At 41.7% G+C, this 230,686-nt stretch carries 190 protein-coding genes, 1 tRNA gene and 3 pseudogenes (2 of these 194 cut by a window edge); 102 read left to right on the top strand and 92 right to left on the bottom strand.

Annotation, left to right across the window (positions count from 1 at the left end; translation table 11 throughout):
• On the top strand, positions 1-945 hold the 3' portion of the coding sequence (locus KTO63_RS07765) for a class I SAM-dependent rRNA methyltransferase (protein ID WP_217790659.1). It extends 228 nt beyond the left edge of the window; only the last 945 of its 1,173 coding nucleotides appear in the window; the start codon falls outside the window, past its left edge; the stop codon is at positions 943-945.
• Between the two features lie 180 nt (positions 946-1,125).
• On the opposite strand, the gene KTO63_RS07760 is transcribed toward KTO63_RS07765, so the two are convergent.
• From KTO63_RS07760 to KTO63_RS07750, 3 genes and pseudogenes are all read right to left on the bottom strand, one after another.
• Positions 1,126-1,836 (bottom strand): MIP/aquaporin family protein, encoded by a 711-nt coding sequence (locus KTO63_RS07760; protein WP_217790658.1) that lies wholly within the window; start codon positions 1,834-1,836, stop codon positions 1,126-1,128.
• Positions 1,837-1,953: 117 nt separating this feature from the next.
• Positions 1,954-3,465: a glycerol kinase GlpK gene (gene glpK, locus KTO63_RS07755; protein ID WP_217790657.1), complete on the bottom strand. Its 1,512-nt coding sequence runs from the start codon at positions 3,463-3,465 to the stop codon at positions 1,954-1,956.
• 289 nt (positions 3,466-3,754) lie between these two features.
• Positions 3,755-5,191: pseudogene (locus KTO63_RS07750) on the bottom strand (glycerol-3-phosphate dehydrogenase/oxidase); the annotation flags it as partial.
• A 453-nt stretch (positions 5,192-5,644) separates the two neighbouring features.
• On the opposite strand from KTO63_RS07750, the gene KTO63_RS07745 reads away from it, so the two are divergent.
• Positions 5,645-6,082, top strand: coding sequence for a VOC family protein (locus KTO63_RS07745; RefSeq protein ID WP_217790655.1), 438 nt, complete (start codon positions 5,645-5,647; stop codon positions 6,080-6,082).
• A 227-nt stretch (positions 6,083-6,309) separates the two neighbouring features.
• Here the strand turns inward: KTO63_RS07745 and KTO63_RS07740 are convergent, their stop codons facing one another.
• The 7 genes and pseudogenes from KTO63_RS07740 to KTO63_RS07715 form a co-directional block, all read right to left on the bottom strand.
• A complete protein-coding gene (locus tag KTO63_RS07740; protein ID WP_217790654.1) occupies positions 6,310-6,642 on the bottom strand; it encodes a T9SS type A sorting domain-containing protein in 333 nt (110 codons plus the stop codon).
• Positions 6,643-6,762: 120 nt separating this feature from the next.
• Positions 6,763-7,236 (bottom strand): redoxin domain-containing protein, encoded by a 474-nt coding sequence (locus KTO63_RS07735; RefSeq protein WP_217790653.1) that lies wholly within the window; start codon positions 7,234-7,236, stop codon positions 6,763-6,765.
• Positions 7,237-7,393: 157 nt separating this feature from the next.
• A complete protein-coding gene (locus KTO63_RS07730) occupies positions 7,394-8,446 on the bottom strand; it encodes a PorP/SprF family type IX secretion system membrane protein (protein WP_232373077.1) in 1,053 nt (350 codons plus the stop codon).
• A gap of 23 nt (positions 8,447-8,469) precedes the next feature.
• Positions 8,470-9,669 (bottom strand): annotated as a pseudogene (locus KTO63_RS26520) (T9SS type B sorting domain-containing protein); the annotation flags it as partial.
• Between the two features lie 102 nt (positions 9,670-9,771).
• A pseudogene (locus KTO63_RS07725) lies at positions 9,772-13,269 on the bottom strand (PKD domain-containing protein); the annotation flags it as partial.
• Between the two features lie 96 nt (positions 13,270-13,365).
• Entirely contained in the window at positions 13,366-18,177 is a 4,812-nt protein-coding gene (locus KTO63_RS26440) for a PKD domain-containing protein (RefSeq protein ID WP_217790651.1), read from the bottom strand.
• A 191-nt stretch (positions 18,178-18,368) separates the two neighbouring features.
• Entirely contained in the window at positions 18,369-18,776 is a 408-nt protein-coding gene (locus tag KTO63_RS07715) for a hypothetical protein (protein ID WP_217790650.1), read from the bottom strand.
• A gap of 253 nt (positions 18,777-19,029) precedes the next feature.
• On the opposite strand from KTO63_RS07715, the gene KTO63_RS07710 reads away from it, so the two are divergent.
• Entirely contained in the window at positions 19,030-19,485 is a 456-nt protein-coding gene (locus KTO63_RS07710) for a fasciclin domain-containing protein (RefSeq protein ID WP_217790649.1), read from the top strand.
• Between the two features lie 165 nt (positions 19,486-19,650).
• Here the strand turns inward: KTO63_RS07710 and KTO63_RS07705 are convergent, their stop codons facing one another.
• A complete protein-coding gene (locus KTO63_RS07705) occupies positions 19,651-21,144 on the bottom strand; it encodes a carboxypeptidase M32 (protein ID WP_217790648.1) in 1,494 nt (497 codons plus the stop codon).
• 130 nt (positions 21,145-21,274) lie between these two features.
• On the opposite strand from KTO63_RS07705, the gene KTO63_RS07700 reads away from it, so the two are divergent.
• From KTO63_RS07700 to KTO63_RS07690, 3 genes are all read left to right on the top strand, one after another.
• Entirely contained in the window at positions 21,275-23,680 is a 2,406-nt protein-coding gene (locus tag KTO63_RS07700) for a hypothetical protein (protein ID WP_217790647.1), read from the top strand.
• A 364-nt stretch (positions 23,681-24,044) separates the two neighbouring features.
• Positions 24,045-25,142 (top strand): Nif3-like dinuclear metal center hexameric protein, encoded by a 1,098-nt coding sequence (locus KTO63_RS07695; protein ID WP_217790646.1) that lies wholly within the window; start codon positions 24,045-24,047, stop codon positions 25,140-25,142.
• 30 nt (positions 25,143-25,172) lie between these two features.
• On the top strand, positions 25,173-25,928 hold the full coding sequence (locus tag KTO63_RS07690) for a zinc ribbon domain-containing protein (RefSeq protein ID WP_217790645.1): 756 nt from the start codon (positions 25,173-25,175) through the stop codon (positions 25,926-25,928).
• A gap of 332 nt (positions 25,929-26,260) precedes the next feature.
• Here the strand turns inward: KTO63_RS07690 and KTO63_RS07685 are convergent, their stop codons facing one another.
• Entirely contained in the window at positions 26,261-28,153 is a 1,893-nt protein-coding gene (locus tag KTO63_RS07685; RefSeq protein WP_232373076.1) for a CocE/NonD family hydrolase, read from the bottom strand.
• 209 nt (positions 28,154-28,362) lie between these two features.
• On the opposite strand from KTO63_RS07685, the gene KTO63_RS07680 reads away from it, so the two are divergent.
• From KTO63_RS07680 to KTO63_RS07670, 3 genes are all read left to right on the top strand, one after another.
• Complete coding sequence (locus KTO63_RS07680) at positions 28,363-28,806, top strand: hypothetical protein (protein WP_217790644.1); 444 nt, start codon at positions 28,363-28,365, stop codon at positions 28,804-28,806.
• Positions 28,807-28,990: 184 nt separating this feature from the next.
• The gene (recN, locus tag KTO63_RS07675) at positions 28,991-30,652 is read left to right on the top strand and encodes a DNA repair protein RecN (RefSeq protein ID WP_217790643.1); all 1,662 of its coding nucleotides are present in this window, start codon (positions 28,991-28,993) and stop codon (positions 30,650-30,652) included.
• A 199-nt stretch (positions 30,653-30,851) separates the two neighbouring features.
• Complete coding sequence (locus KTO63_RS07670; protein ID WP_217790642.1) at positions 30,852-31,676, top strand: enoyl-ACP reductase FabI; 825 nt, start codon at positions 30,852-30,854, stop codon at positions 31,674-31,676.
• Between the two features lie 71 nt (positions 31,677-31,747).
• On the opposite strand, the gene KTO63_RS07665 is transcribed toward KTO63_RS07670, so the two are convergent.
• Positions 31,748-32,293, bottom strand: a complete 546-nt coding sequence (locus tag KTO63_RS07665) for a YceI family protein (protein WP_217790641.1) — start codon at positions 32,291-32,293, stop codon at positions 31,748-31,750.
• A gap of 476 nt (positions 32,294-32,769) precedes the next feature.
• Entirely contained in the window at positions 32,770-32,991 is a 222-nt protein-coding gene (locus KTO63_RS07660; RefSeq protein ID WP_039131553.1) for a DUF2795 domain-containing protein, read from the bottom strand.
• Between the two features lie 211 nt (positions 32,992-33,202).
• Between KTO63_RS07660 and KTO63_RS07655 the strand changes: the two genes are divergently transcribed.
• The 6 genes from KTO63_RS07655 (at position 33,203) to KTO63_RS07630 (ending at position 38,114) form a co-directional block, all read left to right on the top strand.
• Positions 33,203-33,856, top strand: a complete 654-nt coding sequence (locus tag KTO63_RS07655) for an ABC transporter ATP-binding protein (RefSeq protein ID WP_217790640.1) — start codon at positions 33,203-33,205, stop codon at positions 33,854-33,856.
• Positions 33,857-34,094: 238 nt separating this feature from the next.
• Positions 34,095-34,505 carry an RrF2 family transcriptional regulator gene (locus KTO63_RS07650; RefSeq protein ID WP_217790639.1) on the top strand — a complete coding sequence of 137 codons (411 nt, stop codon included), beginning with the start codon at positions 34,095-34,097 and terminating at the stop codon, positions 34,503-34,505.
• A 62-nt stretch (positions 34,506-34,567) separates the two neighbouring features.
• Positions 34,568-35,221 (top strand): NAD(P)-dependent oxidoreductase, encoded by a 654-nt coding sequence (locus tag KTO63_RS07645; protein ID WP_217790638.1) that lies wholly within the window; start codon positions 34,568-34,570, stop codon positions 35,219-35,221.
• 80 nt (positions 35,222-35,301) lie between these two features.
• Complete coding sequence (locus KTO63_RS07640) at positions 35,302-36,195, top strand: alpha/beta fold hydrolase (RefSeq protein WP_217790637.1); 894 nt, start codon at positions 35,302-35,304, stop codon at positions 36,193-36,195.
• A gap of 253 nt (positions 36,196-36,448) precedes the next feature.
• On the top strand, positions 36,449-37,228 hold the full coding sequence (locus KTO63_RS07635) for a glycosyltransferase family 2 protein (RefSeq protein ID WP_217790636.1): 780 nt from the start codon (positions 36,449-36,451) through the stop codon (positions 37,226-37,228).
• Positions 37,229-37,334: 106 nt separating this feature from the next.
• Positions 37,335-38,114 (top strand): DUF3473 domain-containing protein, encoded by a 780-nt coding sequence (locus KTO63_RS07630; RefSeq protein ID WP_217790635.1) that lies wholly within the window; start codon positions 37,335-37,337, stop codon positions 38,112-38,114.
• Between the two features lie 32 nt (positions 38,115-38,146).
• Here KTO63_RS07630 and KTO63_RS07625 read toward each other — a convergent pair whose 3' ends face one another.
• From KTO63_RS07625 to gatC, 3 genes are all read right to left on the bottom strand, one after another.
• Positions 38,147-38,707 (bottom strand): cob(I)yrinic acid a,c-diamide adenosyltransferase, encoded by a 561-nt coding sequence (locus KTO63_RS07625; protein ID WP_217790634.1) that lies wholly within the window; start codon positions 38,705-38,707, stop codon positions 38,147-38,149.
• Positions 38,708-38,851: 144 nt separating this feature from the next.
• Positions 38,852-39,556, bottom strand: coding sequence for an ABC transporter ATP-binding protein (locus tag KTO63_RS07620; RefSeq protein WP_232373075.1), 705 nt, complete (start codon positions 39,554-39,556; stop codon positions 38,852-38,854).
• Between the two features lie 152 nt (positions 39,557-39,708).
• Positions 39,709-39,999, bottom strand: coding sequence for an Asp-tRNA(Asn)/Glu-tRNA(Gln) amidotransferase subunit GatC (gene gatC, locus KTO63_RS07615; protein WP_217790633.1), 291 nt, complete (start codon positions 39,997-39,999; stop codon positions 39,709-39,711).
• A gap of 239 nt (positions 40,000-40,238) precedes the next feature.
• Here gatC and trpS point away from each other — a divergent pair, with 239 nt between their 5' ends.
• From trpS to KTO63_RS07595, 4 genes are all read left to right on the top strand, one after another.
• The gene (gene trpS / locus KTO63_RS07610; RefSeq protein WP_232373074.1) at positions 40,239-41,243 is read left to right on the top strand and encodes a tryptophan--tRNA ligase; all 1,005 of its coding nucleotides are present in this window, start codon (positions 40,239-40,241) and stop codon (positions 41,241-41,243) included.
• 43 nt (positions 41,244-41,286) lie between these two features.
• Entirely contained in the window at positions 41,287-41,922 is a 636-nt protein-coding gene (locus tag KTO63_RS07605; RefSeq protein ID WP_217790632.1) for a deoxynucleoside kinase, read from the top strand.
• A 241-nt stretch (positions 41,923-42,163) separates the two neighbouring features.
• Entirely contained in the window at positions 42,164-43,714 is a 1,551-nt protein-coding gene (treF, locus tag KTO63_RS07600; protein WP_217790631.1) for an alpha,alpha-trehalase TreF, read from the top strand.
• A gap of 143 nt (positions 43,715-43,857) precedes the next feature.
• Positions 43,858-44,268, top strand: coding sequence for a hypothetical protein (locus KTO63_RS07595; RefSeq protein WP_217790630.1), 411 nt, complete (start codon positions 43,858-43,860; stop codon positions 44,266-44,268).
• 9 nt (positions 44,269-44,277) lie between these two features.
• On the opposite strand, the gene KTO63_RS07590 is transcribed toward KTO63_RS07595, so the two are convergent.
• The 4 genes from KTO63_RS07590 to KTO63_RS07575 form a co-directional block, all read right to left on the bottom strand.
• A complete protein-coding gene (locus KTO63_RS07590; protein ID WP_217790629.1) occupies positions 44,278-44,805 on the bottom strand; it encodes a DUF922 domain-containing protein in 528 nt (175 codons plus the stop codon).
• 35 nt (positions 44,806-44,840) lie between these two features.
• Entirely contained in the window at positions 44,841-45,161 is a 321-nt protein-coding gene (locus KTO63_RS07585; protein ID WP_217790628.1) for a hypothetical protein, read from the bottom strand.
• A 180-nt stretch (positions 45,162-45,341) separates the two neighbouring features.
• The gene (locus KTO63_RS07580; protein WP_217790627.1) at positions 45,342-45,605 is read right to left on the bottom strand and encodes a zinc ribbon domain-containing protein; all 264 of its coding nucleotides are present in this window, start codon (positions 45,603-45,605) and stop codon (positions 45,342-45,344) included.
• Positions 45,606-45,722: 117 nt separating this feature from the next.
• Positions 45,723-47,057 carry a DUF2252 domain-containing protein gene (locus KTO63_RS07575; protein ID WP_217790626.1) on the bottom strand — a complete coding sequence of 445 codons (1,335 nt, stop codon included), beginning with the start codon at positions 47,055-47,057 and terminating at the stop codon, positions 45,723-45,725.
• Between the two features lie 113 nt (positions 47,058-47,170).
• On the opposite strand from KTO63_RS07575, the gene KTO63_RS07570 reads away from it, so the two are divergent.
• Positions 47,171-47,938, top strand: a complete 768-nt coding sequence (locus KTO63_RS07570) for a DUF3575 domain-containing protein (RefSeq protein WP_217790625.1) — start codon at positions 47,171-47,173, stop codon at positions 47,936-47,938.
• Between the two features lie 141 nt (positions 47,939-48,079).
• Here KTO63_RS07570 and pckA read toward each other — a convergent pair whose 3' ends face one another.
• Complete coding sequence (gene pckA / locus KTO63_RS07565) at positions 48,080-49,684, bottom strand: phosphoenolpyruvate carboxykinase (ATP) (RefSeq protein WP_217790624.1); 1,605 nt, start codon at positions 49,682-49,684, stop codon at positions 48,080-48,082.
• A gap of 366 nt (positions 49,685-50,050) precedes the next feature.
• On the opposite strand from pckA, the gene KTO63_RS07560 reads away from it, so the two are divergent.
• From KTO63_RS07560 to KTO63_RS07530, 7 genes are all read left to right on the top strand, one after another.
• Entirely contained in the window at positions 50,051-51,340 is a 1,290-nt protein-coding gene (locus tag KTO63_RS07560) for an aminopeptidase P family protein (RefSeq protein ID WP_217790623.1), read from the top strand.
• 111 nt (positions 51,341-51,451) lie between these two features.
• On the top strand, positions 51,452-51,814 hold the full coding sequence (locus tag KTO63_RS07555; RefSeq protein ID WP_217790622.1) for a four helix bundle protein: 363 nt from the start codon (positions 51,452-51,454) through the stop codon (positions 51,812-51,814).
• Positions 51,815-51,865: 51 nt separating this feature from the next.
• Positions 51,866-52,627 carry a CDP-alcohol phosphatidyltransferase family protein gene (locus KTO63_RS07550; RefSeq protein WP_217790621.1) on the top strand — a complete coding sequence of 254 codons (762 nt, stop codon included), beginning with the start codon at positions 51,866-51,868 and terminating at the stop codon, positions 52,625-52,627.
• A gap of 44 nt (positions 52,628-52,671) precedes the next feature.
• Positions 52,672-52,917 carry a phosphoribosylformylglycinamidine synthase subunit PurS gene (purS, locus tag KTO63_RS07545; RefSeq protein WP_217790620.1) on the top strand — a complete coding sequence of 82 codons (246 nt, stop codon included), beginning with the start codon at positions 52,672-52,674 and terminating at the stop codon, positions 52,915-52,917.
• 127 nt (positions 52,918-53,044) lie between these two features.
• A complete protein-coding gene (gene rsmI / locus KTO63_RS07540) occupies positions 53,045-53,713 on the top strand; it encodes a 16S rRNA (cytidine(1402)-2'-O)-methyltransferase (RefSeq protein ID WP_217790619.1) in 669 nt (222 codons plus the stop codon).
• Positions 53,714-53,892: 179 nt separating this feature from the next.
• Complete coding sequence (locus tag KTO63_RS07535; protein ID WP_217790618.1) at positions 53,893-54,348, top strand: PepSY-like domain-containing protein; 456 nt, start codon at positions 53,893-53,895, stop codon at positions 54,346-54,348.
• Positions 54,349-54,448: 100 nt separating this feature from the next.
• A complete protein-coding gene (locus tag KTO63_RS07530; RefSeq protein WP_217790617.1) occupies positions 54,449-56,371 on the top strand; it encodes a M1 family metallopeptidase in 1,923 nt (640 codons plus the stop codon).
• Between the two features lie 453 nt (positions 56,372-56,824).
• Here the strand turns inward: KTO63_RS07530 and KTO63_RS07525 are convergent, their stop codons facing one another.
• A complete protein-coding gene (locus KTO63_RS07525) occupies positions 56,825-57,481 on the bottom strand; it encodes a response regulator (protein ID WP_217790616.1) in 657 nt (218 codons plus the stop codon).
• A gap of 256 nt (positions 57,482-57,737) precedes the next feature.
• On the opposite strand from KTO63_RS07525, the gene KTO63_RS07520 reads away from it, so the two are divergent.
• The 4 genes from KTO63_RS07520 (at position 57,738) to KTO63_RS07505 (ending at position 61,422) form a co-directional block, all read left to right on the top strand.
• A complete protein-coding gene (locus KTO63_RS07520) occupies positions 57,738-59,477 on the top strand; it encodes a hypothetical protein (protein ID WP_217790615.1) in 1,740 nt (579 codons plus the stop codon).
• Between the two features lie 12 nt (positions 59,478-59,489).
• Positions 59,490-60,251 carry a hypothetical protein gene (locus KTO63_RS07515; RefSeq protein WP_217790614.1) on the top strand — a complete coding sequence of 254 codons (762 nt, stop codon included), beginning with the start codon at positions 59,490-59,492 and terminating at the stop codon, positions 60,249-60,251.
• Between the two features lie 91 nt (positions 60,252-60,342).
• Positions 60,343-60,705, top strand: coding sequence for a hypothetical protein (locus tag KTO63_RS07510; protein ID WP_217790613.1), 363 nt, complete (start codon positions 60,343-60,345; stop codon positions 60,703-60,705).
• 75 nt (positions 60,706-60,780) lie between these two features.
• Positions 60,781-61,422: a hypothetical protein gene (locus KTO63_RS07505; RefSeq protein WP_217790612.1), complete on the top strand. Its 642-nt coding sequence runs from the start codon at positions 60,781-60,783 to the stop codon at positions 61,420-61,422.
• 33 nt (positions 61,423-61,455) lie between these two features.
• Here the strand turns inward: KTO63_RS07505 and KTO63_RS07500 are convergent, their stop codons facing one another.
• Genes KTO63_RS07500 through KTO63_RS07485 form a run of 4 tightly spaced genes read right to left on the bottom strand, consistent with a single transcriptional unit; the run spans position 61,456 to position 65,336 of the window.
• Positions 61,456-62,799, bottom strand: a complete 1,344-nt coding sequence (locus KTO63_RS07500; protein ID WP_217790611.1) for an energy transducer TonB — start codon at positions 62,797-62,799, stop codon at positions 61,456-61,458.
• A 31-nt stretch (positions 62,800-62,830) separates the two neighbouring features.
• The gene (locus KTO63_RS07495; protein ID WP_232373072.1) at positions 62,831-63,559 is read right to left on the bottom strand and encodes an RNA polymerase sigma factor; all 729 of its coding nucleotides are present in this window, start codon (positions 63,557-63,559) and stop codon (positions 62,831-62,833) included.
• An 8-nt stretch (positions 63,560-63,567) separates the two neighbouring features.
• Positions 63,568-64,212, bottom strand: a complete 645-nt coding sequence (gene rsmG / locus KTO63_RS07490; protein ID WP_217790610.1) for a 16S rRNA (guanine(527)-N(7))-methyltransferase RsmG — start codon at positions 64,210-64,212, stop codon at positions 63,568-63,570.
• Positions 64,203-65,336: a glycosyltransferase gene (locus KTO63_RS07485; protein ID WP_217790609.1), complete on the bottom strand. Its 1,134-nt coding sequence runs from the start codon at positions 65,334-65,336 to the stop codon at positions 64,203-64,205. Before KTO63_RS07485 ends, rsmG begins: the two co-directional genes overlap by 10 nt.
• Before the next feature lie 265 nt (positions 65,337-65,601).
• Between KTO63_RS07485 and KTO63_RS07480 the strand changes: the two genes are divergently transcribed.
• From KTO63_RS07480 to KTO63_RS07455, 6 genes are all read left to right on the top strand, one after another.
• A complete protein-coding gene (locus KTO63_RS07480) occupies positions 65,602-66,345 on the top strand; it encodes a hypothetical protein (protein WP_217790608.1) in 744 nt (247 codons plus the stop codon).
• A gap of 38 nt (positions 66,346-66,383) precedes the next feature.
• Positions 66,384-69,146: a TonB-dependent receptor gene (locus tag KTO63_RS07475; RefSeq protein WP_217790607.1), complete on the top strand. Its 2,763-nt coding sequence runs from the start codon at positions 66,384-66,386 to the stop codon at positions 69,144-69,146.
• 10 nt (positions 69,147-69,156) lie between these two features.
• The gene (locus KTO63_RS07470; protein WP_217790606.1) at positions 69,157-70,326 is read left to right on the top strand and encodes a DUF4249 domain-containing protein; all 1,170 of its coding nucleotides are present in this window, start codon (positions 69,157-69,159) and stop codon (positions 70,324-70,326) included.
• Positions 70,327-70,360: 34 nt separating this feature from the next.
• Entirely contained in the window at positions 70,361-72,736 is a 2,376-nt protein-coding gene (locus KTO63_RS07465; protein WP_217790605.1) for a hypothetical protein, read from the top strand.
• A 322-nt stretch (positions 72,737-73,058) separates the two neighbouring features.
• Positions 73,059-73,529, top strand: a complete 471-nt coding sequence (locus KTO63_RS07460; RefSeq protein ID WP_217790604.1) for a MarR family winged helix-turn-helix transcriptional regulator — start codon at positions 73,059-73,061, stop codon at positions 73,527-73,529.
• On the top strand, positions 73,492-73,995 hold the full coding sequence (locus tag KTO63_RS07455; protein ID WP_217790603.1) for a GNAT family N-acetyltransferase: 504 nt from the start codon (positions 73,492-73,494) through the stop codon (positions 73,993-73,995). The genes KTO63_RS07460 and KTO63_RS07455 overlap by 38 nt, the downstream gene beginning before the upstream one ends.
• A 39-nt stretch (positions 73,996-74,034) precedes the next feature.
• Here the strand turns inward: KTO63_RS07455 and KTO63_RS07450 are convergent, their stop codons facing one another.
• Entirely contained in the window at positions 74,035-74,505 is a 471-nt protein-coding gene (locus KTO63_RS07450; RefSeq protein WP_217790602.1) for an NUDIX domain-containing protein, read from the bottom strand.
• A gap of 256 nt (positions 74,506-74,761) precedes the next feature.
• On the opposite strand from KTO63_RS07450, the gene KTO63_RS07445 reads away from it, so the two are divergent.
• Positions 74,762-75,727 (top strand): 2-hydroxyacid dehydrogenase, encoded by a 966-nt coding sequence (locus KTO63_RS07445; protein WP_217790601.1) that lies wholly within the window; start codon positions 74,762-74,764, stop codon positions 75,725-75,727.
• A gap of 129 nt (positions 75,728-75,856) precedes the next feature.
• Here the strand turns inward: KTO63_RS07445 and KTO63_RS07440 are convergent.
• From KTO63_RS07440 to KTO63_RS07430, 3 genes are all read right to left on the bottom strand, one after another.
• Positions 75,857-75,930: transfer RNA gene (locus KTO63_RS07440), tRNA-Ala, on the bottom strand.
• A 125-nt stretch (positions 75,931-76,055) separates the two neighbouring features.
• A complete protein-coding gene (locus tag KTO63_RS07435) occupies positions 76,056-77,381 on the bottom strand; it encodes a citrate (Si)-synthase, eukaryotic (protein WP_217790600.1) in 1,326 nt (441 codons plus the stop codon).
• Between the two features lie 381 nt (positions 77,382-77,762).
• The gene (locus KTO63_RS07430) at positions 77,763-78,878 is read right to left on the bottom strand and encodes an LptF/LptG family permease (protein WP_232373071.1); all 1,116 of its coding nucleotides are present in this window, start codon (positions 78,876-78,878) and stop codon (positions 77,763-77,765) included.
• Positions 78,879-79,064: 186 nt separating this feature from the next.
• Between KTO63_RS07430 and KTO63_RS07425 the strand changes: the two genes are divergently transcribed.
• On the top strand, positions 79,065-79,580 hold the full coding sequence (locus KTO63_RS07425; protein WP_217790599.1) for a DUF4339 domain-containing protein: 516 nt from the start codon (positions 79,065-79,067) through the stop codon (positions 79,578-79,580).
• Between the two features lie 89 nt (positions 79,581-79,669).
• Here KTO63_RS07425 and KTO63_RS07420 read toward each other — a convergent pair whose 3' ends face one another.
• A complete protein-coding gene (locus KTO63_RS07420; RefSeq protein ID WP_217790598.1) occupies positions 79,670-81,094 on the bottom strand; it encodes a DUF6056 family protein in 1,425 nt (474 codons plus the stop codon).
• 35 nt (positions 81,095-81,129) lie between these two features.
• Complete coding sequence (tgt, locus tag KTO63_RS07415) at positions 81,130-82,269, bottom strand: tRNA guanosine(34) transglycosylase Tgt (protein ID WP_217790597.1); 1,140 nt, start codon at positions 82,267-82,269, stop codon at positions 81,130-81,132.
• Between the two features lie 406 nt (positions 82,270-82,675).
• Between tgt and KTO63_RS07410 the strand changes: the two genes are divergently transcribed.
• The 3 genes from KTO63_RS07410 (at position 82,676) to KTO63_RS07400 (ending at position 85,294) form a co-directional block, all read left to right on the top strand.
• A complete protein-coding gene (locus KTO63_RS07410) occupies positions 82,676-82,996 on the top strand; it encodes a carboxypeptidase-like regulatory domain-containing protein (protein ID WP_217790596.1) in 321 nt (106 codons plus the stop codon).
• Positions 82,997-83,221: 225 nt separating this feature from the next.
• Complete coding sequence (locus KTO63_RS07405; RefSeq protein WP_217790595.1) at positions 83,222-84,139, top strand: S66 peptidase family protein; 918 nt, start codon at positions 83,222-83,224, stop codon at positions 84,137-84,139.
• A gap of 204 nt (positions 84,140-84,343) precedes the next feature.
• A complete protein-coding gene (locus tag KTO63_RS07400; RefSeq protein WP_217790594.1) occupies positions 84,344-85,294 on the top strand; it encodes a hydrogen peroxide-inducible genes activator in 951 nt (316 codons plus the stop codon).
• Positions 85,295-85,384: 90 nt separating this feature from the next.
• Here KTO63_RS07400 and KTO63_RS07395 read toward each other — a convergent pair whose 3' ends face one another.
• The 3 genes from KTO63_RS07395 to KTO63_RS07385 all read right to left on the bottom strand — a co-directional run bounded on the left by KTO63_RS07395 (position 85,385) and on the right by KTO63_RS07385 (position 89,259).
• Positions 85,385-86,191, bottom strand: coding sequence for an alpha/beta hydrolase (locus KTO63_RS07395; RefSeq protein ID WP_217790593.1), 807 nt, complete (start codon positions 86,189-86,191; stop codon positions 85,385-85,387).
• A gap of 141 nt (positions 86,192-86,332) precedes the next feature.
• Positions 86,333-87,121, bottom strand: a complete 789-nt coding sequence (locus tag KTO63_RS07390) for an alpha/beta hydrolase (protein WP_217790592.1) — start codon at positions 87,119-87,121, stop codon at positions 86,333-86,335.
• Positions 87,122-87,264: 143 nt separating this feature from the next.
• A complete protein-coding gene (locus KTO63_RS07385) occupies positions 87,265-89,259 on the bottom strand; it encodes a KUP/HAK/KT family potassium transporter (protein ID WP_232373070.1) in 1,995 nt (664 codons plus the stop codon).
• A 329-nt stretch (positions 89,260-89,588) separates the two neighbouring features.
• Between KTO63_RS07385 and KTO63_RS07380 the strand changes: the two genes are divergently transcribed.
• The 8 genes from KTO63_RS07380 to KTO63_RS07345 all read left to right on the top strand — a co-directional run bounded on the left by KTO63_RS07380 (position 89,589) and on the right by KTO63_RS07345 (position 99,690).
• Positions 89,589-89,999: a hypothetical protein gene (locus KTO63_RS07380; protein ID WP_217790590.1), complete on the top strand. Its 411-nt coding sequence runs from the start codon at positions 89,589-89,591 to the stop codon at positions 89,997-89,999.
• Positions 90,000-90,016: 17 nt separating this feature from the next.
• The gene (locus KTO63_RS07375; RefSeq protein ID WP_217790589.1) at positions 90,017-91,030 is read left to right on the top strand and encodes a BtrH N-terminal domain-containing protein; all 1,014 of its coding nucleotides are present in this window, start codon (positions 90,017-90,019) and stop codon (positions 91,028-91,030) included.
• A gap of 76 nt (positions 91,031-91,106) precedes the next feature.
• Entirely contained in the window at positions 91,107-91,841 is a 735-nt protein-coding gene (locus KTO63_RS07370) for an ABC transporter ATP-binding protein (RefSeq protein ID WP_217790588.1), read from the top strand.
• 43 nt (positions 91,842-91,884) lie between these two features.
• Complete coding sequence (locus tag KTO63_RS07365) at positions 91,885-93,201, top strand: ABC transporter permease (protein WP_217790587.1); 1,317 nt, start codon at positions 91,885-91,887, stop codon at positions 93,199-93,201.
• 34 nt (positions 93,202-93,235) lie between these two features.
• Positions 93,236-93,586, top strand: a complete 351-nt coding sequence (locus KTO63_RS07360) for a hypothetical protein (RefSeq protein ID WP_217790586.1) — start codon at positions 93,236-93,238, stop codon at positions 93,584-93,586.
• Positions 93,587-93,966: 380 nt separating this feature from the next.
• Positions 93,967-94,593 carry a thiamine phosphate synthase gene (thiE, locus tag KTO63_RS07355; protein ID WP_217790585.1) on the top strand — a complete coding sequence of 209 codons (627 nt, stop codon included), beginning with the start codon at positions 93,967-93,969 and terminating at the stop codon, positions 94,591-94,593.
• 341 nt (positions 94,594-94,934) lie between these two features.
• The gene (gene rpoB, locus KTO63_RS07350; RefSeq protein ID WP_217790584.1) at positions 94,935-98,738 is read left to right on the top strand and encodes a DNA-directed RNA polymerase subunit beta; all 3,804 of its coding nucleotides are present in this window, start codon (positions 94,935-94,937) and stop codon (positions 98,736-98,738) included.
• A gap of 145 nt (positions 98,739-98,883) precedes the next feature.
• The gene (locus KTO63_RS07345) at positions 98,884-99,690 is read left to right on the top strand and encodes a hypothetical protein (protein ID WP_217790583.1); all 807 of its coding nucleotides are present in this window, start codon (positions 98,884-98,886) and stop codon (positions 99,688-99,690) included.
• A gap of 61 nt (positions 99,691-99,751) precedes the next feature.
• Here KTO63_RS07345 and KTO63_RS07340 read toward each other — a convergent pair whose 3' ends face one another.
• The 3 genes from KTO63_RS07340 to KTO63_RS07330 all read right to left on the bottom strand — a co-directional run bounded on the left by KTO63_RS07340 (position 99,752) and on the right by KTO63_RS07330 (position 101,075).
• On the bottom strand, positions 99,752-100,039 hold the full coding sequence (locus tag KTO63_RS07340) for a YciI family protein (protein WP_217790582.1): 288 nt from the start codon (positions 100,037-100,039) through the stop codon (positions 99,752-99,754).
• 141 nt (positions 100,040-100,180) lie between these two features.
• Entirely contained in the window at positions 100,181-100,627 is a 447-nt protein-coding gene (locus KTO63_RS07335; RefSeq protein WP_217790581.1) for a DUF1573 domain-containing protein, read from the bottom strand.
• A gap of 13 nt (positions 100,628-100,640) precedes the next feature.
• Positions 100,641-101,075 (bottom strand): DUF1573 domain-containing protein, encoded by a 435-nt coding sequence (locus KTO63_RS07330; RefSeq protein WP_217790580.1) that lies wholly within the window; start codon positions 101,073-101,075, stop codon positions 100,641-100,643.
• Between the two features lie 186 nt (positions 101,076-101,261).
• On the opposite strand from KTO63_RS07330, the gene KTO63_RS07325 reads away from it, so the two are divergent.
• Positions 101,262-103,658, top strand: a complete 2,397-nt coding sequence (locus KTO63_RS07325; RefSeq protein WP_217790579.1) for an alpha-ketoacid dehydrogenase subunit alpha/beta — start codon at positions 101,262-101,264, stop codon at positions 103,656-103,658.
• 433 nt (positions 103,659-104,091) lie between these two features.
• Positions 104,092-106,509: a TonB-dependent receptor gene (locus KTO63_RS07320; RefSeq protein ID WP_217790578.1), complete on the top strand. Its 2,418-nt coding sequence runs from the start codon at positions 104,092-104,094 to the stop codon at positions 106,507-106,509.
• A 33-nt stretch (positions 106,510-106,542) separates the two neighbouring features.
• Here KTO63_RS07320 and KTO63_RS07315 read toward each other — a convergent pair whose 3' ends face one another.
• From KTO63_RS07315 to KTO63_RS07295, 5 genes are all read right to left on the bottom strand, one after another.
• Positions 106,543-107,433, bottom strand: coding sequence for a transporter (locus KTO63_RS07315; RefSeq protein ID WP_217790577.1), 891 nt, complete (start codon positions 107,431-107,433; stop codon positions 106,543-106,545).
• A 199-nt stretch (positions 107,434-107,632) separates the two neighbouring features.
• Complete coding sequence (locus tag KTO63_RS07310; RefSeq protein WP_217790576.1) at positions 107,633-108,391, bottom strand: OmpA/MotB family protein; 759 nt, start codon at positions 108,389-108,391, stop codon at positions 107,633-107,635.
• 306 nt (positions 108,392-108,697) lie between these two features.
• Positions 108,698-109,096 carry a thiol-disulfide oxidoreductase DCC family protein gene (locus tag KTO63_RS07305; RefSeq protein WP_217790575.1) on the bottom strand — a complete coding sequence of 133 codons (399 nt, stop codon included), beginning with the start codon at positions 109,094-109,096 and terminating at the stop codon, positions 108,698-108,700.
• Positions 109,097-109,326: 230 nt separating this feature from the next.
• Complete coding sequence (locus tag KTO63_RS07300) at positions 109,327-110,049, bottom strand: YebC/PmpR family DNA-binding transcriptional regulator (protein WP_217790574.1); 723 nt, start codon at positions 110,047-110,049, stop codon at positions 109,327-109,329.
• Between the two features lie 243 nt (positions 110,050-110,292).
• Positions 110,293-111,915 (bottom strand): amino acid permease, encoded by a 1,623-nt coding sequence (locus tag KTO63_RS07295; RefSeq protein WP_217790573.1) that lies wholly within the window; start codon positions 111,913-111,915, stop codon positions 110,293-110,295.
• Positions 111,916-112,147: 232 nt separating this feature from the next.
• Here KTO63_RS07295 and KTO63_RS07290 point away from each other — a divergent pair, with 232 nt between their 5' ends.
• The 4 genes from KTO63_RS07290 to KTO63_RS07275 all read left to right on the top strand — a co-directional run bounded on the left by KTO63_RS07290 (position 112,148) and on the right by KTO63_RS07275 (position 117,222).
• A complete protein-coding gene (locus KTO63_RS07290; RefSeq protein WP_217790572.1) occupies positions 112,148-113,665 on the top strand; it encodes a dicarboxylate/amino acid:cation symporter in 1,518 nt (505 codons plus the stop codon).
• A 47-nt stretch (positions 113,666-113,712) separates the two neighbouring features.
• Positions 113,713-114,684: a DedA family protein gene (locus tag KTO63_RS07285; protein ID WP_232373069.1), complete on the top strand. Its 972-nt coding sequence runs from the start codon at positions 113,713-113,715 to the stop codon at positions 114,682-114,684.
• 121 nt (positions 114,685-114,805) lie between these two features.
• Entirely contained in the window at positions 114,806-116,059 is a 1,254-nt protein-coding gene (locus KTO63_RS07280) for an MFS transporter (RefSeq protein ID WP_217790571.1), read from the top strand.
• Positions 116,060-116,211: 152 nt separating this feature from the next.
• Positions 116,212-117,222, top strand: a complete 1,011-nt coding sequence (locus KTO63_RS07275; RefSeq protein ID WP_217790570.1) for a glycosyltransferase family 9 protein — start codon at positions 116,212-116,214, stop codon at positions 117,220-117,222.
• 113 nt (positions 117,223-117,335) lie between these two features.
• Here KTO63_RS07275 and KTO63_RS07270 read toward each other — a convergent pair whose 3' ends face one another.
• The 4 genes from KTO63_RS07270 to KTO63_RS07255 all read right to left on the bottom strand — a co-directional run bounded on the left by KTO63_RS07270 (position 117,336) and on the right by KTO63_RS07255 (position 120,318).
• Positions 117,336-117,905 (bottom strand): hypothetical protein, encoded by a 570-nt coding sequence (locus KTO63_RS07270; protein ID WP_217790569.1) that lies wholly within the window; start codon positions 117,903-117,905, stop codon positions 117,336-117,338.
• Positions 117,906-117,983: 78 nt separating this feature from the next.
• Complete coding sequence (locus KTO63_RS07265) at positions 117,984-118,550, bottom strand: hypothetical protein (protein ID WP_217790568.1); 567 nt, start codon at positions 118,548-118,550, stop codon at positions 117,984-117,986.
• Positions 118,551-118,753: 203 nt separating this feature from the next.
• Entirely contained in the window at positions 118,754-119,683 is a 930-nt protein-coding gene (gene mdh / locus KTO63_RS07260) for a malate dehydrogenase (RefSeq protein ID WP_217790567.1), read from the bottom strand.
• Positions 119,684-119,814: 131 nt separating this feature from the next.
• Positions 119,815-120,318 carry a TlpA family protein disulfide reductase gene (locus tag KTO63_RS07255; protein ID WP_217790566.1) on the bottom strand — a complete coding sequence of 168 codons (504 nt, stop codon included), beginning with the start codon at positions 120,316-120,318 and terminating at the stop codon, positions 119,815-119,817.
• A 287-nt stretch (positions 120,319-120,605) separates the two neighbouring features.
• On the opposite strand from KTO63_RS07255, the gene efp reads away from it, so the two are divergent.
• From efp to accC, 3 genes are all read left to right on the top strand, one after another.
• A complete protein-coding gene (efp, locus tag KTO63_RS07250; RefSeq protein WP_217790565.1) occupies positions 120,606-121,172 on the top strand; it encodes an elongation factor P in 567 nt (188 codons plus the stop codon).
• A gap of 151 nt (positions 121,173-121,323) precedes the next feature.
• Positions 121,324-121,806: an acetyl-CoA carboxylase biotin carboxyl carrier protein gene (gene accB, locus KTO63_RS07245; protein WP_217790564.1), complete on the top strand. Its 483-nt coding sequence runs from the start codon at positions 121,324-121,326 to the stop codon at positions 121,804-121,806.
• A 128-nt stretch (positions 121,807-121,934) separates the two neighbouring features.
• Positions 121,935-123,275 carry an acetyl-CoA carboxylase biotin carboxylase subunit gene (accC, locus tag KTO63_RS07240; RefSeq protein WP_217790563.1) on the top strand — a complete coding sequence of 447 codons (1,341 nt, stop codon included), beginning with the start codon at positions 121,935-121,937 and terminating at the stop codon, positions 123,273-123,275.
• Between the two features lie 267 nt (positions 123,276-123,542).
• Here the strand turns inward: accC and KTO63_RS07235 are convergent, their stop codons facing one another.
• Positions 123,543-124,166, bottom strand: a complete 624-nt coding sequence (locus KTO63_RS07235) for a hypothetical protein (protein WP_217790562.1) — start codon at positions 124,164-124,166, stop codon at positions 123,543-123,545.
• A 249-nt stretch (positions 124,167-124,415) separates the two neighbouring features.
• On the opposite strand from KTO63_RS07235, the gene KTO63_RS07230 reads away from it, so the two are divergent.
• A complete protein-coding gene (locus KTO63_RS07230; protein ID WP_217790561.1) occupies positions 124,416-124,952 on the top strand; it encodes a hypothetical protein in 537 nt (178 codons plus the stop codon).
• A 135-nt stretch (positions 124,953-125,087) separates the two neighbouring features.
• Here KTO63_RS07230 and KTO63_RS07225 read toward each other — a convergent pair whose 3' ends face one another.
• The 3 genes from KTO63_RS07225 to aqpZ all read right to left on the bottom strand — a co-directional run bounded on the left by KTO63_RS07225 (position 125,088) and on the right by aqpZ (position 127,341).
• Positions 125,088-125,573: a hypothetical protein gene (locus KTO63_RS07225; protein WP_217790560.1), complete on the bottom strand. Its 486-nt coding sequence runs from the start codon at positions 125,571-125,573 to the stop codon at positions 125,088-125,090.
• Between the two features lie 402 nt (positions 125,574-125,975).
• Positions 125,976-126,464: a GAF domain-containing protein gene (locus KTO63_RS07220; protein ID WP_217790559.1), complete on the bottom strand. Its 489-nt coding sequence runs from the start codon at positions 126,462-126,464 to the stop codon at positions 125,976-125,978.
• 157 nt (positions 126,465-126,621) lie between these two features.
• Positions 126,622-127,341 (bottom strand): aquaporin Z, encoded by a 720-nt coding sequence (aqpZ, locus tag KTO63_RS07215; RefSeq protein ID WP_217790558.1) that lies wholly within the window; start codon positions 127,339-127,341, stop codon positions 126,622-126,624.
• 311 nt (positions 127,342-127,652) lie between these two features.
• Between aqpZ and KTO63_RS07210 the strand changes: the two genes are divergently transcribed.
• A complete protein-coding gene (locus tag KTO63_RS07210; protein WP_217790557.1) occupies positions 127,653-129,764 on the top strand; it encodes a CehA/McbA family metallohydrolase domain-containing protein in 2,112 nt (703 codons plus the stop codon).
• Positions 129,765-129,973: 209 nt separating this feature from the next.
• Here KTO63_RS07210 and KTO63_RS07205 read toward each other — a convergent pair whose 3' ends face one another.
• A complete protein-coding gene (locus tag KTO63_RS07205) occupies positions 129,974-130,189 on the bottom strand; it encodes a hypothetical protein (protein WP_217790556.1) in 216 nt (71 codons plus the stop codon).
• A gap of 65 nt (positions 130,190-130,254) precedes the next feature.
• Between KTO63_RS07205 and KTO63_RS07200 the strand changes: the two genes are divergently transcribed.
• From KTO63_RS07200 to KTO63_RS07125, 16 genes are all read left to right on the top strand, one after another.
• A complete protein-coding gene (locus tag KTO63_RS07200; protein ID WP_217790555.1) occupies positions 130,255-133,662 on the top strand; it encodes a SusC/RagA family TonB-linked outer membrane protein in 3,408 nt (1,135 codons plus the stop codon).
• Between the two features lie 108 nt (positions 133,663-133,770).
• Entirely contained in the window at positions 133,771-135,213 is a 1,443-nt protein-coding gene (locus KTO63_RS07195; RefSeq protein WP_217790554.1) for a RagB/SusD family nutrient uptake outer membrane protein, read from the top strand.
• Positions 135,214-135,311: 98 nt separating this feature from the next.
• Entirely contained in the window at positions 135,312-136,607 is a 1,296-nt protein-coding gene (locus KTO63_RS07190) for a zinc-binding metallopeptidase (protein WP_217790553.1), read from the top strand.
• A gap of 104 nt (positions 136,608-136,711) precedes the next feature.
• A complete protein-coding gene (locus KTO63_RS07185; protein ID WP_232373068.1) occupies positions 136,712-138,019 on the top strand; it encodes a DUF4302 domain-containing protein in 1,308 nt (435 codons plus the stop codon).
• A 281-nt stretch (positions 138,020-138,300) separates the two neighbouring features.
• A complete protein-coding gene (locus KTO63_RS07180) occupies positions 138,301-140,145 on the top strand; it encodes a glycoside hydrolase family 2 protein (RefSeq protein WP_217790552.1) in 1,845 nt (614 codons plus the stop codon).
• A 329-nt stretch (positions 140,146-140,474) separates the two neighbouring features.
• On the top strand, positions 140,475-142,526 hold the full coding sequence (locus tag KTO63_RS07175) for a beta-L-arabinofuranosidase domain-containing protein (protein WP_232373067.1): 2,052 nt from the start codon (positions 140,475-140,477) through the stop codon (positions 142,524-142,526).
• Positions 142,527-142,808: 282 nt separating this feature from the next.
• Entirely contained in the window at positions 142,809-143,798 is a 990-nt protein-coding gene (locus tag KTO63_RS07170) for a glycoside hydrolase family 43 protein (protein WP_217790551.1), read from the top strand.
• Positions 143,799-143,954: 156 nt separating this feature from the next.
• Positions 143,955-145,013, top strand: coding sequence for a glycoside hydrolase family 43 protein (locus KTO63_RS07165; protein ID WP_217790550.1), 1,059 nt, complete (start codon positions 143,955-143,957; stop codon positions 145,011-145,013).
• 214 nt (positions 145,014-145,227) lie between these two features.
• Entirely contained in the window at positions 145,228-146,232 is a 1,005-nt protein-coding gene (locus KTO63_RS07160; RefSeq protein ID WP_217790549.1) for a glycoside hydrolase family 43 protein, read from the top strand.
• 202 nt (positions 146,233-146,434) lie between these two features.
• Complete coding sequence (locus tag KTO63_RS07155) at positions 146,435-147,466, top strand: LacI family DNA-binding transcriptional regulator (protein WP_217790548.1); 1,032 nt, start codon at positions 146,435-146,437, stop codon at positions 147,464-147,466.
• A gap of 75 nt (positions 147,467-147,541) precedes the next feature.
• Positions 147,542-148,738, top strand: a complete 1,197-nt coding sequence (locus tag KTO63_RS07150) for a galactokinase (protein ID WP_217790547.1) — start codon at positions 147,542-147,544, stop codon at positions 148,736-148,738.
• 103 nt (positions 148,739-148,841) lie between these two features.
• On the top strand, positions 148,842-149,885 hold the full coding sequence (locus KTO63_RS07145; RefSeq protein ID WP_217790546.1) for a UDP-glucose--hexose-1-phosphate uridylyltransferase: 1,044 nt from the start codon (positions 148,842-148,844) through the stop codon (positions 149,883-149,885).
• 265 nt (positions 149,886-150,150) lie between these two features.
• A complete protein-coding gene (locus tag KTO63_RS07140; protein ID WP_217790545.1) occupies positions 150,151-151,125 on the top strand; it encodes a Gfo/Idh/MocA family protein in 975 nt (324 codons plus the stop codon).
• A 7-nt stretch (positions 151,126-151,132) separates the two neighbouring features.
• Positions 151,133-152,542 (top strand): sugar transferase, encoded by a 1,410-nt coding sequence (locus KTO63_RS07135; protein ID WP_217790544.1) that lies wholly within the window; start codon positions 151,133-151,135, stop codon positions 152,540-152,542.
• A gap of 157 nt (positions 152,543-152,699) precedes the next feature.
• Positions 152,700-155,576, top strand: a complete 2,877-nt coding sequence (locus KTO63_RS07130) for a M1 family metallopeptidase (protein WP_232373099.1) — start codon at positions 152,700-152,702, stop codon at positions 155,574-155,576.
• A gap of 6 nt (positions 155,577-155,582) precedes the next feature.
• A complete protein-coding gene (locus KTO63_RS07125) occupies positions 155,583-156,506 on the top strand; it encodes a GNAT family N-acetyltransferase (protein ID WP_217790542.1) in 924 nt (307 codons plus the stop codon).
• Positions 156,507-156,520: 14 nt separating this feature from the next.
• On the opposite strand, the gene KTO63_RS07120 is transcribed toward KTO63_RS07125, so the two are convergent.
• From KTO63_RS07120 to KTO63_RS07100, 5 genes are all read right to left on the bottom strand, one after another.
• Entirely contained in the window at positions 156,521-157,426 is a 906-nt protein-coding gene (locus KTO63_RS07120) for an ATP-grasp fold amidoligase family protein (protein ID WP_217790541.1), read from the bottom strand.
• Between the two features lie 26 nt (positions 157,427-157,452).
• A complete protein-coding gene (locus KTO63_RS07115) occupies positions 157,453-158,982 on the bottom strand; it encodes an oligosaccharide flippase family protein (protein WP_217790540.1) in 1,530 nt (509 codons plus the stop codon).
• Between the two features lie 32 nt (positions 158,983-159,014).
• Positions 159,015-160,184: a glycosyltransferase gene (locus KTO63_RS07110; RefSeq protein WP_217790539.1), complete on the bottom strand. Its 1,170-nt coding sequence runs from the start codon at positions 160,182-160,184 to the stop codon at positions 159,015-159,017.
• A gap of 8 nt (positions 160,185-160,192) precedes the next feature.
• Positions 160,193-161,173, bottom strand: a complete 981-nt coding sequence (locus KTO63_RS07105) for a GNAT family N-acetyltransferase (protein ID WP_217790538.1) — start codon at positions 161,171-161,173, stop codon at positions 160,193-160,195.
• A gap of 107 nt (positions 161,174-161,280) precedes the next feature.
• Positions 161,281-161,964 (bottom strand): 2-C-methyl-D-erythritol 4-phosphate cytidylyltransferase, encoded by a 684-nt coding sequence (locus tag KTO63_RS07100; protein WP_217790537.1) that lies wholly within the window; start codon positions 161,962-161,964, stop codon positions 161,281-161,283.
• Positions 161,965-162,128: 164 nt separating this feature from the next.
• Between KTO63_RS07100 and KTO63_RS07095 the strand changes: the two genes are divergently transcribed.
• Entirely contained in the window at positions 162,129-162,704 is a 576-nt protein-coding gene (locus KTO63_RS07095; RefSeq protein ID WP_217790536.1) for a DUF4230 domain-containing protein, read from the top strand.
• Positions 162,697-163,335, top strand: a complete 639-nt coding sequence (locus tag KTO63_RS07090; RefSeq protein WP_217790535.1) for a DUF4230 domain-containing protein — start codon at positions 162,697-162,699, stop codon at positions 163,333-163,335. The genes KTO63_RS07095 and KTO63_RS07090 overlap by 8 nt, the downstream gene beginning before the upstream one ends.
• 88 nt (positions 163,336-163,423) lie before the next feature.
• Here KTO63_RS07090 and KTO63_RS07085 read toward each other — a convergent pair whose 3' ends face one another.
• From KTO63_RS07085 to KTO63_RS07070, 4 genes are all read right to left on the bottom strand, one after another.
• Positions 163,424-164,371, bottom strand: a complete 948-nt coding sequence (locus KTO63_RS07085) for an isoaspartyl peptidase/L-asparaginase family protein (protein ID WP_232373066.1) — start codon at positions 164,369-164,371, stop codon at positions 163,424-163,426.
• 265 nt (positions 164,372-164,636) lie between these two features.
• A complete protein-coding gene (locus KTO63_RS07080; RefSeq protein ID WP_217790534.1) occupies positions 164,637-165,623 on the bottom strand; it encodes a bifunctional heptose 7-phosphate kinase/heptose 1-phosphate adenyltransferase in 987 nt (328 codons plus the stop codon).
• Between the two features lie 290 nt (positions 165,624-165,913).
• Complete coding sequence (locus KTO63_RS07075) at positions 165,914-167,377, bottom strand: APC family permease (RefSeq protein WP_217790533.1); 1,464 nt, start codon at positions 167,375-167,377, stop codon at positions 165,914-165,916.
• A 133-nt stretch (positions 167,378-167,510) separates the two neighbouring features.
• Positions 167,511-167,885, bottom strand: a complete 375-nt coding sequence (locus tag KTO63_RS07070) for an STAS domain-containing protein (RefSeq protein ID WP_262901961.1) — start codon at positions 167,883-167,885, stop codon at positions 167,511-167,513.
• A gap of 163 nt (positions 167,886-168,048) precedes the next feature.
• Between KTO63_RS07070 and KTO63_RS07065 the strand changes: the two genes are divergently transcribed.
• The 3 genes from KTO63_RS07065 (at position 168,049) to KTO63_RS07055 (ending at position 172,757) form a co-directional block, all read left to right on the top strand.
• A complete protein-coding gene (locus KTO63_RS07065; RefSeq protein WP_217790531.1) occupies positions 168,049-170,580 on the top strand; it encodes an ATP-dependent Clp protease ATP-binding subunit in 2,532 nt (843 codons plus the stop codon).
• 275 nt (positions 170,581-170,855) lie between these two features.
• Positions 170,856-171,536 carry a (d)CMP kinase gene (cmk, locus tag KTO63_RS07060; protein ID WP_217790530.1) on the top strand — a complete coding sequence of 227 codons (681 nt, stop codon included), beginning with the start codon at positions 170,856-170,858 and terminating at the stop codon, positions 171,534-171,536.
• 270 nt (positions 171,537-171,806) lie between these two features.
• Positions 171,807-172,757 carry a DUF6252 family protein gene (locus tag KTO63_RS07055; RefSeq protein WP_217790529.1) on the top strand — a complete coding sequence of 317 codons (951 nt, stop codon included), beginning with the start codon at positions 171,807-171,809 and terminating at the stop codon, positions 172,755-172,757.
• A 118-nt stretch (positions 172,758-172,875) separates the two neighbouring features.
• On the opposite strand, the gene KTO63_RS07050 is transcribed toward KTO63_RS07055, so the two are convergent.
• From KTO63_RS07050 to KTO63_RS07040, 3 genes are all read right to left on the bottom strand, one after another.
• A complete protein-coding gene (locus KTO63_RS07050) occupies positions 172,876-173,145 on the bottom strand; it encodes a short-chain dehydrogenase (RefSeq protein ID WP_217790528.1) in 270 nt (89 codons plus the stop codon).
• A 27-nt stretch (positions 173,146-173,172) separates the two neighbouring features.
• A complete protein-coding gene (locus tag KTO63_RS07045) occupies positions 173,173-174,411 on the bottom strand; it encodes a DEAD/DEAH box helicase (RefSeq protein WP_217790527.1) in 1,239 nt (412 codons plus the stop codon).
• Between the two features lie 396 nt (positions 174,412-174,807).
• Positions 174,808-174,963: a hypothetical protein gene (locus tag KTO63_RS07040; protein WP_217790526.1), complete on the bottom strand. Its 156-nt coding sequence runs from the start codon at positions 174,961-174,963 to the stop codon at positions 174,808-174,810.
• A gap of 159 nt (positions 174,964-175,122) precedes the next feature.
• On the opposite strand from KTO63_RS07040, the gene KTO63_RS26235 reads away from it, so the two are divergent.
• Both KTO63_RS26235 and KTO63_RS07030 read left to right on the top strand, forming a co-directional pair.
• On the top strand, positions 175,123-175,647 hold the full coding sequence (locus KTO63_RS26235; protein ID WP_217790525.1) for a DUF2975 domain-containing protein: 525 nt from the start codon (positions 175,123-175,125) through the stop codon (positions 175,645-175,647).
• Positions 175,648-175,649: 2 nt separating this feature from the next.
• A complete protein-coding gene (locus KTO63_RS07030) occupies positions 175,650-175,865 on the top strand; it encodes a helix-turn-helix domain-containing protein (protein WP_217790524.1) in 216 nt (71 codons plus the stop codon).
• A gap of 7 nt (positions 175,866-175,872) precedes the next feature.
• Here KTO63_RS07030 and KTO63_RS07025 read toward each other — a convergent pair whose 3' ends face one another.
• The 4 genes from KTO63_RS07025 to KTO63_RS07010 all read right to left on the bottom strand — a co-directional run bounded on the left by KTO63_RS07025 (position 175,873) and on the right by KTO63_RS07010 (position 177,810).
• Complete coding sequence (locus KTO63_RS07025) at positions 175,873-176,502, bottom strand: hypothetical protein (protein ID WP_217790523.1); 630 nt, start codon at positions 176,500-176,502, stop codon at positions 175,873-175,875.
• A 27-nt stretch (positions 176,503-176,529) separates the two neighbouring features.
• On the bottom strand, positions 176,530-176,940 hold the full coding sequence (locus KTO63_RS07020; protein ID WP_232373064.1) for a DUF1801 domain-containing protein: 411 nt from the start codon (positions 176,938-176,940) through the stop codon (positions 176,530-176,532).
• 24 nt (positions 176,941-176,964) lie between these two features.
• Positions 176,965-177,405, bottom strand: coding sequence for a hypothetical protein (locus tag KTO63_RS07015; protein ID WP_217790522.1), 441 nt, complete (start codon positions 177,403-177,405; stop codon positions 176,965-176,967).
• A 177-nt stretch (positions 177,406-177,582) separates the two neighbouring features.
• Positions 177,583-177,810, bottom strand: coding sequence for a hypothetical protein (locus KTO63_RS07010; protein WP_217790521.1), 228 nt, complete (start codon positions 177,808-177,810; stop codon positions 177,583-177,585).
• Between the two features lie 247 nt (positions 177,811-178,057).
• On the opposite strand from KTO63_RS07010, the gene KTO63_RS07005 reads away from it, so the two are divergent.
• Positions 178,058-178,267, top strand: coding sequence for a helix-turn-helix transcriptional regulator (locus KTO63_RS07005; protein WP_232373063.1), 210 nt, complete (start codon positions 178,058-178,060; stop codon positions 178,265-178,267).
• Positions 178,268-178,421: 154 nt separating this feature from the next.
• On the opposite strand, the gene KTO63_RS07000 is transcribed toward KTO63_RS07005, so the two are convergent.
• The 4 genes from KTO63_RS07000 to KTO63_RS06985 form a co-directional block, all read right to left on the bottom strand.
• Positions 178,422-179,018 carry a hypothetical protein gene (locus KTO63_RS07000; protein WP_217790520.1) on the bottom strand — a complete coding sequence of 199 codons (597 nt, stop codon included), beginning with the start codon at positions 179,016-179,018 and terminating at the stop codon, positions 178,422-178,424.
• Positions 179,019-179,104: 86 nt separating this feature from the next.
• A complete protein-coding gene (locus tag KTO63_RS06995; RefSeq protein ID WP_217790519.1) occupies positions 179,105-179,461 on the bottom strand; it encodes a bleomycin resistance protein in 357 nt (118 codons plus the stop codon).
• Positions 179,462-179,616: 155 nt separating this feature from the next.
• Positions 179,617-180,888 (bottom strand): hypothetical protein, encoded by a 1,272-nt coding sequence (locus KTO63_RS06990; protein ID WP_217790518.1) that lies wholly within the window; start codon positions 180,886-180,888, stop codon positions 179,617-179,619.
• A gap of 479 nt (positions 180,889-181,367) precedes the next feature.
• On the bottom strand, positions 181,368-183,635 hold the full coding sequence (locus tag KTO63_RS06985) for an aconitate hydratase (RefSeq protein WP_217790517.1): 2,268 nt from the start codon (positions 183,633-183,635) through the stop codon (positions 181,368-181,370).
• Between the two features lie 269 nt (positions 183,636-183,904).
• Here KTO63_RS06985 and KTO63_RS06980 point away from each other — a divergent pair, with 269 nt between their 5' ends.
• Together KTO63_RS06980 and KTO63_RS06975 are read left to right on the top strand one after the other, a co-directional pair.
• Positions 183,905-184,477, top strand: coding sequence for a Crp/Fnr family transcriptional regulator (locus tag KTO63_RS06980; protein ID WP_217790516.1), 573 nt, complete (start codon positions 183,905-183,907; stop codon positions 184,475-184,477).
• A gap of 169 nt (positions 184,478-184,646) precedes the next feature.
• On the top strand, positions 184,647-185,426 hold the full coding sequence (locus KTO63_RS06975; protein ID WP_217790515.1) for a hypothetical protein: 780 nt from the start codon (positions 184,647-184,649) through the stop codon (positions 185,424-185,426).
• 106 nt (positions 185,427-185,532) lie between these two features.
• On the opposite strand, the gene KTO63_RS06970 is transcribed toward KTO63_RS06975, so the two are convergent.
• The 3 genes from KTO63_RS06970 to ggt all read right to left on the bottom strand — a co-directional run bounded on the left by KTO63_RS06970 (position 185,533) and on the right by ggt (position 189,586).
• Positions 185,533-186,999: a Gfo/Idh/MocA family protein gene (locus KTO63_RS06970; protein WP_217790514.1), complete on the bottom strand. Its 1,467-nt coding sequence runs from the start codon at positions 186,997-186,999 to the stop codon at positions 185,533-185,535.
• A 216-nt stretch (positions 187,000-187,215) separates the two neighbouring features.
• Complete coding sequence (locus KTO63_RS06965) at positions 187,216-187,749, bottom strand: DUF1572 family protein (RefSeq protein WP_217790513.1); 534 nt, start codon at positions 187,747-187,749, stop codon at positions 187,216-187,218.
• Positions 187,750-187,894: 145 nt separating this feature from the next.
• On the bottom strand, positions 187,895-189,586 hold the full coding sequence (gene ggt, locus KTO63_RS06960; protein WP_217790512.1) for a gamma-glutamyltransferase: 1,692 nt from the start codon (positions 189,584-189,586) through the stop codon (positions 187,895-187,897).
• 199 nt (positions 189,587-189,785) lie between these two features.
• Between ggt and KTO63_RS06955 the strand changes: the two genes are divergently transcribed.
• The 3 genes from KTO63_RS06955 (at position 189,786) to KTO63_RS06945 (ending at position 194,489) form a co-directional block, all read left to right on the top strand.
• Positions 189,786-192,311 (top strand): M14 family metallopeptidase, encoded by a 2,526-nt coding sequence (locus KTO63_RS06955; RefSeq protein WP_217790511.1) that lies wholly within the window; start codon positions 189,786-189,788, stop codon positions 192,309-192,311.
• Positions 192,312-192,409: 98 nt separating this feature from the next.
• Positions 192,410-193,213 carry a type 1 glutamine amidotransferase gene (locus KTO63_RS06950; protein WP_217790510.1) on the top strand — a complete coding sequence of 268 codons (804 nt, stop codon included), beginning with the start codon at positions 192,410-192,412 and terminating at the stop codon, positions 193,211-193,213.
• 73 nt (positions 193,214-193,286) lie between these two features.
• Positions 193,287-194,489: a hypothetical protein gene (locus tag KTO63_RS06945; protein ID WP_217790509.1), complete on the top strand. Its 1,203-nt coding sequence runs from the start codon at positions 193,287-193,289 to the stop codon at positions 194,487-194,489.
• Positions 194,490-194,745: 256 nt separating this feature from the next.
• On the opposite strand, the gene KTO63_RS06940 is transcribed toward KTO63_RS06945, so the two are convergent.
• Positions 194,746-195,333, bottom strand: coding sequence for a hypothetical protein (locus tag KTO63_RS06940; RefSeq protein WP_217790508.1), 588 nt, complete (start codon positions 195,331-195,333; stop codon positions 194,746-194,748).
• Between the two features lie 464 nt (positions 195,334-195,797).
• Here KTO63_RS06940 and KTO63_RS06935 point away from each other — a divergent pair, with 464 nt between their 5' ends.
• Complete coding sequence (locus KTO63_RS06935) at positions 195,798-196,298, top strand: GNAT family N-acetyltransferase (protein WP_217790507.1); 501 nt, start codon at positions 195,798-195,800, stop codon at positions 196,296-196,298.
• A 126-nt stretch (positions 196,299-196,424) separates the two neighbouring features.
• Here the strand turns inward: KTO63_RS06935 and KTO63_RS06930 are convergent, their stop codons facing one another.
• From KTO63_RS06930 to KTO63_RS06915, 4 genes are all read right to left on the bottom strand, one after another.
• Positions 196,425-197,039 carry a SprT-like domain-containing protein gene (locus KTO63_RS06930; RefSeq protein WP_217790506.1) on the bottom strand — a complete coding sequence of 205 codons (615 nt, stop codon included), beginning with the start codon at positions 197,037-197,039 and terminating at the stop codon, positions 196,425-196,427.
• Complete coding sequence (locus KTO63_RS06925; RefSeq protein ID WP_217790505.1) at positions 197,032-197,439, bottom strand: hypothetical protein; 408 nt, start codon at positions 197,437-197,439, stop codon at positions 197,032-197,034. Before KTO63_RS06925 ends, KTO63_RS06930 begins: the two co-directional genes overlap by 8 nt.
• Before the next feature lie 265 nt (positions 197,440-197,704).
• Complete coding sequence (locus KTO63_RS06920) at positions 197,705-198,166, bottom strand: bactofilin family protein (protein WP_217790504.1); 462 nt, start codon at positions 198,164-198,166, stop codon at positions 197,705-197,707.
• 11 nt (positions 198,167-198,177) lie between these two features.
• A complete protein-coding gene (locus KTO63_RS06915; protein WP_217790503.1) occupies positions 198,178-198,573 on the bottom strand; it encodes a hypothetical protein in 396 nt (131 codons plus the stop codon).
• 496 nt (positions 198,574-199,069) lie between these two features.
• Between KTO63_RS06915 and porW the strand changes: the two genes are divergently transcribed.
• The gene (gene porW, locus KTO63_RS06910) at positions 199,070-202,363 is read left to right on the top strand and encodes a type IX secretion system periplasmic lipoprotein PorW/SprE (RefSeq protein ID WP_217790502.1); all 3,294 of its coding nucleotides are present in this window, start codon (positions 199,070-199,072) and stop codon (positions 202,361-202,363) included.
• 369 nt (positions 202,364-202,732) lie between these two features.
• Complete coding sequence (locus tag KTO63_RS06905; RefSeq protein WP_217790501.1) at positions 202,733-203,365, top strand: porin family protein; 633 nt, start codon at positions 202,733-202,735, stop codon at positions 203,363-203,365.
• Positions 203,366-203,522: 157 nt separating this feature from the next.
• On the opposite strand, the gene KTO63_RS06900 is transcribed toward KTO63_RS06905, so the two are convergent.
• The 4 genes from KTO63_RS06900 to KTO63_RS06885 form a co-directional block, all read right to left on the bottom strand.
• Positions 203,523-203,888 carry a cupredoxin domain-containing protein gene (locus tag KTO63_RS06900; protein ID WP_217790500.1) on the bottom strand — a complete coding sequence of 122 codons (366 nt, stop codon included), beginning with the start codon at positions 203,886-203,888 and terminating at the stop codon, positions 203,523-203,525.
• Between the two features lie 150 nt (positions 203,889-204,038).
• Positions 204,039-205,013, bottom strand: coding sequence for a biotin synthase BioB (gene bioB / locus KTO63_RS06895; protein ID WP_217790499.1), 975 nt, complete (start codon positions 205,011-205,013; stop codon positions 204,039-204,041).
• A 95-nt stretch (positions 205,014-205,108) separates the two neighbouring features.
• Entirely contained in the window at positions 205,109-206,218 is a 1,110-nt protein-coding gene (locus KTO63_RS06890) for a M42 family metallopeptidase (protein ID WP_217790498.1), read from the bottom strand.
• A gap of 261 nt (positions 206,219-206,479) precedes the next feature.
• A complete protein-coding gene (locus KTO63_RS06885; RefSeq protein WP_217790497.1) occupies positions 206,480-206,947 on the bottom strand; it encodes a hypothetical protein in 468 nt (155 codons plus the stop codon).
• A gap of 31 nt (positions 206,948-206,978) precedes the next feature.
• Here KTO63_RS06885 and KTO63_RS06880 point away from each other — a divergent pair, with 31 nt between their 5' ends.
• A complete protein-coding gene (locus tag KTO63_RS06880; RefSeq protein WP_217790496.1) occupies positions 206,979-207,989 on the top strand; it encodes a LuxE/PaaK family acyltransferase in 1,011 nt (336 codons plus the stop codon).
• Positions 207,990-208,109: 120 nt separating this feature from the next.
• Here KTO63_RS06880 and KTO63_RS06875 read toward each other — a convergent pair whose 3' ends face one another.
• From KTO63_RS06875 to KTO63_RS06865, 3 genes are all read right to left on the bottom strand, one after another.
• Entirely contained in the window at positions 208,110-210,530 is a 2,421-nt protein-coding gene (locus KTO63_RS06875; protein WP_217790495.1) for a penicillin-binding protein 1A, read from the bottom strand.
• A gap of 332 nt (positions 210,531-210,862) precedes the next feature.
• Positions 210,863-213,265, bottom strand: coding sequence for an endopeptidase La (gene lon, locus KTO63_RS06870; protein ID WP_217790494.1), 2,403 nt, complete (start codon positions 213,263-213,265; stop codon positions 210,863-210,865).
• Between the two features lie 359 nt (positions 213,266-213,624).
• Complete coding sequence (locus tag KTO63_RS06865; protein ID WP_217790493.1) at positions 213,625-214,215, bottom strand: porin family protein; 591 nt, start codon at positions 214,213-214,215, stop codon at positions 213,625-213,627.
• Between the two features lie 337 nt (positions 214,216-214,552).
• On the opposite strand from KTO63_RS06865, the gene KTO63_RS06860 reads away from it, so the two are divergent.
• The 6 genes from KTO63_RS06860 to KTO63_RS06835 all read left to right on the top strand — a co-directional run bounded on the left by KTO63_RS06860 (position 214,553) and on the right by KTO63_RS06835 (position 226,487).
• Positions 214,553-216,169, top strand: coding sequence for a DUF6377 domain-containing protein (locus KTO63_RS06860; RefSeq protein WP_217790492.1), 1,617 nt, complete (start codon positions 214,553-214,555; stop codon positions 216,167-216,169).
• A gap of 383 nt (positions 216,170-216,552) precedes the next feature.
• The gene (locus KTO63_RS06855; protein WP_232373062.1) at positions 216,553-219,042 is read left to right on the top strand and encodes a glycoside hydrolase family 31 protein; all 2,490 of its coding nucleotides are present in this window, start codon (positions 216,553-216,555) and stop codon (positions 219,040-219,042) included.
• Positions 219,043-219,267: 225 nt separating this feature from the next.
• A complete protein-coding gene (locus KTO63_RS06850) occupies positions 219,268-222,240 on the top strand; it encodes a SusC/RagA family TonB-linked outer membrane protein (RefSeq protein ID WP_232373061.1) in 2,973 nt (990 codons plus the stop codon).
• 29 nt (positions 222,241-222,269) lie between these two features.
• A complete protein-coding gene (locus KTO63_RS06845) occupies positions 222,270-223,862 on the top strand; it encodes a RagB/SusD family nutrient uptake outer membrane protein (RefSeq protein ID WP_217790491.1) in 1,593 nt (530 codons plus the stop codon).
• 18 nt (positions 223,863-223,880) lie between these two features.
• Complete coding sequence (locus tag KTO63_RS06840) at positions 223,881-224,981, top strand: SusE domain-containing protein (RefSeq protein ID WP_217790490.1); 1,101 nt, start codon at positions 223,881-223,883, stop codon at positions 224,979-224,981.
• A gap of 96 nt (positions 224,982-225,077) precedes the next feature.
• Positions 225,078-226,487: an alpha-amylase family glycosyl hydrolase gene (locus KTO63_RS06835; RefSeq protein WP_217790489.1), complete on the top strand. Its 1,410-nt coding sequence runs from the start codon at positions 225,078-225,080 to the stop codon at positions 226,485-226,487.
• Positions 226,488-226,620: 133 nt separating this feature from the next.
• On the opposite strand, the gene KTO63_RS06830 is transcribed toward KTO63_RS06835, so the two are convergent.
• From KTO63_RS06830 to KTO63_RS06815, 4 genes are all read right to left on the bottom strand, one after another.
• Positions 226,621-227,022, bottom strand: coding sequence for a type II toxin-antitoxin system VapC family toxin (locus tag KTO63_RS06830; RefSeq protein WP_217790488.1), 402 nt, complete (start codon positions 227,020-227,022; stop codon positions 226,621-226,623).
• Positions 227,022-227,261, bottom strand: a complete 240-nt coding sequence (locus tag KTO63_RS06825) for a hypothetical protein (protein ID WP_217790487.1) — start codon at positions 227,259-227,261, stop codon at positions 227,022-227,024. The genes KTO63_RS06830 and KTO63_RS06825 overlap by 1 nt, the downstream gene beginning before the upstream one ends.
• Before the next feature lie 111 nt (positions 227,262-227,372).
• Positions 227,373-228,620 (bottom strand): metallophosphoesterase, encoded by a 1,248-nt coding sequence (locus KTO63_RS06820; protein WP_217790486.1) that lies wholly within the window; start codon positions 228,618-228,620, stop codon positions 227,373-227,375.
• A gap of 265 nt (positions 228,621-228,885) precedes the next feature.
• Positions 228,886-229,386 carry an NADPH-dependent FMN reductase gene (locus tag KTO63_RS06815; protein ID WP_217790485.1) on the bottom strand — a complete coding sequence of 167 codons (501 nt, stop codon included), beginning with the start codon at positions 229,384-229,386 and terminating at the stop codon, positions 228,886-228,888.
• Between the two features lie 221 nt (positions 229,387-229,607).
• On the opposite strand from KTO63_RS06815, the gene KTO63_RS06810 reads away from it, so the two are divergent.
• Together KTO63_RS06810 and KTO63_RS06805 are read left to right on the top strand one after the other, a co-directional pair.
• Entirely contained in the window at positions 229,608-230,288 is a 681-nt protein-coding gene (locus KTO63_RS06810; protein WP_217790484.1) for a metal-dependent hydrolase, read from the top strand.
• Positions 230,289-230,575: 287 nt separating this feature from the next.
• Positions 230,576-230,686 carry the 5' portion of a ParA family protein gene (locus tag KTO63_RS06805; RefSeq protein ID WP_217790483.1) on the top strand. The gene runs 708 nt beyond the window's last position, so the window shows 111 of its 819 coding nt (coding positions 1-111); the start codon lies at positions 230,576-230,578; the stop codon falls past the right edge of the window.

Raw genomic sequence — 230,686 nt, 5'->3', positions numbered from 1 at the left:
TTTTTCTACAAACGTTTGTTGCAGGCATGGCAATACAAAAAGCAAATGGGTTATGAAGAAAACTGCCGTTTGATTTTTGGCGAAGCTGATTTTATTCCTGCACTCATCATCGATAAATTCAACGATTATTTTGTACTGCAAACTTTAGCGCTTGGTATTGATGTTTGGAAACCCGCCATCGTAAAAGCATTAGAGAAAATATTCCAACCTAAAGGTATTTACGAGCGCAACGATGTTCCGGTTCGTGAGTTGGAAGGCTTGCCACAACATAAAGGATTCTTGTCCGCACCGTTTGATACAAAGATCGTCATCAATGAAAATGGATTGAAGTTTCACGTAGATGTGGAGAACGGACAAAAGACAGGCTACTTTTTAGATCAGCAGGATAACCGCCGAGCGATCCAGCACATTGTAAAAGGCGCAGATGTTTTGGGTGCATTCACTTACACCGGAACGTTTGAAATACATGCCGCACACTATGGTGCAAAATCTGTTTTAGGATTAGATATTTCTGCGAATGCAGTTGACCAGGCTAATGAAAATGCAAGATTGAACGGTCTTGAAAATATTGTTCACTTCGAAGCGATGAATGCGTTCGATGTATTGAAGCAATGGGGAAAAGACGGCAGACAATATGATGTTGTAATGCTTGACCCGCCTGCCTTTACAAAGAGCCGCGAAAATATTCAGAAAGCAATTACCGGTTATAAAGAAATTAATTTGAGAGGGATGAAGCTGGTGAAACCCGGCGGCTTTTTGGTGACTTCATCTTGCACAAATCTGGTGCAGCCCGATCTGTTTTTAGAGATCATCGGTATGGCTGCAAAAGATGCAAGACGAACATTAAGACAAGTTACCTACAATGCACAAAGTGCCGATCACCCGATCATTTGGGGATTGGAGAACACGCACTATTTGAAGTATTTGATAGTTCAAGTGCTGTAATCGATTAAGAATTAAGAATTAGGAATTAAGAATTGCATCACAGTGCAGTTTTTACAATAATGGAGAATCCTCGTAGAGACGCGTTGAACGCGTCTCTTTTAGTATCAGGTTGCCAAAACAAATTGACGCGTCTCTGCGCCCCCTGTTCGTGGAGGCACGAACCGGGGTCTTGCGCTTTTGCTACAACAAATTAAAAACCACTGCAGCCAACACCGCACCAATCACTGGTCCCACAATTGGCACCCATGCATAGCTCCAGTCAGATGTTCCTTTTCCCTTGATAGGAACAATCGCATGAATGATGCGTGGTCCCAAATCACGCGCAGGATTGATTGCATAGCCAGTTGTGCCACCTAATGAAAGCCCGATGGCGAACACAAGTATTGCAACTGGTAATGGGCCAAGTGCCGCGAGCCCTGCAACATTTTTATCTGTTCCAAAAAATAATATCACAAAGATCAACACAAACGTGCCGATGATCTCGCTCAGCAGGTTGGCCGGATAATTCAATATCGCCGGGCCTGTTGCAAATACCGCAAGCTGACCCCCGGGATTATCTGCCGATGCATCGAAGTGTGGTTTGTACATAATCCAAACAATAAGCGCTCCGCACATAGCGCCAAGTATTTGTGCAACTATATAGCTGAATACACTTGCCCATGCAAACTTTCCTGCAACTGCCAACGAAAGTGTTACCGCAGGATTTAAGTGCGCACCGCTTGGTTGTGCTACAATGACTCCACAAAAAACAGCAAATGCCCACGCCGTTGTAATAACGATCCAGCCTGAGTTCTGGCCCTTTGTTTTATTTAAGACTACGTTTGCTACAACGCCATCGCCGAGTAGAATGAGTGTTGCGGTGCCGAGGAATTCTGAGATAAATGGGGACATGGGGATTAATTGAAAATTGAAAATTGAAAGTTGAAAATTGTAGGGGCGAATCGCATTCGCCCTGATTAAAAAAATGGTTGAATTTTGTAGAGACAAGGCATTGCCTTGTCTCTACTGTTATGCATCATACATCGGATCGATCCAATTGCGTGAACGTTCCACCGCCTTCTTCCAGTATTTGAGCAGTTCGGTTGTTTTGTTGTTGTCCAATTGCGGATCAAACTTTACATCTACCGCCCATTGTTTTTTTATTTCTTCAATATCTTTCCAATAGCCAACTGCAAGCCCTGCGAGATAAGCAGCGCCCAATGCCGTGGTCTCTAAAATTTTGGGACGAACAACTGCACTGCCAAACAAATTTGCCTGGAACTGCATCAACATATTGTTGGCAACGGCTCCGCCATCAACTCTTAGTTCAATAGATTTTCCTTCACTGTCAGATTCCATGGCTGCGAGCAAATCGTGTACCTGGAACGCAATGCCCTCAAGCGCTGCGCGGGTTATGTGCGCGGCAGTTGTTCCGCGCGTTATGCCAAATATGGTGCCTCTCGCATATTGATCCCAGTAAGGTGCTCCCATTCCTGCAAGTGCCGGAACGAAATACACGCCGCCATTATCTTCTACAGAAGCAGCGAGCTTCTCACTTTCCGATGCAGTATGAAGAAGTCCAAGTCCGTCACGCAGCCATTGAATGGCAGCACCGCCAATAAATACACTGCCTTCCAATGCGTAAGTCGTTTTGCCATTGATCTTCCACGCAACAGTTGTAAGTAAATTGTTTTTTGACTTCACCGGTTTGTCGCCAGTGTTCATCAACATAAAGCAACCTGTGCCATAAGTATTTTTAGCCATGCCCGGTGCGTCACACATTTGCCCAAACAGCGCCGCCTGCTGATCTCCGGCGATTCCTGCAATTGGAATTTTTGTGGCGAATAGTGTAGTGGCTGTTTCTCCATATACTTCACTGCTTTCTTTTACTGTTGGTAAAACGCTTGCGGGAATATCGAGTAGCTTCAATAGTTCATCATCCCATTGCAGTGTGTTAATGTTAAACAACATCGTTCTGCTGGCGTTGGTAACATCTGTGATATGCATTTTGCCACGCGTAAATTTCCACACCAGCCAAGTGTCAATCGTGCCAAAACAAAGTTTTCCCTGCTCAGCTTTTTCTCTTGCTCCCGCTACATTATCGAGGATCCATTTTAGCTTGGTCGCAGAAAAATAAGCGTCAATTACCAATCCCGTTTTTTCCTGTATGGCATCGGCATGACCTTGTTCCTTTAATTGATCACAATATTTTGAAGTGCGCCTGTCCTGCCACACGATTGCATTATAAACAGGCGTTCCAGTTTCTCTATCCCATACAATAGTTGTTTCACGCTGGTTGGTAATGCCAATCGCCGCGATTTCTTTTCCCGTAAGATCCGCTTTGGCAACGGCTTCTGCGGCAACAGAGGATTGTGTTGACCATATCTCCAACGGATCGTGTTCCACCCAGCCGGGCTTGGGAAAAATTTGCTCAAAGGGCTTTTGCGCAAGCGATACCACTTCACCATTGTGATTGAAAATTATCGCTCTCGAACTTGTTGTGCCCTGGTCAAGGGCAAGGATGAATTTTTCAGATGACATAGAATCTGTTTATATGAGCAATCATTTTATTTGTGAGTCGTCAGCGTTACTACTATGTTGCTTTGCTTGCGTCGCACACTTCAGCGGTAGTAATTCTATTCAGCAATGTGTTCCTACCATTTTGCATTCTTAATTTTCAAGGGCGAATGCGATTCGCCACTACTATTCAATTTAAAATGTATCCCTTCGCCATCGTAATAAAATCATCAATTTGTTGTTGTTCCCAGTTCTCATCACGTTCCAATTCTCTTGCAAGGATTTGCGCGACAACCGGCGCCGCTTTAATCGCTTCACGTGCATCGAGAAACAATAATCTGCAACGGCGTGCAAGCACATCGTCAACTGTTCTCGCAAATTCTTTTCGCACGGCCCATACAACTTCTGCTTTTGTGAAATCGTATTTTGGAGAAATCTTTTCTTTCAGTTCTGCGTTCTCATTTATAAGTTGCTGAACGTTTTCAATGTCTGATCCATAAACGTACAAATGATCTTGCATGTTTACAGACTCTTTATGTCCGTGTATTTTTAATGTCTTCGTAACACATGGTTTGTAAGCAAGATGAACCTGGTTAATTGCTCTGTCCACCACATCCTGCGCCATTCTGCGATACGTGGTCCACTTGCCGCCAGTAATGGTAACGAGGTTGCTTTTCGAAACAATGATCTTATGATTACGCGAAATTTCTTTTGTGCTTTTTCCTTCTGTTTGCGGTGCTGCCAACGGACGCAAGCCCGCAAACACTGACAATACATCTGCACGTGTAGGTTTGCGTGTGAGATAATTTGCTGCGGTATTTAAAATGAAATTTATTTCCTGCTCCAACGCATGAGGTTCCAATTCAATGTGGTCGCGAATTGTGTCGGTTGTTCCCACCACAAGTTTATCGTGCCACGGAACCGCAAACAATACACGTCCATCGCTTGTTTTGGGAATCATCAATGCATGTTCGCTATCAAGAAACGAACGGTCCATTACCAAATGAATGCCCTGGCTTGGCATTACCAGTTTTAGTGCTTCGGGTTTATCCATCAACATCAGGTCATCAACAAATACACCGGTGGCATTGATCACCACTTTGCCTTTTATCGTGTATTCAATATTAGTTTCCTGGTCTTTTACTTTAACGCCGGAAATTTTTCCATTTTGCTTTTGCAAACCAACTACACGGGCATAGTTCAAAATGCAGGCGCCTTGCCCGATTGCTGTTTGCGCAAGATTCACTGCAAGACGTGCATCATCAAATTGTCCGTCCTGGTAAATAACGCCACCTCTTAATCCCTTCTGACGAATGGTTGGTAAATGTTCTATCGTTTTTTTCTTACCGATAAATTTAGATCTGCCGAGACTTAATTTGCCTGCAAGCATATCGTAAAACTTCAAACCAATAGTGTAGAGAACGTTATCGAAGAATGTATAGTTGGGTATAACGAAAGATTGATTTTTGGTGAGATGCGGCGCGTTCTTTAACAACAAACCCCTTTCATAGCAAGCTTCTCTTACCAAAGCTAAATCGCCTTGTGCCATGTAACGAACGCCACCGTGTACAAGTTTTGTGCTGCGGCTGGAAGTGCCTTTTGCAAGATCCGATTGCTCCAATAAAATGGTTGAGTACCCTCTGGAAGCTGCATCCACGGCTGCGCCCAGCCCTGTTGCGCCACCACCGACTATTATGAAATCCCAGGTTTTGTCTTCTTTCAATTGATCTAGTAACAAACTCCTATTCATGAAATTGGTTGTGTTTGTAAGATAGGGGTTTCAGTAAGAAGACGCAAGAGAGATGCTTCTTTTTCACCACTAAGACGCTAAGGGCACTAAGTTTCACTAAGAGCTAATAGAAAGACAAAACCACAGAGGGCATTGAGTTTTTTTCACAGAGGAAAGGAGTGATGCTAAACTCATAGCAAATCACAAAGAGAACAAAGGATATGAGAGTGTATCTTATAAAACTCTTTTCGTTTTTATTTTAGAGTTGAAGGCTGTGTGTTTTCACGAACCATGGTGAATGCGATGCGAAAATTAAATTTCATTAAAAAGAATAATTTTTTGAAATGGTGTTCAAACAAAAGAAATATTTTGGCGCCATAAAAAACAAATTACGTCCGGTTGATGTTCTACTGAACTGATTATTTCCGGCTGATTTGCCTTAGAAAAATTTATTAATTATAAATAACAACAACAATGGCACACGTATCTATCTATCTGAATTTCGATGGTAATGCGGAAGAAGCATTTAACCACTACAAGAAAGTTTTCGGAACTGAGTTCTCTACGCCGCTTATGCGCATGAGCGACATTCCCCCTTCACCTAATGCACCGGCATTGCCTGAAGCAGAGAAAAACAAAGTAATGCACGTGGCATTGCCAATTCTTGGCGGCTTGGAAATTATGGCAACGGACGTGTTGGAGAGCATGGGCCATAAATTGGTGGAAGGAAATAACGTTACGATCAGCTTAAATCCTGACACAAAAGAAGAGGCTGACAAATTATACGCAGGCTTGTCTGAAGGCAACAGCACAGAAGCCGTAGCTCCGCACGATGAATTTTGGGGCTACTGGGGCACCTGCAAGGATCGCTTTGGTGTTCGCTGGATGTTTAATGTTTCGAACAAACAGTAGAGAGAAGGAACGCAGATTATCATGGATGTTATGATTAGTGATGATTTGAAATTTGATATTGGTGGTGGCGCAACCTTTAGACAATATCAAGTACCAATAAGTAAATAGGTAAATCTTGACAAATCATGACAATCATGAAAATCTGCGTTCTTACATCCTGAGGCGCAGCAGAGGGTTGCTAACCGAGGCTAGCATTTGTTATCAAGTATCTATGTTTTTGGCTGCTATTATTTGGAAACCTGGAACCTGCCTGAATCAACTATCTTACCTGATTTATCTTTCACCTGGTAAATGTATAAACCACGGTAATAGTCAGCGAGGTCAATAATTGTTTTTTGATTATTCAGACTTTGATCAAATATCTTCTTACCTATGAAACTGAATATCTGAAGTGAATAATCGCGTGGGTTGGAATATTTAAAATCGAAGGTAATTTGTGTGATGGCAGGATTGGGGTAACAGCGCACAGCGGTGGGTACCTCTTGTTGTGGTAACCTTGCTTGCGTGAAGCCCTTTGATGTAAGCAATAAAGAAAATACTAATATGTAAAAAATCTTCATCGGCGATCCTGCATATTTTAGGTTAAATTAACCTGATTATTCAAAATTACAAATCATTTGCCTAAAAAAAAGTTCTGGCTAGGTGTTTTCTTTATATTAACGGGACGAAATCCCCCGAAATCAGGACGCAGCTTGCAAAGCAGACTTAATCGATTCGAAATCTGGTAGTTCCGATGGAACTTCTTTGGCTTCAGAATAAACGATTACGCCGTCCTTATTTATAACAAATGCGGCCCTTTTACTAACTCCCTTCATTTCAAATGCGGGGAAAACGTCATAAAGAACATCAAATGCCTTCGAAACCTCTTTGTTAAAATCGCTTAAAAGTGGAAAATTCAGCTGTTGCTCCTTTCTGAACTTATCTAGTGAATAGAGGCTGTCAACTGAAATCCCCAACACCTGCGCATTAAGACTCCCATAATTTCCAATGTCATCTCTTATTGAGCATAACTCCTTTGTGCAAACGCTGGAAAAGGCAAACGGAAAAAACAGCAAAAGGACATTTTTCCCGTGGAAATCATGCAATGACACTTGTTTCTTCTCAGAATCGTAGAGTGTAAAGTTGGGTGCTTTTGTTCCTTTTGGTAAAGCCATGGTTTTAATTTGAAGATTTGAAGATTTGAAGATTTGAAAATTCTTTCTGTGCTTGTTGCCTGCTTATATTTTGACCCAAGTACAGTTGAAAATAGAAAAATGTGTTGGCCTGTCCGCTTCCTTCATTTTCAAATCTTCAAATCTTCAAATTTTGAAATTAGAATTTTGGGCAGAGCACTTTGTCCCTGCTTGAATTATATCTGTCCAGAAAGCCAATATAAGATACAGAAATTTCGATGCCACCACGTCCCTGGCTAACTGTTTTAAGCGTTGAAACGTTCACATCATAACTTATTGCGACGGCAAATGGGTTATAATCTATTTTCAAAACAGGAATAAATGCATCGCCCCAGCGTAAGAATGCGCCGCCGCTTAGTGTGTAATCCGGTGCGTCATAATCGTCGCCTAATTTGTAAGAATACAATACCCCTGCAATGGTTTCATTGAAAGCTCCTTGTTTGGAGTAATCGGCCTGAAGCGTAAAGTAGGAATAGTCGTCGAGGTTGAACTTTACGCCGCCGGAAATAACTGTTTTTCCATGTAGTGCTGCATCTGCGCTTCTGTAAAATGAATTGGAAGGCCTGTTCAAGTGATGGTAACCCACGCCAAAGAACATGTTGTTCTGGTTCTCCGCTCCAAAACTAGTGTTGAAGCTTGCACCAAGGCTCGCATCAAAGTAGCTGTAGTTTGGAGAAACAAAGGTTTCACCGTCTGCAACTGCGGGATTGTAAGCGCCTCCAATGAATTGGTTATCGGTAGTGATCTTTGTTCGGTCGATTCTCTTTTGCACCAGGCCCGCCATAAAACCTACAGAAAGATACATGGCTTTGTCGCTGCGCAATGATTTGTGATAGTTCAGTGCAGGCAGAACCTCAGTGGTGGTAAGGCCCGCGGTTCCTGCTTTGTCAAACAGCGCTTGCAAGCCGATGGTAAGGAAGTCGTCACTTTTTCCTACCGGCGCTTTGTATTCGACGTTAAAGGATCCTGTTTTATACGCATTGGTAAAGCTGTTCCATTGATCGCGGTAAACCATTTGCGCCCTTATATCACCGGTGAAAATGCCCGCCAGTGAAGGATTTCTGAGCAATGGTGCTTCGAAGAATTGCGAAAAATGGGCATCCTGTGCCGAGGCGTGTTCCGCAACGCACAAGCTGATCGTGGCGACTAGAATAAGGATAAGCTTTTTACACATCATGATCGACATTCTCATAGATTAGCTGAATTGGATTTCTATTATCTTATTAATGACACGTTTCCTTTATAAGGTACTATCTGACTGTTATTGCAAACAAATTCAATTATATATGTATACACATCCTGGGGAGCTTTTTCACCATTTATCATTCCGTTCCATCCCGCAGAGGTGTCATTTGCACCGAAATTCTGTTTCTCAAAAATTAGTTGCCCAAGTCGATTGTAGATTCTGAAAGTATTGATCCTTGTTAAACCTTTACCTCTTGGATAAAAAACATCATTCATGCCATCATTGTTTGGCGAAAAAGTATTTGGCATGAAGAAATTTTGCTCGTTACAGAATACGACAATAGTGATATTATCAGCTACGGAGCAATTGCCGTTGTTGGTGGCAGTAGCATAGTAGTTGGTTGTTTTTACCGGAGACGCCACCGGATTGAGGCAGTTGTCGCAGCTCAAACCAGTGCCAGGTTTCCATGTGATGCTCACGATGTCTGACGAACCCTGGCCATTGATCTGGTAGCTTGTTCCGGAAGGAATTGAAGCGTCTGGACCGAGCTCAAGGGTTGGATATTTGAAAACAGTGATGTCTACTGTTGCAGAATCGAAGAAGCATGATTTGCTGTCGCTTGCCACTACCTTGTACACAGTAGAAACAGTTGGGTTGGCAACAGGATTGCTGATGGTTGTGCTGCTTAATCCTGCTGCAGGGCTCCAGTTGTATAGCGACGCGCCTACTGCTCTCAGCTGTGTACTTTGTCCAACACAAAGTGAATCTTTCATCGGATCAACCATAATGTGCACAGGTTGGTTAACCGAAACTTTCACAGTATCCAACTTAACGCAACCAAAAGTGGTAGCGCCTGCCAAAAAGTAACTGGTTGTTTGCGTTGGCGTCGCAATAGGAGTAGGGCAAACGGTACAACTTAGTGTTGTTGTTGATGGGCCTACCCACTCGTATGAATCTGCTCCGCTGGCCTGCAACTGAATATTTTGTCCGAGACAAATAAGGCTATCGATCCCTGCGTTTGTTTTAGGTAATGGATGTATTGTAAGCTGAAGTGTGTCCTTGCCAACGCAACCTTTTTCGTTGGTGGCCTGCAGTGCAACTGCATAATTCCCGGCTGTAGCGAACGTTTGTGCAGACGGAGTCTGGCCCGTTGCCGTTTGTCCGTTTCCAAAATTCCACTGCCATGTTATCGGCGCATAATTGGGCCCGTTATTCAATACACCTTTATAAGTGAGCGTTGCCGGTTCGCAACCTTCTTTAGGTCCCTGAACGCTTACGCTTGGCGATGCATAAATTATTATCGAGTCTTTGTAAGTAACAGATTGCGTACATACAGGGGCACTTGTACTTACATTCAAAGTAACGCTGTAAGTGGTTAAAGGGCTTCCTGTTTTTGCATAAAAATGCGGCACGCTACTGCCGACTCCTGTAGCGCCATCACCAAAATTCCAGCTATAGCCGGTAATGGTTCCGTTGCTCGTAGAAGCATCTGTGAAAACAACTGTACCGGTGTCGCAAAGTGTTGCGGGTTTAAATGTGAATTGAGGATTGATGCCAATAATTTTTAGGGTGTCCACCGCCGTTATAGGAACCTGGCAGCCTGTGGCATCTTCAAGAATTACACGTGGTAAGTAATTTCCAACGGTGTTGTATACGTGAGATGATGCCGGTATGGCCGTTGTGTTTGAATTACCATCTTTAAAATCCCATGTATATGTTTTTACCCCTTTGGCATTTGCCACTGCGAAATTGATATTGGTATTGTTACATGCTCCTTTAGGATCGAAACTAAAATCTCCCTGCGGACCATAAATAGTAATAGGGCTTGAGGTGTAAACTGCTGTACATCCTCCGGGGCTAGTAGCGGTCAGTTTGATTACATAACCCGGGTTATCGTTTGGATAGTAATAAGTGTGCGATGGATTGGCAGCTGAAGAATGTGCCCCATCTCCAAAATCCCAATCATAGGTTGCCACATAATGACTGGTGGAGATGAAATCCATTGCCAGTGGCGGACAGTTTGTTGTACCCGTCGTTGGTGTAAATGAAATAGTCGGTTTGTCAAACGTAATGATCCTGGATGTATCCTTTGAGCATCCGTTTATATCGCGGGCCGTAAGCTTTACCGTTGCAGAAGAAGGTACCACCAGGCTAGGCGGATACGCATGTATAGGATTTGCCTGTGTCGATGTTTGTCCGTCGCCAAAGTTCCAAAGATATGTCAATGTGTTACCTGTTGATGTGTTGAGAAACTGCATGGGAGCGCCCGGGCATGATGCCGTATCCACGGAGAATGCGGCATAAGGTTGGGTGATGTTCACTACGGTAGTGGCACTGTCCGCACAGCCGCCGTCTGCCACGATCAGCTTTACCGGAAAAGCACCCTGCTTGCTGTAACTATAAGGAGATGGAGGGTCTTTTTGAGTAGAACTTGTGCCATCGCCAAAGGTCCAGTTCCACGTTGTGGAGGTAGAGCTGGCAGTTGATGTATTGGTCAAAGTAATTGGGACGCCGATACAGCCTTGCAGGGGGGAAATGCTAAATGCGGCTTTTACACCTTTAACAACAACTTGTTGAGGCACTGATGTACTGCTGCAATTGTTTGTGTCTTTTATGGTAAGTTTAGTGGTAAATGTTCCTGTTACCTTATAAAAATGGTCCGGAGCATATGCTGCTAACGGGGGCGTGCCGTCTCCGAAATCCCATATGTAGGATGTAGCTCCCTGTGTTGTATTGACAGGCACAAATACTGTTTGCGTATTTGCACATCGTGTGTTTCCCCCCAGGATAATGAAATTAGAATCCACTGCCAGCGTAAATACCGGTACAGTGTCAGAAACGTTGACACAGGCCCCCAATGTTGCCTTAATAGTTACTTTATACTTCGTGTTGAAAGCTGGGTAAGCATGTGTAAACTGTCCGCTTTGTGAGGAAATGGGGGTGCCATCACCGAAGTCCCATAGAACCGTACTTCCCGATGTTGATTTATCGACAAAAGTGAATTCCTTTTTGTTGTTACAATTTATCTGGTACGTGAATTTAGCAACAGGTGGATTTACTTTTACCAATGCAGGTTTTGTAATGCTGGCGGCGCATCCGTTGTTGTAGACGGTAAGTTTTACGTCGTAAGGAACGCCGTTGTTATCTCCCGTGTACCTGTAAGAAGGATTTTGAACAGCGCTTGTAGACCCATCACCAAAATTCCACAACCACCTGTTGATACCGGAAGTTGGTTGGGAAAGGTCAGTGAAATTGATGGCCGTTCCCGCGCAGGGGTTAGTGTTGGAAACACTGAAATCCACAAGCGTTGGCAGTACACCAATTTCGATAGACTGTGTTGCTGTGACCGAGCAACCGCCTTTCGTAGTTGCGATCAACGTGAGTGTGTATGTTCCAATTGATCCATAATGGTGCGTTACCAATGGTGACGAGGTTGAGGTGAAATCTGCAGTGCCATCACCAAATTTCCAGGTGTACGAAGCAACTCCATCAACCGAGTTTACTGTTGCTTTTGCATTTATATCAAGAGTGTTACATCCATTAGCCACCGGAATATCTATTGTGGCAGTTGGGATGGCAATCTTTACATACTGTTGTAATGTTTTTGTGCTCGTACATCCATTGCCGTTTTTTACGGCGAGTGTTACATTAAATAATCCTGTGCGGGCGTACGTATGTGCAGGGTTTTGTAAAGTGGATGTTGAACCATCACCAAAGTTCCACGACCATGTAGTGGGGCTTCCTTTGGTAGTATCAGTAAATGTTACGTTTGCAGGTGTTTTACAACTAAGCGTGTCTGGCGAGAAAAAACCGGCGTTGCTTCCTGTTACGATGGCAACTGGTTTTGTAGTAGAGTCAAGACAGTTTCCGAAGTTATTTACAAGCTTTACATAATAGGTGCCGGAATTGGCAAACACATGCGATACATTTACTGTGCCGCTGCTTGTTGGCGTACCATCACCAAAATCCCAAATGGCGGTAAATGGTTGTGGTGCGGATGTATTTGTGAGCGTGGTAGCAACACCCGAACAGGATCCGTTCACATAAGTAAAGTCTGAATTTACACTGTTGACGATGTTGATCTGGTTGTTGCCTATCAAAGTGTCTACACAACCCTGGTCACTTTTGGCAACTAATGTAACGGTATAAGCTTTTACTTCTGCGTATGTATGAGCCGGAGGATTTTTCCTGGTGTCCGTACTACCATCACCAAAATCCCAGAGATAACTCATGGTTCCAAATTCCTGGCTGGTATTAGTGAACGTTACGAGGGCCGGAGGTTTACAACTTTGTGAAACAGTGTTTGTATAATCGGCTTTTACACCGCTGTTGATAGTAATGGTGACAGGCTTGCTGAAGTCGCTGCAACCTGCGGCGTTAGTGGCTTTCAATGATGCGACAAAACTTCCGGAACGGCGATATACGTGATAAGGATTGCGATCGCTTGATACATCTCCGTCGCCAAAGTCCCATTCATATTTCACTACGTTTGCAGAAGACTGATCTGTAAACTGAATGGGTAAGGGAAAACAACCTGTAGTGCTGGAGGCAGTAAAAGCGACTGTTGGCTTTTCGTTCACGGTAATAACCTGAGTTACGGGCGCACTGGTTCCGCTTCCATTTTCTGTGGTCAGCGTAACTGTCCATGTGCCTGGATCAAAAAAGACTACGGGATTCTGAAGTGATGAGGTTTGACCATTTCCAAAATTCCAGTGCCACAGGGTTGGATTGCCGGTCGAATTATCTGTAAACTGTACTTTCAAAATGGCACAACCGCTTGTTACGGAAGGCGTGAAAGCACTTACCGGTGCCTGCGCTTTAGAAAAGATACAGGCAAAAACAAAAATGACAGCAATGAATAATTTCTTTCTCAGATGCTACGGTTTTAAAGGTTCAGAGCTAATAAGCAAAACTAATCTATGTGTTTAACGAATAAGTGCGACGTTTCCTTTTTCAATTATAATTTGGCTGTTCTCGCAAATTACTTCGATCATGTAAATGTAAACTCCTTCATCCGCAATTTTTCCCTGGAACATTCCATCCCAGCCTTTGTCCGCTTCATTTGCGTTAAAACTTTCACGGCTGAAAACGACTTGTCCCCACCTATTGAAAATTTTCAAACTTCGTATGTTATACAATCCTTTTCCTCTTGGATAAAAAATATCGTTCACGCCATCGTTGTTTGGCGAGAAGGTATTAGGTAAAAAGATGTTTCCGTTTTTACATATTACAGTAATAACAACCTGATCCATGGTATAGCAGCCGCCATTGTTAGTCGCTGTAATTGTATAATTGGTTGTCTGCTTCGGATTCGAAACCGGGTCTTTACAGGTAACACAACTCAGGGCTGTCGATGGCGTCCACACAATACTTGTTACATCATCAGATACCTCAGCGTGTAAGGTTACAGAATTTCCTACAGAAATCGTAGTATCATTCCCCGCGTTAACCTTAGGTATAGGGAATACCGTTATTGTTACATAGCCTGTGTCGTTAAAGCAGGCTTTATTATCAGTGCCTATTACCTGGTAGGTAACTGTTTGATTTGGTCTGGCAACAGGGTTTGAAATTTGAGGATTGCTTAATCCATCGACCGGCGTCCAGGCATATAGTTCTGCACCGGTTGCATTTAATTGCTGTGATGCGCCCACACATAAAGTGTCGTTCGGAGATACTTTAACGGTAATAATTTGCTTTACCTCAACATTTATGTCATCAGTATTTACGCAGCCGTGTATATCTTTTCCTGTCAGGAAATATTTTATAGTTGTTTTTGGCGAAGCAACAGGCGCAATGCAATTGCCGCACGATAAAGTTTGCGTTGGCTGCCAGTTGTAATCAATGCCGCCGGTGGCATGCAACGTAATGCTGGTGCCTAAACACATCGCCGTATCATTTCCTGCATTGATATTTGGCAATGGATAAACCGGCAATGCTTTTTTGGCCGTGTCATAACAACCCGCCCTGTTTGTGGCTACCACTTGCACGTTGTATGTATTGGGCGAGTTGTAAACAACTGCCGGAGGGTTTTGAACGTTGGACGTTTGTCCGTTTCCAAAATTCCAGGCCCAGGCCAGCTGCATTGTGTCTATTGCAGAATTTGCTTTAAAAAGAACAGTAACGGGGACGCAGGCAGAGTCTATGCTTTGCATGGAAATATCTGGGCCTATGTTTACAGTTACTATTGCTGTCTGCTGCGAAGTATCCCTGCAATTGTTTTCCGTAAGCGTATAAAGTTTTACAGGATAACTGCCGTGGGCCCTATAGAAATGACTTGGATTTTTTTCGTTGGAAAAAGAGCCGTCGCCGAAATCCCATTTATATTGGGTAATTACATCATTGGCCTGGGATGCATCAGTAAATTTCACAAAACCAGAGTCGCACAAAGGCTTTGTTTCATGCGTAAACGCAGCATCTGTGCCATACACAGAAATGGTGTCCTTTCCTGTAACGGGCACACGACATCCTTTATCGTCTATGAGTATCATTTTGGGCAGGTAATCACTGGCAGTTAAATATGTATGTGTGGTTAACGAATCTCCATTGTTGATAAGGGTACCATCCGCAAAGTCCCAAACGAGTTTTACTTTAAAACCAGGTTCGGGCAGGGCTGTGAAATTAACAGTGAGGGGATCGCAGCCTTTCAACGGGTCGTATTTGAAAGTTCCCTTTGGTCCCAAAACAGTAATTTCAGTCGAATCGGCTGCAAAACATGCATCTCCGTAGCCTTTAACGATAAGTTTTACTTTATATTTTCCCGGGTAGGAATAAATGTAAATCGGGCTCACCATGGTTGAGGCATCTCCGGTGCCAAAGGTCCACGCGACTGACTGATAATTTTGAGATTGGTTATTAAAACTGGCTACCAGTGGCGGGCACTCGGCGAGCGTGCTGTTTGCTGTAAACTTGGCTATAGGGTTCCTGATGTTGATATAGTTGACCTTTTTCAGAGAGTCTGAACAACCGTAAACGTCCGTTATTTTTAAAGAAACGGTATAAGCGCCTTCATTAGGATAGCTGTGGATGGGGAACCCGTCCGTTCCGGTGCTGCCATCGCCAAAATCCCACAGGTAGGTTAACTGCGGCCCTGTTGACAAGTTATTGAATTCTGCCTTTGTGCTTGCACAAAGCAAAGAATCGCGAGCCCTGAAATTTGCCACCGGTTGGGAAACCAATAACGCATTCTTTTTGGTAACTGTATCTGTACAGCCCTGGCTATCTGTTGTGATAAGCGTTATGTTGTAATTACCAGGTTTGGTATAGAGGTGCGAAAATGGTGGTGCTGTAAATGACTGAATAGTGCCATCGCCAAAATCCCATTTCCATTGCAGAATAGGGTTGTCGCCATCCCCGGAGGATTCGTCTTTGAATGTAACCGTCGTATTGTTACAAACTCCGGAAACGGGCACGCTGAAATCTGGCGTTGGTCCCTGCACCTTTATGTACAACGGTTTTAGCAATGTGCTTTTGCATCCAAGAACATCTGTAAGCGTTAGCGACACGTCGTAGCTTCCGGCTTTGGTGTAAATTTTTTCAGGAGAAGGCAGTATGCTTGTAAATCCGTCCCCAAAGGTCCATGCGTATTGCGCGATATTGTTTTGGTTGACACCAACGGTGTTGAATTTTACCTGGTTCTTTTTACACGTAACGGAATCTGTACTGATAAAATCGTTTTTCTCATCCACCACTTTTACGTCCTGGCGAGATGTATGCGAGCATGTGCCATGTGTTACCGTTAGCGAAACGGTGTATACGCCCGGCTTGTCGTAGCTGTGTTGTGGATTTTGTTCTGTCGATGTTTGCCCGTCACCAAAATCCCAGAGCCATGTTTCGGGCTGTATGGATTTATCCACGAATCTTCTTACATACGGGAAAGTACACTGCTGGGAAATGGTAAATATGGAAATGGGTGGATCAATATGGACGAATTTGGGAAGCGTCAAAGTATTTGAACACCCGTTATGACTAACTGTAAGCGTAACATTGAAATCACCCACTTCCTGGTAGGCGTGCTTCGGATTTTGAACCGGTGAAGTCGGAGAGTGATCACCAAAGTCCCAAAGCCATGTATCAATAGGAGGGCCCGAGGATTTGTCCGTGAATTGCACAGGCACCCAGGCGCAAGTACTGCGAGGTGCAGCATCAAAGTCCGGGGTAGGTTTCATACCCACCAACACGGCGCTGGTGAATTCAACTGAGTCCGTGCAGTTGGGGCCTGCGTAAATAACTCTTACCGTATATCTACCTGTATCATTGTACACATGTGTTGGACTGGCACCTGTGCCCCTGGTGCCGTCACCAAAATCCCATTGAATAGAATTTACCGGGTACGGCCCTGTGATTGTAACAGATGGCTTGTAGGTAAGTGGCGCACAACCAGACACTGAGCTGTCCTTCATTACCACCGATGCCTTGCTGATATTTACAAAATTGTTTTTTACAACTGTATCAGGGCAGCCATTTGGCCCAAATGAAATAAGCGTTACATCAAAAGTATCCAGCTTCGTATAAACGTGAGTGGGCGAAGCGTCTGTGGATTCGGTGCCGTCGCCAAATATCCATTTATAGCTTGTTGCGTTTGTAGAAGTAGCAGTAAAATTCACGCTAAGCGGTACATTACAGCCGATATTGTCAGTAGCAGTAAAATTGCTTTTTGGTCTCGCTAACACTTTAATGGCCTTTCTATCTACACCAGAACATGCGCCAAAATTGCTCGTGAGTTGTATGACGTATGTGCCGGGGTTTGCATAGGTTTTTACGGGATTAAGCTCTGTAGATTTTGTACCATCACCAAAATCCCACACTACTGAAACCGGCGGAGGTGTGGATTGGTTAGTAAGTTGAACAGGCGTTCCTGCACACACACTGTCCGGCGCGTTAAAATCTGCCTGCACACTGCCTATGGAAACAGCCTTTTGTTTCACGATAGAATCAACGCAGCCCTGGCTGGAGTTTACAACCAGTGTTACGGTGTAGTCTCCTGAGGTTTCATATGTATGTGAGGGGTTGGGCTGGCTGGATGTACCGCCATCGCCAAACCTCCATAAGTAAGTGAACTGACCGGTGCCTGTACTTTTATTCGTAAACTGAATGGTAGTCGGCGGCGTACAACTTCCCGGGTTGTTGTAGGTAAAGTCTGCTGTTACGCCTTTGGGTACTTTAATAAAACCAATGCGTGTAAATGCATTTTCACAACCATAAGAAGTGGTTACCCTCAGTGTAACATCAAAGCTTCCAGTTGTTTTATAAGTATGAAGTGGATTGTGATCTGTGGAATAGCCACCATCGCCGAAAAACCATTCCCATTGCGTTATAGGATCATCAGTTGCTATGGTAAGGTCCCTGAATTGCACATCCAGCGGGTAGCAGCCAGTAGTGTCCGATGCCTGGAAACTGATGGCCGGTGCACCATGTACAATGATAATATTTGTTTTTACAATTTTAGAAATGCTTACGCCATCGCTTACTTCGAGGGTAACTGTGTATTTGCCCGGGTTAAAATAAGTGGCGCCCGGATTTTGTAAATAAGAAATTGTTCCATTGCCGAGATCCCATTTCCACGAAGTGGGGTTTCCGGAGGAACTATCTTTAAAATTTACAATCATAGGTGTACAGCCTTCGGTTGGACTTACGGAAAAATCAGCTTTCAATTGGCTATACGACTTATTATAGCATGCGATACTTACTAGAATAAAAAGCAGTACTCGGCAGGATATAATAGTATATCTTTTCTGCATAGGCTACCCTTTCGGGAATTTTTTTAGGATAAGTATTTTCTATAAAAAAAAATATACCGCCCGTATGTAACGGGCAATAGCTTTTAGAAGGGTACGACCAATTTGTAACTACGGTTGGAAGGCTGTATTCGAGGTTATCGCGCCGGGCAGATGTTTAAAAAATCATCCGGCAAAGTTGGGTGTTTATGAGATTATTTCTTTTTCAGATAGAGCATCTTTGTGCCATTGGCTCCGCTGGCTCTTACGTAATCCCAGTCGCTGTCAGTTATTTTCCATATTTCATTAAGCTGTTGTAATGTATCATTAGCTGGTTGAAAGTGCGCGGTAATTGTCAGGGCGTTGATATCTCCGCTCCACGTCCCGGTATTCTTGTTCATAAGCCAGTATGCATCCACCGATCCGGACTCGTAAAACTGAAATTCGTAGCCTGCAAAGTTTGTGGTAATATCTGTACCGTTGTTGCTGAACTGAGTAACTACCCACCTGCCGTTGGTGACAGCGGCAATTACGATTTGCTCTTTTTTCCGATCGATTGCTTTTTTGCAGGATATGGAAATAAGAAGAGGCGTCAGTAATAGTATAAGCAGCTTGTGGTTCATAGACTTCATTAAGATATAACCCGCACGTTCCCTGGCTACAAATTTAATCAGTAAAACAATATAATGCGTTGAATAATATGATCTTAATATAGATTCAGGTATTCAGGTTAATAATCTACAGATAATAACGTACGACTATTGTCATTTGTTATAACCGTTAACAACTATTTGCCATTACGTCGGCACACGGAAATATTAAAGTTTCCTCGCAGAAACTTTTTTTTAGGACAGTTGTTAGAGGAATAAAAAGCTCATGAAATTAATAACCCGTTTTGCCATTCTGATAATGTGCATTGCCATCATTAATGTCAGTTGCTCCTCATCTGCAGGATTGTTGAGCACCCTCGCATCCAATCCAAATTTAAGCGGCATAAGCAGCCTCATTAAAAGTGCAGGAGGTATAAACAGTATTTTGGGGAGCAAAGGCCCCTATACATTGCTCGCGCCAACCAACGATGCGCTGTCAACGCTGGGCGGTAACGTGGGAAGTGTGCAGGATCTGATGAAGCCGGAAAACAAAAGCCAGCTCACCAATATGTTGCAACAATATGTAGTACCTGGAAATGTAAGCGCCGATGATATCAAGGCAGGAAATGTAAAAAATGCCGCTGGTACACCATTGAACCTCGGAACTGCCGCACTGGGTGAAAGTATGAAGTCAAGTGATGGTGGCGTGGTGTATGTGATCAATAAATTATTGGGTCAGTAGTAGGGGCGAATCGCATTCGCCCGGAAGCACCCCGATGCTGTAACACAAAAAAAGAGACACTCACACATGTCTCTTTTTTGTTGCAATATGATGTATGGAAATGTGCAGCCGCTTGATATTCACTCGTGCACCTTCAGGGTGCAGCAGGGCGAACGCGATTCGCCCCTACGGCGTGTATATTCCCAAATATTTCCCCCTGGCATATTTCATGAAATGATCAATGTTCAACGGTTCGCCGGTTACACGCTCACACAATTGCTCACTCGTAAACTTGCGCCCATGCTGGTGAATGTTTGTACGCAACCATTGCAGTAGTGGTGCAAAATTTCCCGCCACAATTTCATTTTGCAGCTCTTTAAGCTGTGATGAGGCAGTGTTAAAAAATTGCGCAGCATACAAGCTGCCTAAACTATACGTTGGAAAGTAGCCAAAACTTCCGTGGCTCCAATGAACATCCTGCAGGCAGCCACGCTTATCATCCGGCACATCTACACCAAGGTATTTTTTGTATTGCCCATTCCAGTAAGCAGGAATGTCTTTAACCGTAATGCTGTTCTCCATTAATTTTTTCTCCAGCTCGTAGCGGATGATCACATGAAAATGATAGGTTAGTTCATCGGCCTCAGTTCTTATCAGAGAAGGCTGCACTTTATTGATAGAACGGTAAAACTGTTCTACAGAAACCTTTTGCATCTCCGTTGGGAAATAGGATTTCAGCAAAGGGAACATGTATTTGCAAAATGAAAAGCTTCTGCCCACATTATTTTCCCAAAGTCTTGATTGAGATTCATGAATGCTCAACGAAGCATATTCGCCCAATGGCAGGCCATATTCTTTTGCCGGCAATCCTTGTTCGTACAGGCCGTGGCCAAGCTCGTGAATGCAGCTCCACGTCATGTTACTGATATCTTTTTCATCAATGCGTGTTGTTAAACGCACATCCTCGCTGCTGAAGTTCGTAGTGAACGGATGCTCTGAAATATCCTGGCGGCCAGCTTCAAAATCAAACTGCATTTCTTTTAGCAGCTGCATGCTGAATTTCCATTGTTGGTTTTTATCAAAATGCTGTTGTAAAAAATGATCATCAACCTGCGACTTTTTGCCCACCTCATCAATCAATTCTTTTAGTGGCTGACGGATATTATTAAAAACAGGATCGATCATCGCCACCGTTGCGCCGCGTTCATATTGGTTTAATAATGCATTGTAAAGATGATTCTCGTAACCAAGATAATTTGCTTCCTGCTTTTTCAGGTCGACCAGTTTGGAAAGGCTCTCTTCGAATATGCCGAATTTGTTTTGCTTTCTTGCATCCAGCCAAAACTGGTAGCTTTGAGAAATGGCTTCGCTCATTTGCCTTACAAAGCTCCCCGGCAGTTTCTTTTGCTGGTTAATATCATACAGACTGAGTTCTATGTTTTTCCTTTCATCCTCGCTCAAATTTTTATCCTCCTGCAATTTTTCGAGCAATGAATCCAGCGCAGAATCTGTTTGCATGTTGTGGGCAACTTCGCTCAACGTGGCAATCTGGCGGGCACGTGTACCGGCACTTTTCGCAGGCATATAAGTTTCCTGGTCCCACTGCAGCACGGCCAAAGAATACCTTACATCTGCTATTTGCTGCAACTTTTCGCGATACGCGTCATATGGATTGGGCATAATTCAAGTTTTATCGGTAATAAAGCAAGCAAAAAAATTGCTATTGTTGAAATATCTTGTTAACGTAAATTGCGTTTCAACACAAAAATATATCTTCAACCCTTAGTTTGTTTACCAACTTGAAGCTATTATGATTCAAAAACTTATAAAGTCTTTAGCGATAATTTGCCTGTTGATAATTCCTGGTCGCATGTTTGCCCAGCGATTCGACTCATTGATGATGGTGTACAGCGATCGCTACCCCGTGGAAAGGGCACACGTACATTTCGATAAGAACTATTACAATGCAGGTGAAACCATTTGGTTCAAAGCATATTTAATGAGCGGCTTATGGCCATCTACCATTAGCACCAACATGTACTTTGACCTGGTAGATGATAATGGCAACGTGCTCAACTCAAAGGTGGCGCCCATCATAGAATCATCTGCCATGGGAAGTTTTGACATCGCTCCCAATTACACAAAGTCCGTATTGTACGTAAAAGCATACACACGTTGGCAGTTGAATTTCGACACTGCATTTTTATTTACAAAAGCCATCAAGATCATCAATAAAGGTGCTTCCGGAAAACCAGAGAGGGCAACTTCTGTATCGCTTCGTTTTTTTCCCGAAGGTGGTGATTTGGTGAACGGCATAGAATCCGTAGTGGCGTTCAAAGCAGTTGACAACAATGGATATCCTGTAAACATAAACGGTAACATAGTAAGCTCTGCCGGACAAAAAGTTGCTGCGTTTAAATCTATTCACGATGGTATGGGAAGTGTAACAATTACACCCCAGGCCAACACAACTTATAAAGCTGTTTGGAAAGATGTTTTTGGAAAGGATCAATCAGTTGATCTGCCTGCTGCAAAAAGCAACGGGGCCGTGATAAAAGTTTCTGACGGACTGGATACAAAAAACTTTACCATCAGAAGATCAGGAGGTGGAGGTGATGCGCTAAACACGATGCATATCGTTGCCATGATGAACCAGCAAGTGGTATATATGGCCAACCTTCACGTGAAAGAAAGCGGAGAAATGACGGGTGAAATTCCATCCACTCAGTTGCCAAGCTGTATCATGCAGCTTACTTTGTTTGATGCAGACTGGAAGCCGGTTGCAGAAAGAATAACATTTGTAGATAACAATGACTACCAGTTTGATGCTAACGTTCGCAAAAAATCCATACAACTGACCAAACGTGGAAAAAATGAAATTGACATAGAAGTAGATGACACCGTAAAAAGCAATCTTTCCGTTTCAATTACAGATGCTGATGTGTATCAACCTAAAATGGAAGATGACAACATCGTGTCCCGCTTTTTAATGACAAGCGAATTGAGAGGAAACATTTATCGCCCGTACTATTATTTTTCCAATCCGAGCGACAGTGTAAAAAATCACCGTGACCTTGTAATGCTTACGAACGGCTGGCGCAGGTACAACTGGGATAAGATCATGGCGAAGAATTTTCCTTCATTAAAATATCAACCTGATAAATTTCTTTCGCTTAACGGACAGGCATATGGCGTTTCTCAAAACAGGTTTAAGAAGGGTGAAATGATGAACGCGATCCTGCAAATGCCGGATTCATCTAAACAAATGTTTTTCCTCGAACTTGATTCCACCGGACGATTCAATACAGAAGGGTTGGTCTTCTTTGGCAAAGCTAATCTTTACTATACGTTCAATAAAAACAGCGCATTGGCAGAGAGAGCGTCACTTCGTTTAGACAATGGCCTGGTTAAAGGAAGCTCGAGCATGGCCATTGATAAAACACTTTTGGCAGGTGTGAGCTTACCTGACAGCAACACATTGCATCAAAGCTATCTCGTTGGCCAGGGCTATATTAATGCAGGAAAAGACAGAGATAGAAAAACGCAAACGCTGCAGGAAGTAGTAGTAAAAGGAAAAGTGCGTTCTGAAAAGGACAAGCTCGATGATAAGTACGCAAACGGTTTGTTTAAAGGCGGAGATGGTTACAGCTTTGACCCGGCCAATGATCCTTTTGCAAGCAGCGCTTATTCCATCTTCACATACTTGCAGGGTAAAGTGCCCGGTTTGATGATCAACACAAGCGGCGGAACTACCTCACTTACGTGGCGCGGAGGTGCACCGGGTCTGTACCTGGATGAAATGTCAACAGACGCTGAGCAGATACAAAACATTCCAATGACCGACGTTGCGTACATCAAAGTTTTCCGTCCGCCATTTATGGGTACAGGCGGAGGAAACGGAGGTATCGCTATCTATACCAAAAGAGGCGGTGGCGCAAGCACAGCCAACATCAAGGGACTTGAGTCTTCCGCGATCCTTGGATATTCCGACATCAAAGAATTCTCTTCTCCGAATTATGCGGTGGAATCACCGTTGGATGCAATTGATGATTTGCGTACAACCCTTTACTGGAAACCATATATTCTGCTGGATAAGGTTACCAAAAGAACCACGATTCAATTTTACAACAACGATATTTCAAAAAGACTGCGCGTAACAATTGAAGGTGTTTCAGAGACCGGCAAGTTAATGCACACGGAAGAGATTATACAGTAATTAGGGTGCCGTAGGGGCGAATCGCATTCGCCCTGCAACCTTACGATGCTGCACAAAAAGGTTGTTAGTTGATAGTTATTAGTTGTTAGATTTTATTTTCGAGCAGTCGCTATTGAAGTCTAACAACCAACCCCGCCCGAACGACTTCAGTCGGGCAGGAACTATAAACTAGCAACTTTCTTATTTTTGGGCTGTTAGATTTTTTATACTGAATGGCCGTTATTAAAGCCCAACAACTGAAGCCGCGGTTCGTGTCTTTACGAACCGTAATCTATCAGGCAGCTTAGCAGGCGGGTCGTGAAGACACGAACCACGGCATTTCGGAAGCCTAACACCATCAACTAACAACAAACAACTCTTAAGCATGAAGATCGCCGATATCATTTCCGTTCTCGAACAAAAAGCAGACCCCTTTTACCAGGAGTCTTACGACAATGCCGGCCTCCTCACAGGCTCTGCGGGTTGGGATTGTACCGGCGTTTTGGTAACGCTTGATGCAACAGAAGCGATAGTGAATGAAGCCATTGAAAGGAAGGTAAATCTCATCGTGGCTCACCACCCGATTGTGTTTGGCGGACTCAAAAAAATAAACGGCAAAAATTACGTTGAAAAAACGGTCATCGCAGCCATTAAAAATGATATTGCCATTTATGCCATTCACACCAACCTCGATAATGTGGCGGATGGCGTAAACGGGAAGATTGCTGAAATGCTGGGCCTCACAAATGTTTCCATTTTACTGCCCAAACAAAATACACTTAAGAAATTGTACACTTTTGTGCCTGTGGCACAGGCAGAGGATGTACGCAATGCTATTTTTAAGGCTGGCGGCGGTCATATTGGCAATTATAGCGAATGCAGCTATGCTGCTGAAGGAAATGGCACATTTAAAGCACAGGAGGGAACCGATCCCTTTGTTGGGAAAATAGGGGAGCGCCATACAGAGCCTGAACTTAAGCTCGAAGTCATTTTCCCAGCTTACCTCGAAAATGCCGTAGTAAAAGCCATGAAAAAGGCACATCCTTACGAGGAAGTGGCTTACGATGTGGTTTCGCTTGCCAACCCGAATATGCAGATCGGATCGGGAATGATCGGAGATTTGGCTGAGCCAATGGACGAAAAGGCTTTTCTCGCCCAGATCAAGTCCGTTTTTAAGGTTCCGGTGGTAAAACATACAAAGCTGACGGACCGGAAGGCAAAGAAAGTAGCAGTTTGCGGGGGTGCCGGTAGTTTCCTGATTAACAAGGCTTTAGCTTCAGGGGCAGACTTCTACATAACCGCTGACGTGAAATATCACGAATTTTTTGATGCGAATGACAGGATGGTTTTGGCAGATGTCGGTCATTTTGAGAGCGAACAGTACACGATTGAGCTATTATATATTATATTACAGCAAAATTTTCCTAACTTTGCCGTCCTTAAAACGAATTTATCCACCAATCCGGTGCGTTATTTCTTTTAAGACCACAAACTTCAAACTTCAAAATAATATATGGCAACTGTAAAAGATTTCTCAGTTGAAGAAAAATTAACCGCAATGGTTACGCTTCAGAAAATTGATTCCAAGCTGGATGAACTCCAGGTGTTGAAAGGGGAATTGCCAATGGAAGTAAGTGACCTGGAAGATGAGATAACAGGTTTAACGGCTCGTCAAACAAGAGTAGAAGAAGAGATCAACGGGATAAATGAATTTATTGCAGGAAAGAAAAATGCGATAAAAGAATCTGAAGAGCTGATCAAAAAATACGAAAAGCAAAGCACTAACGTAAAGAACAGCCGCGAATTTGAGGCGATCAATAAAGAAATTGAAATGCAGCAGCTTGAAGTAAAGCTTGCTGAAAAGCACATCAAAGACGCTCAGGAAGAAACTACCGATAAAGTGATTGCTCTTGATAAAGCAAAAAAAGCTTTGAGTACAAAAGAAAATGTTCTTAAGCACAAAAAAGACGAGCTTGAGAAAATCATTGGTACAACTGAAAAAGAAGAAAAACACTACAACAAATTATCTGCTGAAGCTCGTGAAAAAGTAGACGAACGTTTGTTGAATTCTTACGATCGCATCCGCAAAAACTATCGCAACGGTTTGGCAGTAGTTCCAGTAGAAAGAGATGCTTGTGGTGGTTGCTTTAACGCAATTCCTCCTCAACGTCAGAGCGAGATCAAACAACGCAAAAAAATCATCGTTTGTGAAAACTGTGGCCGTGTACTGGTTGACAGAGATTTGAACGATACAATAGAAGTGAAATAAGAACCACTTATATAAAAAGAAAGCCCCGGTGTTATCATCGGGGCTTTCTTTTTTTAATGACTGAATAACTGAATGACTGAATAACTGAGTGACTAAACATTTTCGTGAATGTTACACCGTCATTGCGAGACCTGCGAAGAATGAATGTTCGAATAATAAAAGCAACGTTGAATAATCGGTGAGCGGTCGAAGCAATCCCGGCAGCCCGCTGAGATTGCTTCGACCGCATACATTATGTACAAGATGTTTTATGTAACCTAACACTGATTCTCTGCAGGTCTCGCAATGACGGTGCAGGCTCCCATCAATTATTCAGTTACTCAGTTATTCAATTATTTCACCACCGGCAAAATCACACCCGAACTATTCCCCGCATCATGAAACACTCTGATCGTAGCCTTCTTAAAGTCGCTGTCCTTTGCCTCATAAATATTCATGAATTGTTGCGGGTTGCGATCGAAGATCGGGAACCATGAACTTTGAATTTGGATCATCAGGCGATGACCTTTTTCAAAAGTGTGCGCAACGTCAGGTAAAGTGAATTTTACTTTTTCAACTTTGTTCGCTTTGAAAGGTGCAGGCGTTTCAAAACTATTGCGGAATTTTCCACGCATGATTTCTCCACGCACGAGCATTTGATAACCGCCCATCGGGTAAGAACCACCAACACCTCTTTGCGGTTGCGGGGCATAATCAGGATATTTAAAATCATCAGGAAAAACGTCAATGATCTTAACAACAAAATCTGCATCCGTTGAGCTAAGGCTCACCAAAAGGTCTGCAATTACAGGCCCAGCCAAAGTAAGATTTTCTGTAAGTGGCGCTGTTTCAAAAGTTACCACATCAGGCCTGCGTGAAGCAAAGCGCTGGTCATCCGTCATGTATTCTCTTGTTCTTGAATAATGAACGTCCTCTGTGTATGGAACAGGATGTGCAGGGTCACTTACATATTCGCTGAAACTATTACCAGTAGAAGGTTTGCTCCAGGCCAAAGAGCCGTCCGGCTGTAAATAAATTTCCTGGTTTTGTGCAGCAGCAGGCGGCCACTGGTCAAATGTTTTCCATTTGTTTTCACCACTAAAGAAAATGGTGGCCTCTGCCAAACGAGGATCATTTCCTTTGCCCTTCAAATAATAATTGAAGAAAGGAATCTCAATATTGTTTTGATACCACTCACTTGTCCGGCTTCCAAATTTCACATTGCCCAGGTAGGAACCATCACCTCTCGACCATTGACCGTGAAACCACGGCCCGATCACTAATTTATTGTTGCTGCCCGGACTTTGTTTTTCAATTGCCTTATACAGGTTCCATGCGCCATAGCAATCTTCTGCATCAAACAAGCCGCCCACCGTAAGCATTGCAGGCTTTACATCGTACATGCTCACACGTGCATTACGAGCCTGCCACCATGCATCGTAGTTGGGGTGTGCAAACATGTCCTTGAAAAATTGGATGCTATCGCCGGCCAGCTTCGTCACATTGGAAAGTGCGCCGATTTGCAAAAATCTGTCGTAGTTATCCGAAGAACCCTGGAACGTAGAAACAGGTCCTTTTGTAGTTGGAACAGGGCGCGGATATCCGAATCCACCCAAATAGAATGCAATGCCATCCATTAAAGCAAACGCTCCGTTGTGGTGGAAATCATCTCCCATGAACCAATCCGTAACCGGCGCTTGCGGACTCACGGCTTTTAATGCCGGATGCCCCGAAGCCGCAGCCATTGTGGAGTAGAAACCCGGATAGGAAATGCCCATCACACCTACATTTCCATTGTTGCCATTAATATTTTTCACCATCCAGTCGATGGCATCATACGTATCACTGGCTTCATCAATATCCTTGTTCGTTTTTTTATCTTTAACAAAAGGACGAACGTCCACAAATTCTCCCTCGCTCATCCAACGACCACGCACGTCCTGGATTACGACGATGTAGTTTTCACGCATATAATATTTCCAATGCGTGTCCCAGAAGTTCCGGAACTTTTCGCCATAAGGCGCACAGGAGTAAGGCGTACGGCCAAACAATACCGGATGCTTTTCAGATGAATCTTTTGGAATGTAAATAGAAGTGAAAAGCTTAACACCATCGCGCATTGGAATTAATTTTTCCACTTTTGTGTAGTTCTGCGTAATCCATGCAGAGTCCTGCTGATTGGTCGTTTGCGCCGTTGCACAAAGCGCCATCATCAGCATCGTAAATGTTGCGGTCAGAATTCTCATGTTGAATTTTAGTTTACTATAAAAGAAGGGTGTCGTGCAAATTAATAATTAATAATTAAGAATTAATAGGTGCAGCGCCCAACATGTTATTTGTCATTCGTCTTGTCGCAATTCGTTTCGCAAACTGCCCAATTAATTATTAATTATTAATTATTAATTATTAATTATTAATTGGATTTGTAAATTGCGCCAATCTAAAACCCTTTATCATGGAAAACACAGAAACCTCTTTACTCGATGTAAGTTTAACGATCGACACACAAAGCGATAGGTACCTGCGCGAAACTGCCAAATGGAATAAGTTCCTCGCTATCCTTTGTTTTATTTTTGGCGGTTTAATAATTCTTGGAGGCCTGTACAGCGCTTTCAGCGCAAGTTTTACCGGACGAAATTCATCTATGGCATATGCTTTAGGCGGAGGCGTTGTTGTATTTCTCTACATATCAATTCTGGCCACACTAACCATTTTACCTAACATTTACAGGTTCAGATTCGCTTCCCAGGTACTTCAGGCGCTCGATACAAATGATCAGGTGTTGCTGACCTCATCATTTGGTAATTTGAAAACTTTCTTTAGATTTTATAGCATAATCATCATCGTTTTGATTGCTTTCTACGTGTTTGCAATCTTTGCAATTTTTGCATTTCGTTGATAGAATAAATAAGTCATTGCAAAAACGCTTCAGAAAACGGAGCGTTTTTTTATATGCGAAAGTTTTCTCAAGTCAAATTTTTTATTGGAAAAATTATGCACAAATAGTGCAAAACGAATAAAGTAAAAAATAAAAGCATGCGCCTTACTTTGTACATTGCATGGCTTTTGAAAAATGTGAATTCATGCTGTCAAGACTTTACATACAGAATTACGCGATCATTGATGAAATAGATATTCATTTCTCAGATAAGTTGAATATCATCACCGGCGAAACCGGTGCCGGTAAATCCATTGTAATGGGCGCATTGTCGCTCATTCTTGGTGAACGTGCGGATAGCAATGTGCTGTTGCAAAAAGATAAGAAATGCTACGTGGAAGGCTATTTCAAGGCCCATACAAAAAGCATCGCAAGGTTTTTAAAAGAGAATGATCTTGATGAAGAAGAACAGATAATTATTCGAAGAGAAATTGCCGTGAATGGCAAATCAAGAGCTTTTATAAACGATACGCCCGTTACAGTTAGCCAGTTGCAACAATTGAGCAGCATGCTGGTAGACCTGCACCAGCAATTTGATACCCTGGCATTGGGCGAATCTGATTTCCAGAGAGAAGCCATTGATGCGCTTTCCGGAACAGAAGACCTGCTGAAAAAATATTACGGCGTTTACACACAACTAAAACAAGCCGGAAGGAAACTGGCGGATTTAAAATCGCAAAAAGATTCGTTTAACAAAGAAGCCGATTACCACAGGTTTTTATACAGCGAACTCGAAGAGGCAAATTTGTCAGAAAATGAATTGGAGGAAGCTGATGCAGAGTTAAAACTGCTGAGTAATTCCGAAAATATTAAAGCAGCGCTCACTAAAGTATTTTACGAACTGAGCGATGGTGAGCAACCGCTTGTGCAGCATTTGAAGCAAATTGCAAATAGCCTGCAACCATACACAGATTATCATTCATCACTTCCCGGTATCGTGCAACGCTTGCTGGCTGCGCAGATCGAGCTGTCTGATATTGCCGACGAAACCGAAAGCATCAACGATAAAGTGAATCACGATCCGCAGCGAATGGAGCACTTGAATGAAAGATTGACGCTTGGTTACAAGTTGCTTAAAAAACACAGCCTGCATACAACCGCGGAGTTACTCGCTTTAAAGGATGACCTCGAAAACAAATTACAGGCTGCGCTGAATGTGGATGAAGAAATTGCCGCGATCGAAGCGGAAGTAAACCAGCTAACGGCTAAAGCGGTTGAGCTTGCGGAGAAAATATCTGCAAAACGCAGGGCGCAGGCAAAACCCTTTGAAGATAAAGTAAATAGTTTGCTCACACAGGTTGGTATGCCAAATGCCCGCCTAAAAGCAGACATAACCGGCAGCAAAGAAGGCGCACTCCATGAATACGGGTTTGACAATATCGAATTTCTGTTCGATGCCAACAAAAGCAATCGATTTGCGCCGGTTCGCAAAGTGGCTAGCGGCGGGGAATTGAGCAGGCTGATGCTTTGCATAAAATCGCTGGTGGCGGCATCTATGGACCTGCCAACCATGATTTTTGACGAAATCGATACCGGTATTTCAGGCGAGGCGGCCAAACAGGTAGGAGTGATCATGAAGGAGCTGTCAACGTCACGCCAGGTGATCTCCATTACCCACCAGCCGCAAATTGCCGGAAAAGCAGACGCCCATTTCTTCGTTTATAAACAAATGGCTGGCGAACGTGTTAAAACAAACATCAGGCAGCTGTCGAAAGATGAGCGTGTAACGGCTATTGCGAAGATGCTGGGCGGAGAGCAGCCGAGCGCAGCAGCGCTGGAAAACGCCCGCGAAATGGTAGGAGTATAGGGAATTGAAAGTTCCTGCCCGACGATGTCAGTCAGGCGGGGAAAATTGAAAATTCAAGGTTGAAGAAAGTGCTAAATGCCTTAGAGTTGTGGCAAAAGGCCAACATGGCTGTAAGGACAATTTTTTACTTTTTATTTTTTACTTTTCACTTTGCCTTATCTTAGCCGCCCAAAAGAACTAATTAGTTTAATAATTCAATATGGCTTACAATTTATTAAAAGGGAAACGTGGTATCATCACAGGTGCATTAGATGAAAATTCTATTGCATGGAAGGTAGCTGAAAAAGCGCATGAAGAAGGTGCTACTTTTGTTTTAACCAATGCGCCAATTGCAATGCGCATGGGCGAAATTAAGGTGTTGGCAGAAAAAACCGGATCTGAGATCATTCCTGCTGACGCTACCAATGTAGATGATCTTACAAACCTGTTTGTAAAATCCCAGGAAGTGTTGGGCGGTAAAATTGACTTTGTCTTACATTCGATAGGGATGAGCGTAAATATTCGTAAAAAGATACCGTATGCGGAATCTAACTATGAATATTTTATGAAAGGAATTGATGTTTCTGCAATGTCGCTGCACAAGATGCTGAGCGTTGCACGCAAACTGGATGCTATAAATGAGTGGGGAAGTGTGGTAGCGCTTACTTATATGGCGGCGCAACGTACCTATCCTTTCTATACAGATATGGCTGATATCAAAGCAATGCTTGAATCTATTGCACGCAGCTTTGGTTACCACTATGGTGTAGAAAAGAAAGTGCGTATCAACACTGTATCACAATCTCCAACCAAAACTACAGCAGGTAGCGGCATTAAAGGCTTTGGTGATTTCTTTGATTTTGCAAACGAAATCGCTCCTTTGGGCAATGCGGATGCAGCGTCTTGTGCGGACTACTGTGTTTCACTGTTCTCAGACCTTACACGTATGGTTACAATGCAAAACCTTTTCCATGATGGTGGATATTCATCAACAGGAATTAGCATGGAGATCATGAATAAATTAGGGTTGGAAAACGCTGAATAATCAAATAATTATTCCATAAAAAGAGGCCATTTCTACATTAAGAAATGGCCTCTTTGATATATCGAAAGATATTATTTCTTTTTCGCGACTACAACCAGTTCTACGTTAACTTTATCTGACATGGTGATACTGCTACCTCCTACGCCAAAGTCGCGGCGATTGAGCTCGAAATTCCCTTTAAAAGCATAAGTTTCGCCCTGCGGAGTGGCTGTGAATTTGAAGCTTACTTCTTTTGCAACGCCTTTTATCGTTAGTTTTCCCTTCACATTAAAACTTTTGCCAGAACCTGAAATGCTTTCGCTTACGAATGTTAAATGCGGGTATTTTTCTACGTTAAAAAATTCCTCCTTGCGTAGATGGTTGTCACGCATATCATTATCCGTATTGATCGATTTAGAATCGACGTGTACATTAAAAGACGATTTTGAAGGCTCATTAGGATCGAAGACTATGTCTCCCTCAAGGCCACTAAAAGCACCGTGAACGGTCACTCCCAAATTTTTAATGCCAAATCCGATCTTAGAGCCCGAAGCTTCTGGCGTGTATTGCTGGGCGTACGAAAAGCTGCAAATGGAAATAGCGAACAACAATGCTGCGAGAAATTTATATCCTTTCATGAATGTTACTTTTACCTTAGTTTGAATCAATATTTTTAAAATAGTTTAATTCCGCTAGCCAGCAATACTGGTTTTGAAATTAATGAATTAATTGTTAGAGAGTTGTTACTTTGAAGTTGTTGGTTGATAGGCTTCAATGACGACTGATCGATACGAAAGGCTAATAACTATCAACTAATAACTCCTTTTATAAACAAACGTAATTTTCCGTTAAAGGGTTGTCTGTGTTGGGATCAGCCAGATATGAAGAAGTGTTGGTGCATCTTCGAATGACGTTTTATAAGAAGAATGAAACTGCCGCGGGGGGAAGAGTTGAATAATTGATTTATGAATAATTGAGTGAAAAACCCGATAAAGGTAGAAGCGCCCTGAATTCAATTATTCAATGAATCAATTATTCGATTATTGAAAAACAAAAACCGCTCACGACTCGTGAGCGGCAGAATATGTTTCGAAGGTTATCTTATCCTTATTAATTAATATTCGTCCTCATTAAAGAAAAAGTCCTCCTGCGAAGGATAATCGGGCCAAATGTCGTCAATGCCCTCATATATTTCGCCTTCATCTTCCAGTTCCTGTAAGTTTTCAACAACCTCGATCGGAGCGCCGCTACGGATGGCATAATCAATTAATTCATCTTTGGTAGCTGGCCAGGGTGCGTCTTCAAGATAGGATGCTAATTCGAGTGTCCAGAACATCTTTCTACTTTTTTTATTAGTAAACGTAAAGGCAAACGGAATATTTGCATTTACCTAATTTTTTCGCAAAAGTAGTGGTTAAAATGGTATTTCCAAATCTGATATTATGGGTGGTCATAAAGTTTTTATTAATATTGCTTTATGTGTCCTAAAATGCAGCAACCGCGGTGATTTTTGATACATTCCTTATTAAAACCGAAATATAAAAAGCATGCTCAAAGCCCGGGATATCCACAAAAAATATGGCAGTCTGGAAGTATTGAAAGGGGTGGACATAGACATCAATAAAGGCGAAATAGTAAGTATCGTGGGCTCCTCAGGCGCCGGTAAAAGCACTTTGCTTCATATTTTGGGCACACTTGACAAGCCCGATAACGGGAGTGTAGCCCTCGAAAAGGTGGACTATCACCAGCTTTCAGGCAAAAAGCTTGCGGCATTTCGCAATACCCACATAGGTTTTGTTTTTCAGTTTCACCATTTACTACCCGAATTTACGGCGCTGGAAAACGTTTGTATCCCCGGCTGGATAGCAGGAAAGAAGAAAAAAGATATTACAGACAGGGCTGAACATCTATTGGAGATACTGGGCATTGGCACCCGGAAAGACAATAAACCACAGGCGCTTTCAGGCGGCGAGCAGCAAAGGGTGGCCGTGGCAAGGGCGCTGATCAACAACCCTAAAATTGTTTTTGCCGACGAGCCCACAGGAAACCTGGATTCTGTAAATGCAAGGGAACTTCATCAGCTGTTTTTTGATCTGCGCAAACAATTCGATCAAACCTTCCTCATTGTAACCCACAACGAAGAGCTGGCCCAAATGAGCGACAGGGTGTTGCACATGAAGGACGGGAAGATGTTGTTGTAATTTGAAAATTTGAGGATTTGAAAATTTGAAAATGCGTTAGGCGCGTTTTTCCTAATTTATTATTTTCTATCGGATAGTTTGGAGTTAATTTGAAAAATGGCAGTTGCGCAGAAAGAATTTTCAAATTTTCAAATCCTCAAATTTTCAAATAAAGCACCGTTTTGAACTCACCGGATCAAAAAAAGATTTTGTTTTAAAAAAAATCTCCCTACCTTTACTGTAACAAATAATATTACAGTTGAGTAACAGCCGTTTTGCAATATCACTTCACATTCTCACATTATTAGATCTGATGGGAGATGAACTTCACTCTTCCGAGTGGATTGCAGGCAGCATCAATATCAATCCTGTACTTGTGAGGAAAGAATTGAGCAATTTGCGCCAGCATGGTTTGGTGGAAAGCAAGGAGGGAAAGAATGGCGGCGTATATCTCGCAAAGCCGGCCAACAAAATTCACTTATCAGAAATTTACGAAGCAGTAAGGCAGGAATCTGCGCTGGGAACAAAACGCACAGACCCAAATCCAAAATGCAAAGTGGGAAAGCAAATAAACAAACATCTCGATAGTTTGTACAATGAAGTAGAAGATACCTTAATGCAAAAACTCGGCAAAAAAACGCTTGCCGAATTTGCCGGCAAATTCACTTGACTTTTTTTTGATTAAAACTGTAACAAAAGATATTACAATATAAATTTTAAAAAACAAAAATTATGAAACTAGCAGTAATTGGTGCATCAGGCTTTGTTGGGTCACATGTAGTAGCAGAAGCTTTAAATCGTGGTCATCATGTAACGGCCATTGTTCGTCATCCGGAAAATGTAAAAGCAAAAGATCCGAAGTTAACTGTAGTGAAAGCAGATGCTTTTAACGCAGACGAACTCGCTGCTGTTTTGAAAGGAAACGACGCGATCATTAGTGCTTACAATCCGGGCTGGACAAATCCCAACATCTACAACGATTTTCTGAAAGGATCACAGGCCATTCAGGAAGCAGCGAAGAAGTCAGGTGTGAAAAGAGTACTGGTGATTGGTGGCGCAGGCAGCCTGGAAATTGCTCCCGGTGTTCAATTGGTAGATACTCCACAATTCCCCGCAGAATACAAGGCGGGCGCACAAGCAGCGAGAGATTATCTGAATATCATAAAAAAAGAAAACGAACTGGACTGGACATTCCTTAGTCCCGCGATTCTAATGCATCCGGGAATTGACACCGGCCGTACCGGAAAATATCGTACAGGTAATGATCAACCCGTTTTTGATGCGAATCACGAAAGTAAAATTTCAGTAGAAGATCTTTCTATCGCAATTCTTGATGAAATAGAAAATGGAAAATTCATTCGCCAGCGCTTTACAGTAGCGTACTAAACTTATTAAGAGCGATGATCAAAAAATGTTTCATCGCTCTCTTACAACACCTTTTTTCACGAGCCATAAAACCTTACACAATGCTTACGATCACTTCAACAATCAATAGAACCGTTCGTTATAAAACAGTCAATATCGAAGGCGTAAAAATATTTTATCGCGAAGCCGGAAACCCTGATGCACCAACAATTTTATTGCTGCATGGCTTTCCCTCTTCCTCTCACATGTATCGTGATTTGATAAATGACTTGTCCGATGAATTTCATTTAATTGCTCCGGATTATCCTGGCTTTGGAAACAGCGACATGCCTTCACGAAGCGAATACAGTTACACTTTCGACAATCTTTCTGTGACCATCGAAAAATTTATTGATGCCCTGCAATTGCAAAGATTCGCTTTGTTCATGCAGGATTTCGGTGCACCGGTTGGTTATAGGATTGCTCTTCGTCGACCTGAATTAATAGAGGCGTTGCTGATCCAAAATGCAAACGCATATGAAGAAGGATTAGGGCCCGCAACTGAAGATGGACAAAGGCTTTGGGCAAACAGGAATGAGACAACAGAAGCGCCTATGCGTCAAATGATGTCACTGGAAGGCACTATGATGCAATATCTCGATGGCGCAGAAGATCCTTCACGCATAAGCCCTGATGCTTATCACTACGACCAATATTTTTTGGAAAGAGAAGGAAATAAAGACATACAGGTCGACTTATTGTACGACTATCGCAACAACATTACACAGTATCCTCAATGGCAGGAATATTTAAAAACGAATCAACCTCCTGCACTTATAACCTGGGGTAAAAATGATGCTTTGTTTACGGCAGCGGGTGCAATCGCCTACAAAAAAGATCTACCAGATGCGGAACTTCACCTGCTCAACACCGGACACTTTGCCCTGGAAGAATTTCATTTCGAAATCGCAAAGCTTATCAAATCCTTTCTGAATAACCTGAACCTTTTTAGATAATACCGAAGGCGTAGGAAATGTAAATTGCTGATAATCAATAATCACTGTATTAGGTCTTTCTAAGGCCAAAGGATTTGATCAGTGTTTAAATATTGATTATTTAATGTTAGTTTTGAGCGTTGTATATATGTTTAAAAACAGTTATGTAAAAACTTGCGCTGAAATTTGTTAATAGTTGGAAAAAAACTGGGCTTTTTACGGGTTTATTAGGTAAATTTTACGGTAAATTGCAAATAATCTTTAACCCCGATTAATGAGCAGCAAAGATATTTCTTTTGTACTACCGTTGTACAAACCCAACCCGAACTGGCATCATCGTTTTTTGGAAAATGTTACTAAAACAAGGGCTATTTTTCCCGAGTCTGTTAACATAGAATTCGTAATCGTAAACGATGGATTTGAAACGCCGGAACTACTAAATCTTTTTGAGGTAATCTCTGAGACAGATCCTTCGATGACATTTATTTCCTACGCAGAAAACATGGGCAAGGGCTATGCGCTCCGAACGGGCGTGGAAAATGCATCCGCACCTTATGTAGTTCTGACAGATTTTGATTTTCCCTACGAGCACGAGGATCTTTTAAAAATGTATGTTGACCTTCAAAAAGGTTACGAAGTAGTTACCGGAAAGCGCAATCACACATACTACAAGAAATTGCCGGTGAAAAGATGGCTCATCTCCAAAGGTTGTTCCTGGCTCAATAGAAACTTCCTCTCATTACACATCAATGATACCCAATCGGGAATCAAGGCTTTTAACGAAGCTGGTAAAAACGCATTTCTTTCCACTACCATCAATAGATTTCTTATTGACACGGAGTTTCTGCAATTGGTTACTTACAGAAATCTTCGCATTAAGGTAAATGAGGTGTCATTGAGAGATAATGTAGAGTTTTCAAACATGCGCTATGAAGTATTGAAAACGGAGTTGAAAAATTTTGTTCAACTTGTAAAGCAGCGCCGAAGATTTGACAGAGAGAAAAATATGTCAACTGTTGTACAAGCTGAGCAATTGTCTGATATTATTGCATAGCAACGTTGTGAGTGATGAGTTTTGAGTACGAAGGGGCGTACCTGTTATTTACGTTGTCAACTTGAGTAATTTTCTCTGCATCTTTGATCAACATTATCGGCAAAATTTGAAAAACAAACCGGCTTACATACTGCTCAGTTTTGATGTAGAAGAATTTGATTTTCCGCTGGAATATGGGCAAGCAATTTCAGCTGGTGAGCAAATGGCAACCGGCTTTCGCGGTCTGCAAAGTATGCAGGATGTTTTGACTGTAACTGATGTCAAAACCACCTTGTTTACGACGGCTGATTTCGCACAACATTATCCTGCGGAAATGCTGGTGCTGGCTGCCAAACACGAGATCGCTTCTCACACTTTTTATCATTCGAAGTATGAAACTTCGCATTTGCTGGAAAGTCGCAAGGTGCTAAGTGACATTTGTAAAACTGAAGTAACCGGACTCCGCATGCCGCGCCTGAGAAAAGTAGATATGAGCGATGTATTTGCCGCAGGCTACACATACGATTCTTCCATTAATCCAACCTATTTGCCCGGCAGATATAACAACCTGAAAATATCGCGAACCGTTTACAAAGAAGAAAATATAGTACGTGTGCCAACCTCGGTGTCGCCGAGTTTACGCATTCCCCTTTTTTGGCTGGCGTTTAAAAATCTTCCTTATACGGTGTTTAAGAATCTGGCGATTCAAACATTAAAACATGATGGTTATTTGTGTCTCTACTTTCATCCGTGGGAACTGACAGACATCAGTCAATACAAAGTGCCGGTCTACACAAAGCGCCACAGCGCAAACAATGTTTTGAAAGAAAGAATGATAAGACTAATAAAGGAGTTATCTCAACATGGAGAATTTATAACTACGCAGGAGTTTTTGCGTGTGCGTTAAGCGTTTGGCGTTTAGCATTCAGCGTTTGACATTTACACCCTCGGCCTCCATGCAATCTCTTCCACATTTGCTAGATGGGCAACATATCTCGCCAATACAAAAAGGTAGTCGCTCAATCTGTTCAAATATTTAATCACAACAGCTTCAACAGCCAATTCCTGGAACTGCATGTTTACACACAACCTTTCAGCGCGGCGGCAAACGCAGCGTGCGATATGTGTGTGAGAAACTGCCACACTACCGCCGGGCAAAATGAAATGCTTCATCGCCGGCAAAACGGTGTTCATTTTGTCTATTTCTTTTTCCAGTAATTCAACGTCACTTTCTTTAAGATCTGGAATTTTGAGCGAAGGCTCTTTATCAGGATCACATGCCAGCGAAGAGCCAACGGTAAACAAACGATCTTGTATTTCTTTCAGTAAAATTTTGCTATGACTGTCCGTGATCAGGTCGTTTACCAACCCGATGTACGAATTCAATTCATCAACCGTTCCATATGTTTCAATACGAATATGAGATTTTGGAACCTTTGTACCGCCTATTAAAGAGGTTGTTCCTTTGTCACCTGTTTTGGTGTAGATTTTAGTAGCCATGAGGAATAATTGAATAACTGATTAACTGAATAACTGAAAGGCTGTATATTGGATACCTTGATGAAATTGCGACTGGCAACTGGTCTTTGAATAATTGAATGACTGATTGTAGTTTAAAGTTCAGTTATTCAGTTAATCAGTTATTCAGTGCGCCGCAGCCATCTCCCTGCGTTTATCCGTCTCTACCAGACCGTCGCGTAAACGAACAACCCGGCGGGCATAGGCGGCGATATCTTCTTCGTGGGTAACAAGTACTACGGTATTTCCAGCTGCCTGTATGCTACCGAACAGTTCCATGATCTCAACAGAGGTTTTGGAATCAAGGTTTCCGGTAGGCTCATCGGCAAGGATGATGGAAGGATTGTTTACCAGCGCGCGGGCAATGGCCACACGCTGTATCTGGCCACCACTCATCTCATTTGGTTTGTGATGACTTCTATCTGCCAGTCCCACTTTTGCCAACACTTCTCTTGCCATTTCAAGTCTTTGTTTTTTTGCAATACCCGCATAGATCAATGGCAGTGCCACATTTTCTGCTGCGGTTAGGCGGGGCAACAAATTGAACTGTTGGAAAACGAAGCCGATCTCTTTGTTACGTACTTCGGCAAGGGCATCATCTGTCATGGTACTCACATTGCTTCCGTTGAGTATATAGCTTCCGGCAGTGGGGGAGTCAAGGCAACCTAGAATATTCATCAGTGTGCTTTTACCAGAGCCGGAAGGCCCCATCAAGGCAACGTATTCATTTTTGAAAATATCCAACGATATTCCCTTGAGTACGGGAATCGCTTGTTTTCCCATAAAGTAGCTTTTCTGGATATTTTCAAGATGAATGATAGATTGATCCATAGAGAGGTTATGAGTTTTGAATTAGTTGAGAGTTGAGAATGGAGAGTTGAGAGTGAATTTGACAAAATCATTCAGTTTAGAATTCATTTCTAACTCTCAACTCTCAACTCTCAATTCTCAACTAAAAAACGTTTTCAACTTTCAATTTTCCACTATTTCTGAATTACTTTCGGCACTTTAAAATAGTCAGAATCTGCCAAAGGAGCGTTCTTTAACGCCTCATTTTTAGGCATGGAACCTTTAACCACGTCCTCACGAAAAGCATCAGTCACGCTGGTCATGTGTAATAGAGGCTCTGTGCCCGTCGTATCCACCTCCTGAAGCTTCTCCACAAAAGCAATCATTTTTTCCAAATCGCTTTTAATTTCCTGCTTTTCCGCTTCATTAAAGCTTAATCTGGATAATGCCGCCAGGTTGTCCACTAATTTATCTGTTACTTCCATATTCCAAAAATACGGGAAACCAATTTGAAAATATGGTAATTTGAAAATTTGAAAATTGGGCGTGCTGCATACTTTTCTTGACAATTATTTAATTCCTATGCAATGGCGGCTGTCGAAAACCAGCAGGCTTGCCGCACCTTCCATTTTCAAATTCTCATATTTTCAAATTCCCGCATTCTGTACTTCCATTTTCAAATTTCCACATTTTCAAATTTTCAAATTCTTATCTTCGCCCGGTTATGGAAAAAGGGAAAAAACAGATAGTAATGAGTGGCATCCGTCCCACGGGGTTTTTGCATTTGGGCAATTACTTTGGGGCATTGCGCAATTATGTGCGCATGCAGGATGAATATGAATGTTATTTTATGGTAGCGGATCTGCATTCGCTTACTACACATCCTGATACAAAAGAGTTAAAAGGACATGTGCATCGCGTATTGGCTGAGAATATTGCTTCGGGTCTTGATCCTGATAAAGCAGCGCTTTTCTGCCAGAGCCATGTTCGTGAAACAAGCGAACTATACCTTTATTTGAATATGCTGGCTTACAAAGGTGAGCTGGAAAAAACGCCTACTTTTAAAGACAAGGTAAGACTACAACCGGATAACGTAAATGCCGGTTTGCTGACTTACCCTGTGTTGATGGCGGCAGATATCCTGCTTCACCGCGCAGCGCTGGTGCCGGTTGGTAAGGATCAGGAGCAGCACCTGGAAATTGCACGTACGTATGCCAACAGGTTCAATCACCGTTATGGCGATGTTTTCCCCGAACCACAGGCGTTCAACTTTGGGCAGGCGCTGGTAAAAGTGCCCAGTCTTGATGGTGCAGGAAAAATGAGTAAGAGCGAAAACCAGAATGCGACATTATATTTGGCGGACTCTGATGACCTTATCCGCAAAAAGGTAATGAAGGCTAAGACAGATAGCGGTCCTACCGAACCAAACTCGGTGAAGCCCGATTATATCGAAAACATTTTCCTGCTGATGAACCTGGTAAGTGAGAAAGATGTGATCGAGAAATTTGAAAGCGATTTCAATAATTGCGTTATCCGTTACGGCGACATGAAGAAGCAGCTGGCAGAAGATATGGTGAAATTCATCGCACCTATCCGTGAAAAAGCAGAAAGCATCCGCACAGACGAAAAGTATTTGAAAGAAGTGATGGAAAAAGGTGCGGAAAAAGCGAGAAAGAGCGCTAATGCAACCATGGAGAAGGTTAGAGAACACATGGGATTAGTTTATTAATTTACATACCCTAATAAAATTTGACTGTTTTACATTTTATTTCATGGCTAAAGCAAAAAAACCCAAACACATAGCGATTGCCGGAAACATCGGTGCTGGTAAAACCACTTTAACGGAAATGCTGAGCAAGCATTATAAGTGGATACCGCAATTTGAAGATGTTGACCACAACCCGTACCTGAATGATTTTTATGAAGACATGCCCCGCTGGAGCTTCAATCTTCAGATATTCTTTTTGAACAGCCGCCTTAATCAGCTGCTGGATATTCACAGAGGAACAGAAACCGTTATTCAGGACAGAACGATCTATGAAGATGCAAACATATTTGCGCCAAACCTTCATGAGATGGGATTGATGAATAAACGCGATTTTGACAACTACTATAAATTTTTCCAAACCCTTAAGGGGATGGTGCAGCCTCCTGACCTGATGATCTATTTGCAGGCATCTGTTCCAACATTGGTTGCGCAAATACAAAAACGCGGAAGGGAATACGAAGAAAATATCAGGCTGGACTACCTGAAGCGCCTGAACGACTATTACAACAAATGGATCGAATCTTACAAAGAAGGTCCGTTATTGGTAATAGACGTTGATAAAAACAAATTCGCAGAAAACGAAGAACATTTGGGTGATATAATCAACAAAATTGATTCGCAGTTGTACGGATTGTTCTAGTTTTTTTCCGGCAAAATAATTGAAGCGTTGGCCTTGTGAGAGCCAGCGCTTTTTTATTTACAAATAGCTGAATAACTGAGTAACTGAATAACTGAAGGGTTGATCGTTCAAGAGTGCCTATAGTATTTTAACCATTGTTATAGTGGTAAAGATTCCATGGTCGAACTCAGTTATTCAGTTATTCAATTATTCAGTTATTAAATGAACTCTGGCTATTTATATTTGTTTAGAAAACCTACTTATGAAGCGAATGATTTATTCCATGGCCATTCCACTTTCTATTGCCATATCAGCAAATGCACAGGACACCATACCGCCGGATAAACTATACGGTGAGTTGTTTGTGGATGTGCAAATGAACCGCATTTTCCCTGATGGCAAAACGTTTGTGGATTGCACGGCCAAAAGATCCCCTGCCGAAATTGCAGAAGAATATGCAAAAATCAAGAAGGCTCCTGCTGCAGATTTTTCATTGAAGAAATTTGTGGAAGATAATTTCGATTTGCCCGTTGCTCCGTCTGACAATTATAAAACAGACAAGAACGTGGATGTGCAAACGCATATCAAACAACTGTGGCAAGTGCTCAAAAGAAATCCGGACAACGCCGTAGCGGGAAGTACATTGTTGCCGCTGCCTAATCCATATATTGTTCCGGGCGGTAGGTTCCGCGAAGTATATTATTGGGATTCTTATTTCACCATGCTTGGCCTTGAAGCAAGTGGCGAAAATGCCATGATTGAAAATCTCGTAAATAATTTTTCGTGGCTTCTAAGTCAGTATGGACATGTGCCCAACGGTAATCGCACCTATTATTTAAGCAGGTCGCAGCCGCCGTTCTTTTCTTTGATGCTCGATTTATTGGCAAAGAAAAGCGGCGATAAAGTGTATGCAGAATACCAGCGTCCATTGCAAAGTGAATACGATTACTGGATGGACAAAACGGCACCAACAAAGCACGTTGTGAAAATGCCGAATGGAGATGTTTTAAACAGGTACTACGATCAATACGAAACGCCGCGCCAGGAGAGTTACAGAGAAGATGTAGAGCTTGGTGCAAAAGCAAGTGAAGCAGTTAAAAAGGCACGCTACAGAAGCCTGCGCTCAGCAGCAGAAAGTGGTTGGGATTTTAGCACAAGATGGTTTGCCGATGGCAAAAACATTTCAACCATCGAAACGACCAACTTCTTACCGGTAGATTTGAATTGCTTGTTGTATCATTTGGAAATTACTTTATCAAAATCATACAAAGCAACCGGCGATTTATTGAGGGCAAATTTGTACACGCAAATTGCAGAGAAACGAAAAATCGCTATCAACAAATATTTATACAACTCAGCTGATGGCTGGTATTACGATTACAACATCAGCGGGAAAGCATTGAGTAATTCGATGACGATTGCCGGCATCGCGCCATTTTACTTTGCGCTGGCACCAAAAGAGAGGATTGAAAAAGCAGCAGCTATTGTTGAAAAGAAATTTTTAAAACCGGGCGGTGTTGTTACAACGCTTAAAAACAGCGGCCAGCAGTGGGATGCGCCAAATGGCTGGGCACCGCTGGAATGGATGACCATCAAAGGTTTGGAGCAATACGGGAAAAATGATCTTGCCAAAGAGATCGCCAAACGCTGGATCGACCTGAATATAAAGGTTTATAAAGCCACCGGCAAAATGATGGAGAAATACAATGTTGAAAATATTGATGCAGCAGCTGGCGGCGGCGAATATCCATCGCAGGATGGTTTCGGCTGGACGAATGGTGTGTTGATGCAATTGATGAAGGAATATCCGTAAACATTATGAATGCCGTAGGGGCGAATCGCATTCGCCCTGCTGCACCCCGATGATGCAACAAAAATTTGCGTGGATTCTGTATTTTTATGTTAGATATTTTATGTGCATCAGGGCGAATGCAATTCGCCCCTACAAGACCCAAAATGAAATTTATCTTCATTCTCTGTTTATTATTTTTTTGTGGTATTGTTACTGCACAAAAGAAAACCGTTCCTGTCAATAAAGTTTACACAAAAGTAGATGTGGAGGCTGAATTCAAAGGAGGTGCATCTGTGTGGGCAAGGTTTTTAAATAAAAATCTGCAAGTGCCTAAAAAGTGTGTTGACAATGATGAACTTGACAATTTTCCAAGCGCCATTACATTTATTGTAAGAAGAAATGGTTCGGTGGATTCTATTAAAACAAACAGAGAAGATGGCAGTTGTTGGAATAGTGAAATCGTTCGTTTCATAAAATTAACCGACGGTATGTGGAACCCTGCTTTGATACATGGAAAAGCAGTGGATAGCTACTATAAGCTGGCCAATATGTGCGTGAAATTTGAAACAGAATAAACAATTATATCAATACCCTGCATACGCCTGGTATTCCTTCAAATCTTCGGAGATCCTATGTGACCATCGTTGCTGTGCATCTTTAATGAGCGAATGATCGGTTTCGCTGTCGTATTGTTTTTGCACCTGCTCATGTTCTGTCATGATGCGCTGATAAATATCGGGCAGATCTTTACCAACCGTCTTTTGGTTAAACTTGTATTCTTTCATTGCTTTGTTCAACTTCCTCGCATATAGTTCCGAGATATCAAAGTGTACTTGTTCGTGTGCCAGAACGTAGTCGTTTTTTACACGCATCCATGATTTTGATTTATCGAAAAAGCAATTGATTTTATAAGTGAACCCGCTTGAATTATAGCCCATGTCCATTTTAATAGAAGTGTTCGTTAAGGCGGCATTGGTATAAGATGGATCTATGGGAGCCTTAAAGTCTTCCACTGTTATTTTTTTTACCGCATTCCAGCGAATAAGGTTGCCGGACTGAGCCTTTGCATACGATAAGGATAATAGAAGAATAAAAAGGTGGGCTATTTTCATTCTACAATTTAAAAAAACGATTTCTTAAATCAGTGTTAAGTAATATCAATCTCGTTTGTCAAAATGCGGGTGATGATTGGGCGACTAACCTCGTTTTTGTTCGGCTCCTGGAATCTCGCTCTTGCATTGGTAGACAAAATTCTTCCCCTGTCATAAAAAAAGAAAGGTAAGCTATTGATAGCAAGCTTGCTATCGAGGAGTTCATTGCAAAGCGCCAGCAAAGATTTGCCTTCCTGCAATTTCAAAAAATGGTAAAGTATGGTTAACCAAAAAATAGTTAACGTTTCATGGTATCCGCTGTCACCGGTATTTTCCGTGCCTACTGCAAGGTTATAGGACACAATTCCCGAACGCATTCTGCAAATGGATTCATCTAAAGTAAAATTGTGTAGATGCCAAAGGCCCACGGTTAAATGCGCGGCATGGCTCCAAGCGGATTTCGGAAGCGTTTTATTATTGAACTGTTCAACGAGTTGCTGAATTTCTTGTTCGGATGAATAGTGCAATGAAACTAAATTTGAGAGTGGAGATTTGGATTATTGTTTCCAACGTTTCAACGATGGAATTCCTTTTGTAAAGAAGCCGGCAATAAATCCCGGAAATCCCATTTGCTTTAGCTTTCCTTTTACAAAAGACTGCATTTCGGCAGCAGTAATATTGGGTTGTGTGAATTTCCCGTTTTCAAAACAATAGCTGCAATACATCGTACTTTTTGAACCGTCTGCATTTGAACCACCGCCTTTTGGGTCTCGTTTTAGCGGCATTCCGCAGCTTTGACAATTTTTGTAAACCTCTGCCATAAAAACTGATTGAAAAATGAAATTAGAAAAGGTTATCTAAACTAGTATTTTTTTAGAAATTATTTTGGGCAAGGCAGTAGGAGATATAACGGAGATCTATATCCCATATGTATTGCATCAGCCCTTTTCAACAGCCAGCCTTCCTGCTTTTATTTCTTTCAGAAAGTTTTCATAATCTCTATCCGTTTGGTCTGCATAAGCGGCGGCGAAATTGCTTATCGCTTCTTCAAAAGCTTCACTTTTGCCCATGTACGAACTGATGATTGCCGAGTTGCCTGTTTTCGCATGTGCACGTGCAAGCATGCGTCCGCAAAGGCGTGCATAAGCCTCGAGCAATGCTTTGTTGAAGTGTTCTATGGTTGGGGCAATTTTACGGTCCCTTAACTGTCGCAAATAAAAATGCCTTCCCGCGGGCCCAATGCTCCACCCAAGGAATATGTCGCTTGCAGCCTGTACCAATCGCTGGCCTTCAACTACCCGTTGCCCCTGGTGTAAATATTTGCTGAGCTGGGTATAAGGTTCCAGTACGCTTTGTCTTGCTTCTTTTACTTGCAGGAAAAGTGGTTCTTTTTTATCGTTCATCAACAGCACAACGTAACATCTTGTTCCCACACTGCCAACGCCAACCACTTTAAGCGCCACGTCAACTATTTCATATTTTGTTGCCAGCCATTTACGGTCGTGCTGCAGCGTGTCGAAATAATAGCTCATGAATGACCGCATGTATTCCTTGTCTTTTTCCACATCAAAAGTGTGATAGATAAGCGGAGGCTGATCAGTGATTTCAAGTTTTCCGAAAACCTCTTGTGTGATCTTGTAAAACACTTTTTGAGGAGTTTCCTTATGTGCCCTTGCAATGGAATCATCCAGGAAATCTTTAATGGTTTCGTTCTTTGTTTTGCTTGCAAGCGTTTCAATATCAAACTTCATATACCACAGGTCCAGCATACTCATTTCTGAAAAAAGAAACATGTGCCTGCGATAGGATTGTGCCACTGTGTATGCCAGTTCCTGTCCATCAATTTCTGCAAGATTATTATTTCTTCCGGCAAGCACAAAACTGGTGGCAAGGCGCTTAACGTCCCACTCCCATGGGGCCGGATGCGTTTCGTCGAAATCATTCGCATCAAAAACCAATGTTCTTTCCGGTGTGGCAAAGCCCCCAAAATTCATGATGTGACAATCGCCTATGGCCTGCACATTGATTCCCGTATTTGGCATATGCGATAGATCATAAGCCATGATAGACGCAGTTCCCCTGTAGAAGGCGAATGGCGACGTGCTCATGCGTGCGTGACGAATAGGAACGAGGTCCTGCAGGCGGTCATAGTTTGACTGCTGTATAAAACTTAATATCTCAGGCCGGTCTTTGCTGGTAGCAAATTCGCCCTGTGATTTCCTGCTAACTTTTTTTCGGATCTGTTTGCCCTCCGTAACTGTATTTTCAGGCATGGTAAATGGCTGTTTCACAATAGATAACAGAATGCACACATTAATGTTTAGATAAGCCCCGCGCACGCCAAACTTAATCCGTTATTGCTTTGTTATTTGGTAAACGACTCGTGATGAAAAGCAATACGCCGATCCACCTCATAGCCAGTCTTGTTTTTTTGCTTTTGGTAAATGTAAACAATGCATTTGCCCAAAAAAATAATGATTCAACTTACTACAAGAATACTATCAAGTTCAATATCACCAACTGGATATTGTATAACAATGTTTTTATGTTTAGTTACGAACGGAATGTGTCCGAGCATCAAACTTTTTCTGTCACAGGAGGATATGTTGAAATGCCTGTATTTCTCCCGAATCGTACAGGCGTAAAATACAATGGAAGTATTTCAAAAAGTGGTTTTACTATTGGCGGCGATTACAGATTTTATCTGCCGTTTGAAAATAAATTTCCTGCGCCGCATGGTCTTTATATCGGCCCATACATCAGCTACTATGATTTTAGAAGCGAGCGACATATGGAATACACCGATACCACAGGCAGCACATCTACAGCCATTATAAATTCAAAAATTAATGTTGGCAACCTCGGAGTACAATTAGGGTATCAATTTATTCTGTCCAGGCGGATTACCATTGATCTTACTTTGTTCGCTCCTTCCTTTTCCCGCTATGGCATACACCTTGACGCCACCGGTGCCTTGAGCGATCATGCTAAAGAAATAATTTATAACGATGTGTCGCAAGCTATAATTGACAAATTCCCTTTGCTGGACAAGTTATTGACGGATAAACACGTCGATGCATCCGGAAGCAGAAATGCATTGGCACCGGGTCTTAAATACTGCGTATATGTGGGCTACCACTTCGGGAAACGCTAGACGTCCATGTTTCACGCGGCCGAGTAAAGACTCGCTGCGTCGTTGCTTCGTTGCGACCGCCGCGTGAAATACGTTTTGGGTTGGGCATAAGAAAGCCCGGGCTTTGGGCCCAGGCACATCTTATTTAACCCTACAACCAACTTAGACAGCTTTTGGCGCGGCTTTCAGAATTTCCTCTGATACGCCGGCTTCATATTTTTCAAAGTTTTTGACAAACTCTAATGCCAGAGCATTTGCCCTTTCATCATAAGCTGTTTTGTTGTCCCATGTGTTACGAGGATTTAATATGTCAACGGGTACATTTGGACAGCTTAATGGCATTTCGAAGCCAAAAACAGGATCTGCTTCAAAATTTACTTTATCCAGCTCGCCTTTTAACGCGGCCGAAATCATTGCACGAGTGTAAGAAAGTTTCATGCGGTTACCAACTCCATAACTGCCGCCTGTCCATCCCGTATTGATCAGCCAAACTTTTACGTTGGTTGATTTCAATTTCTCACCCAGCATTTCTGCATACTTTCCCGGATGTAGTGGAATGAAAGGAGCGCCAAAACATGCGCTGAATGTGGACTTTGGCTCGGTAATGCCTGCTTCAGTTCCGGCAACTTTTGCAGTATAGCCGGAAATGAACTGGTACATAGCCTGCGCGGGGTTGAGCCTTGAAATAGGCGGCAACACACCGTTTGCATCGCAGGTTAAAAAGAAAATGTTTTTAGGTTGATTTCCGATAGAAGGCTCAATGGCGTTGCTTATATAAGACAGCGGATAAGAAACCCGAGTATTTTCAGTGATGCTGGCATCATCGTAGTTAACGGTGTGTGTGCCTTCGTAAAAGTTGATATTTTCCAGTAGCGCACCTTCACGTACGGCATTAAAAATTTCAGGCTCTTTTTCTTTAGAAAGACCAATGCATTTTGCGTAGCAGCCACCCTCGAAATTGAAAACGTTTTTGTCTGACCACCCATGTTCGTCATCACCGATCAATTTTCTTTCGGGGTCGGCACTCAAAGTCGTTTTACCTGTTCCGCTCAGGCCGAAAAACAGCGCAGTGTCGCCATTTTCACCCATATTGGCAGAACAATGCATGCTCAAAACGCCTTCCTGCTGCGGTAAAACGTAGTTAAGAATAGTGAAAATACCTTTCTTGATCTCTCCCGTATAACCGGTTCCTGCGATGAGAATGGTTTTATGCTTAAATGAAACCACAGCAGCATTTGACTGGCGTATTCCACACTCCGTAGCGTTGAGTTTCAACCCGGGAGCATTAAGAATTGTCCACTCAGGCTCAAAGTTTTCCAGCTCCTGCTCCGAAGGACGCATGAACATGTTGTACGCAAACAGATTAAGCGCCGGTGTTTCGTTTACCACCCGGATCGATAATTTATACTGAGGATCGGCACAGGCAAAGCAATCTCTTACCCAAATGTCTTCGCGGCCATTCAGGTAATGCATGATTTTTCCGTAAATAACATGAAAGTATTTTTCCTCGATAGGCTGATTGAAACCACCCCAATGAACTGTGTCGGCAGTGAGTTCGTCGCTAACGATGAATTTATCTTTAGGGCAACGTCCGGTAAATTCGCCCGTTTTGATTACCAATGCCCCGTTATCTGCAAGTTCACCCTCATCACGTTTTAAAGTATCCTTTACAAGTTCGTCGGGTTGTAGCTGATAGTGAATGTTATTTTGAAATGTAAGGCCAATCTTTTTAAGGCCTTTGATGGGCATGGCAATCGTTGAAATCATATGGCTTAAATCTGTGGTGAAGGACAAAACTAACGGTTGTTAGCAGATTCGGTATCTACCCGTGATGTATAAAATTTGACCCTTATAGGGTCGGCATTGTCTTTTTTTTAAAATAAGACCTGATTTTCTGTAAATAATTTAAAAGCAATCATTTGAACATTAGACAAATTGAAAATTTTTAAATTTTTTCACTTATTGACAAACCGGCTTTTTTCGGGTGTGAAGCGTGAAAAATGTACGGTGTACGATGTGCGATGAACGAAATTCGTTCAGATGGGACGCTCTAATAGCTTCCGTACATCGTACTTCGTACTTCACACATCTTCCTTACTTTTACGCATTCTTTTACTTTTTCAATAGATTTTAATGAAATACAAGCCTTTAAATGCAGAGATATTCGTACAGAATCGTAAACGTTTTGTAGAAAAAATGGAAAAGAATGCGATTGCTATTTTCAACAGCAATGACGAATTGCCTTCGAATGGTGACGCATTATATGGATTTAAGCAAAATTCAGATCTATACTGGCTTACAGGCATTGTGCAGGAAGACACAATGCTGGTGCTGTTTCCCGACAATCCCGATCCAAAATTCAGAGAAGTATTGGTGCTTGTAAGGCCAAACGAACTAAAGGAAAAATGGGATGGACACAGGTTAAGAAAAGAAGAGGGTACAGGCATTTCCGGCATTCAAACCATCGTATGGCTGGACGTGCTGGATGGTCTTTTACAACCATGGATACACCTTGCAGATGCTATTTATCTGAACACAAATGAGAATGACCGCAAGTCAAACCTGTTGGCGGTTAGGGATTACCGTTATATATCAGAAATGCGCAGTCGTTATCCATTGCACAATTATAAAAGAAGCGCAAGAATTTTGAAAGATCTGCGTGCCATCAAAACACCACTTGAAGTGGAAGTGATGCAGGAAGCGATCGATATTACTGAAAAAGCATTTCGTCGTTTGCTTGGCTTTATTAAGCCCGGTGTTTTTGAGTATGAAATAGAAGCTGAACTGGTGCATGAATTCTTGCGCAACCGCGCTACTGGCGAAGGTTACGGAAGCATTATTGCCAGTGGCGACAGAGCCCGTACATTGCACTACGTGAACAATAACCAGGAGTGTAAAGATGGCGAATTGGTATTGATGGATTTTGGTGCACAATACGGCGGTTACAATGCAGATTTGACCCGCACAGTTCCTGTAAATGGTAAGTTCACCAAGCGCCAGAAAGAAGTTTATAATGCATGTCTTGATATTCACAAATACTGCAAAAGCATTTTAAAACCAGGCATTACACTGCTTGATTATACAGATAAAGTGGGTGATGAAGCAACCAAACAATTCCTCAAACTAGGTCTGATCACTGAAGCCGATGTGAAGAATGAAGACCCTGAAAACAGGGCATACAGAAAGTATCTGTATCACGGCATTTCACATCATCTTGGAGTGGATGTACATGATCTTGGAACAAAAACAGAGGCTTTGCAAGAAGGCATGCTGCTAACTATCGAACCAGGCATCTACATTGAACAAGAGCAAATGGGTATTCGCATAGAGAACAACGTTTGGCTCACAAAAGACGGCAACATCGATTTGATGAAAAATATTCCTTACGAAGCGGATGAAATAGAGGCGTTGATGAAGAAATAATAACTGAATAACTGAGTAACTGAATAACTGAATGGTTGCGGATGTGAAGGGTTAAATGATCTGATACTTACCAATTGAACAAATAAATATTGGATCATTAAACGTGTAAGAATGTCAGCTTATCAGTTTAGAGATGATTTGGCTCAAAGAACAAAGTTATTTGCTATAAGAGTAGTTCGACTTTTCAGGGCTTTGTCGAAAACGGCAGATGCACAAATCATAGGAAAACAATTGTTGCGATCGGCGACATCAGTTGCGGCTAATTACCGCGCTGCTTGCCGATCGCGCTCTTTTGCTGAGTATCACAGCAAATTGAGCATTGTTATAGAAGAGACAGATGAAACAATGTTTTGGTTAGAGATTCTGTGGGAAACTAATATTGTTAAGCAGGAAGTACTCCAAGGCTTATACCTAGAAAACGAAGAAATTTTAAAAATCATGTCAGTAGCTCGCAAAAACTCAAAAAAGTCATAGTTTCACGACTCAGTTATTCAGTTAATCAGTTATTCAGTTATTAATTATTGTATGAAGCAAATTCCTAACCTATTCACGCTGCTCAATCTTTTCTTCGGTTCCCTGGCTATAATCGTTACACTTCAAAATGGGATCATTATTACTACTGACAGTTATGGTGCACAGCTCGTTGATTTACCAGAGAAGATTTGGTATGCTTCTTTGTTTATCGGACTGGCGGCAGTGGTAGATTTTTTTGATGGGTTTGTAGCAAGATTGCTGAAAGCATCCTCTGCAATGGGTAAGGAACTTGATTCTTTGGCGGATGTAGTGAGTTTTGGCGTAGCTCCAAGCATGATCTTGTACCAGTTTTTGCGCTTAGGCATTGCTAAAGAAGAAAACGGTTTGAATGTTTCTATCATTTGGTTGTTGCCTGCTTTGGTGGTGGCTAGTGCAGCTGCTTACCGTTTGGCAAAATTCAATATTGATGACTCACAACAGTATGGCTTTAAAGGAGTTCCAACGCCTGCAATAGGCTTGCTGATCGCATCTTTCCCTTTAATTCTCGTTAATTCCGGCGAAACAGTTGCTTCTCTTTTACTCAATAAATGGGTGATTTACGCGATCATTGCCCTGGTAAGTTATCTGATGGTTTCCAACCTGCCGATCATGGCTTTGAAGTTTAAAGATTACAAACTGAAAAGCAATATGCCCAAACTGATCTTGCTTTTGCTGGCCGTGGTTTCAGCAATATTCTTAAAATGGCTGGCAATACCTGTCATGTTTATTCTCTATATCATCTTATCTTTGGCCCTTCCAAAACAACAGGCATAGCTTGTTGCGGGGAAATTTTCTAAAAAATCGAAAACCAGAATACAATGACTTTTTCAGTACAGGTAAAAGTAATGCCCCTAAAAGATTTGCTAGATCCTCAAGGTAAAGCCGTTATGGGTGGCTTAAACAATCTTGGCCTAAAAGGAATTAATGACGTAAGAGTAGGCAAACACATTACGCTGCAAGTAGACGCCGCTAACGAAGACGAAGCGAAAAAAATCGCTGAAGATGCGACTAAAAAACTACTCGCTAATCCTGTAATGGAATACTTCGAAATTTCAGTAAACTAAAATTTCAATTTGAAAATTTGAGAATTTGAAAATTTGAAAATGCTTCAGGTGATGGAGGCGAACATGTTATCTACCACTCTCAACTCAAATTTTCAAATTTTCAAATTACCTAATTTTCAAATTAACCATGCTCTATCTTGTTCCTACGCCTTTAGGGAATCTCAAAGATGTTACTTATCGGTCGATAGAAGTATTGCAAAGTGTTGATCTCATTTTGTGTGAGGATACAAGAACTTCATCTGTGTTTTTGAATCACTACAATATTCAGAAACCACTTACTCCATATCATCAGCATAACGAACATAAAATTCTGCAGCATCTTATAGAGCAAATGCTGGCAGGAAAAAAAATGGCAGTGATTACAGATGCGGGAACGCCCGCTATTTCTGATCCTGCGTTTCTACTGGTTCGTGAATGCGTTCGCAACGATATTAAAGTAGAATGCCTTCCCGGCGCTACAGCCTTTGTCCCCGCCCTTGTTAACAGCGGACTTCCCACTAATCGTTTTTGTTTCGAAGGATTTTTGCCTTTAAAAAAAGGCCGTCAAACTGCACTGAAGCAGCTGGCCGAAGAAGAGCGCACCATGATCTTCTATGAATCGCCCATGCGACTGGTAAAAACGCTGGAAGATTTCATTCAGTATTTTGGTGCCGACCGCCAATGCTGCGTTAGTCGTGAACTTACCAAGATGTTTGAGGAAAACAAGCGCGGCAGCTTACAGGAAGTCTGTGATCATTTTAAGCAGAAAGCGGTGAAGGGGGAGATTGTGGTGATAGTGGCGGGAAAGGTGGAATAATTGAAAATTGAAAGTTGAAAGTTGAAAATGAGGGTGTCTTAATGTTATAGACTCTTTAAAATTTGAATCACCATTTTCAATTTTCAACTTTCAATTTTCAATTAAACTAATTTTCCACTTTCAATTAAACTACCTTGGTGTAATTTTTGTCCAAAGAAAAATCTAAACAAAATTTCTGTATGAAAACTGGAAAAATCCTGAGCTTTATTTTGGCAACCGTATGTATCCTATCTGCAAACTCAACGTTTGCGCAGTTTCGTAAAATACCGGCAGAAGTTACTGATGCTTTTTATGCCAAGTATCCGGTGGCAAAAAAAGTAGAATGGAAAGACAAACTAAGTTCTTTTGTGGCAACATTTAGCCTCGGGGGCGAATCACACGAGGCCCGTTTTACCAGCAAAGGCATTTGGGAACAAACAGAAACAAAACTTGAAGAAAGTAAAATTCCTTCCGTTGTGAATGATGGGTTTTCAAAAAGCAAATATTCCGATTGGGAAGTGAAATACGCATCCGAAATCAAATTGCCCGGCGATTCAGTTAACTACAAAATGATCGTGGCAAAAAGCGGAGTTGAAAAAATGAACCTGACTTTTAACGAGAAAGGCAAGTTACTAAGAGATAGTAGAACACTTTAAGTTATAAGTTTTAGGTTGTAAGTTATAAGTTAGAAGGTGCCCTCAGCACTTACAACTTATAACTTACAACTTACAACTCACAATAAACACCCTAATTATAATGAGAAAATTCTTCCTCCTGAACATCGGGTTCGTTCTGATGTGTTCATTGGCTTTTGCTCAGCCAGACAGATGGCAGCAAAGAGTGAACTATAAGATGAACATCGATATGGATGTCAATACCAATCGTTTTACCGGTACGCAAAAACTGGAATACACCAACAACTCTCCGGACACTTTGTACAAAGTGTTTTATCATTTATACTTTAACGCATTTCAGCCGAACAGCATGATGGATATGCGTAGCCGCGAGCTGGGCAAAATTGTCGTAAGGCAAGATGCAAAAGGCAACGATGTTCGCGATTGGGATAGCAGGGTAAGGGATCGTATCGCAAACTTGAAACCCGATGAAATAGGCTATCAGAAAGTACTTTCACTGAAAATGAATGGCATCGCGCAGCCTTATAAAGTAGATGAAACCATTCTGGAGGTAACGCTTACAAAACCAATTTTGCCAAAAAGCAAAGTGGTTTTTGATATGCAGTTCGAGGCGCAAGTGCCACTGCAAATTCGCCGTAGCGGAAGAGATAATCCAATGACGGGCGTTCGCTACTCGATGAGTCAATGGTATCCTAAAATGAGTGAATATGATTATGAAGGCTGGCATCCTACGCCTTACGTGGCACGTGAGTTCTACGGTGTTTGGGGCGATTATGATGTTACTATTTCTATCGATAAAAAATATGTTTTAGGTGGAACAGGCTATGTAATAAATGGCAACCAGATTGGTTATGGTTATGAAGATGCAGGGGTGAAAGTGATACAGCCTGCAGGCAACAAGCTAAGCTGGCACTTTGTGGCACCTAATGTTCACGACTTCATGTGGGCAGCAGATCCTGAATACAAGCATCTTGTTAGAAAAACGGCTGACGGTGTTACCATCAACGTTTTGTATAACTATAAAGAAAATGACACAGCAAATGATGCAGCATGGAACAAAATAGCTGACGCTGCGGTATTTGTGTTGCCTTTTATTGAAAAACATTTTGGAAAATATCCTTACAAGCAATATTCGTTTGTGCATGGTGGTGATGGTGGCATGGAGTATCCAATGTCAACGTTGATCTCCAGTCCTAGCATTGGAACAGCTTTTCATGAGTGGATGCACACGTGGTATCAAATGATGATGGGCACAAACGAAAGCCTGTATCCATGGATGGATGAAGGTTTTACTTCGTGGGCAGAAACAGTCGTGAGTCAGTATTACGAAGAACAGACAACAGGCAATGGCGCTGCAACAAAAAATGAATTGGCTGCAAATACTGTTACACAGAACATTCACAAGGATGCTTATGCAGGTTATTTCGCATTGGTAAAAAGCGGAAGAGAAGAGCCATTAACTACACACGCTGATCATTTTGAAAGCAATTTTGGATATAGCATTGCCTCTTACTCAAAAGGTGAAGTGTTTATGGAACAGCTTGGATACATTGTAGGTGCGCAGGTGAGAGATAAAATTTTGCTGAACTACTACAACGACTGGCACTTCAAGCATCCCAATGTAAATGATTTCATACGCGTTGCAGAAAAAACAAGCGGCATGAAACTGGACTGGTACAAAGAGTATTGGGTAAACACAACAAAGACGATTGATTACGGTATTGATAGCCTTTGGGAAGAGAATGGTAAAACAAAGATCAGGCTTTCGCGAATCGGTAAAGTTCCAATGCCAATTGATCTTCAGCTAACATTTAAAAATGGTAGTAAAGAGATACAATATGTGCCGATGTATTTGATGTTTGGTGAAAAACCAGCAGAAGACAATACACCAAGAGTTGTAAATGAAGCGTGGAAATGGACGCATCCGACTTACGTGGTTGAAACCAATCACAAGATCACCGATCTTAAATTGGTAGTGATAGATCCATCGGAGAGAATGGCAGATGTAAACAGAAGAAACAACACGCTACAATTAAACTGGTAACAGCGAACTACATAAATAGAAAGGCCCGCCCGGATGAATCCGGTTCGGACGGGCTTCGACAAGCTCAGCGTGACACTCTGCTTATGCTGTCAGGCTGAGCTTGTCGAAGCAAAAAAGTAAAAGTCATCCCGATTGGTCTGCATTGTTTTGTTTGACCAATCGGGATGACTTTTTTTATTGAAAAAACCAGGGTCAACTATTGATGTGTAAACATAGAATTGTGACGGGAATAAATAAGCCACTCTAGGAGCGGCTATTAAAAACTACTTTGAAGTAATCCAGCATTTGTAATGCTTTGAGCGTTTTTTAGGGATAATCGAAAGGTAAGGTTTCAATGATTAACAATATTTGCTTTAACATCCCGACGGAAGCAAAGGTCATTGTAATTTCTATTGCAAACAATACCCACTTAGTGGTAGTTTTTATAAAAAATCGTTAATGCAATCGGTTAATTTATCTGCCATAGTATTTGTTCACGGCTTCGATTCGGCTATTTACGTGAAGCTTCTCGTAAATATGGTAAACGTGCTTTCGTACAGTTTCGTGGCTGATGCCGAGCTGCACACCAATTTCTTTATAGAGCATTCCTTTGGAGAGAAATTTCAGGATTTCTTTTTCCCTGTTTGAAAGTGCGTCGATCAGGTCGTCGCTGCCTTCGGCTGTTGCTGCTACAGCAGCTGGTTTGTTCTGGAATGCAGCTACTACTTTCCTGGCGATGAGGCTGCTCATGGGAGCACCACCTTCTTTGAGTTCCTTTATGGCTTCGAGTAGTTTTCCGGGAGCAGTTTTTTTCAGAATGTAACCATTTGCTCCTGCGCTCAATGCTTCAAAAATTTTATCGTCCTCCTCGTACACCGTACACATCATGAAAAGCATATCGGGATTAAGAGGCTTCAATTTTTTTACACATTCAATGCCTGTCATTCCACCGAGGTTGATGTCCATTAGCACGACTTCGGGCTTCAGATCGGGTAGTTTTTCCAATGCTTCTTCACCATTGCTGAAGCTTCCAATCAGGTCGTATCCATCCGCCATATTAATGATCTCCTCAAGTGCCAGGCGAATATCATTCGTATCATCTACAATGCATACAGAAATGTTTCTATTCATACGGCAAAGTTGAGATTATTCTGTTGTCAAAGCAATACCACAAATCGGTATTTAATGCCCGCAAAGGTTTAGTCTTACGGTTTCCAGTAAATAAAGCCCCGGGCGAATTTATATTTTCATATTTCTTCGAATCAGAAGATAGAATTTCCTTAGAGAAGGCAACCTCATTCTTGCCTGTTGCCCATTTATACCAATAACATCTACTTCCTGCGGGGACATATGTCCTACTATTTTTTCACCTTAAAACTTTATTAGTATGCGGAGACTCCTCTGCTGTGCAGGAATTGCATTGCTGTTCATTTTCAACGGTTGTAAAAAGCAGGAAAAACTGCAACCGGAAAGCGATTCGTTAATCAATACGAAGTTTTTTTCAACATCTCAATCCACTACCGAACCCGTTAAAAGAGTTGTGGCATTCCTTAAACAAAACAATGATGCCCACAACTACATTGCAAACCTTGTAAAAAATGAAGGCTATGCTTACTGGAATAATAGTACTATTTCAATACAAGGGAAAGACACTACCATTCTTGTACCACTCGTTCCTGAAGAGGAAGAATATGTTGCTTCTTTCATTTTAGCAAGGCTAAACGGCGGCGCGAGTGTGCGGGTGATAAGTGGCAGAGAGTATGCGAAATATGGCTATGGCCACAGCACAGACTCCATTAATGCTCAATACATAGCCAGAAAGCTGATGTATTTTGATAATGCCATTTTTGGCGACACACTTTTTAAGGTAACAGATAAAGCGATTTTTGGTGCTGATCCCAAAGATTCGAGCTATTACCATTTTAAACTGCTGAAGCAGGATAGGCGTGTGCAAACCAATTACGTTCCTGCAACTCAAATCTCGTGCTATACCGTTACCCACGGAGATGGGTGGCTTACTGGAAATGCGCCCGGACAGACTCCGGATTATTATTATAGTGATTATTATTGCGATGCCAGGACAATTTATGTAGAAGAGCCCAACGCTTACCAATACCCTGTTTATGTAACACCGCCGTCCAGACCTTCCACCGGCGGCAGTAATGGCGGTTCTCCCGTAACTCCTGTTAAAACGCTTTGCCGGGACGCAAATGGCAAAATCATGGCATGTAATCCACTGGTACTTGCTCCTAACGAAGTAGATAATCTTCTTAAGGAACTTTTTAATGTAACGCCCAAAGACATAGCTCCCAATAAATGGTATTTCTATTCTTCTGTGTTTGGTTGGACGGAAACGAAGCTGCCCATAAGCGGAGTATTTAATGAGAGCGTTCAGAATGCTGCCGGATATTACAGTGGCAATCAGGTGTTGCAGTTTTTGCAGAAGGCATCTGAGAATAAAACAAGAAGGGAGAGAGAAGAGCAGGTATATGAATGTTATAAGGCGGCCTATGAGTGGGCGAAGGCGAGCAACCTCTTTGGGTTAATGTATGAGATGAGCCCAGTAAAGGCTATATACGATGGTTCCATTGCATATGGCGACGGGCAATATATAGCAGGCACTATACTGGTCGCAAGCGGTACTGTGGATCTGGGGCCATTATTTAAGGCAGCCAAAAGTTATGCTCAAGTTGCCACGGAGATGGCTGCAAAGTTTACAACGGCAGAGCTTTGGGCAATGGAAGGAAGGATGACTCGCGTACGTGGCATGCTAATGGAAGCTAAACAAGCCGTTAGATTCACCTCGAAAGGATATAAATGGATGGGAGAAGTAAATAAGTATTTTCGCACCATAGACTTTTACGAGCCCAAGCTACAAAAAGCGATTAGTTATAAAACGGTTAATGCAAAAGTTAACTTTGATTTCAAGGATATCATTGACAATATCACAGTTCTAAAAGGTATAAAAGATGCAGGTAAACATGCTTCTGATGGCATAGAGCTAGTAATTAGAGACGTTGAATTGCACATTGATGTACCAAAAGGATATGATCAAAAAGTATTAGATAAAGTTAGAGATGCTGCGAAAGACAGAGGAATAATGGTAGTAATTACTGAAGTTCCATAAATAAAAATAACTATGCACGTTGGATTAAAAATGAGTTACGTTCGTCAGTCGATGAATGGTGTTTTTTACAAACATCTATATGATAAATATATCAGGTTTGAGCCTTATGCTTTTAATAAGAGTGGAAAAGGTAAGGAGTGGAATGCCGCCAAACATCCAATAATGATTGACAAATTTAATTTCGGAGAGGATCTTGGCATTCTTGATAAAAAAGGTAATATTTTCTCTGTGGGTGAAACCGGAGCTCGTACTCCTTATCAAAGTATTCTTATTGAACAGCAAAGTGATATTTTTTTTCCTACAGAAGCGGAAATTGAAGAAACTATCAATTATTCGGCTCACTTTGTGTCGGCCTATTTATATAATGGAGAATATGAGCTAGTGCAATCAAGTGTCTCAGAAACACTTTTTATGAGTCGTGGAATTTCGCAGGAAATATTAGACACATTAAAGCATGTTCCCTATCAGTTAGGTATACTGGATTACAAGAATTATGACATTCGGTTTAATCCGGGGCGTATGATATTAATGGGGCATAGCTGGCAGATGGCGGCTTGGAAAATGTGGTTTGGCGAACCTTTTTTTAAACTGGTGCCAAAGGAAAAGTTGTTAGCATTTCCGCATGCGGTTGAAGTAAAAGAGCTTCCTGCCGGACAGGTGTATGTACATCTGTTTGATAAAGTAGAAGAATCACACACGCCCGAAAGTCGCTTTAGGCAATGGGAGTGGCAAAAGTGGCTGGACTTTGATAAATTGCAGGAATTGTATCCTTAGAAGTTTCTTTGGGTTAAAAACTAGCATTGGTGCCAAGCCAATACTTGCCAGTTTTTTAATAAATAAATTAATTTTTGACATGGGTTATGACATGAGTATCATTAGGAGAAATAATTGGGAAGATTTTTCTGAAGATAGCAACATTAGCTTGCAGGAGTGGCTTGATTATGTTGCCTCCGACAATGAGTTCTTAAAAGTAGATGAAACAATATTGTATCCATTTGATCCGGAAGAAGACTGGCGATGGAATCATCCGATGATTGAGGATAAAAAATTTGGACTACCAATACTTTCGTATAGTAAAACATTTAAAATGATTTCTATAAAAAATCCGGATTATTGGATGATAGAAAAAATGATTGCCATGGCAAAACAAATGAATGCAAGAGTTGTAGGAGAGGAAGGTGAGTTTTACGACGAAGATTTTTTGCAAATGATCGCTCCTGATGAATAATTGTCAAATTACAACAGGCGTCGATCAAGAACTTACCTTTTTTAATCAATCAGTATTGGATTTTGAATGTACAATATGAATAGAGAATTGCTCGAACAGAATATAGAACGCATCGAACTGCTTAAGTATGTAAAGTCCGAACAAAGAGGGGATGTTCTGGAAGGCTTAATAAATAACATTGTCAACAAGAACGCATTTTTTTTCTCTTACGCCGAATTTGAAAATATAGATGGCCGCCTATTTAGTTTCGACGCAGAGGAACTGGTGGAAGGTGGGGCGCTTGATTTGTTCAATGAAATGCGTCCTTATTTTGAAAAAGCAGGATTAAAATTGAATAATGTGGAGCAGGCATTTGATTGTTCTTCCAAAAAGGTTATTTACAATCTGAAAATAAATAAGTATACCTGCAATCTTGCAAAAGGTCCTTCATCCTTTTTGCTCGTCTATATTTTTCTTACAGCGAAGTATGCTATGTTTTTGAACAAGATTTTGAGAAAGAATAAGGTTAAGGAAAGAATTTATTTTATGAACGACTCGGCAAGTGATACTCAAATTGCATTCCTAACGCCCAAACAAGCGAAGTTTATCAATTCATTAAAACTAAATCCCAAGGATGAAGTATATAAGTGGAATTATTGGACAGCTTGCAAAATGATATTTGAAGGTGTGGGGTTTATCTTTAAGATTTTATTTCGCAAGAAAAGAGTTGAGCAATAATAAACAAAGAGTTTTTGTTCCGACAAAAACTCTTTAAAACTTTATCGTCAGCCTCACCTTCTTCTTTTTAGAATTGGCTTTCCAGCCGGGGCCTTCTTTAATGATTCTGATGGCTTCTTTATCCGCAGCGTCTGTAAGAGACTTTTCAACGACAATATTGTTTGGCTTTCCTTTTTTATCGATGTCAAAACGTACAACGATTTCGCCGTCAATATCCGGGAATGTTTCTGTATTTCTTTGAACGTAATTGTAGTAATCTTCCCAGCCGTCTTCCGGCGCGGGTTGTAAGGTATCAACAGGAGAAACAGCCGCTGCTCTTGCGCGTGCAGATTTCTTTTTGGAGCCATATCCCACCACCACAACATCATTTAAAGCGGAAGTGCTTTCTTCCAGTTTAATATTGTTCTGCGTGTTGGCATTTAAAGCCACATTGGCGCTTACATAGCCGATAGAATTGATAGAAACGGAATCCGATTTTGTTGCTTCCGAAGCAGGTAAAGAGAAGAATCCGTTTTTGTCGGACACCGTTACATTGTTGAGATTGTTGGCTTTTACAACCGCGCCTGCTACCGGTTCGTTTTTACTGTTAGTGATCCTACCGGAAATATTGTTGTTTAGCGTGCTAAAGTTTTGTGCAGTGGCCGTCAGAGGTTCTTTCTCAACGTTGACGCCACTTACTTTACCCCTAAGCATATTTGCCACGGGAGATGATTTTTCTTTTTTAAGATCATCGTTATCAGAAAATAGTTCTGCAAGCTTTGCAGAATCGCTTACAGTGGGTGGAAGAGACGGCTCATCTGCGCTGGTAATGCTTTGCGTCTTAAACTGAAACGCAGGGGCAGGAATGGCCCTAAGCTTTTCAGTATTGATTTTTGCAATCACCGCTTGTTGACGATTGACATTTACGTCTGTCGTTTTTTGCTCAGCTTGTCTGTTGAAATAATTTGTTGAAGAGTCCTTTGCCGAAACGACCACCGTATCTTTTTTAAGTTCGGTTGCTTGCTCTTTGTTCGCAACAGTTTTTGTTTGTGCGACTTCCCTATTTTTCTCAGGAGAGAATACAAAATAACTCAGGGTGCCAAGGCCGCCAATAATGATCAGCGCTGCGGCGACTCTCATCCAGCTTTGTTTGAAAAGAGGCACGGCTTTCTTTTCATCCTTTTCAGATGCATTCAAATTCTTGCGCAACCATTCGATGTCGTTAGCAGCCGTTTGACTGTTTACAGATGAATAGCCTTCCAATGCATCTGCCAGAAAAGGATCATCGAGAGATGCCTTTTCCAATGCGTGCATTTCGCGTGGAGACATTTTTCCGCTCCAGTAGTTGCGAATGTCTTCCGCAGTATAAGTTTTAATATGGTTATTATTGTCGCTCATAACGAGTGTAATCTCAATTACACCTGTTGTTTTATTTAGTGTTTATGTTTGCCATTTTTCCTTCCATACAGATCTTCAGATTGCGTCTTCCGTTTTGTATAAGGCTGCGAACTTTGTTCCATTCGTAGCCGGTTATGGCTGCTATTTCGTTGTAACTTTTGCTCTGTAAGTAAAATAGTTCTACACTTTGTTTTTGCTCAACCGCAAGCGTCTTCAGGCAGTCTTCCATTTGAACAAATTGGTCCTCTTTATCCCATGCACTCTCAGGATGCGATACTTGCTCCGATTGCATAAATGAATCATCAATGCTTACGGTTATTTTATTTTTTTGGCTGCGCAAATACATAAGACAATGATTCTTAGCCACTACATACAGCCAGCTCCTGAAGTTGTCGATAGTATGTTTTTGCACCTTCGCCGGTAATTCGCCGTAAATATTCATCACCGCGTCGCGGGCAATTTCATGATCGCCAAGATACTTTACGCAAACGCCATATACAAGCTCCATGTATTGCTGGTAGAGGTGCGCAAGGATCTCCGCATTTCCGGTGCGCTTGTATTGCGCCAGGAGGTCTGCATCAGAACCTTCAATAGGTGATATTTTCTTTAAAAAAGCCAAACTGTGATTGATACGGAAAGATAGTGTTTTGCCGGAAGAAAACCAGCAGGATGGAGGAAGGTACGAAGTACGATGTTCGGTGTACGAAAACCCGTTAGAGTGATACTCCATAATAACTATCGTACAGCGTACATCAAACATCGTACACTTTAATGCGGCACATTCACAATAAACTTCTCCTTAAAAAACTCTTCTTCAAAGATGTCGTCTATTGGTACAATGTGAGGACGAAGGCCGCTTTCATGAACTTCCTGTGCAAGATCGCCGCCTTTGAGACAGATAAGTCCGGAGGCGCGTATAGAATCATTTTCGCCGGCAACGGCTGCTTTATTTTTCTTCATCAACGGTTTGCCCCACTGCCACAGATCTCTTAGTGGAGCTACGGCACGGGAAACCACGCAGTCAAATTTCCTGTTCTTTATTTCCTCAACACGCGTGTGCTGAACTGTTACATTTTTTAAGCCGATTCCCTCTGCCACAGCTTCAACAACCTTCAACTTTTTATTGATACTGTCTACCAGGTGAAACTGTACCTCCGGAAAGAAAATAGCCAGTGGAATGCCCGGAAAGCCGCCACCGGTGCCGAGGTCAACAACCTCGTACCCCTTAGGAAAATCAAAAACCGCAGCGATGCTTAATGAATGCAATACGTGTTGCTCGTAAAGGCTTTCGATGTTCTTTCTGGAGATGACATTTATTTTTTCGTTCCACTCTTTATATAGTTCTCCCAATCCTTCCAACTGTTGTAATTGTTGGGGAGTGAAGTCGCTGAAATATTTTAATACTAGTTCCATGAAGTTTTCGGTTTTTTCCACAATGCTGGTGCAAAGATGCAATAAAACAAAAACATCCAGAGATCAAATAACCACCACAGTGGCCAAAGATCTTTTTCGTTCAATTGCTTCATGGCCTTATAATAAATAAAGCCCTGCGAAATAAATCTAAGCGCGAAAATACCGAGCGCCAATCTCCAGTCAAAGAATATAAGCGTCGCAATAAACAAAGGGTAAAATAAAAACTGAGAAGCTGTATACAGCCCCAATAAAAACTTGTGCTTCGGTTTATAATATTTAGCGGTAGAAAAATGCCTGTTCTTTTGACGCATCCAATCGCCAAAGCTTCTCTTCGGTTCTGAAAGTGTAAATGAATCGGGATGAATAACCACCCTGGTATTGGTTTTTGTAGCCACTTTGTTGATGAACAGATCATCATCGCCGCCGGGTAAATGGTTGGTAAACGAAAAACCTTTATTACGCAAGAAGAGATTTTTCTTATAAGAAAGATTTCTTCCTACGCCCATGTACGGCATTCCCGCAATAGCATATGACAGGTATTGCAGCGCTGCATGAAAAGTTTCGAAACGGATAAGTTTATTTAAGAAGCCGGGTCTTTTAAAATATGCGCCATAACCTATTACAATCTCAGTGCCTTTATCGTAGCCATCCTGCATGTGCTCGATCCAGTCTTCAGAAGCAGGAACACAATCGGCATCCGTTAAAAGCAGCACTTCATATTTGGCCTCTTTAATGCCGATAGATAAAGGATATTTTTTCCCCGGGATACCTAAGGCATCGTTTTCCAGGTTTACCGCGTATAAATTTTTAAAAGTTTTCTTGAACTCATCCAGCAAAAATCTTGTTTCGTCCTGGCTGTTGTGATTGACAACAATCACTTCATTGGTAGAAGGATATTTTTGAACAAGTATGCCTGGTAAATTGCGTGTAAGATTTCCCGCTTCGTCTCTTGCGCAAACAATTACAGAAACAGGATGTTGCTGCATGTGCTCTTTGGAAGGCGTTTTATAAAAAGCCAGTTTCCCAAAAAGCCTCAAAATGTAAATAAGCTGTATTAAAGAAATAACACAAAACAAACCAAAAATGACCAACTGCCAGCCTGATTTTGAAAGAAAAATTTCCATGCCTAGGTAATTGCGGGGTTACTGCAATGAGCTGCGAAAATAAGTAGAACCTATTATTTCAAAAGATAAATGATTGGTTAAGGGACATATTTTTTTCATTTAGGACAGGTTGCATGTTTGATCATTCGGTTTCATATCATTTATAAATACTTATCAAGTACTATTTATTACCTGATTAAAGGCTGAACCTCAATGAATTTTTATTATTTTGGAAATCGTTTCATTAAAAAATATTCAATGGAACGATTTAATACCTGCAACACATATGAAAAGTAATCACGCACGGAACTTCCTGTTGTTCTTTTGCTGTTTCTTTTTTTCAACCAGAGCCTTTTCCCAAAGTACTGCGGAAGACAGTATTGCCTACGCGTCGGCTATAGAAAACGCAAAATCAATTTATCATAAAGCATTATATCCCGAGGAAGGATTGTACACGGGGCCGGAGTATTACGGTTATCCATTTCGCTTCCAGGAAGGCCAGCCCTATTATTACAAAGATCAGATGGACACCGGCTGGATTAGATACGAAGGTGTGTTGTATCAAAATGTGGGTTTACGATACGATCTGATCAGAGATCAGTTAATCGTTGTCCAGCCAAAGAACAATGCACGCATTTGTGTCGTCAATGACAGGGTTAACAGATTTTACTTGTTCAATACCACGTTTATTTACCTTAAAACGGATACTGCTAAAGCGGCGATATCTCCGGGTATTTATGCCGTACTCTATGAACACAATGATAACATGCTTTTAAAAAGAAACAGAAAAAAGATAACGGAAGAGTTGACTACTAACGAGGGAATTCTGCGTTACATAAATGATAACAACGCATTCGCCATAAAGAAGGGAAATACATACTATTCCGTGGGCGGCAAAAAAGATGTACTGAGAGTGTACGCAGATAAGAAAAAGCAATTGCAGCAATACATACGGAGGAACAACCTGGACTTCAGGCGGGATCAGGACAACGCACTGGCAAAATCTGTAGCTTATTACGATTCGCTATAATACAACAACATTTACCCAAACCGACCAATTCTGAATAAATGAAATTCTATTTCTGCATAGTAACTACCATGCTATTGCTCACTACTCATTTTGCGATAGCGCAAAAGGAGAAAAAAATGATCACCGGATCATTTGAAGATATGCGGGTTGAGCAATTTTTGCTGGAGTTGCAAAGGCAAACGCACTATCATTTCTACTACGACACTGCACAGCTTGACACCATAAAAATAAATATTTCCGTAAAAAATGAACCGCTTGAAAAAGTGCTGGAGAAGGGACTTGCAAGTACAGAGAATACTTTTTCCATCGACAATAACAACAACGTATTTGTAACGAGAGGAATGCTGGTGAAAACGGCATTGCCGGAAGGATACTTCGATGCGGGCAATCCCAATAAGACGCGTAGCAGCGGCTTGCTGGAGGAGTACCAGGAAACGGAAACAAAACAAAAAGCCATTCTTGAAAATAAGTTGTATGAAGTGGGTGACAAAAATGCAGCCCCTCAGTCTGCCGGCATTAACGTAGCGGGTTATATACGCGATGCAAAAACAGGAGAGCCTGTAGCCGGGGCATCTGTTTTTATCGACAAACCGAGAATAGGAACGTCAACCGATCAATATGGGTATTACTCCATTGTGCTTCCCCGTGGCCGGCATGTGCTGAACATTCAGAGTATTGGCATGCGTGATAGCCGCAGGCAAATAATGGTATACAGCGATGGCAAGATGAACATTGATTTGCAAAGCCAGGTGCTGGCATTGAAAAATGTGATCGTGTCCTCTGCAAAAGCCAGCAACGTAAAGAGCACGCAAATGGGTGTGCAAAGGATAGACATTAAAGCGATCAAGCAAGTGCCGGTTGCGTTTGGCGAAGCTGACCTGCTGAGAGTGGTGCTAACCTTGCCGGGCGTAAAATCGGTAGGGGAAGCGAGCACAGGGCTCAATGTTCGCGGTGGTTCTGCTGATCAAAACCTTATTCTATTTAACGACGCGACGATTTACAATCCCTCGCATTTCTTTGGTATGTTCTCCGCTTTCAATCCGGAAGTAGTGAAAGATGTGGAGCTCTTTAAAGGCAGTATTCCTCCAAAATATGGCGGCAGGCTTTCATCGGTATTAGATATTAAAAGCAGGGAAGGAAATAAAAAAGATTTCACTGGTTCTGCAGGTATTGGCTTGCTTACAAGCCGCGTGAATATTGAAGGCCCGTTGATAAAAGATAAAGCATCTTTTATCCTTGGTGGTAGAACGACCTACGCCAATTGGCTGCTGAAGGCGTTACCAGACCAATACAAAAACAGCAAAGCGAATTTTTATGATCTGAATCTGAATGCAAACTATGAGATGAATAAAAAGAACACATTGTTTGTAACGGGCTATTTTAGTAAGGATCGATTTAATCTTAACAACGATACAACCTACGGTTATTCGAATCAAAACGTATCGGTTAAATGGAAGCACATTTTCAACAATAAAATGAATGCAACCGTTGTTACAGGTTACGATGGATACAAATACAATATCAGCAGCGATGCAAATCCTGTGAATGCATATGATCTTAAGTTTGATATCAATCAGTTGTATTTAAGAGCAGGATTTAATTATTACCTCAACAGCAAACACACACTTGATTTTGGCGGCAGTACGTTGCATTACAAATTGCATCCTGGAAATTTGCAACCGCTGGGCGACAAAGCGATCACCGTGCCGGATGTGGTGCCGGCAGAGCAGGCATTTGAAAGTGCGTTGTATGTGAACGATAAATACAATGTTACACAAAACTTAACCATTGAAGGCGGTGTGAGATATTCTATGTTCAACAACATGGGGCCGCAAACGATCAACAACTATGCGCCCGGATTGCCAAAAACAGAAGATAATATCGTTGACACATCCGTTTATTCAAAGGGGCAGGTGACCAAAACATATCATGGCCCTGAGTTTCGCGTTTCCGCGAGGTATTCAATCACAGATAACCTTTCGATAAAAGCAGGTTATAATACCCAAAGGCAATATATACATATGCTGTCAAACACAACAGCAATGGCTCCTACAGACATCTGGAAATTGAGTGATCCAAATATTAAGCCGCAGTTTGGAGATCAGATATCTTTTGGTATTTACAAAAATTTCAAATCAAATACCATCGAGACTTCAGTTGAAGTGTATTATAAGCACATAAAAGATTATCTCGATTATAAAAGCGGAGCGCAACTGGTGTTGAATCATCACATTGAAACAGATGTTATCAATACAAAAGGTAAAGCTTACGGCGTGGAATTTTTGATAAGGAAAACGCAGGGCAAATTGAACGGCTGGTTAAGTTATACCTACTCAAGAACATTATTGAAAATGGATGACCCAACTGTCGGAGAGCCTGTAAATAAAGGCGCGTTCTATCCATCCAATTATGACAAGCCTCACGATGTGACACTTGTTGGCAACTACAGATTCTCACACCGTTTCAGTACATCGCTTAATGCAACGTATTCTACAGGAAGGCCGATAACCTTACCGACTGGAATATTCTATTACGGCGGTTCTGCACGTACGCTGTATTCAGATAGAAACGCATACCGCATTCCTGATTATTTCCGTATGGACTTTGCTATGAACATTGAAGGCAATCATAAGGTGCATCAAAAAACGCACAACTCATGGACAATCGGCGTATATAATTTGACGGGCAGAAAAAATCCTTACTCTGTTTACTATACATCGGAAAACGGAAAGGTGCAAGGTTACAAGCTTTCCATTTTTGGAAGTGCTATACCGTATGTGAATTTTAATATCAGGTTTTAAAAAAAGGAACATGAAAATGACGATAAGAATAAGTTTCTTCTGCGCAATCGTAATGTTGTTTGCGGCATGCAAAGAAGAATACAATGTAAAAATACCCTCTCCCGGCACGGGTTACCTGGTGGTGGAAGGATTTGCTAATCTTACCCCCAACAGCAAAAGCACAATTAAACTGTCACGTACGACGTCACTGGATTCCAGTTTTTTTTACAAAACAGAAAGTGGCGCGATAGTGTTGCTGTTTGATGATGTAAATGGCGCATATAACTTGTTTGAAACATCGCCCGGTGTGTATACCTCAAATGCGGCTACATTGGACCCGGCAAGAAAATACAGGTTGCGCATCGTTACAAGAGATCAAAAGGAATACAATTCTGCATGGGTAGAAGGAAAGATGTCGCCTGCTATAGACAGCATTAGCTGGAAACAAAAAAGTGATGGCGTACAGATATACGCTAATACGCATGATTCACAAAACAAGACCATTTATTACATGTGGGATTACAGAGAAACCTGGCAGTACAACACTATCCTGTTTTCTTCAATCGTTTATAATCCTGCAACAAATGCGCTCGATCCCCGGGATCTTGTAAATAATGATATTCATACTTGCTGGATCAGTGGAAACTCAACCAACATTATTGTAACCTCTACAGAAAGATTGGCGACGGATGTGGTATTCGAGAAACCTCTGACATTTCTTTCTTATTCTACAAATAAACTGCAGAACAAATACAGCATATTGGTTAATCAATATGCCCTTACAAAAGATGCCTACACATACCTGGATCTCATGCGGAAAAATACAGAACAGTTGGGATCCATATTTGATGCACAACCGTCTGAACTGAATGGAAACATTCGGCAGTCGAACGATTCAACAGAAATAGTGGTTGGTTTCTTTTATGCAACGTCAGTACAACAGCAAAGGATATTTATATCCCACAATCAGTTAAATGGCTATGTTTATATAACAACAGGTTATGAAAGTTGCCGTGAGGATACAGTAGACAATGTACCCGACAAGATAAGAGAGGCGTTTCGTCCCGGGCCAGAGGTTGTGTTAGGTGTTAGTCCCGTTTATTTTGGTCCCGCCATTATAGCCTATACCTATACAAGTAATTATTGCGCCGATTGCAGAGCAAGAGGTGGCAGCACAACCAAGCCTGATTTTTGGCAATAACCCTTAACAATCAAAAGCATTAAAGCAACCGGAAATGAGAAATTTCAAAGGCTCTTTAATAACTGTTTTGTCTTTTGCTGCTGCACATTTTTTTGTGCAACATACCCATGCCCAGAATGTAACTGCATCCGTAAAGCAACATCTGTATAGCTACAATAGCAAAACCATCCAGGAAAAGATCTATTTGCATACTGATAAAAACTTTTATCAAACCGGAGAGATCATTTGGTTCAAGGCCTATGCTGTGGATGCTTCTTTTAACAAGCCTCTTGACCTGAGTAAAGTGGTGTATGTGGAATTGCTTGATAAAAGCAATCGTCCCGTATTGCAGGCAAAAATAAAAATGGATAGTGCCGAAGGGAATGGCTCTTTGTACGTTCCGGTGAATCTGAATTCTGGCAACTATCAATTACGCGCATATACCAACTGGATGAAGAATTTTGATGAAGCATTTTTCTTCAGAAAAACAATCACTGTTATCAACGCACAGAAACCAAGCGACGTTGTAAGAAAGAATGCTGATAGCACCTGCGACATACAATTTTTTCCAGAAGGTGGTAACCTGGTAAATGGCTTGCAAAGCAAGGTTGCATTTAAAGTAAGCGATAAATACGGCAAAGGCATTGAGTGCAGCGGAAGTATTGTAAATGAAAACAACGATAGTGTAACTGCGTTTCATCCGCTGAAATTTGGAATGGGAAATTTTGTTTTTAAGCCTGAGAGTGGACACACTTATAAAGCGATCATTCATTTTGGCAATGGCTTGACTGCTTCTAAACAGTTGCCTGCTGCATTTGACAAAGGGATGGTAATGACACTACAAGAAAATGCAGCGGGTATTAACATAGCTGTAAATGGAAATATTGATGACCGCTCCGTGTATTTAGTTGCTCAAACAAGGGGCATTGTAAAAAAGACATTTTCTGCAGCTGTACAAAACGGCGCGGCAAATTTTACCATCAACAAAAGTGAATTGCCAGAAGGCATTACACAACTCACCATTTTTAATGAAAACAAACAGCCCGTTTGCGAACGGCTATTTTTTATTCCTCCTACGGGAAATGATTCGCTCCAGGTGCAACCCGAAAAAGAAACTTATGGAAACAGAAGCCGGGTAAATCTCGACGTGCGCGGCCAAAACATTGCTGACAGGGCAAGTGCATCCATCGCCGTTTACAGAATAGATTCTCTACAACAGTTTGATGATATGAAGTTGGGAGATTACCTGCTCCTTTCCTCTGACTTGAAAGGTGCAATCGAATCGCCTTCGTTCTATTTTTCAAAAGATAAAGATGCAACGGCTGCTATCGATAACCTGATGCTTACACAGGGCTGGCGAAGATTTGACTGGAAAAATATTTTACAGGATAAAGCGCCTACGCTGATGTATGAGCCCGAGATCAAAGCGCATATCGTAAATGCGAAAATAATTGACGTGAGAAGTGGCTTGCCTGCAGAAGGCATTGAATGTTATCTTTCTGTTCCCGGTACGCGAGCTGTTTTTCTTTGCAATGTGAGTAACGATTCGGGACATGTTAAGTTCGAAATGCGTAACATGTATGGTGCTGCCGAAGTGATTGCGCAAACAAATTCTCTGCGCGATACGATGTACAGAATTGATGTACAAAATCCGTTCAGCGAAAAGTATGTGAATGATTCTCTTGCCCGTTTTTATTTACCGGTAAATAATCCTTCAACCCTGGCAGAGCAAAGTGTTGCGACACAGGTACAGAATATCTACACAGGAGAAAAACAAAGACAGTTTACAGACGCTGCCTTTGATACCTCGATGTTCTATTCAAAACCGGATTTGAGTTATTTGCTTGACAACTACGTTCGCTTCACTACCATGGAGGAAGTGTTGCGTGAATATGTGCAACTGGTGAATGTGAGAAGACGTGCTGGAAAATTTCATTTTGACATTTACGACAACAACTCGCAGAGAATGCTGGCAACTGATCCGCTGGTATTGCTGGATGGCGTGCCTGTATTCGACATGGATAAGATAGTAGCTTACGATCCGTTAAAGGTTCGCCAGCTCGATGTGCTGACCCGTCGTTTCTACTTTAGTCATTCCGTTTATGATGGTGTGCTAAATTTTGTGACCTACAAAGGTGATTTGCCCGGCTTTGAACTTGATCCAAGAGCAACAGTGTTTGATTATGAAAGCCTGCAGAGCCAGCGCGAATTTTACTCACCCAAATACGAAACGGATGTGCAGGCTGGAAGTCATTTGCCTGATTTTAGAAACGTTTTGTACTGGAGCCCAAATCTGAAACTTACCAATGCGAACGCCTCAAAAATCGAATTTTATACTTCGGATAAAAAAGGGAAATATGTAGTAGTGGTGCAGGGTATAGATGCAGATGGTAAATGCTTAAGCGGCACACATTACTTTGAAGTGAATTGACTTTCAGACAAATTTTCGAAGAATCAAAAGACTGTTGCTTGTCATCCCGACGAAGGAGGGATCTGGGATTGGCGATAACAATGTGATTAAGTAGTCTCTCAAATCCCTCCTTCGTCGGGATGACAAGCAGGCTTTCGTTACTGGTAATAGGAACCAAACAATTGAAAAAGTTTCTTAGCTAAACAGTAGTGAATTACCAACCAGACTAGGCCTGCGTTCCCATTCCACTTGCTGCTTATTACCCATAACTCTCCATTTTCAACTTTCCGTTTTCAATTTTCTTCTTACTTTTGCGTAAACATTTACGTATATATTTACCTTTATGAACATTATCAATGAATTAGGTGAGCTGGCAATTGGAGCCAGGATGCGAAGGTTGTATGATGTTTTCTCAAAGGATGTAATGAAGATCTACAATGATCACAACCTCGACTTTGAAGCAAAATATTTTACACTCTTTTACCTGGTGAGCAAACGCAATGGCATTGGTATTATGGATGCGGCGGAAGAATTAAGCCTTACGCATCCTGCCATTATTCATCTTGCGAAGGATTTGGAAAAGAAGGGTTTAATTGAATCTGTGAAATCGCCGCTGGACAGCAGAAAGAGATTGCTAATGCTATCACGTAAGGGAAAGGCCGCATTGCCCGCATTTAATGAAGTTTGGAACAAGATTGATAAACTAAATAAAAAACTGATGCGCGGGCAAAAAAACAACTTGCTGAAAGCATTGGAAGAAATGGAAAACTTACTGGATGAAAAATCTTACTACAAAAGATATCAAAACATATAGTGAAATGGAAAAGGTGAACATACTCGAATATGCGCCTGAATATGCAGGTGATTTTAAAAGATTAAATATCGAATGGATCGAGAAATATTTTATAGTAGAAGAACACGATCTTGAACAATTAAACAATCCTGAAGAATACATTATTTCCAGGGGTGGGTATATCTTGTTTGCTCAATACAATAATAAAATAGTAGGCGTTTGCGCTTTGATTAGAACGAACGATACATCTTTTGAGATGGCTAAAATGGCCGTGTCCTCAGATGCTCAGGGAAAGCAAATTGGCACAACACTTGGCATCGCCACATTACACAAAGCAAAAGCTGAAGGCGCCAATCATGTATGGCTCGAGTCAAACAGAATTTTGGAACCCGCTATTCATTTGTACAAGAAGCTTGGCTTCGTAGAGATTCCAATGGCGGAAACGCCGTATGCAAGAGCAGATATTAAAATGGAAGTTTGGATTTAGTTAATTGAGAGTGGAGAGTGAAAGCAGCGTGACAAACTCTTAACTCTCCACTCTCCATTCTCCACTCTCAACTTCTTCCAGCAGCGCAACCTGCGCAGAATTGATCTTCTCTCTCGCTTCCTGCAAATTGAACCATCCCGCTTTGTCTATTTCGGGAAATGTTTTTTGCTTGCCGGACTTTGGCGGCCATTCAATTTCAAATGTATTGGAAACGAGTGCCGTTTCGTCGACATCTCCTTCAACGGCCCAGGCGTGTACATGTTTTCCGCTTTTCAGTTTCACGGGAGTAAGCGAAATAAATTTTCCTTCCATTGTAAATCCTGTTTCCTCTTTGAATTCTCTTTTGGCAGCTGTTAGTGCGTCTTCTGTGTCATCAAACTCGCCCTTCGGTATTGACCATGCACCTGCATCTTTGCGCGCAAAGAAAGGGCCGCCGGGATGCACAAGAAAAAACTGGAGCTCGTTTTTCTTTTTTCTAAATACTAATAGTCCTGCACTTTGCTTAGCCATGACGAATTAATAATTAATAATGAAGGGCAGCAGCACTGGTAAATATAGTACTCTATTTCTTAGCATTAAAGTCAATAGTGTTCGTGGACAAAGCACAAGGCTATTTTCTAATTCCTAATTCCTAATTTCTAATTCCTGGTTCTTGTGCTCCTGCAAATGTTAGTAGATTTGTAAAACATTCTTGCCTTCGATATTATTATTCACAAAAGAATTTTATGGAACGCTAATTGAAGACTCACCTTTCAAACAAAAAAGCATGAAAGTATTTGTAACAAGAGAGATTCCGGAGATAGGTATTAAGATGATGAAGGACGCGGGGTTAGAGGTGACACAGTGGCTCGAGAAAAGAGATCTTACGCAAAAAGAATTAATTGCTTATTGTCTTAACCACGATGCATTGCTAAGCTCGGGTGCAAATAAGATTGACAAGATATTCCTGCATAAATGCTCGCATTTGAAAGTGATAGCGCTTTTATCAGTTGGCTACGATAATGTAGATGTGGAAGAGGCAAAAAAATTATCCATCCCAATTGGCAATACACCGGGTGTGTTGAGTGGCGCGACAGCAGACACAGCCTTTCTTTTAATGCTTGCCACGTCGCGCAAAGCATTTTACAATCATAAAAAAATCATCAAAGGCGAATGGGAGTTCTTTGATCCTATTGCAAATCTTGGAATTGAATTAAACCATAAAACCATCGGCATATTTGGATTGGGCAAGATCGGTTATGTAATGGCGAAACGCTGTGTTGGCGCTTACGACATGAAAGTTATTTATCACAATCGGAGCCACAACAAAGAAGCCGAACAAAAGCTTGGCGCCAAAAAAGTTTCCTTTGAGCAACTGCTGGAACAGAGCGATGTTTTGTCTGTTCACACTGCACTTACCGACGAAACAAAAGGCATTTTCAATAAAGATGCTTTTGCGAAAATGAGACCCGGCTCTATTTTCATCAACACTGCCCGCGGTGCTATACACAATGAAAAAGATTTGATACAGGCGCTGGAGAACAAAACAATTTGGGGTGCAGGTTTAGATGTAACCAATCCTGAACCAATGCTATCTGACAATCCGTTGTTGAACATGCCGAATGTTTGCGTGTTGCCGCACATTGGTTCAGCAACAGTCGAAGCAAGAACAGCCATGGCAAAACTTGCCGCAGCAAATATCATTGCAGGTGCAAGAGGAGAGAAGTTGCCGAATGCCGTAGAGACGCGTTGAACGCGTCTCTACGGAACATTCTGAAAATAAAAAAGCACCAGGATAATCCTAGTGCTTAATTAATTGTTTTGAAAATTGACTTTAAGACATTTTCAAATCCTCAAATCTTCAAATTTTCAAATTGCCCTGTGGAGAATACCGGGCTCGAACCGGTCACCTCTACGCTGCCAGCGTAGCGCTCTAGCCAAATGAGCTAATTCCCCGAAACGGTGGATTGCAAAAATAGGTGGGTGGAATTGTAAAACAAAAAATTTGTTTCCAATAAAAAAAGGTCTTCCGTTGTCGGGGAAGACCTTTTGAATTTTTAAATATAATTTTTGAATTTTTTCTAGTCGCCCCAGATATTGTCTTCCTTGTTCAACCATTTTTTTACAAGGTCGGTAGTGATTGATTTTGGACGCTCAATCGGCTGACCAAGGGCTCTGTCCCAGCAAAGGCTTGCCAGTACACCCAGGGCGCGACTTACCCCAAACAACACTGTGTAATATTCATACTCTACCATGCCGTAGTGAACAAGCAATGCACCGCTGTGTGCATCCACATTTGGCCATGGGTTTTTAATTTTTCCCAATGATTGCAAAATTGGAGGAACTGTTTCGTAGATGTTCCAAACAGTTTGAACCAGCGCATCATCCGGCATGTGCTTTTTACCGAATTCCATTTGCGCGGTAAAGCGTGGATCTGTTTTTCTCAATACTGCGTGACCATAACCCGGAACCACTTTTCCTTCGCTTAATGTAGCTTTTACGTACTCCGCGATTTGTTCTTTGCTAGGCTGCTCTGTCTGCAGTTTTTCGCGCAATTCAAATATCCATTTGATCACTTCCTGGTTGGCAAGACCGTGAAGAGGACCCGCCAATCCGTTCATGCCCGCAGCGAAAGACAGGTAAGGATCGCTCAAAGCAGAACCCACAAGGTGAGTGGTATGCGCAGACACGTTACCGCCTTCGTGATCGGCGTGAATGGTCAGGTAAAGACGCATCAGTTCCATAAATCCTTCGTCCTCAAAGCCGAGCATGTGGGCAAAGTTACCCGCCCAGTCAAGTAAACCGTTTGGATTAATATGTTGATTGTTTTTGTATTTACGTCTGTAGATGTAAGCGGCAATGCGCGGCAATCTTGCGATAAGGTCCATAGTGTCATCAAACACCGGGTCCCAGTAGTCTTTTTTGTTGATGCCATTTGCATATTGTTTTGCAAATTGGCTCTCTGTTTGCAAGGCCATGATACCTACAACAAACATTGTCATAGGGTGTGTTTCAATAGGCAGTGCGTCAATGGTATCAAATACGTGATTCGGCACGTGTGAGCGACGCTGTAGCAATTCTGTAATTGTATTTACATCTTCTTCTGATGGAAGCTCATTGATCAGCATAAGATAGAACAGACCTTCTGGAAGAGGCTCGCTTCCACCTTTTGCTTTTGGAAGTTTTTCCTGGAGTTCCGGGATCGAATATCCTCTAAAGCGAATGCCTTCGTGCGCATCCAGGAGAGAAGTTTCAGAAACCAGACCGGTTATACCACGCATACCCTGATAAACCTGTGCAAGTGTAACTTCACCAATAACATCGTTGCTATGATCTTTCAAAATGCCTTTTATTTCAGCAGCGGCTTCGTCGGCCTTCTTTTTGAACCTTTCTTTGAGTACTTCCATTGACAAGTGATTTTCAAAAATTATTAAAAATTCAGAATGCGGCTAAAGTTACTTAAACGTCGTTGGCGAAACAAATTAAATCAATAAGAATGCGGGTATTTTATACGTGAATTGATGTGGGATTTTTTATATTAAATCTATTTGCCCTATGAGGGTGAATTAAGAATTAGGAATAAGAATTAAGAATTCTTTGTTTGCAACAAGGTAAAAAGAAGGCGATCATTGCTTATGTGTAAAAGGCTTCGACAAGCTCAGCCTGACATGCCATTAACGCTGTCAGGCTGAGCTTGTCGAAGCCCTGTCAAAAATTAAACCAGTCAAAATAAGATCAGGAATGACGCACTCTCAACTAATTCCTAATTCCTAACTCCTAATTCCTAATTACTTCGGCGCTCTCTTATACAACCAGAACGCAGCAAAACTGTAAATAATATTGGGGAGCCATGCGGCCAGCATTGGGTGCAGGTTTCCTTTGGTGGAGAATACGGTAGAAAATTTGTCCATCACTACAAATGATGCAGCCATCACAATGCCGATGGCAAGATTCAAACCGCTACCGCCGCGCGTTTTTCTCGCGGCAACAGATACACCAATTACTGTGAGAATTAAGATGGCAACAGGCGTTGCGTTGCGGCGGTTAAGCTCGACTATATAGTTGTTCAGGCCCTCACCTCCACGCTGTTGTTCGGCGCGGATAAATGCTCTTAGCTCAGGTGTGGTAAGTTTATCTTTTAAATATTCGTCTTTTCTCAGATCTTTGGGAAGCACATTCAGGTTAAGAGTCATTGTTTGATGGGTAGTTAGTTTTTCGTGCAGCCCATCAATGGTGCGTTCCTGAACTCTGTCGGCCGACCATTTTTTTGTAGCAGTATCCCAATGAATATTGTCGCCGCGAAGATTGTAGTAAACGGTGTTGTTACGGATTTTTTCCAGGAAAAAACTATTGGCTGCTTTTCTGGCAGTATCATAGTAACGAAGACCAACAAATGTGTTGGAATCTGCCCTGAAATAGAAGTCACTTGAATTATTTGTGCCTCCGGGAACGTACCCACTGTTTCTGTCGATATAAGTGGTCTGAAAATTGCTTCTAATTTCTTGTGCTCTTGGGATCACAAAAGCCATCAGCAACCACAGGACCACGGCTAGCAAAATTCCTCCCATGAAGTAAGGTCTCAACATCCTATTGTATGGAATACCACTCGCGAGAATGGCTACGGTTTCTGTTCGTGCCGCCATTTTAGACGTGAAGAAAATAATAGCAATAAAAACGATGAGCGGAAAAATCATCGACACAATGAACGGTACAAAACCAAAATAATATTTGGTTACAATGCCGCCAAATGAAAGACCGGACCTGACAAAATCGTCGGTTTTTTCGCTCACATCAATAACAACAGCAATTGTCGTTATTGTCATAATTGTAAAAACAAATGTTACCAGGAAGTTTTTAAGTATATACCAGTCGAGTATTTTCATGTAGCTTATTAAACGTGGCAAAAGTAGTGGTTTTAAAGTGTAACCGATACCCGCAAAGTTGTAAGGATTTTAAAAAAAGTGCGGGCGTGGCAAATTTTAACGGATTATAAGTTGCTGAGAATGTTTTCCTTAACACGCTTTTAGCTTTCAGGTTTTCGCAGTATATTTATCGTTGACTGATTTATTGATACAGAATCCGTGTAATCTATGCTCATTTATTACCTTAAGAACGAAACCATTGAAGGGCCTTATTCCGTTGAAGAGTTGAAAAAAAAGAGGTTGACTTCGGATACGATGATCTGGTACAAAAACTCACCCGAATGGAAGAGACTCGACCAGGTTCCGGAAGTCTATAGCCAGTTTGCTCAAAATGGAAATGGTTTTGCAGAAACTGAAACTATCACTGCACAGCTTGCCAGTTTTGCACAACGATTCAGATGGCTTTTTATTTGGCTAGGATTTAATTTGCTGGCGCTTATTTTATCATATGCGCAAATAAAGCCTTTTAACTATATCGGCGACCCGTCGACCGAAAAGTTTTGGCCGTTTATTAAGTTTACCGATGCCACCTATACCAAAATCAGCAGCAATCCTGATGTGTGGGGAACGCTGGTTAAATTCAACGGGCTTTTTGCCAACTACGATTGGTCGGAGTTTAGCGTGTATGTAGGCGGAACTTTATTTATCCTGTTACTTTATTATATGCACAAGCGATCTGTGTAGGAGTGAATGATGAATTATGAAAGCCAGATTCGTCAGCGGCGATCATTCATTTGTTTGGCTGGTTTAACTCTTGGTGCGTTATTCCCGGTTCACCTGTAATATTTGTTTAAAAAAACTTTCTCTGTTTGCTGATTCTCGAAATCATTGTAGAAAAACAGAAACGAGGGCAACTGTTTTGCCTTTTGAATAAATACCTCCTTGTTTAAAGCAGGGTAATTCTTTATCTCTTCCTCCACGAAAGTTGAATAGTTGCGAATTACTTTCTCTTCGTACAAAGCGTCATTTGTTTTTTTCAGGTACTCGTTATGGCTCATCATTTTATCATAAAAAAATCCCTGGATAAGATTGTCGTACAGATTAAACGTGAAAGTAGACGAGAGTAGCAGAATAGCAGACAAGGCATAAAAATATGCGGTTTTGAATTTCGCTGCCTGCAGTATTGCTGTTATTTCGCTGCTTCTTATCAACGTGCCCAGTAAAAAACATTCTGCCAGCAAAAGCAGCAATTGCATTGACACAACATTGTTCAACATGCGTAGGGGCATCGAACCGTTGCTTCCATACAATATCGGGGAAATACAGATGATCGAAAAAAAGATCAGGAAGAGATGCAGCCAGCCATTCCTTTTAATATTTGTATGAACGCTTTCTCTATACCTTGTCCCAAGCAATACCGCAGCAGCAGCGGAAGCCCACGATAATGGTTCTTTAAGAATGCTGATATAAACCTGGCTTCCCCAATAGCAAAAACTGAAGATTATTTTCACAAGATCCTTTTTCCCAATAACAGTAGAACGCGACGTTGAGCCGGGTGAAAAGATCTCTAAGGCCGTTGCTACCATGGTGATCAATAGTATTGCGGCTACGGGTCGCATGCTTTTTTTTAATCTGTAAGAAAACAAACAACCTACAATGCAAAACAAGACCAGGGCAATGGCAATAAGTTCATTTGATCCGCAAATAAGAAATGACAGGATAGCCAGAAGAAAAAGATCTGTTTTTCTTTTCCCATTGTTGTAGTTGTAGGAAATGAAAAGGCCTAGCCAAAAAAGCAGAAGGGTAAACGCAAGATAATATCCCAGTGAACTACTGAGCCAATACACACTTTCGGCCATGGATGGCTGAACAAAAAAATTGAGAAAGAAAAACAAAAACGTAGCCAGTAGTTTTAAAGAAAATGAAAGATGAACTTTAAATAAATATCGTAACAGTTGCGATAACAAAAAATAAATGCCCCAAAGCGTAAGTATAAAAAGCACGATGGGGTGCAGCCAATAAAGATTATAGTTGACCTCAATAAAGCTGCCATACATCCCCAACGCCTGGGAAAAATATCTGCCCTGCCAGTAGAGATATAAGTCTCGATATTTTTGGAAAAACAAACCATCCCGGCAAACGCCTGCACCCACATAATCATCTGCCGAAGGATGATTAAAAAAACATAAAACAATAAGAGGAATAAGTAAAACTGCAATAGACAACCATGGAAGCAATCGTACGCTTTTTACTTTCATAATGTTGGGTTCAATAGTTATGTTGAGAGCCGGCCTTACAATCTTGTCTTCAATATGTCTACCTGCTCATTTTTCCAGCTCACGAAATCGCCCTGCAAAATATGCTTACGGGCTTCGGTTACAAGATGCAGATAAAAAGCAAGATTGTGAACGCTTGCAATGGTCAAACCTAAAATTTCTTTGGATTTGATGAGGTGGCGCAGGTATGCTTTTGAATAGTAATTGCTTGTTTCGCAATCAATGCCGTCGTCAATAGGAGAAAAATCTTTTTCCCATTTTTTATTGTCAATATTGATCACACCTTTGGAAGTAAAGAGCATTGCGTTGCGGCCATTGCGGGTAGGCATCACGCAGTCAAACATATCCACGCCTAAGGCAATATTTTCAAGAATGTTCCATGGCGTGCCCACGCCCATCAGGTAGCGAGGTTTGTCAACCGGCAAATGATCGCAGCAAAGCGCACAGATTTCATACATCATTTCCTCCGGCTCACCCACGCTAAGGCCGCCGATAGCGTTGCCTGTAGCACCTTTCGACGCAATGTATTCGGATGATGCCTTGCGAAGATCCTTGTAGGTGCTTCCCTGAACAATCGGAAACAGGTTTTGCGTATAGCCGTATTTGTCGGGAGTACTGTTGAATTGCGTAAAACATCTGTCGAGCCAGCGATGCGTAAGCTCCATGGATGTTTTGGCATATTTGGTATCACTTGGGTAAGGCGGACATTCGTCAAACGCCATGATGATATCTCCGCCGATAGTGCGCTGGATATCCATCACACGTTCCGGAGAAAACAAGTGTTTCGAACCATCAATATGGCTTTGAAAAATAACGCCTTCTTCTTTGATCTTTCTGTTGTTTGCCAGTGAAAAAACCTGGTAGCCGCCACTGTCTGTAAGAATCGGTTTATGCCAGCCATTGAATTTATGCAAGCCTCCGGCGCTTTCGAGTATGTCAAGCGTTGGACGTAAATACAAATGATAAGTATTGCCAAGGATGATCTGCGCCTTTACATCGTCATACAATTGTTTTTGTGAAACGGCCTTCACGCTGCCCACCGTTCCTACAGGCATGAATATCGGTGTAAGAATTTCACCATGATCCGTTGTTATTTTCCCTGCCCTCGCTTTTGAAGCGCTATCCGTCGTTTGAAGATCAAATGTTAAAGCCGCCATGTGTACTTGTTAAGCGGGCAAAGATAGAAAACGGCACGCAGATGACGCAGATTGGACTGATTTACACAGATTTTTTTTCCGTTGATCACTGCCCCTTATCTGTGCAGGCTTTCAATCGTTCGATATTTCAGTTATTCAGTTACTCAGTTATTCAGTATTGATCATCGCAAATCTGCTAAATCAGCGTCATCTGCGTGCTCTCTCTAACTCCCTGAGAATGAGTAACCGAAAATTTAAAGAAATCTTAAAATCGCCGTTAACGCCCAAAGTGTACATAACTCTGGCATTTACTGGCACCATTCGGCACAGTCCTTGTTTTAGGTTGGTTCCCCCAGTAAAAGCTCTAAGCATCCCCCCGTAGAAAGTATAAAAACTTAATTAATTATCTATCAAAAATTCGATTGTTATGAAACAACTCACAAAATTGAAATTGGGATTATTAGGCATTGGTGTGGCCGGATTGTTTTCTTTCTATACAGTGCAAAACGGAACCATCAAAGGTACGGTTAGCCCATCTGAAGGCGCAGTGCGTGCATGGGCACTATCAAGCAGTGATACATTGAGGGCGCCGGTACAAAGTGGTGCATTTGAAATTACCAATGCAAAACCAGGAACGTATCGCATCATTATTGAAGCGAAACCACCTTATAAAAATATAGCGAAAGATGATGTGAACGTAGCGGAAGGACAACCCACTGATGTAGGTGAAATCAAACTGCAACAGTAGGGATAAATAACCCTTCGTGGGTGTTTTCTTTTACTAAATCTGATTACTTTGATTATAACCACTATGGAATTCCATGTATCCGTTGATCGCGACCTTTTGCATTCAACGGATCTTTTTTTAACAGACTGAATAACTGAGTAACTGAATAACTGAAATGTTCTTATTTTGGACTTGCATTTAACTGGTAACAATTCAGTTATTCAGTTATTCTGTTATTCAGTCATTATGATCACCATCCCTCCTTACTTAAAACCCGGAGATACAATAGGAATCGTTTGTCCCGCGGGTTACATGCCTTATGATAAAGCAGAGGTTTGTATAAACACACTATTGCAATGGGGTTATAAAGTCAAAGTTGGCAAGACACTTGGTGGTGGTTCTACCAACTATTTTTCCGGCACAGATGAAGAACGCCTGAATGACTTTCAGCAAATGCTAGATGACAAAGAAGTGAAAGCCATTCTCTGTGGCAGGGGCGGATACGGCGTAAGCAGGATAATTGATGACGTTGATTTTAAGCACTTCGAGAAACATCCCAAATGGATCATTGGGTTCAGTGATATTACCGTTTTTCATTCGCACATTTATGCGAACTACAAAATTGCATCCATACATTCGCCGATGGCAGCTGCTTTCAACGATGAAGGCTATAAAAATGAATACGTTCTTTCCTTAAAAGAAACGCTCGAAGGAAAAGCCATGCAATATGCTTGTCCTGCTCACGAGTTCAACAAAACAGGAACGGCAAGTGGAGAATTGGTAGGAGGGAATCTTGCATTGCTGGCGCATCTGATCGGTTCAAAATCTGAAGTCAAAACGAAAAACAGGATTCTTTTTATTGAAGATATTGGCGAGTACACCTACAACATCGACAGAATGATGCTACAGCTGAAACGTGCCGGTAAGCTGGACGAGCTTGCAGGATTGATTATTGGTGGCTTTACTGATATGAAAGATACCACAAGACCGTTCGGCAAAACTGTTTTTGAAATTATTCAGGACATTGTAAAAGACTATAAATATCCCATCTGCTTTGATTTTCCTGTAAGTCATGATACGAAAAATTATGCACTGAAGGTGGGAGCTGAGTATGAATTGAAGGTGGGAGATAATGAGGTGAAGCTGAGAGAAATTGAAAGTTGAAAATTGAAAGTTGAAAATGGTAGGGGCGAATTGAATTCGCCCTGTTGCTCACGAATCGCATTCGCCCTCTTAAGCAAAAACTGCTATATGAAATCGAGCTTTACTTGGGCTTGTGTATAATCTCCTGTTTTGATTTTTAATTTTTACTTCATAGTTAAAATTTATTGATTTCTCAACCTCATCGATAGGTTCTATCTTTGCGGCATGACTTTCACGCAACTGGAATATATCGTGGCGGTAGATAATTTTCGTCATTTTGCTGCCGCAGCAGATGCATGTTTTGTAACGCAGCCCACGCTAAGCATGCAGGTTCAGAAATTAGAAACGGATTTGGGTGTAAAGATTTTCGATCGCAGCAAACAGCCCGTTGTGCCTACAGAAGCGGGGATAGACATTCTCGCACAGGCAAGGAAGATCATTGCTGAGAAAAATGTAATACAGGAGATCGTTCAGCAAAAGAAAGGCATATTGACCGGCGAATTGCGCATTGGCATTATTCCGACTTTAGCTCCATATCTCTTACCACTTTTTGTAAAAGGCTTCAGTAAAAAGTTTCCGCAAATAAAACTGGTCGTAAACGAAATGATGACGGATGTGATGATTTCCCGTTTGAAAGAAGGGCGCATAGACGTTGGTATTCTTGTTACGCCTTTGCACGAAAACGGTATTAAAGAATATCCTTTATTTTATGAAGAACTACTGGCCTACGTTTCCAGAAAGAATGACCTGTTCAAAAAAACGGTTATTCAGCCAAGCGACATTGCGACTGATAAACTTTGGTTGATGGAAGAAGGACACTGTTTTAGATCGCAGATTGTAAACCTTTGCGACCTGCGCAAGCAAAGCGAGCTGGAACACAGTTTTAAATACGAAGCGGGAAGCATTGAAACATTAAGACGGATGGTGGAAGTGAATGAAGGCATCACTATTCTTCCTGAGCTGGCAACCACTGACATGGCGCCAAAACAATTACAATTAATAAGACATTTCCGCAATCCTTCGCCCATGCGCGAAGTGAGCCTCGTTGTTCATCGTGACTTTGTAAAGAAAAGATTGATCGACGCCTTGAAAACCGAAATCATTTCTGCCGTGCCGGAGAAGATCAAGAAGAATAAAAAGTCGTTTGTAGTAGAAGTGAATGGGGACAATAGCTGAATAACTGATTAACTGAATAACTGAATGTCCGAAGTGCGATAACGAAAGTCTCACTTAAACCCTCAGTTATTCAGTTATTCAGTCATTCAATCACTGCGCCAGCAGTGAATCCAGTTTCTCATGAAACAATGGATAATTATTAAGGTTATTATGGCTGCCTCCTTTAATGGTGACAAACTCATCTCCGGGTTTTAAGAAAGGTTTTAATTTCGATGCGTTTCGATAAGTAATTACTCTATCGTCGGTGCCATGAAAAATAGTTACCGGGTCAATTACCTTTTGTAAATATTCGTAAGTAGGTAAATTATAGTGCAGCATATTTTTCAGTGGATACATGAAAAAATAAGTCTGCACCAATCCGCGCATACTGGAGTAAGGCGTTTCCAAAATTAAGCGCTTGCAATCCCTGATAGAAGCCAACTGCGCCGCAACACCTGTTCCCATGCTTTTACCATAAATGATGATGCTGTCTTTGCCGTATTTTGTACGAGCCAGTTTGTACAACTGCAAAGCATAATCATATAATCGCTGTTCTGTCATGCGGCCTGTGCTTTTTCCAAATCCCGGATAGTCGATCATCCAAACTTCATAGCCGTTCTTTGTGAAGTTGGGAGCGTATTTGGCATACCACCCGATGTTCTTTTTGTTGCCATGAAAGTACAATACCACACCCTTTGCAACGCTGTCCTTTGTTGTAAACTGAACAATGTTGAGATTGGAAGCAGTGTCATAAGCAATGTTCACTTCCTTGTGAGGAATATCGAAATTGTATGCCTCGTTCTTAGCCTTTCTTTCAGGATGAAAAAGAATCTGATCCTGCAAATAATAAAAAGCAATACCAATAGCACAATACACTATAATGATAATCTTGATCCATTTAAAAACTGGTCCTCTCATGCTGCAAAAATAGCATCAATTTGAAAATTTGAAGATTTGAAAATTTGAAAATGATATTAAGTTTTAGAGCCGCGAATAGAAATCAGCTTCCTGCGTTGAATGAATTTTCAAATTCCCACATTTTCAAATTGTCAAATTGCCCTAGTATTTCAAAATATCCCGAATAAAATTATGGTACTCATCAAACGATGGCAGGTTGTTGTGTCCGCCGCCTACAATGCGGATCAGTGTGATTTTGTTAGGGCTGATTTCCTGGAGTTTTTCGCTGTGCTTAATAGGGATCAGTCTGTCCTTTGTGCCATGTAAAATGTAAGTGTGACAATTTACGTAGCGGATCCATTTGTCAATACGCAGGTGATAGCGGAGCACAATACTCACCGGTAAAATAGGAAGAAAGCGTTTCACCACTCTTGTAAAATTGTAATAGGGCGCATCGAGGATCAGGTAGCGCGGTTTGTTATCAGATGCGATCTTTGCTGCGAAGCCGCTGCCAATGCTTCTTCCGTAAACGATGATATGATGTTCCGCAAATTGTTTGGCCAAAGCCGAGTACACAAATTGAACATCACTCAACATTTCTGGTTCGCTACGCTTGCCCGTGCTTTTTCCAAAGCCCCGGTAATCGATCAATACAACATCGTAATCATACCGGTAAAAGTCTTTTGCGCATTTGGCCCAACCCTTTATGCTCCGGCTGTTCCCATGTAGATAGAGGATTAATCCTTTGGGATTTTCCCTGTAAAAATGCAGTCCGTTTATCAATACGCCCGGACCAATGTTGAAATTCAATTCGCGAAAAGGAACATCGTATTTGAAAACAAAGTCTTTCCTTAGTTTTTCTGGTTTGAAAATGAATTTTTCCTGGAAAAAATATCCGAGAATAGAAAGTAAAACAATGCCTGCCGCTATATAAATTAGAATATGATTCAATAAGTGTCTGTTAGCAATTTCAAGATAATAAATTTTTTACCTGCAAACATTAACGTTACACAAAACAAAAAAGTTGGACCAGCAGGCCCAACTTTTCAAATAACTTTCAACTCTCAATTCTCAATTCTCAATTCTCCACTATGTCAGTCTACCTCAATTCTCTTCAATCGCAAATTTGTAACAGGTGATACGATCAACGGGAACTTTTCAACCGTTACACTTGCAGAATCAAGACCGAAGCCTCTTTCCTCAGAAAGACTGATTTCTTTCACCCAGAAATACAACTTCATAATAATGCGCTCCACGATTGGCAATTCATTATCCTGACTCAAATATTTTTCCATAACAATGAATTGGAAATCGCCCACCACATTGTTTCTTTCAAGACTTTCATAACGACTCGTAATGTTCACTTCTTTGTTGGCAACAAGATCTGCCACCACTTTACGGAACATCAGGTTAATGCGCGGCTCAATTCTGAACCCCAGGCGGAACTCTACCCTGATGATATCATTTGGAATAATGTGGTCAACAGAATATTCGCAGGTATATGGATCATCCAACGTATCTACGTGAATGAACCAGTAGATATCTGCACGTTTCGGTTTTCTATTCAAAATCGAATAAATGATCTTGTGCTCAATTTCTTTCGGGTTATTGGCACTAGTCATATACACCAGGTGTGTCGCGTGTTTTGGAACAGTTCTGTCGTTACTCAATTCCTGTATTTGCGGAATATAATGGTCCATGCGAACAAACTCCACGTAGCGGTTTTTGATTTTTCTGCTGCGGAACCAGATATACATGATGGTAAACAAACCTCCGGCAATGATCAAAGACACGAAACCGCCATGAGGGAATTTCTCAAGGTTCGCGAAAAGGAAACTGAATTCAATTCCCAAATACACCACGAGATACAGATAAATAAGATATGGCGGGGTTCGTTTGGAAACGAGATAATTCGCGAATAAGATAGAAGTCGCGATCATACACATCGTAATCGCCAAACCGTAGGCAGCTTCCATGTTGCTCGATTCCTGGAAGTACAATACAACACCGGTACAGCCCAAAAACAACAACAGGTTAATGCCAGGAATATATAGTTGTCCGCGTTCCTCAGTTGGATAAACAATTTTCAGTTTTGGCCAAAGATTCAGTCGCATTGCCTCACTGATCAGGGTAAATGAACCACTGATCAACGCCTGGCTCGCAATGATTGCGGCGGCAGTTGCAATCACGATACCCGCGATAATGAACCAATGTGGCATGATGCCGTAGAAAGGGTTGATCAGCTCCTGCGCGTTAGGAAATTCCAACATAAACTTGGAATCTTTTAAAAGCTTTTCAGTTGCAAATACAGCTCCATGATGTTTTGCCAAAAGCCATGCACCCTGTCCCAGGTAGTTTAAGATCAGCGCAGTTTTTACGAATATCCATGAATAACGGATGTTCCATTTTCCGCAGTGGCCAAGGTCGGAGTACAACGCTTCAGCACCCGTAGTACAAAGGAAAACTGCACCCAGCAACCAGAATCCTTTTGGATAGGTTACCAGTAATTTTATGGCGTAGTACGGGTTCAGCGCTTTGAACATTTCGAAGTCATAAGAAATCTTAGAGATTCCCAGGACTGCCAACATACAGAACCAGACGAACATAATCGGGCCAAAGAATTTACCAATAGACGCCGTACCAAATTGCTGCACAAAAAATAGCGCACATAAAATGCCCAGCACTATGTACATGATAACGTTGGGGTTTGCATCCACAATAGGACGGAAGAAATCTTGCCTTCCAAGCTCCTCAATGGCAGAGGTAACGGTAATTGGAGGCGTAATCATACCGTCGGCGAGCAATGCAGCACCGCCGAGCATTGCAGCAACAACCAGCCATTTCCGTTGCCGTCTTACCAATGCGTATAATGAAAAGATACCACCTTCACCCTTGTTATCTGCCTGTAAGGTGAGGATAACGTATTTAACGGTGGTTTGTAGAGTAAGCGTCCAGATAATACAAGACACGCTTCCGATGATAAGGTCTTCTGAAATAGGTCTTCCGGCAATGATTGCACTCATTACGTAAAGAGGAGATGTACCAATGTCACCATAAATAATTCCTAAGGCGATTAGAAGTCCGGCCAACGAGGCCTTGTTTGATATTTTGCCCACGATTGAGTAATTATGAACTTTACTGTGTACGAATATTTTAATACTGTGTTAACAGTTTTCCTGCAGACACAAGCTGCAAAGTTATATGGAAACACAATTAAAGTTGTTTAAAAAATTATTAGTTAATAGCTGAAACTACTAACCGTTAGTTTAGTCAGGAATTAGGAATTAGAAGTTAGGAATTAGTAAGGTGCTGAAGTAAAATTCTAATTCCTAATTTCTAACTCCTAATTCCTCTCCTCTCAACGTATAATCGCAGTTTTTGTTTACGTTTGTGAGGCGCTATTAAACAACCCGGGATTATGAAAAAGGAAGAATTACCACAGGATAAAAAAATCATTAAGGGAGAAGACAATACCTTAAGGAAAGTATTATACGTGACTGACGATTCCGGAAATTATGAATCTGCACAGTCGGATGGCTGGGAGGCCGAGAATTATGCGCTTACCCAAGCCTGGGAAGACATTGACGAACATATTGCAGAAACCCGGGAGAAGGTGAAAAGTGGAGAAGTGAGTCCCATTGCCTATTTTATGCTGAAAAATCTTATGGATATTCCCATTCTTGCAAGTTATGTCGGCAAATGGAAATGGGTAGTAAAGCGGCACTTAAAACCTTCTGTCTTTAAAAAATTGGATAAAAAAACATTGGAGCGGTACGCTTCCGTTTTCAACATAACTGTAGATGAACTTACTAAATTCCCTGCAGCGTAATAATATCTCAACCATCTATGATTATTGAAAATTTCGAGCATCACCAGTATGCACACTGTGAAAGCGGCGTTACAGTAAATCTTTTAAGGTATTACGGAATAGAACTTTCTGAACCCATGATATTTGGCATCGGAGCAGGAATGTTTTTCGGGCACTTACCATTTGTAAAAGTAAATGGCGTACCTGGAACGACCTTTCGCATTTGGCCAGGTTACATTTTCAAAAGAGTAAGCAACCAGCTTGGCGTAAAAATAAAAGTGGAGAATTTTAAAACGCCCGAAAAAGCAACGCAGGCGCTGGATGAGGTTTTGGCCAGCAAAAGACCTGCAGGAATGATGGCCAGCGTTTATTATTTAAACTATTTGCCTCCGGCTTTCCGTTTCCATTTCAATGCGCATAATTTAATTGCCTTTGGCAAAGAAGGTGATGAATACCTGATCAGTGACCCTGTAATGGAAAATGTTGCCAAGGTTTCTTCCGAAGATCTGGCGAAGGCCCGCTTTGCAAAAGGGTTTCCGGAACCGAACGGCAGAATGTATTACCCCGTTCAGGCACCAAAAACAGTTGATCTTACAAAACCAATTTGGAGCGGCATCAATCAAACATGTTTTTTCATGCTAACTCCGCCCGTGCCATTCTTTGGAGTAAAAGGCATTAAATTTTTGGGTAAAAAAATTAAGCAATACCCTGCCAAACTTGACCCGAGAAGATCGGCACTGTATGTAGGAAACATCATCCGCATGCAGGAAGAGATAGGTACAGGTGGCGCCGGCTTCAGATTTTTGTACGCTGCATTTTTGCAGGAAGCAGGCAAGAAATTTGGCAACGACGAACTATTGCACCTGTCAGAAGAAATGACAACAATAGGCGACCAATGGCGCAACTTCGCATACTCCGCAGCACGAACCTGCAAGGCCCGCAGCGGCGAATTACACTCCTACGATGAACTGGGCGACATGCTCATCGACATATCCGGAAAGGAAAAAGATTTTTTTGAGAAACTTAAAAAAGTAGCGAAAGGGAGAAAATAGTTGAGAGTTGAGAATTGAGGGTGGAGAGTTAATCTCCATTCTCAACTCTCCATTCTCAACTCGCAATTAATTAAACATGCTTCAAATAAACAATCTCCATAAAACATACAAGCATGCGCTGGAGCCGTCCTTGCAGGGATTGAGCATACAATTCTCTACAGGCATCATTGCGGGTTTGCTGGGGCCAAACGGCGCAGGTAAAACCACTACAATTTCAATCATTTGCGGGTTGGTAGCGCCAGACAATGGAGACGTAGTTGTGTTGGGAGACAATGTGAGGAGTGAATTGGATAGCATTAAGAGAAAGGTCGGCGTTGTGCCGCAATCCATTGCCTTGTATCCGCAGTTGTCAGTGTTTGAAAATCTGCAGTACGTTGGAAAATTGTATGGACTTAAAGGAACAGAGTTGAAAGATAAGATCTATCATTATTTGCGAATTTTTGGTCTTGATAATAACGCAAAAAAAGCGATTAAACATTTTTCCGGAGGAATGAAAAGGAGAGCCAATATTATTGCTGCTTTGCTGCATGAACCCGTGTTGCTGATTTTGGATGAGCCAACTGCCGGCGTAGATGTGCAGTCGCGCAACATGATCATGGACTTTCTGAAAATGTATAACGGCCAGGGGCATTCCATTATTTATACCTCTCATCTGTTGGAAGAAGCGCAGGAGTTATGTGATGAAGTTGCCATTATAGACAATGGAAAATTGGTGGCTCATGGAAATACGGAAGATTTGATTTCATCGTACCATGCAAATAATTTGGAAGATCTGTTTTTAAAAATAACCGGAACAAAAGTCAGAGATTAGGACTCATAACTTATAACTAAAAACTCACAACTTCCCCCGTTTCATGCAAAAAAAGGCTGCATCTGTATCTAGAATTATTGCTACCATCATCAATGAATGCCGACTTTTCTTAAAAGATATAGCCGGTTTATCATTGCTTTTATTAATGCCGATTGTACTTACTGTAATCATGGCGTTGATACAGGATGCTCCATTTCGCGAATACCAGAACATTACTTTTGATGTGTTGTGGGTAGACAATGATCACGGGCAGCTTGCGAAAAAATTGCAGGAAGATTTTAGCCAGGCAAAGCAATTCCATCTTGTTACATCTGTCGATGATAAAGTGCTGGATGACGCTGCTGTAAAGGCTTTGGTTCAAAAAGGAAAATATCAGATCGGTATAGTTATTCCCAATGGGTTATCCGCAGAAGTGATCAATAGTGCCAACCAAATTGCGAATGACATAGGTTCAAAAATAGGCGCACCCGGAAAACTACCACAAAGAGAAAGCCGTCCCGGCAATGACATACAAGTCTATTTTGATCCTGCAGCCAAACAGACTTTCAAGCTTTCCATAATGAACGCGCTTGAAAAATTTACCACGAAATCTGAGGCGGAGTTAACGCTTTCCAGATTGGCAAAAACAATGAAGTCGCAGGACGGCAATGCCAATGACTCCGTAAATATTGACTTGCAGAATAGATTGCGTGCCGTGGGTATCAGAGAGGCTTCACCTGTAAGCGCCAGCATTTATGGGGCAACCAACTCAGTGCAACATAACGTTCCCGCCTGGGCGATATTTGGTTTGTTCTTCATCATCATTCCTATCGCGGGAAACATGATCGGCGAAAGGGAAGATGGTAGCCTGACCAGATTAAAACTTATTCCAGGGTCTTATTTCGATATCCTGTTCGGCAAATTATTTTTCTACGTGATGGTAGGCGTGGTGCAATTCTATTTGATGTTGCAGGCCGGCGTTTACTTGTTGCCGCATTTAGGTTTACCGGCATTGTACATGGGCCATGCACCCATTTCCCTGTTTATCACGGCTGCTGTAATTTCTCTCACAGCAACTTCTTACGGCGTTCTGATTGGAACCGTTTTCCGTACAGCAAATCAGGCCTTGCCATTCGGTTCAATATCTATCGTCATATTATCCGCCATTGGCGGTATATGGGTGCCCATCCAAATCTTGCCGCATGCACTGCAACAACTTGCAAAAGTGTCCCCGCTACATTGGGCACTGGATATAATAAATGATCTGTTTCTGCGCAATGGAAGCTTTTATGGCATCTTGCCTAAACTGTCATTGCTGCTTGGCTTTAGTGCTGTGTTTTTCATAATTGCAGGAATTGTAGAAAAGAGAAGGAAAAGGTAGAGTGCCTCGGTTTTAATGTTCTGGCACAGGCAGCATGAATTTAAATAAAGATGGAAATATGTTTTTAGGTTTAAGAGCAATAACTGACATTAAGTGGATAGATGATATCGCAAAAGCACCCATAGTTGGCAATATTTTTCTGTTTGTTTTCATGTTTGTTCCAGCAGTTTTGGCTTCTTTTCTTGCTCAAGCCATTATACCGGGCATAAACAATGATGTTGGATTTACAAAAGCAATGTTGATTTTACTTCCAGGCTGGAATCTTTTTTTATGGGTTATAAAAATTAGACTCTATTTATTTTTTCTTCCGTCATGGGTTTTACTTGGAGGTATTGCACTTGTAAAAGGGATTTTGCTAATCGCAGGAATTTCCGATGGGCAATAGCAGAATGAATGCTATTGTAATATATACTTATTTCATTGTCTCCGCTGGATTTTCAGAGACGAAGACCTGACAGGTTTCTAAAAACCTGTCAGGTCTTGCACCCAAAAAACTTCGAAAATCTTTAAAGCAACATGTGAGGATTGAAGGGGCGACAAACAAGTCGAGAGAAAATATTAATTCCTCCGAACAATTTCCGGCTTTCTTTGTTAACAAAACTCGCGTCAGATTTTACACGCTTTTCACAATTTTATATGTGCATAACTCAAAAGCCGTATGTTATTTGATGCTTAGCTGATGCTTAGCGCTGATATGCAGCCTGGGCACTGCAGCAGGGCGTATCTGCGCTATTGCATTAAAACTTATCACTAAACGATTACTTTATGGTATTTCCATACAGATTATATCTGGTTGTCAGTGAATTAGCTTGTAAGGGCAAGAACATTTTGCAGGTCGTGGAGTCTGCTGTCCGCGGCGGCGTCGATCTTGTTCAGTTCCGTGACAATGAAATGGATGAAACAGATTTTGCAATGACCACCATTGCTTTGCAACATTTATTAAACAAATACAATGTTCCATTGATCGTAAACGATCGTTGGGATATTGCAAAGGGACTAAACGCCTACGGTGTTCACGTTGGCAAAAGCGACAATTCTCCCGGTATTATAAAACAAGTTTGGCCAGATTGCAATTGCGTTGGCTATTCAATTGAATACGAAGAGCAAATCAATAGCGACGAAGCAAAAAAAGCGGATTACCTGGGTATCTGCCCTGTTTTTACGAAGACTGGTTCGCTGATGGAGTGGGGGATAGAAGGCATACGCTGGATTCGCTCACAAACCAATAAACCACTTGCTGCTATTGGCAACATTAATATGGCAAATGTAAAAGAGGTTGTAAAGGCAGGCGTAAACTGTATTGCCGTGATGTCTTCCATTTGCAGCGCAAAGGACCCTGAAAAAGCGGCCGCATTACTAAGAAACGAAATTGAGATCGCCAATCTGGCCTGATTGCATGTTCAGGCCCGTGATCGGCGCGGATATGCTGCTCGGCCCTCATATTGCCATAACTACGAGGGCAACCACGGAAGCGTAGCATATCAGTGCCAGCATATATATAAATAATTTTTGTCAGTTTTCTGTCTTCTTTAATAACTTTTATTTTTATTTGATGTTATTTCTTACCTTTGCTCTCCTGTTTTTACGGGAAAATTAGCTAATTGATGTTATATAACGGCCGTATTTTTTATATAACTTATTGATTTGTAGTGAAAAAGAGAACATAATATGTTCTCCTTTGGTATTTTGTCTATAGACGATTTAAAATCTTTAAAACCGGTTTAATTATACATATGTCTTCAACAAAAGTGAACAACAGGGTCAATTTTGCAAAAATTAAAAATATTGCAGAAACTCCTGACCTACTCGAAGTACAGATTCAATCATTTAAAGACTTCTTCCAGTTAGAAACGACTCCAGACAAAAGAAACATTGAGGGTTTATTCCGGGTGTTCAGGGAAAACTTCCCTATCACCGATACCCGCAACATCTTCGTGCTGGAATTCCTGGATTACTTTATTGATCCGCCGCGTTACACTATCGAAGAGTGTATGGAACGTGGTTTAACGTACGCTGTTCCGTTAAAAGCAAAGCTTCGCCTGAGCTGTAATGATGAAGAGCACGTAGATTTCCAAACCATCGTTCAGGATGTGTTCCTCGGAAACATTCCCTACATGACCCCACGTGGTACCTTTGTTATCAACGGTGCTGAGCGTGTAGTGGTTTCTCAATTACACCGTTCTCCTGGTGTGTTCTTTGGACAGTCTGTTCACCCGAACGGTACTAAGATTTACTCTGCAAGGGTAATTCCTTTCAAAGGCGCATGGATGGAGTTTGCTACAGACATCAACAACGTGATGTATGCTTACATCGACCGTAAGAAAAAATTCCCTGTAACAACCTTGCTGCGTTCTATCGGTTTTGAAACTGATAAGGACATTCTTGAGTTGTTCGGAATGGCCGATGAGGTTAAAGGCGAGAAAAAACAACTTGAAAAATATATTGGTAAAAAATTAGCTGCTCGTGTATTGAGAACATGGGTAGAAGATTTCGTAGATGAAGATACCGGTGAGGTGGTTTCTATCGAGCGTAACGAAGTTGTGCTTGAGCGTGATACTATCCTTGACGAAGAAGCAGCTGAAATGGTGGTTGATATGGGCGTTAAAAGCGTGTTCCTGCAAAGAGAAGACGTTGGTGGCGACTATGCGATCATCTACAATACTTTGAATAAAGATACTTCTAACTCTGAGTTGGAAGCGGTTCAACACATCTACCGTCAATTGCGCGGTGCAGATGCTCCGGACAACGAAACAGCACGTGGTATCATTGACAAATTGTTCTTCAGTGATAAACGTTACGATCTTGGAGAAGTGGGCCGTTACAAAATCAACCGCAAGTTGAATTTGAACTATCCTCTTGAGAAGAAAGTATTAACGAAAGAAGATATTATTGAAATCATTAAATACCTGGTTCGCCTTACAAACGCGAAAGCAGATATTGACGATATCGATCACCTGAGCAACCGTCGCGTACGTACAGTAGGCGAACAATTGTATGCTCAGTTCGGTGTTGGTCTTGCACGTATGGCTCGTACCATCCGTGAAAGAATGAACGTTCGTGATAACGAGGTATTTACTCCGGTTGATTTGATCAATGCAAGAACACTTTCTTCTGTGATCAACTCATTCTTCGGTACCTCTCAATTGTCACAATTCCTTGACCAAACCAACCCATTGTCTGAGATCACACACAAACGTCGTATCTCAGCGTTAGGGCCAGGAGGTTTGAGCCGTGAGCGTGCGGGCTTTGAGGTTCGTGACGTACACTACTCACACTACGGTCGTCTTTGTACAATCGAAACCCCGGAAGGACCAAACATCGGTTTGATCTCTACTTTGTGTGTGCACGCGAAGATCAACGAAATGGGCTTCATAGAAACTCCATATCGTAAAGTGAACGACGGTAAGGTTAATATGAAAGAATTGACTTACCTGAGTGCAGAAGAAGAGGATTTCGCTAAGATCGCGCAGGCAAATACTCCGCTTACAGAAAAAGGAGAGTTTGCTGAAGACAAGATCATCAGCCGCGAAACAGGTGACTTCCCGATTTTAGAAAGAAATGAGGTAGAATACATGGACGTAGCTCCTAACCAGATCGTTGGTTTGAGTGCTTCCCTGATTCCTTTCCTTGAGCATGATGACGCCAACCGTGCATTGATGGGATCAAACATGCAACGTCAGGCAGTTCCATTGATCAACGCACATGTACCTATCGTTGGTACGGGTCTTGAAGCCAAAGCTGCACGTGACGCACGCACGCAGATCATGGCAGAAGGAAACGGTGTTGTTGAATTTGTTGATTCTAACGAAATCCACGTTCGTTATGACAGAAACGAAGCTCAGAAACTGGTAAGCTTTGAAGAAGATCTTAAAATATATAAACTAACCAAGTTTATTAAAACCAACCAGGAAACATCTATCACTTTACGTCCTGCTGTGAAAAAAGGCCAGGAAGTAATTGAAGGCGACTTCTTAACAGAAGGTTACGCTGTAAAAGATGGTGAATTGGCTTTGGGACGTAACCTGAAAGTGGCGTTCATGCCTTGGAAAGGTTACAACTTCGAGGATGCGATCGTAATCAGCGAAAAAGTAGCACGCGAAGACTGGTTCACTTCTATTCACATTTCTGAATACGAACTGGAAGTACGTGATACTAAATTGGGTGAAGAGGAATTGACTCCTGATATCCCTAACGTATCTGAAGAAGCAACAAAAGATCTTGACGAAAACGGTATCATCCGCATCGGTGCTCAGGTTAAAGAAGGAGACATCCTTATTGGTAAGATCACTCCAAAAGGAGAAAGCGATCCTACTCCTGAAGAAAAACTGTTGCGTGCGATCTTCGGTGATAAAGCCGGTGACGCAAAAGATGCTTCGCTGAAAGCTCCAAACGGGGTAGAAGGCGTGGTTATCGACAAGAAACTTTTCCAACGTGCTAAAAAAGATAAGAATACAAAAGTTCGTGAAAAAGCAACTATCGAGAAAATCGAGAAAGTTCACGAGAAGAATGTAACTGATCTGTTGGAAGTATTGTTGAGCAAACTGCAAGTGTTGTTGAAAGATAAAGCTTCAACTGGTGTTAGCAATAACTTCGGTGAAGTACAAATCGGTAAAGGTGCGAAGTTCACTGCTAAGAACCTTGCAAGCCTTGACTACCTGAACATCAACCCGCTGGGTTGGACAGGCGATGCTGATATCGACAACCAGATCAACATCTTGTTGCACAACTATAACATCAAGTACAACGAAGAGCTTGGACGTTATAAGAGAGAGAAATTCAACGTATCAATCGGTGATGAATTACCTGCCGGTGTATTGAAATTGGCTAAAGTTTACCTTGCTGTAAAACGTAAGTTGAAAGTGGGTGATAAAATGGCCGGTCGCCACGGTAACAAAGGTATCGTTGCTAAGATTGTACGTGCAGAAGATATGCCTTACCTGGAAGATGGTACTCCGGTTGACATCGTATTGAACCCATTGGGCGTACCTAGTCGTATGAACCTTGGACAAATCTACGAAACAGTACTTGGATGGTGCGGTGAAAAATTGGGTATGAAATTCGCAACTCCAATTTTCGACGGTGCTACAACTGACGAAATCGCTGAATACTGCGAGAGAGCAGGTATCCCAATGATGGGTCACACATACCTGTATGATGGTGAAACAGGCGAACGTATGCACCAGAAAGCTACTGTGGGTATCATTTACATGATCAAACTGCACCACATGGTTGATGATAAAATGCACGCACGTTCTATCGGACCATACAGCTTGATCACACAACAACCTTTGGGTGGTAAAGCACAGTTCGGTGGTCAGCGTTTTGGTGAGATGGAGGTTTGGGCACTTGAAGCATATGGTGCATCTAACATCCTTCAGGAGTTGTTAACTATTAAATCTGATGATATCATAGGTCGTGCAAAAACTTATGAAGCCATCGTTAAAGGTGACAACATTCCAAGAGCTGGTGTTCCTGAATCATTCAACGTATTGGTTCACGAGTTGAGAGGTTTGGGTCTGGATCTGAAATTTGAATAACGAATATTATTCATCATATTGTAAAGCCGCGGCATTGCCGCGGCTTTTTTATTGGAGTCACAGCGGCTTTTTTTCTTTGCGGCCTATTCCTTTTTTATGCAGAAATAGCTACATTAGTACATCACCTTCTATTAAACCGAAGCATATGAAAAAACTCTCCTGGCTGTTAAGCTGTGCCCTGATGGCGATTGCCATTACCTCATGTCAAAAAGATATTTCACAAGACTCATCTAATCAACCTGCCGGTACTGACACGCTTCCAAAACGCATTTCTTACACGGAGAAAAATAGCACGACAGGGGAAACGCAGAACGTAATTGCTGATTACACGTTTTCAAACGGAAAGCTTATAAAGTTTGCCGCCAACTGGGGGGACACGTTGAGCGCTTTCACTTACGATGATAAGGGAAATTTGACCGGTTACATTGACAAAGCAAGCTATCTGGGTGTTTTGTTTCAGACAGATACTTACAAAATGTCATACGGCAACAATTCTGTAAGTGTTGAAGATACCTGGGCAGACCTGGTTAACGGCGGTGGTGAAGTTAATACGACCACCTATGTTTTGCTAGATTCCCTTATTGTGGGTGCGGCCATGGATCTTGGAGGGCACGAGGATCTGGTAACTTATACTTACAATACAGACGGGAACGTAATTAAGGAAGTACATAGTCACAGAAACGAAGTTCGCACATATACTTACGATACACGTTACAAAAATCCATTCCTCATCAAGGGTAATCTGCTCTTTAGTGCAATTAATGGTGGGGACGGGGGAAGCATAAGCGTAAACATGCCTGCCACAGAAACCATTGTTTACAATGATGATAACGGTGTTCAGCAGACGTACAACCTGAAGTTTACAGTGAATGAACACATCGGTTCCTATCCAACGAAAGTGCATTCTGATGGGCCAAGCACCGATGATTATGTTATTACGTATAATTTGTAGAACCTCAATATAGGTCGCAGTGAAAACTGCGACTTTTTTATTTGAAAGCGTGAGCAACATATCACACATCCGCGACTTTAAAAGGCACCACTTCATACGTTTCCCAAACTCCGTCCTTTACGTAAGGATCTGCCTCAATCCAATTTTCTGCTGCTTCCATATCCGGCAAATCGATCACCAATATCGAACCGATCATTTTTCCATCATCATTTAGTTTTGAGCCGCCGAATATGAAATGCCCTTTGACCTTTTCTTCGCGCATACGTTCAATATGTTTGGGACGAACAGCTAGTCGTCGGTTCAGTGCGTCTGCGTCTTTATGATCGATGCCTGTAACGAGGAATTGCATAATAATTGAAAATTGAAAATTGAAAGTTGGAAGATCTTAACCAATCATGAAAATCATGAAGATCAGCGTTCTTTCTTTCTCAAAAAAAATCCCCATGAGAAATCTCACAGGGACAAACTATTTAAAATTGACTTAGGCTAATTATTTGCCTTTTGCTTTTTCAGCTTCATATTTTGCGTAGTCATCAGCGCTCAACACCTGACCTGCAATTTTCAATTCCAATGGCTGATCAGCGCCAGCAACTTTTACGAAAATTGTCTTCTCGAAAGGACCAGCAGCAGCAGCATTGAAACCAGCTTTTACTACATCGCTTTTACCTTTTGCAACAGGTTTTTCTGGTTTTACGGGTGTAGTACAACCGCAGCTTGCAGTTGCTGATTCAATCACAACAGGAGCAGAGCCGATGTTTTTGAAAGCGAAATCGTAAGTAACCGGAACGCCTTGTTTAATCTTACCAAAGTCGTGTCTTGTTTCAGCAAATTTTACTAATTCTTCAGCTTTTTTGGTTGGAGTGGTGCTTGCAGTTTGAGCAAATGCAAATACGCTTAGCAATAGAGAGAAAACAGATAACAGAGCGATTTTTTTCATGCTTATTGATTTTTTATTGTTTTAATAATTGAATGGAATTGTTGGCTGGGGCCGAACCTACAGGCGCTTTAGTCACTTCGCCTTTGATCTTAATGGCAGAGGTTTTATTGCCGTTGTAAAAAATGGTTACGGTTTTTTCGAAGGGGCCTTCTGCAGCTGCATTATACCCTACGGTTATTTTGCTTGTATTATTGGGCAACACCGGATCTTTTTTCCAGACAGGAGTGGTACAACCGCAAGATGCCTGCACGTTGTCCAGGTGTAAAGTATCGGAACTGTTATTGGTAAAATAAAACTCATGGGTAACGGGTCTGCCCTGGGAGATTTTTCCAAAGTCATAGACTTTTTCGGGCAGCATCAGCGTTTCCTGTTGTTTTTCATTGGTTTGTGAAAATGCGAGGGAAGATATTCCCACCGATAAACAAACCGCTAATAAGGCTTTTTTCATTCGCATAAAGGGTAATAAGACTGGAAAATTACAACTAAGTTTAACGAACTACAAATCTATAAATTGTGATGTCAACCTGAACTTTTTGTATTCTTAAAAACAGGTTGTTAACAATCAAATTACATTTGCAGGATTATATTAACAGTTGTTAGTTTCTGTTTGGCAAATTCACTTTACATTTGTCGCATGGAAAATTTGATACATAGCGATTCTATTGCCGATATGCAACAACTTTCGTTCGATTCTTTTCGCGAACAGGTATTAAATGATTATAAGGTAGCTTGTGAAAGCAGGGAAGCCAGTTTACTAGGCCGTAAAGAAGTTCTTACCGGCAAAGCCAAGTTTGGCATTTTCGGAGACGGAAAAGAGGTTCCACAGGTTGCATTATCAAGATTTTTCAAACCCGGTGACTTTTATTCCGGGTATTATCGCGACCAAACGATCGCTTTCGCCACGGGCGGAGCGACTGTGCAGGAGTTTTTCGCGCAGCTTTATGCTGACCCTGACAGGACCAACGATCCTCACAGCGGTGGTCGCCAGATGAATTCACACTTTGCTACTCCATTTGTAGACGATAACGGCGAAATATTAGATCTCATAAACCGTCGCAACCTTGCGGCAGGAATGGCTCCTACAGCGGGCCAGATGCCCAAAGCGCTGGGGCTTGCATTGGCATCAAAATCTTTCCGTGAAATAGATCAGCTTCAGCAGTTTACTAACCTGTCAAACAAAGGCAACGAAGTTTGCTTTTGTACAATCGGCGATGCGTCTACCAGCGAAGGACATTTCTGGGAAACCGTAAATGCGGCAGGTGTTCAGCAGGTGCCTTTGGCTATTTTCGTTTGGGATGATGGTTACGGCATTTCTGTTCCTACAAAATATCAAACTACCAAAGGTTCCATTTCCGAAGCATTGAAAGGCTTTCAGAAAAAGAACGGTTCCAACGGTATTGACATCTACAAAGTAAAGGCCTGGGATTATGCAGGAATGTGTGAAGTGTTTGAGGCCGGCATTCAAAAAATCAGGGACACGCATATCCCTGCAGTTTTCCATGTGGAAGAAGTAACGCAACCTCAGGGGCACTCTACATCTGGTAGCCACGAGCGCTATAAATCAAACGAGAGGCTGGCGTGGGAGAAAGAATGGGATTGTTTGAAAAAGATGAAAGAGTGGATCATTGAGAACGCTTTGGTAAGTGAAGAAGAACTCTCTGAAATAGAACTCAAAGCAAAAGATTATGTAAAACAAAGCAAGATCAATGCGTGGGAAAATTACATTGCGCCGATTAAGCAGCAGGTAAGCAAAGCAGTTACATTGTTGAAAGAGTTTGCTACATCTTTGCCAGACCAGGCAAATGCAATCAATACCATTTCCAGCGTGCTTTCTGCGCATCGTGAGCCGGGACGTAAGGATGTGATGAAATCTATTCACAATGCGTTGTTGCTTTCGAAAGATAAAAAGAAGAATCAACCATTACAGGATTACTATAATGAGCTGTTGGCTTTAAATAAGTCTTTATTCAATACTTATTTACTAAATGAAAATGCCAAAAGTGCGTTGCGTGTAAAAGAGGTAAAAGCAGGATATGATGATCATAGCCAGGTGCTGAACGGCTATGAAGTGTTGAATAAATACTTCGATGCCTTATTTGCAAACAATCCAAAAGTTCTTGCGTTTGGTGAAGATCTTGGCAGCATAGGTGATGTGAACCAGGGCTTTGCAGGTTTGCAGGCAAAATATGGAGAAAAGAGAATTTTCGATACAGGCATTCGTGAACTTACTATTATTGGTCAGGGAATAGGAATGGCCATGAGAGGTTTAAGACCAATCGCAGAAATCCAATACCTGGATTACGTATTGTACGGATTGCAGCCTTTGAGTGACGACCTTGCTTCTATGCACTATAGAACAGCAGGCAAACAAAGTGCTCCGTTGATCGTGCGTACAAGAGGCCATAGGCTGGAAGGCATTTGGCACAGTGGCTCGCCAATGGGAATGTTGGTGAATTCCCTAAGAGGCATTCACGTGTGCGTACCGCGCAACATGGTACAGGCAGCGGGTATGTACAACACGCTTTTGCAAAGCAGCGATCCTGCCATTGTAATTGAAAGCCTTAACGGATACCGCCTGAAAGAAAAATTACCAAGTAACTTATTGGAATACAGAGTGCCACTCGGTGTTCCTGAAATTATAAGAGAGGGTAGTGATATCACTATCGTGTCTTATGGTTCAACTTTGCGCATCATACAGGAGGCCGCAGACATTCTTGCAGCTCATAACATACATTGCGAAATTGTTGACGTACAAACACTTTTGCCATTCGACGTTAACGGTTCCATCATCGAATCATTAAAGAAAACAAACCGCATTGTGTTTATCGATGAAGATGTTCCGGGTGGAGCTGCAGCTTACATGTTCAACATCGTAATGGAAAAACAAGGTGGTTACAAATGGCTCGATGTTGCTCCTCGCACGGTTACTGCAAAAGCACACCGTCCCGCATATGCAAGCGACGGCGACTATTTCAGCAAACCTAATGTAGAAGAAATTGTGGATGTGGTGATGGAAATGACGAGGGAGTAATCAGGAGTTAGAAATTAGGAATTAGCGTTTTCCGACTATAAAGTTTTTAAGACTGCAGGGTGTGAGCCTTGCAGTTTTTTTTGTGCCGGATTGTGTGATTGGTTTGGTAGGTTTAGGTGCAGCACCGAGACCTGACAGGTTTTCGAAACCTGTCAGGTCTGGCAAACCGCAACTTCTATACGAACATCAAGTGTGTGCATCCACCGCGGCGTTCGGATTTTTAAACCTGTCAGGTCTGGCAGCCGTCCATCAAATAGTCCACAGTGTACCTTGCATTCAATTTTTATTGTTTTTATTTTACGTTCCGGTATTTAGAAAATAAAATAGGGTAGAAGTTTCCAATTTTTGAATTTTTGCGATATAGGTAGGTGATGTTCTCTAAAAATTTCCATTGACCTCCAAAATGAGAGAAACAACCAAACTGCCGAAACTGATGGCAACACTTTTATGTGTTGCTGCTAATTTTTTTGTGTCTTCCCAATCCTTTTGCCAAACTATTAGTGGGACCGTTGTTGACTCGGTTAACAAGCCGTTGGGCCATGCAAATGTTTTGTTGCTGAAGTCAAAAGATTCTTCTTTGGTGAAAGCAATCATGTGTGATGACAGAGGCACTTACGCTTTCGACAATGTTGGCGAAGGAAATTATCTCGTCGTTTCCAATTTTGTCAATCACCGGGAGGCATACAGCCGGTCATTTGTTCTTAACAAAAGCAATTTTAAAATTTCACTTCCGCCAATCATTCTCATTCAGCAGGCTGCAACCTTGAAAGAAGTTACCGTTTCCATCAAAAAGCCTTTACTGGAGCAAAAGGTAGACAGGCTCGTCATTAATGTTGCAAGCAGCATTACATCTGCCGGCAACACTGCGTTGGAAGTTTTGGAGCGATCTCCGGGTGTTATTGTCGATCACCAGAATAATGGGATTGCGATGAACGGCAAAAACGGTGTTGTTTTAATGATTAATGGAAAGATAAGCCGGGCGCCTGTTTCTGCGGTTATGCAAATGCTGGAATCGATGCCGTCGGGCAATATTGAAAGAATAGAATTGATCACTACGCCACCTGCGTACCTTGATGCAGAAGGCAATGCGGGCTACATAAATATTGTGTTGAAGGAAAATAACAACGTCGGGACCAATGGCTCTGTTTCCGGAACAGTTGGGTATGGCAACGGGCCGGTAACACAGGTTGCCGCCAACGTAAACCATAGAAAAGGAAAGATAAATCTGTATGGCGATATTTCTTATTCGCGTATTCGCAAACCGCTGCCGATAGATTCTTACAACGCGACATCAAACGATGGCGACATTACTAAAACAACGTTTACTTCCGACAGAACAGAGACAATTCCCAATTTGAATTATCGGGCCGGCATAGACATAGAGTTGTCCAAAAAAACAGTGTTGGGCGTATTGTTTACGGGCTTTGACAATAAATATTCCCAAACGGAACACAACCTAAGTACCATTACGAAAAATGAAAAACTGGATACCACCATACATCACTACAATAATGAGATCAATCATTGGTCGAGTTTAACGGGCAATATTAATCTGCAGCACAATTTTAATGAAACAGACAAGCTTGTTTTTAACATCGATTACATGCATTACAAGAATAATCAGCCAGTGAATTATCATAGCGTTTATTACGATGGCAACAACAACTATGTGTATGAGGAATATTTCAGAAGCGGTAAAAAGACTCCCATTTCCACATGGGTTTTCGCAGTTGATTATTCAAAAAAATTAGGCAGGCATATAAGTCTTGATGCCGGCTTAAAACAAACCATTTCGCAATTCGATAACGACATAAGTTTTGAACGCCTTGAACAAGATGAATGGATAAAAGATGATTCTTTGTCTGCCAAATACACCCTCAAAGAAAGCTACAACGCGGCTTACGCAAATCTTAATACAACATTAGGCAAGCGCACAGAAGCTAAGCTGGGACTGCGTTACGAATATACCAATTCAAATTTGGGAACAGTAGAACAAAAGGATATCGTTGACAGGCATTACGGTAATTTTTTCCCGAGTTTTTTTATCACACACAAGATCAACGACAATAACACGATCGACTTTTCTTATAGCCGCCGCATAACACGACCTACTTTTAATAACCTAGCGCCGTTTACTTACTATGCAAATGCAAATACTCTAATAACGGGCAATCCCGCGCTGCAGCCAGCTATTTCCAATAATTTCAAAGCGGGATATACTTTTAAAAGCTACCTGATTTCTGTTTCTTATTCCAAAGAAGACAATTCGATTGCAGGCTTCCAGCCACGATCTGATTCTTCAACAAATAAGTTAATATTATCTGCCCAAAACCTCAACAATGTAAAAACTGTTTCAGTTGTTTTATCGGCTCCGTTTAACGTTACCAAATGGTGGGTGATGCAATTGAATATAACAGGTTTGTGGCAGCAGGTGAATGCGACCTATAAGGGAGATCCGATTTCCGCGGAACAAACGAATTTCAACATCAATGTCAGTGAGCGGTTTACGTTGCCTAAAGACTTTGCTTTTGAAATATCTGGCTATTATCAGTCAAAGTATTTAGGTGGTATTTACACCATACACGGCCGGGGTTCGCTGGATGTTGGCCTAAAGAAAAAACTGCCGGGCAGAGGCGGTGCATTTACATTGAACGGAACCAATATTTTGAACACATCCCGTTTTTATGGAACGGTAGACATGCCCGATCAAAACCTCGTCGCGGGCATCAAGCTATATTTTTCTCAACCTACTGTAAAGCTCACGTACACCCGAAGTTTTGGTAAAGAGAAATTGAAGGCGAAGAGAAATTATTCAACAGGCGCAGAGGATGAGAAGCGGAGAGTGGAATAAATTGAGAGTTGAGAGTTGAAAATGATGGGTTCTTCAAAATACCCATTGATAGGCAAGTGACGCTGCATTATAATCATAGCCGCTTTCGGTGAATGCTCCTACATGAAATTGAAGTTTTAAGGAATGTCCCTTTGCGATGGGAAATGACCATGTGGCCCCGATGCGCCAATTGTCAAGTAAATTGCCTTGCTCTTCGCCATCAACGAGCGTTTTACCCCCGTTGAACCAGTTCGCATTTATGCTAACCCACATTTGCCTTTTGAAATAATAAGAGGCATGTCCCTGTATATTGAATACCGGTTTTTGGATTTGCGTTTTTGTAACCAGGTATTTTGTGTTAGCTGTATAGAACCAAACACCGCTGTACAGTTCCGCATATACACGTTTGAATCTTTTGGAGATACCAATTTCCGGCTTAAATCCCCAGCGATTGCTTCCGGGATTGATTCTTTTATCTTGTTCGTAGTAACCGATAGGGATGCTTGTAACAAGACTTACGCCGACGATTGTTTTTTGCGTGTAGCGCACAAAATCTTTCTTATCAAGGGGAGGTGAACCTGTAAGATTAATGCCCAAACGAAGCCTTGCGTCACTAAATCCACTCCTCGTGATACTTGTATCGACACCATTTAATTTGAGCTTGCCGGACAATATCATATAAGGCAACACTATTTGTACGCGGGCCAGTTTATTCGCAAGGCCAAATGTGTGTACGTAGCCAAGCGTAAGGCTGTTTACATTGGCCTTCATGTCTTTGATTGGAAGGGAAGGGTCGGTCAAAACATTTCCTTTCGTTAATCCATATACGAAGGCAAGCGAGTTTAGGTTTTTGGGAAGTGCTGCGTATGCCCTGGGTTCCAGTTCCTGCGTGTAGCAGAGGTTACATAACAGGCAAAGCAGACTGAATAGAAAAGCAGTTTTCATAATGATTTTTTGAAAGGCAGATGGACGGTGTCCCAAATACTCACCACTGAGACACTAAGGACACCAAAGTCCACTAAGAGAGGATTAATTTAAAACAACCCTTAGTGAGACTTAGTGGCCTTAGTGTCTCAGTGGTTAAGCTTCGAGAGTTTCACTTTCAGGAGAGTTCGTACACCTTACTTCACACTTCGCACATTCTTTACTGGCTGTCCTGCACACTTTGCCAAATCTTTATCAGGTCTGGGTTTATAATAATTTCAGTTCTTCTATTTTTAGCACGGCCTTCCGCAGTGCTGTTATCAGCAACCGGAGAATATTTGCCTCTGCCCGCAGATGTTAAACGGGTTGGATCAACTTTGTAATCGTCGCGGAGAATTTTTACAACACCGTTTGCCCTGTCTGTGCTAAGCGTCATGTTGTCGCCACCTTTTTTGAAAGGTTTGTCATCCGTGTTGCCTACCACGTATACTTTTAGTTTCGGGTATTCATTCAATACAGAAGCGAGGTTGCCCAAAGCAGCTTTGGCATCTGGTCCTAATGTAGCACTTCCGCTCTTGTACAAGAGACCTTCCGCCATGCTTACGTATACCAATCCATCTTTATAATACACATCCACACCCTTATCGTTGAAGTTAGCAAGCGCATCAGCGATCTTTTTGTCTACTTCCTGCAAGGTTGCGTATTGTTCAGCTACCAAGGCTCTTACCACCTGCAGCTTTTGTTTAGCTTCTTCGCATTCTGCCCTGTATTTTTCAAACGCAGCCATATTCGCTTTTCTTTGGGCGTCAAACTCGTCTAACTGTTTTTGTAACGACTCATTTTTTGAAGCGAGGTCTGCTTTATCTGCTTTCAATTGTGTGATTTCAGCCTCAGCTGCCGCAAGTTTTTTCTTTGCAGCGCAAGATGTAAACAGCACTACACAAATAAGTACAATGGGAATGATTAATTTTCTTGTCATGGTGATGTATTTGATATGATTAACAGGGAATTAAAACAAACGACTTATTAAGAGGATCTTAACTGGCTGTTTCAACAGGTAGGATGCGTTAAACGTGATCGACTTTGACGGCCAATCACTCCGATAGCAATAGAAACAAACAACAAATGCGATGATTAAATGGTTGGATTTTGTGCAAAAAAAACGTGAATGGACAATGGTGAATCGTGAATAGGTTGTTGACGTTTATAGTCCCCAAAAAGAATAGTAAAAGCCCGTATACTGTGTTTGGTGTCTCTGTTCACCATTGACGGTTCACGATTGACCCTATTGTAAAAACTTTGCCTTAAGCTCTGGTGTAGGTACCCAGCAGGCTTCGCGTTTACCGAACCAACGGTAACGGTTCCGTGCAATAAAGCTGTAAACAGCGTCCCTGATGAATTTTGGAATGAAAAGGAAAATCGTGGACCAGCGCCAGTTTTGGAGTTGCGACAAGACTTTTAAAGCACCTGTTGATTTTGTAAACAGCTTATCGTTTTCGAAAAGCAGAAAAGAGTTAAAGTCGCTGGAAGATAGGTTGTGTTGAGAAAGAATGCGCTGACCGAAGTCGGATTGCAAAGAAGCAAACTGAAACCTGTTTTGTTTATCGCGTTTAATAACAAACTGTACAGAGCTGTTGCAGAGATTGCATACACCATCAAACAATATTACAGGGTTATTTTGCAAAGCGTAAAAATTTGAAAATTTGAAGATTTGAGAATTTGAAAATTCTTTCTGAGCAACTTGTCGTTGTTTAAATTACCTCACCACAGCGGCAAGCAAATAAAAAGTTTAGAAAGACACACCTGAAGCATTTTCCCCGCCTGCCAACTCGAATGACCAGATCGTTAGGAATGATCAGTCGGGCAGGAAATTTTCAAATCCTCAAATTTTCAAATTGGCTGCTACTGCAGCCATTATTTCAGGTTGTGGAATACTTTCTGAACGTCGTCGTCCTGCTCCAGTTTATCAACCAGTTTCAAAACATCCTGCGCTTGCTCTTCGTTTAACTCAACTGTAGAAGTTGGGATCCATTCAAGCTCAGAGCTGATAGGGGTGATGCCTTTATCTTCCAATGCTTTTTGCAGGTTACCAAAATCAGTAAATGCACAACGCAACACCAGCACTTCTTCACCATTTTCACCGGAACCTTCACCCATTTCATCAAGACCAGCATCGATTAATTCCAGCTCCAGTTCATCCGCGCTTAAACCAGCAGGGTTCAATTTGAAAACCCCCATTTTCCTAAACTGGAAGCTAACACTGCCACTGTTTCCCAGTGCACCGTCACCTTTGTTGAAGATGGATTTTACGTTGGCAACTGTACGAACGTGATTGTCTGTAGCAGTTTCAATAAGAACAGCCACACCGTGCGGAGCATAGCCTTCATACAATATCTCATCGTAGTTGGTCATGTCCTTGCCAGATGCTCTTTTAATAGCCGCTTCTACGCGGTCCTTGGGCATGTTCACCGCCTTGGCATTCAGGTAGCAACGACGCAAAGCGGGGTTGGTATCAGGATCAGGGCCACCGGCTTTAACAGCGATCACAATTTCTTTTCCAATACGGGTAAACTGTTTAGCCATGCGATCCCAGCGGGCAAACATGGTTGATTTACGAACTTCAAAAATCCTCCCCATGATATATAATTTCGAATTTGAACGTTTAAGTGTATGAGCCTCAGTTGGCAGGCAAACACGTGAATTATTTAGGTTCGGCAAAATTAGGAGATGGCGGGCATGTTGCCAAGCAATAACTGAATAACTGAATAATTGAATAACTGAGTGTTTGAATGTCACAATCGCTGACTGTAGGTTACGATTCAGTTATTCGGTTAATCAGTTATTCAGTTATTAAAAAAGACGCCCTGAGGCGCCTTTTAGTTATTTGTCTATTTTTTCAAAGTCTTTCGCTTTTGTAAGTATTTCACTCGGATTTCGAAGCTTGCTGTGCTTTCTGCTGTACAGGAAGTACACCACCAAACCAACTGCCATCCAGATGAAGGCTACTTTCAACGTTTGTGAGTCCAACGCAACGATCATACCGCCGCAAATGATTACACCTAAAATTGGAACAAGTGGAACCAATGGCGCCCTGAAGGGACGGGCAATACCTGGTTCTTTTCTTCTCAGGATCCAAACACCGGCACTTACCAGAACAAATGCGAACAATGTTCCGAAGGATGTCAGGTCACCCGCAACACTTCCCGGAACGAATCCCGCGAAAAGGCCAACGAACACTAAAAGAATAAGGTTCGCTTTGTAAGGAGTTTTGAATTTCGGGTGTAGATCTCCGAACACTTTAGGTATCAAACCGTCGTTGCTCATAGTATAGAACACACGGCTCTGGCCCATCAACATCACCAGGATTACGGAAGAGAAACCTGCAAGAATAGCAACTGTTACGCTTGTGCCCAGCCAGCCATAACCTTTCATGTATGTTTGAATAGCGTACGCTACAGAGGCTTCTTTACCAGCAGTTTTAAATTCCTGCCAGTTAGCAACGCCTGTAAGAACGTGTCCGAAAAGGATGTAAAGAATTGTACAAACCACCAACGATCCGAGGATACCGATCGGCATGTCTCTTTTTGGATTCTTTGCTTCCTGCGCTGCAGTACTTACCGCATCAAAACCAATAAAGGCAAAGAATACAATGGCAGCACCGCCTAACAAACCGCCCCAGCCATGTTTGAAGAAACCTTCGTGACCAGGAGTATTTGCAGGAATCAAATAAGGAGTGTGGTTTGCAGGGTTGATAAATTTCCAGCCAATAGCAATGAATATAAGAACGATGGCCACTTTTACAAACACGATGATGGCGTTTACAAAAGCTGATTCCTGTGTTCCTTTTATAAGCAATAAAGTAAGAAGCAAAAGAATGAAAAGAGCAGGAGCATTCACAAGACCGTGTGTAGATTGTACCATTGGTGCAAGGCTCGCAGGCAGCACTTTTAGTTGATCGTCGCTTAGCAACAATACTCCGTTTTTAATGCCTTTTGTAAGTTCGGGCATGGCAGCGGTAAACTGTGCAACGGCGTCCCCGGTTACTTTGTGTAATGATTCAAAAGGAGAGTGGCACCATTCATAGGGGATACTTCCTCCTAACAAGTTGTTTAAATATTCGCTCCAGGCAATAGAAACCGTGGCAGCACCCAGGGCATATTCCATAATAAGTGCCCAGCCAATGATCCAGGCAACCAGTTCGCCCATTGTTACATAAGAGTAAGCATAGGCACTACCCGCGATAGGAATCATGCTGGCAAACTCTGCATAACACAAACCGGCAAAGGCGCAACCAATGGCCGCGATCACAAATGACAATGTAACTGCGGGACCAGAGGCTTCTGCAGCTGCAGCAGCGGTTCTTACAAACAATCCCGCACCAATAATGGCACCAATTCCCAAAGCGATCAGGTTACCGGCTCCAAGGGTTCGCTTCAGCCCCTTTTCATTGTCTTCTGCTTGTGCAAGTAACTGACCAAGCGGCTTCTTTACAAACAAACTCATATTAGCTGTTAATTAGGTTTTTTAAACAAGTTTAATTTAGGCAGGTAAAATACTGCAATTAATTAACATAGCTTCTTTTGCTGCCATGTTTTTCGTATAAGGAATTTGTGAAATGAGTAAAAACACTGTGTCGGATGTGCTTATTTGGGCCAATAAGGGTTTAAATTTTTGCCAAGTCATTTTTTTTTTGAACTTTCGGTGCTCATTAACCTTTAATTGTCGCTAAAACATTATGTCAAAAGGGAATAAACTCACACTGTGGATCATCATTGCGATGTTATTGGGCGTAATCGTCGGATATTTTGTCCACGAAATGGGCGGCGGCAAAAAACTGCAGTACAAACCTAAAGAAGGCTTTGCCGGAAAAGATACCATCGTCCTTAAAATATCAGGTGAGATTATAAAGCAGCCGGTCGTTGTTTATAAAGACGAAGACAGTTTTAGAAACGATACTGCTGCTGCAACCGGTGCCTGGAGAACGATCGTTGACATCGATGGTAAATATGTTCCAACCTACATTGCGGCACACCCCGGAACAAAGATTGAAAAAATAATAGAGCAGCCTAAACACGGTGTGGCCTTTACAAGACTGGATAATTTTGCCACCAACATAAAATTACTGACCGTTATTTTCCTGCGCCTCGTGCAAATGATTATTGCGCCGCTGGTGTTTTGTACACTGGTAGTAGGTATTGCTAAACTGGGTGATTTAAAAACAGTGGGCCGCGTGGGCGGTAAGGCATTGCTTTGGTTTGTAACGGCATCATTGGTGAGTTTGTTGATTGGATTGGTCTATGTAAATGTTTTTCAACCAGGTCATGTTATTAACCTGAGCAGCGGCGATGCGGCTGAAGCAAGCGATCTGATTGGCAAAACAAAGTCTTCTTTCTCTTTGTCGATGTTCATTGAACACGTCATTCCGAAAAGCGTAATAGAATCAATGGCCTCCAACGAAGTGTTGCAGTTGGTAGTGTTCAGTGTGTTTTTTGGAATTGCGGCAACTGCTGTTGGTGATTATGCAAAACCTGTAATAAAAGCATTGGACGGTGTTGCGCATGTGATTCTTAAAATGGTAGGTTATGTGATGGGCTTTGCCCCGCTGGGCGTGTTTGGTGCCATATCGGCGGTAATTGCGGTAAAAGGATTAGAAGTGTTTAAGTTTTATGGGTACTATCTTTTTTACTTCCTGATAGGGATCGCAACCCTTTGGTTTTTGCTGTTGCTGATAGGATATTTGATTTTGAAAAATCGTTTGCCTGCGTTGGTGAAAAGAATTGCACAGCCGTTGCTGATCGCTTTCAGTACAACCAGTAGCGAAGCGGTTTTCCCAAAACTTACAGAAGAACTTGAGCGTTTTGGATGCAAGGATAAAATCGTGTCTTTCATTTTGCCATTGGGTTATAGCTTCAATCTTGATGGTAGCATGATGTACATGACCTTTGCCAGCTTAACCATAGCGCAAGTGTATAAAGTACCATTGGACCTGCCCACTCAGTTAACGATGCTCATCGTGTTAATGCTTACCAGTAAAGGAATTGCCGGAGTGCCGAGAGCTTCGCTGGTAGTTGTAACCGCTACATGTGCCATGTTTAAAATTCCACCAGAAGGCATCGCATTGATCTTGCCGATCGATCACTTCTGCGATATGTTCAGAACTGCTACAAACGTGTTGGGCAATGCTTTGGCAACAACCGTTGTCAGCAAATGGGAAGGTGAATTGGGAGAAGAAGAAATAACACAAACTGCATAGGAAATACCATAGTAACAGAACAGGATTTGAATACTAAAAAAGTAATTATGATTAAAAGGATTTCGTTTTTATTGGGGCTCTTGGTTATGGCGATGAATTTTTCTTTTGCACAAAAAGAAGTCACCCTTCAATTCCTCAACCAGTATGAAACGCCACTGAAAAAAGTGGTTATAGAAAACGGTGGTAAATCAAACGAATATACTCCTGATAAAGCAGGCTTTGCCGTTGTGAACGTTGATCCTTCATCACCCGTTACTGTTACAAGCGACGATCATGAAAATATTGTTTTGTCTGCAGATGCATTAACCGATAAAAAAATGGTTCAGCTGCATAAGATATTTTCGTGGAAAGATCTGCTGAACCCCATGTTCTATATAATCAATGGAGGCTTTTGGTTATTGCTTTTCATTGTATTTGCAGAAACGGGATTGTTTGCCGGTTTCTTCCTGCCGGGAGACAGCTTATTGTTTGTTGCCGGTATCTACAGCGCCAACCTCGCGCATGAATTTTTGAAAGCATTTGGCCTGGGCGGAGTGCACTCCGAATGGTTTGATCTGTTCCTCCTCGTAACATTGATCTCTCTTGCGGGTATCCTCGGAAACATGCTTGGCTACTGGTTTGGACGAAAGATTGGACCAACTATGTACAACTGGAAAGACAGATTTTTATTCAAGAAAAAATACCTGAACGACGCACATGACTTCTACGAAAAACATGGCGGCGGCGCGATCATATTCGCACGTTTTCTTCCTGTCATAAGAACCTTTGCTCCAATCGTAGCGGGCATTGTGCAAATGGAAAGAAGAAAGTTTATGGTAAACAATATCATTGGTTGCGTGGCGTGGGTGGTAAGTATGATTTTTGCCGGCCACTTTCTTCAAATATGGGTGCGCAAACAATTTGGTTTTGAACTAAAAGATCATCTTGAAATGATAGTGATCGGCATCATTGTCGTTACGACCGCGCCGGTACTTTGGAAAATATTTTTCGGATCAAAAAAACCAACACAAACTACATAAATGGAAAGTTGAGAATTGAGAGTGGAGAGTTGAGAGTGAAGCGCTTTCGAATCATTTTCAACTTTCAACTTTCAATTTTCAATTAACTCTCAACTCTCCATTCTCAACTCTCAACTAGCTTATGAATCCAACATCCCAAACCAAAGGCCTTTTCAATATTGTAGTCATTGTAGCCGCCCTCGGTTACTTCGTGGATATTTTTGACTTGTTACTGTTCGGAATGATACGGACAACAAGTTTGAAAGACATAGGAATTACTTCCAAAACAGATATTGAACGCTTCGGCCTCATGCTGGATAACTGGCAGATGATCGGTATGCTCATCGGTGGTATTTTCTGGGGCATCATGGGCGACAGAAAGGGAAGGTTGTCGGTGCTGTTCGGTTCCATTCTTACTTATTCAATTGCTAATATTTGTAATGGCTTTGTGCACGATGTACACGTGTATGCGATGCTGCGCTTTGCAGCAGGTTTTGGTCTTGCTGGCGAACTGGGCGCTGGCGTAACCATGGTGAACGAAGTGTTGGACAAAGAGAAACGCGGTCTCGGTACTGCATTGGTGGCGGGTACGGGCATATTGGGCGCCGTGATTGGCGGCTTTGTGGTAAAATGGGTGGGCGATTGGCGCACCTGCTATTTCATTGGCGGTGGCATGGGCATTTTCTTGTTGTTGCTTCGCATTGGTGTTTTCGAATCGGGCATGTATGAAGCAGTTAAAAAATCTGACGTAAAAAAAGGAAGCATTCGTTTGATCTTTCAGAAGAAAGAGCGGTGGCAAAAATACATCGCTGTTATTTTGATCGCCATTCCTATCTGGTATATCGTTCAGTTATATGCGAAATATTCCCCTGAGCTTGCCGATGCGCTCGGGCTGCAGTTTTCAGATGCTGAAAGAAAAACTGTTCCGATCAACGCCATCATGCTTACATATCTTGGTCTGACCTTAGGAGACTTCGCATGCGGCCTCATTTCTCAACAATTAAAGAGCAGGAAGAAAGCCATTCTCGGATTTATGATTGGCTCCATCACTTTTATCATATTGTTCTTTTTATTGGCTCCCATAAGTCATTACTTTTTTTATACCGGCATTTTCATTTTAGGTTTTACAGGCGGTTACTGGGCCGTTTTCATGAGCACGGCAGCGGAAAGTTTTGGAACAAATATCCGCTCGACAGTTACCAATACAGCGCCCAACTTTGTAAGGGGGGCTGTAGTGCTGATCAACCTGATGTACGAATTCTTCAAGTATTCAATGAACTTCAACTCTAAGTATGCAAATATTTTTGTAGGAATAATCGTCTTTGCCGGCGCCCTCTGGGCCTGGACAAAGCTGGAGGAGACGTTTGGCAAGGATTTGAATTACGTGGAGCAATAGTTGAGATTTGAGAGTTGAGAATGGAGAATGGAGAGTTGAGAGTTGGTGCACCGCCATTTTAAAGGCCAAGGTCGAAACAGTTTCATTTTCAACTTTCAATTAACTCTCCACTCTCCATTCTCAACTCTCAACTAATTGCCTATTTTCGGCCCATGAAATTCCTAGTGATCCGCTTTTCTTCCATTGGTGATATTGTTTTGGCATCTCCGGTTTTGCGCTGCCTGAAAAAACAGGTCGCTACTGCGGAGGTACATTTTCTCACAAAAAAGTCTTTCAAAGCGGTAACAGAAGCCAATCCCTATGTCGACAAATTCTTCTATTTCGATAAGGACCTTGGTGAAGTAATCGAACAATTAAAAAAGGAAGATTACGATTATGTAATCGACTTGCACAAAAATTTCCGCTCTGGAAAAATAAAAAGAGCATTAGGTAAAAAAGCTTACACAATCGATAAACTCGACTGGCAGAAGTTTTTATTGACAAAACTGCACATCGATAAAATGCCCAAACGGCACATTACACAGCGAAGTTTGGATACCGTTGCAGCATTTGGTGTAAAGGACGACGGACTCGGTCTTGACTATTTTATTCCACAAAAAGATCATATTGATATCAGCAGGGATTTGCCAGCTTCGCACCATGCGGGTTATATAGCCATTGTGATAGGAGCTTCTTATTACACAAAAAAACTGCCCGTTCACAAGTTGAGGGCGTTGTGTGCACAGATCAATCACCCGATTATACTGGTGGGCGGAAAAGAAGATGTGAAAGAGGGCGAAGCCATTGCTGAAGAAGACAATGTGAAAATTTACAACGCCTGCGGCAAATTCAATCTCAATGAATCTGCAGATATCGTAAGATGCGCAAAGCTTGTGATATCGCATGATACCGGACTTCAATACGTTGCCAGCGCCTACAAAAAGCCAACGATCGCTCTTTGGGGAGGCACCTCGCCAAAGCTGGACGTAGAGCCATACTACGGAACAAATTACATGGCCAGTCAAAAAAAATCACCGTATGTAAACATGCTTGTGCCAAACTTGCCTTGCCAGCCGTGCAGCAAATACGGTACAAAAAAATGTCCGCGTGGCCATTTCAAATGCATGGAGCAGCAGGATGTTTATAAGATTATTGACGAAGTGAGGGGTTATTTGAATAACTGAATAACTGAATAACTGAGTAACTGCACGGTTGAATCGTTAATTTATTGAATACCTGAATTTTTTAACGCAAGGTCGCTTCTCAACTTCAGTTATTCAGTTACTCAGTTATTCAATTATTTCACATGCACTCCCTTCCACTCTCCGTCCTTTTCAAAAAAGTTGAAACCCGTTATGCCGTCATAACAGCCGAACTGGCCGGTCCATTGATCGTTTAAATTGTAGAAATTATACGTCCCTTTCCCACTTTTTACAAAGTACCCGAGCCATTTGTAAGCTGTGTCAAAATACAAGATCACGTTCTGGCTCGCAGAAGATATGTAACCGATCAGCTCATCATCCTTATCAAAAACGTATAAGCCCTCCCAAACCGGGTTTTGGGGGTGAAGCTCATTGTGATACATAGGATTAAGCATCCTGTTCTTATTAGGATTCAAATCATTAATGAGAATTGGATTGATGGTTGCGGTCGTATCGGGATTGATGGTTGGATTGCGTTCAGGATTAATGTTCCAGTTCACCTTGGGATTGATCGCGGCGTTTTTTTCAGGATTTATACTCTTGTTGGTAGTTGGACTGAGGTTAGGATCCACCTTGGGATTGTGTTTGGGGGGAATAGTTTGAGAAAAGCAAATCGCAGGAAAGAAAAAGGCTATTAGTATTTTAATGGATAAAATTTTAATCATAAAAGGGTCGATTTTATCAGGCCAAAAAATCACGTGCGGATCGATCCATGATCTTTAACCTTTGATCAATCAATTTGTTCATTTTATATACTGATGTGTCCACTTACAGTCCCTGTTAAAAAGATTATACCCGCCCTTATTGTCCGTACACAGGAATTTTCCGGTCCACAGGCCGGTGATGCTAAAATGATTGAAAAGCTTTTCCGAAGCCTTTACAAAATATCCATCCCATTCCATGTTGCTGTTGAAGCACAAGATAACTTCCTGCGATGCCCGCGATACATATCCCTTTAACTCGTTATGCTCATCAAAAATGTATTGGCCGTCCCATGAAAGATCGTCTGGCCAAAGGTTTTTGATGTACAGCGGATTGAGGACCTGATTTTGTTGCGGATTGCAAAGCAGGTTCATCAGCGGATTGATCTTTTCATTTTTAGAGGGGTTACATTCTACAGTCTCTACTGGATTAATGTTCCAGTTGGTAGCAGGGTTGATGAGAGAATTGCTATCCGGATTGATATCGCGGTTAAAAAATGGGCTCAGGTATAAATTAAGTGCAGGGTTGTGCTTTTTAAACAACTCGCTCTTTTGTGGGAAGATATTTAAGCAAATGCCCATAAACGTTATGCACAACAACCATTTCATAAACAAGCGGTTAAAATGTTTATGCCCAGGTACTATACACTAAGTTTTGCGGGATAATTGGAAAGGTTTTGAGGAACAGATTACTTATTCATAAATGTTTAGAATAATAAAACTGAGATAAATATAATAAAAAAAGGCGGTAAATAAGAATTTGCCGCCTTTTTGCAAGTCCCTCTCCTTTGGAGAGGGTTGGGTGAGGTATTCTACAAAGTTTTCAGAACGTCGTTCATGCTTCGTACTGCGTCCGCGCTTTTTTTGAAAAGCTCCTGTTCTTCAGCATTGAGATCAAAGTCGAGGATTTTTTCCCAACCCGATCTGCCGATTATAACGGGCACGCCTAAGCAAATATCTTTCTGGCCATATTCCCCGTTAAGGCTTACGCAGCAGGAGAATAATTTCTTTTCATCGTTAAGAATGCTTTTAACAAGCGCTGCACCGGCCGCACCGGGTGCGTACCATGCAGAAGTCCCGATCAATTTTGTAAGCGTAGCACCGCCCACCATTGTGTCGGCAATAATTTGTTTTTGCTGTTCAGAGCTTAAGAAGTTGGTAACAGGAATGCTGTTCCATGTTGCAAAGCGTATCAGCGGGATCATAGTGGTGTCGCCGTGTCCGCCTACTACCATTGCATTCAGATCTGCCGGGCTGGCTCCTAAATGCTGGCTGAGCTGATAACGGAAACGTGCACTGTCAAGCGCTCCACCCATACCAATGATCCTGTTTTTAGCCAATCCCGTAGATTGCAAAGCGAGGAAAGTCATTGTATCCATCGGGTTGCTGATGACAATGATAATGGTGTTTGGCGAGTATTTCAGGATGTTTTCGGCTACACCGCGAACAATTCCTGCATTTACTCCAATCAATTCTTCCCGCGTCATTCCCGGTTTTCTAGGTAGTCCTGAAGTAATCACCACCACATCACTGTTAGCGGTTTTGGAGTAATCATTTGTACTGCCGGTAATGCGGGTGTCAAATCCGAGCAAAGCGGCGGTTTGCATCATGTCCTGCGCCTTGCCTTCTGCAAGCCCTTCTTTAATGTCTAGTAAAACTAAGTCCTGGCAAACAGAGGCCCTTGCAATATTATCAGCGCATGTAGCGCCTACTGCACCAGCCCCAACAACTGTAACTTTCATGTAAAAGAATTTGCGGTGAAAAAATAATTTCAATCAAGAAACGTGAATGATTCCGATACCGTACAGACAAGGCAATGCCTTGTCTCTACTATCCACTAAACTTAGTAAATAATTGATTGGTTTATCATGATTTAGTCCAATTTATTATCGAAAGCCTTTAACAGCTTATCTACCTTGCGGTTGCCTTCAAAAGTAGTGATCAGGTTGCCTTTTTTATCATAAAGAGCGAGATAGGGCAGGTTTTGCATTCTGTAAAATGGAGGGAAAAAGAATTTGGTGTCCCTGCCAATTTTAATGTTTGGATATTTTGCCAGTTCGAATTTTTTGTAAAAATCAACCATTTCCTCATAGGGTTGGTAGGTCATCATTACTATTTCGATGTCCTTAAAACCATTCATGGCAGCTAAAATATCCTGCGTCTGATGCTGGCAATGCTCACACTCCGGACTAAAGTACATCAGCATTACTTTCTTATGTTTTGGAATGTCATCCCGGGTTACTTTGGCGCTGTCAATGCCGACCAGCGTAAAAGGAGGAATATTCGGAAATCGTTTGTAAGCCGGCAGGGAATCGGGTTGAGCGAACAGTTTTCCCATAAAAACGACCATCAACAACAAAAAGGATATTTTTTTCATGGTGGGTGCTATTGTGGTACAATGATAAGAATAACTGAGTAACTGAATAACTGAATGGCTGAATAATTGAGAATCAAATAACCGAATAATTGAATTATTGAATAATTGAAGAGACATGTGCCTGAAACTTCAGTTATTCAGTTACTCAGTTATTCAGTTTAATAAGCTATTTCACAAATCAATGATTCAATAATTCAATTACTCAATCATTGGATAAATTGCCTTAGATTTGCCGCTCTGAACCCTTTAGGGGCAAAAAACTTGTATAATTTTATTATTATTTATTTATGGCAAATACATCAGACATCAGTCGTGGCCTGATTATTAAATTAGACGGAAGCCTTTATTCCGTGGTGGAGTTTGGCGAAAACAAAACTGCAAGAGCTGCAGCTAAAGTTTGGGCTAAATTAAAAGGAGTGGATAACAACCGTTCCATCGAAAAAACATGGAACAGCGGTGATACCATCTATCCTGTGCGTGTAGAGAAAAAAGCTTTCCAGTTTTTATACAAGGACGATAGCGGCTACAACTTCATGGACAACGAAACTTTTGAGCAAATTGCGGTAGCAGAAACTATGGTAGATGCTCCTCAGTTCCTGAAAGACGGCCAGGAAGTAGCGGTAATGTTCAACACAGAAACCGAGCAGCCAATGAGCGTGGAGTTACCTGATAAAATCGTTTTGCAGGTTACTTACAGCGAACCAGGCGTAAAAGGCGATACTGCTACCCGTACGTTGAAACCTGCAACAGTAGAAACAGGTGCAACCGTAAACGTACCGTTATTTGTAAACGAAGGCGAATTGATTCGCGTCAATACAAAAACCGGCGAATACGTAGAAAGAGTAAAAGAATAACTAACATACCAAAAGGAAGTAAAAACCCGAATTTTCGGGTTTTTACTTTTTGTAAGGATTTTTATTAATTTCAAAAACTATTCTGTTGTATTGTAGTTAATACATTTCCTTATCTTAGCAGCCCATTTTTTAAACTGGAAAATTCTTCATCATGGATTTCAAACAAATACAAGAGTTGATTAGAATAATCAACCGGTCCAATATCGGTGAGTTAACGATTGAAGAGAAAGGCTTTAAAGTTACCATTAAGCAGAAACAAGACAACATTCAGCAAGTTGTTACTGCAGCCCCTCAAATGATCGCTGCTGCTCCTGCTGCTGCATTGCCTGCCGCTGCACCTGCTGCTGCTCCTGTCGCAGATAAAGCAAAACCTGCCGCAGAAACTACCGCAAGCAACCTCATTACCATAAAAAGTCCGATGATCGGAACTTTCTATCGCAGACCTTCTCCGGACAAACCAATTTTCGTAGAAGTTGGAGACGAAATCGCTCCTGGAAAAGTAGTTTGCATCATCGAAGCAATGAAACTTTTCAACGAAATTGAAAGTGAAGTAAAAGGTAAAATCGTAAAAGTATTGGTTGAAGACAGTACACCTGTTGAATATGATCAGCCTTTATTCTTAGTGGAACCTTAAGGTGTGGTGAGTTATAAGTTGTAAGTTGTAAGTTATAAGTGACAAGAGGAAACTCCCACAACTTGTTACTTACAACTTAATACTTAAAACTTAGAACATTCTTCCAACTTAAAATTCAAATTACTTAAATGTTCAAAAAAATATTAATAGCCAACCGTGGAGAAATTGCGCTGCGTGTAATCCGTACCTGTCGCGAGATGGGCATTAAAACGGTAGCAGTTTATTCTACGGCTGACAAGGACAGCTTGCACGTAAAATTTGCTGACGAAGCAGTTTGTATCGGCCGTCCTCAAAGCAGCGATTCTTACCTGAATATTCCTCATATCATGGCCGCTGCCGAAATTACCAACGCAGACGCCATCCATCCGGGCTACGGATTTTTGGCAGAAAATGCGAAGTTTTCGGAAATATGCGGTGAACACAATATTAAGTTCATTGGGCCAACTCCCGCAATGATCAATGCAATGGGTGACAAGATCACCGCAAAAGAAACAATGATCAAAGCTGGCGTTCCTGTTATTCCGGGAAGTGATGGTCTTTTGGAAAGCCTTGAACAGGCGTTGGACCTTGCAAAAAACACCGTTGGTTATCCGATCATCCTGAAGGCAACTGCAGGTGGCGGTGGTAAAGGTATGCGTGTGGTTTGGCACGAAGAAGAAATGGAACGTGCTTACAACACTGCAAAAGCTGAAGCCCTCGCATCTTTCAAAAATGATGGTATTTATATGGAGAAGTTCGTAGAAGAACCGCGCCATATCGAGATCCAGATTGCAGGCGACCAATATGGTAAAGTTTGCCATTTGAGTGAAAGAGATTGCTCTATTCAACGTCGTCACCAAAAACTGGTAGAAGAATCTCCTTCTCCGTTTATGACACCTGAGTTGAGACAAAAAATGGGAGAAGCTGCGATCAAAGCTGCTTCTGCTATCAATTATGAAAGCGTTGGAACAATCGAGTTCCTTGTAGATAAGCACCGCAATTTCTTCTTCATGGAAATGAACACTCGTATCCAGGTAGAGCATTGCGTTACCGAAGAAGTAGTAAATTTTGACTTGATCAAAGAACAAATCAAAATTGCTGCAGGCGAACCAATCAGCGGCAGAAACTACGAACCAGAAATGCATGCGATCGAGTGCCGTATCAACGCAGAAGATCCATACAATGATTTCCGCCCTTCACCAGGAAAGATCACTGTATTGCATCAGCCAGGCGGTCACGGTATCCGTATCGACAGCCACGTTTACACTGGTTATACCATTCCTCCATACTACGACTCCATGATTGCTAAGATCATAGCGGTTGCGCGTACTCGTGACGAAGCTATCGACACTATGCACCGTGCATTGAGCGAGTATGTGATCGAAGGTGTAAAAACTACCATTCCGTTCCATCTTCAACTGATGAAAGATGAACGCTTCAGGGCTGGTGACTTCAACACCAAATTCCTTGAAGGGTTTACGATGCACTAGAAGGAATTAGAAGTTAGGAATTAGAAGAGAAGGTGCAGCACTGTATATGTGCGATACCTGATTTTTTAGAAATAGATTTCAAGAAAAAAGCTCCGCAATTGCGGAGCTTTTTGTTTTAAATACTATACCCCGAAATGAAAGACGTTTTATCGTGAGACGCGAAAAGTGAATCGTGAACAGGACGTCTTGAACATTCATTCACTTCACTATTTACAGAAACTCAGTAGTACGGATACCTATTCACGATTCACGTTTGACGATTCACGACTAGCTATTCACACTGTTGTCAGTGGAGCCTGAAACCTCGCTTCTATGATGTCTGAAATGCTGATGAAGGTCCTTTCTAAACTCTGCCAACTTCGCTTTTTGATCATCATTCAAAATGCCTTTCACTTTATCCATTCTTTCCTTGCTAAGCGACTTGAACTGATCTTTACGTTGTTGATCGTTTAATGTTTTATCGTTCTTAAGCGCCATCATTTTGTCCTTATAATCCTTGTTGATGCTTTTCCACTGCGCCTGTTGATCTTGTGTTAGATTCAGTTCCTTAATGTGTTGCTTAGCATGGGAAACTTTTTGCTTTTTCATCTCCTTAAGCTTAGATTGTTGCTCAGGAGTGAGGATCGTGTTCATTTTATTTTGTTGCTCCTGATGCAAAGCTTTGTATTGCTGCTTGCGTTGATCTGCGGTCAGGCTACTGTCAGATTTAAGCGCGGCATATTTTTGTTTGTACTCAGCGTGCATACTCTTTATCTGCGACTGCTGTTCTTTGCTAAGATTTAATTCAGATTTAGCCTTGTCTCTTTTATGAGTTGTAGCAGTACTATCCTGCGCTGATGCGGCTACTGCAAAACCAATTGATAATGCGGCAATAGCGAATAACTTCTTCATATTTTTAAAATTTTTTTTTTAACCAATGTGTATCTAAGAAGCACATAGGAACAAAAAGTTTAATGGGACAAATGTTAAATAAATGGAAAGCGACGAGAAAGTTGTTAGCCGATAGTTGCTGGTTGTTAGAAAAGGCAGGTAAACTGAAGGTAGAAAAATGTCATTTTTGTAAACAAGTAAATCCCTTTGCCTCGGTGAAATAAAAACAATTGGGAGAGATTGCCGCTCATTTAGAATAACCCTATAATAATGAAAAAAATCACTCCCGGCATTTTATTTTTCTTATTGCTATTGTGCAGCTGTAATCAAATCAATAACAATACCAACGCCGAAAATAAAACAGATGCCCGTGCACCCGGAGAGATGCATTATGCTCCTGCACATACAAATATCGGCGCGGCTGGAAATCAAACTGTTCCCGACTTCAATGTCGCTCCTAAGTTTATTAACAAATATGTTCAGGCTATTGCAGGTCCGAATGGTGGACCGTCAAGCTGGGTGGAACACAGTTCACTATTGACAGAAAATTTTAAACACCATTATCGAAAATTTTCAAAATCTGGAGAGTCCCTCGACATCGATCCAATTTTAGATGCGAACTTTTTTCCGGGAAATGGATTCACAATATTAAAAGCTGACACGATTGATGGATATGTAACCCTTGCGGGCAAAGGCAAATGGAAGGATTATCAATTGGTATTGAAATTGGCACAGCAAGAAAATAACTGGCTGGTAGATGGTGCCGGTGCCATAAATATTCCGGAGGAGAAGCGTGCGAAAAGGTAGGGCAAATTGAAAATTGAAAGCTGAAAATTGAAAGTTGTTGGTTGTTAGGCTTTCTGCACAATCATTGTCTACTAACAACTATCTGCTAACAACTATAAACTCATTTTCAATTTTCAACTTTCAATTTTCAATTCATTACTGCTTCTTCGTAGCCAGCTGCACTTGCCCATAAGTAGGTATCTGCTGCATAATTTGCGCTCTTATTTGTGTAAGCAGATATACTTCTGACTGGTAGAACTCAAAGGCTGTTACAGCATTCGTAGCTTTTTTTATCTTCAGGTAGTATTCTTCCAATGTTTTTTCCTGATCCATTCTGTTGGCAAAATATTTTGTTGCAAGGGAATCGGCGGTAGCTGCACTCATGCCGCCATATGATTGTACCGTTTGTTCGTACAGCTTGATTCTTGCTTTACCCGTAGTAACATTTTTCTTTGCATACTCATCATAGATTTTCCAAAATGCAACAGAATCTTTTGGCGCAACAGCTACCATTTTGCTGATGGCTTCTTTCTTTTGCACACCTAATAAATTGGCCATTGCTTCGGCCTCAGCATCAGATGTTTGAGCGTATAAACTACTGGTGATATAGAGACTGAAAATGGCGAGTAGTAGGACTTTCATAAATTTTATTTTCAGAAAGAAACTCAATAAATATGTAAGAAGAAAGATGCGGGAGTGTTTTACAGTTAAATCGAGGAAGCGAGGAGATAAAGAAGTATATTCTAATTGAAAATTGAAAGTTGAAAATTGAAAATAGTGTAGGGGCGAATCGCATTCGCCCTGTTGCACCAACGCACTGTTGTGCAAAATCACCGGCGTCATTGCGAGCCCTGCGGAGAATGCAGTATAAATTTTTGAGAACAATGTGCGACGTTTTTGAAAATGGGCGAAGCAATCTCAAGGAGCATGGTGCAGATTGCTTCGCCCCATAGCTTGACACAGCACCTTTGCGTATGAATGCAAGCAGCACGTTTCACCGGGGCTCGCAATGACGGTGCGGTGAGGTTTTGTTTTATTCGGCACTCAATAATTCAATGATTCAATCACCACCAACTTCACAATCTCTTCAAGATATTTCTGATCTGTTTCGTCAAATTCATTCAGTTCTGCGCTGTCAACATCCAATACCCCAACCACTTCATCACCTTTAAACAGAGGCACCACTATTTCTGACTTGGATAAACTGCTGCAGGCTATGTGGCCGGGAAATTTTTCAACGTCAGATACGATCAATGTTCTTGCTTCCGCCCAGCTCGTGCCACATACGCCACGGCCTTTTGCAATGCGCGTACATGCAACAGGGCCCTGAAATGGCCCAAGAACCAATTCACCTTTTTTAACCAGATAAAAACCTATCCATAACCAGTTGAATTGTTCCTTCAATGCGCCGGTAACGTTGGCAAGGTTGGCGATCAGGTCTTCTTCACCTTCCAGCAGCCCTTTTATTTGAGGAATAAGCGTTTCGTATTGTTCAGTCTTTGAACCTTTTATTATCGTTAAATCTTCTGCCATAAAAAAAGAAACAACCAATTTGAAGATTGTTTCTTTTGCAAAATTAGGAGGAAGTTATGAGTTATGAGTCGGATGTCTAAAATCAAAGGTGCTGTGTATTGCCGACCCAATATTGTCGACTATTCAAACTTTCAACCAAAACTCAGAACTCAATACTTTATTTCTTCGGGAAATCCGAATCTACACCATTTTCAAATACAGCTCGATACAGGAAGCCGGCGATCAATGCGCCAATGATCGGCGCCACCCAGAACAACCACAATTGACTAACTGCCCAACCACCTGCAAAAATTGCCTGGCTGGTACTGCGTGCAGGGTTAACAGACGTATTGGTAACCGGAATACTGATAAGGTGGATCAGCGTTAATCCCAGGCCAATGGCAATGCCGGCAAAGCCTTTTGGCGCTCTTTCGTCTGTTGCTCCCAAAATGATGATCAGGAACAAACAGGTCATCACCACTTCGCAGGTAAATGCAGCTGCAACAGAATAGTGCCCCGGCGAGCCCGGCGTGTCACCGTAGCCGTTAGCCGCAAAACCTCCGGCAGTAGAAAAACCATCGTGGCCGCTGGCAATAATGTATAATACGCCTGCCGCAGAAATAGCACCCAGCACTTGTGCAATGATGTAAGGGATAAGTTCGCCCGCGCCAAAACGTCCACCTGCCCACAAACCTATGGAGACAGCGGGATTGAGGTGTGCGCCGGAAATGTGACCAAGCGAATAGGCGATGGTCAATACGGTTAAGCCAAAAGCAATAGCAACGCCAACGAATCCAATACCAAGGTCAGGGAAGGCGGCAGCAAGTACAGCGCTTCCGCAACCGCCCAGCACCAGCCAGAATGTGCCGATAAATTCAGCAACCAGTTTTTTTGTCATACAATAAATTTTAGTTTGATAGGAACAGTTTATCGCTGATCAAACGGATTATTACCCACAGATCAGGTAAACTATAAGTTGATATTTTAAAGAGTATGGTTGCAACAACATTTAACAGAGTGCGGATATAATTATTTGACTAATAAAACATAACAGCCAGTATCGTCAATAAATGCGTTGCCAAATTTGAATTATGATATACAATCAATAATTATTAAATGTTTACATTTAGCCAAAGACTAATTTTTTACAACACCACTAGTACTCAATTTGCAATAGCGTGATATCTACCTTGACAAACGACAAAAACCATGATCAAACCAAACATACCAGTCCGTGCTTTACTTGCATTTATTCTTACTGTTCTATCTGGTGCATTGTTCAGCCAGGAAAAAATCGATCTTGTCAAGTACAACAAAAAAAACGGCGCAGAGGTTGAAGTCCGGGATAAAATAATCAACATTTCATGGCCAGTGCGAAATAACGGAAAGGGACGGGTAAAAATAGATCTGCAGGATGGTCATCCCTTATTTGCGAGCTTGCAGTTGTGCAAAAACGGTAAATGCCATACGATAGCGAAAGACCTCGATCCCGCTTTTGTTATAACTATTGGCAAAAGAGATTTGATATCTCAAAACGGATGGAACATTTTTTTCGACAAAGTACCTTCAAAACCTTTCGAAGCATTTAACGTGCAGTTGGAAAAATCTTCAGCGCAAGTTGTATCGGAAGGCTCCCGAACAAAAGTCATCGTGAGTAAAGTAACGGCTTCTTCATTTTCCGGCGATCTTGAAATTACATTTTACAATGGCAGTCCACTGATAAACATTGCCGCTGTAATGTCGACAGGTGTTGATTCCACCGCTATTGTTTATGATGCGGGGCTTGTTGGTAAAAACAATGCGTGGAAGAAAATTGCCTGGGCAAGCGTTGACGATCAATTGCAGAACACGTCAATGAATATGATGGATACAAGTAACAACCTCGCAGTTAAATATAGAACGATCATTGGCGAAAATGCGGAAGGAAGTCTTGCTTTGTTTCCGGCACCGCACCAATATTTTTATCCGCTGGATGAATGCTTTAACCTGAAGTTTGTGTGGTACGGAACTGATTACAGGAGAATGATTAAAGGTTATGGAATCGGCATTCGCCAGGATTTGTACGGCGATCACAGATTCGTTCCCTGGTTCAACGCACCGCCACACACAAGGCAACGATTGAATTTCTTTTGCCTGCTTGCAAGCAACACGAAAGATGCTTTGGCCAACGTAAAACAGTTTACCCACAATGATACCTATGCGCCATTGAAAGGATATAAAACGATGACGAGCCACTACCACATTGAGCATGTCACAAAAATGCTGGAGGCGCAAAAGAAGAACATCGCATTGCCGGACACACCGTCTTTCGTAAACGTATTTAAACGCACCGGCATCAACATTGTGCATCTCGCGGAATTTCACGGAGTAGGGCATCCCACTGGGCCAGATGATGTGAGGTTGAGGGAGTTGAAAACCTTGTTTGACATGTGCAAGCGCTTATCACAAAACAATTTCCTGCTATTGCCCGGAGAAGAACCGAATAATTTTTTCGGCGGACACTGGTTGGATTTTTTTCCAAAACCTGTTTATTGGATTATGTCCAGGAAAGCGGGTGCACCATTTGTAACACAGGACTCTACTTACGGAAAGGTCTACAGAATTGGAGATAAGCAGGACATGCTGAATCTTTTGAAAGCAGAGAACGGCCTTGCATGGACGGCACACGCAAGAACAAAAGGCTCAACAGGTTTTCCGGATGCATATAAGAATGAAGCATTCTTTACCTCACCGCAATTTTTTGGTGCATCATGGAAAGCACTGCCGGCCGACCTTTCACAACCACGCTTAGGCAAACGTGCACTAGATCTGTTGGACGATATGGCCAATTGGGGATTGAAAAAAAGCATCGTTGGAGAAGCGGACCTTTTTACCATAGAACCTGAACATGAGCTGTACGGTCACTTAAACATCAACTATTTGCAAATGGATAAAATGCCTGCTTACAACCAAAGCTGGCAGCCGATCCTGGACGTAATGAGCAGCGGAAAATTCTTTGTGACAACGGGAGAAGTGTTGATGCCTTCTTTTACAATCAATAGTAAGGGCAGTGGCGATACAGCAACGCTAAACGCAGATGGTAAAGCCACCATAAAAACAAGCCTTAGCTGGACCTTTCCACTCAACTTCATCGAAGTCGTTTCCGGTGACGGTAAAAACGTGTATCGCGAAAAATTCGATCAGTTTGAAACCACTACTTTCGGCAACAAAACCTTTTTGCTAAACCTCAATCTTAAAGGTAGAAAATGGGCGAGAATTGAAGCCTGGGATATAGCAGCCAATGGAGTTTTTTCGCAGATTGTATGGTTGAAAGGGAATTGAAAATTGAAAGTTGAAAATTGAAAATGAGGGGCAGCAGCGGCAACCGGTTAAACACTCTTGGCGCTAGCATAGACGTTGCGGGTTACAAGACCTGACAGGTTTCAAAAACCTGTCAGGTCTCGGTGTAACGTCGAAATTTGACAGCAAACGGCGTGCGGACGAAAACGCCGTTAATGTCCTACGGACAATATCGTCCTATATTATTTTTTCTATTTATATCGATGCCCTACGGGCAAGTTCACGATTGTGACAATTGTCGTAGAAGCAACCATTTCCCGTAGGGAAACAATATCAATAGACAGCAATGTAAGTGGCTTGTATTGCCCGTAGGGCATTAACAAAAAGTCGAGCCCGAAGCCCCACTCGCGCAATTGCAATCCCTTGATTTGTAGAGAATTTACTACACAAAAAAAGTGCTGTTTCATAGAACTTTGTTATCCTCCGCGTGTTAAGCAATTCTAATTAGTCACCATTTTAGAAATAGATGCTTATGAGATACTTCTCAATGGGCAGATGTTTTTGTGTTTGCACGTTCCTGTTTGTGCTAACCCAAAGCGCACGTGCAGACGAAAACAAAAAGCCGTCTGAAACAATCACTCCGCACTTAAACGTTCCCGGTTTGCTAAACGATACAGTTCCGAAACGTGTAACAGGAAAAGTTACATCTGACGAAAACGGCTCACCACTCGCAAATGTTTCCGTTACCATTCTACAAACCAAAAAAGGCGTGGAAACCGATGCTGCAGGAAACTTTGTTATTTACGCCAAAGATGGCGATAACATTCAATTTTCTTATGTGGGCCGCACGCCAAAAGTCATTACCTACCACAATCAGGCCACATTGAATGTAACGCTGGTTGCAGGCACAGAAAGAACGCTTTCGGAAGTGGTAGTAACAGGATACCAGAATATTGATAAACGAAAATTCTCAGGTGCTGCGGTTGGTCTTAAGGCAGAAGATGTAAAGATAGATGGTATGACGGATGTAAGCCGTATGCTCGAAGGGCGAGCTGCCGGTGTATCTGTGCAAAACGTATCCAGCACTTTTGGTACGGCGCCCAAAGTGCGCGTGCGTGGCGCTACTTCCATTAACGGTGACAACAAGCCTCTCTGGGTGGTGGACGGAGTAGTGCTGGAGGATGTGGTAAATATTTCCAACGATCAGCTATCAAGTGGCGACGCGGTTACATTGCTTGGCTCGTCAGTAGCTGGATTGAACGTAAACGATATTGAAAGTTTCGACATCCTGAAAGATGCTGCCGCTGCTGCATTGTATGGCGCGAGAGCTATGAACGGCGTTATTGTCATCACTACAAAAAAGGGACGTATAGGAAGACCAATTGTTTCTTATGTGGGAAATTTCAGCACGCAGTTGAAACCAACTTACAATTCCTACAACATCATGAACTCTGCCGATCAAATGGCTGTGTACACAGAGTTGTATAAAAAAGGAATGCTGAACTCAACCATATCTGATGGCCCCAACACAGGTGTGTATGGAAAAATGTACGATGAAATAAATACTTACGATGAAACCAACGGACGCTTTGGTGTTGAAAATACTGTAGCAGGAAGAGCCGCATTTCTGCAAAGATATGTGGGCGTAAACACCGATTGGTTCGATGTGTTGTTTAAAAATTCTTTTATACAGGAACACAACCTTAGTATTTCTTCCGGTACCGACAGATCTCAAACATATTTTTCTACCAGCTTTTATTACGACAACGGTTGGACAGTTGCAGACAATGTCAAACGCTATACGCTCAATTTTAAAAATACTTATAACCTCAACAATAAATTAACGGCCGGCTTCTCAACCGTTGGTTCCCTGCGCCAGCAAAGGGCTCCGGGCACATTGCAACGTTCCGCGAATGCAGTGGAAGGAAGTTATGACAGAGACTTTGACATCAATCCGTTCAGTTACGCCATCAATACAAGCCGCACCATTACGCCGTATGATTCAACAGGACAGCTGGAATATTTTAAAATGAATTATGCGCCGTTTAACATCGTCAACGAATTGAGCAATAACTACATTGACCTTACAGTACTTGATATTCGTTTGCAGGGAGAGTTGCAATACAAGTTTGCCAAAAATTTCCGCTATGAATTTGTAGGCGCATTGCGTTTTGTAAAATCGACGCAGGAACAACAGGTACATGAAAATTCCAACATGGCAGGCGCTTACAGAGCAGCGGGAACATCTACCATTCGTCAGAACAATAAATTCCTTTATCGCGATCCTGACAACCCTGATGCAGAACCCGTGGTGGTGTTGCCTTATGGTGGCTTTTACAATCGCACAGAAAACCAGCTTGCAAACTACGAAGTCAGAAACAGCGTTAACTACAACAAAACATTTAACGATGTGCACAGCCTGAATGTATTGGTGGGACAACAGATTAAATATGCGAACCGTCAAGTTGCATCCAACATCGGGTATGGGTATCAGTACGATCAGGGCGGCGTTCCGTTCATTGATTACAGAATAATCAAGCAGGCGCTTGAAAATAGTTTTCCGTATTATGGCATGACAAAAACCTACGACAGGTTTGCTGCCTTTTATGGTACCGCAGGATATTCTTACAATAGAAAATACAATTTAACAGCTACAGCACGCTACGATGGTTCCAATCAATTGGGTGAATCAAAAACTGCACGCTGGCTACCTACATGGAGCGTGAGTGGTTCGTGGAACATAGACCAGGAATCATTTATGAAGAATGTAAACTTTGTAGACTTCCTTACACTGCGTGCGAGCTATGGTTTAACAGCAAGTATGGGGCCTGCAACAAACTCTTCGATTGTGTTGAAAAATATGCAAACACGCAGGCCTTATCTCTCAGAAGTTGAATCTGTAATTCTCCAGGAAAGTCTGGAAAACGAAGATCTTACGTGGGAGAAATTATACACCGGAAACATAGGCGTGGATGCGACAATGTTTGACAGAAGATTGAACGTAACCGTGGACCTGTACAGAAGAAGAAGTTTTGATTTGATCAGCATTATCAAAACATCAGGCATTGGCGGGGAAGCCTACAAAGCTGCAAACTACGCCGACATGAAATCGCATGGTGTTGAGTTTATGGTGGGTGGCGACATTGTAAGGCAAAGCGATTGGGGATGGAGGACCAATCTGACATTTGGCTTTAATAAAAATGAGATCACGAATGCGAAGAATGATCCTATCATATTTGATCTTGTAAAAGCAGAAGGTGGCAACAAACAAGGCTACCCGGTGAATGGCTTGTTTTCACTCGATTTTAAAGGTTTGCAGAAAAGAACAGGTGTGCCGCAATTTGTAGATGAAGACGGAAACGTTGGTCCGGCTGTGTATTTACAAAGCGACAACACGCAGCACCTGGTTTATGAAGGCCCCGTGGATCCTGCGATCACGGGAGGTTTTTCAAACACCGTTCGCTACAAAGCATTTTCAGTAAACATATTTATTACTTATCAGCAAGGCAACAGGATAAGGCTTTATCCCGCTTTCAAACAGCGCTACTCCGATCTGGATGCGATGCCTAAAGAATTTTATGACAGATGGGAAATTCCGGGTGACCAGGGACAAACAACGGTGCCTTCCATTGCAGATGTTTATCAGCAGTATTTGCTTGGAGGCGCTTATCCTTACAACAACTATAACTACTCTACACAACGCGTAGCAGACGGTTCATTTGTAAGATTAAAAACTGTTTCACTAACGTATCAATTACCGGCAGCGACCTTGCAAAAAGCGAAGCTGAGTAATTTATCGGTAACGGCCCAAGCGATTAACCCGTGGCTTATTTATTCCGATTCAAAATTGAAAGGACAAGATCCTGAATTCTTCAATGCGGGTGGTGTGGCGCAGCCGGTGCAGAAGCAGTTTACACTTTCGTTGAAAGTAGGAATTTAGGAATTAGGAATTAGAAATTAGGAATTAGGAATTAGGAATTAAGAATTAAGAATTGGGTAATAGTACTAACAACTAACAACTAACAACTCAAAACTCAAAACTCATTACATGAAATACTCCATATACATCTTCATACTTTTTGCAGTTGCCATTAGCAGCTGTAAGAAGTATTTGGAACAAGTACCGGACAACAGAACGCAATTGGATTCGCCTGAAAAAGTGGCACAGCTTTTAGGCACTGCTTATCCGCAGGCGAGTTATATAACTTTTGCAGAGGCCATTTCTGATAACGTAGAAGATAAGGGTGCAGGTGTTGTACTGAATATCAACCTTAATCCTTTCTACTTCGAGGATGTGCAGGATAATAACCAGGACTCGCCGGAGTTTTACTGGAACGCTTGCTATACGGCTATTGCGGCGTCTAACCAGGCGCTCGCAACATGTTTGGCCGCACCGGATTCTCAAAACTATCGCACGCAAAAAGGGGAAGCTTTGGTAACAAGGGCTTTCTCACATTTCATGCTCGTGAATTTCTTCTCTAAGTTTTATGATGCAACAACTGCAGGCACAGATCCCGGCATTCCTTACGTAACAGAGCCTGAAAAAGTAGTGTTCAAAAATTACGATCGCAAAACAGTGCAGTATGTATACGACATGGTGGAGAAAGATTTAACGGCGGGTCTGCCACTACTCAAAGACCAGGCATATACTGTACCACGCTATCACTTCAATTTAGCGGCGGCACATGCATTTGCCGCGCGGTTTTATTTATTTAAAAAAGATTATGACAAAGTAATTGAACATGCTAACGCAGCATTTCCCAATAACAATTTTGCTGACAACATGCGTGCATGGAATACTACTTATCAGACGCTGTCTTTCTTTACTTTGCTGGCCACTTATACCAAGGCATCAGAACCCGCCAATTTATTGCTTACGGAAATGCCTTCGAATTATGCACGCAACTATGCAACATTCAGATACGGATTAAGCTATGCAAAGCAACGCGATATTTTAGGTGCCAACGTAACAGGCGGCAGATGGGCATACTCAGTATTTTACTACGGTGCGCAGGATTATTTCGTGCCAAAGTTCAACGAGTATTTCGTTACCACCTCAATCAATGCCAACACGGGTATTCCTTACATCATGCAGCCGGAGCTTACTACAGAGGAAGTGCTGCTGAGCAGGGCCGAAGCCTATATTTATAAAAACAATACGGCTGCTGCAACTGCAGATTTAAACACTTTCGTAAGTAAGCGCATAACGAACTACAGTCCTTCGCAGCATAATATTACTTCAACCAAGCTTTCAAACTTCTACGGCACTTCGAATCTGCAAACAGGATTACTGCTTGCAACGCTTGATTTCAGAAGAGCAGAATACGTGATGGAAGGATTGAGATGGTTTGATCTGCAGCGATATAAAATTCCGGTAGAGCATTTGTTTTACGATGGCTCCACAAAAACCTTAAGCCCGACTGATCCGTATCGTGTTTTTCAAATACCTGAATCTGCAACACTTTCAGGCATTGCATTGAATCCGAGGTAGGGTAATTAGGAATTAGGAATTAGAAATTAGAAATGAGAGATCGAATGTAAAGTCTAACAACTAACAACTAACAACAAACAACTCACAACTCTTTATAAATGAAACTACTCAAAATAATAACGCTTGTTGCAATGCTTGGAACCATTGCATCGTGCAAAAAAGATGAGAACCTCAATACCAATATTCCGGGGCTGGGAGGAGATTCATGGGTGGCCTCCCAACTGGATAAATGGTTGTATGACAGCCTTACGCATCCCTACAATATTGAAGTAAAATATAAATGGGATCAATCAGAACTTGATCTTAATAAAACACTCGTGCCGCCCATTGAATCGCAGGTACAGCCTGTGTTGGATGCATTAAGGCAAATTTGGATCAACACTTATATCGCAGAAGCGGGAGCAACATTTTTCAAAAAATATTCTCCTAAACTTATTGTAATGGTGGGAAGTCCATCCTTCAATCCTGATGGCTCCATCACACTGGGTACAGCGGAAGGAGGAAGAAGAGTGGTGCTGTACGATGTAAATGATTATGATAACACCGATGTTAATTCTGTACAACAAATGGTGCATGTGGTAGAACATGAATTTGGACACATACTGAATCAGAATCAAATCTACCCGCCCGAATTCAAACAGATATCTGTTGGTAAATACACCGCCAACTGGATCAATGAATCAGATGACCAGGCAAACAGCGAAGGCTTTATTTCTGCCTATGCAAAATCAGCCCCTGACGAAGATTTCGTGGAAATGATATCATTAATGTTATCCAATGGACGAATGTGGTTTGAGATGATGGTCAATAGTCAGTCGGATAGTGCGCAATCAGCTTTAAGAAGCAAGGAGCAATATGTAATAAGCTATTACAAAACCGTTTGGAATATAGATTTCTACGCATTGCAAACAGACGTGCAAAACGCATTAACGAGAGTGACGGGAAGACCAACGCTTGCATCTGTTTTTGGTTTTGGAAAAACATATACGTCAGCAGTTTGGAGTGCTGCGGTTACAGGTAGTTCGCCTGATTTTAAAACCATCTTCGATGCAGCTTCAACCAGTTTGGATGGCTCATTCGGGCTGACGCTGGATTCAATGAAAGTAACATTCACCGCCGCTAACAGAATACGTGTACAAATGTTTTTCGGCGGTTACCAGGCAAGTTTTACATACAGTTTTTCAACAGATGCAAACGGTGTGATGACGCTCACTTACCTGACAGCAGATAGTAACGGTGGATTGATAAAAGATGATGTGCAGGGGCTGCTCGATTATTTTTCACAGTATCATTTTACACTGGATTGGGGATTCAATAGGGACTCCAACGCGAATCTCGGAGCGTTTATACCGCAGGAGGATCCGAAAGTTTATTATGTAGGAATATTGGAATGATAGGTTGTGGGTTATGAGTTTTGAGTAGCAAGGAGGAAATTCAAAATTCAAAATTCAGAACCTAAAACCCAGAACTCACGACTCAGAACTCAAAACTTTAAAAAATGAACAGATCACTATTATACATCGGATTGTTTTTGATGATTGCGTTTGCAGCGTGTAAGAAAGACGATTCGCATCCATTCGACAAATCGCCAAACGATAGGATGCAGGAGCTTTTGGACAGCTACCAGGCAACCTTTGTAAATGCACAATACGGCTGGCGGGCTGTTGTTTTTCCTGACAGTGGGAAGAGTGGCGGTTATACATTTTATTGGAAATTTACGAACGACAATCGCGTCACCATGTACGCTGATATTTATCCTTCAACAATCGATCAGTCATTCGAAAGCAGTTACAGAATGAAGGGCTTGCAGCAGCCGGCATTAATCTTCGATACGTATTCTTATCTGCATATACTTTCAGATCCTAACGCCAACGTGAATGGCGGAACCATGGGCAAAGGTTTATTGAGCGACTTTGAATTTGCAGTAGATACCGTTACAAAAGACAGCGTAAAGCTCACAGGCCGCTACAATGCAAGCAGGGCTTTCATGGTGCCTGCCACACAGCAGGAATCGCAAGACTTTGCGGCATCCTTTGGTAACGCTATGGACTTTGAAAACATCGCTAACCTCACCACTTATTTTAAACGACTAGTCCTTGGAAGCAATCAGTTTGACATATCCGTCAACCTCTCAACCAGAACCATTACTTTTTCATGGGTAGAAGGAGGCGTGGTGAAGACTTTTACAACGGGCTATTTTTATTCAAACGGAAAAGTTGTGCTGGCGCAACCGTTTACTGCAAATGGCATTACGATAACTGATTTTTCCAACATTAATTACGATGCACCCAACAGCGTTATCCATGTAACAGCTGCAGGAGTTTCCGGACAAATCCAGGGCTCCGGACAACCATTACTTATTGATGCCAATGCGCCGCAAAGGTGGTACCAGGCAGTACTTTCACAGGATAGTTACTGGTACTCGTTTACAGGCTTCACCGTGGAAGGGCAGCAGGATGCGTATGGCATTACCACGATTCCTAATTTTTACTATCTCATTTTCTGGCCGAGCTTCGGCACCAATTATGATCTCACCGGATTTGTGGTAGTGGTCAATAATAGTTCACTCTCTATATCTTATGGCCTTGCTACGGGAACACCGCCAACATTTACATCAGACGGAAGAGTGATATTTACAGAGCTCGGGTTTGTAGGCACCATTCCACCAGGTGAGCAAGCAATCTTCGATAATACCGCCGCGAAATTCACTGATCCTTCCGGTTTCTATCTCGTGCAAACCGGCAGGCAAGCCTATGACATGGTAAGTGCAAAAGATGGAAAGGCGTGGATAAGCTGGCAGTATTAAGGGGCTGAATAACTGAATAATTGAATAACTGATAAGCGGAACGCTGAACGCCTAACGCTTAACGCAGAGTGTCAAAATGCGTTAAGCGTTAGGCGTTCAGCTTTTAGCATTCCTTGCCATTTTTCATTTTCTTAACAATACCGACTAGTACCACAAAGCCATAATTGAGATTTTTTGATTAAAAAGTGAGACTATTTTACCAGACCCCCTTAAACAAGTTTGGTAAGTTCGCACAGCCGACAACAACGGTTGCGAATTCATCTCACCTTAAAAAGAGCTATATGAAAAAACAAGCAGTTGCTTTTTCCCTGATGCTATTGGCAATGGCGCAAACAAATGCACAGAATGCAGGGTGGAAGCCAGTGACAGGAAAAATTACTACAGAGTGGGCCTCAAAAGTTGATCCCAATAATACACTACCTGAATACCCAAGACCACAAATGGTGCGCGGTGCCTGGGCATCGTTAAATGGTTTGTGGCAATATGCCATCACTCCAAAGTCGCAGGAAACACTGCCCGCCACGCTAGATGGCAATATACTCGTACCATTTGCAGTAGAATCCTCCCTTTCTGGCGTTGCAAAAACCGTTGGCAAAGATTCGGTGTTATGGTACAAACGCACAATCGATATCCCATCTTCTTTTAAAAATAAAAACATATTACTTCATTTTGGTGCCGTTGACTGGCAGGCAGATATTTTCCTGAACGGACAAAAAGTTTCAACCCACCAGGGTGGCTTCGAGCCGTTCACTGTAGATCTCACAGCTGCGCTCAAAAAAGGAACCAAGCAAGAACTGGCGATCCGTGTGTGGGACCCAACAGACGAAGGGCCTCAGCCTCGCGGTAAACAAGTGAAAAAACCGGAAGGCATTTGGTATACGCCTGTTACCGGCATCTGGCAAACAGTATGGATGGAAGGCGTTGCAAAAACATACATCACTTCTTCTCGTCAAACGCCAAATGTAGATGCGAAAACAGTAACCGTTTTAGCAAATGTAAACAATGCACAACCCGGCGATGAAGTGCGTGTTGCGGCATTTGATGGCAATAACAAAGTAGCCGAGCAAACAGTTGCTCCCGGTAGTGAAGCGGCTTTAGCGATTGCCAATCCACATTTGTGGTCAACAGCAGATCCGCATTTATACGATCTTACGTACACCGTGCTGCGTAAAGGCAAAGTAGTAGATGAAGTGAAAAGTTATTTCGCTATGCGTAAAATTTCTTTGGCGGCTGATAAAAATGGCATTCAACGCATGATGTTGAACGACAAATTTGTGTTCCAGTATGGTCCATTGGACCAGGGTTGGTGGCCCGATGGCTTGTATACTGCACCAACAGATGAAGCCATGAAATACGACATCGTAAAAACAAAAGACATGGGCTTCAACATGATCCGCAAACACATAAAGGTAGAGCCTGCAAGATGGTATTACTATTGCGATCAAATGGGCATGCTTGTATGGCAGGATATGCCAAGCGGCGATTTGGGCAACCATTGGGAAAATCGCCCGGGTGTGCTCGGTCGTGCAACTGACAAAGACCGTTCTACAGAATCAGAACAATATTATCGCACAGAGTGGAACCAGATCATAGATGCACTATACAATTTTCCTTCCATCATCGTGTGGACGCCATTCAATGAAGCGTGGGGACAATTTAAAACAGAGGACATTACAAACTGGACAATGCAAAAAGACCCTTCACGATTGGTGAACAGTGCAAGCGGTGGGAACTTTTATCCTGTTGGACATATTTGCGACTTGCATAACTATCCCGAACCCGCAATGCCAAGACCCGATATTTTTGGTTCAAAACAAGCAGTGGTATTAGGGGAGTTTGGTGGATTGGGATTGCCTCTGGAAGGCCACACATGGCAGGAAAAAAACAACTGGGGTTACCGTAGTTTCAAAAATGCAGACGAGATGTTCAAAATGTATGCATCGTATACGGAGAAGCTGCAGGGCCTAATAAAACAAGGGCTTTCAGCCGCGGTATACACACAAACAACAGACGTGGAAGTAGAAACAAACGGCTTCATGACATACGATAGAAAAGTAATGAAAATGCCGGAAGCAAAACTGAAAGAAGTAAACGACAAGTTATATAATCCGGCACTCGCTGAATAGAAAGGAATTAGGAATTAGAAATTAGGAATTAGAAATATCAAGCTGTTCAATTTATTTGACCTTTTCGCTTAACGTGTTGATTAGATTCAGTAACGAAAAACTGCTTGTCATCCCGACGAAGGAGGGATCTGAGTGTTTACTTAAGCACACTGGTAGTGTTAAACCCAGATCCCCCGTGCCTCGGGATGACAAGCAACATTCACTCAGTTTTTCAAACAGCTTAGCTATGCGGTGTTACTCCTTTCCTCTGTGAAAAAAAACTCCGTTCCCTCCGTGGTTAAAAAACTGTCAAACTAACAACCGATCCAACAATATCACATTGTATCACAATGAAAAAAACACTTAAAACCATTGCATCCTTTGTAGCGAGCAGTTCAATGTTTTTCGCGAATGCACAAACAATGAAAAGCTCATTTGTTACAAAACTGCCACAATCCAAAAACAGTTTTTACACCAGCAATAAAGAACCGCTAACACAGGAAAAATTTATCAAACTACCAGTAACCGCTGTTCATCCGGGCGGCTGGTTAAAAAAAGCGCTGGAGCTGCAGCGCGATGGCCTCACCGGAAATCTCGGCGAGATCAGTATTTGGCTATCCAAAACAAACAACGCCTGGCTCAACAAAGAAGGTAAAGGCGAATATGGTTGGGAAGAATTGCCTTACTGGTTGAAAGGCTACGCAAACATTGGCTACATGCTGAATGATCAACACATGATCAGCGAAGCGAAATTCTGGATTGATGCCGTGCTAAACAATCAACGCGACAATGGCGACTTCGGTCCGATGGTAGAAAAGGGCGAAGGCAAAAGAGATCTTTGGACAAACATGCCGATGCTCTGGTGTTTGCAATCTTACTATGAGTATTCCCAGGATGACCGCGTGATCAGCTTCATGACCAAATATTTCAAATGGGAGCTGAGTATTCCGGACGATAAGTTTCTCGAAGATTACTGGGAGAAGAGTCGCGGCGGCGACAACCTTAGCAGCGTGTACTGGTTGTACAATATCACAGGTGATAAATTCTTACTTGACCTTGCCACAAAAATTGATAAGAATACTTCCGATTGGAGGCAGCCAAACAACCTACCCAACTGGCACAATGTCAACATCGCACAATGTTTCCGCGAGCCTGCTACTTATGCACAGCAAAGCCATTTGCCATCCGATATGGATGCTACTTACAACGACTATCGTTTAATAAGAAGCATCTACGGACAAGTGCCCGGTGGCATGTGGGGCGGCGATGAAAATTCACGCAAAGGCTATGACGATCCAAGACAAGCCGTAGAAACCTGCGGGCTGGTGGAACAAATGACCTCCGATCAAATGTTGCTTGCACAAACCGGAGATCCTTTCTGGGCGCAGAATTGCGAAGACGTGGCGTTCAATACTTTTTCCGCCGCCTTCATGCCCGATTACAAATCGCTTCGTTACTTAACAGCACCAAACATGGTGTTGAGCGACAGCAAAAATCACTCACCCGGCATTGATAACAACGGCCCATTCCTCATGATGAATCCTTTCAGCAGTCGCTGTTGCCAGCACAATCATTCTGCAGGTTGGGTGTACTATGCACAAAACAGTTGGATGGCAACACAAGACAATGGCCTTGCGGCTCAACTATATGCTGAAGGTTCGGTAACTGCAAAAGTTGGCAATGGAAAAGAAGTGACAATTGTTACTTCAACTCACTATCCTTTCGATGAAAAAATTCAAATGACGATCAACACCGCTTCGCCAAATGCGTTTCCATTGTACTTGCGTATTCCCGAATGGGCAGAGGGCGCAATGGTGAAAGTGAACAATAGAAAGATCAACACGCCGGTAAAAGCATCAGGCTATGTAAATCTTTCAAATAACTGGAAACAGGGCGATGTAGTAGAGTTGGTATTGCCTATGAAGCTCGCATTGCGCACATGGGACAAAAATAAAAACAGTGTGAGTGTAAACTATGGGCCGCTTACTTACTCGTTAAAAATTGATGAGCAATACATTCAAAAAGATAGCAAGGAAACTGCAATAGGTGATTCGAAATGGCAGGCAACTGCTGATCCTGCGAAGTGGCCGTCATTTGAAATTCATCCGGCTTCTGCATGGAACTATGGTTTGATCGTAGATAAAAACAATCTGCAAAAATCATTTACTGTGGTTAAGAAAAAATGGCCTTCAGATAACAATCCGTTTACCAACACTAATGCCCCCATTGAATTAAAAGCAAAAGGGAAAGCAATACCATCATGGACCATTGATCAATATGGCCTTTGTGCTGTATTGCCACAAAGCCCTGTGCAGATAAGCGCTCCGGCAACTGAGTTAACATTGGTGCCAATGGGAGGAGCGAGGTTGAGGATTTCGGCATTTCCGACGGTGGCGAAGTAAAAATTAAAAATTAGAAAGTCAAAATGTGCGGCCCGCTCATTTACCACTAAGGCACTGAGAACACTAAGCTTCACTAAGAAAGGAGGAGAGGATATTCAAAAGTGATAGCTAGTCACGAGAATACAGAATAAAGTAGAGGGGTTGAAAATCTCTCCTTCCTCTGTGAAAAAAATCTCCGCTACCTCTGTGGTTTAAAAAGGCCCTTAGTGCAACTTAGTGTTCTTAGTGACTTAGTGGTAAATATTCGAGAGCCAGCATTATAAACATTGTCAAAATAAAATCATGAATTATAAATCATTAATTATTGCCTTTGCTTTCGGTGCAAGCTTAAGTTCTTGCGCTCAGAGTAAAAAGTCAGATACGCCGCAACCCGGCCAAAGAGAAAGACTGGCGATCAATCTCGCAGATCCAACAATGCTTTACACCGGTAACACTTACTACCTGTTTGGAACCAACGATCACAACAGCGGCAATGGTTTTATTGCATACTCTTCAACAGACGGTGACAACTGGAAAGAATTTACAGCGCTAACAAAAGGCGATGCTTTCGGTACAACCGGCTTTTGGGCCCCACAAATTTTTTCCTACAACAATAAATGGTACATGGCATACACAGCCAATGAAAACATTGCCATCGCAACAGCCGACAGTCCAAAAGGCCCCTTCAAACAAAGTACAATCAAGCAACTCGACGCACCTGTAAAACAAATCGATCCTTTTGTGTTCACTGACGACAACGGAAAAAAATATTTGTATCACGTGCGCCTTACAAACGGCAACAGAATTTTCGTTGCAGAAATGAACGATGATTTCTCTGCCATCAATGAAAGCACATTGAAAGAATGCATCAGTGGTGCGGTAAATACACAGCCCTGGGAAAACGCGCAAAACGTTGACTGGACAGTAACGGAAGGCGTAACAGTATTGAAGCACAAAGGCAAATACTATATGATCTATTCCGCCAATGATTTCAGGAACATCGATTATGCAGTTGGTTATGCAGTGGCAGACAATCCGCTTGGCCCCTGGGTAAAATACAGTGGCAATCCGATCATTAGCAGAAAAGACCTGGGCATCAACGGAACAGGTCACGGTGATTTCTTTACAGACAAAGACGGCAATCTTGAGTATGTTTTTCATACACATAATTCCAACACAACAGTTGGCCCAAGAAAAACTGCTGTTATCAAAGCCGCATTCGTAGATGGCGGGGATGGTACCGACAAAATTGTAGTTGATACAAAGACATTTCATTATTTGCTACTACCGTAGACAAGAACGCAGATTTTCATGATTGTCATGATTTGTTATGATTTTTTATTTGTGAAATCTGCATTTTATAAAATCCTGATAGATCATGACAATCATGAAAATCTGCCTGCCCGACAAATGTCATTCAGGCGGGCGTTCCTTCTTAAAAAAAACACCATGAACAAAATACTTTCGATAATCACAGCCGCTGCTATTTCATGCACTTTGCAAAACTGCACCGCGCAGAAACCGCAGAAACAAGCTGCCACGCCATCAAAGACGTTTACCAATCCATTGTTGCCACAAGGTGCGGACCCTTACAGTTTTTACAAAGATGGGTTTTACTACTACACTCATACAACCGGTAACCGCGTTGACTTGTGGAAGACAAAGGACCTTGCAGATTTAAAAACAGCTGAAAGAAAAACGATTTACACGCCTCCGGCAAACACATCTTACTCAAAAGAATTGTGGGCACCCGAAGTGATGTTCCTTCGTGGAAAATGGTACGCATACTTTGCAGCAGATGATGGCAAAAATGATAACCACAGAATGTATGTGCTGGAAAATGCATCACAAGATCCAATGTGGGGCGAATGGATTTTCAAAGGTAAAGTGGGCGATGCAACCAATAAATGGGCGATCGATGGAGATGTGTTTGAATACAAAAATCAGTTGTACATGATATGGTCTGGCTGGGAAGGAGATGTAAACGGACAGCAAAATATTTTCATCGCGAAGATGAAAGATCCGTGGACAGTTGATGGAGATCGCGTAAAAATTTCTTCGCCGCAACTGGATTGGGAAACAAACGGCGACCTCGGCAACAACGAGCACGTGAATGTAAACGAAGGCCCGCAGGCATTACAGCACAACGATAAATTGTTCATTGTTTATTCTGCAAGCGGCTGCTGGACAGATTTCTATGCGCTGGGCCTGTTGACATTTACAGGTACGGATAATCTGCTTGATGCAGCAGCATGGAAAAAATCGGACAAACCGGTATTCAAACAATCGCCCGAAAATGGTGTGTATGCACCGGGCCATAATTCATTTTTTAAATCACCGGATGGTAAAGAAGATTGGATTTTGTATCATGCCAACTCTAAGCCTGGGCAGGGTTGTGGTGGCTTCCGCACACCTCGTGCACAAAAGTTTACATGGAACGCAGATGGTACGCCTAACTTCGGCATACCGGCCAAAGAAGGCGCCGAATTGCAAAAGCCTTCGGAATAAAGGTCCTCGTGCTTTTTATGTTAATGTCCTACGCCCGCCCGTGCCGGATCGGACGGAGACAATATTGTTGGGTGTTGATTTTGCTATTGATATTAATGCCCTACGGGCAATAAGTTTCCCGTAGGGAAAAAATATCAATAGAGACCTACAAAGTAGACCACAATTGCCCGTAGGGCATTAAGATATTTCGCAGCTTTTTTAATAAAGCTTTGATATGAAACATAACATTCTAACGATTGCCTTTTTAGTGTTGCTTTTCTTTTGCTGCGATGCTCAAAAGAAAAGCATCGCCGTGACCAATCCCGTGCTGGACATGGATTTTCCTGATCCTACGGTGATCAATGTGCATGGAAAATATTTTGCCTATGCCACTAACGGATCTTATCAGGGAAAGACATTGAACATAAGGATTGCTTCTTCAACAGATCTGCAGCATTGGAAAATAGAAGGAGATGCGCTGCCGCAAAAGCCTTCATGGGCGAGCACCACACAAGACTTTTGGGCGCCCGATGTCATCTACGATCAATCGCTCAATAAGTACGTAATGTTTTACTCAGGTAAATCAGATGATACAACAACCGATAAATGTCTCGGCGTTGCATTTGCTGATAAGCCCGAAGGGCCTTTTGTTGACAAAGGTTCTCCCCTCATTTGCGGCAAGTCATTTATCAACATCGATCCTAAGGCGCTCATCGATCCAAAGTCCGGAAAGAAGCTGCTGTATTGGGGTTCAGCCTTTGAGCCCATAAAAGTACAGGAAATGGAAACTGACTGGCAACATTTCAAAACAGGTTCTGCGCCACAACCAATGGTTTGGCCCGGTAAAGAAAAAGAATACACACACCTCATAGAAGGCGGATGGGTCGATTATGCAAACGACCACTATTATCTCTATTACTCAGGAGATAATTGCTGCGGCAACAAAGCCAACTATGCAGTACTCGTAGCAAGATCAAAAAATGCATTTGGTCCTTTCGAAACGTTGGGTACAAACAACGGCACCAACAAAAGCGTGATCCTCGAAAAAGATAGCGTGTGGCTGGCGCCCGGCCACAATTCTATTTTCCGCGACAACAACGGCCAAACGTGGATCGCCTTTCACGCCATCAAAAAAGCTACCGTAAAGGCCGGTCCCGAAGGCAACCATTATTATGGACGAGTAATGTGTTTGAAGAAGATTGTTTATAAGAATGGATGGCCGGTTTTAGTTGAAAATTGAAAATGAGTTGAGAGTTGAGAGTTGAGAGTTGAGAGTTGAGAGTTGAGAGTTGAGAGTTGAGAAAATGTAATCACTGAAGGTGCAATACTTAGAAGTCATTTTCAACTTTCAACTTTCAATTTTCAATTAACTCTCCACTTTCCACTCTCAACTCTCAACTAATTCCTACCTTAGCCTCGTTACTAACCACTTGCCTTATAATATGAGTAAGTCCACATCAAGAAATACTACTATCCAGGATATAGCAAAGGAATTAAACGTAACGGCGGCAACAGTATCCCGTGCATTGAACAATCATCCGCGCATTAGTGAAGCAACCCGGCAGGCCGTTGCAGAAGTGGCCGACAGATTGAATTACACTCGCAATCGTGTCGCTTCTTCACTGCGTTCCGGTAAAACAAATGTTATTGGTGTCATTATACCAAGTGCCAAGATCAACTTCTTTGGCTCCGTTGTGCATGGTATTGAAACACTGGCTAATGAGCGAGGCTACAACGTGCTTATCTATCAATCCAACGAAGACACAGAATATGAGAAGAAGGGCATTCAAGCTTTCCTGAGCGCCAGGGTAGATGGTATACTTGCTTCCATTGCAAAAGACACAAGAGATATTTCCCACTATTTGGAAGCTCGTGATAAAGGCGTGCCCATCGTGTTTTTCGACCGTACTCATGATGATACTTCCATTCCATATGTAGTGGTCGATGACTTTAAGGGTGGCTATCTCGCAACAGAGCATCTTATCAACCAGGGCTATAAAAGAATTGCCCACGTCTCCGGCCAGCAGCATCTGAAAATTTTCGCGGAGCGCTTGCGAGGCTATAAAGCGGCATTAAAGGCACATAAGCTGCCGTTCGAAAAAGAACTGGTATTTGCCGGAAACGTTTCCATAGAATCAGGTAAAGAAGCGGTAAAATATTTCCTGACCTTGCCGGAGCCCCCAGATGCTATTTTCGCCGTGGAAGATTTTACGGCGCTGGGGGTAATTAAGGAATTGAAGGAAAACAAGATCAAGATCCCCGAGCAATTTGGCGTTGTGGGTTTTGCCAATGAGGAGTTTGACGAGCACATTACACCCGCATTAACCAGTGTGGATCAACAAACCGTGATGATGGGCAAGGAAGCTTTCAACCTGATCATGGACATGATCAACAAGAAAGTGGTGCGCAATGTGGACAATAAAAAAGTGATCCTGGAACCCCTGCTTCAGCCAAGAGCTTCGTCCCAACGCTAAATTTTTGAAAAAATCAGTTGACAGAATTCAAAATATTTATACATTTGTGCAAACGTTTACGCAAAATATAACAGAATGAATGCAGAGAATGCCAAAGCAGTTAGCGCTTTAAACGATCTTGGCCATAAGATCCCCGAAAATTTACAGAAATACATCACCGATGAATCAGTGGTAGTGTTTTCTCCAGGACGTGTAAACCTCATTGGTGAGCACGTTGACTATAACGACGGTCTTGTTTTGCCTGCCGCAATCAGCAAGACAACTTATATGGCCGTTACTCCAAGACAAGATGATGTTATTCATTTAAGTTCCCTTGATTTTAATGATACTTATTCAACGACTGTTGGCGAGTTGAAAAAATATCAGAAATCATGGCCCAACTATATTTTGGGAGTGGTAGAGCAATTGCAGAAAAATGGCTACGAAGTAAAAGGCTTTGATGCATTTATTACCGGCAATATTCCAATGGGCGCAGGTCTTTCCTCATCCGCAGCGATCGAGTGTGCAACCGGCGCGGCTTTGAGTGCTTTGTTCGGCTTCAACATAGATAAAATTGATCTTGTGAAAATGGCGCAAAAAGCAGAGAACGAATTTGTGGGCGTAAAATGCGGCATCATGGATCAGTTTGCAAGCGTGTTTGGTAAAACAAACCACTTGATAAAAATCGACTGCCGCACACTTGAGTACGAATATATTCCTTTCGAAATAGATGGTTACCGCATCGTATTGTTGGACACACAGGTAAAACATTCTCTTGCTTCTTCCGCGTACAACAAACGCCGTGAAGAGTGTGAAGAAGGCGCTGCGTTGATCAACAAAAAATATCCGCATGTAAAGTCATTGCGTGATGCCACCGTTGAAATGGTGGAAGAGTGCATTAAGCCTGTTGACAGTGTGGTGTACGACCGTTGTTTGTTCGTAGTAAAAGAGATCAATCGTCTCATCACAGGTTGCGAAGATTTGAAGAAAAATGATCTTGTTTCCTTCGGTAAAAAAATGTTTGAAACACATGAAGGACTTAGCAAAAAATATGAAGTAAGCTGCAGCGAGCTTGATTTTCTTGTTGAGTATGTAAAAGATAACCCGAACGTGTTAGGCGCAAGAATGATGGGCGGCGGCTTCGGTGGTTGCACTATCAACATCGTTAAAGAAGAAGCAATCGACGATCTCATCACCCACGTTGGCGAAGCTTACGAAAAAGCTACGGGCTTGGTGATGAAAGCGTATGTAGCGGAGATTGGCGAAGGAACAACAGTGGTAATTAAGAATTAATAATTAATAATTAATAATTCTTTCTGTGTCGCGTTAAAACTGATACCGGAAAATACCCCAGGTCTCACACCTATTAATTCTTAATTATTAATTATTAATTCAAATGCATTTCGACTATAAAGAACATCCTCACACCCGCGTAAACCTCCTCACAGGCGAATGGGTGCTGGTGTCGCCGCATCGCAGCAAAAGACCATGGCAGGGAAAAACGGAAGCTGCCGGTGGCGCGCAAAGACCGGAATACGACCCGACATGTTATTTGTGTCCGGGAAATAAAAGAGCAGACGGCGACAACAATCCGCAATACACCGAGCCTTACGTTTTCGTAAATGATTTCTCTGCATTATTGAAAGACACGCCGGACGGTGAGTTGAATGAAGAGGGTTTACTCGTGGCAACTTCCCAAAAAGGAATTTGCAAAGTAATTTGCTTTTCCCCGCGTCATGACCTCACTTTGCCTGAAATGGAAGTAAGTGCGATTACAAAAGTGATCGATCTGTGGGCAGGACAAGTGAAAGAACTTAGCGCAAACCCAATCATCAGATACATTCAGATATTTGAGAACAAAGGTGAGATCATGGGTTGCAGCAATCCACATCCGCATGGTCAGATATGGGCATCACAAAATGTTCCGCTGGAAGTTTTCAAAGAATTGCAGCAGCAGAAAAAATATTACGAGCAGCATGGCCGCAGCTTATTGGCGGACTACTTAAAGCTGGAACTGAAAAAGCAGGAAAGGATAATTGCAGAAAATGATCACTTCGTAGCACTCGTACCATTCTGGGCAGTTTGGCCATACGAAACAATGATCATCAGCAAACGTCATGTGCAGTCAGTGGTTCAGTTTACGGCAGAGGAAAAACAGGCATTTGCGGAGATACTCCAAAATCTTACCATCCGCTACGATAATTTGTTCGAAACATCTTTCCCGTATTCTGCAGGCATGCACGAAGCACCGGTAAATGATGGCGAGCATCCTGAATGGCATTGGCACATGCACTTCTATCCGCCATTGTTGCGTTCGGCAACTGTTAAGAAATTTATGGTGGGTTACGAAATGCTGGCAAATCCTCAACGCGATATTTCACCGGAATTCGCAGCAGAGAGATTAAAGGCGTTGCCAACAGTGCATTATAAGAAGAAGTAGGGAGATGCTTCGCATCTTAAATATATTGCCACAGAGGAACAGAGAACGCAGAGAGGTTTGAAATGAATTTTTTTCTCAGTGTATTCGGTGCCGGTGGCAAAAAAAGTTGTTGTTATTATGGTTTTTGTTTCATTGGGCTTGACTGCACTTGCAGTTGAGCCCTTTTTGTTTCCGCAGCCGGCTGCGGGTAGCCGCTCGTCTAATTCCTAACTCGTAATTCCTGATTCCTAATTCTTCCTTCCTATATTTGAGCAAAATTCAATAGATGCTTAAAATAGGTGTATTCGGCGTGGGCCATTTGGGTAAATTTCACTTGAACAACTGGAAGGAGATAAAAGACGTTGAGTTGGTAGGTTTTTACGACCCAAATGATTCGATGGCGCAGGAAGTGTCTGATAAATATCAGCTTGCCCGTTTTCTCGATCCTGAAAAACTGATTGATGCCTGTGACGCAGTAGATATTGTGGCGCCGACAACTTTCCATTTTGACCTTTGCCAGAAAGCCATTCGTAAAGGCAAACACGTTTTCGTGGAAAAGCCTTTGGCAAATACAATAGACGAAGCAAAAACGCTGGTAAACCTTGCCCGCGAATCCAACATAAAAATGCAGGTAGGACACGTAGAACGTTTCAATCCCGCATATCTCGCTACACAAGGCCTGGAGCTGAACCCCATGTTCATTGAAGTGCATCGTCTTGCGCAATTTAACCCAAGAGGTACAGAAGTAAGCGTAGTCCTGGATTTAATGATTCACGATATCGACATTATCCTCACGCTTGTTAAAAGCGAAGTAAAATCTATTTCTGCGAGTGGGGTAGCTGTTATGTCAGATACGCCCGACATTGCCAACGTTCGCATAGAATTTAACAATGGTTGCGTGGTGAATCTTACTTCCAGCAGAATTTCTATGAAGAAAATGCGCAAAATGCGTCTGTTCCAAAAAGACGCTTACATTGGCATGGACTTCCTGAATAAGAAAACAGAGGTGATCAAATTAAAAACTGAGGAAGATGCCAACGTTTTTGAATTTGACATAGAAACAAACCACGGCAAAAAAACAATTGCTGTTGCCAACCCGTTGGTGCCTGAAGTAAACGCTATAAAAATGGAACTAGAAAAGTTCCGTGACGCTATTGTGAACAATACCCCGCCGATTGTATCTGCAGTGGATGGTTACAGGGCAATGGAAATAGCGCACCAAATACTTAATAAGATAAAAAACACTACTATTAACGCATAAGTCTTGAATGCTATCAAATAAAAAGATTCCTTATGCATGGTATATTGTTAGCGATGCCCTGGCGGCATTGCTAACATGGATTTTGTTTTACGCCATCCGGTGTGAACTCCTGAAAATTCCATTTTCATTTTCAGAACAGTTCCGGATAAATCCACCTTTTGCCATCGGCTTATTTTTAATGCCACTTGCGTGGGTGATCATTTATTTTATCGTTGGGTGCTATGAGTCGTTGTATAAAAAATCGCGACTCAATGAATTTAATATAACCTTCATTTGCTCGCTTATTGGTTGCGTTTGCATGTTCTTCATTTTGAGGGTGAATGATGTGAGACGCACACTTTCGTTTTACTACATTGCTTTTTTCTCTTTTCTTTTTCTGCAATTCTTTATTACTTTTTTAGGTAGATGGATACTGCTTTCCCTTACAAAGAGACAATTGAAAAATGGAGACATAAAATTCAATGCTTTGCTCGTAGGAGATCACGCCACATCATACGAAATATACACGCAAACGAAAGGCCTGCTTCACCTGACTGGCTACTATTATGCCGGCTTTTTAAGCGCTCATAAAAATGGTTTTTCAGATGAGCTTCCTTATTTGGGTGCACTAAGTTCATTAGACGAGGTGCTGTATAAATACGATATAAAAGTAGTGGTGCTGGCAATGGACAAGTCGCATCACGAAGACATAGAAGCGTTGCTGGAAAAGCTCAGCGAGAAGGACGTGGAAGTAAAGATCATTCCTAAAACACTCGACATTGTTTCCGGCTCTGTGAAAACAAATAATGTGTACACGCCATTGCTGGCAGAGATCAACACCGGCCTTCTTACCGGCTGGCAGCAAAACGTAAAGCGTTTAATTGATATCGCAGCATCATTTGTTAGTCTTGTAGTATTGTCTCCACTGTTGTTGTTTGTGGCCATTCGGGTAAGGCTTACCTCTAAAGGGCCGCTTATATACAAGCAGGAGAGAACCGGTTACAAAGGCAAGCCATTCATCATTTACAAATTCAGATCAATGAGAGTGGACGCCGAGGAAAATGGTCCGGCTCTTTCATCAGAAAATGACCCACGCATCACCAAATGGGGTAAAACCATGCGCAAATGGCGCCTTGACGAACTACCTCAATTGTGGAATATTTTAATAGGCGAAATGAGTTTGGTCGGCCCCCGTCCCGAGCGCCAGTTTTACATTGACCAGATCCTTCAAAAAACACCTTATTTCAAATACCTGCTAAAAGTAAAGCCGGGTCTTACCTCGTGGGGTATGGTTCAATTTGGTTACGCAGAAAACATAGATGAGATGATCACCCGAATGCAGTACGATCTTGTGTACATCGAGAACATTTCTCTTTCTCTCGACTTCAAAATCATGATATATACGCTGAGGATTATTTTTACCGGAAAGGGGAAATAATTGAAAATTGTGGGGGCGAATTGCATTCGCCCTGATGCAAGTTGAACGTGTAATACAATGCAGGATTCTTGCATATATTTTGTTGCACCGTTTGGGTGCAGCTAGGGCGAATGCAATTCGCCCCTACGACTGCCAACCATTTTTCCTATTTTTGAAAATGCGCCTTAACCTTACATTTTTCTTATTGGCTTTTGTATGCATTTGCAGCTTGCCATCATATTCACAAAATGGCTATTGGCAGCAGCAGGCAAATTTCGAGATCAAGGTCACACTTAATGATATTGATCAGACCCTTGATGCATTTGAAACGATCACCTACACCAACAATTCTCCAGATACTTTAAAATTCATTTGGTTTCACATTTGGCCCAATGCCTATAAGAATGATAAAACCGCTTTCAGCGAGCAATTGCTGAGAAACGGAAGAACGGATTTTTATTTTTCCAATAAAACACAACGCGGTTATATCAACAGGCTTGATTTTAAAATAGATGGACTAACCGCTGAAACCGAAGATCATCCGCAATACATAGACGTTGTAAAAGTGATGCTGCCAATACCACTGGCACCGGGAAAAACGATAACCATCACAACTCCGTTTCATGTACAGCTGCCATATAATTTTTCGCGTGGTGGTCATCTTGGAAATTCTTACCAGCTCACACAATGGTTTCCAAAGCCGGCAGTGTACGACAGGAAGGGCTGGCACGAAATGCCTTATCTTGACCAAGGCGAATTTTACAGTGAATTTGGTAACTACGATGTAACGATCACACTGCCTAAAGACTTTGTAGTGGCTGCAACCGGCGACTTGCAAAATGAAGATGAACTGGCGTGGCTGGAAGAAAAAGCAAAGCAACCTGGAGAAATTCAAAAGGAAAAAGTCAAAAGTCAAAAAGCAAAAGGAAAAAAGACGGCGCCTGCAAAGAAAAAGCCGACGAACACTAAACACTCAACGGCTAAAGCAAAAAACAAAACTACTGCGTCACAAAACTTAACAACTAACAACAAACAACTACCGACTAAAACGCTACACTACATTCAAAACAACGTTATCGACTTCGCGTTGTTTGCAAATCGAAATTTCATTGTAAGAAAAGATACGCTGCAATTGCAATCCGGAAGAGTGATTAATGTATGGGCGTTTTATTTGAAATCACAAGCCAACAATTGGGTAAACAGCATACGGTTTATAAAAGATGCGATCGTAAAACATTCACAATGGCTGGGCGAATATCCGTTTAACACTGTGAGTGCCGTTCAGGAGAATACGGTTACAAAGACGTACAGCGGCATGGAATATCCAACCATCACAATGATTGCGCCTGCCGATGATGCCCTTACGGTTGAAGAAACTATATTCCACGAAGTAGGCCATAACTGGTTGCAGGGAGTTTTGGCAACCAACGAGCGTACATATGCCTGGATGGATGAAGGGTTCAATACTTACTACGATCACAGGAGCGGCTCGCCCGGTACTATTGATGCTTTGACACTGGCAAGTGTCGAAGGCATCAGGCAGGATCAACCGATCAATATTCCTGCTGATCAGTTTACGGAGCTCAATTATGGCTTGATCACTTATACCAAAACGGGCGAGTGGATGAAGGCGCTAGAGCAAAAGTTAGGCACTACCATGTTCGACTCTTGTATGCATGAGTATTACAGGCAATGGCAGTTCAAACATCCGCAGCCGGAAGATTTTAAAAATGTAGTAGAGAAAACAAGCGGTCAAGCCATTGACGATCTCTGGGCAAAGTTGGATCAGAAAGGTGCGATTGACAATAAAACGCAGAAGACATTAGCCCAGGGATGGCTGCTGAGTTTGCGTTTTATTGATAAGAAAAAATGGATTTCGCTTTTACCCGCAGTCGGATTTAACGACTACGATCATTTCATGGTAGGCGCTTTAATACACAACTATCAGTTGCCTTTGCCTCGTTTGCAATATGTGCTTGCGCCGATGTATGGAACGGTAAGCAAAACGTTTACCGGCATTGGGCGTGTTGGATACAACTGGTACCAGCCATCGCAAAAAATAAAGCATATTGAACTGGCATTGAGTGGAGCAAAGTTCTCTACCAACGATGGAGTGGATAGCAACGGCGCCAAAGTATTTGCCGGATTTTATAAACTGGTTCCAACTCTAAGAATCGATTTTGCAAACAAGTCGATGTTAAACTCTATTCATAAATGGATTGAATGGAAGACTTATTTTATTGGAGAAAACAATTTCCAATATGTGCAGAAAATAACAGACTCTAATTACTATCCGTCTCCAAACACATATTCCACCAGATACTTAAATCAATTGACTTTTGGAATAGATAACAACCGTGTAATATATCCTTACGATGCTAAACTGCAGTTGCAGCAGGGTGCGTCATTCTGGAAGGCAACCATTACCGGAAACTATTTCTTAAATTATGCAAAAGGTGGGGGAGCAAGTGTCCGTTTGTTTGCAGCGAAGTTTGGTTATATAGGCAGCCGCACAACAACCAAGCTATTTGAAAATTATCGCTACATGCCAAAACTTACGGCAGTAAAAGGAAATGAAGATTATACCTACAGCAATTATTTTTTTGGAAGAAACGATAACGATGGAGTTGCAAGTCAGCAAACAATGATGCGTGATGGAGATTTAAAGATTCTGCATACAGATCAATTCGCATCGTTGCCAAACCGCTCTGATAATTGGGTTGCGGCGATTAATTTGAATACCTCCCTGCCTTACCAGATTTTTCCAAAATGGATACCGTTGAAGTTATTCTTCGATTTTGGCACAACCGCTGATGCTTGGTCAAAAGATGACGTAACTTATACAGGCAGCAGGATATTATATGTTGGTGGTTTGCAGTTATCGTTGCTTAAAAATGTCATCAACATTTATGCGCCGCTTGTATACAGCAAAGACTTTAAAGACGAATTGCAAACAGATCCGGCAACCAACACATTTGGCAAGCGAATCTCATTTAGCATAGACATTCAAAATCTTACGTTGCGAAAAATATTTGGCACCAAAGTGCCTCTATAACCATTCATGAGTGAAACGATAAGCTACATACAACGCAGGGAAATTGATATCGAAAAGTGGAATGCTTGCGTGGAGGTTGCGCCCAATGGCCTGATCTATGCCCGATCCTGGTGGCTGGATGAAATGGCCGATAACTGGGACGCACTGGTGGTGGGCGACTACGATGTAGTAATGCCGTTGACCTGGAAAAGCAAATACGGAATAAAGTATTTATATCAACCTTACTTTACTGCCTCTTTAGGCCCTTTTTATAAACCAGGCAACAAGATAGCGCTAAAAGATTTTATTAAAGCTATCCCTGCCGCATTCAAGTTTGTTGATATAGACATAAATGAATTTGCATCGAAGGACAATGTCACAGACCCTGGCATCTCTACTGTAAGCCGTACAAACTATTTAATCCCCTGTACTAATGAATACGATGGCAACAAAAGCTACAATCGTTTAGCAAAGAGAAAAATAAACGTGGCTTTATCGTCTGATATCATTTTTTCAAATGAAGTAAGTATTGATTCTATAATAAGCAAATACAAAGAAAATTACCAGGATGTGCACCGGTCAATTAGTGACGCGGACTACAAAAGGCTGGCAGCCGTTTGTAACTTTGCACTTGATAAGAAAAATATTAGTACGTACGGAGCATTTCATGGTGGAGAATTGATTGCGTTTTATTTGGTATTGCATGATCAACGGTATGCCTACTCTTTGTTAGGAGGAAGTAACGCAGCTGGCAAAGAGATGGGCGCATTTTATTTTTTGACACATCGGGCGATCGAGGACGCCAAACTTCGAAAAAACACTTTTAGATTCGAAGGGTCTGATATCGAGGGCATTGCTTTTTTTAATAAGCAGTTTGGATCTGTTCCAGTAAGTTATTTGCACATTAAAATAAACCGGCTGCCCTGGCCATTATCATTGATGAAACAGTAAAACAATTAATGTACTTATTTGCGGGGCGGTAGCGTTACAAGGTCTCCCCACCTGTTTAGTGCTTCTTCGGTAAAGCGTTCCATGAATCCGGCGCCAGACGTAAATGTCAACTCTCCAAAAATGGGTTTCCCGCCTATTTCATAAAAATCGACTCTTACGTGAGGTATTCCCTGTGCTAATTGCTTACATGCACTGATCATTTCCTTTAATGATTTTGGCCGGGGCACATCTATGTTGCTGGAATACAATGGTAAAATGTCATTCGTCTTATTCCACTCTAAGTCGTAGAGTAAAACAATCTGCTCAGGCGTATAGGCATTTAAGTACACAAGTATTGCCTCCGGTTTGCCATCGAAACAGAAAAACTTATAGTCGATCAGGCGTGAAGAATACTCCTTTAGATCTTCAGTTAAAAGCTTTTCAGCAGTAATGCAAGGTGTAATGTTACCGTAGTGACATTCTCCGGTAAACACGAAAAAGTTTTCTTTTGCCTGTTTCCGGAAATACTTTCTTACATCCTTATTATTATAAAGACTTTTATCGTTTACGACCAGCGCTCCACCGCATCCGTTATTGATCTTCATTATAAAAGATTGAGGAAGTGCGGAGATATCAATATCCTCTGCTTTTTCAAATTTGGCGTATAGTTCGTTGAGCATATGCCCCAGGCCTTTATTCTTTACATATTCTCTGACTTTATACTTGTCGGCCAGTTCGGACCATAAGGTGGTATCTGAATAGAATTTAAGCCAGTGAATTTTTTCATTCAGGTCTTTGGGATGTTCCCAGTCTATTGGTCTTTTAAAAACATCAAAGAAAATATTCTCACTCAGTTTTTTGGCCCGGTTTCTCCAATAAAAATATCTGACCTTTTGTAAAAGAAAATCCGGAAGTATTTTTTTGATTATTTTTTTTACCATAGACATTTATCGCACAGAATTTCGAACTATCTGGTTTTTGCAAATCTCCTTTTTATTTTCAAAAGAACCTCATTGATAATTACTTTTTCATCATCACATAAGCCTGTATAATAAGTTGCACTACAAAGCACTATAATAGAAACTAAAAAGGATATCCAGAATAAATAATATGGAAATACGTTATGACAAAACCATGAGGTTGCGACGATGGATGCGACAGGAAATATTTCCAGAAGAAAAACTTTCTTAACAAAACTGCTTATTTGAAGTCCCTCCACGTTCCTTAGAAAAAACAAACGCAGGATTGATGAAAGCGTTTCAACCAATAACAGACACATCATTGCGGAAGTAGGGGATCCGTTGAATTTCAGAGATAAATAAGCAAGTGGAAATGCCGCCAGCTTAATTGTGTTGATGGCAAATGAATATTTTTTCACATTACCAATGGCCTGATTTGCAAATGCCAGCCCTACAGTTAATTGGTCCATCAGGATTGATAAGAGCATGATCTGGGAAAATACAATTGCATGCGCAGGCACTTCTGCGAGCCAGATGCTTAAAATTGTCTTCATTTCAAACACTGCCGGTATAACGACCATGGCCAACAAAAGGAATGAAAATTTGCTTGCTATTTCCGCCAGCCGCAACATTCTTTCGCGGTTCAGGCCGCCTTCTGCTTTAATTATTTGTGGCCTGATTGCATTTAATAGTGAGCTCGATACAAAAGCGGCCTGCCCGGACAACTGTTGTGCAATACCATATGCGGCGTTGATCAGTGTGCCAAAAAATCTGTTGAAAATTACGGCTATTCCTTGCGTTCGCCCTACAATGCAAACTGCACTATAGATCATCCAACCGGAAAAGTAGAAGATTTCTTTAAGTAATTTTTTGTCAAACAATTTCAGGGAAATATGCCTGCATTCCTTGTAATGCTTTCTGCAATAAATAGTATATGCAAAAAAATCGATGACAATAATTGCTGCCATCATGATGCCGTAATAAATTAATCTGTCTTTTAGAATAAAAAGCAGCGATAGTGCGACAATCAATTTCAATATCGATTCGACAATTTGTACAATAGAAGAGAATAGAATGTTTTCATGTGCAATTAATGTAGCTGTGTAAGGAACTGTGATGAGAGAGAAGAATACAACTGCTATCATGCTGTAATACACCGCGATTGCGGCAGCCATTCTGTCGGTTGGAATGTTTAGAAGCTTGTGGAAGATAAGAGGGGTCAACGAAAACATTGTGAGCGCAAGAACAAGACCTACGACAAATTGAATGATAACACTATTGGTGAAGATCTTTGCCTGCAGTTTCTCATTGTTCTTGCCATGATAAAATGAAAGGTAACGCTGAGTGGTTGAGGAAAGGGCAAGATTAATGAATCCAATAAAAGTTACAACGCCTGCCACCAGATTGTAAATTCCATAGTCACTGGCGCCCAGAGATTTTAGAATTATTCGCGAAGAATACAACGCAATACACGCACCAATAAATGTTCTGGCATATTGTACTCCCGTATTAAATATTACTCTGGACGACGCTTTCATTACTTACAATCTTTTAAGAAGAAACCGATGGACTATTTTTCTTCTTGCGACAACATGTTTTTATATAGGGTTAAAAATTTCTTGGCCTCTTCTTGCCAGGTGTATTTTTTTCTCACAACTTCAATGCATCTGTTTGAATACTGCTGCCAGCGATCATCCTTCAGCAAATACAATATTTTATCTGCTACCTCCGATGCGTCATAAGGATCGACGGCAAAACCCACTTTGTCAGTTTCTGCAATATCCTTCATGTGTCCAAAATTGGAAACAATTATAGGTAAGCCAAAATGCAGGTACTCAAACAACTTTACATGAAGCGTAATCTTAAAGGTTCTGTTCCGTGGAAGTAAACAAACGCCAATTTTACTTTCGTTATAAAAACTAAACACATCATCAAAAGCAATATGACCGGGAAAATGAAATTGGGAATCCAGGTTATAAGTTGCGATCTTCTTTTTCACGCTGTCTTCATGGTGCTTAGTCTCGAAGTTTCCAACAATGACGCAGGAAACATCTACGCCTCTTTTCTTGCATTCGTATACGGCGTCCACGATAAATTCAATGCCTCTTTCCTCATTTATAGTGCCACTGTAAACAAGATCGTATTTTTTTTCGACTGATTGAATGAGGTTCTCATCAGAATATGAATAATTATGAATAACAGCTGTGTGAGGATTTATTCTCGCGAAGCGTTCACCCACATTGCTTTCCGTAGCAATCAGCAGATCTGCTTTTTTTAAAAAACTTTTTTCTGCCAGCAAAGCTGGAATGTCATTAAAGAGCGTTTTCGGCAATGAATGATATTTCCGGAAATCCAGGAAGTTTTCAAAATAAGGTTCATGCGCATCATAGATAACCTTAGGTTTATGCGGGAGTCGTTGAAGCTTGCGAGCTATTCTGCACAACTCGATATCATGCAAATGATAAACATCTGCTTTAGCCTTTGCCGCAGCTTCAAAAATATCTGCAAGAAAAGACTGTCTCAAAGATTGAAAAGCTGTTTTAAATGAACCGCCTTTTTTAAGTTTTTTTAGTTGTATGATTTCAGCGCCATCTTCAGTGAAATAGTGTTTGTCCTCGTTACCATAACCAATATGGAGAACCTCGTAGCCATTAGCCAGCAATGTTTTTGCTTCCCTGTTATAAATTCTTCCATCCAGCAAATAGTGCCTGGCAGACATCATACAAACCTTTATGGACATAGTGTTTATCAGGCTTCTCGTTTTTTCATTAAAAATTTCTTCACAAAATATATAATCGTGCGGTAACGGCTTTTTTTGTACCATGACCATTCGTCGTTGTAGACTACATAGTCGCCTTTCATACCGTCTTTAAAATCAAAAACACCGTTTAGTTCTTTTGTCATTGAAGGCATTAACCGGCCCACGTCAAAATAACTATGCCCCGTTTGCTGTAAGTGTTCCAGCAGTTTTGCATATATAAAAAACATCGCTCCGTTGTCCTTTGCTTCCTCGGATTTTGCAGTAAATAGCGAAACTGCATTTGTTTTATCGGTAAAGAAAATAAAAACGGCGTCCGTTTTGCCATTGTCATCTTTTGCAACAGCCAGTTTGAAATGAGGATCTGCCAAAAGATATTTCAATTGATCCGGTGCAATGTTGTGATGAATCTTTTTATCAGACAGTAGTTTGGTATAGAGGTCCAGAAAGATTGTGACGTCTTTTTGTGAAGCATTCTCAATCACTTCAAATTGTAAGTGGTGCTTCTCCGATTTTTTCAGATTTCTTCGCCAGTTACCACTAAACTCAACTTCTTTTTTCAGATCAATAACCTTTGAAAGATGCACCGAGAATGTGCCAACGGGCTTCAAATATCCTGCGCTTCTTACGCCTATCTCATACTCGGGATTATAGATGGCGATGGAATTGACCTCGATAAAGTCGTAACCAAGCTTTGTGACGTCTTCAAAAAATGATTGAACAAGTTCCCGCGAAACGTTATTCTTTTTAAGACACTCGCCTTCGATCATTAACAGACGAAGGCCAAAAAACTTTTTTACATAACCAAAGCAAGCGATGGCTGGTTCTTCCGCATTATCGACAATAAAAACAACGTCTTCAGGTTTCGAAAAAGAATTGTATTTGTACCAACCCTCGGTTTGAGTATAGGGCACATACTCAAAATCGTTGATCAGCGTAAAGAAATTGTGTTTGTCAAATAGGGAAACCATCTTTTAAAGATAACTTTTTCAAAGGCAAAAGGAAAAAGGTACAACTCGAATTAAAAAGTAAAAAGTCAAAACTGCGTTAGTGTGACTGCGGTTAAGGCTTTTGACTTTTAACTTAATCCTAAGGCGCGTTCTTCCAACACTTTTTCGGCAATCAACAGATCGAGTGGACGGGTGATCTTGATATTTGTTTCTTCCCCCTCGATCAAATGTATTTTAATGCCAAGTTGTTCAACAACGCTGGCTTCATCAGTAAAAGCTTCATGATAGTCCTGCTCGAAGGCGGTTTTGATAATATCTGAGTAAAAAGTTTGAGGCGTTTGGATAACGCGCACTTTATTTCTGTCAACTATCTCATTGCCGTTAAAAGTTTCTATGCGCAAACTATCGAAAGGCACAACAGCAGGAATGGCGTTGCCCCTGTCCATCGCGCCTCGGAAACAACGTTGGATCAGGTCTGTAGTAAGAAGGCATCTAACGCCGTCATGCACAAAAATGATAGAATGTTTTGTTATCAGTTCAAGGCCGTTTTTTACAGAATGAAACCTTGTGGCACCACCAATTGTAATATGTATGCGGTTGGGATCAATTGTATCGGCGATAATGGTTTTGCCCGTCTCAACATGATGCTGCGGCAAAACAAGAATGATCTCGAGGTCGTCAAAAGATTCCAGGAAGGTGTTCAATGTATACCAGATAACGGGCTTTTCATTGATCTCAAGGAACTGTTTAGGTACAGTTGTTCCCATTCGCAAGCCGGAACCTCCGGCGACTATGACAGCGTATTTTTCCATTGCTAATAAATAATTAATAATTAACAATTAATAATTAATAGTGCGATCTTCATGAGTGGAAGAAACTTTGTTTATTATCGAATAATAAGAGAGCCTGCATCTTTTTATGACGATGTTACATCTATTAATTATTCTTTATTAATTATTAATTACTCTCCGCAAATATGATGAAATTTTTTTACAGCGCTATAGCTTTTCCAATACTGGCCGTCATTTCGTGCCATAAGCCACCAGATCAGCGACAGGAGGTACTTGCATTAAGGCAAATGGGTAACCTTGCAACGACAGAATATGTCGTGACAAAAATTGTGAAAGCAAGTGATGATCAAACATGGTACAAACTTGGTGATCGTAAAATATTAATTTCCTGCCAGGCAAATATTAAAGCGGGCGTGGATCTAACCAAGCTTGCCGAAAATGATGTGGTGATAGAGGGGAAAAATATCACGGTCTATCTGCCTCCGCCGCAAATGCTTTCATTAAGTATTCCTCCGGAAAAAATAAAAGTGGAGTACAAAGAAGTATCCGTTTTAAGAGACGACTTCGACAATGCAGAAAGAGACGCCTTACTTACCCAGGCCGAAAATCAAATAAGAAATAGTGTGAAAGAATTGGGCGTAATGGAAACAACTGAAAAGAATACAACGTTGTTTGTAAACAATTTTTTAAAAAAGCTCGGCTACGAATCTATAAACATTTCCTACGGGAAAAGACCGGAAATAAATATTCAACATGATTAAGAGCATTAGAAATATTGTTATCACTGTACTGCTGGTGATAGTACTTGTTTTTGTTTTGAGAAAACTGGATGTTATTCCTTCTTTTCAGGACGTGTTTGCACCCAAGCCTGTCGTTATAGACAATACTCCGATATTAATAAAAGACATTAAACAAATAAGCCAGCTTTTTACCATAACGGTGTATGATGAAGTGGTGATGGATTCAACCAAGTATGCGCAACAAAATGTGATATCGAAAATATTGCAGTATGCGGTGCCGGGCACTGTGCCTACAGGTTTTGCGACAGTGGTGCTGGTAGCAAAAGGAAAAGTAATTGCTGGCACTGACTTGCAAAAGATTACAGATAAAGATGTATTTGTAGAAAAAGATTCTGTGTCATTACAGTTGCCGCAGGCTCAAATTCTGGATGTGATCGTAAACCCATCGGATGTTAGCACCTTTTCCGAAACCGGAGACTGGCTTCCCGATGAAATAACGCAGGTAAAAAGCCGCATCAAAAATAAACTTGTTCAACGCGCCCTCGCGCAAGATGTGATTAATAAAGCCAACACACAAGGCATAGCAATTATGGAGAATTTTTTGAGAACAGTGGGGTATAAGAAAGTAGTGGTGAGGGTGGCAAATAACTGAATAACTGAATGACTGAATAATTGAGTGGTTCAAAGTGTAAGATATCTTGCTTAATCAAGCACTCAGTTATTCAGTTATTCAGTTATTGCTATTTGTACATCTTCACTTCATACACGCCATCGCTATCCCTCACACCGCGGTACATGCCCGCGCTGTTCAATACCATTGCAGTATTTCCCTTGGCATCTACGCCAATCATACCGCCTTCACCGTGCATGCTTACCAGTTTTTTATTAACCACTTCGTCCATCGCTTCCTGGAGGCTCATGCCTTTATATTCCATTAGTGCGCTTACATCGTAAGCGGCTACAGAACGGATGAACATTTCACCATGACCAGTACATGAAATGGCGCAGGTTTTATTGTTAGCATAAGTGCCGGCTCCAATTACCGGGCTATCACCTATGCGACCATATTTTTTGTTGGTCATACCACCTGTGCTGGTGGCACCCGCAATGTTGCCATGCATATCGCAGGCTACTGCACCTACGGTACCAAATTTTCTGTCTTTCATCAGTTCTTCCAATCGTTGGTGCGTATGATCGAGCGAGTAAGTGTCAGAATCGCGAATGGCTTTCCATTGGTCATAGCGGAATTGAGAAAAGAAGTAGTCGTCAGCTTCCAATTTAACGCCTTGTTTAATGGCAAACTCAGTTGTTCCTTTTCCACTCAGGAAAACGTGGTTGCTGTTGCGCATCACTTCCGTAGCGAGTTCTATCGGATTGCGAACGTTTCTCACACCGGTTACAGCACCGGCAGCAAGGTTACTGCCATCCATAATCGCTGCGTCCATTTCCTGTATGCCTTTTTTTGTAAATACAGAGCCTCGGCCGGCATTAAAAAGTAGGTTGTCTTCCAGTATAACGATTGCAGCCTTAATAGCATTTACCGCAGAACCGCCTTCTTTTAATACTGCAAAACCGGCATCAAGCGCTTCACTTAATCCTTCTGTATAAGCAAGTTCCAATTCGGGGGTCATGTCTTCTTTCACTATCGTACCGGCACCACCGTGAATAACCAATGAGTATTTCGACATATTTTAGATGAGATATAAATATTTGGTTAAATATGCCTGTGAAATTAAATAATATTTAATCGCACTGCGTCGAAGATTTTCGGAAAAACATTAAATGGCGTGGTGGTGAGTGGCGGAATTTATTTGACGAAATCTAAGAAGTGAATGATGAATTATGAATGGTGAATTATGAATGGCTGATAACCATGCTGGCATTCTTAAAACTGATTGGCCTATGTTCAAATTTTGAACATAGGCCAATCAATTCATAATTCATAACTCATCGCTACCCCAGCAGCAGCTTACACTCTATCAAAAGTCTCCCCCTGTCAATCGCCTGCGTGCCTACTTCCTCACACACAAGTCCACCCGCAATGTTGGCAACTTCGGCCATTAAATGTTGGTCTTTTGTAACGGCGTACAGTAAAGATGCTACAGCTATTACAGTGTCTCCCGCACCGGAAACGTCTGCAATGTTTCTTATGTGAGACGGGATAATAGCGCCCTTCTCGCTATTTTGATAAAAAACGCCTTTTTCGGAAAGAGTGATAAATGAAATCTCGTGATTAAGTTTTTCGCAAAGCGCAGCATGCACCTTCTGCATTGATTCAAGATTCACTTTATCAATAGAAATATTCAAACCTTCCTTTACCTCTTTGAGATTTGGTTTGAAAATGTGTACGTTTTTATAAGCGAAGAAGTTTTTCTTTTTAGGATCAACAGCGGTGATCACATTGTGTTTGTGACAAAGTGCAACAACATCTGTGATCAACTTTTCTGTCAGCACACCCTTGTTGTAATCCTCAAGTATGATAACAGCCGGTTTTTCATTCACAATGTATTGCTCCAAATTATTGAGCAGTGCATCGGCATTCGCTGCCGGAATATCTTCCGTTGTTTCAGAATCCAGTCGCATCATTTGCTGGTTGCGGCTCATGATGCGGGTTTTATTGGTCGTTTTGCGACCAGAATCTTTCAGTAAGTAAGATGTGTTGATCTTGTTTTGAGAGAAAAGATCACTCAACAATTCGCCATCTGCATCCTTGCCGATAACAGAAAAAATGGAAACCTGCGCTTCCATGGAAACCAGGTTCAATGCCACGTTTCCGGCTCCTCCAATGCGCAATTCCCTTTTGTCGAGGCTTACTACAGGCACAGGTGCCTCCGGCGAAATACGCTCCACATGGCCCCACCAGTAAGTGTCCAACATCACATCTCCAATTACGCCCACCTTAACATCCTTGAATTGCTGAAAGAGTTTATCGAAATCCATTGTTCTTTATCGGTTTGAAACGCAAATGTAGAGATCAAAGGTCAAAAAACCTTAGGCACTCGTTGACACGGATTGGACGGATTTACACGGATTTTGTTCAAAAGAAAATTAGTGCTCCACTGAGTAGAGGTCGAACATAAGCCAATTGGGATACAAGCTATTGCCTCAAACCATAAATGTAGAAGTCCCGACAAAACATATTTGTCGGGACTTCTACATTTATTTCGAAAACTTATGACAAGAAAAAATCCGTGTAAATCCGTCCAATCCGTGTCATCTGTGTGCCGTCTTTATTTGGATTTGTTCGAAATGGCCACGTAATAAATCGGAATGCCGATCAGCGCAATTACCAATCCCAGCACAGCATACAGCGGCTTCATATACAAAAGAAATCCGCAAAAAGTAAGACCCAGAATGATGTAGATGATTGGCAAAACCGGATATCCAAATGCTTTATAAGGTCTTTCTGCATTTGGCATTTTTTTCCTTAAAATAAAGATGCCGATAATAGTAAGGATGTAGAAAATAACCACCACAAAACTCACCATGTCCAGCAGGTCACCATAACGACCGCTAAGGCAAAGTACAGATGCCATAATGGCTTGCGCCCAAAGTGCCCATTGTGGTACGTGAAAACGATTCAACTGGCCCGCTTTTTTGAAAAACACGCCATCATTTGCCATGGTATAATAAACCCTTGCACCGGCGAGGATCAAGCCATTGTTACAACCAAAAGTTGAAACCATAATAAGAATGGCTATTACAATAGGACCTGCCGTACTGAATAGTTTGCTGGCTGCAGCCACGGCAATGCGGTCCTCCTGTGGAAAAGCTATTTCATTAAGCGGAAGCACGTTCAGGTACATCAGGTTCATGCCGATGTAAATAAGGGTAACGATGAAGGTTCCAAGGGCAAGGCTTAGGCCGATATTGCGCTTTGGATTCTTGATCTCCCCGGCAATAAACGTAACGCCTTCCCATGCCACGCTGCTGAAAAGTGAGCCGGTCATGGCAGCAGCGATTGCGCCTATCAAGGCGACCCCACCAATTGATTTCCAGCCCGTTGGCACGAGCACACCTTGTGTATTTTTTTCCCCAAGATCTTGCGCTGCATTCCAGCCCCCGGCAAAGTTTTCGTGCCAGAAACTGTGCTTTGCCAAAAGGAAACCAAAGGCCAAAAGCCCGAACATGGCGATCAGTTTGGAAACGGTAAAAGTCGTTTGAATAAGCTTGCCATTTTCAACGCCCCTGGAATTGATCCAGGTAAGCAACAGAATAATGGCAATCGCAATTATCTGGGCGGGGTAGATGCTAACAGATCCAACGGAAAAAAGAATGTTTTCGCTGGTCATATTCAGCGCAGGCCAGAAGTATCCAGCATATTTGGCAAAAGCCACGCCCACCGCAGCAATGGTGCCTGTTTGAATGACTGCGAAAAAGCTCCAGCCGTAAAGAAAACCTGTTAAAGGATTGTAAGATTCACGCAGGTAAGTGTATTGGCCACCCGCTTTAGGAAACATGCCGCTCAGCTCGCCGTAGCTCACCGCCGCCACAATGGTCATGAACCCCGTGATAAGCCATACCATAACGATCCACCAGGCGCTGCCCACATTGCGGGCAATATCTGCCGTTACGATAAAAATTCCCGAGCCTATCATTGAGCCCGCCACGATCATCGTAGCATCTAGCAGGCGAAGGGATGGAATGAAGCCGGTTTTGGTTGTTGTTTCAGTTGCAGTTGTTGTTTCGGTCATAAGGCAGTTTGGTTTTGTGTTTCGTCGTAGAGACGGATGATAATCCGTCTCCGCATATCGTCATTTCGCATTCATTGCGTCATTTCGCAATCATATCGTCATTTTCGCGATGGAGACGGATTATCATCCGTCTCTACAAGTCGTCTCCGCCCAGTTCTCTTTCTATTTCTTCCATTTGTACAATATCCCATGCTTCACTTTCTGTGGGTGTAACGTTCATCATTTCCAGCTTATCCGTATCGAGGAGAAACTTCTCTACATCGGGTTGCAACTGACAAATAACGAATGAAGCGCCATTATCATAATATTGTTGTTGTATATTTAGTAACTCGTCGGCGGCAGGTTCGTCAATTGTCGTTACCTTTTCCATGATTAATACGACATTTTTAACGACATTTTGCAGGTACGGAAGCAATCTTTCAGCCAGTTCTGCTGTCATATTAGCAGCAATAGTCTCGTCAAGTAATGTTATGACATGGAATTTTTCCTTGGTATCAATTTTGACCATCATAATCTGTTCTTTTATATATTGTAATGTTAACGTTAGTTAGTCGAAATATTTTTTGCACATTCTCTCGTAAATGTTAATAATACTCTGCTCACTACGTTATTATGTTGCAACAGTAAGTCAAATATATTTGTTAATATTGTATCACACACAATTAAATAAAATGGATAATAATTTTTCAGCCCAGGTAAAAGAGATTATTTCGTTTAGCAGGGAAGAGGCTTTACGGCTGGGGAATGATTTTATCGGCACCGAGCACTTGTTGCTTGGACTGATAAGAGAAGGGGAGAATACGGCCATAAAAATTCTGAAGAGCTTTAATGTTGATCTCTATGAACTGCGAAAGGAAGTGGAAATGGCAGTTAAGGATAAGACAGGCAAGAATATCGCAAACATTAATAGCCTACCACTGACCAAGCAGGCAGAGAAAGTTATAAGAGTAACTGTTTTGGAAGCAAAAGCCTTGAAAAGCCCAACTGTAGAAACAGAGCACTTGATGCTTTCAATCTTAAAGAACAAAGAAAACATTGCTACGCAAATCTTAAATCAATTTGATGTGGATTACGACATTTTTAGAAATGAACTTGGCGTGGTAAGAAGCAATGAAGTAAGGAGTGAATTTTCTGATGAGAATGAAGACGATTTTGACGAGGAGAAAAAATTTGCTCAACAAAAATCTAAGACCACAGGAAACACAAAAAGTAAAACACCTGTACTAGACAACTTCGGACGTGATATTACGCGACTTGCAGAAACAGGCTCCCTCGACCCTATTGTTGGTCGTGAGGAAGAAATCGAGAGAGTTTCACAGATCCTTTCTCGCAGAAAGAAAAACAACCCGATACTGATCGGTGAACCGGGAGTTGGTAAAACAGCTATCGTTGAAGGGCTCGCTCTTCGTATCGTTCAGCGTAATGTATCCCGCGTGTTGTTTGACAAAAGAGTTATTTCGCTTGACCTTGCTGCTTTGGTAGCAGGTACAAAATACCGTGGACAGTTTGAAGAAAGAATGAAAGCGATCATGAACGAGTTGGAAAAGAACCGCGACGTGATCCTGTTCATCGATGAGATCCACACAATCGTAGGTGCCGGTGGTGCCAGCGGTTCACTGGATGCTTCAAATATCTTCAAGCCGGCATTGGCACGTGGCGAACTGCAATGCATAGGTGCTTCTACTTTGGATGAGTATAGAATGTACATTGAAAAAGATGGTGCACTTGACCGTCGTTTCCAAAAAGTAATTGTAGAGCCACCAAGTGTAGAAGAAACGATCCAGATATTAACAAACATTCAAAGCAAATACGAAGATTATCACAACGTTTCTTATTCTCCGGAAGCAATCGAAGCTTGTGTTAAACTGAGTGACCGCTACATGACCGATCGTTTGTTGCCAGACAAAGCAATCGACGTGCTGGATGAAGTGGGTGCCAGAGTGCACTTGAAAAATATCAACGTTCCTCAGGAAATCGTAGATCTTGAAAAGAAGATCGAAGATGTGAAGAACGAAAAAAACAAAGTTGTTAAGAGCCAGAAGTTTGAAGAAGCCGCTTCTTTACGCGATACAGAAAAACGCTTACAGGAAGAGCTTGAAAAAGCCAAACTGAACTGGGAAGAAGAAAGCAAACACAAACGCTACCCGATAGACGAAGACGCTATCGCCGAAGTAGTGAGCATGATGACAGGTATTCCTGTAAAACGCATGGTGCAGGCTGAAACAGAAAAGCTGCGCAATATGAGTAATGACATGCGCGACATGGTGGTTGGTCAGGATGAAGCCATTCAAAAAGTGGTGAAAGCCATTCAACGTAACCGTGTGGGATTGAAAGATCCTAAGAAACCTGTTGGTAGCTTCATCTTCCTTGGTCCTACAGGGGTTGGTAAAACTGAGTTGGCAAGATCATTGGCAAGATATCTCTTCGATAGCGAAGATGCACTGATAAGAATCGACATGAGTGAATACATGGAAAAATTCACCGTGAGCCGTTTAGTAGGTGCGCCTCCGGGCTATGTGGGTTATGAAGAAGGTGGCCAGCTTACTGAAAAAGTAAGACGTAAACCTTACTCAGTGATCCTGCTCGACGAGATTGAAAAAGCTCACCCGGATATCTACAACATTTTGTTGCAGGTACTGGATGATGGTCAGCTTACTGACGGACTCGGCCGCAAAGTAGATTTCAAAAACTCACTGATCATTATGACATCTAACATTGGTGTTCGCCAATTGAAAGATTTCGGTGAAGGTGTAGGTTTTGCAACTGCTGCAAGAACTGCTAATTCTGAAGAAAACAGCAGAGCGGTAATTGAGAAAGCATTGAAACGTACTTTCTCTCCTGAGTTCCTTAACCGTATTGATGATGTGATCATATTCAATTCTTTGTCAAAAGAAAATATCTTCACCATTATTGATATACTGATGAAAGGTGTATTGAAACGCCTGACCAATCTTGGCTTTACACTTGAACTGACAGAAGAAGCGAAAAGCTTCCTTGCAGAAAAAGGTTATGATGTGCAGTTTGGTGCAAGACCATTACACAGAGCGATTCAGAAATACCTGGAAGATCCTTTAGCAGAAGAAATACTGAATATGCAAGTGAAAAACGGCGATATTCTGGTAGCAGATCTGGATAAAGAAAACAGTAAGATCAAATTCAGTTTAAAAGAATCAAAAATTTCTTCTGAGAAATCTCAGGCATAAAAAAGAAATAAATTAATAGTTAAGGAGTACAGCCTATGTTGTACTCCTTTTTTTATTTTTGCCGAGAGAGCACGCAGATGACACAGATTTAGCAGATTGGCGCTGATTTTTTGAAGAGTAATTTGCCTGAGAGAGACGTAGCATTTGTACTGAAAGAAATTCCGTTGCGTCGCTGCTTCGTTGCGCTCGCCGCGTGAAATGTAAAAAGCCTTTGCGAACTTTGTCTTTTCTTTGCGCCTTTGCGTGAAATCCTTGCGTGAAACAAAATAACTCTGATGCACAAGAAAATAATTATAACGATAGACGGGTGGAGCAGTTGCGGGAAAAGCACTTTGGCCAAGCAATTAGCGAAAGAACTGAACTATGTGTACATTGACAGTGGTGCTATGTACAGAGCCATTACTTTGTACTTTCTCCGCAATCACGTAGACTGGACGAAGCACAAAGCTGTAGACGAAGCGTTAAAAGAAATCACGCTTGATTTTCGATACAACGAACACAGCAAGCAATCGGAAATGTACTTGAACGATGAGAACGTTGAATATGTGATCCGCGATCTTGTGGTGGCTGAAAAAGTAAGTGAAGTGGCTGCTGTAAAAGAAGTGCGCCAGTTTGCCGTGAAGCAGCAACAGCAGATGGGAGAAAAGAAGGGCATTGTAATGGATGGAAGAGATATTGGAACCGTTGTTTTCCCTAAAGCTGCATTAAAGATCTTCATGACTGCAGATAACGCTATACGTGTGGAAAGAAGATTCAAAGAGCTCTTCGAAAAAAATCCAAACGTTACTATAGAGGAGGTAAAGAACAACCTGGAAATGCGCGACTACATAGATTCTCACCGTGAGGTAAGTCCGCTGAGGCAGGCAGAAGACGCCATTGTTCTCGACAATACCAATCTTACGATGAAGCAGCAGTTAGAGATTGCACTGAGGTGGGCGAAGGAGAAGATAGGGTAGAATTAGAAATTAGAAATTAGGAATTAGGAGTTAGGAGTTAGAATGTGCAGCATTATCAATAATCACTGAGGCACTGAGAACACTAAGTTACACTAAGGGATCTCTTAGTGAGGCTTGTGCCCTTAGTGGTAAATATTTGAGTGCATAAATTACCGAGGCTTTATAAACAAGGTGGTAAATACTCATTTTTTGTTGGTCGCAAGGTATTTTATGGGGAATCCTTAACTTTTTTTACGCGTTTATCTATATTCGTAACAGATTAGAAAATTTATGAAACCAATTAAATCCCTTGTTGCATTCTTAGTGACTGCAATAACCCTTATCTCTTTGACTTCATGCCAAAAAGAAGTAAGCTACGAGCTTGGTCAAAATGGCAACAACAACAACAATAACTCATCCGGAAACTTCACTGCAAACATTAATGGAGGAAACTGGAAAGCAGCGGCAGATAAGCAAAGCGCCACTATTATGGATGGTGTCATTAATCTAACCGGCATTAGTAGTAATGGTCAAATGATGACCATCACACTCACCGGAGATACGATAGGTACTTACGACGTTTCTTTCGCTGCGGCCAAAGGATTTGTAGCTTTCGAACCAGATTACACAAAACCTGCAAATGTTTATTCCTCAATGTCGTCTGACGTTGCAACGAACGCAAATGGTACTGTTACTGTAACTTCTATCGATACGGATAAGAAGATTATTAAAGGAACTTTTCAATCTAAACTATTTAATCCTGCGGACGGAACCAGTTATACCGCAACTGAAGGATTGTTTGAGCTGACATATTTCACCTCTTTGCCAACAGACCCAACTGGCCCTACAACGCCACCCGCGACAGGAGATGCTTATTTAAAGGCCACTATCAACGGAACTGCGTGGCAGGCGAAAACGATTACTGCGCAAGTAATACTGGGACAGATTTACATCGCGGGTGCGGATGAACATAAGGTCTTTGCATTCACCATACCACCAGATGCAAAAGTGGGATCATATACATACGATCCGTTTAGCCAGCTGTATACAACGGACTACTCAGAAATAAATGGAATGGACGCAAAAATGTATTCTGCAGAGTCGGGCACTTTGAAAATTACTCAACATGACCCAACCAAAAAGACCATGACTGCCACCTTTGAATTTGTTGGAAGGGAAACATTTGATCAGGTGGAGACAAGACAAATAACAAAAGGGTCGTTTTTTGTAAAATATCAATAAGTTAAAGGCAAAAGTCAAAAATCAAAAGTCAAAAGGTGACGCTGCACTTTTGATTTTTGATTTTTGACTTTTTAATAAAAAAGAGATGCCTCCAAACTCGGGGCATCTCTTTTGAGTATTATACAACTTCTTTTTCTTTGTATACGGTAAGTCTTGAAAAATCTACTCCGTTGAATATCTTGGCAAGGCCGATATTGTTTGACCTGCTGTATTCTTCGAATTGAGATTTTGGTACAATTCTCCATAAATTCTTCGACTTAAGATCATCGTAATCTTTGTCCTTTACAAAAAGGCCATATACCGCCTCCCTCTTCTTAAAGTCAATTTTTACTTTGGTTTCAGACGATGTTTTGGAATCGATGAACTTTTCAATTTCTTCTGTGTGCATATAGAAGGTGTTTAAATTGTTACTGAATTATGAAAGAGCCTTACGTGTGTTTTCTTTTCTCCTGAAGCTTTTGCCGGGCTCATTATGCGGAGATTTTTTTGCGACAACCGGTGTTGCAGTTTGCTTAGTTTCGAAGACTTCAAACGGATGATTTTCCGCCGGAATTTTCAGCCCGATCAATTTATTAATATCGTTCAGGAATGGACGTTCTTCGCTATCGCAAAATGAAAAAGCAATGCCGCTTGTTCCTGCTCTGCCTGTTCGCCCAATTCTGTGAACGTATGTTTCCGGTATGTTTGGTAAATCAAAATTGATCACATGCGAGAGTGCATCTACGTCAATCCCTCTTGCAGCAATATCGGTAGCTACTAACACCTGCAGGTTGCCATTTTTAAAATTGCTTAAAGCATTTTGACGGGCATTTTGTGATTTGTCACCATGAATAGCATCTGCAGAAATATTCATGTTCTTAAGGCCTTTCGCAATTTTATCGGCACCATGCTTTGTTCTGGAAAAAACAATGGTACGATCAATAGCTTTTGCCTGAAGCAAATGAACCAGTAACTGCAGTTTATCTTTCCTGTTAACAAAAAACACTGACTGATCTATTTTTTCGGCTGTTGATGAAACAGGCGCCACTTCTACTTTTACAGGAAAATGCAAAAGAGAATTCGCAAGCTGTGCAATTTGCGGAGGCATAGTTGCAGAGAAAAACAATGTTTGTTTCTTTTCAGGCAGTTCTTTTATTACCTTTTTTACATCGTGTATAAAACCCATATCAAGCATGCGATCCGCTTCATCCAACACAAATATTTGGATATGCTGAAGCGATATGTAACCCTGGTTTATGAGATCTAATAATCTTCCGGGTGTAGCGATCAAAATATCTGTGCCATTGCGCAGTGCATTTACCTGGTTATGCTGCGAAACACCGCCGAAAATAACCTGGTGCCTAACACCCGTATTGCGACCGTATGAGGCAAAGCTTTCATTTATCTGTATAGCCAATTCTCTTGTAGGAGTAAGAATAAGTGAGCGGATATTTCTGTGCGCTTTGTGATCAGCGTGCAGACCATGCAATATTTGTAAAGTGGGAATGGCAAAAGCAGCCGTTTTGCCGGTGCCTGTTTGCGCGCAACCCAAAAGATCTCTTCTTTCTAATACTGAAGGTATGGCTTGTAATTGTATTGGGGTGGGGGTAGTGTAGCCTTCGTTTTGAAGTGCTTTTAGAATAGGTTCAATAATACCTAATTGTTCAAATGTCATTATAACTTTTTAATTTCTAATAATATGACCGCCTGTTTAAATAGTACAACGGTCAACGTTTAATTGCTCACATTATGACAGATTGAGCACATATATATTAATACAGGACTAATAGCTGCAAATAATGCGAATAGAGCTTATGCAATAAGCTAAAAATTATCTGAGGAAAAAATCAGAAAAGAAGTACCCGGAGAAGATGAATGATAATTTCTTGACTAAAAGAAAGCTCAAATGATGGGCAAAGGTAGTGTAAATAATTTTAATAAATAGTTAAATAAAAATCAATGAATTATTTAGATAACTGCGTCATTTACAGTGCTTTAAAACGGCGGCAAATAAAAATGGCCTGAGAAATTAACACTCAAGCCATTTGCGTATTCATTAAAGAAAGTATTATCAGCTTCCTCTGCTACCGCCTGTTTTCACCATTTTCTTTCCGCCACCGCCAGATACTTTTGAAGTTGGCTTTGCAATGAATTTAGAACCGCCGGCCGCAGGCTGGTTTTTGCCAACCGCTTTTCCTTTGCCTTTATTGTTTACGGGTAACGCCATATGCTTACATTTTTATTATTTATAAAGATAAAGGTTTTATGCATAACTATTTCCGCTAAATAGAGCTTTTGTAGTTATTAATTTTAGATAAAAAATTATTGATATTCGATAAATATTTATTTATATTTGAGAAAGATTGTTAACCTTAAATTTATTATTGTGAAAACAAGAACCGAAAATATTCTAACTGTAATGAATATTCTTGCCTGGGTGGCATTTGTTGGATTAATGATCAAAGCCGGAGCAATACTGGTTGCATTTGCCGTTACCTGGATCAATCCAGACGCTGCGAAAAATCTTTACCAGGGCCTGGACCTGTATAGCCTGAGGCAGTACAGTATGACGCAATACTCGCTTAACGTGTTGATGAGGGTGGCTATCCTTATTTTGGAAGCATACACGGCTTACCTGGTAATTAAAGTGCTGAGTAAAATCAAAATGGTGAATCCATTTACGATCGAAATAGCGAACGTGCTGGAAAAGATCAGTTATTTCATATTGGTCATTGGAATTGTAGCGTTGTTTTACAGTACGCATTTAGGCTACATGATGAAAAACGTGCCGGGCCTGCAGCGGGACTTTGAACCAGGAGGCTATTTATTTATGGCCGGAATAGTGTTTGTTATAGCCCAAATATTTAAGAAGGGAGTAGAAATCCAAACCGAAAACGAACTAACTGTATAAATATGCCTATTGTAGTGAACTTAGACGTAATGATGGCCAAGCGAAAAATGTCGCTAAACGAACTGTCGGAAAAGGTAGACCTCACCTTGGCTAATCTTTCCATATTAAAAACAGGGAAAGCAAAAGCGGTTCGTTTCAGCACTTTAGAAGCTATATGCAAGGCTTTGGATTGTCAGCCAGGCGATATTTTGGAATTTGTAAAAGGAGAAGCTGAGTAAAAATCGTTTATTTAATAAAGATGAAATATGGTCCAATAGATCGGGCCTTGGAATCTGCAAAAAGAATTCTAACGTCATTAAGAACGATTTTTGAATTCTTTGTCAGTTTTTTTATATAGTACTGATGTTCCGGCGAAAAAAGATTTCCGTCGGCCCAAACATTTTTTGCAAGCGTGTCTGATGGTGAGGTAATGAAGGTGGCAAAGAATCCGGGTATTCTATACGGTCTATAGTAAAGGCAATTAATGACGGCTTTTATTCCTTTGTTTGCAAGTATTTCCGTGATAGTAGCTGTGTCATTCAATATATTACCGACATGAACGGTAATAGAAAAAACGGTATCGATATAAAAAGCTTTTTTCAGCAACAGCTTCTTTTTTGAGAATACAGAAAGCGTATCCGTTTTTAGATTTCGCGTAGTTACTGAAAATTGATTGCTTCCTTTTGCAATGATTGTGTTTCCTCTATATGACACAAGGGCGACTTTTTCCGATGTGCCCGAAATAGCAAGCATATTTTCTGGTCCATAAAATAGTGCGTTGGTATCCGGTTTTACCAGGCTTGTGTTTTTAATGATAACCTGCGAATAAGTTTTAAGTGGAAACAATAAAATGATGTAAGCAAGGAAAAGTTTCATAATGGGATAAGATTGAATATTAAATGACTATTTTAGACGCTCCAAAACGCCCTTTCGCTTCACAATGTTTTTATAATCCCATTGAATGTCTCTTGCTTTTTTGAGCCAACGTTTCAGATCTTTTTTGTTTATTTGGTTAGTTGCGGTGTAGCGCATTTCGGCAGCTTTAAATGTTCCTTCTTTTTGCAAAGCTTCTTCATCGAATGATTGTCCACTCCAAAACAATAAACGAACCGAGTCTTTTAATTTGCTGTATCCCACGATGGGGTTGCCTTCCAGGAACCAAACAGGATGACGGTGCCAGATCTTGTTTTCTGCCTCCGGCAAATGAAGGCTTATTTCGTGCGACAGGATGTTGCCTATTTCTTTGTCTTCTTCGGCAAGTGCATTGTTGTAAGCTTCGATGTCTTTGTTGATGGGCGTTTTATTTTCTTTCATTTGAATAGTAGTTTATGTGAACGTTTACTCATCCTTAAGAATACCTGTTTCTTCTTTTCCTACTTTAACAGTAACCGTTTCGATGGTGGGTTTGCCACCCCACAGGCCCGGTACAATGGCGCATTTATAAAAATATTCGTTGCCAAATTTTATTTTGCTCACGATGGTTGTTTCTCCGTCCTTGTCCACACAAACGTTATGCTTTCCTTCCTTAAAGATTTTCACCGCAACAAGTGTATTTGCTTTTAAGTTATACACCAAACTATCATCTACATAGATAGGGACTTTTTTTATAGGCGCGACCATTTTGGGAACAAAGGCTCTGTAGAAATAGAAAACGGCAAAATGAAGCGAGTCCAGCTTTTTCGGTGAACTGGAATCAGCACTTGCAATGTTGGTCTTAGTTTGGGAAGAAGCATTCACTGAAACAAAGAGTGCAAATGTTAGGATGGCTATTTTTTTCATCGGCGGCTTATTTGATTAAGGGCTGTGACAGGTTGAGGGTACTGGATCAGGTTGTCAACTGAATGAAGTTATCGACGTCGAAAGTAAAATTTGGGACGGAGATTTGCAATAGTGTTAGTACGCAAACAAATTGAGGGCTGATAAGGGTTGCTGCGCTGCCGGTTAAAAGGCGGCCGCTCACTGAGCGGCGCTTGTTTCTTTAATTCCTTTTTCCAGTTGTGAATTGGTTGGCAATAGATGTTGCAGCAAATCAAAGACCACCCATCGTGGATCGTAGTCCCTGTGGTAGTTCTCATTGTTGTCTTGCAAAAGTTGAAGCAAACTACCGCTTAGTAGATTCAGGTATTCATGCTGGTTTATAGTTTCGATTTCAATAAGGAGTCCTTTGGATGTTATTTGTACCATTTTGATAAGGGTTTTGAGATGAAATGCAAAGCTGTTGATTCAATTTTAAATTGTTGTCATCACGAATGTTGACGTCATCGGATTTGTGAATAAAAAATAATTAAATATTTTATTTTTGTAAAACTATAAATAAAGATTGAAATAGGAATAAAAATTGCTGTAAATCTATAATAATATATCGATATAGTGAAAATTTGAGATTCTATGGTTTTGCGATATTTATTCGAATTAATAAATAGACACCATCTTGTCAAAACTCAAACTAAATAGAATTAAGGTTGCACTGATCGAAAATGACAGAACCAATAAGGATTTGGCTCTTCATTTAAACAAGACAGAAGCAACAGTTTCACGCTGGTGTACCAATGAAATGCAGCCTTCTATAGAGACGCTTTATGCTATTTCAAAATATTTGAAAGTAGATATTCGGGAGCTGTTGGTTTCAACTGCGAAATGATATTATTTACATCTGGTGCTGCACAAGACCTGACAGGTTTTAAAAACCTATCAGGTCTTGCAACCCCGCGATTGCACTATCAATGGGTTGCCGCTTATACACTTTCTCCAAAAGTCAATAAATTATTTAGAGCCGTGTTGGAGCAAATATTAGGCTAGTCCGGCTGAAAGCCCGTCAAAAAAGAATCTCCGTTGATATATATGTATGTGCCGATTCCTATGGCCATTATTGCAAGAAATAAATAAGAAAACCTGAACTCAAATTCAAATCCGCTGTGCCAGAATGTTGGGCGTTTCTTAAAGAACAAGGATGGAAGAATGGCGATGCAGATCATTATTCTGAAAAAAATGAAAAAACGATAATTTTGCATTTCTTCTTTTAATACAGCGGCAAGGTTTACGTAATTTTTCCCTTTAGCAGTTAGTTGATAAATTTCGTCGTTGCTGATTTTTATACGTAGTGTATCAAAGGCTTTGATATCGTTGAGCACACTTTTGTAATCAGTGTATTTCAAAACTCTCCCTTCCATAGAATACTGCTTGCCGAAAGGCTTTATAAACTGGAAGGCGATTGAATAGAAAGTTCCTTTAGTAGTGGGTTTGTGGAACACCGGTTCCTGCGTAGTGACAAACGTGCCCTCTGATAACGCAGTAATTCCGCTTGAAAAAAATATTGAATACACAACCCAAAGGAGTGACAAGCAAAATACAACTGCGGCAAATATTTTTCTATGTCCGAACGTGTCTTCCATTTCAGGATCGAAAATTAGGGGTTTAAATATGCGATTGTAGATTCAGAAAAATTTTAGTCATCTTTTATCTCCGAAAGGTTGCTCACTCATAAACTTTCTCCAAAAGTCAGTAAATTATTATCAGGGTCAAGCAATGAAAATTCCTTTTGTCCCCAGGGCTTTGTTTGTAACGGGCCGTTAGGATGTATCTCGATTTTTGCGTCCAACAGAGATTGATACAACGTCTCAATATTATTTACCCGGATATAAACCTGTCCGTAATTTTCTTTTGGATCAAGTTCTTTGAATTCAAAAAAATGAATTTCAATATTGTCTTTTTGAACCATTAAATATTCGGGATAATCAGTACTGCCAAGTTGAGTGAAACCGAGTTTGTTCACGTAGTAATCTTTTGTTGCCGTTTTACTGCGCATTGGCAGTTTGGGATGAATGGCTGTAAGCATAACAGTTGTTTGTATAAAAGTAGCAACTGACTTTGTTTCACGCAAAGGCGCAAAGAATTCTCACGCAGCGATAGCAACGAAGCAGCGACGCGGCGGGGTAGTATTGTTACTAAAAAAATCTGTGTAAATCCGTCAAATCAGTGTCATCAGCGTGCTCACTCACTGTTGCGAGAATGTTCTATTGTGTTACGCAAGTGGGCTTGCAGAGACGATAGTTTTTCGATTGTTTCATCCAGCTGCTGTTTGTATTTCTCAGTTACCTGCACCGCTTTTTCATACTGCGACGTGATAAGAATATTGTATTGCTCTTTCTTTTGCAGTTCCTCCTGTATTTGATCCGCTAAAGTTTGCCTTTGCTGAAAAGCTTCATTAGCCTGCAGTGTTTCCGCTTTAAGTTGAGTAAGTTCCTTTTCAACCTGGAAGGTATTTTTAATCTGTTTATCCAATTGATTTTGCAAGAACTCGATCAGCAGATTTTTTTCAGTTAAAACCGGAGTGAGGCTTTCTAATTCTGTGATCTTATCTTGTAGATTTTTTATTTCTGTGTTCGTTGCTGCCGGAGTCTGTGACGTTTCATTGGTGTGAGCACAGTTGGTGCCTGTTGGTGCCTGTTCAGCTTTTTTATTTTGAGTTGACTCTAAATGAGCATACCGTTCCTCAAGTTGGCGATGCGCTGCTTTTAGTGTTTCAAGTTCCTGTAATAAGAGTCTGTTTTTCTCGCTCAATATCCTCGGAAGTTCTTCTAGTTGTGCAATTTTGTCGTGTAATTTTTTTGTTTCCTTATCTTTTTCAGAAATTGTATTTGGCTGCTCGCTTATTGGAGCGTTATACATGGTCAAGGTTTCTGCATCATTATGTTCCTGAGATTCGTCGCTCGTTTCGTAGTATTCCGTTGAAAGGTGTACAGCTGTTTCGGTATTATTTTCTTTTTCGTGATGAATAAACCCGTTCGTTACAAAAGAAGATGATTTGTCCGCATTTCTTAATTCACGCAATTGTCGTTCCTTTTCGTACCATTTTTCTTTTAGCTCCCTGTATTCGTCATCTTTTCCAATGGCCCCTTTCATGCGGAAAAGGCTTTCTTTGATTTCAATCGCTTCTTTTTCAAGGGCTTCAACTTGCAGATTTAGGTCAAGGTTCATATTCATTGGTATTGAGTTTTCATTTTGAAAATTGGATGGAGGCTCAACGAACGTATTAACGTTTTCTTTAAGCAAATATTGGGCATCATCCAATTCTTCTATTGTTGTTTGTTTCCGCTGCGCTGCGAATTCGAGTTCCTTAACATTATCCGGCTCTTTTTTTCTTCTTACTTTTCGAACGATTAAAATGATAATTGTAAGAAGAATCAAGAGTATCAGTAACGAAACTGCTGCAAGTATATCAGGCTGATTTAATTCTTCAAGAGAATAAACAAATAAAAACATGTAATAAAAATTTACCCAAAAAAAATGATTAATGACAGGTAAATTTTTGGCATGACTGCAAGAGAAACAGGTTGCTATTTAGGTAGAGGAAATGCCAAAGTAAATAGAAAAGTCGAAAGGGTGTGTTGTATTCGGTCAAATCTCAGCTGCAGGCCACCTTATTTCACGCAAAGGCGCAAAAGAGAAAACAAAGGACGCAAAGACTTGGTTTGTTTCACGCGGCGATCGCAACGGAGCGGCGAGTCGTTGACATTGTAACAAATTTTATTACAAACGATACGTCGCACCAGCATCAACAAAAAATCCCTGCCCGACTAAGTCAGCAGGCGGGCGTGGTCATCCGTCCAATCTCCGTCATCCCCGTCCGAACGGCTTCAGCCGGGCGGGCGTGTGCAATAAAAAAGTTGGCAACTCGCGCTGCCAACTTATAACTTAAAACTCACAACTCCCGCCTGAATGATCAGTCGGGCAGGCAAAACTTACTTCACGAACTGCTTGCGAATGATGTTCAACGCGCCACCGGCTTTGAACCATTCGATCTGCTGATCGTTGTAAGTGTGGTTTGCCATAATAATTTCGCTGCTGCCATCTTTGTGGTGCAATACCAGTTCCAATGGTTTGCCAGGAGCAAAATGAGTCAGGCCATTAATATCGATAGTATCGTCTTCCTGAATTTTATCGTAATCTGCTTTGTCGGCAAAAGTCAAGCCCAACATACCTTGTTTTTTCAGGTTGGTTTCGTGGATGCGGGCAAATGATTTTACCAATACCGCACGAACACCTAAGTGACGAGGCTCCATAGCCGCATGCTCACGTGAAGAACCTTCACCGTAGTTTTCATCACCTACTACTACTGAACCAACGCTTGCTGCTTTGTAAGCACGTTGAGTTGCAGGAACTGCGCCATATTCACCAGTCAACTGGTTTTTAACAAGGTCAGTTTTTTCGTTGAAGAAGTTAACCGCACCGATCAACATGTTGTTGGAAATGTTATCAAGGTGACCGCGGAATTTCAACCATGGACCAGCCATAGAGATGTGGTCAGTTGTACATTTTCCTTTTGCTTTGATAAGGAGTTTCAAACCTTTAAGATCAGTGCCTTCCCATGGAGCAAATGGATCGAGCAATTGCAAACGGTTAGAGGTTGGAGAAACAGCTACCTGAACACCGCTACCATCAGCAGCCGGAGCCTGGTAACCCGGATCGTCTACAGAGAAGCCTTTTGGAGGCAATTCATTACCTGTAGGTGCATCCAGTTTTACTTTCTCACCTTTTTCGTTTATTAAAGTATCTGTAAGCGGGTTGAAAGAAAGGTCACCTGCGATTGCCAATGCTGTAACCAATTCAGGAGAAGCAACAAATGCGTAAGTGTTAGGGTTGCCATCTGCACGTTTAGCAAAGTTTCTGTTGAAACTGTGAACGATGGTATTTTTTTCTTGCTTGTCAGCACCCATCCTGTCCCACATACCAATGCAAGGTCCGCAAGCATTTGCGAAAACTTTTGCACCGATCTGGTCGAAAATATCAAGGAAGCCATCTCTTTCGATAGTGAAACGAACTTGCTCACTACCAGGAGTAATGGTGAATTCTGCTTTTGTTTTAAGACCTTTTTCTTTTACCTGTTTTGCAAGGCTCACTGCGCGGCTGATGTCTTCGTAAGAAGAGTTCGTACAAGAACCGATCAAACCTACTTCGATTTTTGTAGGCCAGCCGTTTTTAGCAGCTTCTTCTTTCATTTTAGAAATCGGAGTAGCTAAATCCGGAGTGAAAGGTCCGTTCAAGTGTGGTTCTAATTCGCTCAGGTTGATCTCGATAACCTGGTCGAAATATTTTTCTGGATTTGCGTATACTTCAGGATCTGCAGTCAGGTGTTCTTTGATGCCATCAGCTGCAGTTGCGATCTCTTCGCGGCCCGTTGCTTTCAGGTAGCGGCTCATGCTCTCGTCGTAACCGAATGTAGAAGTGGTAGCCCCAATTTCCGCACCCATGTTACAGATAGTTCCTTTACCAGTACAGCTCATGCTTGTAGCGCCTTCGCCGAAGTATTCAACAACAGCACCGGTACCGCCTTTTACAGTAAGAATACCGGCAACTTTTAAAATAACATCTTTAGGGGCGGTCCAGCCATTTAATTTACCTGTCAGTTTTACACCAATCAGTTTAGGGAATTTCAACTCCCATGGAAGGCCGGCCATAACGTCGCAGGCATCAGCACCACCAACGCCAATCGCGATCATACCCAAACCACCTGCGTTTACAGTGTGGCTATCCGTTCCGATCATCATCCCGCCAGGGAAAGCGTAGTTTTCCAACACTACCTGGTGAATGATACCGGCACCTGGTTTCCAGAAACCAATGCCATATTTATTAGAAACTGAAGCAAGGAAGTCGTAAACCTCGCTGCTTTCGTGAACGGCTCTGTCGAGGTCCACTTTGCTGTTCTCTTTAGCCACGATCAGGTGGTCGCAGTGTACAGTAGAAGGAACGGCCACTTTATCGCGACCCGCTTGCATAAACTGCAAAAGCGCCATTTGCGCAGTAGCATCCTGCATGGCAACGCGATCCGGCGCAAAATCAACATAGCTTTTCCCCCTTTCAAAAGGCTGGGTAGCTGCGCCTTGCCAGAGGTGGGCATACAATATTTTTTCAGTAAGCGTTAAAGGACGTCCAACAACTTTGCGGGCAGTCTCCACCTTAGCGCCAAAACCGGCGTAAAGTTTCTTGATCAGGTCTAAATCGAAAGCCATGTGTATTATGTTTAGAATTATGACAATGAATGCTTTAGCACGGCGGTCAAAGTCAATTGGAGAGGAAAAATTCTTTTATTGCCTGGGACAGCCGTAAAAAGTGCTGCGAATTTACTAAAAAAATAGAACTGGTTGAAAATGAACATTGAGAAAAGAGCTAAACGCCTAATGCCTAACGTTGAACGCTTGAACTGGTTGCATCAGCGTTATGCGTTAAGCGTTCGGCAATAAGCCCTTTTTCTTAATATTGTAAACGACCTGCTTATACTATGCTTCCAGAATCTCTGAAAAATATTCTTTTAAACCTACATCCACTGGAAGAGGAGGTGTTAAATGAAATAGCCCAGCGCCTGGAACGAACGGAATTGGAGAAAAAGGAGCTTTTACTCAGGCAAAAGCAAGTGTGTAAATACATCTATTTTATAGAAAAGGGTTTTTTGAGAAGTTTTTATAATGAGGGAGACAATGAGGTTACCACCTGGTTCATGAAGGAGCATGACTTTATTATTTCCGTAAAAAGTTTTTTTGACCAGCAGGCAAGCTATGAATCAATAGAAGCGGTTGAAGATTGCATTTTATATTATATTTCCTACGAAGATCTGATACAACTGTACGAGAAGTTTCACTCTTTCACTTTCGTCGGATTGATGCTCACACAACATTATTACAAACAAAGTGAGGACAGGCTTTTTAATCTTCGCAAAAAAGATGCATTTGAACGTTACCAGTATCTTGTGGAGACATATCCCGAAATTACTTTGCGCTGCCCGCTAAAACATATTGCTTCTTACCTGGGAATTACGCTAGAAACACTTAGCAGAATAAGAGGAAGAAAAATTTGATCTATGTCAAATTTTTGAAGAGCACTTTTCATTTAGATTTGGCTTATGTGCAATACTCCGAATCACCACTAAGGCACTGAGGGCACTAAGCCTCACTAAGAGAACCCTATGTGTGACTTAGTGTCCTTAGTGGTAATATTCGAGACATCCAACATTATAACCCAAACCAATGAACGCAAAAAAAGTAAAACAAACCCTTGTAATCCTTGCAGCCATCTTATTGATACTTGCTGCATTCATCTTACCTGCAGTTAACCAACAACAGACCTTTCATGACTTTGCAGATAAACGCTCCTTGCTCTTTATTCCCAATGCCGGAGATGTGTTATCTAATCTGGCTTTTTTGTTCGTGGCGCTCTGGGGATTAATTGTTTTGGCAAAGGATAAAATAATTGAGCCCTCGCAAAACAATCTTAAAAACGCTTATCGGTGGATGTTTTTAGGATTGATGCTGACTGCTTTTGGTTCTGCATTTTATCATTGGGCACCAACTGACAAAAGATTGGTGTGGGATCGCTTGCCAATGACCATGGTTTTCATGCCTTTGCTCGCAGCAACTTTTATTGAGCGACTTAATGTGAGAGGAAAGTCGTTGTTAATTGCAGCTATCACAGATGGAGTGGCAAGTGTCTTTTACTGGAAGTTTTCGGGAAACTTAATGCCATATTTTGTGGCACAATACGGTGCAATCTTTTTGATTCTCTTGTCAATTATTTTGTTGCCATCACCTTATACAAAACGATACAATATTTTAGTAGCTGCCGGTTTTTACGCCATCGCATTTACGTGTGAAAAATTTGATCGCAACATTTTTTCGTTTACACACGAAGTGATCAGCGGACACACGATAAAGCATTTGTCGGCTGCGGCGGGCTTTTGCTTTATTGTGACGATGCTAAAACCACAAAGGGCTACGGGGTTTCTGTACAAGACGCTCATTCAACACTAAGGCACTAAGGGCACTAAGCCTCACCAAGGGTTTTCCTTAGTGTAACTTAGTGCTCTCAGTGCCTTAGTGGTAAGTATTCGAGACTCGCTCAATTATTCAGTCATTCCTACACTCCAAGGCTCCAGCCCGCTCTGTACTGTCTCTTCACAAACTGGTTTGCATCTTCAAAATTGGTGATGCGCATATTCGCGCCATCCCACAAAAGTTTGATATAACGACCGGGGTAAGTGTATCCGCCGCCTTCTTTTGCTTTGCGAATATCGTAACTGCGAATGGCGAGGTTGCCCATCAAGATGCTTTCTGTAAGGGGCCCGGCAATATCAAAATTGGAGCTTAATTCTTTTGCTTCTTTGCTGCTGTAGCCCTTCATTGCTGCATCTACCCACGCTGCATAGTGACCATCGGCTCCGCCGGGCACACGCTTAATCGTTTGTGGAACTTGCGTGATAGCTGTTTTTGAAGTGGGCAGCAATTGCGGATTGAGGCTGTACGTAGAGCACATCATTTTACCTTTTGTACCCACAAATATTACTCCGTTGCCGCCATCGCCCATTAATTCGTTAGGGCCAAGTTCGGCTGGTCTTTCCGGTTGAATGCCACCATCCATCCAATGCAGCTTAACGCCCGGCTTGCCATTTTTTCCAGCAAACTTCAACGTTACATGTGAAGAAGGAGGGCAACTGTCTGGGAAATAACCGCGCTTGAATTCACCCACATAAACGGAGCCTACGCTGCACTCAGCCTCGGTTGGATAACCGAGATCCATAACCGAAAATGCCGGTGCTATGATATGACAACCCATGTCACCTAGTGCACCGGTGCCGTAATCCCACCAGCCGCGCCAGTTGAAAGGAAGAAGGTTATCAACGTAATCTTTTTGCGGCGCGGTACCCAGCCAAAGGTCCCAATCAAGTTCTTTAGGCACTTCTCCTTTTGCGGCCGGCCATTGTATGCCTTGCGGCCAAACGGGTCTGTCTGTCCAGCAAAAAATTTCAGTGATGTCACCAATGATGCCATTGCGGTACCATTCGGTCAATTGTCTCACGCCATCGTTGCTGGCACCCTGGTTGCCCATTTGCGTAACCACTTTGTATTTGTGAGCAGCTTGTGTGAGCATTCGAGCTTCGTAAATGTCATGTGTCAGGGGCTTTTGCACGTACACGTGCTTGCCCATCTGCATTGCGGCCATTGCCTGTACGGCGTGCATATGGTCTGGTGTGGAAACAGAAACCGCGTCAATCGATTTACCTTCTTTGGCCAACATTTCCCTGTAGTCCTTGTAAAATTTTGCATTAGGAAAACGTTTGCGGCTGTTTGCTGCGCGACGTTCATCCACATCGCACAGAATGGCAATTTCTGCTTTACCGCTTTTGTTAAACATATCAATATCGCTTTCTCCTTTACCGCCTACACCAATACCGGCAATAATAAGCCTGTCGCTGGGTGCGATGAAGCCTTTGCCTCCCAAAACGTGTCTTGGAACAATGTACATTCCTGCTAGAGCAGTAGCGGAGTTACGGATAAATTTTCTGCGTGAATTGTCGCCTTGTTTTTTAGGTGAGTCTTTTTGCATAGCTGATCGTTGGTTGTTGTTGTTTGAGAAACTAATATAGAGGCAAAATTTGAGAATATGGTAATTTGAAAATTTGAAAATTTGGGTAGAAAACAAATAAGAATTAAGAATTAGGAATTAAGAATTAAGAATTCATTATGCTATGGCTTTCCGGAGATTTGGTTGCTGAGTAATGTGCCAAGGAGCAACACAGAAGCAATTCTTAATTCCTAATTCTTAATTGCCAAACTTGTTTTGCATCAGTTTATTAAACGCATCCGACTGCCCTTTTGCAATCGAAAGCGGTTGCCAGTCTCCGGCTTTCATTATTTTTCCCAACATCACAATTTGCCCCACATGACCACAGTAGTGTGCGATTTGTCTTACTATGGCATCGGTAACAGATTGTGGTTCGGTACGAATGAAAATATCTTTGGAGAGGTCTTCTTCTTTTAAACTTTGTAAAGTATCAAACAAAACTTTCCATCCCTTTTCCCAAATATCAAGCAATTGCTGTTTGTTCAATTGCTGATCATTGAACTCTGTATCGCGGTTGCGCCAGGGTTTTTCGCCATCTTCGGTTAAGAAGTTTGTCCAGCGGCTAAGCATGTTGCCACTCATGTGTTGAATAAGAATAGCAATGTTATTGCACGCATCATTCGGCTGATAATGCATTTGCTCCTCGCTAAGCTGCGCAAATGTTTTATCTGCCAATCCTTTGTAAGTGGTGAAATGCTTGATGGCATTTTGAGTGAGGAGGTTTTGTGACATGTCTGTAACTTTTTATGGTTGTATAACTAATTGCCAAGTAACTGAATAACTGAGTAACTGAATAACTGAATGGTTCATTTTCAATTTTGCAATACGATCATCGATCACTCAGTTATTCGGTTAATCAGTTAATCAGTTATTCAGTTTAATACCCCGCTGCGCTGTCATCTCCGCGATGATCGCCTACAGCTTCTATCATTCCATTGTCAATTTTTATTGCTTCGGTTCTTCCGATGCCGCCAACTTTTTTTATCGAGTAACCCATTGCTGACAATTGTTCCAATACGTCACCAGGGAAATTTTCTTCTACCACCAGTTCGTCAGGCAACCACTGATGATGGAATTTTGGTTTGTTCACCGCATCATCAAGACTGAGGTTAAATTCCAACACATTCACCAGCGATTGAAACACCGATGTTGTAATGGTTGTGCCACCGGGTGTGCCAACAACCAAATATGGTTGATTATTTTTCAAAACAATCGTTGGCGTCATAGAACTTAACATTCTTTTATGCGGAGCAATCGCATTGGCTTCGCCGCCTACCGCGCCATACATATTGGGAATACCTGGCTTTGCGCTGAAGTCGTCCATTTCGTTATTCAGTAAAAATCCTGCTCCTGCCACAATCGTGCGACTACCATAACCGCCGTTTAATGTTGTCGTTATTGCCACTGCATTTCCGTCTTTATCATACACACTCAGGTGAGTGGTTTCGTCGCTTTCATATGGAATTTCTCCGGGACCAATTTTCGTGCTCACACCTGCTTTTTCAGCATCATACAATTTCATGCGCTCTGCGATATACAAGTCACTGGTAAGTGTTTTTAGAGGTACTTTGTAAAAGTCAACATCACCTAAAAATTTTGCCCGGTCGGCATAGGCAAGCCTATCAACCTCCGTCATTAAATGCACTGCTTTTACAGAATGGAAACCGTATTCTTGTAGCGGTTGATGCTCAATCATTTTCATCATCATAGGTAGCAACACCCCACCACTGGAAGGCAATGGCATGGTAACAATCGTGTAATCTTTGTATTTGAAAACAACAGGCTCTCTTTCTTTGGCTTTATAATTTTTAAGGTCGTCGTAAGAAATAATGCCTTTCCCTTTTTGCATTTCTTCAACAATCATTTTTGCAGTCGTGCCTTCATAAAATCCTTTTGCGCCGTTGTCACGAATGCGTTTCAATGTATTGGCAAGTTCCGTTTGAACAAGTGTGTCACCCTTCTGCCATTCTGTATCTTTTACAAACGCAGAAGTTTTGGAACTGTATTTCAGAAAATCGCTTTTGAAATGATTCAATCCCCTTGCTTCTGCCTGGGTAATGACAAATCCTTTTTCTGCCAGATCAATCGCGGGTTGTATCAATGTTTTGAAAGGAAGTCGTGCATATTTAAGAGAAGAAAAAATGCCCGCAATTGTGCCGGGAACGCCGCTTGCGAGGTGGCCGTTCTGGCTAAGTGTTAACTGGCTTTCACCTTTTGCATTCAAATACATATCCCGGGAAGCCTTGCCCGGAGCCATTTCCCGAAAGTCGATGGTGACATTTTTTCCATTGCTTAAATGCGCGACCATGAACCCGCCACCACCAATATTACCAGCGCCAGGATATACCACGGCCAATGCAAGTTGTGTTGCAATGGCAGCATCAACAGCGTTGCCTCCTTTCTTCAAAATGCTAAGCCCCGCCTGGCTTGCGAGGGGATGCGCACTCACTACTGCTCCGTTTTTTCCCTTGAAGTTTTTCTGAACGCTGTAATCAAAAGGCCGGATGGTTTGCTGGCTATACGAAAACTGCGAAAAGGTAACCAGCAAAACAATTAAATGTTTTTTCATGTCAAAATGTTCTCTATCTGCAATTTAAGTATATTCGGGTGAAAGCGTGAATCGTCAATCGTGAATCGTGAATGAAGGGTTCAAGATTGATCGGTATGTTTTTTTCTTTTCGTTACCTGATTTTTTGCGTGATGAATTTAGTTAGCGAGCTGCATTCACGATTGACCATTCACGATTCACGTCCCAAAAATAATTTTCGATGAAAAGACTCATTAGCTGTTTTCTTGTTTGCTTAATTGCAATAACATCTTTTGCACAATTGCAAAGCCCGGAACAATTTCTTGGCTACAAGATAGGAAGCAGGTATACGCCTCATTATAAAATTGTGAACTACTTTAACTATCTCGCAAAGCAATTGCCCGATATGATGAAGCTGGAGCAATATGGCGAAACCAATGAAGGACGACCATTGCTATTGGCTTTTGTTTCTACAAAAGAAAATATTGCGAACCTTGAAAATATTCGTCAGAACAATTTGAAACTGGCAGGCTTTGGCGCGGATAAGTCAAGCGCCTCTGAAAATGCGCCTGCTATCATCTGGATGAGTTACAATGTACATGGAAACGAGCCTTCATCGTCCGAAGCTTCCATGCTTACTATTTACGAGTTGCTTAATCCATCGAATACCAAAACAAAAACTTATTTACAAAATACGGTGGTGGTTATCGATCCTTGCATGAATCCCGATGGTCGTGATCGTTATGTTAACTGGTTCAACCAGGTGGTAGGAAAAAAAGCAAATCCGAATTCTGCATCCCGCGAGCACAGTGAGCCGTGGCCGGGTGGAAGAAGCAATCACTACAATTTTGATCTTAACCGCGACTGGGCATGGCAAACGCAAATTGAGAGCCTGCAAAGAATGGCAAAGTACAATGAATGGCTGCCGCAAATTCATGTGGACTTTCATGAGCAATCTTACAATAATCCATATTATTTCGCACCTGCTGCAGAGCCTTTTCACGAAGTGATCACGGAGTGGCAAAGAAATTTTCAAACAACCATTGGCCGCAACAACGCAAAATATTTTGATGAAAACGGCTGGTTGTATTTTACAAAAGAGCAGTTTGATTTATTCTATCCTAGTTATGGCGACACGTATCCGCTGTATAATGGCGCAATTGGAATGACTTACGAGCAGGGCGGTAACAGCCGTGGCGGGCTTGCTGTTGTAACCGATGCCGGGGACACACTTACGTTGCTCGATCGCGTGATGCACCATTTTACAACAGGTATTTCAACCATTGAGATTGCTTCGCAAAATGCAGATAAGTTGGTGAAGGAGTTTCACAACTATTATAACAATGCTACGAATTCTCCTTATGGAGATTTCAAAAGTTATGTGATAAAAGCAGATGATGGCGACAGACTCGATCGCTTGAAAAAACTGTTGAACCACAACAAAATCTTATGGTCGTATTTGCAGGTAAACAATGCGCAGCTGAATGGATTGAATTATCTCTCAGGCAAGCAGGAAAGTTTTAAAGCAGCAATTGGAGATATTGTCGTGAATGCAAATCAGCCGAAATCGAATCTCCTCAAAGTGCTGTTTGAAAGAGTGTCGAAGCTGAGTGATTCTGCGACTTATGACATTACTGCATGGTCACTGCCGTTTGCTTACGGCTTGGAAACTTACGGAGTAAAAAACTACATTACCACGACTACAAAAACAAATCCTGATTCAATAACGACATTCGCGTTACCGCCAACAACTTACGGTTATGTGGTGCAGTGGAACGGCATGAGCAGTGCGAAATTTCTCGCGATGGTTTTACAAAAAGGATTGAAGGTGCGCTATGCGGAAAGGTCATTTAAAATTGGCAGTGAGGATTTTGACAAAGGAAGTTTGATCCTTACAAAAGCGGGCAACAACACACTGGCGCAACCATTGGAACAAATTATTAAATCTGCCGCAGAGCAGGCAAACGTAAGGGTTTATGCTGTAAGTTCGGGCCTCGTGGATAAAGGGTTTGATTTCGGCTCGGACAAAGTGCACGTGATCAAATCTCCACGAGTGGCATTGTTGGCAGGCAAAGAAGTAAGTTCATTAAACATGGGTGAGATATGGCATTTATTTGACCAGCAATTGAATTATCCGGTGTCGCTTATCAACGTGAGCGATTTGCAAAGAGTAGGGTTGAACAGTTTTGATGTACTGATCATTCCTGATGGCGATTATGATTTCTTCAATGACAAGAATGCCAATGATGAATTGAAGAACTGGGTGAAAAGAGGCGGCAAAATAATTGCCGTTGATGGCACAGTTATGCAGATGTCAAAAGCAGATTGGGGCATCAAGGCAAAAGTAGCTGACGACGATAAAAAAGATGATTTGATAAAGGGCGATTATTCGTTGTTGCATCGCTATGAGAATCGTGAGCGTGATGTGTTGGTGAATAGTATTCCGGGTTCCATATTTAAAGTGGAACTTGACAATACGCATCCGCTTGCATTTGGCTATCCTGATTACTACTACACTTTGAAACAGGATGAGAATATTTACGAGTTTATGAAAGAGGGCTGGAACGTGGGCGTATTGCGAAAAGATAATTACATTGCCGGTTTTACCGGTAGCAAAACAAAAGAAAAGCTGAAAGACGGCTTACTGTTTGGTGTGCAGGAAATGGGCAGGGGAAAAGTGGTATATCTCGCTGACAATCCTTTGTTCAGAAGTTTTTGGGAGAATGGAAAGTTGTTGTTTTGTAATGCGGTTTTTATGGTGGACTAGGCTGAACGCTTAAAGCCTAACGCTTAACGCATTTGGGTGCGGCGCACTCAGCGATTGGCGTTCTGCATTAAGCGTTGAGCGTTAAGCGTTTAAAAAACATGATTAGAATTGCAATTCTCGATCTCTACGAAGGTCATGCGAACGAAGGCATGCGGTGTATCAAGCAGATTATTGATCAATTTAAAACGGACAATAATTTGCCTATAGTGCATGATGAATTTGAAGTGCGCTTAAGCAATAATGTTCCTGATCTGTCTTACGATATTTACATAAGCAGCGGCGGTCCTGGTTCTCCGCTGGAGAGTGAGGATGTGGAGTGGGAAGTAAACTATTTCCGTTTCCTAGAGCGGTTGCAGCGTTGGAACGCAGAAGAAGGTACGCGGAAGAAGCATGTGCTTTTCATTTGTCATTCCTTTCAACTGGCATGCAGGCATTTTAGAATTGCACAGGTTGCAAAAAGAAAGTCGACGGCGTTTGGTGTGTTTCCTGTTCATCTTTTGCCAGATGGGAAAAATGAGAGATTATTTGACGGATTGCCCGATCCGTTTTATGTAGTGGATAGTCGCGACTACCAGGTGATACAACCCGACATGGAGCAAATAAAAAAGCATGGCGCCAAAATATTATGCATAGAAAAGGAACGGCCGCATGTACCACTGGAAAGAGCCATTATGAGTGTGCGCTTTAATGATTACATGGTAGGCGTTCAGTTTCACCCCGAAGCTGATGCAAAAGGAATGCTCGTGCATCTTGAAAACCCCGTTAAAAAACAAAACATCATTGAAAGATACAGCTTTGAAAAATGGCAGTCGATCGTGGAAGCATTAAGCAATCCGGAAAAGATCTTGTGGACGTACGAGACGATGCTGCCGAATTTTTTGAAAAACGCTATGAACAGTTGAGAATGGAGAGTTGAGAGTTGTTTTTGCAAAAACTCTCAACTCTCCATTCTCAACTCTCAACCAAACAGAAACCATGATCCCAGAAATACGCAACGAATACAACAAACAATTCACTGAACAAGCATATAACGACTTTCTGGAGGAGCTTGACGACGCATATCCCGGCGCTATAGAATTTCGTTTGGCGGAAACACCGGTATTTGTGGACAAAGCATTTAAAAATAAAATGTTGGACGCCTGTGAAAGCATTGTTGATTTTATAGTTGATCCTGCATTTAAAGAGCTTACGGAAAAATCAATTCCACCAGGCGAACGGTTTGCCAATGAAACATCTCCGTGTCAAATGTTGGTGTTTGATTTTGGCATTTGTGAAAGCAAGAATGGCGAAATAGAACCCATGCTAATTGAAATGCAGGGATTTCCGTCGATGTATGCTTTTCATGCCTGGTTCCCCGAGATCATGCGCAAACATTTGTATGTGCCGGAAAATTTTACGCCATATTTAGGCGGCTATACGAAAGAGAGTTTTATCGGTGAGTTTAAGAAGATAATTTCAGATGATCTGCCGGTCGAAAATGTTGTGTTGCTGGAAATAAAACCGCATGAGCAAAAAACGCGAATAGATTTTTATTGTACAGAAAAATATACAGGCATCAAACCTGTTTGTATTTCTGAATTGATACTGGAAGGTCGTCAGTTGTTTTACATGCGCGATGGCAAAAAGACATTGATCAAAAGAATTTACAATCGCGTCATTACCGATGAATTAAAAGCAAGACGCCACGAGTTTGAAAACCTGATTGATATTACGCAAGACTTCGATGTAGAGTGGATTCCGCATCCCAACTGGTTTTATCGCATTAGCAAATACACGCTGCCATTTTTGAGGCACGAATATGTACCTCAGACTTTTTTCCTTAATGAAATAAAACAATTGCCTGCTGATCTTGAAAACTATGTATTGAAGCCGTTGTTTTCATTTGCAGGGCAAGGTGTAGTAATCGATGTAACTAAAGAAGAAATTGAAAAAATAGACGACCTGGAAAACTGGATTTTGCAACGCAAAGTTCAATATGCAAACATCATAAAAACACCCGACGAAAACGATCCTGCAAAAGCTGAGATCCGCATCATGTACCTCTGGAACAAAGATTGGTCAAGACCCAAAGCTGTCCTTAATCTCGCCCGTCTGAGTAAAGGAAAAATGATCGGCACACGATATAATAAAAACAAGACCTGGGTGGGAGGGAGTGTTTGCTTTTTTGAGGAATTATGAATTAGGAATTAGAAATTAGGAATTAAGAATTAGAAATTAAGAATTAGAAATTAAGAATTAGAAATTAAGAATTAAGAATTAAGAATTAAGAATGCTTTCTGTGTAGCGTTAGATATCAAATGCAATGTAATTTTTCGTTCAAAAAAATCAGTGTAAATCAGTGTAATCAGTGTCATCTGCGTGCTCTCGAAATAAAAAGTGCGGAGTAGAAACTCCGCACCACATCCTAGAAAAACGAAATTAACATCCTTTATATTTAGTCGTTTTTTCCCATCCAGTCAGGACGTACTTTGCTGTCGTCCTCTTTTGTAACCACGTTAATGTTGATCACCCAGCTATTCATTTCATACAACAATTCAAGCTCCACTTTCAAATTTTTGTAGCGGTCATCACCTGTTTGTAAATGCAATGCGCTCGTTACAAAAGCCAGTTCCTCTTTCGGCGCTTCATAATTTCCTTTCAGGTAAAGAATAGAACCATCAATCAATTTTATGTTCACATTGTTGAGGTTGCGATAGAATGCGCTGTAAGCTTTGGCGGCCTGAGGATATTCTTCATAGTGACCCATAACTGCTTGCCAGCTTGCAGTTGTGTCCAGTGCTGAGTGGTATCGCGTGATCATACAACTCTCGGAACCTTCCAATTCAATATTAGAAGCGTAGTTGTCAATTTCGCCTTGTGATAAAACAAGATCTCCCGCAATGTTTTTGTAATTAAATGTAAAGTCTTTCAGAACCGCGGTCATCGTTTCAGAAAAGTTTCCTTTTCTTGGGGTTGTTGATGACTGCGCATAACCAATGGTTGTTGCCAGCAGGCAGATAATCAGGGCAGTAGTCGGCTTCATTGAAGTAGGATTTATGACGGCAAGTTTAGAGCATAACTTTTTAGCATCAAATAGGTGTAGGGTCGTTTGATAAAAAAATAAAACAACACGATTTGAATATCGTTTATTCAACAACGTTATTTCGGTTTTCATAGATGTTAACAAAAGGTTACCTCGATTTTGAAATGCTGATTGCCATTGATTTTGACAATCGAGTTAATAATGGCCGACTAACGAAAGTCTGTTTTGCTGCCGTTAAAAAGTAAGATTTCCGTAAAATACAAATGTGTAGAAATACTATATCCGATGTTAGAAACTGCACACCCCACTATCTTTGATAATCATAGAGTTAGATAAATCCTGTTTTTTGGAAAAAAAGGAATTTTCATCGGCATCGTAAAAAAACGAATGGTGTATAAACGCTATAAACCGGTATAATGGAAGCTGTGTGGAGCGAATCGCATTCGAGCTCCTAACTTTGTTGCATGAATGAAGAAATAGTGATAAGGAAGATAAGACAGGAAGACAATAAAGCATTGGCCGCAATTTTGCGAAACGCATTGACTGAGTTTGGCGCCAACAAACCTGGAACTGCATACTTCGATCCGACAACCGACAATTTGTTTGAACTCTTTCAGCAACCACGGAGCGTATATTTTGTGGCGCTTATAAATGATGAAGTGGTTGGTGGCGTGGGCATTTATCCCACAGAAGGGCTGCCTTCAGATACTTGCGAACTTGTAAAAATGTATCTGTCGTCCAAAGCGCGTGGAAGAGGGCTGGGCAAATTTCTTATTGATAAATGTATAGAATACGCAATAGGGGAAGGTTATTCAAAAATGTACCTGGAAACATTGCCAGAACTGCACAAAGCGGTAAAAGTCTACGAAAAATTTGGCTTTCAATATCTGGATGCTCCGTTGGGTAATTCAGGGCATTTTGGTTGTGATGTGTGGATGATTAAGGAGTTGAGAGTTGAGAGTTGAGAGTTGAGAGTTGAGAGTTGAGAGTTGAGAAAAATGTAGTCCCTGAAGATACAACATTAAAGCTTAAACACAGAGTGTTTGACTATATAAGTAACTTTCAACTCTCCATTCTCAACTCTCAACTAATTAAGCGTACACTTCATACACCGGACTAAACAAATACACTTTGCCGGTTTTTATTTCTATGCATTGGAAGCGTTTGCGGAGTTGTTTGCCTTTTTTGAAAACGCGGCCTCCTTCTATGGTGAAGTTTTCTCCTTCCTGCACTTGCTCTACCAGTTTCATACCTTCTTTTACGGGATCGTATTTTTTTAGAACACGCATCAGGTTTTCATCTGCGCAACTGCTGGCAGGAAGATTGTTTAACGACTTCAGTAAAGTCTTTTCCACATCTGCGGGGAAAATATCTTTATGCAAAAACTGTGAGAGCAATTGTTTGTATAATTCTTTCCATTCCTTTCCATGGGATTGCACTTTGTTGCCAAATTGCAGAAAGGTCACAAGATGTGCCAACTCGTGGATTAGTGTGATGAGGAACGCGTATTGATTAAGGTTTCCATTTACGCTGATGCGATGGTTTTTTCCCGGCACTGCATGGCGATAGTCTCCCAGTACAGATTTTCGTTCACGCGTAATAGTGAGGTGAACCTTAAACTGATGAATATACTGAAGCACAGGCTCTAATGAACCTTGAGGAATGAATGCTTGTAAACTATGAAGAGGTTGTTCTGATTTAGGCATTTTTTTTCTGCTGCTTGCTTAATTGTAATACACTACGCATTTCAAAAAAGGTATAAATTAAATACATTCCCATGCAAGCAAAAAGCGCAGGCTTATTGATATTTTGCCTCGCTGCAAAAACATATGCAAAGGCTGCAATCATGCAGACCATAAGTTTTAGGAACATTCCACTGTAAACATTTCTCAGGAAGCCCTGTGTGGAGGAGTGGGCCAGTCCGCGCTGGTACAATACGAACGAACAGGCTGAAACTAAAAAAAGTAGAAGATTGCCACAGGCAAGCACCGTGACATTAAACCCGTTTGTCTGCAAAAATGCCTTGCAGGCAAAAATTAAAATAGTAATGATAACGAATACGAAAATTATTGGCTGAATTGCTTTTAGTATGCTTTTATTTTCCATTTGCTGCCGCAGCTTTGTTTTTTTTTACTTCAATCAAGTGTACGGCAAAGTTAATCCCCAAACCAATACTGGCCTAGGGGTAGCTTGTTCTATTTCCAGACCCGGTAGTTAATAATTAATAATTAGTAATTAATCTTTTAGGTCTCCTCAGTTGGCTCTTTCATTCGATTGAGCCATCAAAGGGAATTGCAAAAAAAATGAGGTTGCACTTTTTAAAGACTGCAACCCTATTAATTATTCTTTATTAATATTAATTGAACTAGTATTATTTCACCATCGCCAATCTTTCTTTTTTACCTGAAGACAAAACTGCATCTGCTTCTTGTTCAACTTCTGGTTCAGTCATTTGAACCGTTCCTGCCGGGATCATGTGGCAATTACCGTTGAATGAAGCGTTGGGCTCTACCTGCAATTTACCTGCAGCAATGTTGCCATTCACAATGCTGTTGTCTTTCAGTTGAAGCAGTTCTTTTACGGTTACGTTGCCCGTAATTTTACCTACAACATCTGCCTGCTGGGCAATAATGTCGCCTTCAACTTTGCCATTTGGCCCTATAATAACTTTGGCTGTACTGTTGATGTTCCCGATGATGGTGCCATCGATGCGCATATTGGAGTTGCTGGTAAGGTCGCCTTTCACAGTGGTGCCCGCACCTACAAGACTTGTACTGTTAGGTGATGCAACTTCTGCCGGAGAGAAGTCGCTGTTGGATTTGTTTTTAAACATAGTATCAGATTTTATTCAGTGGATTTTTCGGGCTCAGGAACATTTAGCAAACTGGTATCCAGTTTTACCGTAGCATCCCCACCCAAAACCTTTTTTACGTTTTCCAGATATTGGTCTTTATACTTTGTGGCCCTTTCAAGAGAATCTGTCCTCATTTTCAACTCCCTCAACTCTCTTGTGCCTGATCCTGATCCGTAACCGGGTATGTACAATTTAAGCGGCGTAAACACTATCAAACCCACTGTGAGTCCTGTAAGCAAAACAAAAATGGTACTTAGAAAAACATATACACTTAACCGCGATAGCTTGAATGTAACGACCTCTTCGTAGGAGTCATCGTTCATTATTACCAGTCTATAACGGTTTCTCAGCCTTTTTAGTGTAGAAGTTCCTTCTATTTTCGCCATAGTTATAATTCAGTGCTCTAAGGTAGTGTTTCAGTTCATTTTAACAGCTAACCATCGCAAAAATTATTATCGTGAAATGTCAATCGTCAATCGTGAATAATCCCTGATAATTAATCGTATCCAATGATCGGGAATCTTATTCACCATTCACCCTTCACGATTCACGGCTTCTCCCAGCAATAACAATGCTAAAAAAGAAAAAAATGCTGAAACCTGCAATCGAAATCTGTTACATGACTTTTTAAAAGGGACATTTTTTGCGCTTTTTGTGGGATATTGAAAAAAACACCGTAGAAATACTTGGCCTAAGTGATGTTAATGATGAACTTGCAGTAGCTCGTAAAGAAATGTATAATTGCAAATAATAATATTAAGCAGGTTCGCCGGATTTTCCCTTCCATTTCGCTGCTCTTTCCGGGGAACTTTGGCTTAATTTTTTGAAGTAAATTTGAAATAATTTTTCCTTAAATAAGTTATTAAATCTTTATCCAAGAAGATGTTTTTATCGTTGAAAAGATTTTTGTTTGTAACTACCTTGTTGTTGGCTTTAGCACACGCTTTTGCCCAGCCCCATCTTGACCCTGATATCAAAAAGCCAAAAAAATTCGAGAACCGCACATTAGGGGCCGAAAAAACAGAAACAACGAAGTTTAAGCTTCCCAGAAAATTCATTCAGAATACAGTTACTCATTACAACTATTATTTCAACGCTGCCACCAAGCTTGACCAGGTACTTTCCCGGGCAAAAGAAATGCATAAAGATGACTACAGCAGACTGCTGCCTTTTTATAATTACAGGCTCGATAGAACTGCAACTTTTAAACAGGACCTTGACAGCGTAATCTACAAGTCAACCGCGGGCATTTTGCTGCACGATCTTCGCAACAGTTATATAGACAATTTATACCTGTTGATTGGTCAGGCATATTATTTCCGAAACCAGCTGGATTCCGCACACGTTACTTTTCAGTTCGTGAATTTTTCGTTTGCACCAAAGGAGGAAGGGGGATATGATAAATACATCGGAAGTAATGCAAATGCTGACGAAGGTGGCAACGCTTTTTCCATTTCTACAAAAGAAAATACACAATTTGCGCACCGACTGTGGGCGCGGCCGCCAAGCCGTAATGATGCTTTAATATGGCAGATCAGAACGTCTATTGCAAGCAATGAGTATGTGGAAGCAAGTAGTTTGATATTGACGCTTAAAAGGGATTCTTTGTTTCCCAAAAGATTGGCAACTGATCTAAACGAAATGCAGGCCTGGAACTTTTACCGCCAGGAAATTTATGATAGCAGTGCTTTTTACTTAGCAAAGTCGCTGGACAATGCAGACAACAACGAAGAAAGATCGAGATGGGAATATTTGCTGGGGCAGATGTACTCAATGACAAATAACAAGACGCTAGCTTCTCAATATTATACAGAATCAATTAAGCACACGATCAATCCGGTGCAGGAAGTTTATGCACGGTTAAACAATGCAAGGCTTGCAAACGATTCGCTTCATAACCCGCTGGCACAAGCGATGCAGGAGCTGTTGAAAATGGCAAAGCGTGAAAAATACCTGATGTACCGCGACATTGTTTATTACACTGCATCAGAGGTGGCACAAATGCAAAATGATCCCGAGAATGCCAAGCAACTACTTTTAAAAAGTGTACACTCCAGCATAGATAACCCGGGACAGAAAGCCAAGTCATTTCTAGCATTGGGCGACATTTCATTTAAACAGAAACAATACGGTGAGGCAAGCCGCTACTATGACAGCGTGAACGTTTCGTCGCTCGATCCGGCACTTGGTATTGAAGCACAGCTAAAAGATCGACGAGAAGCTCTGCATGTTGTCGTCAAGCAAATGGATATTATTCATCGCCAGGATAGCTTACAATACATTGCTGCATTGCCACAAAAGGAGAGGGATGAAGTGATAAGGAAAGTGCAAAGAACGCTCAGGAGACAACAGGGCCTTAAGGATGAAGAATATACTTCCGGAAGTGTGAATACGCCCGGAAGCAACAATGCTGCAGTAACCGATCTTTTTAATACCAACACAAAAGGCGACTGGTATTTTTATAATGCCACGCAAAAAACAAAAGGTGCCACGGAATTTAAATCTGTTTGGGGAACAAGACCGAATGTAGACAACTGGCGACGGTCCGCTGCAATTGCGGGTGCAGTGGCGCAGATGAACAATGGCGGTCAGGGGGCGGATGACGCGGCTAAAAAGAATGCTGCGGCAAGTGCTTTTAGTTTTGAAAGCTTGCTTGATAAATTGCCCACCACTCCGGAGAAATTAAAAATATCAAATGATTCAATCGAGCACGCCACATTTGAGCTAGGCGTTGGCTTGCAGGATTATCTTGAAGACTATGCTTCTGCCATTGAAAAATATGAATCGCTGCTGCAGCATTTTCCGCAAACGGTACATGAGCAGGATGCTCTTTTCAATCTTTACTATTGTTACGAGAGATTGGGAATAACTGACAAACAGATGGCCATTAAAAGACAATTGGACAGCAAGTATCCAAATGGAAAACTGGCAGCAAGACTAAAAAATGGCGGCATCTCTGCAGACAGTTTGCTGAAACGGGATGCGACCACTTTATACGACGATATCTATAACAAATTCATAGAAGGTAATTTTACCGAAGCAGCGGCTGAAAAGAAGATTGCCGACAGCAAGTATGGCAACAAATACTGGACACCGCAATTGCTGTATATCGAAGGCGTGCATTATGTGCACGAGCGCGATGACAGTACAGCGAGGGTGGTGTTGAACAGTATTTTGCAATTGTATCCTAACAGCACCATGCGTGAAAAAACGCAAAACCTTTTAAGTGTATTAAGCAGACGAAGGGAAATTGAAGAATACCTGACCAATCTGAAAATAGAAAGACCAGTAGAAGATACAACAGCCGCCATTGCTGATGCAGAGCCTAAGAAGCAGCAGCCGCAACCGGAGGATTTTGACATAAAAGAGGCGAAGGGAAAACCAAATGATGTGAAGTTGCTAAACGATAAGGGCAGACTTGATAAAACCAATATCAATCCGAATCAACAAGCGCTTGCTTCTATTGATCCGGGATTATTGTACCTGTATGAAAAAGATCTTTCAGGTAAACTGATTGGTGGAAGGGCAGATTCTACAGGTCGTTTAAACGCTGCCAAACCGGGCGTGGTTGTGCCGGGCATAGTAACAGGTTCGCGTACGATAGATTCAACTTTATTGTACCAATACGAGAACCAGCAAAAGGAACTGGCAAAACAAAATATCAACAAGGAGACTGTGGATTCATCAGCCATTGCAAAAGGCAATCCTATAGTCGCAGTACCAGGTTTACAATCAGGACAAAAGATAGATTCTGCCAAACTAAATGTAATTCCGTTGAACGAAGTGAAATCAGCTTATTCAATAGATCCGCGCAAACCACAGTTTGTAGCACTTGTAATGGAAAAAGTTGATCCGGTGTATGTAACAGAAGCAAGAAATGCCTTCAGCCGCTACAACAGGGATTACTACAGCGGAAAGACGATCGGGTTAAGCAATGTAATCATTGACGAGAACAACAAGCTTTTGCTATTCAAAGGATTTGCAAGTATAAACGAAGCACTCGATTACTTGCAAAAAGCCAAGAAGGCTGCGCCATCAGAAATTATTCCATGGCTCAGCGCCAGCAAATATTCATTCATACTTCTTTCAGACGATAACCTTGAGCTGTTGAAGAACAAGAAGAATATCCAGGAGTATAAGACATTCTTGCAGCAGTCGTTGCCGTCACAGTTTTAGTTGAGAGTTGAGAGTTGAGAGTTGAGAGTTGAGAGTTGAGAGTTGAGAGTTGAGAGTTGAGAGTTGAAAAATTTAAGCCTCGTAAGATACCATTTATTTCAAAAATTCTAGAATGCCTGCAGGTTATGCCCGCAGGCATTTTTGTGTAAGGCCAACCAACTCTCAACTCTCCATTCTCAACTCTCCACTTTTTTACCCTTCCACATTCGCCATCTACCTCCATAAAAATTTTTGTCGTTATTTATTCGTTATTGGTCGACGCCATTTTTTCTATATCTGAGGTAAGAAATAGTTTTGGGGCGTTATACGAGAAGATTCGTTTTTTAATTGATTATTGATTTTACCGATCGTAACCTAAAACCTGTACGCATGAAAGTTAAACTTACAATCGTAGCACTATTATTTGTTACACTGGCCAGTGCTCAATCTGGTACACAACCTGCGACAACTGCACAGCCAATTCCGGAGTCTTCGTTCCATTGGGGAATAAGGGCTGGCCTTAATTTCACCAGCATTAGAGGGAATGGAATGGACACAAAATTTGGAACTGGTGCAGAAGGCGGCTTGTTTGGAAGCTGGGATTTCAGCAAAAATTGGAGCTTGCAACCTGAGATATTAGTGAGCCAGTCAAACACTAAAAGATCAGATGATTTTATGGTGTATTACGTAAACTCAGGAAAGGCTTCAGGAAACACAGCAATTAAACTGACGACCCTGAATGTTCCGGTGCTGTTGAAATACAATGTCACCAAAATGTTTTCGGTGTTGGCAGGGCCTCAGTACAACTACATGTTGTTTGATAATGAAGATCTGCTGAGAGATGACAAAGATGCGTTTACAAAAGGCGAGTTCAGCGGAAACGTAGGTGCTCAGTTCAATGTGCAAAGCGTAAGCATCTATGGCCGTTACAACTTTGGGTTGTCGGACATCAACAATGTGGACGACCGTTACTCATGGCATTCTTCGCACATCCTCATCGGTGTTGCGGTTAGATTAAAATAGGTTTTTTTAATGCTTAAGAAAAGGTAGTGTGTAGCGAAAGCTGCGCACTATTTTTTTTAATAACTGAATAACTGAATGACTGAATAACTGAGTGGTTTATTTTCGATGAGCATAACCGAATATGAACATTCAGTTATTCAGTTAATCAGTTATTCAGTTATTGGACCACAACAGAACCTTTCATGTTTGCATGAAAAGTGCAGTGATAAGAAAAAGTGCCAGCAGTGGAAAATGTGTGAGTGTATTTACCTCCCTGTTTTATTGTTCCACTATCAAAGCTTCCATCATTTGCTGTTACCGTGTGATCCATATTGTCATTGTTGATCCAGGTAATTGTAGTACCCGCTTTTACGGTTATGGTGCTGGGATCGTACTGTGTGTATTGCATTGAAACGGTATTATTTCCCTGGTTATTACCGCTATTGCTACTCGAGCCGTAACCGCTGTCTTTACTGCAGGATATGACGATCAATGTACTCCACAAAACAATCAGAAATCCTGCTGATATGAGTTTTGTTTTCATAAAATCGCTTTATTTCTTAAATACGTAACAACACGGTCGCCGGTTGCTTGCATTTTGGCTGCATTTAGCTCATTAACACAGAGTCAGGCTTGCGGATAATTGCATAAAAAAAGCGCCTTGTTGAGGCGCTTTTTCCATGGTTAAATATCATTAAACAAGTTCTTTTTCTTCTTTGAATGCCTCTCTCGGCTTTAATCCAAACAACTGGAACATTGCCATATCCTCATCGAAGCCAGGGTTCGGAGTGGTAAGCAATTTCTCACCGGTAAAGATGGAGTTTGCTCCCGCCATGAAACACAATGCCTGTTCAGATAATGACATTTCTGTTCTACCTGCACTCAGGCGCACCATGCTGCGAGGCATAATGATTCTTGCAGTAGCGATCATACGCACCATATCCCAGATCTCAATTTTGGGATTATCTTGAAGTGGAGTTCCTTTTACACGAACAAGCGCATTAATAGGAACGCTGCCAGGATGCTGAGGAAGTGTAGCCAATGTGTGCAACATGCCGATGCGATCTTCATGTTTTTCACCCAAACCTATGATGCCTCCGCTACAAACACTGATACCTGCTTTACGCACGTTATCAAGTGTATTTAAGCGGTCGTTATATGTACGTGTAGAAATGATATCTGCGTAGTGTTCAGAAGATGTATCTACATTGTGGTTGTAAGAATACAAACCCGCATCATGCAATTTCTTCGCCTGGTCTTCAGAAAGCATACCAAGCGTACAGCAAACCTCCATACCCAGTTCGTTCACTCCTTTTACCATGTCGATCACGCGGTCAAAGTCGCGGTTGTCGCGAACTTCGCGCCATGCAGCGCCCATACAAAAGCGTGTAGAACCTGCATTTTTAGCACGCTCTGCATATGCCAGTACTTCTTCTTTTTTCATTAAAGCCTGTACATCTACACCTGTATTGTAACGTGCAGCCTGCGGGCAATAAGCGCAATCCTCAGGACAGCCGCCTGTTTTGATAGATAGCAAAGTACAAACCTGTACTTCTGCAGTATCCTGATGCTCACGGTGAATCGTAGCCGCCTTGTAAATAAGCTCCAGCAAGGGAGTATTGTATATTTCGGAGATTTCCTCTTTGGTCCAGTCGTTTCTAATAGTCATTGTAATTTTTTTTGGGATGATAGAGACAAGGCATTGCCTTGTCTGTACTATAGGCATTGTCTTGTCTTAATTGCAGCCAAGGTGATGCCTTGGCTCTACAGATAATTCAAATTAGTTTTTGGTGTCAATGTCAAAACTGTTTCATACATCAGTTTGATCGTATTTTCAATATCGCTTTTGTGCAGCATTTCCACAGTCGTGTGCATGTAGCGCAAAGGAATTGAAATCAATACAGATGGGCAACCATCATTGGCGTATGCAAAAGAATCGGTGTCTGTACCGGTGCTTCTGCTCACTGCCCTCAGTTGAACAGGAATAGAAGATTTCTCCGCTACGTCCTGCACCACCTGCAATAGCTTATTATGAACCGCCGGTCCAAATGCCAATGAAGGGCCTTTACCACAAGCGATATCGCCTTCAATGATCTTGTTCACCATTGGCGTTGTTGTATCATGGGTAACATCAGTGATAATCGCAATGTTCGGTTTAATTCTTCTTGCGATCATTTCAGCACCACGCAAACCGATCTCTTCCTGCACAGCATTTACGACGTAAAGTCCGAAAGGAAGTTTCTTTTTATTTTCTTTTAATAATCTTGCTACTTCTGCGATCATAAAACCACCAACGCGGTTGTCGAATGCGCGACCGATATAGTAATCGTTAGCCAGTTCTGCAAAACCTTCCTGGTAGGTTACTACCGCTCCAATGTGAATGCCGAGCTCTTCCACTTCTTTTCTGTTTCTGGCGCCGCAGTCAAGGAACAGGTTTTCAACCTTTGGTTGCGGTTCTTTATTTTCATTATTGGAAAGACGAGTGTGAATGGCTGGCCACCCGAAAACGGCAGGAACGTTGCCCTTTTTACCGTGGATAAACACCCTTTGTGCAGGAGCTACCTGGTGGTCCACGCCGCCATTGCGCTTTAGGTACAAAAGACCTTCGGGAGTGATGTAATTTACAAACCAGCTAATTTCATCTGCGTGTGCTTCGATCACTACTTTAAAAGGAGCATCGGGATTGATTACGCCCACCGCAGTGCCATAAGGGTCTACAAATGTGGTATCTACAAATGGTTTTAAATAATTAAGCCAGATTCTTTGGCCGCTTGCTTCAAATCCTACCGGAGAGGCATTGTTAATATATTCTTTTAAAAACGACATTGATTTATCGGTTAAAAAAGAGCTGCTTTTTTCTTTCTTTGCTGCCATGAATGCGTTTTAGCGGTCAAAGATAAGGGGAAAGGAGAATATCAGAAATATTCGGAGGCAACTTAAAACCGCTAAGCATATATGATTAATGTCAGGAAAATTGGAAAACCGTCCGCTGGATAGCTACGAACATATCGACCGATGCGGTTAGTTGAATTTCAACCGGAAAGCTCCGCAGGAACGGCACGCTAGTAGCACAAAAATTAATGGTTCGTGCGAGACGAACCATCAAATGAAGATTTAAATCAGTAAAATTGAAAACTACCCGTTTGTAAGTACCACCACCTGGCTGGTGATGACTGTATCGCTAATATTTTCGCCTCTGTCCTTCAGCCAAAATTGAACTTGAATGGTATCATTGGGGAAGTGTGCTGTATCGGTATTTCTATGCAGGAAATCATAGCTTAAAGTCATTTGCAGCTTTCCCTTTTGCCAGTTCTCAGGATACGTTGGAACTGTATCTGGCAAAACTTCGTATGGCAAACCATCTCCAGCCCCCAATGGTCTTTGGTTCAACCTGTCGGGATAATAATAAAGAACGCCGTGACTTACGTCTCCCTGCTTGTCCGTAAACTCCATTTCAACTACCAAAGACTGATGCCTTCCTACCGTGTTTGTATTCTGATTGGTAATTTTCAATGAGGGCTTCGTCTTATAATTATCTTTGTTGCAGGCAAACAATAGCGCTACGGATCCTATTATTGCTATAGCTGTTATGTTTCGCTTCATATAACTTATCTGTAATTAACAAATTTAAAGGATGCAGGCATTATTTCCTAACACAACGGAGTTGATCAATCAGATTTTTAACAAAGCAAACATTGCTTTCGATGATCTTTGCCTGCAGGTTTTCCGGTTTCAATATTATAACAATTCAATTTACAGGAAATTTGTCAACGCCTTGAATATTAACGAGGAAAATGTTGATTCGGTTGCCAAAATTCCCTTTTTACCAATAAGTTTTTTCAAATCGCATGAAGTTGTTACTACAAATTTTGAACCAGAGCATTTGTTCGAAAGCAGCGGTACAACAGGCTCTGTAAATAGCAAACATTTGATCAAAAGTTTGAGCCTCTACAAAGAGAGTTTTACAAAAGCCTTTGAACTTTTTTATGGCAACCCTGCCGATTGGTGCATTATAGGACTATTGCCTTCTTATCTTGAAAGACAAACTTCCTCGCTTGTAGTAATGGTGGATGAATTGATTAAGCAAAGCGGCGATCCGCAAAGCGGTTTTTATTTGTATGATCATGAGAAGCTGCACACGGTATTGCAGCAGCTCGAAGCAAAAGGGAAAAAGACATTGTTGATAGGCGTCACATTTGCATTGCTGGATTTCGCGGAAAAATATTCCATGCAATTAAAAAACACTATCGTGATGGAAACCGGTGGAATGAAGGGGCGGCGGGAAGAATGGACACGCGATGAAGTGCATGAATTTTTGATGGAAAGATTGGGCGTAAATAAAATTCATTCTGAATATGGCATGACCGAATTGCTATCACAGGCATATTCAAGCGGTGATGGTATTTTCAGCACGCCGCCATGGATGAAAATTGTATTGCGCGAGGAAGATGATCCTTTAAGTGTTCGACAACCTTCTGCTAAAGCAATCAATGGAGTGATCAATGTGATAGACCTTGCGAATATTTATTCCTGCTCATTTATAGCCACTGAAGATGTCGGCAAACTCTTTCCCAATGGTGATTTCAAAGTATTGGGAAGACTGGATAACAGCGATGTAAGAGGTTGTAGTTTGATGGCGCTTTAATTAGTTGAGAGTGGAGAGTTGAGAATGGCTTTCAGTTTAACCCATAAATAGAAAAGTCGCATCACTGTGATGCGACTTTTCTATTTATATCATTCTCAACTCTCAACTTTCAATTCTCCACTAATAATCGTTGTCCTTGTTCTTTTTGCCACCAAACAATCTCTTAAAAAATCCTTCTTTCTTTTTCTCTTCCTCTGGTGGTGCGGCAACAGGTTTTTGCGGATTGTTCTTTTTATTTTGTCCTTTAGCTTCGTTCAGCACTTTTTGTTCCTCCGGATCAAGTCTTGAATCTACCGGCACGTGCACATTTGCAGTATCAAGGCGCAGGTATTCATTTGCATTACCATTTCCCTGGTCATCACCTTCTGCACCTGGAGGTGGAGTAGGATCAAAGTTTTGGTAAGACATCATCAAGCCATCGCGAATAGATTCCGGTTGAATGAATTTCGCTTGCCTGTCGATGCCTAAAGTTTTATCAGCATACACTTTTTGGAAGAAGTATTCCCAGATTGGTTTGCTCGCTGCACCACCATAACCCAGGGCACCTTCGAGGCGAATAAATCTGTCATCGCAACCAACCCATGTTCCTGCCACTAATTGAGGAACGTATCCCATGAACCAGGCATCACTGTTGTCATTCGTGGTACCTGTTTTGCCGCCCATTTCAGCCGCTCCCAATCTTGCACGCAAGCCTTTCGCTGTACCTACATCCACCGTTCCCTGCATCATGCGGCACATTGTGTATGCACCGTTTTCGCTGATAACCTGTTTAACAGTTGTCTGGAAACTTTCAAGTACGTTACCATTTTTATCTTCTATACGCGTGATATAAATTGGTTTTGTGCTAAAGCCTCTGTTAGGGAACATTGAATAGGACCACATCATTTCAAACATAGAAAGGTCGCAAGCTCCCAGTGCTATTGATGGATACGGCTCAACCTTTGTTTGGATATTTACATTCTTCAGGAATTCAACAAATCTTTTTGGCGTTACCTGCTTCATGATATAAGCGCTGGCACAGTTCAAAGAATAAGCAAGGGCATTAGCCATCGTAACTGTTCCTCCTCCACAGATACCTCTGGCAGGAACCATTCCGTAGCCAGGGAAATTCTGTGCACTGTTCTCAACAGGTGTTTCAGGAGTAAAGCCAATCTCTTCAATTGCATCGCAATACAAAAGTGGTTTAATGGTAGAACCCACCTGGCGTTTTGTATTGATGTTTACGTGGTCGTATTTATAAGTTTTAAAGTCGATACCGCCCACCCATGCTTTCACTTCACCAGTTACCGGGTCCATCACCATGAATGAAGTTTGCAGCATTTGCCTGCAATACCTGATGGAGTCCATTGGAGACATCACTGTATCTTTTTGCCTGGTGCTGTTCCATGCAAACACTTTCATGGGCACCTTCTTGTTGAATGAAGCTTTTAGTTCTTCATCAGACATGTCGTCATCCTTGCCATTTTTCCAGCGATCGCTGTTTTTCATGGCTGCATTCAAAATGTTTTCGTGGTCTTTCCAAACTTTACCTGTCTTAATTGCGCCTTGTGTGTTCAACACTTTTTGAAGTGCAGGCATTTGTTTTGCCACCGCCTCTTCTGCATACAATTGCATGCGTGGGTTGATGGTGGTGTAAATGCGCAAACCGTCTTCGAAAAGATCGTAAGGCTCACCGGTTGCAGGATTTTTATGCTCTTTGCACCATTTTTTAAGATCGTCACGCAATACATCGCGGAAGTAAGGGGCAAGACCAGTTGTTTCATCCATTTTTTTGTACCGGCCCATATCGATTGGGATTGCCTTAAGCTTCGTAGCATCTTCGCTTGTCAGCTTACCATTCTTTACCATCTGGTCCATTACGGTGTTGCGTCTGTCTCTTGCTTCCTTTGGATTTCTGCGAGGGTTGTACAAAGTGTTTCCTTTCAGCATACCCACCAGAATAGCTGCCTCGTCTACCGTTAAGCGATCCGGTTCTTTCTGGAAGAAGGTTAGCGACGCGTTGCGGATGCCATAAGTGTTATCGCCAAATGGAACCGTGTTGAGGTATAAAGTGAGAATTTCTTCTTTGGTAAAATTTCTTTCCAGCTTCACCGCAATGATCCACTCTTTCACCTTTTCGATCACACGTCTTACCATGTTTTTCGAACCTTGTTCGAGCAGGTTCTTTGCCAGCTGCTGGGTAATGGTACTGCCACCGCCCTGCAAACCACCCGTGAATACAGCACGCATAACCGATTTACCATCGATGCCTGAGTGAGAATAGAAACGTTCATCTTCTGTGGCAACAAGTGCGTCGATTACGTGCGGAGAAATATCGCGGTATTTAACACTGCTGCGGTTTCCTTTTTCACGATAGAATTTTCCCATTAAAGTTCCGTCGGAGGCATATACCTCGGAGGCCTGCATAATGGTTGGGTTTTCCAGCTGCGCCAGTGAAGGCAGCTTGCCAAAAACTCCAAAATTTATGAGAAGAAATATGAGTAGAAGGATGCCTGCGCCCCAGAGTGCCAGTTTCCAAAAAATGCGAACGGAGTTTTTCATGTTAATTGCTTAAAGTAGAATGGTATTTAGTAGCAAAAATCGACCCGAAAATAAGGAATTTGTAGGGGCGAATTGCATTCGCCCTTGAAATATCACGCTGCAGGAAAAATACAAAACGACTCTCCGTATTTGATTGATCATCGGGGAAATGCAAGGGCGAATGCGATTCGTCCCTACGCGCATTACAATGCCAAACAAAAATCCCCCGTAAAAACGGGGGATCTCTTTAACCCTTAAAACAACCAACATGAAAAAATTCTACAATATTTTAACAACGTTTAAAAGAAATGGTTCAGTGAAAAGTTGTTTTTGTAAATATTTATTTAAAATTTTTATGCCAAGGCTATATCAAGAACTTGCTGCATCGTTTTCACATAGTGAAACTTCACGCCCTTGATGAAGCCGGATTCTATTTCCTGTACATCCTTTTCATTTTGCCAGCACATAATAATCTCTTTCAAACCTGCTCTTTTTGCTGCAAGTACTTTCTCTTTTATACCACCCACCGGCAACACCTGACCCCTCAAAGTAATCTCACCTGTCATTGCCAGGTAAGGCTTTACTTTTCTACCTGTAAAAGCAGATGCAAGAGCCGTCATCATCGTAATGCCCGCGCTTGGGCCATCTTTTGGAACGGCACCTTCCGGTACATGTATATGAACACTTTTCTTCGAAAAAAGATCGCTGTTTATGCCAGTTTTTTTTGAGTTCGATTGTAAATAGGTCAATGCCGTCGATGCACTTTCTTTCATTACATTGCCCAGGTTACCGGTAAGCTTCAGTTCTCCTTTGCCATCGCTAAGGCTTGTTTCGATAAATAGAATATCACCTCCCACGTAAGTCCACGCCAAACCAACGGCAACGCCCGGCATATTGGCGGTTTTGTATATTTCGTTACTGTAGCGAGGTTTACCCAATATTTTTTCAATATCGTTACCGGACACTGTGGAATCAACTTTGCCTTCTATCGCATAGTCTTTTGCTTTGGAACGCATGATGCCTGCCAGCTGTCTGTCAAGTTCACGAACACCGCTTTCTCTTGTATAATCTTCCACCACCTGCTGCAGCACCTTGTCGCTCATTTTAAGGTTCACGTTCTTCAATCCGTGCGCCTCTTTTTGCTTTGGCAAAAGATGTCGCTTTGCGATCTCTACTTTCTCTTCCACTGCATAACCGCTTAGGTCAATTATCTCCAAACGGTCGCGCAAAGCAGGTTGAATGTTCGCGATATTATTTGCAGTAGCGATAAACAATACCTTGCTCAGGTCGTACTCAAGCTCAAGGTAGTTGTCGTAAAATGTATTGTTTTGTTCAGGATCCAAAACTTCCAGCAAAGCAGAAGATGGATCTCCACGAAAATCATTTCCTATTTTATCAATCTCATCCAGGATGATCACCGGGTTGGATGATTTTATTTTTCTGATCGATTGTAAAATACGGCCTGGCATGGCTCCAATATAGGTTTTGCGGTGACCGCGTATTTCACTTTCATCATGCAAACCACCAAGGCTCAGGCGCACATATTTTCTGTTGATCGCATTCGCAATGCTTTTACCAAGCGAAGTTTTACCAATGCCGGGAGGGCCTGCGAAACATAAGATGGGGCTTTTCATGTCTCCTTTTAATTTCAACACGGCAAGGTATTCAAGAATGCGCTCCTTGATTTTCGCCATGCCAAAATGATCTTCATCCAGGATCTTTTTAGCCTTCTTGAGATCGTAAGAATCCTCTGTATATTCTTCCCACGGAAGATCGAGCATCAGATCGAGATGGTTGTACACTACAGAATAATCCGGAGTGGTTGGATGCATTCTTTCCAGCTTCTCAATGCCTTTCTTGAACATTTCCTTTGCAGCTTCCGGCCATTTTTTGGCTTCGGCCTTTTTCTGCATTTCCTTCACTTCCCTTTCATTGGTATCACCGCCAAGTTCATCCTTAATACTCTTCAATTGTTGCTGAAGAAAATATTCACGCTGCTGCTTATCCAGCTCGTTGCGGGTTTTGTTGGTCACTTTGTTTTTCAACTCCGCAAATTGCAGTTCCTTTTGCAGGATCTGCATCAGTAGGTCCGCGCGGGAATGAATATGGTTAATCTCCAGCAGCTTTTGTTTTTCTGCCAGCTCCGTATTCATATTGCTCGAAACAAAGTGAATGAGGAAAGATGGGTTCTCAATATTTTTTAGAATAATCGCCGCTTCTGACGGAAGGTTGGGCGACAATTGTATGATTTGTGTAGCCAGTTCTTTAATATTGGCAACGTAAGCTTCAAAGTTCTGGTCGGTTGGAGCGGGCTCTTCTTCCAGTAACTCGATCGTTGCCTTGAAGTAAGGATCCTCCGCTGTGATGGCGACAGTTTTAAAACGTTTCTTACCCTGGATGATCACTGTGGTGCCACCATCCGGCATTTTAATCAGCTTTACGATCTTGGCAATTGTGCCAATGTCTTCAAGATCGGTAACCGTGGGGTCTTCAACAGTACTGTCTTTTTGAGCGATAACACCAATTAATTTGTCAGCTTTATAAGCGTCATTAACTGCTTTTATGCTTTTGTCTCTTCCAACGGTAATGGGCAAAACCACGCCGGGGAAAAGAACTGTATTGCGTAGAGGCAAAAGAGGTACTTCATCGGGTATCGTCAATTCTACTCCGTCATCCCCTTCATTCTCGTTTAGTGGAATAATGGGCATGAAATCCATATCATCTTCTGGCTTAAATAAAAAATTCGAACCTTTCATTTATATATTAATTCATTAATAATCAGCTGTTATGAGTGCATAACCAGCCGGGTTGATCCAAATGCGGATTAGACATCTACAATTTTTGAAAAGGGTGACAAAATAACACCGCCTTTTTTAAAAAAACTAATTTTTGGACCACTCCTAAATTGTCAACTATGATGCCACGAAGAAAAATGAGTAAAAACGTCAGGTAATTGGAACAAATAAGAAATTAAAAAGAAAAAAGTAAAAATCAAAACGTTGTAACAGATTTTGTAGAATGTATGTTCGCCTAATAATAGAAAAGGTCATTTTCGCTAACCGGAAAATGACCTTCAGGCATTTTTATTTTTACTTTTTTACTTTTTATTTTTTACTTACAAAAAACGCCAGCCCAAGCTCACCTGGAATCCTGTATTTTTCCAGTCTTCAGGCTTTGAAGTGTTGTTGATATTGTTCAAACCTGTGTACCATCTGCCGGATACTTTGAAAGTTGCAATATTGAGTTGAACGCCCAATAAAAGACTCAAATCCCCGCCCTTAAAAGCATTCTCGATGGTTTGAGTAAGATGCTCGTTCTTGTTCGTTAAAATACCGGCTTGCAAGCCGCCTTGCAATGTCAGTGGTTTTATAACGTTGTAGTTGAGCAAGACAGGTACAGAGAGATAATTAAGCTTTACATCCTTAAAATTGTTTGGATCGTAAACGTCGCTCGGTTGTTCGGCAACCTTTGCGCCATATTGGTTGAAGAGCAGCTCAGGTTGAATGCCCCACTTTTCTGAGAAATTGATAACGCCAAAAAGCCCTGTCTGGTAACCATAATTGAATTCGTCCTTAAAGGATTGTCCTGTTACTTTGGTAATGTTGGCCCCGGCTTTAATGCCAAACTGAACTCCCTGCCCATGCGTGGTAACGGATAGTATACTCAGTATGCATGCCAGCAGGATATAGGTTACTTTGGTTTGCATTTGGTTGTATTGTTTGTGTTATAAAGGCAAAGATTATACCATTGCTATTTTACCACTAAGGCACTAAGGGCACGAGCTTCACTAAAACGGTTAAAAGGAATAGAGATTAAATAGGGGGGACATTTTTTATAAAAAGGCAAATTCTTTTTTCGCAGTTCGCCATGTTTAATGAAAACTATGACGCTCATCTTTCTTCAAAGTTACTTTTTAAATCAACTTCTTAGTGAAACTTGGTGGCCTTAGTGACTTAGTGGTAAAGATTCGAGCGAAGCGAGTCGCCTTACATATCAAAATATGTTGTTTCTTAGCAACCAGAAAATTCACCCGAACTGCTAATATGAGATATCTTCCGATTGTGTTCTTGTTGTTTGTGACAAACCGGTTTTGCTATGCCGCTGATAGTACATCTGCTCTTTTAGATGAATTGAAATCTGTTATTACGTCCAGCGCCACTTACGATTCTGCCAAAGTCACAGAAATAAGTGGATTGAAAAAACAACTTGACACTGCTTCCAACAATGAAGTTCGGTTTGCCATCAATCTTCAATTATATAATCAGTATCGCATATTTAAATACGACTCCGCTTTTGCATACGCTAAAAAGCTTCAGTTCTTAGCTGCAGATCTGCATGACCCGGAAAAGATCACTTCTGCAAAACTCAAGATGGCATTTATATTATTGTCGTCTGGCATGTTCAAGGAGACTTTGGATACGCTGAATACAGTAAGCATTCAGTTAAAAAGCCCAACAGTAAAGGCAGAGTATTATACCCTCATGGGCCGTTATTATTATGACATTGCCGGTTACATTGCAGATCCGCATTATTCGCCGGACTACGATATCAAAGGCAACCGCTACATCGATTCGGCCTTGCAATATTATGCGCACGAAAGTTTTGAATACAATTACTACACCGGTTTGAGAAATTATAAGTCCGGCAACATGGCAGCAGGCACGGCAAGTTTTGAAAAGTTATTGGCCACCAACCTGCCTTTTCACCAATATGCGGTAACGGCTTCGACATTGAGCGGCATATATTTTGAGAATGGCCAGCCGGATAAGGCCATCGATCTTTTGATAAAAGCTGCCATTGCAGACATAAAATCTTCCACTAAAGAAACAGTTGCTGTCTTCAATCTTGCCCAGCTCTTGTATAAAAAAGGAGATGTAAAGATGGCCTCGCTGTTTATAGAAAGTGCGGTTGCCAACGCGGATTTTTATGGAGCAAGGCAAAGAAAGGTGCAAATGAGCACCATCGTTTCATTAATAGACGCTGAAAAGATCAATAATGTAGAAACGCAGCGCCGCATTTTATTGCACTACGCCGGTATTGTGACCCTGTTTGTGATTTTGCTTGCCACTTCGGTGGTGATCATCCTGAAGCAAATGAAAAAATTGAAGCAGGCACAAAAAGTAATTACCGAAGCGCACCGCATGCAGCAGGAAATAAATGCCAAGCTGGAGGAAGCCAACACAAAACTGGAAGAAGCCAACAAGATCAAAGAGGAGTACATCGGGTACTTTTTTAATATGGACTCCGACTTTTTCTCCAAACTGGAGCGCCTGAAAAAATCCCTCGAACAAAAAATCGCCGAAAAGAAACATGACGAGGTGAAATATATTGTTGGAAATATTAATCCCAAAAAAGAACGTGAGGATTTGCTGAAAGACTTCGACAAAGTTTTCCTGAAGCTCTTTCCAAACTTTGTGAACGTTTACAACTCCATGTTTAAAGACGAGGATAAAATAGTTCTTCGAGACAACGAATTGCTCAATACCGACCTTAGAATTTTTGCCCTCATAAGAATGGGCATTCACGACAATGAAAAAATTGCCCAGATACTTCAATACTCTGTTAACACCATTTACGCCTACAAGACAAAAATCAGGAACAAATCACTCGTTCCAAATGAAGAGTTTGAGGCTAAAATTATGTCAATCAGCACCGTTTAAAACTCGAAATTAACCCGAAAAGCGTTGATATTAAATAATTTTCAATACGTTATCAATTTGCTGAATATCAAATTATTGAAATTCTAAAAGGCCTTAAAAAGACCTATATTTTCTATACAACACCTGTATTAATTGTTCCCATTTATCAACAACCCTTTCTTTGATCAGAAATTAGAAACCGGCTATTGGTTACCGCTGGTTTGAAATTGCTTGTTGTATGAAAATAATTAGCTGCGAAGTAGAACTATCTTGTTGTCATTTTACAAAACAGGTTAACTCTGACCTGGGCACAATGAACGGATTCCATTCCGGTTTTTCATTTTCCACAACAACACAATTCACTCAATTTTCACATTCACTTAAAAAGTAATCTATCTGACCTTATGGGAAGTAATGTATTTGCATGGAGCTATTGGAAGGTAATGAACAAAAGAACATTTTTTTTAATGTCTGCATGTGCAATGAGCATTTGCTCATTTGCCCAGAATACCGTGATGCGGGCGGGTAAAATTAAATCTGCTTCAATAAAAGCACAGGAAGTAAAAATAACCCTGGAAAATGGCGAAGCAAATGTGACGGTTTACAGCCCGTCGATCATCAGGGTAAGATTAAATAACCAGCAACTGGCCGATGATTTTTCTTACGCGGTCATTGCAAAACCAGTTGAAACAAAATCTACCATTACGCAAAACAGCAACGAAATAGTAATCTCGACCGATTCTTTAAAAGCGGTTATTGGAAAAAATCCTTTTTCTGTGGCGTTTTACACGCCGGCGGGAGAGTTGATCAATGAAGATGAAAAGGGGCTGACATCTTCCTGGATAGGCACGGAGGTAACGGACTACAAGAAAATGCAGGAAGGTGAAAGATTTGTTGGGCTGGGCGAGAAAACCGGTAACCTTGACAGAAGAGGTTTTGGCTACACCAACTGGAACTCAGATTTTTTCGGTTATGCGGCAAACCAGGACCCGCTGTATGCAAGCATTCCATTTTACATCGGCATCCATCATGGGTTGAATTATGGTATTTTCCTCGATAATACCTATGAAACTGATTTCAATTTCGGCGCCAGCAACGATCGCTTTTCATCCTTTAGCGCGAAAGGTGGCGAGCTCAATTATTATTTCATTTACAATAAAAAAGTAGCGGACATCATTTCATCTTACACTTCGCTTACTGGCCGCATGCAACTGCCGCCGTTGTGGAGTCTCGGATATCAGCAAAACAGATACAGTTACTATCCTGATACCGAGGTGTTAAGAATTGCCCAAACCTTGCGTGAAAAGAAAATACCGGCAGACGGCATTACGCTTGACATCCATTACATGGAAAACTACAAGCTGTTTACCTGGAACAAAGAACGTTTTGCGGACCCCAAAGCAATGAACGAAAAATTGCAATCGATGGGTTTTAAAACCACGGTAATTGTAGACCCCGGCATAAAAGTGGAGAAAGGTTACGAAGCTTATGAAAGCGGCTTGAAAAATGACGTGTTCATTAAATATTCCGACGGGCAAAACTACACCGGACAGGTTTGGCCGGGCTGGTGTCACTTCCCCGACTTTACAAGCGAGAAAGGCCGCAACTGGTGGAAAGGCGAATTGAAATACTTAACAAACACCGGCGTTTCCGGCATTTGGAACGACATGAACGAAATTTCCACCTGGGGACAAAAGATGCCCAATAATGTGTTGTTCAATTACGACAGTCATCCAACCACGCATTTGCAGGCGCACAATGTTTATGCTTTGCAAATGGCGAGATCAAGTTACGAAGGCGCAAGAGCGATTTTAAACAAACGTCCCTTCATCTTAACAAGAGCGGGCTTTGCAGGTTTGCAACGTTACACTGCGATATGGACGGGAGACAATAGGGCAGAAGATGATCACATGCTGGCAGGCGTTCGTTTGCTGAATAGTTTAGGCTTGAGCGGCGTGCCGTTTACAGGCATGGACATCGGCGGTTTTACAGGCAATCCTTCTGTGGGTTTGTATACGCGCTGGATGCAGCTTGGCGCGTTCATTCCGTATTTCAGAAACCATACGCAGTTGAATACAAAATCGTCGGAACCGTGGGCCTTTGGCGAAGAAGTGTTGGAAATTTCCCGCAACTACATTAGCCTTCGCTACAAGTTGTTGCCCTACCTCTATTCAACTTTTTATGAAGCTTCACAAGATGGTTTGCCGGTGGTGCGTTCTCTCGCCATCGACTACACACACGATTCAAAAATTTATGAGCCTGTTTTTCAGAACCAGTTCACGTTTGGTAAATCATTTCTTGTGGCACCGGTAGAGAGCGGAAAAGATTTTATGAAAATTTATTTCCCGAAAGGCAAATGGTACAACTTGTACAACGATGCCGAAGAGAGTGGTGGCAAAGAAAAAATTGAAGAACTCACTATACAGAAGTTGCCGGTGTATGTTAAAGAAAGCAGCATTATACCGATGCAATCCTTAATACAATCAACAGTAGAAAAACCAACCGATACACTGAGCATCCACGTTTACAAAGGATCTGTACCCAACACTTTCGTGTATTATGAAGACGATGGAACAACTTATGATTATGAAGCAGGCAGCTTTTACAAACGCTCGATGACTTATGATCCTGCAACCAACACAATTGTGATGAACAAAGCCGAAGGTAAAGCTGCCTCTTCATTTAAAAACATCGCGTTGATATTGCATGGTTTTGATGGGCTGGGAAATATTAAAGTGAACGGAACAAATTATTCATTGCAGGATGGAAGCATTTCGTTCTTGTCTGCCATTTCGAAATTTGACCCGCAGGGAACGTTTTCAAATGCAGATGGATGTAAGGTGAAGATGACGGTGTTCAGGAATGAAAGCGGGGAAATGAAGATTGTAATGTAACAGCAAATAGAGGCTGAGCCTCCGTTTCACCACTAAGGCACTAAGGGCACTAAGTAACACTAAGTTTTGTGTTGGCCCACTTTCTTAGTGAAGCGCAATGCGATTGGTGTCTTAATGGTGAAATAAATGTACGCTAAAACAGAAGTATTTCTTAGTGAAACTTAGTGGCCTTAGTGCCTTAGTGGTAAGTATTTGAGTCTAAAACAATTTTTAATCTTGTCATATATGCATGTAACAAACGCCAAAACGATGCACACCGGAAGAAGGAGAGGATTGCACTCACTAAAGCCGGTGATCTTAGCAGTTATTATTTGTTGTGTACAAATAGTAGCGCTTGCACAAACAACTGTGAAAGGAACCATTAAGAACGAAAAAGGAGAACCGGTTCCCTCCGTATCTGTAAAAGTTAAGAATGCTCAGGGAGGAACACAAACCGATATGAACGGTGCGTTCTCGCTTACCGTGCCCGACAATGCAACGCTGGTGCTGTCTTCCATTGGGTATGAGAACCAGGAAATAAAAGCCGGCAGCGCAATGAATATCACCATGAAATCACTTGGCACTGCATTAACAGATGTAGTGGTAATTGGTTATGGTACACAAAAGAAAAAAGAATTGACAGGAGCGATCAGCACTGTTACCTCAAAAGATTTTCAAACGGGTGTAATTGTTACGCCCGAGCAATTGATTGCCGGTAAAGTAGCAGGTGTGTCCATCACAACAGCTGGTGGTGCGCCGGGTTCTGCAGTGCAGATCCGTATTCGCGGCGGAGCTTCTCTTAATGCGAGCAATGATCCATTGCTCGTAATTGACGGATTACCTTTAAGCAATACCAACATTTACGGCACTTCAAATCCTTTGAGTTTGGTGAATCCAAATGACATCGAAAGCTTTACTGTATTGAAAGATGCAGCTTCAACAGCCATCTACGGTTCACGTGCATCCAACGGTGTAATCATTGTTACCACTAAAAAAGGAAGGGCAGGCAAACCAACATACAACTTTAGCTCACAGGTTTCTGCGGGAACGATCAGCAAGTATGTGGACGTATTGTCGGCAGCACAATTCCGAGGCTATGTTGATTCTTTAGGAACTGCTCCACAAAAGGCTTTAATGGGTAAAGCAAATACCAACTGGCAAAAAGAAATTTACCAAACTGCCATTGGAACAGATAATAACATTAGTGTTGTTGGTGGTTCCAAAGCCTTGCCGGTTCGTGTATCCGCAGGTTATTTGAATCAACAGGGTATTTTGAAAACAGACAAACTTGAACGCGGAACAGCGGCTATCAGCCTCAGCCCGCGCTTGTTTGACAATCATTTAAAAATTGACCTGAACCTGAAAGGTGCAGTGAGCAAAACGAGATTTGCCAACAACGCAGCCATAGCGGCGGCAGTACAATTTGACCCAACTCAACCCGTTTATACCAACAACAAATACGGCAACTACTTTGAGTGGGAAACAACTGACCAGGGTGTAACATCGCTTAACAAACTGGCAACACGTAACCCTGTTTCATTACTGGAACTGTACAACAACAACAGTAATGTGCAAAGAAGTTTTGGCAATGCGCAGTTTGACTATTCATTTCACTTTCTTCCTGAATTACATGCCAACCTAAACCTTGGATATGACGTGGGTGAAGGAAAAGGAACAGTGAAAGTGCCTGCTTATGCTGCTCAGAACTATCTTGACAGCGGCCAGAACAATCAGTACAAAAACAAGATCAGCAATAAAATGCTGGAGTTTTATTTCAACTACACAAAAGATCTCGCGTCCATCAAAAGTACCATCAATGCTACTGCGGGTTATGGTTACTACAATAACAATTCTACCAACTACAACTATCCAAGCGTAAGAGCGAACGGCAATATTATTCCGGGCACAGAACAGAAATATCCTTTTGCTAAGCCTGAGAATACGATTCTTTCTTACTACGGAAGATTGATCTACACTTACAACACAAAGTATATTCTTGCTGCGTCTTTGAGAACAGACGGTTCTTCAAAATTTGCAAAAGAAAACAGATGGGGCGTTTTCCCTTCTGCCGCATTCACATGGCGCATGGCACAGGAAGAATTTCTTAAAAACTCAAAAGCCGTTTCTGATCTGAATCTTCGCTTAAGCTATGGTATCACGGGTAACCAGGATGGTATAGACAACTATCCTTACCAACTTGTATTTGGAACGAGCGATAACAGCTCAATGGTAAAAGTAGACGGCACTTACATCAACATGGCCACACCTACAGCCGTTGATCCAAACATTCGCTGGGAGCAAACAGCAAGCTACGATGCAGGTCTGGATTATGGTTTCCTGAACAATCGCATTACCGGTAGTCTTGATTTTTATTTCAAAAAAACAAAGGACCTGTTGAACAAAATTCCTGTTCCCGCAGGTTCCAACTTTGGAAGTGAATTGCTTACCAACGTAGGAAACGTAGAGAACAAAGGCGTAGAACTTACTATTGGCGCGACTCCTGTTAAAACAAAAGATTTCAGCTGGGATGTTAATTTCAACGTGGCTTACAACGATATTAAAATCACTAACCTTACCGCATCGAAAGATTCAAGCTTCGCAGGAAATCTTTATGGCAATGGAGTGCAAATAAATTCTGTTGGTTACAGCCCCGGTGCATTCTACGTTTGGAGACAACTTTATAGTAAAGAAGGTAAGCCTGTTGAAGGTGTGTACGAAGATAAAAATGGCGACAACGTGATCAATCAAAGCGATTACTACCGCTACAAAACGCCGTTCCCTAAATGGATCATGGGTTTCACTACAAACTTCAACTATCGCAAATGGACCTTGAGCACAACATTGCGTGCGAACATTGGCAACTACATGTACAACAACGTGGCTGCTGGTTTGGGTCTTCAGAAAAACATCATCAATCCGCTTGGATATCTTGGCAACAGCACGACGGATGTTTTGTACACAGGATTTGTGGATGGTCAAACGCACTCAGACTATTACGTTCAAAATGCTTCGTTCCTTAAAATGGATAACCTTGGTGTTAGCTACAAGATCGGCAGAGTGTTTAACAACCGTATGAACATGACTGTACGTGCAAACTGCCAGAATGTATTTACCGTAACAAAATACACTGGCCTCGATCCTGAAATTTCCGGAGGATATGACAACAACTTATATCCACGTCCACGCACTTACATTTTGGGCATCAATCTGCAGTTTTAATTTTTTGCTAATCATTAAACGAAAAAGAAATGAACAATATATTTTCCAACATATTCACGGGAGTTGCAGTGGTTGCCTGCTTTGCGTCCTGTTCAAAAGATATGAACCTGCAGCCACCGAATTCAACCACATCGAATTTGCAGTACTCCACCGTAAACGGCTACAAAGCCGTACTGGCAAAGGTTTACGGTAGCTATGCATTAACCAGCAGCCAGGGGGCGGGCTTGTCAGACGTAAACGTGTCCGGCCTTTCCGATCCCGGAACCGCTGATTTTGTAAGAGCTTACTGGAACATGCAGGAGCTTACCACAGACGAAGCCATCTGCGCATGGAACGATGCGAATTTGCAAAGCTTTCATAACATTACGTGGACATCAAGTAACGATTTGATTCGTTTCTTGTATGCGAGAAGTTTGTTCCAGGTGGCGGTGTGCAACGAATTCATCAGAGAATCTTCAGATGAAAAATTGGCGGCTCGCGGCATTACAGGCCAGTCCGCGGACAGTGTTAAGCAATACCGTGCAGAAGCTCGTTTTCTTAGAGCGTATCAATATTGGGTGCTGATGGATCTTTTCAAAAATCCACCGTTTGCAACAGAGAAAGACCAGATAGGTTCGGTGCCTCCGCAGATACAGGCGAAAGACTTGTTTGCGTACATAGAATCTGAGTTGAAAGATATTGATGCGACATTGCCTGCTCCGCACGCCGTTGCCTACAATCGCGTAACGAAAGCCGCAGCATGGGCGTTGCTGGCACGCATGTACCTGAATGCTGAAACGTATTTAGGAAAGGGAAGTGGCAAATACACAGATGCTGTAACCTATGCATCAAAGGTGATAGGCGATAAAAGTTTTTCGTTAAAAACACCTTACAAAAATTTGTTCCTGAGCGATAATGATAATAACAATCCGGAAGTGATTTTATCAATTGACTACGATGCAACAAGCGCTCAAAACTATGGCGGCACAACATTCCTGATCTGTTCTGCACATGGCAATTCAGGCGATGATAAAGCAAACTATGGCATACCAAGTGGTGGATGGCTGGGTAACAGAAGCACAAAGAATCTGCCTGCATTGTTTAATAACCAAAGTGGCGACAAACGCGCCATCTTCGCAGGTGCACAAGCAGACATTAACGACGTGCTTGATTTTACACAGGGTTTGAGTGTGTTTAAATTCAGCAACCTGACATCAACGGGCCAAACACCTTATTCTCCAAACGGTGTATTATGCAATACAGATTTTCCTTTGTTCCGCATGGCTGAAATGTATCTGGTATACGCTGAAGCGGTGAAGCGTGGAGGCGCCGGTGGCGATGATGCAACAGCAAATACGTACATCAACAAACTGCGCGAACGTGCTTATGGCAATACCAGCGGCAACAAAGCTTCTTACACGCTCGATGAAATTTTGGATGAAAGAGGCCGCGAGCTATACTGGGAAGGTTTCAGAAGAACAGATCTGATCCGTTACGGCAAATTTACCGGTGGCGATTATGTGTGGCCGTGGAAAGGCGGCGTAGCAGAAGGTAAATCGGTTGATAGCAAATATGCGGTTTTCCCGATCCCTGCTGCAGAGATCATTGCAAACACCAATCTTCATCAAAACTCAGGCTACTAAAATTATTAAAGACATTTTATGAATACAATGTTCAATAAATTCTTTTGCACCTTGCTGGCGGTTGGCGTTTTTGCATCGTGTAAAAAAGATGAAACAAAACTAACCTACAGCAACGCTTCGTTTCCCGCGAATGCATTGACAGCATCGCAAACCAATTTTGTGTTGTCTACTCAAAACGACTCAACAGAGGTTGTAAAATTTGCGTGGCCAAAAACAGATTTTGGTTTCAAAGGAACCATCACTTACACATTGCAATTTGATGTACCCGGTGATACGGCCACAGGGTGGAAGAACGCTAAAACCGTTGACGTGGCTGGTTTAGAGAAATCATATCTCGGCGTTGATCTTAACTCAATGGCAAATGCACTGGGACTTCCTCCCGGAAGCAGTAGCCAAATGGTAGTAAGAGTAAAAGCAGTTTCACCACAATACAATGGCGCAGCTTCCAACATTGCTCCTGCCTATACAAACACAGTTGTGCTCAATGTAAATCCATACGCGCTTTTCCTTTATGTGCCTGGAGATTATCAAACACCTGACCAGTGGAGCCCGGGAACGGCCCCACGCATCGTGCCTTTCTCTTCGGATCTTGGTTATGTTTTCGAAGGCTATGTTTATATGCCGGGCGGCGGTCATGGTTTTAAATATACCAATGCACCCGACTGGAACCATGTAAACTACGGCGATGCAGGTGGTGGCAAATTAACTACCGATGGTTTGGCAGGTGGATTGTCTGTACCAACAGGCGGCTACTACGAACTCATCGCAAACTTGAAAGACATGACGTGGAAAGCTATTAAAACAGATTGGGGAATTATTGGCGATGCAAGAGTAGGTGGCGATTGGAACACTGATACAGACATGACCTACAATCCTGCTACACAAACATGGTCCGCAACATTGGATATGAAAACAACCGGCTCATTTAAATTCAGGGCGAATGATGGTTGGTCAATTGACTTCGGACTTAATAAGCAAGGCAAGCTCGTTTATTCTGATAATACCATTGTGTACAATCCTAACACAGACAACTTAAGCGTTTCATCTGATGGAAACTACACCATTACACTTGATTTGCATGTGCCCGGAAATTATACGTATACTTTGAAGAAAAACTAGGACGATAGACCTGACAGGTTTCCAAAAACCTGTCAGGTCTATCAATATTGTTAACCAGCTCCTCACGAGCGACACGTTAATATTAAAATGAGAGATGTGTCTTTAAAAATTGTAAGAATCATGTTCTACAACATGCTGTGTCTTTTGATAGCAAGCTTTTTGTCATGCAGTAAATCATCTGGTAATCCACAACCCGATCCACCTGTCGATCCACCAGTAGTGGTTGACGCCGATCCTGCACAATATGGAACGCCTTATGCAAATGTGCCGCCGGCAAGTGATGTGGTGATGTACCAGGTAAACATGCGTGCATTCAGCAAAGAAGGAACACTTAAAGCGGTACAGGCAAGGCTTGATTCCATCAAAGCACTTGGTGTAAATGTCGTTTACCTGATGCCTGTATATCCGGTAGGTTCAGTAAAATCAGTTAACTCACCTTACTGTGTGAAAGATTATAAATCTGTGGCAGCAGAGTTTGGTACGCTCGAAGATCTTCGTTCACTGGTTGCCGATGCGCATGCAAAAGGAATGGCAGTGATCATGGATTGGGTGGCCAATCATACATCGTGGGACAACAGCTGGATCACAAACAAATCATGGTATAAACAAGATGCTTCGGGAAATATCATCAGTCCGCCAAACACTGGTTGGAACGATGTTGCCCAACTCAACTTCGACAACAGCGACATGCGCAAGGCAATGATCAAAGCAATGAAATATTGGGTATACACTGCTAACGTAGATGGCTTCAGATGCGACGCGGCAGACTTTGTGCCTTATGATTTCTGGCAACAGGCAATTGATACTTTGCGCAATATTTCTACACATCAATTGTTGCTGTATGCAGAGGGAACGCGCAAGGATCAGTTTAACGCGGGTTTTCAATTAAAGTATGGAATGGGCTTTTACTATACAATGAAAGACCGGGTTTTCGCCGCGGGACAATCTGCTAAACTGATAGATAGCCTGAACGTTGCCGAATACACCAATTCTACAACTACAACTCAAGTAGTAAGATATCTGTCCAATCACGATGTAGATGCAGCAGATGGTTCGCCAATTGATCTTTTTGGAGGCAAGAACGGATCGCTGGCTTTGTTTACCATTGCAGCTTACATGAAAGGCGTACCAATGATTTACAATGGCCAGGAAGTTGGTTGCCCTGTAAAACTTTCCTATTTCAATAACACTACGAACATAGACTGGACAATCAATCCGGAAATAAAAGCAGCGTATAAAAACATTATCGCTTTTAGAAACGCCAGCAATGCCCTCAAAACAGGAACATTAACTTCATACTGTAGCGACGATGTTTGTGTGTTTACAAAAGCGAGTGGTAGTGAGAAAGTGTTGGTGCTGGCGAATTTCCGCAACAGAGCGGTTGACTACAGCGTTCCATCTGCATTGAATAATTCAAACTGGAAAAATGCGTTTGATGGCTCGGCTGTATCTCTTTCAAATACAGTGTCACTGCAGCCATATCAGTACATCGTTTTGAAGAACTAGAATTAGCACACGGATGATACGGATTGGACGGATTTACACGGATTTTATTTGTAGATTCTTTTCATAACAAAAACAGCAAGGCTTGATAGTCTTGCTGTTTTTGTTTTATGTATACGATTAAAATTTAGATGCGTTATCGCTTGAACCAGTTTTCAATTTTAATGCCATCTAATCTTTCAAAATCTTTTAAGTTGTCAGTAACCAATGTGAGCTTATTTTCAATTGCAGAAACTCCGATAAGCAAATCGAATTCATCATGCATTGGTTTGCCAATTTTTCTCAAGCGAACCTTTTCTTTTGCGTATCGCTTTATGCAACTATAGATTGGAATTATAGAGAGGCCGTTTACAAAAGACTCAACGGCTTTATGAGATTTAGAAGGATTGTCACTATTTTCTGCGCCGTATCGCAATTCTAGCACAGTGATTTCGGATATAAAACAATTTTCTCTGCCTTTATCTTTTATGATCTCGTCTAAATTTAACTTCCCGCGTAAAAAGAAAACACAGATGTTGGTATCGAGTAAATATTGCATTACAACTTAATGTCTTTTTTTCTAAACGTTCTGCTTGACTTGATGTCTTTGATGATCGCCTCTGCTGATTTCTGAGATGAGAAAGCGCCAAAAGATTTATAGAATTTATTGTCCTTTGACTTTTTTTCTATTTTAAGAGATTTTGTCAGGCTTTCTATGAGTTCTATTTTACTAATAGAACTTAGTCCTTCAAAAAGGCCAGAATACGTTTCAACAATATGTTTCTCTGTGTAAGTCATCCTATTTTCTTATTTATCAAATTTACTTGTTTTTGCTTTACTAAAGAATACGATCCCGAAAACAAATCCGTGTAAATCCGTCCAATCCGTGTCATCTGTGTGCCAATTGCGCTACACGAATTCGATCACCGTAATCTCCGGCAATATGCCCACGCGACCCGGATACCCAATAAATCCATACCCTCTGTTCACATACAATTTCTGCTTTTCTGTTTCATATAATCCCGCCCATTGTTTATACATGTACTGCACAGGGCTCCACTTGAAGCCTGGTAGCTCCACACCAAACTGCATACCATGAGTGTGTCCGCTCAGCATAAGATCGATGTCGCTGTATTTAGGAATTACCTCAGCATCCCAATGGCTCGGGTCGTGGCTCATCAATATTTTGAAAGGATATTTTTCTGTACCCGCGTATGCTTCGGCCATTTTCCCATATTTAGGAAAGCGTCCTTTAGCGCTCCAGTTTTCAATACCAATTAAAGCAATTTGTTCACCACCTCTTTCAAGCGCCACATGTTCATTCATGAGTAAGCGCCAGCCAAGGTTGGCATGAACTACCTTAAGGTTTTCCAGATTTTGTCTTTTTGCCTCCGGACTGTCCCACGCTACATAGTCACCGTAATCATGGTTGCCAAGCGTAGAGAAAACGCCCATCGGAGCTTTCAATCTGCTGAAAACATCCATGTAGTTCTTCATCTCTGTAGCGCGGTCATTTACAAGGTCACCCGTAAACAAAATGAGATCCGGTTTTTCGTTCAACACTTTTTCAACGCCTCTTTCAACAGCTGCTTTATCATTAAAACTGCCGGAGTGGATATCGCTGACCTGTACAATTTTCAAGCCTTTAAAAGCTGCCGGCAAATTCGCGTATGAAAGTTTGATCCTGTTTACATGATAGTGATATTTGTTGCGAAAGCCATACACCAGCGAGCCAAACAAAGTGCCGCTGGCAGCCAGTCCCAGCCAGCTTATAAACACAGATCGTGTAATGCCTTCATCGCCCGTTGTAATGGCAACAGACGGATTGCTGAATAATTTTCCTATGCTCCACATCACCAATCTTCTTACATCATCAATTAGGAAAAAGATGGAGCCAACCACTTTTGAAAAGAATAGACCAACCAATATTGCAAACGTGTAGCTGCGTAATGTTTTGGGCCAGTTTTCCGTATTCAGGTAAGGCATCAATAAAATAAAGAAGAATGTGCAGGCAGATAACAACCAGTAAATGGAAAATAAAATGATCCGCGTGCGGCCGGCGGAGTTTTGGGTAACAGTTTTTAAAGCCTGAAAAACGTAAATGTCGATAACTACTATAATTGCCAGAAGTATCCAGGCAAAGCCGGAATTGCGCATAGTGATGATTTATAAGTAAAAAGGTAAAAGTAAAAATTCAAAATCCTGAGCAAACTTTTGAATTTTTACTTTTCTATTATTTGGTAGACGTTTGAGACAGGAAAATATTTTAAAAATTGAAAATGTAGGGGCGAATGCAATTCGCCCTGCTCGAAATAAAACCAGTTTGCTTTCAATAATACCTGTTTATCTGTGCAAACGGCGTCAAAACAAAAAGTCAAAACAGCCTGCGATTTTGAATTTTTACTTTTGATTTTTGAATTGTTTAGAATTCTATAAACTCATCCAGCTGCTGATTAATAACCTTCACAGTGGCAGGATCGGTGATTTTCCCTTCCGCATCCAATAATCTGTCAACGATAGAAATGGGTAGTTTGTTAGGATGAACGATCACTTTTACATAGTGCAAAATGCCGGTAAAATGCTCCATTCCCCGCAAATTTCCGGCACGGCCCGTGGACACGCCCGCCAGCAGTGCTTTTTTGCCCCACCATACATTTTTAATATCAGAGATGTCGATGAGCGATTTTAAAACGCCGGGAATGCTGCCATTGTATTCCGGTGCAATGAAAATAAATTTCTTCGTAGGGATCAGAATAGTTTTCTCCAGTTGGATCATGGCCGGACTTCTATGATTCACATCCATGTTTTCGAGCGATAAAAAGTTAGGTTCAATACCCTTTTGTCGCAGGAAATATTCGTATTGACGTGCAATCTTTATGGTGTTACTATCCGCTCTGTTGGTACCGGATATAATGGTATACATGTAGAAAAGGAAAGTTTAATTATTAGTGATGGGATAAAGGTAGGTAATAGTTGAGAGTTGAGAGTGGAGAGTTGAGAGTTGTTGTGAGTGCACTATTCGCTATTGATAGAATCATTTGCTTCATCAGGTACCAAAAAACTCTCAACTCTCCATTCTCAACTCTCCACTCTAATCGCTACTTTTGTCGGCCTGCCAAACCGCAGCCTATTAAACATAGAATTATGCAAGTAACATATTACGGACACAGTTGCTTTTCGGTTGTAATCAAAGGAAAACATCTTTTATTCGATCCATTCATTACACACAATGAACTGGCGAAAAAGATAGATGTAAATAATATAAAAGCGGACTATATTTTGCAATCGCACGGCCACGCTGACCACATTGCAGATACTGTCGGTATAGCTAAAAGAACGGGAGCGAAAGTTATTGCAGCATACGAAATTCACGAATGGCTAAACAAGCAGGGCGTAGAAAATACGCACCCGATGAATACCGGCGGCAAGTGGAACTTCGGCGAGTTTACAGTGAAGTGCGTAGTTGCCCACCACTCAAGCGGGTTGCCTGACGGTTCTTACGGCGGAAATCCTCTGGGTTTTGTCATTACCAGCGAAGAAGGCGACTTTTACTACGCCGGCGATACAGCTTTAACGCTTGATATGCAGCTCGTTCCACGCTGGGGAAAATTAAAATTTGCATTGTTGCCTATTGGTGACAACTTTACCATGGATGCCGCCGATGCTGTGGAAGCTTCAAATATGATAAAATGTAATCAAGTGATAGGCATGCACTACGATACCTTCGGATTTATCAAAATAGACAGGGAAAAAACTTTGCAAATATTTAAGGACGCCGGGAAAACATTATTATTGCCCGGCATTGGCGAAACGATTGATTTGTAAATCGTGAAAGGTGAATGGTGAATCGTCAATACGGAGTCTCCGAAGTTAGGCACCCATTCACGTTTCACGATTGCCCATTCACGATAATTGTTGGCGAATTCTAAAAATCTGGTTCTTAAATCCTTATGCAAGTTTTTTATTCCAAATTTTAATTTCAAATTGCGGAAGGAATATAATATTTTACATTTGCGACCCGGAACAGGGAAACGCCCGTAGAGCCAGATAATTATCTGGCTCCGTACCAAGTCGTTATCTGGCTCAAAAAAGCAATTAAGTAATAAGTAAATATGGCAAGAATAATTGGTGTAGCGAATCAAAAAGGTGGGGTGGGAAAAACAACCACTGCTATTAACCTTGCAGCAAGTTTTGCGGTGCTTGAATTCAAAACTTTGCTGGTG

It is taken from the genome of Pinibacter aurantiacus, from assembly GCF_019130065.1.
Lineage (GTDB): Bacteria > Bacteroidota > Bacteroidia > Chitinophagales > Chitinophagaceae > Pinibacter > Pinibacter aurantiacus.
Note: the sequence above shows the minus strand (reverse complement) of the source record. Positions and strands in the feature narration are given on the sequence as shown.

Coding starts and splice junctions, on each gene's coding strand:
- KTO63_RS07690 (WP_217790645.1), top strand. CDS start 25,173: ATGGCAACTGTAAAAGATTTCTCAGTTGAAGAAAAATTAACCGCAATG.
- KTO63_RS07560 (WP_217790623.1), top strand. CDS start 50,051: ATGAAATACAAGCCTTTAAATGCAGAGATATTCGTACAGAATCGTAAA.
- KTO63_RS07050 (WP_217790528.1), bottom strand. CDS start 173,145: ATGCACACAGAAGAAATTGAAAAGTTCATCGATTCCAAAACATCGTCT.
- KTO63_RS07310 (WP_217790576.1), bottom strand. CDS start 108,391: ATGACAAGAAAATTAATCATTCCCATTGTACTTATTTGTGTAGTGCTG.
- KTO63_RS07045 (WP_217790527.1), bottom strand. CDS start 174,411: ATGACATTTGAACAATTAGGTATTATTGAACCTATTCTAAAAGCACTT.
- KTO63_RS07685 (WP_232373076.1), bottom strand. CDS start 28,153: ATGAGAATTCTGACCGCAACATTTACGATGCTGATGATGGCGCTTTGT.
- KTO63_RS07515 (WP_217790614.1), top strand. CDS start 59,490: ATGCACGTTGGATTAAAAATGAGTTACGTTCGTCAGTCGATGAATGGT.
- KTO63_RS07590 (WP_217790629.1), bottom strand. CDS start 44,805: ATGAAAATAGCCCACCTTTTTATTCTTCTATTATCCTTATCGTATGCA.
- KTO63_RS07145 (WP_217790546.1), top strand. CDS start 148,842: ATGCATTTCGACTATAAAGAACATCCTCACACCCGCGTAAACCTCCTC.
- KTO63_RS07315 (WP_217790577.1), bottom strand. CDS start 107,433: ATGAAAACTGCTTTTCTATTCAGTCTGCTTTGCCTGTTATGTAACCTC.
- KTO63_RS07205 (WP_217790556.1), bottom strand. CDS start 130,189: ATGAAACAGCACTTTTTTTGTGTAGTAAATTCTCTACAAATCAAGGGA.
- KTO63_RS07380 (WP_217790590.1), top strand. CDS start 89,589: ATGAAAAAGGAAGAATTACCACAGGATAAAAAAATCATTAAGGGAGAA.
- KTO63_RS07285 (WP_232373069.1), top strand. CDS start 113,713: ATGATTAAAAGGATTTCGTTTTTATTGGGGCTCTTGGTTATGGCGATG.
- KTO63_RS06850 (WP_232373061.1), top strand. CDS start 219,268: ATGCATGTAACAAACGCCAAAACGATGCACACCGGAAGAAGGAGAGGA.
- KTO63_RS06965 (WP_217790513.1), bottom strand. CDS start 187,749: ATGTCACAAAACCTCCTCACTCAAAATGCCATCAAGCATTTCACCACT.
- KTO63_RS07715 (WP_217790650.1), bottom strand. CDS start 18,776: ATGAACCACAAGCTGCTTATACTATTACTGACGCCTCTTCTTATTTCC.
- KTO63_RS07505 (WP_217790612.1), top strand. CDS start 60,781: ATGAATAGAGAATTGCTCGAACAGAATATAGAACGCATCGAACTGCTT.
- KTO63_RS06900 (WP_217790500.1), bottom strand. CDS start 203,888: ATGAAAACAAAACTCATATCAGCAGGATTTCTGATTGTTTTGTGGAGT.
- KTO63_RS07585 (WP_217790628.1), bottom strand. CDS start 45,161: ATGCGTTCGGGAATTGTGTCCTATAACCTTGCAGTAGGCACGGAAAAT.
- KTO63_RS07375 (WP_217790589.1), top strand. CDS start 90,017: ATGATTATTGAAAATTTCGAGCATCACCAGTATGCACACTGTGAAAGC.
- KTO63_RS07170 (WP_217790551.1), top strand. CDS start 142,809: ATGAATTATAAATCATTAATTATTGCCTTTGCTTTCGGTGCAAGCTTA.
- KTO63_RS07265 (WP_217790568.1), bottom strand. CDS start 118,550: ATGAAATGGTTGTTGTGCATAACGTTTATGGGCATTTGCTTAAATATC.
- rsmI (WP_217790619.1), top strand. CDS start 53,045: ATGCTCTATCTTGTTCCTACGCCTTTAGGGAATCTCAAAGATGTTACT.
- KTO63_RS07425 (WP_217790599.1), top strand. CDS start 79,065: ATGCTCATTTATTACCTTAAGAACGAAACCATTGAAGGGCCTTATTCC.
- KTO63_RS07235 (WP_217790562.1), bottom strand. CDS start 124,166: ATGAAGAAGTTATTCGCTATTGCCGCATTATCAATTGGTTTTGCAGTA.
- KTO63_RS06915 (WP_217790503.1), bottom strand. CDS start 198,573: ATGGCGAAAATAGAAGGAACTTCTACACTAAAAAGGCTGAGAAACCGT.
- KTO63_RS07025 (WP_217790523.1), bottom strand. CDS start 176,502: ATGAAACTTTTCCTTGCTTACATCATTTTATTGTTTCCACTTAAAACT.
- accB (WP_217790564.1), top strand. CDS start 121,324: ATGGATTTCAAACAAATACAAGAGTTGATTAGAATAATCAACCGGTCC.
- purS (WP_217790620.1), top strand. CDS start 52,672: ATGACTTTTTCAGTACAGGTAAAAGTAATGCCCCTAAAAGATTTGCTA.
- KTO63_RS07000 (WP_217790520.1), bottom strand. CDS start 179,018: ATGGAAGACACGTTCGGACATAGAAAAATATTTGCCGCAGTTGTATTT.
- KTO63_RS07670 (WP_217790642.1), top strand. CDS start 30,852: ATGGCTTACAATTTATTAAAAGGGAAACGTGGTATCATCACAGGTGCA.
- treF (WP_217790631.1), top strand. CDS start 42,164: ATGAAGCGAATGATTTATTCCATGGCCATTCCACTTTCTATTGCCATA.
- KTO63_RS07120 (WP_217790541.1), bottom strand. CDS start 157,426: ATGGTAAAAAAAATAATCAAAAAAATACTTCCGGATTTTCTTTTACAA.
- KTO63_RS07200 (WP_217790555.1), top strand. CDS start 130,255: ATGAGATACTTCTCAATGGGCAGATGTTTTTGTGTTTGCACGTTCCTG.
- KTO63_RS07365 (WP_217790587.1), top strand. CDS start 91,885: ATGCAAAAAAAGGCTGCATCTGTATCTAGAATTATTGCTACCATCATC.
- KTO63_RS07015 (WP_217790522.1), bottom strand. CDS start 177,405: ATGAAAAAAATAGCCATCCTAACATTTGCACTCTTTGTTTCAGTGAAT.
- KTO63_RS07085 (WP_232373066.1), bottom strand. CDS start 164,371: ATGTCGAAATACTCATTGGTTATTCACGGTGGTGCCGGTACGATAGTG.
- KTO63_RS07155 (WP_217790548.1), top strand. CDS start 146,435: ATGAGTAAGTCCACATCAAGAAATACTACTATCCAGGATATAGCAAAG.
- KTO63_RS07735 (WP_217790653.1), bottom strand. CDS start 7,236: ATGGCTTTACCAAAAGGAACAAAAGCACCCAACTTTACACTCTACGAT.
- KTO63_RS07480 (WP_217790608.1), top strand. CDS start 65,602: ATGAAAAGTAATCACGCACGGAACTTCCTGTTGTTCTTTTGCTGTTTC.
- KTO63_RS07175 (WP_232373067.1), top strand. CDS start 140,475: ATGAAAAAAACACTTAAAACCATTGCATCCTTTGTAGCGAGCAGTTCA.
- KTO63_RS07525 (WP_217790616.1), bottom strand. CDS start 57,481: ATGAATAGAAACATTTCTGTATGCATTGTAGATGATACGAATGATATT.
- KTO63_RS07405 (WP_217790595.1), top strand. CDS start 83,222: ATGATCACCATCCCTCCTTACTTAAAACCCGGAGATACAATAGGAATC.
- KTO63_RS06845 (WP_217790491.1), top strand. CDS start 222,270: ATGAACAATATATTTTCCAACATATTCACGGGAGTTGCAGTGGTTGCC.
- KTO63_RS07510 (WP_217790613.1), top strand. CDS start 60,343: ATGAGTATCATTAGGAGAAATAATTGGGAAGATTTTTCTGAAGATAGC.
- KTO63_RS07570 (WP_217790625.1), top strand. CDS start 47,171: ATGAAAAGCAATACGCCGATCCACCTCATAGCCAGTCTTGTTTTTTTG.
- KTO63_RS06890 (WP_217790498.1), bottom strand. CDS start 206,218: ATGGCAGCAAAGAAAGAAAAAAGCAGCTCTTTTTTAACCGATAAATCA.
- KTO63_RS06920 (WP_217790504.1), bottom strand. CDS start 198,166: ATGTTTAAAAACAAATCCAACAGCGACTTCTCTCCGGCAGAAGTTGCA.
- KTO63_RS07330 (WP_217790580.1), bottom strand. CDS start 101,075: ATGAAAAAAGCCTTATTAGCGGTTTGTTTATCGGTGGGAATATCTTCC.
- KTO63_RS07360 (WP_217790586.1), top strand. CDS start 93,236: ATGAATTTAAATAAAGATGGAAATATGTTTTTAGGTTTAAGAGCAATA.
- KTO63_RS07395 (WP_217790593.1), bottom strand. CDS start 86,191: ATGAGAGGACCAGTTTTTAAATGGATCAAGATTATCATTATAGTGTAT.
- KTO63_RS07640 (WP_217790637.1), top strand. CDS start 35,302: ATGCTTACGATCACTTCAACAATCAATAGAACCGTTCGTTATAAAACA.
- KTO63_RS07255 (WP_217790566.1), bottom strand. CDS start 120,318: ATGAAAAAAATATCCTTTTTGTTGTTGATGGTCGTTTTTATGGGAAAA.
- KTO63_RS07595 (WP_217790630.1), top strand. CDS start 43,858: ATGAAATTTATCTTCATTCTCTGTTTATTATTTTTTTGTGGTATTGTT.
- KTO63_RS06945 (WP_217790509.1), top strand. CDS start 193,287: ATGATCCCAGAAATACGCAACGAATACAACAAACAATTCACTGAACAA.
- KTO63_RS07030 (WP_217790524.1), top strand. CDS start 175,650: ATGCCTATTGTAGTGAACTTAGACGTAATGATGGCCAAGCGAAAAATG.
- KTO63_RS06840 (WP_217790490.1), top strand. CDS start 223,881: ATGAATACAATGTTCAATAAATTCTTTTGCACCTTGCTGGCGGTTGGC.
- KTO63_RS07110 (WP_217790539.1), bottom strand. CDS start 160,184: ATGTCCATAAAGGTTTGTATGATGTCTGCCAGGCACTATTTGCTGGAT.
- KTO63_RS07210 (WP_217790557.1), top strand. CDS start 127,653: ATGATCAAACCAAACATACCAGTCCGTGCTTTACTTGCATTTATTCTT.
- pckA (WP_217790624.1), bottom strand. CDS start 49,684: ATGATTTCAACGATTGCCATGCCCATCAAAGGCCTTAAAAAGATTGGC.
- bioB (WP_217790499.1), bottom strand. CDS start 205,013: ATGACTATTAGAAACGACTGGACCAAAGAGGAAATCTCCGAAATATAC.
- KTO63_RS07460 (WP_217790604.1), top strand. CDS start 73,059: ATGAACATTATCAATGAATTAGGTGAGCTGGCAATTGGAGCCAGGATG.
- KTO63_RS07695 (WP_217790646.1), top strand. CDS start 24,045: ATGAAGATCGCCGATATCATTTCCGTTCTCGAACAAAAAGCAGACCCC.
- KTO63_RS07230 (WP_217790561.1), top strand. CDS start 124,416: ATGAAAAAAATCACTCCCGGCATTTTATTTTTCTTATTGCTATTGTGC.
- KTO63_RS07140 (WP_217790545.1), top strand. CDS start 150,151: ATGCTTAAAATAGGTGTATTCGGCGTGGGCCATTTGGGTAAATTTCAC.
- glpK (WP_217790657.1), bottom strand. CDS start 3,465: ATGTCATCTGAAAAATTCATCCTTGCCCTTGACCAGGGCACAACAAGT.
- KTO63_RS07455 (WP_217790603.1), top strand. CDS start 73,492: ATGAAAAATCTTACTACAAAAGATATCAAAACATATAGTGAAATGGAA.
- KTO63_RS06865 (WP_217790493.1), bottom strand. CDS start 214,215: ATGCAAACCAAAGTAACCTATATCCTGCTGGCATGCATACTGAGTATA.
- KTO63_RS07760 (WP_217790658.1), bottom strand. CDS start 1,836: ATGTCCCCATTTATCTCAGAATTCCTCGGCACCGCAACACTCATTCTA.
- trpS (WP_232373074.1), top strand. CDS start 40,239: ATGGAAAAAGGGAAAAAACAGATAGTAATGAGTGGCATCCGTCCCACG.
- porW (WP_217790502.1), top strand. CDS start 199,070: ATGTTTTTATCGTTGAAAAGATTTTTGTTTGTAACTACCTTGTTGTTG.
- KTO63_RS07580 (WP_217790627.1), bottom strand. CDS start 45,605: ATGGCAGAGGTTTACAAAAATTGTCAAAGCTGCGGAATGCCGCTAAAA.
- KTO63_RS07040 (WP_217790526.1), bottom strand. CDS start 174,963: ATGGCGTTACCCGTAAACAATAAAGGCAAAGGAAAAGCGGTTGGCAAA.
- KTO63_RS07125 (WP_217790542.1), top strand. CDS start 155,583: ATGAGTGAAACGATAAGCTACATACAACGCAGGGAAATTGATATCGAA.
- ggt (WP_217790512.1), bottom strand. CDS start 189,586: ATGAAAAAACATTTAATTGTTTTGCTGGTTACCTTTTCGCAGTTTTCG.
- KTO63_RS07105 (WP_217790538.1), bottom strand. CDS start 161,173: ATGGTTTCCCTATTTGACAAACACAATTTCTTTACGCTGATCAACGAT.
- KTO63_RS07520 (WP_217790615.1), top strand. CDS start 57,738: ATGCGGAGACTCCTCTGCTGTGCAGGAATTGCATTGCTGTTCATTTTC.
- recN (WP_217790643.1), top strand. CDS start 28,991: ATGCTGTCAAGACTTTACATACAGAATTACGCGATCATTGATGAAATA.
- KTO63_RS07280 (WP_217790571.1), top strand. CDS start 114,806: ATGAATCCAACATCCCAAACCAAAGGCCTTTTCAATATTGTAGTCATT.
- KTO63_RS07095 (WP_217790536.1), top strand. CDS start 162,129: ATGATGAAATTTTTTTACAGCGCTATAGCTTTTCCAATACTGGCCGTC.
- KTO63_RS07475 (WP_217790607.1), top strand. CDS start 66,384: ATGAAATTCTATTTCTGCATAGTAACTACCATGCTATTGCTCACTACT.
- KTO63_RS07625 (WP_217790634.1), bottom strand. CDS start 38,707: ATGGCTACTAAAATCTACACCAAAACAGGTGACAAAGGAACAACCTCT.
- KTO63_RS07195 (WP_217790554.1), top strand. CDS start 133,771: ATGAAATACTCCATATACATCTTCATACTTTTTGCAGTTGCCATTAGC.
- KTO63_RS07655 (WP_217790640.1), top strand. CDS start 33,203: ATGCTCAAAGCCCGGGATATCCACAAAAAATATGGCAGTCTGGAAGTA.
- KTO63_RS07730 (WP_232373077.1), bottom strand. CDS start 8,446: ATGAGAATGTCGATCATGATGTGTAAAAAGCTTATCCTTATTCTAGTC.
- KTO63_RS07465 (WP_217790605.1), top strand. CDS start 70,361: ATGAGAAATTTCAAAGGCTCTTTAATAACTGTTTTGTCTTTTGCTGCT.
- KTO63_RS07225 (WP_217790560.1), bottom strand. CDS start 125,573: ATGAAAGTCCTACTACTCGCCATTTTCAGTCTCTATATCACCAGTAGT.
- KTO63_RS06950 (WP_217790510.1), top strand. CDS start 192,410: ATGATTAGAATTGCAATTCTCGATCTCTACGAAGGTCATGCGAACGAA.
- KTO63_RS07710 (WP_217790649.1), top strand. CDS start 19,030: ATGAAATTAATAACCCGTTTTGCCATTCTGATAATGTGCATTGCCATC.
- KTO63_RS07660 (WP_039131553.1), bottom strand. CDS start 32,991: ATGTTCTGGACACTCGAATTAGCATCCTATCTTGAAGACGCACCCTGG.
- KTO63_RS06815 (WP_217790485.1), bottom strand. CDS start 229,386: ATGTATACCATTATATCCGGTACCAACAGAGCGGATAGTAACACCATA.
- KTO63_RS06980 (WP_217790516.1), top strand. CDS start 183,905: ATGCTTCCAGAATCTCTGAAAAATATTCTTTTAAACCTACATCCACTG.
- KTO63_RS07400 (WP_217790594.1), top strand. CDS start 84,344: ATGACTTTCACGCAACTGGAATATATCGTGGCGGTAGATAATTTTCGT.
- KTO63_RS07450 (WP_217790602.1), bottom strand. CDS start 74,505: ATGGCTAAGCAAAGTGCAGGACTATTAGTATTTAGAAAAAAGAAAAAC.
- KTO63_RS07575 (WP_217790626.1), bottom strand. CDS start 47,057: ATGCCTGAAAATACAGTTACGGAGGGCAAACAGATCCGAAAAAAAGTT.
- KTO63_RS07290 (WP_217790572.1), top strand. CDS start 112,148: ATGTCAAAAGGGAATAAACTCACACTGTGGATCATCATTGCGATGTTA.
- KTO63_RS07185 (WP_232373068.1), top strand. CDS start 136,712: ATGAACAGATCACTATTATACATCGGATTGTTTTTGATGATTGCGTTT.
- KTO63_RS07665 (WP_217790641.1), bottom strand. CDS start 32,293: ATGAAAGGATATAAATTTCTCGCAGCATTGTTGTTCGCTATTTCCATT.
- gatC (WP_217790633.1), bottom strand. CDS start 39,999: ATGGAAGTAACAGATAAATTAGTGGACAACCTGGCGGCATTATCCAGA.
- KTO63_RS07435 (WP_217790600.1), bottom strand. CDS start 77,381: ATGGAAGTACTCAAAGAAAGGTTCAAAAAGAAGGCCGACGAAGCCGCT.
- KTO63_RS07635 (WP_217790636.1), top strand. CDS start 36,449: ATGAGCAGCAAAGATATTTCTTTTGTACTACCGTTGTACAAACCCAAC.
- KTO63_RS07420 (WP_217790598.1), bottom strand. CDS start 81,094: ATGAAAGTAAAAAGCGTACGATTGCTTCCATGGTTGTCTATTGCAGTT.
- thiE (WP_217790585.1), top strand. CDS start 93,967: ATGGTATTTCCATACAGATTATATCTGGTTGTCAGTGAATTAGCTTGT.
- KTO63_RS06830 (WP_217790488.1), bottom strand. CDS start 227,022: ATGCAATATTTACTCGATACCAACATCTGTGTTTTCTTTTTACGCGGG.
- KTO63_RS06820 (WP_217790486.1), bottom strand. CDS start 228,620: ATGCGCAATTCCGGCTTTGCCTGGATACTTCTGGCAATTATAGTAGTT.
- KTO63_RS07070 (WP_262901961.1), bottom strand. CDS start 167,885: ATGGTCAAAATTGATACCAAGGAAAAATTCCATGTCATAACATTACTT.
- aqpZ (WP_217790558.1), bottom strand. CDS start 127,341: ATGACAAAAAAACTGGTTGCTGAATTTATCGGCACATTCTGGCTGGTG.
- KTO63_RS06925 (WP_217790505.1), bottom strand. CDS start 197,439: ATGGAAAATAAAAGCATACTAAAAGCAATTCAGCCAATAATTTTCGTA.
- KTO63_RS07270 (WP_217790569.1), bottom strand. CDS start 117,905: ATGATTAAAATTTTATCCATTAAAATACTAATAGCCTTTTTCTTTCCT.
- KTO63_RS07115 (WP_217790540.1), bottom strand. CDS start 158,982: ATGAAAGCGTCGTCCAGAGTAATATTTAATACGGGAGTACAATATGCC.
- KTO63_RS07680 (WP_217790644.1), top strand. CDS start 28,363: ATGGAAAACACAGAAACCTCTTTACTCGATGTAAGTTTAACGATCGAC.
- KTO63_RS07445 (WP_217790601.1), top strand. CDS start 74,762: ATGAAAGTATTTGTAACAAGAGAGATTCCGGAGATAGGTATTAAGATG.
- KTO63_RS06935 (WP_217790507.1), top strand. CDS start 195,798: ATGAATGAAGAAATAGTGATAAGGAAGATAAGACAGGAAGACAATAAA.
- KTO63_RS07605 (WP_217790632.1), top strand. CDS start 41,287: ATGGCTAAAGCAAAAAAACCCAAACACATAGCGATTGCCGGAAACATC.
- KTO63_RS07080 (WP_217790534.1), bottom strand. CDS start 165,623: ATGGATTTCGATAAACTCTTTCAGCAATTCAAGGATGTTAAGGTGGGC.
- KTO63_RS07340 (WP_217790582.1), bottom strand. CDS start 100,039: ATGCAATTCCTCGTTACAGGCATCGATCATAAAGACGCAGACGCACTG.
- KTO63_RS07165 (WP_217790550.1), top strand. CDS start 143,955: ATGAACAAAATACTTTCGATAATCACAGCCGCTGCTATTTCATGCACT.
- KTO63_RS07370 (WP_217790588.1), top strand. CDS start 91,107: ATGCTTCAAATAAACAATCTCCATAAAACATACAAGCATGCGCTGGAG.
- KTO63_RS07620 (WP_232373075.1), bottom strand. CDS start 39,556: ATGGATCAATCTATCATTCATCTTGAAAATATCCAGAAAAGCTACTTT.
- KTO63_RS07160 (WP_217790549.1), top strand. CDS start 145,228: ATGAAACATAACATTCTAACGATTGCCTTTTTAGTGTTGCTTTTCTTT.
- tgt (WP_217790597.1), bottom strand. CDS start 82,269: ATGGCGGCTTTAACATTTGATCTTCAAACGACGGATAGCGCTTCAAAA.
- KTO63_RS06985 (WP_217790517.1), bottom strand. CDS start 183,635: ATGGCTTTCGATTTAGACCTGATCAAGAAACTTTACGCCGGTTTTGGC.
- KTO63_RS06970 (WP_217790514.1), bottom strand. CDS start 186,999: ATGCAAAAAGACTCACCTAAAAAACAAGGCGACAATTCACGCAGAAAA.
- KTO63_RS07645 (WP_217790638.1), top strand. CDS start 34,568: ATGAAACTAGCAGTAATTGGTGCATCAGGCTTTGTTGGGTCACATGTA.
- KTO63_RS07090 (WP_217790535.1), top strand. CDS start 162,697: ATGATTAAGAGCATTAGAAATATTGTTATCACTGTACTGCTGGTGATA.
- KTO63_RS07295 (WP_217790573.1), bottom strand. CDS start 111,915: ATGAGTTTGTTTGTAAAGAAGCCGCTTGGTCAGTTACTTGCACAAGCA.
- KTO63_RS06990 (WP_217790518.1), bottom strand. CDS start 180,888: ATGTTTTTATTTGTTTATTCTCTTGAAGAATTAAATCAGCCTGATATA.
- rsmG (WP_217790610.1), bottom strand. CDS start 64,212: ATGGAACTAGTATTAAAATATTTCAGCGACTTCACTCCCCAACAATTA.
- efp (WP_217790565.1), top strand. CDS start 120,606: ATGGCAAATACATCAGACATCAGTCGTGGCCTGATTATTAAATTAGAC.
- KTO63_RS07020 (WP_232373064.1), bottom strand. CDS start 176,940: ATGAAAGAAAATAAAACGCCCATCAACAAAGACATCGAAGCTTACAAC.
- KTO63_RS07065 (WP_217790531.1), top strand. CDS start 168,049: ATGGATAATAATTTTTCAGCCCAGGTAAAAGAGATTATTTCGTTTAGC.
- KTO63_RS06855 (WP_232373062.1), top strand. CDS start 216,553: ATGGGAAGTAATGTATTTGCATGGAGCTATTGGAAGGTAATGAACAAA.
- KTO63_RS06810 (WP_217790484.1), top strand. CDS start 229,608: ATGCAAGTAACATATTACGGACACAGTTGCTTTTCGGTTGTAATCAAA.
- KTO63_RS06940 (WP_217790508.1), bottom strand. CDS start 195,333: ATGAAGCCGACTACTGCCCTGATTATCTGCCTGCTGGCAACAACCATT.
- KTO63_RS06955 (WP_217790511.1), top strand. CDS start 189,786: ATGAAAAGACTCATTAGCTGTTTTCTTGTTTGCTTAATTGCAATAACA.
- KTO63_RS07530 (WP_217790617.1), top strand. CDS start 54,449: ATGAGAAAATTCTTCCTCCTGAACATCGGGTTCGTTCTGATGTGTTCA.
- KTO63_RS06860 (WP_217790492.1), top strand. CDS start 214,553: ATGAGATATCTTCCGATTGTGTTCTTGTTGTTTGTGACAAACCGGTTT.
- KTO63_RS06930 (WP_217790506.1), bottom strand. CDS start 197,039: ATGCCTAAATCAGAACAACCTCTTCATAGTTTACAAGCATTCATTCCT.
- KTO63_RS07410 (WP_217790596.1), top strand. CDS start 82,676: ATGAAACAACTCACAAAATTGAAATTGGGATTATTAGGCATTGGTGTG.
- KTO63_RS07550 (WP_217790621.1), top strand. CDS start 51,866: ATGAAGCAAATTCCTAACCTATTCACGCTGCTCAATCTTTTCTTCGGT.
- KTO63_RS07220 (WP_217790559.1), bottom strand. CDS start 126,464: ATGGCAGAAGATTTAACGATAATAAAAGGTTCAAAGACTGAACAATAC.
- KTO63_RS07700 (WP_217790647.1), top strand. CDS start 21,275: ATGATTCAAAAACTTATAAAGTCTTTAGCGATAATTTGCCTGTTGATA.
- KTO63_RS07190 (WP_217790553.1), top strand. CDS start 135,312: ATGAAACTACTCAAAATAATAACGCTTGTTGCAATGCTTGGAACCATT.
- KTO63_RS07335 (WP_217790581.1), bottom strand. CDS start 100,627: ATGAAAAAAATCGCTCTGTTATCTGTTTTCTCTCTATTGCTAAGCGTA.
- KTO63_RS06975 (WP_217790515.1), top strand. CDS start 184,647: ATGAACGCAAAAAAAGTAAAACAAACCCTTGTAATCCTTGCAGCCATC.
- KTO63_RS26440 (WP_217790651.1), bottom strand. CDS start 18,177: ATGCAGAAAAGATATACTATTATATCCTGCCGAGTACTGCTTTTTATT.
- KTO63_RS06905 (WP_217790501.1), top strand. CDS start 202,733: ATGAAAGTTAAACTTACAATCGTAGCACTATTATTTGTTACACTGGCC.
- rpoB (WP_217790584.1), top strand. CDS start 94,935: ATGTCTTCAACAAAAGTGAACAACAGGGTCAATTTTGCAAAAATTAAA.
- KTO63_RS07320 (WP_217790578.1), top strand. CDS start 104,092: ATGGCAACACTTTTATGTGTTGCTGCTAATTTTTTTGTGTCTTCCCAA.
- KTO63_RS06995 (WP_217790519.1), bottom strand. CDS start 179,461: ATGCTTACAGCCATTCATCCCAAACTGCCAATGCGCAGTAAAACGGCA.
- KTO63_RS07470 (WP_217790606.1), top strand. CDS start 69,157: ATGAAAATGACGATAAGAATAAGTTTCTTCTGCGCAATCGTAATGTTG.
- mdh (WP_217790567.1), bottom strand. CDS start 119,683: ATGAAAGTTACAGTTGTTGGGGCTGGTGCAGTAGGCGCTACATGCGCT.
- KTO63_RS07500 (WP_217790611.1), bottom strand. CDS start 62,799: ATGAGCGACAATAATAACCATATTAAAACTTATACTGCGGAAGACATT.
- KTO63_RS06825 (WP_217790487.1), bottom strand. CDS start 227,261: ATGACTTACACAGAGAAACATATTGTTGAAACGTATTCTGGCCTTTTT.
- KTO63_RS06875 (WP_217790495.1), bottom strand. CDS start 210,530: ATGAAAAACTCCGTTCGCATTTTTTGGAAACTGGCACTCTGGGGCGCA.
- KTO63_RS07485 (WP_217790609.1), bottom strand. CDS start 65,336: ATGGAAATTTTTCTTTCAAAATCAGGCTGGCAGTTGGTCATTTTTGGT.
- KTO63_RS07275 (WP_217790570.1), top strand. CDS start 116,212: ATGAAATTCCTAGTGATCCGCTTTTCTTCCATTGGTGATATTGTTTTG.
- KTO63_RS07150 (WP_217790547.1), top strand. CDS start 147,542: ATGAATGCAGAGAATGCCAAAGCAGTTAGCGCTTTAAACGATCTTGGC.
- KTO63_RS07345 (WP_217790583.1), top strand. CDS start 98,884: ATGAAAAAACTCTCCTGGCTGTTAAGCTGTGCCCTGATGGCGATTGCC.
- KTO63_RS07535 (WP_217790618.1), top strand. CDS start 53,893: ATGAAAACTGGAAAAATCCTGAGCTTTATTTTGGCAACCGTATGTATC.
- KTO63_RS07555 (WP_217790622.1), top strand. CDS start 51,452: ATGTCAGCTTATCAGTTTAGAGATGATTTGGCTCAAAGAACAAAGTTA.
- cmk (WP_217790530.1), top strand. CDS start 170,856: ATGCACAAGAAAATAATTATAACGATAGACGGGTGGAGCAGTTGCGGG.
- KTO63_RS07745 (WP_217790655.1), top strand. CDS start 5,645: ATGGCACACGTATCTATCTATCTGAATTTCGATGGTAATGCGGAAGAA.
- KTO63_RS07495 (WP_232373072.1), bottom strand. CDS start 63,559: ATGTTTGATGTACGCTGTACGATAGTTATTATGGAGTATCACTCTAAC.
- KTO63_RS07705 (WP_217790648.1), bottom strand. CDS start 21,144: ATGCCCAATCCATATGACGCGTATCGCGAAAAGTTGCAGCAAATAGCA.
- KTO63_RS07740 (WP_217790654.1), bottom strand. CDS start 6,642: ATGAAGATTTTTTACATATTAGTATTTTCTTTATTGCTTACATCAAAG.
- KTO63_RS07100 (WP_217790537.1), bottom strand. CDS start 161,964: ATGGAAAAATACGCTGTCATAGTCGCCGGAGGTTCCGGCTTGCGAATG.
- KTO63_RS07010 (WP_217790521.1), bottom strand. CDS start 177,810: ATGGTACAAATAACATCCAAAGGACTCCTTATTGAAATCGAAACTATA.
- KTO63_RS06885 (WP_217790497.1), bottom strand. CDS start 206,947: ATGAAGCGAAACATAACAGCTATAGCAATAATAGGATCCGTAGCGCTA.
- KTO63_RS07325 (WP_217790579.1), top strand. CDS start 101,262: ATGGAAAATTTGATACATAGCGATTCTATTGCCGATATGCAACAACTT.
- KTO63_RS07180 (WP_217790552.1), top strand. CDS start 138,301: ATGAAAAAACAAGCAGTTGCTTTTTCCCTGATGCTATTGGCAATGGCG.
- KTO63_RS06880 (WP_217790496.1), top strand. CDS start 206,979: ATGCAGGCATTATTTCCTAACACAACGGAGTTGATCAATCAGATTTTT.
- KTO63_RS07135 (WP_217790544.1), top strand. CDS start 151,133: ATGCTATCAAATAAAAAGATTCCTTATGCATGGTATATTGTTAGCGAT.
- KTO63_RS07300 (WP_217790574.1), bottom strand. CDS start 110,049: ATGGGGAGGATTTTTGAAGTTCGTAAATCAACCATGTTTGCCCGCTGG.
- accC (WP_217790563.1), top strand. CDS start 121,935: ATGTTCAAAAAAATATTAATAGCCAACCGTGGAGAAATTGCGCTGCGT.
- KTO63_RS07075 (WP_217790533.1), bottom strand. CDS start 167,377: ATGACCGAAACAACAACTGCAACTGAAACAACAACCAAAACCGGCTTC.
- lon (WP_217790494.1), bottom strand. CDS start 213,265: ATGAAAGGTTCGAATTTTTTATTTAAGCCAGAAGATGATATGGATTTC.
- KTO63_RS07055 (WP_217790529.1), top strand. CDS start 171,807: ATGAAACCAATTAAATCCCTTGTTGCATTCTTAGTGACTGCAATAACC.
- KTO63_RS07130 (WP_232373099.1), top strand. CDS start 152,700: ATGCGCCTTAACCTTACATTTTTCTTATTGGCTTTTGTATGCATTTGC.